Origin of the sequence: Methylobacterium nodulans ORS 2060 (assembly GCF_000022085.1) — a bacterium.
GTDB lineage: Bacteria > Pseudomonadota > Alphaproteobacteria > Rhizobiales > Beijerinckiaceae > Methylobacterium > Methylobacterium nodulans.
In genome coordinates this window covers 5,810,744-6,010,000 of the sequence record NC_011894.1, presented here as the reverse complement: position 1 = coordinate 6,010,000, position 199,257 = coordinate 5,810,744, and the positions used below count along the sequence as shown (strand labels likewise).

195 protein-coding genes, 5 tRNA genes, 2 rRNA genes and 4 pseudogenes (2 of these 206 only partly in view) are annotated in these 199,257 nt (G+C 69.1%); 113 read left to right on the top strand and 93 right to left on the bottom strand.

Features of this window, described 5'->3' with window-relative positions; translation table 11 throughout:
- The 15 genes from MNOD_RS27860 to MNOD_RS27790 all read right to left on the bottom strand — a co-directional run.
- Positions 1 to 724, bottom strand: a 23S ribosomal RNA gene (locus tag MNOD_RS27860); it reaches 2,086 nt to the left of the window's first position.
- A 256-nt stretch (positions 725 to 980) separates the two neighbouring features.
- Positions 981 to 1,056: transfer RNA gene (locus MNOD_RS27855), tRNA-Ala, on the bottom strand.
- Between the two features lie 26 nt (positions 1,057 to 1,082).
- A tRNA-Ile gene (locus tag MNOD_RS27850) sits at positions 1,083 to 1,159 on the bottom strand.
- A gap of 144 nt (positions 1,160 to 1,303) precedes the next feature.
- Positions 1,304 to 2,787: ribosomal RNA gene (locus MNOD_RS27845) — 16S ribosomal RNA — on the bottom strand.
- The 16S and 23S rRNA genes sit together here with 2 tRNA genes alongside, the layout of an rRNA operon.
- A gap of 384 nt (positions 2,788 to 3,171) precedes the next feature.
- Positions 3,172 to 3,396, bottom strand: a complete 225-nt coding sequence (locus tag MNOD_RS27840) for a hypothetical protein (protein WP_015932319.1) — start codon at positions 3,394 to 3,396, stop codon at positions 3,172 to 3,174.
- A gap of 97 nt (positions 3,397 to 3,493) precedes the next feature.
- Complete coding sequence (locus MNOD_RS50105) at positions 3,494 to 4,270, bottom strand: CatB-related O-acetyltransferase (protein WP_015932318.1); 777 nt, start codon at positions 4,268 to 4,270, stop codon at positions 3,494 to 3,496.
- A gap of 12 nt (positions 4,271 to 4,282) precedes the next feature.
- Entirely contained in the window at positions 4,283 to 5,293 is a 1,011-nt protein-coding gene (locus MNOD_RS27830) for a glycosyltransferase family protein (protein ID WP_015932317.1), read from the bottom strand.
- Positions 5,290 to 6,174, bottom strand: coding sequence for a glycosyltransferase family 2 protein (locus MNOD_RS27825; protein WP_043749550.1), 885 nt, complete (start codon positions 6,172 to 6,174; stop codon positions 5,290 to 5,292). The genes MNOD_RS27830 and MNOD_RS27825 overlap by 4 nt, the downstream gene beginning before the upstream one ends.
- 32 nt (positions 6,175 to 6,206) lie before the next feature.
- On the bottom strand, positions 6,207 to 7,688 hold the full coding sequence (locus tag MNOD_RS27820) for a lipopolysaccharide biosynthesis protein (protein WP_015932315.1): 1,482 nt from the start codon (positions 7,686 to 7,688) through the stop codon (positions 6,207 to 6,209).
- Positions 7,688 to 8,857 (bottom strand): glycosyltransferase family 4 protein, encoded by a 1,170-nt coding sequence (locus MNOD_RS27815; RefSeq protein WP_015932314.1) that lies wholly within the window; start codon positions 8,855 to 8,857, stop codon positions 7,688 to 7,690. The genes MNOD_RS27820 and MNOD_RS27815 overlap by 1 nt, the downstream gene beginning before the upstream one ends.
- A 17-nt stretch (positions 8,858 to 8,874) precedes the next feature.
- The gene (locus MNOD_RS27810) at positions 8,875 to 10,095 is read right to left on the bottom strand and encodes an acyltransferase family protein (protein ID WP_015932313.1); all 1,221 of its coding nucleotides are present in this window, start codon (positions 10,093 to 10,095) and stop codon (positions 8,875 to 8,877) included.
- Positions 10,096 to 10,149: 54 nt separating this feature from the next.
- Positions 10,150 to 12,402: an AAA family ATPase gene (locus tag MNOD_RS27805; RefSeq protein ID WP_015932312.1), complete on the bottom strand. Its 2,253-nt coding sequence runs from the start codon at positions 12,400 to 12,402 to the stop codon at positions 10,150 to 10,152.
- A gap of 64 nt (positions 12,403 to 12,466) precedes the next feature.
- Entirely contained in the window at positions 12,467 to 14,722 is a 2,256-nt protein-coding gene (locus tag MNOD_RS27800) for a Wzz/FepE/Etk N-terminal domain-containing protein (protein WP_015932311.1), read from the bottom strand.
- Positions 14,715 to 16,133 carry a hypothetical protein gene (locus MNOD_RS27795; RefSeq protein ID WP_015932310.1) on the bottom strand — a complete coding sequence of 473 codons (1,419 nt, stop codon included), beginning with the start codon at positions 16,131 to 16,133 and terminating at the stop codon, positions 14,715 to 14,717. The genes MNOD_RS27800 and MNOD_RS27795 overlap by 8 nt, the downstream gene beginning before the upstream one ends.
- A 76-nt stretch (positions 16,134 to 16,209) precedes the next feature.
- Positions 16,210 to 17,658 (bottom strand): undecaprenyl-phosphate glucose phosphotransferase, encoded by a 1,449-nt coding sequence (locus MNOD_RS27790; protein ID WP_015932309.1) that lies wholly within the window; start codon positions 17,656 to 17,658, stop codon positions 16,210 to 16,212.
- 380 nt (positions 17,659 to 18,038) lie between these two features.
- Here MNOD_RS27790 and MNOD_RS27785 point away from each other — a divergent pair, with 380 nt between their 5' ends.
- Positions 18,039 to 19,352 (top strand): nucleotide sugar dehydrogenase, encoded by a 1,314-nt coding sequence (locus MNOD_RS27785; protein ID WP_015932308.1) that lies wholly within the window; start codon positions 18,039 to 18,041, stop codon positions 19,350 to 19,352.
- A complete protein-coding gene (locus MNOD_RS27780) occupies positions 19,333 to 20,592 on the top strand; it encodes a glycosyltransferase family 4 protein (RefSeq protein ID WP_015932307.1) in 1,260 nt (419 codons plus the stop codon). The genes MNOD_RS27785 and MNOD_RS27780 overlap by 20 nt, the downstream gene beginning before the upstream one ends.
- A 42-nt stretch (positions 20,593 to 20,634) precedes the next feature.
- Here the strand turns inward: MNOD_RS27780 and MNOD_RS27775 are convergent, their stop codons facing one another.
- From MNOD_RS27775 to MNOD_RS27765, 3 genes are all read right to left on the bottom strand, one after another.
- Positions 20,635 to 21,438 carry a metallophosphoesterase family protein gene (locus MNOD_RS27775; protein WP_015932306.1) on the bottom strand — a complete coding sequence of 268 codons (804 nt, stop codon included), beginning with the start codon at positions 21,436 to 21,438 and terminating at the stop codon, positions 20,635 to 20,637.
- A gap of 108 nt (positions 21,439 to 21,546) precedes the next feature.
- Entirely contained in the window at positions 21,547 to 21,810 is a 264-nt protein-coding gene (locus tag MNOD_RS27770; protein ID WP_157091573.1) for a hypothetical protein, read from the bottom strand.
- Positions 21,811 to 21,901: 91 nt separating this feature from the next.
- Positions 21,902 to 23,032: a polysaccharide lyase gene (locus MNOD_RS27765; protein WP_015932304.1), complete on the bottom strand. Its 1,131-nt coding sequence runs from the start codon at positions 23,030 to 23,032 to the stop codon at positions 21,902 to 21,904.
- Positions 23,033 to 23,249: 217 nt separating this feature from the next.
- Here MNOD_RS27765 and MNOD_RS27760 point away from each other — a divergent pair, with 217 nt between their 5' ends.
- The 9 genes from MNOD_RS27760 to MNOD_RS27720 all read left to right on the top strand — a co-directional run bounded on the left by MNOD_RS27760 (position 23,250) and on the right by MNOD_RS27720 (position 34,946).
- Positions 23,250 to 24,527, top strand: coding sequence for a polysaccharide biosynthesis/export family protein (locus MNOD_RS27760; protein WP_015932303.1), 1,278 nt, complete (start codon positions 23,250 to 23,252; stop codon positions 24,525 to 24,527).
- Between the two features lie 288 nt (positions 24,528 to 24,815).
- Positions 24,816 to 25,802, top strand: coding sequence for a glycosyltransferase family 8 protein (locus MNOD_RS41780; protein ID WP_015932302.1), 987 nt, complete (start codon positions 24,816 to 24,818; stop codon positions 25,800 to 25,802).
- Between the two features lie 122 nt (positions 25,803 to 25,924).
- On the top strand, positions 25,925 to 26,527 hold the full coding sequence (locus MNOD_RS50100) for a CatB-related O-acetyltransferase (protein ID WP_015932301.1): 603 nt from the start codon (positions 25,925 to 25,927) through the stop codon (positions 26,525 to 26,527).
- A gap of 445 nt (positions 26,528 to 26,972) precedes the next feature.
- Positions 26,973 to 28,838 carry a M10 family metallopeptidase C-terminal domain-containing protein gene (locus tag MNOD_RS27745; protein ID WP_015932300.1) on the top strand — a complete coding sequence of 622 codons (1,866 nt, stop codon included), beginning with the start codon at positions 26,973 to 26,975 and terminating at the stop codon, positions 28,836 to 28,838.
- A 447-nt stretch (positions 28,839 to 29,285) separates the two neighbouring features.
- Positions 29,286 to 30,503: a plasmid partitioning protein RepA gene (repA, locus tag MNOD_RS27740; RefSeq protein ID WP_015932299.1), complete on the top strand. Its 1,218-nt coding sequence runs from the start codon at positions 29,286 to 29,288 to the stop codon at positions 30,501 to 30,503.
- Entirely contained in the window at positions 30,500 to 31,555 is a 1,056-nt protein-coding gene (gene repB, locus MNOD_RS27735; protein WP_015932298.1) for a plasmid partitioning protein RepB, read from the top strand. The genes repA and repB overlap by 4 nt, the downstream gene beginning before the upstream one ends.
- A 279-nt stretch (positions 31,556 to 31,834) precedes the next feature.
- A complete protein-coding gene (locus tag MNOD_RS27730) occupies positions 31,835 to 32,863 on the top strand; it encodes an extracellular solute-binding protein (RefSeq protein WP_015932297.1) in 1,029 nt (342 codons plus the stop codon).
- 134 nt (positions 32,864 to 32,997) lie between these two features.
- Complete coding sequence (locus tag MNOD_RS27725; protein ID WP_015932296.1) at positions 32,998 to 33,366, top strand: hypothetical protein; 369 nt, start codon at positions 32,998 to 33,000, stop codon at positions 33,364 to 33,366.
- Between the two features lie 314 nt (positions 33,367 to 33,680).
- Positions 33,681 to 34,946: a serine hydroxymethyltransferase gene (locus MNOD_RS27720; RefSeq protein WP_015932295.1), complete on the top strand. Its 1,266-nt coding sequence runs from the start codon at positions 33,681 to 33,683 to the stop codon at positions 34,944 to 34,946.
- A 100-nt stretch (positions 34,947 to 35,046) separates the two neighbouring features.
- On the opposite strand, the gene MNOD_RS27715 is transcribed toward MNOD_RS27720, so the two are convergent.
- Together MNOD_RS27715 and MNOD_RS27710 are read right to left on the bottom strand one after the other, a co-directional pair.
- Positions 35,047 to 35,283: a hypothetical protein gene (locus tag MNOD_RS27715; protein WP_015932294.1), complete on the bottom strand. Its 237-nt coding sequence runs from the start codon at positions 35,281 to 35,283 to the stop codon at positions 35,047 to 35,049.
- Between the two features lie 119 nt (positions 35,284 to 35,402).
- Complete coding sequence (locus tag MNOD_RS27710; protein ID WP_043749542.1) at positions 35,403 to 36,611, bottom strand: GNAT family N-acetyltransferase; 1,209 nt, start codon at positions 36,609 to 36,611, stop codon at positions 35,403 to 35,405.
- Positions 36,612 to 36,748: 137 nt separating this feature from the next.
- On the opposite strand from MNOD_RS27710, the gene MNOD_RS27705 reads away from it, so the two are divergent.
- Positions 36,749 to 37,801, top strand: coding sequence for a polysaccharide deacetylase family protein (locus MNOD_RS27705; RefSeq protein ID WP_015932292.1), 1,053 nt, complete (start codon positions 36,749 to 36,751; stop codon positions 37,799 to 37,801).
- A gap of 3 nt (positions 37,802 to 37,804) precedes the next feature.
- Here MNOD_RS27705 and MNOD_RS27700 read toward each other — a convergent pair whose 3' ends face one another.
- Positions 37,805 to 38,143, bottom strand: a complete 339-nt coding sequence (locus MNOD_RS27700) for a hypothetical protein (protein WP_015932291.1) — start codon at positions 38,141 to 38,143, stop codon at positions 37,805 to 37,807.
- A 112-nt stretch (positions 38,144 to 38,255) separates the two neighbouring features.
- On the bottom strand, positions 38,256 to 38,471 hold the full coding sequence (locus MNOD_RS27695; RefSeq protein WP_015932290.1) for a DUF2842 domain-containing protein: 216 nt from the start codon (positions 38,469 to 38,471) through the stop codon (positions 38,256 to 38,258).
- 146 nt (positions 38,472 to 38,617) lie between these two features.
- Between MNOD_RS27695 and MNOD_RS27690 the strand changes: the two genes are divergently transcribed.
- Complete coding sequence (locus MNOD_RS27690; RefSeq protein WP_015932289.1) at positions 38,618 to 39,700, top strand: COX15/CtaA family protein; 1,083 nt, start codon at positions 38,618 to 38,620, stop codon at positions 39,698 to 39,700.
- Between the two features lie 85 nt (positions 39,701 to 39,785).
- Positions 39,786 to 40,490, top strand: a complete 705-nt coding sequence (gene trhA / locus MNOD_RS27685; protein WP_015932288.1) for a PAQR family membrane homeostasis protein TrhA — start codon at positions 39,786 to 39,788, stop codon at positions 40,488 to 40,490.
- A 46-nt stretch (positions 40,491 to 40,536) separates the two neighbouring features.
- On the opposite strand, the gene MNOD_RS27680 is transcribed toward trhA, so the two are convergent.
- Positions 40,537 to 40,782, bottom strand: coding sequence for a hypothetical protein (locus MNOD_RS27680; RefSeq protein ID WP_015932287.1), 246 nt, complete (start codon positions 40,780 to 40,782; stop codon positions 40,537 to 40,539).
- A gap of 186 nt (positions 40,783 to 40,968) precedes the next feature.
- Here MNOD_RS27680 and MNOD_RS27675 point away from each other — a divergent pair, with 186 nt between their 5' ends.
- Complete coding sequence (locus MNOD_RS27675) at positions 40,969 to 41,181, top strand: hypothetical protein (RefSeq protein ID WP_015932286.1); 213 nt, start codon at positions 40,969 to 40,971, stop codon at positions 41,179 to 41,181.
- 43 nt (positions 41,182 to 41,224) lie between these two features.
- Here MNOD_RS27675 and MNOD_RS27670 read toward each other — a convergent pair whose 3' ends face one another.
- Together MNOD_RS27670 and MNOD_RS27665 are read right to left on the bottom strand one after the other, a co-directional pair.
- Positions 41,225 to 42,253, bottom strand: a complete 1,029-nt coding sequence (locus MNOD_RS27670) for a hypothetical protein (protein WP_015932285.1) — start codon at positions 42,251 to 42,253, stop codon at positions 41,225 to 41,227.
- Between the two features lie 46 nt (positions 42,254 to 42,299).
- The gene (locus tag MNOD_RS27665; RefSeq protein WP_015932284.1) at positions 42,300 to 45,275 is read right to left on the bottom strand and encodes a penicillin-binding protein 1A; all 2,976 of its coding nucleotides are present in this window, start codon (positions 45,273 to 45,275) and stop codon (positions 42,300 to 42,302) included.
- A gap of 319 nt (positions 45,276 to 45,594) precedes the next feature.
- Between MNOD_RS27665 and MNOD_RS27660 the strand changes: the two genes are divergently transcribed.
- The 4 genes from MNOD_RS27660 (at position 45,595) to gyrB (ending at position 51,099) form a co-directional block, all read left to right on the top strand.
- Positions 45,595 to 46,449 (top strand): protein-L-isoaspartate O-methyltransferase family protein, encoded by an 855-nt coding sequence (locus tag MNOD_RS27660; protein ID WP_043752256.1) that lies wholly within the window; start codon positions 45,595 to 45,597, stop codon positions 46,447 to 46,449.
- 433 nt (positions 46,450 to 46,882) lie between these two features.
- Positions 46,883 to 47,524, top strand: a complete 642-nt coding sequence (locus MNOD_RS27655; protein WP_015932282.1) for an MBL fold metallo-hydrolase — start codon at positions 46,883 to 46,885, stop codon at positions 47,522 to 47,524.
- Positions 47,525 to 47,535: 11 nt separating this feature from the next.
- Positions 47,536 to 48,498, top strand: a complete 963-nt coding sequence (locus MNOD_RS27650) for an aldo/keto reductase (protein ID WP_015932281.1) — start codon at positions 47,536 to 47,538, stop codon at positions 48,496 to 48,498.
- Between the two features lie 174 nt (positions 48,499 to 48,672).
- Entirely contained in the window at positions 48,673 to 51,099 is a 2,427-nt protein-coding gene (gyrB, locus tag MNOD_RS27645) for a DNA topoisomerase (ATP-hydrolyzing) subunit B (RefSeq protein ID WP_015932280.1), read from the top strand.
- A 190-nt stretch (positions 51,100 to 51,289) separates the two neighbouring features.
- Here gyrB and MNOD_RS27640 read toward each other — a convergent pair whose 3' ends face one another.
- Positions 51,290 to 52,240, bottom strand: coding sequence for a polyphosphate kinase 2 family protein (locus tag MNOD_RS27640; protein WP_015932279.1), 951 nt, complete (start codon positions 52,238 to 52,240; stop codon positions 51,290 to 51,292).
- 106 nt (positions 52,241 to 52,346) lie between these two features.
- Between MNOD_RS27640 and MNOD_RS27635 the strand changes: the two genes are divergently transcribed.
- Together MNOD_RS27635 and MNOD_RS27630 are read left to right on the top strand one after the other, a co-directional pair.
- Positions 52,347 to 52,940, top strand: coding sequence for a histidine phosphatase family protein (locus MNOD_RS27635; RefSeq protein WP_015932278.1), 594 nt, complete (start codon positions 52,347 to 52,349; stop codon positions 52,938 to 52,940).
- 252 nt (positions 52,941 to 53,192) lie between these two features.
- A complete protein-coding gene (locus MNOD_RS27630; protein ID WP_015932277.1) occupies positions 53,193 to 57,224 on the top strand; it encodes a Pls/PosA family non-ribosomal peptide synthetase in 4,032 nt (1,343 codons plus the stop codon).
- 256 nt (positions 57,225 to 57,480) lie between these two features.
- Here the strand turns inward: MNOD_RS27630 and MNOD_RS27625 are convergent, their stop codons facing one another.
- A complete protein-coding gene (locus tag MNOD_RS27625) occupies positions 57,481 to 58,140 on the bottom strand; it encodes an alpha/beta hydrolase (RefSeq protein WP_015932276.1) in 660 nt (219 codons plus the stop codon).
- A gap of 242 nt (positions 58,141 to 58,382) precedes the next feature.
- Between MNOD_RS27625 and MNOD_RS27620 the strand changes: the two genes are divergently transcribed.
- From MNOD_RS27620 to MNOD_RS27575, 10 genes are all read left to right on the top strand, one after another.
- The gene (locus tag MNOD_RS27620; RefSeq protein WP_015932275.1) at positions 58,383 to 59,558 is read left to right on the top strand and encodes a cysteine desulfurase family protein; all 1,176 of its coding nucleotides are present in this window, start codon (positions 58,383 to 58,385) and stop codon (positions 59,556 to 59,558) included.
- A gap of 68 nt (positions 59,559 to 59,626) precedes the next feature.
- Entirely contained in the window at positions 59,627 to 61,096 is a 1,470-nt protein-coding gene (gene sufB, locus MNOD_RS27615) for a Fe-S cluster assembly protein SufB (RefSeq protein WP_015932274.1), read from the top strand.
- Positions 61,097 to 61,106: 10 nt separating this feature from the next.
- Positions 61,107 to 61,358, top strand: a complete 252-nt coding sequence (locus tag MNOD_RS49395) for a cytoplasmic protein (RefSeq protein WP_244424577.1) — start codon at positions 61,107 to 61,109, stop codon at positions 61,356 to 61,358.
- A 16-nt stretch (positions 61,359 to 61,374) separates the two neighbouring features.
- A complete protein-coding gene (sufC, locus tag MNOD_RS27605; protein ID WP_015932273.1) occupies positions 61,375 to 62,127 on the top strand; it encodes a Fe-S cluster assembly ATPase SufC in 753 nt (250 codons plus the stop codon).
- 2 nt (positions 62,128 to 62,129) lie between these two features.
- Positions 62,130 to 63,449 (top strand): Fe-S cluster assembly protein SufD, encoded by a 1,320-nt coding sequence (gene sufD, locus MNOD_RS27600; RefSeq protein ID WP_015932272.1) that lies wholly within the window; start codon positions 62,130 to 62,132, stop codon positions 63,447 to 63,449.
- Between the two features lie 54 nt (positions 63,450 to 63,503).
- Positions 63,504 to 64,745 (top strand): cysteine desulfurase, encoded by a 1,242-nt coding sequence (locus tag MNOD_RS27595; RefSeq protein ID WP_015932271.1) that lies wholly within the window; start codon positions 63,504 to 63,506, stop codon positions 64,743 to 64,745.
- A 112-nt stretch (positions 64,746 to 64,857) separates the two neighbouring features.
- Positions 64,858 to 65,229, top strand: coding sequence for an SUF system Fe-S cluster assembly protein (locus MNOD_RS27590; RefSeq protein WP_015932270.1), 372 nt, complete (start codon positions 64,858 to 64,860; stop codon positions 65,227 to 65,229).
- Positions 65,230 to 65,406: 177 nt separating this feature from the next.
- The gene (locus MNOD_RS27585; RefSeq protein WP_015932269.1) at positions 65,407 to 66,558 is read left to right on the top strand and encodes an ATP-binding protein; all 1,152 of its coding nucleotides are present in this window, start codon (positions 65,407 to 65,409) and stop codon (positions 66,556 to 66,558) included.
- A gap of 182 nt (positions 66,559 to 66,740) precedes the next feature.
- Positions 66,741 to 67,697, top strand: coding sequence for a Tim44 domain-containing protein (locus MNOD_RS27580; RefSeq protein ID WP_015932268.1), 957 nt, complete (start codon positions 66,741 to 66,743; stop codon positions 67,695 to 67,697).
- A gap of 140 nt (positions 67,698 to 67,837) precedes the next feature.
- Positions 67,838 to 68,638 (top strand): bestrophin-like domain, encoded by an 801-nt coding sequence (locus MNOD_RS27575; protein WP_015932267.1) that lies wholly within the window; start codon positions 67,838 to 67,840, stop codon positions 68,636 to 68,638.
- A 45-nt stretch (positions 68,639 to 68,683) separates the two neighbouring features.
- On the opposite strand, the gene rsmA is transcribed toward MNOD_RS27575, so the two are convergent.
- From rsmA to lptF, 5 genes are read right to left on the bottom strand one after another with little or no spacing between them, the layout of a single operon-like run.
- Positions 68,684 to 69,535: a 16S rRNA (adenine(1518)-N(6)/adenine(1519)-N(6))-dimethyltransferase RsmA gene (gene rsmA, locus MNOD_RS27570; RefSeq protein ID WP_015932266.1), complete on the bottom strand. Its 852-nt coding sequence runs from the start codon at positions 69,533 to 69,535 to the stop codon at positions 68,684 to 68,686.
- Positions 69,532 to 70,539, bottom strand: coding sequence for a 4-hydroxythreonine-4-phosphate dehydrogenase PdxA (gene pdxA / locus MNOD_RS27565; protein WP_015932265.1), 1,008 nt, complete (start codon positions 70,537 to 70,539; stop codon positions 69,532 to 69,534). The genes rsmA and pdxA overlap by 4 nt, the downstream gene beginning before the upstream one ends.
- A 22-nt stretch (positions 70,540 to 70,561) precedes the next feature.
- Positions 70,562 to 73,222 carry an LPS-assembly protein LptD gene (locus tag MNOD_RS27560; RefSeq protein WP_015932264.1) on the bottom strand — a complete coding sequence of 887 codons (2,661 nt, stop codon included), beginning with the start codon at positions 73,220 to 73,222 and terminating at the stop codon, positions 70,562 to 70,564.
- Entirely contained in the window at positions 73,222 to 74,310 is a 1,089-nt protein-coding gene (lptG, locus tag MNOD_RS27555; protein WP_015932263.1) for an LPS export ABC transporter permease LptG, read from the bottom strand. The genes MNOD_RS27560 and lptG overlap by 1 nt, the downstream gene beginning before the upstream one ends.
- Before the next feature lie 11 nt (positions 74,311 to 74,321).
- A complete protein-coding gene (gene lptF, locus MNOD_RS27550; RefSeq protein WP_015932262.1) occupies positions 74,322 to 75,488 on the bottom strand; it encodes an LPS export ABC transporter permease LptF in 1,167 nt (388 codons plus the stop codon).
- A gap of 313 nt (positions 75,489 to 75,801) precedes the next feature.
- Between lptF and MNOD_RS27545 the strand changes: the two genes are divergently transcribed.
- From MNOD_RS27545 to MNOD_RS27535, 3 genes are all read left to right on the top strand, one after another.
- Positions 75,802 to 77,304, top strand: coding sequence for a leucyl aminopeptidase (locus MNOD_RS27545; RefSeq protein WP_015932261.1), 1,503 nt, complete (start codon positions 75,802 to 75,804; stop codon positions 77,302 to 77,304).
- 97 nt (positions 77,305 to 77,401) lie between these two features.
- Positions 77,402 to 78,118 carry a hypothetical protein gene (locus MNOD_RS27540; RefSeq protein ID WP_015932260.1) on the top strand — a complete coding sequence of 239 codons (717 nt, stop codon included), beginning with the start codon at positions 77,402 to 77,404 and terminating at the stop codon, positions 78,116 to 78,118.
- Between the two features lie 65 nt (positions 78,119 to 78,183).
- Entirely contained in the window at positions 78,184 to 79,893 is a 1,710-nt protein-coding gene (locus MNOD_RS27535) for a long-chain-fatty-acid--CoA ligase (protein WP_015932259.1), read from the top strand.
- 352 nt (positions 79,894 to 80,245) lie between these two features.
- Here MNOD_RS27535 and MNOD_RS27530 read toward each other — a convergent pair whose 3' ends face one another.
- Positions 80,246 to 81,193 carry an IS110-like element ISMno7 family transposase gene (locus tag MNOD_RS27530; RefSeq protein ID WP_012631098.1) on the bottom strand — a complete coding sequence of 316 codons (948 nt, stop codon included), beginning with the start codon at positions 81,191 to 81,193 and terminating at the stop codon, positions 80,246 to 80,248.
- Between the two features lie 450 nt (positions 81,194 to 81,643).
- Entirely contained in the window at positions 81,644 to 81,880 is a 237-nt protein-coding gene (locus MNOD_RS27525) for a hypothetical protein (protein WP_015932258.1), read from the bottom strand.
- A 166-nt stretch (positions 81,881 to 82,046) separates the two neighbouring features.
- On the opposite strand from MNOD_RS27525, the gene MNOD_RS27520 reads away from it, so the two are divergent.
- Positions 82,047 to 82,367, top strand: coding sequence for a hypothetical protein (locus MNOD_RS27520; protein WP_015932257.1), 321 nt, complete (start codon positions 82,047 to 82,049; stop codon positions 82,365 to 82,367).
- Positions 82,368 to 82,431: 64 nt separating this feature from the next.
- Positions 82,432 to 83,406, top strand: a complete 975-nt coding sequence (gene msrP / locus MNOD_RS27515) for a protein-methionine-sulfoxide reductase catalytic subunit MsrP (RefSeq protein WP_015932256.1) — start codon at positions 82,432 to 82,434, stop codon at positions 83,404 to 83,406.
- Between the two features lie 210 nt (positions 83,407 to 83,616).
- Here the strand turns inward: msrP and MNOD_RS27510 are convergent, their stop codons facing one another.
- The 3 genes from MNOD_RS27510 to MNOD_RS27500 all read right to left on the bottom strand — a co-directional run bounded on the left by MNOD_RS27510 (position 83,617) and on the right by MNOD_RS27500 (position 86,624).
- Positions 83,617 to 84,507 (bottom strand): LysR family transcriptional regulator, encoded by an 891-nt coding sequence (locus tag MNOD_RS27510; protein ID WP_015932255.1) that lies wholly within the window; start codon positions 84,505 to 84,507, stop codon positions 83,617 to 83,619.
- A gap of 131 nt (positions 84,508 to 84,638) precedes the next feature.
- Positions 84,639 to 85,616 carry a thioredoxin-disulfide reductase gene (gene trxB, locus MNOD_RS27505; protein WP_015932254.1) on the bottom strand — a complete coding sequence of 326 codons (978 nt, stop codon included), beginning with the start codon at positions 85,614 to 85,616 and terminating at the stop codon, positions 84,639 to 84,641.
- Positions 85,617 to 85,649: 33 nt separating this feature from the next.
- On the bottom strand, positions 85,650 to 86,624 hold the full coding sequence (locus MNOD_RS27500) for a mitochondrial fission ELM1 family protein (protein WP_050783413.1): 975 nt from the start codon (positions 86,622 to 86,624) through the stop codon (positions 85,650 to 85,652).
- A 447-nt stretch (positions 86,625 to 87,071) separates the two neighbouring features.
- Here MNOD_RS27500 and MNOD_RS27495 point away from each other — a divergent pair, with 447 nt between their 5' ends.
- Positions 87,072 to 87,542, top strand: coding sequence for an Lrp/AsnC family transcriptional regulator (locus tag MNOD_RS27495; RefSeq protein WP_015932252.1), 471 nt, complete (start codon positions 87,072 to 87,074; stop codon positions 87,540 to 87,542).
- Between the two features lie 31 nt (positions 87,543 to 87,573).
- Here the strand turns inward: MNOD_RS27495 and MNOD_RS27490 are convergent, their stop codons facing one another.
- Complete coding sequence (locus MNOD_RS27490) at positions 87,574 to 89,619, bottom strand: M23 family metallopeptidase (protein WP_015932251.1); 2,046 nt, start codon at positions 89,617 to 89,619, stop codon at positions 87,574 to 87,576.
- A gap of 285 nt (positions 89,620 to 89,904) precedes the next feature.
- Between MNOD_RS27490 and MNOD_RS27485 the strand changes: the two genes are divergently transcribed.
- On the top strand, positions 89,905 to 90,483 hold the full coding sequence (locus tag MNOD_RS27485) for a HupE/UreJ family protein (RefSeq protein ID WP_015932250.1): 579 nt from the start codon (positions 89,905 to 89,907) through the stop codon (positions 90,481 to 90,483).
- Positions 90,484 to 90,755: 272 nt separating this feature from the next.
- Here the strand turns inward: MNOD_RS27485 and MNOD_RS27480 are convergent, their stop codons facing one another.
- The 6 genes from MNOD_RS27480 to hisC form a co-directional block, all read right to left on the bottom strand.
- A complete protein-coding gene (locus tag MNOD_RS27480) occupies positions 90,756 to 91,604 on the bottom strand; it encodes a 23S rRNA (adenine(2030)-N(6))-methyltransferase RlmJ (RefSeq protein ID WP_015932249.1) in 849 nt (282 codons plus the stop codon).
- Positions 91,605 to 91,614: 10 nt separating this feature from the next.
- Positions 91,615 to 92,856, bottom strand: coding sequence for a 2-oxo acid dehydrogenase subunit E2 (locus MNOD_RS27475; RefSeq protein WP_015932248.1), 1,242 nt, complete (start codon positions 92,854 to 92,856; stop codon positions 91,615 to 91,617).
- Between the two features lie 246 nt (positions 92,857 to 93,102).
- Positions 93,103 to 95,799: an alpha-ketoglutarate dehydrogenase gene (gene mdeB / locus MNOD_RS27470; protein WP_015932247.1), complete on the bottom strand. Its 2,697-nt coding sequence runs from the start codon at positions 95,797 to 95,799 to the stop codon at positions 93,103 to 93,105.
- Positions 95,800 to 95,964: 165 nt separating this feature from the next.
- Positions 95,965 to 97,152: a patatin-like phospholipase family protein gene (locus MNOD_RS27465; protein ID WP_015932246.1), complete on the bottom strand. Its 1,188-nt coding sequence runs from the start codon at positions 97,150 to 97,152 to the stop codon at positions 95,965 to 95,967.
- A gap of 135 nt (positions 97,153 to 97,287) precedes the next feature.
- Positions 97,288 to 98,217, bottom strand: a complete 930-nt coding sequence (locus tag MNOD_RS27460) for a prephenate/arogenate dehydrogenase family protein (protein ID WP_015932245.1) — start codon at positions 98,215 to 98,217, stop codon at positions 97,288 to 97,290.
- A complete protein-coding gene (gene hisC, locus MNOD_RS27455; protein ID WP_015932244.1) occupies positions 98,210 to 99,322 on the bottom strand; it encodes a histidinol-phosphate transaminase in 1,113 nt (370 codons plus the stop codon). The genes MNOD_RS27460 and hisC overlap by 8 nt, the downstream gene beginning before the upstream one ends.
- A gap of 165 nt (positions 99,323 to 99,487) precedes the next feature.
- Here hisC and MNOD_RS27450 point away from each other — a divergent pair, with 165 nt between their 5' ends.
- On the top strand, positions 99,488 to 99,790 hold the full coding sequence (locus tag MNOD_RS27450) for a ribbon-helix-helix domain-containing protein (protein ID WP_015932243.1): 303 nt from the start codon (positions 99,488 to 99,490) through the stop codon (positions 99,788 to 99,790).
- A 45-nt stretch (positions 99,791 to 99,835) separates the two neighbouring features.
- Here the strand turns inward: MNOD_RS27450 and MNOD_RS27445 are convergent, their stop codons facing one another.
- The 3 genes from MNOD_RS27445 to pucL form a co-directional block, all read right to left on the bottom strand.
- The gene (locus MNOD_RS27445; protein ID WP_015932242.1) at positions 99,836 to 100,231 is read right to left on the bottom strand and encodes a VOC family protein; all 396 of its coding nucleotides are present in this window, start codon (positions 100,229 to 100,231) and stop codon (positions 99,836 to 99,838) included.
- A 157-nt stretch (positions 100,232 to 100,388) separates the two neighbouring features.
- Entirely contained in the window at positions 100,389 to 101,228 is an 840-nt protein-coding gene (uraD, locus tag MNOD_RS27440; RefSeq protein WP_015932241.1) for a 2-oxo-4-hydroxy-4-carboxy-5-ureidoimidazoline decarboxylase, read from the bottom strand.
- On the bottom strand, positions 101,225 to 102,064 hold the full coding sequence (gene pucL / locus MNOD_RS27435; RefSeq protein WP_015932240.1) for a factor-independent urate hydroxylase: 840 nt from the start codon (positions 102,062 to 102,064) through the stop codon (positions 101,225 to 101,227). The genes uraD and pucL overlap by 4 nt, the downstream gene beginning before the upstream one ends.
- 267 nt (positions 102,065 to 102,331) lie before the next feature.
- Here pucL and rnhA point away from each other — a divergent pair, with 267 nt between their 5' ends.
- On the top strand, positions 102,332 to 103,003 hold the full coding sequence (gene rnhA / locus MNOD_RS27430; protein WP_015932239.1) for a ribonuclease HI: 672 nt from the start codon (positions 102,332 to 102,334) through the stop codon (positions 103,001 to 103,003).
- Positions 103,004 to 103,133: 130 nt separating this feature from the next.
- On the opposite strand, the gene MNOD_RS27425 is transcribed toward rnhA, so the two are convergent.
- Positions 103,134 to 104,213 (bottom strand): tartrate dehydrogenase, encoded by a 1,080-nt coding sequence (locus MNOD_RS27425; RefSeq protein WP_015932238.1) that lies wholly within the window; start codon positions 104,211 to 104,213, stop codon positions 103,134 to 103,136.
- Positions 104,214 to 104,289: 76 nt separating this feature from the next.
- Positions 104,290 to 106,110 (bottom strand): chloride channel protein, encoded by a 1,821-nt coding sequence (locus MNOD_RS27420; RefSeq protein WP_015932237.1) that lies wholly within the window; start codon positions 106,108 to 106,110, stop codon positions 104,290 to 104,292.
- Between the two features lie 198 nt (positions 106,111 to 106,308).
- On the opposite strand from MNOD_RS27420, the gene MNOD_RS27415 reads away from it, so the two are divergent.
- The 3 genes from MNOD_RS27415 to MNOD_RS27405 all read left to right on the top strand — a co-directional run bounded on the left by MNOD_RS27415 (position 106,309) and on the right by MNOD_RS27405 (position 108,807).
- Positions 106,309 to 106,385: transfer RNA gene (locus tag MNOD_RS27415), tRNA-His, on the top strand.
- Positions 106,386 to 106,849: 464 nt separating this feature from the next.
- Positions 106,850 to 108,169 carry an Nramp family divalent metal transporter gene (locus tag MNOD_RS27410; protein ID WP_015932236.1) on the top strand — a complete coding sequence of 440 codons (1,320 nt, stop codon included), beginning with the start codon at positions 106,850 to 106,852 and terminating at the stop codon, positions 108,167 to 108,169.
- Between the two features lie 89 nt (positions 108,170 to 108,258).
- On the top strand, positions 108,259 to 108,807 hold the full coding sequence (locus tag MNOD_RS27405; protein ID WP_015932235.1) for an inorganic diphosphatase: 549 nt from the start codon (positions 108,259 to 108,261) through the stop codon (positions 108,805 to 108,807).
- A gap of 207 nt (positions 108,808 to 109,014) precedes the next feature.
- Here MNOD_RS27405 and MNOD_RS27400 read toward each other — a convergent pair whose 3' ends face one another.
- A complete protein-coding gene (locus tag MNOD_RS27400; RefSeq protein ID WP_015932234.1) occupies positions 109,015 to 109,842 on the bottom strand; it encodes a class I SAM-dependent methyltransferase in 828 nt (275 codons plus the stop codon).
- A 301-nt stretch (positions 109,843 to 110,143) separates the two neighbouring features.
- Here MNOD_RS27400 and MNOD_RS27395 point away from each other — a divergent pair, with 301 nt between their 5' ends.
- Entirely contained in the window at positions 110,144 to 110,401 is a 258-nt protein-coding gene (locus tag MNOD_RS27395) for a hypothetical protein (RefSeq protein ID WP_015932233.1), read from the top strand.
- Between the two features lie 174 nt (positions 110,402 to 110,575).
- Positions 110,576 to 110,652 (top strand) — tRNA-Pro (locus MNOD_RS27390).
- Positions 110,653 to 110,737: 85 nt separating this feature from the next.
- Here MNOD_RS27390 and MNOD_RS27385 read toward each other — a convergent pair.
- The 6 genes from MNOD_RS27385 to MNOD_RS48310 form a co-directional block, all read right to left on the bottom strand.
- A complete protein-coding gene (locus MNOD_RS27385; protein ID WP_198157544.1) occupies positions 110,738 to 111,787 on the bottom strand; it encodes a tyrosine-type recombinase/integrase in 1,050 nt (349 codons plus the stop codon).
- Positions 111,784 to 112,146 (bottom strand): hypothetical protein, encoded by a 363-nt coding sequence (locus MNOD_RS48315; RefSeq protein ID WP_210161788.1) that lies wholly within the window; start codon positions 112,144 to 112,146, stop codon positions 111,784 to 111,786. The genes MNOD_RS27385 and MNOD_RS48315 overlap by 4 nt, the downstream gene beginning before the upstream one ends.
- Before the next feature lie 68 nt (positions 112,147 to 112,214).
- The gene (locus MNOD_RS27375; protein WP_015932230.1) at positions 112,215 to 112,613 is read right to left on the bottom strand and encodes a hypothetical protein; all 399 of its coding nucleotides are present in this window, start codon (positions 112,611 to 112,613) and stop codon (positions 112,215 to 112,217) included.
- Positions 112,610 to 112,972: a hypothetical protein gene (locus MNOD_RS27370; RefSeq protein WP_015932229.1), complete on the bottom strand. Its 363-nt coding sequence runs from the start codon at positions 112,970 to 112,972 to the stop codon at positions 112,610 to 112,612. Before MNOD_RS27370 ends, MNOD_RS27375 begins: the two co-directional genes overlap by 4 nt.
- On the bottom strand, positions 112,965 to 113,474 hold the full coding sequence (locus MNOD_RS27365) for a hypothetical protein (protein ID WP_015932228.1): 510 nt from the start codon (positions 113,472 to 113,474) through the stop codon (positions 112,965 to 112,967). The genes MNOD_RS27370 and MNOD_RS27365 overlap by 8 nt, the downstream gene beginning before the upstream one ends.
- A 2-nt stretch (positions 113,475 to 113,476) precedes the next feature.
- Complete coding sequence (locus MNOD_RS48310; RefSeq protein ID WP_015932227.1) at positions 113,477 to 113,635, bottom strand: hypothetical protein; 159 nt, start codon at positions 113,633 to 113,635, stop codon at positions 113,477 to 113,479.
- Between the two features lie 229 nt (positions 113,636 to 113,864).
- On the opposite strand from MNOD_RS48310, the gene MNOD_RS27360 reads away from it, so the two are divergent.
- Positions 113,865 to 114,116 (top strand): hypothetical protein, encoded by a 252-nt coding sequence (locus tag MNOD_RS27360; protein WP_043749531.1) that lies wholly within the window; start codon positions 113,865 to 113,867, stop codon positions 114,114 to 114,116.
- 310 nt (positions 114,117 to 114,426) lie between these two features.
- On the opposite strand, the gene MNOD_RS41775 is transcribed toward MNOD_RS27360, so the two are convergent.
- The 5 genes from MNOD_RS41775 to MNOD_RS27345 form a co-directional block, all read right to left on the bottom strand.
- Positions 114,427 to 114,945, bottom strand: a complete 519-nt coding sequence (locus tag MNOD_RS41775) for a GcrA family cell cycle regulator (protein ID WP_015932224.1) — start codon at positions 114,943 to 114,945, stop codon at positions 114,427 to 114,429.
- Between the two features lie 45 nt (positions 114,946 to 114,990).
- On the bottom strand, positions 114,991 to 115,134 hold the full coding sequence (locus MNOD_RS47190; RefSeq protein WP_015932223.1) for a hypothetical protein: 144 nt from the start codon (positions 115,132 to 115,134) through the stop codon (positions 114,991 to 114,993).
- A gap of 1 nt (position 115,135) precedes the next feature.
- Entirely contained in the window at positions 115,136 to 115,354 is a 219-nt protein-coding gene (locus MNOD_RS27350) for a hypothetical protein (RefSeq protein ID WP_015932222.1), read from the bottom strand.
- On the bottom strand, positions 115,354 to 115,530 hold the full coding sequence (locus tag MNOD_RS47185) for a hypothetical protein (protein ID WP_015932221.1): 177 nt from the start codon (positions 115,528 to 115,530) through the stop codon (positions 115,354 to 115,356). Before MNOD_RS47185 ends, MNOD_RS27350 begins: the two co-directional genes overlap by 1 nt.
- 87 nt (positions 115,531 to 115,617) lie before the next feature.
- Complete coding sequence (locus tag MNOD_RS27345) at positions 115,618 to 116,343, bottom strand: LexA family transcriptional regulator (RefSeq protein ID WP_043749530.1); 726 nt, start codon at positions 116,341 to 116,343, stop codon at positions 115,618 to 115,620.
- Between the two features lie 378 nt (positions 116,344 to 116,721).
- Here MNOD_RS27345 and MNOD_RS48305 point away from each other — a divergent pair, with 378 nt between their 5' ends.
- Together MNOD_RS48305 and MNOD_RS47180 are read left to right on the top strand one after the other, a co-directional pair.
- Entirely contained in the window at positions 116,722 to 116,883 is a 162-nt protein-coding gene (locus MNOD_RS48305) for a hypothetical protein (protein WP_015932219.1), read from the top strand.
- Positions 116,880 to 117,098 carry a hypothetical protein gene (locus MNOD_RS47180; protein ID WP_015932218.1) on the top strand — a complete coding sequence of 73 codons (219 nt, stop codon included), beginning with the start codon at positions 116,880 to 116,882 and terminating at the stop codon, positions 117,096 to 117,098. Before MNOD_RS48305 ends, MNOD_RS47180 begins: the two co-directional genes overlap by 4 nt.
- Before the next feature lie 609 nt (positions 117,099 to 117,707).
- On the opposite strand, the gene MNOD_RS47175 is transcribed toward MNOD_RS47180, so the two are convergent.
- Positions 117,708 to 117,956 carry a hypothetical protein gene (locus MNOD_RS47175; protein WP_157091571.1) on the bottom strand — a complete coding sequence of 83 codons (249 nt, stop codon included), beginning with the start codon at positions 117,954 to 117,956 and terminating at the stop codon, positions 117,708 to 117,710.
- Between the two features lie 191 nt (positions 117,957 to 118,147).
- On the opposite strand from MNOD_RS47175, the gene MNOD_RS27330 reads away from it, so the two are divergent.
- From MNOD_RS27330 to MNOD_RS27290, 9 genes are all read left to right on the top strand, one after another.
- Positions 118,148 to 118,531: a hypothetical protein gene (locus MNOD_RS27330; RefSeq protein WP_015932216.1), complete on the top strand. Its 384-nt coding sequence runs from the start codon at positions 118,148 to 118,150 to the stop codon at positions 118,529 to 118,531.
- A gap of 82 nt (positions 118,532 to 118,613) precedes the next feature.
- On the top strand, positions 118,614 to 119,051 hold the full coding sequence (locus MNOD_RS27325; RefSeq protein ID WP_015932215.1) for a VRR-NUC domain-containing protein: 438 nt from the start codon (positions 118,614 to 118,616) through the stop codon (positions 119,049 to 119,051).
- 1 nt (position 119,052) lies between these two features.
- On the top strand, positions 119,053 to 119,364 hold the full coding sequence (locus tag MNOD_RS27320) for a hypothetical protein (RefSeq protein WP_015932214.1): 312 nt from the start codon (positions 119,053 to 119,055) through the stop codon (positions 119,362 to 119,364).
- A complete protein-coding gene (locus tag MNOD_RS27315) occupies positions 119,357 to 119,824 on the top strand; it encodes a hypothetical protein (protein WP_015932213.1) in 468 nt (155 codons plus the stop codon). The genes MNOD_RS27320 and MNOD_RS27315 overlap by 8 nt, the downstream gene beginning before the upstream one ends.
- Positions 119,821 to 120,879: a hypothetical protein gene (locus MNOD_RS27310; protein WP_015932212.1), complete on the top strand. Its 1,059-nt coding sequence runs from the start codon at positions 119,821 to 119,823 to the stop codon at positions 120,877 to 120,879. Before MNOD_RS27315 ends, MNOD_RS27310 begins: the two co-directional genes overlap by 4 nt.
- Positions 120,880 to 120,960: 81 nt before the next feature.
- Positions 120,961 to 121,734, top strand: a complete 774-nt coding sequence (locus MNOD_RS27305; RefSeq protein ID WP_157091570.1) for a hypothetical protein — start codon at positions 120,961 to 120,963, stop codon at positions 121,732 to 121,734.
- A gap of 74 nt (positions 121,735 to 121,808) precedes the next feature.
- Positions 121,809 to 124,745, top strand: coding sequence for a DNA primase family protein (locus MNOD_RS27300; protein ID WP_015932210.1), 2,937 nt, complete (start codon positions 121,809 to 121,811; stop codon positions 124,743 to 124,745).
- Positions 124,746 to 124,899: 154 nt separating this feature from the next.
- Complete coding sequence (locus tag MNOD_RS48300; protein WP_015932209.1) at positions 124,900 to 125,481, top strand: hypothetical protein; 582 nt, start codon at positions 124,900 to 124,902, stop codon at positions 125,479 to 125,481.
- The gene (locus MNOD_RS27290) at positions 125,471 to 126,085 is read left to right on the top strand and encodes a transcription termination/antitermination NusG family protein (RefSeq protein WP_015932208.1); all 615 of its coding nucleotides are present in this window, start codon (positions 125,471 to 125,473) and stop codon (positions 126,083 to 126,085) included. Before MNOD_RS48300 ends, MNOD_RS27290 begins: the two co-directional genes overlap by 11 nt.
- 221 nt (positions 126,086 to 126,306) lie before the next feature.
- Here the strand turns inward: MNOD_RS27290 and MNOD_RS44065 are convergent, their stop codons facing one another.
- Entirely contained in the window at positions 126,307 to 126,594 is a 288-nt protein-coding gene (locus tag MNOD_RS44065; protein WP_015932207.1) for a hypothetical protein, read from the bottom strand.
- Between the two features lie 219 nt (positions 126,595 to 126,813).
- Between MNOD_RS44065 and MNOD_RS27285 the strand changes: the two genes are divergently transcribed.
- The 12 genes from MNOD_RS27285 to MNOD_RS27230 all read left to right on the top strand — a co-directional run bounded on the left by MNOD_RS27285 (position 126,814) and on the right by MNOD_RS27230 (position 136,019).
- A complete protein-coding gene (locus MNOD_RS27285) occupies positions 126,814 to 126,999 on the top strand; it encodes a hypothetical protein (protein WP_015932206.1) in 186 nt (61 codons plus the stop codon).
- 27 nt (positions 127,000 to 127,026) lie between these two features.
- Positions 127,027 to 127,308: a hypothetical protein gene (locus MNOD_RS27280; protein ID WP_015932205.1), complete on the top strand. Its 282-nt coding sequence runs from the start codon at positions 127,027 to 127,029 to the stop codon at positions 127,306 to 127,308.
- 108 nt (positions 127,309 to 127,416) lie between these two features.
- The gene (locus MNOD_RS27275) at positions 127,417 to 128,010 is read left to right on the top strand and encodes a hypothetical protein (protein ID WP_015932204.1); all 594 of its coding nucleotides are present in this window, start codon (positions 127,417 to 127,419) and stop codon (positions 128,008 to 128,010) included.
- Complete coding sequence (locus MNOD_RS27270; protein ID WP_015932203.1) at positions 127,961 to 130,030, top strand: phage terminase large subunit family protein; 2,070 nt, start codon at positions 127,961 to 127,963, stop codon at positions 130,028 to 130,030. Before MNOD_RS27275 ends, MNOD_RS27270 begins: the two co-directional genes overlap by 50 nt.
- 161 nt (positions 130,031 to 130,191) lie before the next feature.
- The gene (locus MNOD_RS27265) at positions 130,192 to 130,446 is read left to right on the top strand and encodes a phage head-tail joining protein (protein ID WP_015932202.1); all 255 of its coding nucleotides are present in this window, start codon (positions 130,192 to 130,194) and stop codon (positions 130,444 to 130,446) included.
- Positions 130,447 to 130,448: 2 nt separating this feature from the next.
- Positions 130,449 to 132,041 (top strand): phage portal protein, encoded by a 1,593-nt coding sequence (locus MNOD_RS27260; protein WP_015932201.1) that lies wholly within the window; start codon positions 130,449 to 130,451, stop codon positions 132,039 to 132,041.
- Positions 132,042 to 132,078: 37 nt separating this feature from the next.
- Positions 132,079 to 133,281: a head maturation protease, ClpP-related gene (locus MNOD_RS27255; RefSeq protein WP_015932200.1), complete on the top strand. Its 1,203-nt coding sequence runs from the start codon at positions 132,079 to 132,081 to the stop codon at positions 133,279 to 133,281.
- A 2-nt stretch (positions 133,282 to 133,283) separates the two neighbouring features.
- Positions 133,284 to 133,667: a head decoration protein gene (locus tag MNOD_RS27250; protein ID WP_015932199.1), complete on the top strand. Its 384-nt coding sequence runs from the start codon at positions 133,284 to 133,286 to the stop codon at positions 133,665 to 133,667.
- A 3-nt stretch (positions 133,668 to 133,670) separates the two neighbouring features.
- A complete protein-coding gene (locus tag MNOD_RS27245) occupies positions 133,671 to 134,726 on the top strand; it encodes a major capsid protein (protein WP_015932198.1) in 1,056 nt (351 codons plus the stop codon).
- 11 nt (positions 134,727 to 134,737) lie between these two features.
- Positions 134,738 to 135,007: a hypothetical protein gene (locus tag MNOD_RS27240; protein ID WP_015932197.1), complete on the top strand. Its 270-nt coding sequence runs from the start codon at positions 134,738 to 134,740 to the stop codon at positions 135,005 to 135,007.
- Entirely contained in the window at positions 135,004 to 135,357 is a 354-nt protein-coding gene (locus MNOD_RS27235) for a head-tail joining protein (RefSeq protein WP_015932196.1), read from the top strand. The genes MNOD_RS27240 and MNOD_RS27235 overlap by 4 nt, the downstream gene beginning before the upstream one ends.
- A complete protein-coding gene (locus MNOD_RS27230) occupies positions 135,354 to 136,019 on the top strand; it encodes a DUF6441 family protein (protein WP_015932195.1) in 666 nt (221 codons plus the stop codon). The genes MNOD_RS27235 and MNOD_RS27230 overlap by 4 nt, the downstream gene beginning before the upstream one ends.
- A gap of 45 nt (positions 136,020 to 136,064) precedes the next feature.
- Here MNOD_RS27230 and MNOD_RS27225 read toward each other — a convergent pair whose 3' ends face one another.
- Positions 136,065 to 136,277 (bottom strand): hypothetical protein, encoded by a 213-nt coding sequence (locus MNOD_RS27225; protein WP_015932194.1) that lies wholly within the window; start codon positions 136,275 to 136,277, stop codon positions 136,065 to 136,067.
- A gap of 79 nt (positions 136,278 to 136,356) precedes the next feature.
- On the opposite strand from MNOD_RS27225, the gene MNOD_RS27220 reads away from it, so the two are divergent.
- Positions 136,357 to 136,536 (top strand): hypothetical protein, encoded by a 180-nt coding sequence (locus MNOD_RS27220; protein WP_015932193.1) that lies wholly within the window; start codon positions 136,357 to 136,359, stop codon positions 136,534 to 136,536.
- Positions 136,537 to 136,952: 416 nt separating this feature from the next.
- Positions 136,953 to 137,612 (top strand): carbonate dehydratase, encoded by a 660-nt coding sequence (gene can / locus MNOD_RS27215; protein WP_015932192.1) that lies wholly within the window; start codon positions 136,953 to 136,955, stop codon positions 137,610 to 137,612.
- 126 nt (positions 137,613 to 137,738) lie between these two features.
- Here the strand turns inward: can and MNOD_RS27210 are convergent, their stop codons facing one another.
- Positions 137,739 to 137,951, bottom strand: a complete 213-nt coding sequence (locus MNOD_RS27210) for a hypothetical protein (protein ID WP_015932191.1) — start codon at positions 137,949 to 137,951, stop codon at positions 137,739 to 137,741.
- Positions 137,952 to 138,542: 591 nt separating this feature from the next.
- Between MNOD_RS27210 and MNOD_RS27205 the strand changes: the two genes are divergently transcribed.
- The 19 genes from MNOD_RS27205 (at position 138,543) to MNOD_RS27115 (ending at position 160,524) form a co-directional block, all read left to right on the top strand.
- Positions 138,543 to 138,977, top strand: coding sequence for a hypothetical protein (locus tag MNOD_RS27205; protein ID WP_015932190.1), 435 nt, complete (start codon positions 138,543 to 138,545; stop codon positions 138,975 to 138,977).
- Positions 138,978 to 138,997: 20 nt separating this feature from the next.
- Positions 138,998 to 139,939 carry a phage tail tube protein gene (locus MNOD_RS27200; RefSeq protein ID WP_015932189.1) on the top strand — a complete coding sequence of 314 codons (942 nt, stop codon included), beginning with the start codon at positions 138,998 to 139,000 and terminating at the stop codon, positions 139,937 to 139,939.
- Positions 139,940 to 140,007: 68 nt separating this feature from the next.
- Positions 140,008 to 140,370 carry a hypothetical protein gene (locus MNOD_RS27195; RefSeq protein ID WP_244424575.1) on the top strand — a complete coding sequence of 121 codons (363 nt, stop codon included), beginning with the start codon at positions 140,008 to 140,010 and terminating at the stop codon, positions 140,368 to 140,370.
- Between the two features lie 53 nt (positions 140,371 to 140,423).
- The gene (locus MNOD_RS27190) at positions 140,424 to 140,621 is read left to right on the top strand and encodes a DUF7697 family protein (protein ID WP_015932187.1); all 198 of its coding nucleotides are present in this window, start codon (positions 140,424 to 140,426) and stop codon (positions 140,619 to 140,621) included.
- Positions 140,611 to 144,189 (top strand): phage tail length tape measure family protein, encoded by a 3,579-nt coding sequence (locus MNOD_RS27185; RefSeq protein WP_015932186.1) that lies wholly within the window; start codon positions 140,611 to 140,613, stop codon positions 144,187 to 144,189. The genes MNOD_RS27190 and MNOD_RS27185 overlap by 11 nt, the downstream gene beginning before the upstream one ends.
- 29 nt (positions 144,190 to 144,218) lie before the next feature.
- A complete protein-coding gene (locus tag MNOD_RS27180) occupies positions 144,219 to 144,530 on the top strand; it encodes a hypothetical protein (RefSeq protein WP_015932185.1) in 312 nt (103 codons plus the stop codon).
- Positions 144,531 to 144,585: 55 nt separating this feature from the next.
- A complete protein-coding gene (locus tag MNOD_RS27175; RefSeq protein ID WP_015932184.1) occupies positions 144,586 to 144,933 on the top strand; it encodes a hypothetical protein in 348 nt (115 codons plus the stop codon).
- 26 nt (positions 144,934 to 144,959) lie between these two features.
- A complete protein-coding gene (locus tag MNOD_RS27170; protein WP_015932183.1) occupies positions 144,960 to 145,349 on the top strand; it encodes a hypothetical protein in 390 nt (129 codons plus the stop codon).
- Positions 145,350 to 145,352: 3 nt separating this feature from the next.
- The gene (locus tag MNOD_RS27165; protein WP_015932182.1) at positions 145,353 to 145,718 is read left to right on the top strand and encodes a phage tail protein; all 366 of its coding nucleotides are present in this window, start codon (positions 145,353 to 145,355) and stop codon (positions 145,716 to 145,718) included.
- Positions 145,715 to 146,446: a phage minor tail protein L gene (locus MNOD_RS27160; RefSeq protein ID WP_015932181.1), complete on the top strand. Its 732-nt coding sequence runs from the start codon at positions 145,715 to 145,717 to the stop codon at positions 146,444 to 146,446. Before MNOD_RS27165 ends, MNOD_RS27160 begins: the two co-directional genes overlap by 4 nt.
- The gene (locus tag MNOD_RS27155; RefSeq protein ID WP_015932180.1) at positions 146,424 to 147,242 is read left to right on the top strand and encodes an NlpC/P60 family protein; all 819 of its coding nucleotides are present in this window, start codon (positions 146,424 to 146,426) and stop codon (positions 147,240 to 147,242) included. Before MNOD_RS27160 ends, MNOD_RS27155 begins: the two co-directional genes overlap by 23 nt.
- Complete coding sequence (locus tag MNOD_RS27150; protein ID WP_015932179.1) at positions 147,239 to 147,802, top strand: tail assembly protein; 564 nt, start codon at positions 147,239 to 147,241, stop codon at positions 147,800 to 147,802. Before MNOD_RS27155 ends, MNOD_RS27150 begins: the two co-directional genes overlap by 4 nt.
- Positions 147,803 to 147,809: 7 nt before the next feature.
- Positions 147,810 to 157,670 (top strand): TipJ family phage tail tip protein, encoded by a 9,861-nt coding sequence (gene gpJ, locus MNOD_RS27145; RefSeq protein WP_015932178.1) that lies wholly within the window; start codon positions 147,810 to 147,812, stop codon positions 157,668 to 157,670.
- A gap of 2 nt (positions 157,671 to 157,672) precedes the next feature.
- Positions 157,673 to 158,092 (top strand): hypothetical protein, encoded by a 420-nt coding sequence (locus MNOD_RS27140; protein ID WP_015932177.1) that lies wholly within the window; start codon positions 157,673 to 157,675, stop codon positions 158,090 to 158,092.
- 3 nt (positions 158,093 to 158,095) lie between these two features.
- Entirely contained in the window at positions 158,096 to 158,533 is a 438-nt protein-coding gene (locus MNOD_RS27135; RefSeq protein ID WP_015932176.1) for a hypothetical protein, read from the top strand.
- 5 nt (positions 158,534 to 158,538) lie between these two features.
- Positions 158,539 to 158,988, top strand: coding sequence for a hypothetical protein (locus tag MNOD_RS27130; RefSeq protein WP_015932175.1), 450 nt, complete (start codon positions 158,539 to 158,541; stop codon positions 158,986 to 158,988).
- Position 158,989: 1 nt separating this feature from the next.
- Positions 158,990 to 159,406: a hypothetical protein gene (locus tag MNOD_RS27125; RefSeq protein ID WP_015932174.1), complete on the top strand. Its 417-nt coding sequence runs from the start codon at positions 158,990 to 158,992 to the stop codon at positions 159,404 to 159,406.
- Positions 159,403 to 159,765, top strand: coding sequence for a hypothetical protein (locus tag MNOD_RS27120; protein ID WP_015932173.1), 363 nt, complete (start codon positions 159,403 to 159,405; stop codon positions 159,763 to 159,765). The genes MNOD_RS27125 and MNOD_RS27120 overlap by 4 nt, the downstream gene beginning before the upstream one ends.
- Before the next feature lie 114 nt (positions 159,766 to 159,879).
- Complete coding sequence (locus tag MNOD_RS27115; RefSeq protein WP_015932172.1) at positions 159,880 to 160,524, top strand: glycoside hydrolase family 108 protein; 645 nt, start codon at positions 159,880 to 159,882, stop codon at positions 160,522 to 160,524.
- 23 nt (positions 160,525 to 160,547) lie between these two features.
- Here the strand turns inward: MNOD_RS27115 and MNOD_RS27110 are convergent, their stop codons facing one another.
- Positions 160,548 to 160,757 (bottom strand): hypothetical protein, encoded by a 210-nt coding sequence (locus MNOD_RS27110; protein WP_015932171.1) that lies wholly within the window; start codon positions 160,755 to 160,757, stop codon positions 160,548 to 160,550.
- A gap of 119 nt (positions 160,758 to 160,876) precedes the next feature.
- Here MNOD_RS27110 and MNOD_RS27105 point away from each other — a divergent pair, with 119 nt between their 5' ends.
- From MNOD_RS27105 to MNOD_RS27095, 3 genes are all read left to right on the top strand, one after another.
- A complete protein-coding gene (locus tag MNOD_RS27105) occupies positions 160,877 to 161,146 on the top strand; it encodes a Pam3-gp28 family putative phage holin (RefSeq protein ID WP_015932170.1) in 270 nt (89 codons plus the stop codon).
- Between the two features lie 74 nt (positions 161,147 to 161,220).
- Positions 161,221 to 161,781 (top strand): hypothetical protein, encoded by a 561-nt coding sequence (locus MNOD_RS48295; protein WP_198157542.1) that lies wholly within the window; start codon positions 161,221 to 161,223, stop codon positions 161,779 to 161,781.
- Entirely contained in the window at positions 161,756 to 162,166 is a 411-nt protein-coding gene (locus tag MNOD_RS27095) for a hypothetical protein (protein ID WP_015932168.1), read from the top strand. Before MNOD_RS48295 ends, MNOD_RS27095 begins: the two co-directional genes overlap by 26 nt.
- Before the next feature lie 311 nt (positions 162,167 to 162,477).
- On the opposite strand, the gene mepA is transcribed toward MNOD_RS27095, so the two are convergent.
- Together mepA and MNOD_RS27085 are read right to left on the bottom strand one after the other, a co-directional pair.
- Positions 162,478 to 163,416 (bottom strand): penicillin-insensitive murein endopeptidase, encoded by a 939-nt coding sequence (mepA, locus tag MNOD_RS27090; protein WP_043749524.1) that lies wholly within the window; start codon positions 163,414 to 163,416, stop codon positions 162,478 to 162,480.
- A gap of 11 nt (positions 163,417 to 163,427) precedes the next feature.
- A complete protein-coding gene (locus tag MNOD_RS27085; protein WP_050783563.1) occupies positions 163,428 to 163,904 on the bottom strand; it encodes a Fur family transcriptional regulator in 477 nt (158 codons plus the stop codon).
- Positions 163,905 to 164,131: 227 nt separating this feature from the next.
- On the opposite strand from MNOD_RS27085, the gene MNOD_RS27080 reads away from it, so the two are divergent.
- Positions 164,132 to 165,040, top strand: coding sequence for a metal ABC transporter substrate-binding protein (locus MNOD_RS27080; protein ID WP_015932165.1), 909 nt, complete (start codon positions 164,132 to 164,134; stop codon positions 165,038 to 165,040).
- Between the two features lie 41 nt (positions 165,041 to 165,081).
- Here the strand turns inward: MNOD_RS27080 and MNOD_RS27075 are convergent, their stop codons facing one another.
- Positions 165,082 to 165,726 carry a DUF1007 family protein gene (locus MNOD_RS27075; protein WP_198157541.1) on the bottom strand — a complete coding sequence of 215 codons (645 nt, stop codon included), beginning with the start codon at positions 165,724 to 165,726 and terminating at the stop codon, positions 165,082 to 165,084.
- A gap of 157 nt (positions 165,727 to 165,883) precedes the next feature.
- On the opposite strand from MNOD_RS27075, the gene MNOD_RS27070 reads away from it, so the two are divergent.
- Complete coding sequence (locus MNOD_RS27070; RefSeq protein WP_050783411.1) at positions 165,884 to 167,995, top strand: TonB-dependent receptor; 2,112 nt, start codon at positions 165,884 to 165,886, stop codon at positions 167,993 to 167,995.
- A 32-nt stretch (positions 167,996 to 168,027) separates the two neighbouring features.
- On the opposite strand, the gene MNOD_RS27065 is transcribed toward MNOD_RS27070, so the two are convergent.
- A complete protein-coding gene (locus MNOD_RS27065) occupies positions 168,028 to 168,663 on the bottom strand; it encodes a hypothetical protein (RefSeq protein ID WP_015932162.1) in 636 nt (211 codons plus the stop codon).
- Between the two features lie 80 nt (positions 168,664 to 168,743).
- Here MNOD_RS27065 and MNOD_RS44060 point away from each other — a divergent pair.
- Both MNOD_RS44060 and MNOD_RS49390 read left to right on the top strand, forming a co-directional pair.
- Positions 168,744 to 168,905: pseudogene (locus MNOD_RS44060) on the top strand (GTP-binding protein); the annotation flags it as partial.
- Between the two features lie 119 nt (positions 168,906 to 169,024).
- A pseudogene (locus tag MNOD_RS49390) lies at positions 169,025 to 169,111 on the top strand (IS6 family transposase); the annotation flags it as partial.
- Positions 169,112 to 169,675: 564 nt separating this feature from the next.
- On the opposite strand, the gene MNOD_RS27060 reads toward MNOD_RS49390, so the two are convergent.
- Entirely contained in the window at positions 169,676 to 172,774 is a 3,099-nt protein-coding gene (locus MNOD_RS27060; protein WP_015932159.1) for a cation-translocating P-type ATPase, read from the bottom strand.
- Positions 172,775 to 172,854: 80 nt separating this feature from the next.
- A complete protein-coding gene (locus MNOD_RS27055) occupies positions 172,855 to 173,166 on the bottom strand; it encodes a DUF5132 domain-containing protein (RefSeq protein ID WP_015932158.1) in 312 nt (103 codons plus the stop codon).
- A gap of 397 nt (positions 173,167 to 173,563) precedes the next feature.
- On the opposite strand from MNOD_RS27055, the gene MNOD_RS48290 reads away from it, so the two are divergent.
- Together MNOD_RS48290 and MNOD_RS27045 are read left to right on the top strand one after the other, a co-directional pair.
- A complete protein-coding gene (locus MNOD_RS48290; RefSeq protein WP_015932157.1) occupies positions 173,564 to 174,025 on the top strand; it encodes an HMA2 domain-containing protein in 462 nt (153 codons plus the stop codon).
- Between the two features lie 142 nt (positions 174,026 to 174,167).
- Positions 174,168 to 174,638: a CBS domain-containing protein gene (locus MNOD_RS27045; RefSeq protein WP_015932156.1), complete on the top strand. Its 471-nt coding sequence runs from the start codon at positions 174,168 to 174,170 to the stop codon at positions 174,636 to 174,638.
- Here the strand turns inward: MNOD_RS27045 and MNOD_RS27040 are convergent.
- From MNOD_RS27040 to MNOD_RS27015, 7 genes are all read right to left on the bottom strand, one after another.
- Complete coding sequence (locus MNOD_RS27040; protein ID WP_015932155.1) at positions 174,546 to 175,094, bottom strand: CYTH domain-containing protein; 549 nt, start codon at positions 175,092 to 175,094, stop codon at positions 174,546 to 174,548. The two genes, MNOD_RS27045 and MNOD_RS27040, sit on opposite strands and share 93 nt — an antisense overlap.
- A gap of 285 nt (positions 175,095 to 175,379) precedes the next feature.
- Complete coding sequence (locus MNOD_RS49385) at positions 175,380 to 175,619, bottom strand: hypothetical protein (RefSeq protein WP_244424574.1); 240 nt, start codon at positions 175,617 to 175,619, stop codon at positions 175,380 to 175,382.
- 112 nt (positions 175,620 to 175,731) lie between these two features.
- Complete coding sequence (locus MNOD_RS27035; RefSeq protein ID WP_015932124.1) at positions 175,732 to 176,346, bottom strand: class I SAM-dependent methyltransferase; 615 nt, start codon at positions 176,344 to 176,346, stop codon at positions 175,732 to 175,734.
- Positions 176,347 to 176,508: 162 nt separating this feature from the next.
- On the bottom strand, positions 176,509 to 177,210 hold the full coding sequence (locus MNOD_RS27030; protein ID WP_015932154.1) for an aquaporin: 702 nt from the start codon (positions 177,208 to 177,210) through the stop codon (positions 176,509 to 176,511).
- Complete coding sequence (gene arsC / locus MNOD_RS27025) at positions 177,207 to 177,632, bottom strand: arsenate reductase (glutaredoxin) (RefSeq protein WP_015932153.1); 426 nt, start codon at positions 177,630 to 177,632, stop codon at positions 177,207 to 177,209. Before arsC ends, MNOD_RS27030 begins: the two co-directional genes overlap by 4 nt.
- Complete coding sequence (locus MNOD_RS27020; RefSeq protein WP_015932121.1) at positions 177,632 to 178,159, bottom strand: arsenate reductase ArsC; 528 nt, start codon at positions 178,157 to 178,159, stop codon at positions 177,632 to 177,634. Before MNOD_RS27020 ends, arsC begins: the two co-directional genes overlap by 1 nt.
- Positions 178,152 to 178,511: an ArsR/SmtB family transcription factor gene (locus MNOD_RS27015; RefSeq protein WP_015932152.1), complete on the bottom strand. Its 360-nt coding sequence runs from the start codon at positions 178,509 to 178,511 to the stop codon at positions 178,152 to 178,154. The genes MNOD_RS27020 and MNOD_RS27015 overlap by 8 nt, the downstream gene beginning before the upstream one ends.
- Positions 178,512 to 178,561: 50 nt before the next feature.
- On the opposite strand from MNOD_RS27015, the gene arsH reads away from it, so the two are divergent.
- Positions 178,562 to 179,308, top strand: a complete 747-nt coding sequence (arsH, locus tag MNOD_RS27010) for an arsenical resistance protein ArsH (protein ID WP_015932151.1) — start codon at positions 178,562 to 178,564, stop codon at positions 179,306 to 179,308.
- Between the two features lie 357 nt (positions 179,309 to 179,665).
- Here arsH and MNOD_RS27005 read toward each other — a convergent pair whose 3' ends face one another.
- The 3 genes from MNOD_RS27005 to MNOD_RS26995 all read right to left on the bottom strand — a co-directional run bounded on the left by MNOD_RS27005 (position 179,666) and on the right by MNOD_RS26995 (position 182,049).
- Entirely contained in the window at positions 179,666 to 180,034 is a 369-nt protein-coding gene (locus MNOD_RS27005) for a hypothetical protein (protein ID WP_015932150.1), read from the bottom strand.
- Between the two features lie 149 nt (positions 180,035 to 180,183).
- Positions 180,184 to 181,200: a methyltransferase gene (locus MNOD_RS27000; RefSeq protein WP_015932149.1), complete on the bottom strand. Its 1,017-nt coding sequence runs from the start codon at positions 181,198 to 181,200 to the stop codon at positions 180,184 to 180,186.
- A gap of 426 nt (positions 181,201 to 181,626) precedes the next feature.
- Positions 181,627 to 182,049, bottom strand: coding sequence for a hypothetical protein (locus MNOD_RS26995; protein ID WP_015932148.1), 423 nt, complete (start codon positions 182,047 to 182,049; stop codon positions 181,627 to 181,629).
- Between the two features lie 988 nt (positions 182,050 to 183,037).
- On the opposite strand from MNOD_RS26995, the gene MNOD_RS26990 reads away from it, so the two are divergent.
- Positions 183,038 to 184,420 carry a CHRD domain-containing protein gene (locus tag MNOD_RS26990; protein ID WP_015932147.1) on the top strand — a complete coding sequence of 461 codons (1,383 nt, stop codon included), beginning with the start codon at positions 183,038 to 183,040 and terminating at the stop codon, positions 184,418 to 184,420.
- 118 nt (positions 184,421 to 184,538) lie between these two features.
- Here MNOD_RS26990 and MNOD_RS26985 read toward each other — a convergent pair whose 3' ends face one another.
- The 3 genes from MNOD_RS26985 to MNOD_RS26975 all read right to left on the bottom strand — a co-directional run bounded on the left by MNOD_RS26985 (position 184,539) and on the right by MNOD_RS26975 (position 185,929).
- Positions 184,539 to 184,733: a hypothetical protein gene (locus MNOD_RS26985; RefSeq protein ID WP_015932146.1), complete on the bottom strand. Its 195-nt coding sequence runs from the start codon at positions 184,731 to 184,733 to the stop codon at positions 184,539 to 184,541.
- Between the two features lie 124 nt (positions 184,734 to 184,857).
- A complete protein-coding gene (locus MNOD_RS26980) occupies positions 184,858 to 185,127 on the bottom strand; it encodes a hypothetical protein (RefSeq protein ID WP_157091568.1) in 270 nt (89 codons plus the stop codon).
- 352 nt (positions 185,128 to 185,479) lie between these two features.
- Positions 185,480 to 185,929 (bottom strand): hypothetical protein, encoded by a 450-nt coding sequence (locus MNOD_RS26975; protein ID WP_015932144.1) that lies wholly within the window; start codon positions 185,927 to 185,929, stop codon positions 185,480 to 185,482.
- A 670-nt stretch (positions 185,930 to 186,599) separates the two neighbouring features.
- Between MNOD_RS26975 and MNOD_RS44050 the strand changes: the two genes are divergently transcribed.
- The 3 genes from MNOD_RS44050 to MNOD_RS26970 all read left to right on the top strand — a co-directional run bounded on the left by MNOD_RS44050 (position 186,600) and on the right by MNOD_RS26970 (position 187,631).
- Positions 186,600 to 186,812, top strand: a complete 213-nt coding sequence (locus tag MNOD_RS44050; protein WP_015932143.1) for a hypothetical protein — start codon at positions 186,600 to 186,602, stop codon at positions 186,810 to 186,812.
- Between the two features lie 147 nt (positions 186,813 to 186,959).
- Positions 186,960 to 187,088 (top strand) — tRNA-Pro (locus MNOD_RS47165).
- Positions 187,089 to 187,217: 129 nt separating this feature from the next.
- Positions 187,218 to 187,631, top strand: a complete 414-nt coding sequence (locus MNOD_RS26970) for a DUF2493 domain-containing protein (protein WP_015932142.1) — start codon at positions 187,218 to 187,220, stop codon at positions 187,629 to 187,631.
- 325 nt (positions 187,632 to 187,956) lie between these two features.
- On the opposite strand, the gene MNOD_RS26965 is transcribed toward MNOD_RS26970, so the two are convergent.
- From MNOD_RS26965 to MNOD_RS50740, 3 genes are all read right to left on the bottom strand, one after another.
- Positions 187,957 to 188,577, bottom strand: coding sequence for a Shedu immune nuclease family protein (locus MNOD_RS26965; RefSeq protein WP_015932140.1), 621 nt, complete (start codon positions 188,575 to 188,577; stop codon positions 187,957 to 187,959).
- Complete coding sequence (locus MNOD_RS47160) at positions 188,574 to 188,789, bottom strand: hypothetical protein (RefSeq protein ID WP_157091567.1); 216 nt, start codon at positions 188,787 to 188,789, stop codon at positions 188,574 to 188,576. The genes MNOD_RS26965 and MNOD_RS47160 overlap by 4 nt, the downstream gene beginning before the upstream one ends.
- Positions 188,790 to 189,004: 215 nt before the next feature.
- Positions 189,005 to 189,217 carry a hypothetical protein gene (locus tag MNOD_RS50740; protein WP_050783409.1) on the bottom strand — a complete coding sequence of 71 codons (213 nt, stop codon included), beginning with the start codon at positions 189,215 to 189,217 and terminating at the stop codon, positions 189,005 to 189,007.
- 182 nt (positions 189,218 to 189,399) lie between these two features.
- On the opposite strand from MNOD_RS50740, the gene MNOD_RS26955 reads away from it, so the two are divergent.
- Positions 189,400 to 189,783: a response regulator gene (locus MNOD_RS26955; protein ID WP_015932139.1), complete on the top strand. Its 384-nt coding sequence runs from the start codon at positions 189,400 to 189,402 to the stop codon at positions 189,781 to 189,783.
- Here the strand turns inward: MNOD_RS26955 and MNOD_RS26950 are convergent.
- Positions 189,764 to 189,985 carry a hypothetical protein gene (locus MNOD_RS26950; protein WP_157091566.1) on the bottom strand — a complete coding sequence of 74 codons (222 nt, stop codon included), beginning with the start codon at positions 189,983 to 189,985 and terminating at the stop codon, positions 189,764 to 189,766. The genes MNOD_RS26955 and MNOD_RS26950 overlap by 20 nt on opposite strands.
- A 141-nt stretch (positions 189,986 to 190,126) precedes the next feature.
- On the opposite strand from MNOD_RS26950, the gene MNOD_RS44040 reads away from it, so the two are divergent.
- Together MNOD_RS44040 and MNOD_RS44035 are read left to right on the top strand one after the other, a co-directional pair.
- Positions 190,127 to 190,774, top strand: coding sequence for an AlbA family DNA-binding domain-containing protein (locus tag MNOD_RS44040; RefSeq protein ID WP_083786574.1), 648 nt, complete (start codon positions 190,127 to 190,129; stop codon positions 190,772 to 190,774).
- A complete protein-coding gene (locus MNOD_RS44035; RefSeq protein ID WP_157091565.1) occupies positions 190,741 to 192,021 on the top strand; it encodes an ATP-binding protein in 1,281 nt (426 codons plus the stop codon). The genes MNOD_RS44040 and MNOD_RS44035 overlap by 34 nt, the downstream gene beginning before the upstream one ends.
- A 31-nt stretch (positions 192,022 to 192,052) precedes the next feature.
- Here the strand turns inward: MNOD_RS44035 and MNOD_RS26945 are convergent.
- From MNOD_RS26945 to MNOD_RS26940, 3 genes and pseudogenes are all read right to left on the bottom strand, one after another.
- Positions 192,053 to 192,987, bottom strand: a pseudogene (locus MNOD_RS26945) (IS1595 family transposase).
- A complete protein-coding gene (locus tag MNOD_RS44030) occupies positions 192,929 to 193,255 on the bottom strand; it encodes an addiction module antidote protein (protein WP_083786696.1) in 327 nt (108 codons plus the stop codon). The pseudogene MNOD_RS26945 and the gene MNOD_RS44030 overlap by 59 nt, the downstream one beginning before the upstream one ends.
- 68 nt (positions 193,256 to 193,323) lie before the next feature.
- Positions 193,324 to 193,698 (bottom strand): helix-turn-helix domain-containing protein, encoded by a 375-nt coding sequence (locus MNOD_RS26940; protein WP_015932137.1) that lies wholly within the window; start codon positions 193,696 to 193,698, stop codon positions 193,324 to 193,326.
- Positions 193,699 to 193,841: 143 nt separating this feature from the next.
- Between MNOD_RS26940 and MNOD_RS26935 the strand changes: the two genes are divergently transcribed.
- From MNOD_RS26935 to MNOD_RS49380, 5 genes are all read left to right on the top strand, one after another.
- Positions 193,842 to 194,192: a hypothetical protein gene (locus tag MNOD_RS26935; protein WP_015932136.1), complete on the top strand. Its 351-nt coding sequence runs from the start codon at positions 193,842 to 193,844 to the stop codon at positions 194,190 to 194,192.
- An 84-nt stretch (positions 194,193 to 194,276) separates the two neighbouring features.
- On the top strand, positions 194,277 to 195,584 hold the full coding sequence (locus tag MNOD_RS26930; protein WP_043749511.1) for a phage tail tape measure protein: 1,308 nt from the start codon (positions 194,277 to 194,279) through the stop codon (positions 195,582 to 195,584).
- 122 nt (positions 195,585 to 195,706) lie between these two features.
- The gene (locus MNOD_RS26925) at positions 195,707 to 196,162 is read left to right on the top strand and encodes a hypothetical protein (RefSeq protein ID WP_157091564.1); all 456 of its coding nucleotides are present in this window, start codon (positions 195,707 to 195,709) and stop codon (positions 196,160 to 196,162) included.
- 229 nt (positions 196,163 to 196,391) lie between these two features.
- Positions 196,392 to 196,802 (top strand): DUF6950 family protein, encoded by a 411-nt coding sequence (locus MNOD_RS26920; RefSeq protein ID WP_015932133.1) that lies wholly within the window; start codon positions 196,392 to 196,394, stop codon positions 196,800 to 196,802.
- Positions 196,802 to 197,614: a hypothetical protein gene (locus MNOD_RS49380; protein WP_043749504.1), complete on the top strand. Its 813-nt coding sequence runs from the start codon at positions 196,802 to 196,804 to the stop codon at positions 197,612 to 197,614. Before MNOD_RS26920 ends, MNOD_RS49380 begins: the two co-directional genes overlap by 1 nt.
- Positions 197,615 to 197,641: 27 nt before the next feature.
- Here MNOD_RS49380 and MNOD_RS49375 read toward each other — a convergent pair.
- Positions 197,642 to 197,788 (bottom strand): annotated as a pseudogene (locus MNOD_RS49375) (phage integrase N-terminal SAM-like domain-containing protein); the annotation flags it as partial.
- Between the two features lie 527 nt (positions 197,789 to 198,315).
- On the opposite strand from MNOD_RS49375, the gene MNOD_RS26910 reads away from it, so the two are divergent.
- Positions 198,316 to 199,257, top strand: the 5' portion of a protein-coding gene (locus tag MNOD_RS26910) for a TAXI family TRAP transporter solute-binding subunit (protein WP_244424573.1). It continues 438 nt past the right edge of the window; only the first 942 of its 1,380 coding nucleotides appear in the window; the start codon lies at positions 198,316 to 198,318; its stop codon lies beyond the right edge, outside the window.

The following is a 199,257-nucleotide window of genomic DNA, read 5'->3' as shown; positions in this document are numbered from 1 at the left end:
TCGGGTCTAAAGCAACGAACTGAACCGCCCTGTTCAGACTCGCTTTCGCTGCGCCTCCGCCTACCGGCTTAAGCTTGCTCGTTACTTTAAGTCGCTGACCCATTATACAAAAGGTACGCGGTCACCCAGAACGCATCTTGGGCTCCCACTGTTTGTAAGCATCCGGTTTCAGGAACTGTTTCACTCCCCTCGTCGGGGTGCTTTTCACCTTTCCCTCACGGTACTGGTTCGCTATCGGTCGCTGAGGAGTACTTAGGCTTGGAGGGTGGTCCCCCCGTCTTCAGACAGGATTGCTCGTGTCCCGCCTTACTCATGGCTTCTTCTCGCCCTGACCCGTACGGGGCTGTCACCCGCTGCGGCCCGCCGTTCCAGGCGGTTCCGGTGAAGCTCGAAGAAGCACTGGCCTGATCCGCGTTCGCTCGCCACTACTGACGGAGTCTCGTTGATGTCCTTTCCTCCGGGTACTGAGATGTTTCAGTTCCCCGGGTTCGCTTCAAACCCCTATGGATTCAGGGCCTGATCCCCTCGTCGCGCCGCTTCGTCGTGCGGAGCCAAGCCAGCCGGCCTGGCCCCACACAACGAAGGGCTGAGGGTGGGTTTCCCCATTCGGAAATCCCTGGATCACAGCTCGTTCGCAGCTCCCCAAGGCTTATCGCAGCGTACCACGTCCTTCATCGCCTCTCAGCGCCAAGGCATCCACCGAATGCTCTTAAGGCACTTGATCGCTCTCATGATCGGTGTCCGGGCGAGCAAGGCTCGCTTCCGGCCACGGTCACGTCAAGACCAGCGGCAGGGCCCTTTCGGCACCCTGCCGTGTATGCTTGCCGAACACCTCCAGAGCCCCGGCTCTCGCCGGACCCCTGGACGCATTCCCTCTTCACGATGTCAAACATCCGCGCCGGCCGCATCGCGGCGGCGCGAAACCCGTTGCCCTTCCGGCGCCCGGATCCGCCGCTCGACACCGCACCCCGAGAGGAGAGTGGTGGAGCTGGACGGGATCGAACCGACGACCTCATGCTTGCAAAGCACGCGCTCTCCCAACTGAGCTACAGCCCCGCGCGGCGATCGCAGCCCCGGCGATCTGGTGGGCCTGGGACGACTCGAACGTCCGACCTCACCCTTATCAGGGGTGCGCTCTAACCACCTGAGCTACAGGCCCCAGGGATTGGCATCAGCCAATCCCCCGGAAAGGCGGAGAAAGAGAAACGAGGACGGCGCGTCCCGCCAATCGAGGCCTGACCGGCCTCGTATGATCCAACGACGCCGGGAGAGTGAGCGCACCCACGTCCACCAGCATCCTTAGAAAGGAGGTGATCCAGCCGCAGGTTCCCCTACGGCTACCTTGTTACGACTTCACCCCAGTCGCTGACCCTACCGTGGTCGCCTGCCCCCTCGCGGTTGGCGCAGCGCCGTCGGGTAAGACCAACTCCCATGGTGTGACGGGCGGTGTGTACAAGGCCCGGGAACGTATTCACCGTGGCGTGCTGATCCACGATTACTAGCGATTCCGCCTTCATGCACTCGAGTTGCAGAGTGCAATCTGAACTGAGACGGCTTTTGGGGATTTGCTCCAGGTCGCCCCTTCGCTTCCCATTGTCACCGCCATTGTAGCACGTGTGTAGCCCATCCCGTAAGGGCCATGAGGACTTGACGTCATCCCCACCTTCCTCGCGGCTTATCACCGGCAGTCCCCCTAGAGTGCCCAACTCAATGATGGCAACTAAGGGCGAGGGTTGCGCTCGTTGCGGGACTTAACCCAACATCTCACGACACGAGCTGACGACAGCCATGCAGCACCTGTGTGCAGGTCCCCGAAGGGAACCGTGAATCTCTCCACGTAGCCTGCCATGTCAAGGGATGGTAAGGTTCTGCGCGTTGCTTCGAATTAAACCACATGCTCCACCGCTTGTGCGGGCCCCCGTCAATTCCTTTGAGTTTTAATCTTGCGACCGTACTCCCCAGGCGGAATGCTTAAAGCGTTAGCGGCGCCACTGAGGTGCATGCACCCCAACGGCTAGCATTCATCGTTTACAGCGTGGACTACCAGGGTATCTAATCCTGTTTGCTCCCCACGCTTTCGCGCCTCAGCGTCAGAACCGGACCAGACAGCCGCCTTCGCCACTGGTGTTCTTGCGAATATCTACGAATTTCACCTCTACACTCGCAGTTCCGCTGTCCTCTTCCGGTCTCAAGCCCGCCAGTATCGAAGGCCATTCCGTGGTTGAGCCACGGGCTTTCACCCCCGACTTGGCGAGCCGCCTACGCGCCCTTTACGCCCAGTGATTCCGAGCAACGCTAGCCCCCTTCGTATTACCGCGGCTGCTGGCACGAAGTTAGCCGGGGCTTATTCCTCCGGTACCGTCATTATCGTCCCGAAGAAAAGAGCTTTACAACCCTAAGGCCGTCATCACTCACGCGGCATGGCTGGATCAGGCTTGCGCCCATTGTCCAATATTCCCCACTGCTGCCTCCCGTAGGAGTCTGGGCCGTGTCTCAGTCCCAGTGTGGCTGATCATCCTCTCAGACCAGCTACTGATCGTCGCCTTGGTGAGCCGTTACCCCACCAACCAGCTAATCAGACGCGGGCCGATCCTTCGGCAGTCAAGCCTTTCTCCTTGCGGACGTATCCGGTATTAGCCCTAGTTTCCCAGGGTTGTTCCGAACCGAAGGGCACGTTCCCACGCGTTACTCACCCGTCTGCCGCTGACCCCGCAGGGCCCGCTCGACTTGCATGTGTTAAGCCTGCCGCCAGCGTTCGCTCTGAGCCAGGATCAAACTCTCACCTTGAAGAGCTGACCTCAAAACGCTCGATCACAACATTGACAGGGCACACTCGATCCCGGGTTGCCCCGGATCGGTGAGCTTCCAGAAACGTCGGACCGGCGCCTCATCCTGCTCCGGCCAGGGCCCAAGCCCCAGCCCGCAAGGACAACGCCGTCCACGCTTCTCTTCCTCCGATGCACTTGTCAAAGAGCCCGCCTCAACGACAGTCCGGCCGCCCCGGGCAACCCACCCGGACCCGACCTCACAGGCTGTCGGAAAGAAGCAGAAGCAGCCGGGCCGCTGATCTCTCGCGGCCGGCGCCGATGGGGGGTCGTATACGGCCCCCCATCCCGGCCGTCAACTCCCAATCTGAACCTGTTGCGACAGGGCGGAGTCGCGGTCGCTGCCTCAGCGGTTCGGTCGGGCGCCGCGCGGCGAATCCTGGTCGCGCAGGGGAGCGGGTTTCGCTCGCGGCCGGATCTGGCGATGGACGACCAGGATCCCGCCGACGAGGAGCGCCGTCACGCTGCCGCCGAGCGGGAATCCCGCCCAGGCCCAGCTCTGGCCGCCGAGCCAGAGCAGGATCGATGTCACTGCGCCTCCCAGGATCGCAGCCAAGGCCAGCAGAACCATCGTGCCATTCCCCGAGGGGGCGCTTGCGGGCGCCGCCGCCTGTTGAACGGGAGCCCGGGGTCTCGTGTCAATCAGGGCGGCCGGGTGCCGTCCGGGATCAGGCCGCCGTGCGGATGCGGGCCGCGATCGCCTCGAGGGCGCGCAGCGCCTCGGCGTCGGAGGCGGGCTTCGTCATGGCGTCGCGCCAGGGGCGCAACTCCTCGGGCGAGAGCTCCCACCAGCGCGACTGCAGCAGGCGCTCGCGCACGGGTTCGGAGAAGCGGTAGCGGATCACCCGCGCGGGAGCCCCCACGGCGATGGCGAAATCCGGCACGTCGCGGGTGACGACGGCGCCCGCCCCGATCACCGCGCCGATGCCGATGCGGCGGCAACCCGGCGTGATCACGACATAGTCGCCCACCCAGGCGTCGTGCCCGACATCGAGCCGCGGCGGCGGCGCCGGCAGGTTGCCGACATGCCCGTAGGTGCCGCCCTCGTAGAAGGCGGGACTGGTGCTGATGCGATCGGTCGGATGGTTGAAGGACCAGAAGGCGGTCTGGGCGAGGGAGACGTAGCGCCCGATCCGCAGGCCCGTGCGGGGATGATCGACGGGAAACAGCAGCGAGCCGTAGGAATGGGCGCCGACGCTGACGCCGGTGCGCTCCCATAGCACCTTGCGCAGCGTGTAGCTCGTCGCGTCCCCGCCCTCCCAGCGGCGGGCGAGGCGCCAGACCCAGCGGCCCGAGAGCCTGCGCCCGAGGAGCCCGAGGAGGAGCGTGAGGCGCTTCGAGCGCCGCAGGGCCGGATCCGCGAGGTCGGGCGCGCCCGGAAGGTCGCGCGGTGCGACCTCGGCGCGGGATTCGCCGGGCAGGGCGAGGGTCGAGATGTCCGTCATCAGGTTTTCCGATCAGCCGGATTTGGCAGCGAGCTGGGCCGGCATGCCGGTTCTCCCGCACAGGCCCGCCCACCAGCCCGCAAGCGCCACGCCGAAGTTCCGCACCGCGCCGGCCCGCACGTATTGCAGGGTCAGGAGCAGGGTCGCGGCGGCGGCCACTGGGAAAGCTCCGGGAAAGAAGCGGCGGGTGAGGAGCAGGCGGCTGCGCTCGTCGAGGAAGACCGAGATCGCCGAGCGCGAGCGGCGATCGAGGTTCGAGCCGATCGTGGCGCCGTGGTCGTGCACCACGACCGCGTCATGCGCGTAGCCGAGCCGGAAGCTGCCCCGGCGGAGACACCAATCCACCTCCTCGGCATAGAGGAAGTAATCCTCGTTCATCGGCCCGACAGCCCGCACGAAGTCCCGGCTCACATACATGGCGGCGCCCGAGACGTAGTGCTGGGTTCGCTCCACCTCGGCTGGGTCGATCGCCGCCTCCGCGGGCGCCCCCAAGCCGATATTGTAGCCGCGCCCCAGCCAGCGCCGCCAGCGCCCGCCATAGAGCTGGACCCGGCCCGAATGCTTCACGATCAGCCGGCTGCCGACGATCCCGTAGGGGCCGCGCGCGGCATGCGCGGTGAGCGCCCGCAGGGCGTCGGGCGCAGGCTCGGTATCCGGGTTGAGGATCCAGAGGGCCGACCAGTCCGGCGAGGGGGCGAGGGCATCGAGCAGGGCGTTGATTGCCCCCGCATAGCCGAGGTTGCGCACGGCCCGGTGCAGGACGATCTCGCCGATCGCCCCCGGTCGGGAGACGGCAAGCCGCACAATGCGGTCGATGCGATCGCCGCTCCCCGGCTGCGGATCGGGCGTGGCACTGAGGCGCTCGGCGAGCCTCGCCACGAGGGCGTCGAAGGCGGCCTCGCCGCCATTCTCGCAGATCCGCACGGTGCGGACCGGATAGGTCGAGCGGTCGAGATGATCGAGGCAGGACGCGATCGCCTCCGCGCAGCGGAAGCCCACGATCGCCACGGCGACCTCAGTCATCGGGCGGCCTCTGCGTGACGCCCGAAGGCGAGCCGATGGGCCTCCGCGAAGCGGAAGCTCCGGATGCGCAGCAGGATCCCGGCGGCGCGCAGACGCGCCCGCAGGCCGCCGACCGGCGCGCGCAGCACCTTGACCGCATGGGGAAGCGCCGAGAGGAGGACGAGCCAGGCCCGGGCGAGCCAGGGCAGCCGGCCGAGCGGGCCGGGCGCGGCGAGGAGATAGGCCTCGCGGGTGGTGCGCCGCCATTTGCGCACCAGCTCCTCCCAGGTCCGGCGGGCCGGATGGGCGACGCGCGCCGCGGGCGCATAGGCGAGACGATAGCCCCGCGCCCGGGCCCGATGGCACCACTCGACATCCTCCGAGAGCCCGTTGGCGAAGGGGCCCACCGCCTCGAAGACGGTGCGGCGCACCAGCATGTTGGCCGTCACGGTGAAGCCCTTGCGCTGCACGTAGAGGTCGTTGCGGAAGGCGAAGACGAGCTCGAACGCCTCCACGGGCGTCGGGGCAGCGCGATTCTCCGCCTCCACCCGGACGGCGCCGCCGACGATGTCGGCCGCATCGAGCGCCTTGAGGCCCTGTTCCAGCCAGTCGGGGGCGGGCCGGCAATCGCTGTCGATGAAGGCGAGGATATTTCCGCGCGCGGCGGCGACGCCCGCATTGCGAGCCGGCCCGGCGCCACGGATCGGGGCCGGGACCACCCGGGCGCGGCCGGCGGCCAGGGCCTCGACGGCGGCAAGGCCCGCCGCCGAGCCGTTATCGGCCACAACGACCTCGACGGTGCCCGGCGGCAGCGTCTGCGCGGCGAGGAGATCGAGGCAGCGTTCGAGGTTGGCGAGGTCGTTCACGTGCGGGATCACGACCGACACGAGCGGGGCTGACATGAGCGGGGATTCTTGGGTCAATCGCACCTCCGTCAGGTCGCTTCGATCGGCGTGCCGGCCGGCGCCGGGCGGCCCCCGCCCATGCGGACGAGATCGCCAGGCGTGAGACCGCTCGAGCGCAGCACGAGCAGGTAGATGACGAGGACGACCGCGCCGTAGCCGGTGCAGAGCGCGACCCAATCAAGGACCGGCATGCTCTCGGCGATCGGCTCGACGCCCAAGAACTCGACGCCCAAGAAGGCGAGGAGCGCGGCGATCGGGAACAGGACCAGGAACCACGCGAGGCGCGGCGAGAAGGCGTGCGCGGCGAGCGTGCGCGAGACGATCCACAAGAGCGCCAGGACCTCGCCCGCGGCGAGCCCTCCGACGAAGCCGGCGAGCGAGCGGTGAAGCGGAATCGTCAGGGCGGCGAGCAGCACGGCCGCGGCGCTCGCGATCGAGCCCCGGAGCACGAAGCCGGTCTGGCCGGCGGCGAGGCAGGGCGGGACCGGGAAGGCGAGGAGCGTCTTGATGCAGACGTCGATGGCGATCGCGCTCATCAGCGCCAGCGACGGGGTGTAGCCCGGGCCGAACACGAGGCCGATCATCGGGCGGCCGAGGGCGAGGAGGCCGAGCCCATACGCGAAGGCCGCGAGCGAGAGCCAGACCGCCCATTGGTCGTGGAGCCGCGGGCGGCCGGCCTCGGCGGGCGTGCGGGTCACGAAGGCTGGCAGGTAGATGCTGGTCAGGAACTTGATGAGCTGGCCGCGCGGGATGAGCGCGATGCCCATGGCGTTGTTGTAGAGGGCGAGCACCGACACGCCGAGCAGGCTGCCGACGCACAGGCGGTCGCCCATGATGCTGAAGGCGTTCGCCATGCCGTTGGGGATGAGGGGCCGGCCGAACCGCTCCGCCTCGTGCGCCACCTCGCGGTTCCAGGCGAGGCGCCAGCGGCGGCGTGCCGCCGCCTGCGAGACGATCACGCTCGTGACCGCGCCGCCGAGGATGCCGGCGAGCATGCAGCGATAGTCGCGCAGCGCCAGCGCGAGCAGCACCGAGACGAGGGTCCAGGCGACCTGGGCGCCGATCAGCGTGGCGGCGTCCGGTCCGAATTCGTAAGAGCGGGTGAGTTCCTTGACGCCGAGATTCTGGAAGCCGCGGATGAGCGGCACCAGGGCGAGGAGGAGGAAGGCCCAGAGCGCGTGCCACGCATCGAGCGAGGCGACCACGACGGGCGCCGCCGCGAGCAGGATGAGCGCGATCACGCCCGAGCGCAGCAGCGCCACGGCGTGCAGCGTGCCGTAGACCTCCTCCGGATCCGTGTCGCCATAGCCGCGCACCGCCGAATATTGCAGGCCGATATCGGTCGCGAGCTCGGCGAAGGCCGCGACCACCGAGAGGGAGATGGCGAGCCCGTACTGGTCGGTCGGCAGGGTGTGCGAGAGGGCGACGTTGCGCAGGAACGGAAACACCATGTCGGCGAGATTCGCCGACAGGAGCGTCGCCCCCGACTTCAGGCGCGAGCGGCCCGCCATCAGCGTGCACCCTCGGTGGCGGGCGCGAGGCCCGGGAGGGCGGGGGCGGGTTTGCGCCTCGCCGCCTGGCGGATCAGCTCGGCGCTGCGCCGGCCCCACGCCTCCCAGGTCAGCGCGTCGCGGGCGCGCGCGAAGGTGCGCTCCCGCAGGGCCGCGTAGCGGGCGGGGTCGCCCCAATGCTCGCACACGGCCTCGATGAAGGGAGCGGGGCCGGCCTCCGGCGGGGCGAGGATGCCGTTGAGGCCGGGCTTCACGATGGTCGGGATGCCGCCGGTCTCGGTGGCGAGGCTCGGCAGGCCATAGGCGCCGGCCTCGCAGAAGACGAGGCCGTAAGCCTCCTGCCGGCTCGGCACGATCAGGAAGGCGGCGGCGGAGAAGAGCGCCTGGAGGCGCGCGAGCTGGGTCGGATCGCCCTTACTGAGGAAGCCGTGGGCGACGAGGCCGGGACCGGCCGCCTCGGGCGGCGGCGCGCAGCCGACGACGTGCAGCTCCGCCGCGACGCCGCGCGCCTGCAGGCCGCGCAGCACCGCGAGCGCGACCTCCCCGCCCTTGCGGGTCCAGTCGACCCCGACGAAGAGGAGCCGGCAGGTGCCGTCGCGCCGGAACGGATCGGCGGATGGCCGCGTGGCGAGGTTGGCACCGAAGGGCACCGCATGGACCCGCGCCGGCGCGGCGCCGTAATCCCGGACCGCCGAGGCCGCCGCCCAGTCGGAGGGAAATAGCGAGAGATCGGCGCCGAGGATGGCGCGGCGCTCCATTGCCTCGCCGTTGCGCCGCGAGCGGGGCGAGAGGCCGGCGAACCAATCCGGATAATAGTCGCACATCAGCCGGAAGGTCGCGTCCGAGCAATGGACCACCGGACAATCGGCGGCGAGGCCCGCGAGCTGGGTCGAGGCGGCAAGGCCGAAGACCACGTCCGGCCGGACCCGATCGAGCTGGCGGCGCAGCGCCAGCCCGTAGAGGCGGGCGATCAGGGGCTCGCGGGCCGGATCGGTCCGCAGCCGCGTTCCGGCCCGCCGCAGGCCGCGCAGCAGCGTCTGCATCGTCGGGCTCGTCACCGGCTCGACGCTCTCGAACTGCTCGCGCAGGGCCCGCAGGCAGAAATACGGGGTGCCGCTCCAGGCGGCGGGCGTGTCGGGGGAGCCGGGGGACAGGAAGGCGATCCGCATGCTTTGTCTCTCCGGGATCAGGACCGGCCGGATGCCGGCGCCAGGGGGCCGGCCGCGGCGGGAGACCAGGACGGCGCGTGCCGCGGGGCGAAGCGGTGGCGCAAGCCCGCCGCCGGCTGGGCGACGAGGCGGAAGGACAGCCAGGCGAGACCGAAGGCCGCGAGCGTGCAGAGCGGAGCCACGACGAGCTTCAGGCCGAGCGGCAGGGCGGCGGCATGCCGGACGCCGAGCATCTGGAGCACGATGTCGAGCGGCACGAAGTGCCAGAGATAGGTGCCGTAGGAGAGGCGCCCCATCCAGGCCATCGGGGCGGCGTCGAGGCACCTGCGCAGGCCGGCGCCGCTCGCGCTCGCATAGAGGCCCACGAAGGCGAGGCCGATCGCGAGGCCCTGCAGCGTGTAGCGCCCGCAATCGCGGAAGACAGGATCGCGGATCGCGAGCGACAGGAGCATGAGGGCGGCGGCGGCCGCGAACACGGCCGGGCCGCGGTGCTCGGCGAAGCTCAAGGAGCGCGGGAAGCGGGCGAACAGGACGGCGAGCGCGCAGCCATAGGCGAGGGAGTCGAGGCGCGCGTCGCTCGCCTTGTAGGTCCATTCCGGATCGAGGGAGAGCGCCTTCACGACCACGAGACGCCAGAGGGGGCTCGCCACCAGCACTACGGCCAGCACGAGGAGGAGCGCCCGGGGGCGCCGCCCGACGAGGAGCAGGGTCAGCGGGAAGACGAGGTAGAAATGCTCCTCGACGGCGAGCGACCACAGCATGTGCCAGCCGGCGCAGGTGTCGTAGCCGCACATCCCGACCGTCAGGTGATAGTAGTTGGTGAAGGAGAACAGCGCCGCCAGGAGCTCGACCGGCCGGACCGTGAGGCCCTGCCAAGCAGCGACGGCCGCGATGATGAGCACGAAGGCGAAGAGTTCGGGCGTGAGCCGGAGGACGCGGCGGATATAGAAGTTGCGCAGGTCGATGCCGTCGGTGCGGTCCTGCTCGCGCAGGAGCAGGGTGGTGATGAGGAAGCCGCTCAGGAAGAAGAAGATCGTGACGCCGAGCCCGCCCGGCACGACCATGCCGAAGCCGTAATGGCCGGCGAGCACGAGCAGGATCGAGACCGCCCGCACGCCGTCGAGGCCCGGGATATGGGCGCGCCGCAGCAGCGCGGCCCCCGCGGGGGCGGCGCCGGGCGTCTCCAGCCCAAATGTCCCCAGTCCACGTGTCTGACGCGTCTCGGCAGCATTGGTCATACGGCGGGCCCCTCCTCGGTCGCGCGTGTCCGTCTTTGGTCCGCGGAGCGCCCGTCAGGGCGTCAGATACCGCTCGTGGTAGTAGGTGCTGGTCGCCTCGCCGTAGCGCTTGAGCTGGCGCAGGCGGGCCTTGTTCAGGATGGTGCCGAGCAGCCGGTCCCAGACGACGGGGGCCGAGCGGAGCGCGTCGAGGACGACCTCGCGGGAGGTGGAGCCCCATTCCACCACGAGAACATAGGCTTCGAGGGCGTCGGCGAGGGCCCGCACGTCGGTGACGGGCATCAGCGGCGGTAGGTCGACGACCAGATAGTCGTAGCGCTCGCGGGCCGCGGCGAGGAGCGCCCGCATCCCGGGCGAGCCCAGGATCTCGTAGGCGTCGCGGCGCATGGCCTGCGCGGTCGCGGGCAGGACGTCGAGGGGCAGGTCGGGCTCGCGGCGCACCACGGCAGCGAGGTCGAGGCCGGCGTCGATCGCCTCCGCGAGACCCGCCTGCGCATCGGCCGCGAGGCCCCGCGTCAGGGTCGGGTTGCGCAGGTCGCCGTCGATCAGCAGGACCTTGCGCCCGTTGCGCGCGATCATGCGGGCGAGGTTGGCGGCGACCGCGGTCTTGCCCTCGCCGGGCAGGCAGGAGACGACGCCGATGCAGCGCACCCCCTGCCCATCCCGGGCGTGGTCCGCCGCGACCTTGACGGAGCGCAGCGTCTCGGCGCCGATCGAGAAGGGCATGCGCAGCACGTGGTCCCAGGCGAGGCCGCCCTTCGGGGATGCGCTCTGGCCCCCGGCCGGCGGATCGCCCGCCCCCGCCCGGGCCGTGTCCTCACGGACGGCCGGGATGAAGCCGAGGCAGCCGCAGCCGATGACCTCCGCGGCCTCGCGGCGGGTGCGCAGGGAGCGGTCGGCCAGGTCGACGGCGAAGCCGAAGAGCAGGCCGAGCACCCCGCCGCCGCCGAAGCCGAGCGCCATCAGCAGCGTGCGCTTGGGCGAGAATTTTTTGGTGGGCGGCGTCGCCTCGGTGATCAGGCGCGCCTCGCTGACCGGGAAGCTCTCCCGCTGCACGGCCTGGATGTAGCGCTGCGAATAATCCTCGTAGGCCTGGCGGGCGGTGCGGGCCGTGCTCTCCAGCTCCTGCAGGCGCACCTGATGGCTGCCGATGTCGCTCGTCTTGCGGAACTGCTCCGCGAGGCTCTGGCGCAGGGCCGCCTCGCGCTGGCGGGCGATCTCGAGGTCGCTGCGGTAGACCTCCTCGATGCGGCGCAGCTCGCTGCGGATCGACTCGAGGGTGTTGGCCGCCTCGCCCCGCAGCCGCTTCACCACCGGATGATCCTCGCCGAAGCGGGAGGCGAGGTCGGTCGCCCGCTGGTTCGTCTCCAGATATTGCTGGCGCAGCTTGATGACGACCTCGTTCGTGAGCGCATCCGCCACCGCGAGGTCGGGCGTGCCCTGGCGGTTGACCGCGACCACGCGGTCGAGCTTGGCCTGCGCGGTGGCGGTCGCCCCGGCCGCGTCGGTGAGCATGGTGCTGATCGAGGCCAGCGCCTGATCGTCGATCGACTTGCCGTCCGCGGTGGCGATGTTGTTCTGGCGCTTGAAGGCGGCCACGGCGGCATCCGCGCGGCTCGCGGCCCCCGCGAGTTCCGACAGGCGCTGCTTGAGCCAGCCCGCCGCCTGCTGCGTGGTGTCGCTGTTCGCCTGCACCTGATCGCGCAGGAAGGCGGCGGCAAAGCCGTTGGCGATCCGCGCAGCCTTCTCGGGCGTCTCCGAGAGGAAGCGGATCTCCATCACGAAGGTGTTCTCGATCCGCGCCACCGAAAGCGCGCCTGCGACCGCCTCGACGGCGGCCTGCTCGCGGTCGGCCTGGGTGGCCGGCTCGGCCTCGTCCGAGGCGAGGAGGTTCCTGAGCTGCGCGAGGAGGCCGGCGCGGGTGCCGTTGAACTCGGGATCCTCGTCGAGATGCAGGTCGGCCACCACCGCCCGGGCGATGCGCTCGGAGCGCACCGTTTCCAGGAGGCTGTCGACGCGGGCGGGATCGAAGACGGGTTCCTGCTTGCGGCGCTCGTCCTTGGTCTCCAGTACGCTGAGCCGGCGCGGATCGACCGAGACCTCGGCGCTCGCCCGGTAGAGGGGCGTCGCCGTGTAGGCGAAGACCGCGAACACCGAAAGGCCCAGAAGGGCGCCTCCCAGGATCAGCGGCAGCCGGCGGCGCAGCAGCGCCAGCACGGCCCGGATCTCGTTCTGCAGCGTGGGCCCGCTCCCCTGCGAGCGTCCCGGATAGGGCGCCAGCGCGAGGTCCTGATCGATGTAGGTCATGCGAGGACGGCTCCGGGGGCGAGAGGGGACGTCGATCGGAGGACGGGCGGCCGGCGGCGCAAGGTCACGCGGCCTCCTGGCGGCCGGCCGTCTCGTCGAGGTAGGCGAGGCTGCGAATCAGCACGAGGTCGTCGGCGCGCTGCAGCATCACCGGATCGGCGCGGTTGAGGACGACGCCCGCAAGCTTGCCGGCGACCTGCGGGTTGAACGCCACGGCGTTCTGCAGGTCCTCGAGCGTGGTGTGGTTCCAGCGCGTGACGAGGACGAAGCCGTCGATAAGAGGCGCGAGCGCGCGGGCATCGGCGACCGGGAGCATGGGCGGCAGGTCGAGGACGACGTAGCGGTAGCCCTTGCGGCCGGCTTCGAGCAGGGTGTGCAGGGCAGGCGAGGCGATCCGCTCGGCCGGGTGGAGGCGGTCGCGCGCCGCGCTGCCGGGCAGGACATGCAGCCCGCTCAGGTCCCGCCGGTCGATGACGGCGCGCAGGGCCGCCGTGCCGTCGAGGACGTCCTGCAGGCCGCCGTCCACCCCCCTCCCCTCCCGGCGCAGGATCTCGCTCAGGCGGCGGCGGCGCAGATCCATGTCGATCAGCAGGGTGGGATTGCCCGCAGCGGCGAGCACGGAGGCGAGGTTCGCCGCCACCGTCGTCGCGCCCTCGCCCGGCAGCGCCGAGCAGACGCCCAGCACGATGCCGTTCCGCCCTGGCTCCGGCGGCAGCGTCGTGTCGATCCCGAGCCGCACCGCGCGCAGCGCCTCCGCGAAGGCACCGAGCGGCTCGTCCAGGGCCGCCTCGATCGGCGACCGGGGCCGTGCCAGCGCCGGCACCTCGCCGATGACGGCGAGACAGGGCCTGCGCACCGCGGCTTCGAGCTGCTCGCGGTCCCGCACCCGGCGGGAGACCACCTCGCGGCCGAGGGCCAGCGCGCAGCCGAGGCCGAAACCCGCAGCAAAGCCGCCCACGAGCGCACGGAACGGATCCGGGAAGGCCGGCCGTGCGGGTGCCGCCGCGGCGCTGACGATGCGCGCCTCGGTGATCGGGTAGGACTGCTCCTGCGCGGCCTCCGTGAAGCGCGACATGAAGGCGTCGCGCATCGCCTTGGTGGTGTCGGCGACGCTCTGGAGCTGGGCGAGTTCGACGCGCACGGTCTGGGCGCGGGCCGAGCGGGCGGCGAGGTCTTCGAGGCCGCGGGTGATCGCCGCCTCGTTGAGCTTGGCCACCGCCGCGTCGCTGCGATAGCCGGCCGCGATGCGCCGGAACTCCTCGGCGATCGAGTTCTGGATCTCGCGCAATTCGCTGCGGGCCCGCTCGACGGTCTCGTGGGTCGGGCCGAAGCGGTCGGTGGCGTCGGCGATGCGCTGGCGAACCTGCGCCTGCTTCTGGCGCAAGGCCGTGATCACGTTGTTGCGGAACTCGTCGGCCACCGCCCCCTCGGCGCCGTTGCGCAGGATCGCCTCGATCTGGTCGAGCTTGGCCTCGGCCTGGACGCGGTCGCTGCGGGCGCCGACGAGGCGCGAGCTCAGCTCGGCGAGCTGCTGCTCGTCCACGAAGCGTCCGTCGGCCAGCATGATTTCGTGCTGGGCGCGGTAGTCCACGGCCGCCTTCTCGGCCTCGTTCGCCTGCGCCTGGAGGTCGGCGACGCGGGCACGGTACCAGTCGTTGGCGCTGCCCGCGGTCTCCTGCTTGGCGATGAGCTGGTCGCGCAGGTAGGCATTGGCGATGGCATTGGCGATCCGCGCGGCCTTGCGGGCCTCCTTCGAGAGGGCGCGCACCTCGATCACGTAGGAGACGCCGACACGCGTCGCCTTCACGCGCTTGAGGAGGGCCTCGACGGCATCGCGCTGCCGCTCCTCCTCCGTCGCGGGCGCCGGGTCTCCGAAGCCGAGCCGGACGAGCAGGCGCTCAAACGGGTTCGCGTCGTCGATGAATTCCGGATCCTGGTCGAGCTTCAGCTCGCGCAAAGCCGCGCCGAGAACGCCCTCCGAGGTCATGATCGTCGACTGGCTGTCGACGGCCGAATCGTTGACCTTGTTGTTGATGGCGAGCTGGTCCTGCCCGATATCGGCCAGGCGGCGGAAATCGACCAGGATGCGCGCGGTCGCGGCGTAATGGGGCGTGGCGAGCGCCAGATAGGCGCCACCCACCGCGATCCCGGCGAGCGTGAGCGCGGCGATGATCCGCCAGCGCCGCCGCGCCACCGCGATCAGGTAGGAGATGTCGCCCGGATCGCTGATCCGTTTGGCGACGGTGGGCCTCACGGCGGCGAGCCGGGGCCCGCCGGTCTTGGATGAGGCCCCGGCCTGGGGGCGGAACCGGTCAGGCATCGGCACGACGCGCCTCCATCGGGGTGAGCCGGCCTGCGGCGGGCCGGAGCCGGGTGTGAGCCGGAGCGGGGGGCGGCGGGTCGCCGCGCATCGGGGGCGGGAGGTAGCGGGCCTCCGCCAGGCCGGCGCGGATGCCGATCAGCAGGGCGAAGAAGGCCCAGCAGGTGCCCCAGTAATGCACCGTGAAGGCGATGAAGGTCATCTGCACGAGGGCGATGGTGACCCCCTTGCGGGCCCGATCGTGCCAGGGGCAGTCGTGCGGCTGTGTCGCGCGCGGGGTCCAGACGAAGAAGGCGCTGAAGATCGAGGCGACGAGGAGCGCGAGGCCGACATAGCCCGCATGCAGAGACTGTGCGAGCCAGAGGGCGTCGACGCTCGACACCATGGTGGAGAGCCGCACCCAGTCGCGGCCGCCGATACCGAAGAACGGCGACGATTGCAGGTTGTAGGCCACCCATTCCCAGATCAGGAAGCGGTAGACGCCGGTCTGCGGATCGAGCGTGAAGCAGTCGATCAGCACCCGTAAGGGATCGTCCACGAGGAGCAGCAGCAGGCCGAGCCCGTAGAGGGCGATGCCGACGAGCAGGGTCCAGCGCCAGGGCGAGCCGCAGAGCAGCCGGTCATAGGCCGCGAAGGCGCAGAAGATCATGAAGGCGAGCAGCGGCGCCGAGGAGAGCGCGGTCAGGGTGCCGACGAGGCAGAGCACCACCGCGCCGGCCCGGACCGTGGGGCTGCGCAAGAGGTGGTAGAGCAGCGTCGCGCAGGTCGCGAAGAAGGTGCCGAACAGGATCGCGTGCTCGAAGGAGGCGCGCGCCCGCGGCAGGCCGAAGCGGTACTGGGTGATGTAGAGGGCGTTCCGGTCGATGCCGAAGACCTGGCGGGCGACGCGGCCGAAGATGTTCTCGCCCGAGGCGAGGTCGACGAAGCCCATGAGCACGAGGAGGCCGACCACGACGAGCAGCACCCGCGCGAAGGGTTCGAGGCCCGCCCGGTTGCCGAACAGGCAGCGGCCCGCCAGATAGGCGCTCAGGAACTCGACCGGGCGCAGGCCGATCGCGCTCGCGATCGCGGCCGGGCCCTGGGTCGCTGCGAGCGCCGTCTCCATCCAGAGCACGAGGGCGAGGACGACGAGGTCGGACAGGACCGGCACGTAGCCGCCGCGCGTCAGCTTGCGGGCGAGCACCACGAGGCCCCAGGCCAGCATGATGAAGAGGGCGAGCCGCAGGCTGGTGAGCACGATGCCCAGCTTGACCGCCGCTTCGGCCGGCCCGAGCAGGCTGCCGAGCAGGATCACCGCGGCCCAGAAGGCGCCGCGCGCATTCGGCCGGAACGCGGCCGGCGCGAGCGAGCGGGCGCGCGCGGAGAGGCGGGGCCCGATCGGCAGGGACAGGGCCGCGGCCGTCGACGTCATCGTCACCTCGTCGGGTCGTGCGGACGGGGCCGGGAGGGCACCCGGCCGGCGGAAGATCGGATCGCGACGGCGATGCCTAATAGGCGTCGTGCTTGAAGATCTGGACGGCCGTCGTGGCGATGAGCTTGAGGTCGAGCCACAGGGTCCAGCGGTTGATGTAGGCGATGTCGAACTCGACCCGCCGCTCCATGCTGTCGACGGTCGGGGTTTCGCCGCGGCAGCCGCTCACCTGGGCGAGCCCGGTGATGCCCGGCTTGACGTGATGGCGGTAGGCGTAATTGGCGATCAGGCGGGTATACTGGTCGTCATGGGCCAGGGCGTGCGGGCGCGGCCCCACCAGGGACATCTCGCCCCGCAGGACATTGATGAGCTGGGGCAGCTCGTCGAGGCTCGACGCCCGCAGGAAGCGCCCGACCCGGGTGATGCGCGCATCGTCCCGAGTCGCCTGGCGGACGACCGGCCCGTCGTCGAGGCTCGTCATCGTGCGGAACTTGTAGATCCGGAAGCGCCGGCCGCTGAAGCCGATCCGGGTCTGGCGGAAGAAGATCGGGCCGCGGCTGTCGAGCCGCACCGCCAAGGCCACCCCGACGAGGAGAGGGAACAGCGCGACCAGCGCCGCGGAGGCGAAGGCGAGGTCGAGCAGGCGCTTGGCCGCCTGCTCGCCGAGGCTCAACGGGCTGCGCTGCACCTCGAGGGCCGGCACGGAGCCGATCTGGGTGAGGGGATTGGCCACGAGGTTGCGCAGACGATGGTCCGCCACGAGCAGCACCGGCAGCGGGAGCACCCGCAGGCGCTGGAGCAGTCCGTCGAGTTCGCCGAACCGCGCCCAGTTCAGGCAGACCAGGATCTGATCCACCCGCTCGGCCCGCGCCCGGCCGACGGCCGCCGCCGCGCAGGCCTCGATGTCGCCGCCCGAGAAGTCGCAGGCGATGACGTCGACGATGCGCGCCCCGGAATTGCGCAGGCGCCGCTGGAGGCCGAGGCTGAGCGCCTCGCCGCGCTCGCCGATGAGGAGCACGCGCCGCTCGACGAGGCGGTGCGTGCGCACCGCCCGGCGTGCCAGGGCCTGGAAGCCCGACCGCGCGCCGCACAGGGTTACGGGCCCCGACACCGCGAAGATCAGGAAGAAGCCGCGGGAGACGTCGCTGCCGAGTTTCAGCAGGAAGGCCAGTCCGGCGAGAATCGCCACGACCATGAGCCAGGTCGAGAGGATGTCGGTGACGCCCAGCATGCGGGCGGCGAGCCGGTCGAGGTCGTAATGCCCGCGGGCATGCCTGCGCAGGACGAACAGCGAGGCGAAGACGGCGCCCGTGGCGACGCATTGGTCCACCGGGCCCAATCGGCCGAAGCTCGTCCAATGGTAGGCGATGCCCGAGGCCCAGGAGGCGAGCACGATTACCAAGAACTCGCCCAGGCAGACGCCTGCGCTGAGAAGGTGAACCGGAACCGTGATCTCGCTGTGTCCTCCGAAGGTCTGGGCCGCCGCGTGGGCGTTCGTCCGGTAAGGCTCGAAGGAGGCCACCATTGCTGCGTCCTTGCTTCTGGCGCCGCGCGTTCCATCGGCAGGAACGCGCCATATCGCAGTGCACAACCGCTCTGGATGAGGTCGGACGTTACCGGCGGCTGGGACGCCAAGAAAGACTAAAAATTAATCAAAAAATGCCTAAAAAACAGGCAAAAAACGTCTATCAAGGCTAAAATTTACGGGTTGACGCCGAAAGGCCACTGCATTCACGATTACCGCAGTGCGATAGAGCCGAGATCGGCAATCGACGGGCCATCGGAGTCCGCGAAGCACATCATGCCAAGCGTGCCGGTCCAACCGGTCCGGCGCGACCATGCCGCTCGCATCCCGAACCCAAAGCCGGCATCCCGAATTCCCAAGCCGGAAGAAGGACTACCCGCATGAATGTCAGTGTCTTCGGCCTCGGCTACGTCGGTACCGTCTGCTCGGCCTGCCTGGCCCATATGGGCCATCATGTGGTGGGGGTCGATCTGAATCGGACCAAGGTCGACCTGCTCGCGCGGGGCCAACCGCCGATCGTGGAGAGGGACGTCGCCGAATACGTGGCGGACGCGGTTGCCGCCGGAAACCTGCGCGCGACCATGGATGTCGAGGAGGCAGCCCTCGACACCGACCTGTCGCTCATCTGCGTCGGCACGCCGAGCCGGGCCAACGGCTCCCTGGACACGAGCGCGGTCGAGACCGTGGCCCGCCAGATCGGCCATGCCATCGCGGGCAAGAACTCCTACCACTCGATCGTGGTGCGCTCGACGGTGCTGCCCGGCACGGTGCGCAGCCGCGTGCTGCCGATCCTCGAGCAGGAGATCGGCGGGCAGGTCGGCGAGGCGTTCGGGCTCGCCAGCAATCCGGAATTCATGCGCGAGGGCACGGCGGTGGCGGATTTCTACGATCCGCCCAAGACGGTGATCGGGGAGGTCGATGCCGAGACCGCCGACCGGCTCGTCAGCCTCTATGACGGCCTGCCGGGCCCGACCTTCCGCACCTCCCTCGAGATCGCCGAGATGGCGAAATACGCCGACAACGTCTGGCACGCCCTCAAGGTGACGTTCGGCAACGAGATCGGGGCGATCTGCAAGCGGGCGGGCATCGACAGCCACCAGCTCATGGAGATGTTCTGCGCCGACGAGAAGCTCAACATCTCGAAGGCCTATCTCAAGCCCGGCTTCGCCTTCGGCGGTTCGTGCCTGCCGAAGGATACGCGGGCGCTCGCCCACCATGCGGTGGCGCATGACCTCGACCTGCCGGTGATCGCCAGCATCGGGCGCAGCAACCGCCAGCAGATCGAGCGCGGCACCGAGTGGATCCTGGCGACCGGGGCGAAGCGCATCGCCTTCCTGGGCTTCAGCTTCAAGGCGGGCACGGACGACCTGCGCGAGAGTCCCTATCTGGAGATCATCGAGCGGCTGATCGGCAAGGGCTGCCAGGTGCGGATCTTCGACCGGAACGTCGAGCTCGCCAAGCTCACGGGGGCCAACCGCAGCTACCTGTACGGCGTCATCCCGCATGTGGCCGACCTGATGGTGACCTCGATCGAGGAGGCGGTGGCGGAGGCCGAAATCGTCGTGGTGACGGCGAAGTCGCCGGAATACCGGCCGATCGCCGAACTCGCGCGACCCGGCCAGCGGGTGCTCGACTTCGCGCGCCTGCCCGAGGCCGAGGCGCTGGAGAGCCAGTATGACGGCTTCCTGTGGTGAGCCGATGCGGCGCGTCCTCATCATCGTCGAGAACCTGCCGGTCCCGTTCGACCGGCGGGTGTGGTCGGAGGCCACCGCCCTGCAGCGGGCCGGCTACGCGGTCTCGGTCATCTGCCCGACCGGCCGGGACGCAGAGGCCCGCTACGAGGTCATCGAGGGGGTGCATGTCTACCGGCATCCCCTTCCGGTCGAGGGCCACGGCCTCCTCGGCTACGCCGCGGAATACGCCGCCGCGCTGTTCTGGGAGTTCCGCCTCGCCGTCCGGGTGCTGCGCGAGCGCGGCTTCGATGCGATCCACGCCTGCAACCCGCCCGACCTGATCTTCCTCGTCGGGGGCTTTTTCAAGCTCTTCGGCAAGAAGTTCGTGTTCGACCACCACGACATCAACCCGGAGCTCTACGAGGCGAAGTTCGGGCGGCGGGACTGGGGCTGGCGGCTGATGCTGCTGCTCGAACGCCTGACCTTCCGCATCGCCGACCTCTCGATCGCGACCAACGGCTCCTACCGGCAGATCGCGATCGAGCGGGGCGGCATGCCGCCCGACCGCGTCCATGTGGTGCGCTCGGGGCCGAGCCTGTCGCGGATCCGCGAGCTCCCGCCCGATCCCGCCTGGCGCAAGGGCCGCCGCTTCCTCGTCGGCTATGTCGGGGTGATCGGCCAGCAGGAGGGAATCGACCTGCTGCTCGAGGCGGTGCGCCACATCGTGGCGGAGCGCGGGCGTACCGACGTGCAGTTCGTGATCGTCGGCGGCGGACCGGCGCTGGCCGAGATGCAGGAGGCCAGCGCGGCGCTGAAGGTGTCGGACTACGTCACCTTCACGGGCCGCGTGCCGGACGAGACGCTGTTCAGCGCCCTCTCGACGGCCGATGTCTGCGTCAACCCGGACCGGCCCAACGCCATGAACGACAAGTCCACCATGAACAAGATCATGGAGTACATGGCGCTGGGCAAGCCGATCGTGCAGTTCGACCTGACAGAGGGGCGCGTCTCGGCGGGCGAGGCCTCGCTCTACGCGCGCAACACCGAGCCGTCGGATTTCGGGGAAAAAATCCTCGACCTGCTGGCCGATCCGGAGCGGCGGGCCGCGATGGGCGCCTTCGGGCGCCGCCGCGTGCACGAGGAACTGGCCTGGCCCTATGAGGAGCCGAAGCTGCTCGCGGCCTATGAGCAGCTCTTCGCGGGGGCGCCCGCCCGGGTGGAGGATTCCGCCCCGGCTCCCACCCGGGTGACGGGCTCCTGAGGCCCGCCGGGGACAGGCGCTCCTACGGGGGCGCCTGCGGCTTCACACGATCTCGATCGCCCGGTCCGAGATCAGAAGCGCCGTGAGGCGCCCCGTATAGACGGCGCCCGTGTCGATGTTGATGCGGTTGAAGCGGAAATCCGGTTCGGCGACGGGCGAGTGCCCGTGCACCACGAGGAGGCCATGATCCCGCTCGGAGGACAGGAACGGCTCGCGGATCCAGAGGAGGTCCTCCTCGTCCTGCTGGTCGATCAGCCGGCCGGGGCGGATGCCCGCATGCACGAAGAGCAGCGCGCCGATCGTGTAGCTCACCGGCATGCCGCGCAGGAAGGCGAGATGCGCCGGGGGCAGGGCCCGGCGGAGGATCTCACGGGCCGATGCCGCACCCCCCTGCCCTTCCGGCGGCGCGCCCCGATAGGCCCGCAGGGTCGCCTCGCCGCCTTGGGCCAGCCACAGCCGCAGTGCCTCGTCGTCGTCGAGGGCCCGCAGCAGCATGGCCTCATGGTTGCCCCGCAGGGCGATGACCTCGCGCTCCCGGGCGCGGGCGATCAGGCGCTCGACGACGTCCCGGCTGTCCGGGCCCCGGTCGATCAGATCGCCGAGATAGATCTCGAGCGGGCAAAGACCGCGGGCCGCGCTCAGCGCGTCGAGGCGCGCATGGGCCCGGGCCAGAAGATCATCGCGGCCGTGGATGTCGCCGAAGGCCACCACGCTGCGCCCGCCGAGGGCCGGCCAGTACTCGATCGGTCCGGGGGCCGGCGGCTGCCGGCGGCCGAACCGCGCGATCAGGCGCTGGCGCAACGCAGCCCCGCCCTGGCGAACACCTCTCCGCACCCTCGTTCCCACCGCGTCTCCGGTGGAGCGCGGCCGCCCGCCGGCCGCCTCCCCGCCGGGTGTCTACACGGGCGGGGCCGCTGCGGGAACGGCTCCGCCTGCGGCGCGGACCACCGCCCCTCAGGCGACGGACAGGACCATGCGCAGATAGGAGCGCCGGGCCCGCATCACCGCGAGGGCGTTCTCGGTCCGGCCGAGGGCCTGCACGGCGTCGCCGCGCCGGCCACCGAGGCGCGGGAGATGCGCGATGTGATCGAGCTGCTCCTGACGGCGCGCCTCCTGCTCGAGGATGGCCCGGCCGAGCGCCGCGATCATGTCCTCGGAGGGACCCGCCATGCGTGAGGCGTCCGGTCCGTCGGTGAGATCGTCTGCGGAAATCGTCAATCGTCCGTGCTCCCGGTTCGATCCTGCCGCGTGGGCGGCCAGGAACGCCGTGCTTCGAAAACGGTTCCGCTCGCACGGCGCCCCGGCGCCCTCACGGCGCGCTGCCCTCCGGGTTGAGGACGAGGCTGGCATTGCCGCCGAGATAGGCGTGCCAGGAGGGCCGCGCGGCTGCATCCGTGATGAGCGTCCGGAGGGTGTCGGCGAGCGCCGGGTGCCGGGCCGCCGCCCAGGGCAGGATCGGGTCGATCCAGGCCAGCGAGGCCCGGTTCATGGTCGGCAAGGGCCGGGCGCCCGAGCGCTCCTGCGCCCGGCCCGGGTCGCGCGTCTCAGCCGCCGTGAAGGCCAGCATGCGGACGAAGGCCGCCTCGCTCTGCGGGTCGAGCCCCTGCCCGTTCGCCTCGGCGTAGCGCACCAGCACCACGAGGGCGAGGCTCGCGAAGTGCTGGTAGACCATGGCCCGCGGGCCCCGCGCCATCTCGTGGCGCAGCGCCCCGGCCGCGTCGATGTCGGCGATGCCCCGGTGCAGGGCATCGAGCGCGAAGGCGCGCATCTCGGGCTCCTGCAGCACCGCCCCGGCGAGCCCGACGGCCAGCCCCGCCCAGTAGAGATGGTTGGCGCCGTGGCGCGACCATTGGTTGTCGGCGCGGTACTCGTCCATGACGGAGCGGGCGAGCTTCCCGATCCAGGCCCGCGACGCGGCTTCGTCCGGACCGGGGGGGCGCGGCGCGACCTTGAGCATCGTCGCCGCCACCCCGCTCAGCTGCCATGCCTGCGTCATCACCGCCTGATGGCGGCCGACCTCGTCGTTCGCGGCGGCGTTGGCGAACAGCGCGTCCTCGCGGGCCCAGGCCGCGATCCAGCGCAGGGCGCAGGCCGCATGGTCGGGGTTGCGCGGGCGGCTCAGCACGGCCTGGTCGGCGATGCGCGCGAGCCCTGTGACGAAGGCCATCAGGCGTCCGCCCCGCGCCGCCTCGTGCTGCTCCCGGGCCGGGCTCACCCGGGATTGCGTGGGATCCTTCGGATCGTAGCGCGACTGCAGGCCGGCCATGTCGACGACCGGCTCCACCACCGGCGGGCAGGCGAAGGCGCCCGATGGACGCCCGAGGAGCGCGCGGGCGCGCTCGACCTCGAATCCCGATGCCACCGGCGATCCCGCTGCGGTGGGCGCGGCCAGCGCGAGGCCGGCGAGGAGGGCGAGCGGGATCAGCGGCGGGCGCATCATGCCAAGGTCTCCTGTGCGGCAGCGGGGGCGGCCTCTCCGGACGGTCCGGAACCGCCCGGCCGGGGCTTGACCCGTTGCAGAATTCGTGAATATCACTTCGGCAGTTTTTGGGAAGAGTCAAGAATAAATCTGCAAAACTGCATGAAGTGATGCGTAATTCTACGTGAAATTGCGGAATTTCATTGGACATTGTCTGTCGAACAACGGAGCGGATCGGATGGCTGGTCTGGGAACAGGGATGCGGGCAGCGGCGCTCGTGGTCGGGGCGCTGGCCGCCGCGGGCGGGCCATGGGCGAGCCGCGGCGCGGCGGCGGCCGAATACCGGCTGCAGCCCGGCGACGTGCTCGAATTCTCGGTCGCGGGCGTCCCGGAGATGCGCCAGAAGCTCGCCGTGAACCTCGACGGCGAGGTCTCCTTCCCGCTGATCGGCGAGGTGAAGGCCGCCGGCCGGCCGGTGGCCGAGCTGCGCGAGACGGTGAAGTCCCTGCTCCCGAACCGCAGCCTGACCCTGCGCGGGCAGGACGGGAAGGAGACCCTCACCGTCATCTCAGGGGATGAGATCACGCTGGCGATCGCCGAATACCGGCCGGTCTATGTCAGCGGCGACGTGGCCAAGCCCGGCGAGCAGCCCTATCGGGCGGGGCTCAGCGTCCGGCAGGCGGTGTCGCTGGCCGGCGGCTACGATCTGCAGCGCTTCCGGATGGAGAGCCCGATCCTCCAGACCGCGGATCTGCGCGGCGAGTACCAGACGCTCTGGACCGATTTCGCCCGCGCCCAGGCCGAGGGCGCCCGCCTGCGGGCGGAGCTGGAGGGCCGTCGCGACTTCGACCGCAAGAGCGTGACGGAGGCCCCCCTCCCGGCTCCCGTCCTGAACGCGATCATCGACAACGAGCAGAAGATCCTTCTGGCGCGGAATGCCGACTTCACCCGGGAGCGCGACCACCTCACGCGCACGGTGGCGCTCTACGATTCCCGCATCACGGTGCTGACCGAGCAGCGCAAGAAGGAGGACGAGGGCGCCGAACTCGACGCCAGCGAGATCGAGCGCATCAACGACCTCACCCGGCGCGGCGTCGTCCCGATCACCCGCGCGCTGGAGACCCGGCGCCTCAGCCTGCTGTCCTCGACCCGCGCGCTGCAGATCGGCGTGCAGGCCGAGCAGGCGAAGAAGGACCGCCAGGACGCGGCCCGGGCCGTCGAGCGGCTGGAGGACCAGCACCGCTCCGACCTGCTGAAGGAGCTGCAGGACAACGACGTGAAGCTCGCCCAGACCCGGGCGAAGCTGCAGGCCGTGGGCGAGAAGCTTCTCTATACGGGCGTGGTCCGCTCGCAGCTCGTGCGGGGCACGGGCGGCACGCCGCAGATCGCCGTCTACCGGCGCACCGATCCGACCCATCGCGAGCGCATCGCCGCCGACGAGGAGACCGAGCTGCAGCCGGGCGACACCGTCGAGATCGCGCTGAGGGTCGAATACGAGTTCAAGCCGACCCAGTGATCCGGTTTCCGGTTGATTTCTTCCGAGACGAGGAGGCGCAGGAAGAACCCCTCTCCCGAGTGGGAGAGGGGCAGGGGTGAAGGTGCTACGCTTCAGAACAAAGCACTGAGCGTCGCGCTGACAGCGGCACGGCTCAGTCTTCTTGCTGAACCATCTGGGCCCTCACCCCTACCCCTCTCCCGCACGGGAGAGGGGATCCCGCGCTTCCCGCGCCCTCTCGTCTCGGAACGGATCAATCGGAAACCGTGTGATTCGCCGCCCGCCCCTTCCCCGCCTCCGCGAGGTCGCATGAACGCCCTTCACGAGACCGATGAAATAGACCGCATCGCCGTCGCCCTGTGCATCGACCGGGCCTTCTTCCGGCATGCCCTGGTGACGGTGGCCTCGCTGCTCGATGCGGGGCCGCGCCAGCCCCTCGACGTCCATATCTTCTACGCCGAGGCCGATCCGGCCTGCATGGCCCGGATCGCCGCTCTCTTCGCCGACCAGGACCGGCACGGCTGCCACTTCCAGAAGATCTCCCTCGACCGTTTCGAGGGATTCCCGGTGAGCGACGCCATCTCGGCCGGGACCTATGCGCGGCTCCTTCTGCCCTACCTGATGCCCCGTCGCGCGAAGGTGCTCTACCTCGACGCCGACCTGATCGTCCTCGACGATGTCGCGCCGCTCTGGCGAACGGAACTCGGCGCGGCGCCGGTTGCGGCGGTGCGCGATCCCTTCTGCGACAACCGGCCGGCGATCGGCTTCTCTCCGGACGAGCCCTACTTCAACGCGGGCGTCCTCCTGATGAATCTCGCGGTCTGGCGGCGCGAGGGCCTCGCCGAGAGGGTCGCCGCCCATATCGACGCGCACGGGGCTTCGCTCAAGTACTTCGACCAGGACGCGCTCAACGTCGTGCTGCGGGGCCGCGCGCGCTTCGTCGATCCGCGCTGGAACTTCCAGCCGCGCATGGCGGATGCGACGCCGGCCGACATCGCCTGCGCCAGGGCCGAGTTCCGGCGCACCCGCGCGCGACCCGCCATCATCCACTACACGACGCCGCACAAGCCCTGGAAGGATCCCTTCGCGATCCATTACGGCCGGCACTATCTCGATTGCCTGATGCGGCTCGAACCGGATCTGCGCGCCCGCTACTTCGCGGATGTGCCGCAGCAGCCGCGCCTGCGGGCGAGCCATCTCAAGGCGCGGATGCGCTGGCGCTTTCCCGAAGCCTATCGGGCCGCCCGCACGCTCTTCCGCGCGGTGCGCGGCGGCGCGCGTCCCCAGGCGTCCTGAGGGGCGGGGCGTGGTGGCGCGATTCCGGCTCCCCTCCCCGTCCCGGACCGCCGCGGCGGCCCGCCGCGATGGCCGCCGCCCATCTCTCCGCCAGCCCTTCTGATCCGACGGATGCTGCCGCGATGAAGCTCCCGGACCGCCTGTTCGACCGTGTCATCGTCCCGCTGCTGCGGCGCCGCGAATTCGAGAGCCGGTATCTGCGCCGGGAGTTCGCGGCCCGGTACGGAATCGAGGTCGGGCTCTATTCCTACGGCTGCTTCGACCGCTGGCGCATCCCGCCCGGCACCCGCATCGGCCGCTACTGTTCCTTCGCGAAGACGGTGCGGCTCCTCAACGCCAACCACCCCATCGACGCCCTCTCGACGCATCCCTTCCTGTACGATCCAGCCTTCGGGGTCGTGAGCGAGAGCCGGGTCTCGGCCTGCCGGATCGAAGTCGAGGACGACGTCTGGTTCGGCCACAACGCCACGGTGGCGCCGGGCGTGTCCCGCATCGGGCGCGGCGCGATCATCGGGACGGGGGCTGTCGTCACCCGCGACGTGCCGCCCTATGCCGTCGTGGTGGGCGTCCCCGGACGCGTCGCCCGCCTGCGCTTCGAGCCTGAGACCATCGCCCGGATCGAGGCGAGCGGCTGGTGGCGCCTCGACCGGGCGGCCCTGCGCGACCTCATTGCCCGCGAGCCCGATCTGCTCGGTCCCACCGGGCCGCGCGTGGCGGCGGCCTGACGGAGGGCTCCCGGCCCCGACGCGGCGATGCGAATCCGGACATGCGGGACGTCGCGTCTGATTCGGGCGGATGGTCGGTTACCTTGCGTTCAATCGTCCCGAAGCGCCGCGCCGGCCGCTGAAGAGAGGCATTTCAGCGGTTTCGCGGCGGCACCAGTCCTGGATCGACGCTCTATCAACAGCGAAAAGCAGTCACGTCCGGGCATTCGGTCGCTCAATCGGAGAGATTTGTTTAAGACCGTCGCAACGCACGACGCCTAGAGCCGTGCCCGACTACGTCGGGTCGAATCACGGCTCTCAAGCCTTGATGTCACGCGCTTCCTTGCGCCCGAGCCGGCATCCACTTCGGCGGGGAGCGCTCTCGCGATGGGGTGATCGCAAAAACCTCCGGCCGGTGCCGGCGCCGCGACCAGGAGGATCGATCATCGACCGATGAGGCTGAGCTATGGTTTCGCTGGATACGACCTACTATGCGGCGCTGCGGGCCGCCAATCCCGACGTCGCGCCCATCCCGGGCATCGACGCGCCGGTGGGCTATATCGCGCGCGACACGCCGCCGCGATCGGCCGCCACGCTCGGCGCCGCCGACGGCGTCTACTACAACAAGGCGCTCAACACCGTCGTGATCTACCAAGCCGGCGTCACCCTCGACAACATCGACTTCCGCGGCACCACGGTCTTCGTTCAGGCAAACGACGTCACCATCAGGAACTCCCTGTTCGACGCCGCGGTCGGGGCGGCGGCGGTGGTGGGCTACCCGGGCTACGCGAACCTCACCATCGACCACTCCACCTTCGACGGGCTCAAGCTCGACAAGTACTACAACGACTTCGTGGTGGCGCAGGGCCTCAACACCACCCTCACCAACAACGCCTTCCTCAATGCGCCGAGCGACGCGCTCTATCTCGAATCCGGGCGCGTGGCCGGCAACTACATCGCGGGCGGCGGCTACCAGACCGGGGCGCATGCCGACGGGATCTGGATCGGCAAGTCCACCGGCCCGATCACGATCGAGGGCAACCTGCTCGACTGGCGCTCGGCGGCGGACGCCAAGGTGCAGACCAACAATGCCCTGCGCATCACCGCCGAGAAGGGCGACGTCTCGAACGTGACGGTGCGCAACAACGTGCTGCTCGGCGGCAGCTACACGGTCTCGGTCACCGACACGGGGGCGGATGCCGGCAACGTCGCGGGCGTGAGTGTCACGGGCAACGTCGTGGACGAGGGGCAGTGGGGCAACCTGTTCTTCAGCGACCGGCCCGGCGACCTCGTCTATGCGGGCAACCACGACAGGTTCGGGATCCCGCCGCGGGCGGGCACCGCCTCGACCGGTCCGACGCTCGCGGCCCTGACCGACGGCACCACCCGGCAGGTGGGCAGTGCCCAGAACGACGCGCTCCTGGGCAGCGCCGGGCGCGACTTCATCCAGGGCGGCGACGGGCAGGACTGGATCTCGGCCGGCGGCGGCGGCGACGTCATCGAGGGCGGCGCCGGGCGCGACTACCTGTATGGCGATGCGGGAGCGGACAGCTTCCTGTACCGGGCCTGGACGGACGGCCGCGACCTGATCAGCGACTTCGTGCCTGGCGCGGACAAGATCCGGCTGGTCGACCTGCCGGGCGCGCCGCAGGAGGCGTCGTCCTGGACCTGGCTCGGCGAGCGGCGCTTCGACGGCAACCCCTGGGAACTGCGCGCCGTGGCGACCGCGACCGGCACCACGATGGTCGAGCTCGACCGCGACGGCGACATGACGGCGGATTTCGAGATCGAGTTCTCGGGCCAGCACAGTTTCACGGCGGCGGATTTCATCCTGGGGATCGGCACGGCGGCGGTGCCGGTGAACACGCTGACGGGCACCGACGGGGCGGATGTGCTGACGGGCAGCGCGCAGGCCGACCTGATCCAGGGCGGCGCGGGCGGCGACTCGATCAAGGCCGGGGATGGCGACGACACGATTCTCGGCGGCGCGGGCAAGGACATCATCGCGACGGGGGCCGGGCGCGACCGCCTGGTTTATGAGACGATCACCGACAGCCTGCCGCAGAGCCGGGACTACCTCACCGATTTCACGCAGGGGCAGGATCAGCTGGATCTGGCGGCGATCGATGCGGTCGACGGCACGCCGGCGAACGAGGCCTTCACCTGGCTCGGCACGGGCGCGTTCGATGGCCGGGCGGGGGAGTTGCGCTATGGCACCACCGCGGCCGGCTCGACCCTGATCCAGGCGGACATCACCGGGGACAAGGTCGCCGATTTCGCCGTGGAGCTCGCCGGCGCCATTCCGCTGAAACCCTCCGATTTCGTGCTCTGATCGGGCTGAGCGCGGCATCCATCACGCCGGGGAGGTCAGCCTCCCCGGCTTCTTTGTGCCCTCCCCTTCCCTCTGCTGCTGCGATCCCGACGGGTCTCGTGCATGACCGTCGGGTCCGGTCTCGCATGGTCGGCAGGCCTGTGGCCGGGCATCGCTCGGTCGAACTGGGTCCGCAACCCGATTCGGTGGTAAATCAGGCCGTCGTCTGCGAGGTGCTGCCGGTTGCCAGATGGCAACCGCCTTGAGGCGCGACGATTGGGATTCCGCCCGGTCGCGTCGGGAAGGCGACAAATGACTGAATTGTTTGTTATTTCCGCTGCGTAAGACCATCCGTTCGTTCAGGCGGGCCGGTCTTAAGTTCGCGTTAACCAAAAAGCCTTTGCATGATCCGGCCCAGGCAGGCATTCTGTTACGGCCACACCCCGCATTAGCGCCCGGAAGCCGTAAATGGCCGAAACACCGCAGGATTCGCTGCGCGCCGCAGGCGCGCCCCGTCCCTCGATCACGAGCCTCATCGCCGCCGATGGCGGCGCGCTCTCGGCGGAGCTGAACGCGCTGCGCCGCACGCTGTTTCCACCCGCCTCCACCAAGGTCCTGCGCTCCTTCACCTCGGGTGAGGCGGCCCGGCTGATCGGGGTGGCGGATGGCTACCTGCGCCAGATCTCCCTGGCCGGCAAAGGACCGGAGCCGGAGGTGGGCCCGGGCGGGCGGCGCTCCTATACCCTCGACCAGATCAACGCGCTGCGCCATCTCCTCGACGAAGGGCCGAAGAGCAAGCGCTACGTGCCGCATCGCAGCGGGTCCGAGCATTGCCAGGTGCTGGCGGTCGTCAACTTCAAGGGCGGCTCGGGCAAGACCACCACGGCGGCCCACCTCGCCCAGTATCTCGCGCTCAAGGGCTACCGGGTGCTCGCCGTCGACCTCGACCCCCAGGCCTCGCTGACCGCGCTCCACGGCTACCAGCCGGAATTCGACGTGGATGCCAACCAGACCCTCTACGCAGCCATCCGGTACGACGAGGCCCGGCGGCCCCTCGCGGAGGTCGTGCGCCGCACCTACTTCTCGGGCCTCGACCTCGTGCCGGCGAATCTCGAACTCATGGAGTTCGAGCACGACACGCCGAAGGCCCTGGCCGACCAGGAGGCCGAGCTGTTCTTCGGCCGCATCGCCACGGTTCTGGGCAGCGTGGCGGAGGCCTACGACGTCATGATCCTCGACTGCCCGCCCCAGCTCGGCTTCCTCACGCTCGGGGCGCTCTGCGCGGCGACGGCGATGCTGGTCACCGTGCATCCGCAGATGCTCGACGTCATGTCGATGTGCCAGTTCCTGCTGATGGCCTCGGACCTGCTCGGCGTGGTGCAGGAAGCCGGGGCTGAGCTCGACTACGATTTCCTGCGCTACGTGGTGACGCGCTATGAGCCCTCCGACGGCCCCCAGACCCAGATGGTCGCCTTCATGCGCTCCCTGTTCCGCGACCGCGTCCTGACCCACACGATGCTCAAATCCACCGCCGTCTCGGATGCCGGCCTGTCGAAGCAGACGCTCTACGAGATCGGCCGCGAAAGCTTCTCCCGTGCAACCTACGACCGCGCCATCGAGGCGCTCGACGGAGTCAACGGCGAGATCCTGGGCCTGATGCACCGTGCCTGGGGACGCGCCGCATGACGACCCGGAAGGATGCGCTGCGCGCCGCTCTCACCGCCCGGGCCCGCGAGTTGCCACTTGGCAACGAGCTTGGCAACGAGCCCGAGACGCCCGCCCCGGAGGCCGCCCCCGCGCCGGCCTCGAGCCCGCCGCGGACCGCCGTGCGCTCCGGGGCGGTCGGGGCGATGGGCCGGGCGCTCGGCCGCATCGCCTCCGCGGCCGAGGAGGCCCGGGCGATGGTCGCGGCGGGGGACCGGATCGTCGATCTCGATCCGGCCCTGATCGATCCGTCCTTCGTCACCGACCGGCTCGGCTCCTCGCCCGAGGAGGATGCGGTGCTGACCGAGCAGATCCGCGAGCGCGGCCAGCAGGTGCCGATCCTGGTGCGCCCGCATCCGGAGCAGGCGGGCCGCTACCAGGTCGCCTACGGCCATCGCCGCCTGCGCGCCGCCCTCGCCCTCGGCCGGCCGGTCCGCGCTGTCGTGAAGCCGCTCACGGACGAGGATCTGGTGGTCGCGCAGGGGCAGGAGAATTCCGCCCGCACCGATCTCAGCTATATCGAGCGGGCCACCTTCGCGGTGACCCTGGAGGATCGCGGCTTCGAGCGCAGCGTCATCATGGCGGCCCTGTCCATGGAGAAGACGCAGCTCTCGCGGCTCATCGCCATCGGCCGCGCCGTGCCGCTGCCGGTCGTCGCGGCAATCGGTCCTGCGCCGAAGACCGGGCGGCCGCGCTGGTCCGCCCTCGTCGACGCCCTCGGGCGGCCCGATGCCGGGGCGATCATCGAGCGGACGCTTGCCGCGGAGGAGTTCCGGGCCCTCGATTCCGATGCGCGCTTCGCGCGACTCCTCGCGGCGCTCACCGCGCCCGAGCGCAGCCTCCGGGACGGTTCCGTCACATCCTGGACCAACCCGGCCGGGCGCGCCGTGGTGCGCATCGACCGCACCCCGCGGCGCACGCAGCTGACCGTGGACGATCTGGCCGAGCCGGATTTCGGCGCCTTTCTGGTCGAGTCGCTTCCCGATCTCTACGCGGCCTTCCAGGCGAGGAGGGCGCGGACGCGGCCTGATTGAACCAGCGGGCATCGCCGATGCCCGCTGGTTCCGGCTCCGCATGATCGCCAAGCCGGAGGCTTGGCATCGACGATCCGAGACGGCTCGACGGCCCGGTGCGTGAGCATGCGCGCCGGCACCCGCTGCGTCAGCAGCCAGGGCCGTTGGCATGACAGGGCGGGAGCCGCCCGGGCGGGGAGATCCACGCTTGCGCCGCCGCGGATTGTCCATCCGCCATCCGCGCCGCTACAAGCGAGGGCGTGTGCCGCCCGATCCGGCGGCGAGGGCCCGTCGCTTGCGATGCTTCGCCTCCTGCTGGCTCTCACCCTGGCCCTGTCCATCGGACCTCCCGTGCGAGGCGCCGAACGGACGCGGCTGACCGTCTACACCGCCCTTGAGCCCGAGCAGCACGGGCCCATCAAGGCAGCCATCGAGGCGGCGGTGCCCGACGTCGAGATCGCCTGGGTGTGGGATCAGACCGGCATCATCACCGATCGGATCCTGGCGGAGCGGGAGGCCCCGAAAGCCGACATGGTGCTGGGGCTCGCCGCCACCAGCCTGCAGGTCTTCAAGAGGGCGGATCTCCTGCTCGCCTATCGGCCGGAGGGCGCCGAGCGGCTGCGGCCGGCCTTCCGGGATGCGGATGACGGCTATGCCTGGACCGGGATGGACGCCTATCTCGGGGTCATCTGCTTCAATACGGCCGCAGGCGAGAGCGCGCGGCTCTCGGCCCCGGTCTTCTGGCGTGACCTCCTCGCGCCGGCCCTGAAGGGGCGCATTCTCATGCCGAACCCGGTCCATACGGGAACCGGCTATCTCCTCGTGGCCGGATGGCTGCAGACCATGGGCGAGGCCGCCGGATGGGCGTTCATGGATGCGCTGCACGAGAATGTCGCCGCCTATCTGCCGGTGGCAGCCACGCCCTGCCGCGAAGCGGCGAGGGGCAGCCACGCGATCGGGCTCACCTACGACATGCGGGCGGCGGTCCTGCGCGCGGCCGGCGCTCCCATCCGCATCATCGTGCCGGCGGACGGCGTCGGCTGGGAGCTGGAGGCCTTCGGAATCCTGAAATCCTCGCCTCATGCGGCTCTCGCCCGGCGGGTGGCCGACTGGGCCGCGAGCCGCGAGGCGAACCTGCTCTACGCACGGACTTTCGCAGTCGTAGCCTTTCCGGGCCTTGCGACGCCGCCCCCCGACTATCCGCCCCATGCCGAGGCGCGGATGATCCGCAACAATCTCGCCTGGATGGCCGAGAACCGCCCGCGCATCCTCGCGGAATGGTCGCGCCGCTACGGCAGCAAGGCGGTTCCGTCCAGGGCGACGGAGTAAATTCCTCGGCAGGATCGCAACTGGTCTCGGTTTCCTTTCCGTTTCCCGCAATCATGTATTGTCACCTGCTCACGATTTGGGCATAGCATCCGGGCCCGGGAGGGCGCTGCCGCTGAGGTAAGGAATCGGACATCATGGAAGCCCAACCGCCGTCGGACGAGTTCGACGCTGGCGCGCGCTCCGCGGATGCCCAGGACGACACTCGTCCCGAGGCGGCCGCCAGCCCCACGAGCGTCCTGTCGGAACCCGATCTGCGCCGCGTCTCCTCCGCGATCGTGGCGGCCTCCGAGAAAGGCGTCGTGCTGGATCTGCAGCGCGATCACATCGATGCCATCGGCCGGATGCTGGAGAAGGACCTGGCCGGGCTGCGCTCCCGCGCCGTTCTCCTCCGGGAGGCCGTCGAGGAGGCGGATCCGCTGGCGGAGGATCAGTTCGCGGCCCTCGACGACCTCATCCGCGGCATCGATCGCCTGTTGGCGCTCGGCAGCCAAGCCCTCCCGTGACCGCCTAGGCGGTCGGATAGAGGCGAGGGCAGGGGAGCGCTCCGGCGCGTACGACAGCCCGTCGAGGGCCTCATCGGCTTCTTCTTCTTCGCCGCCGGCCTCTCTGCCGGCTGTCGCAGCATGATGGTCAACCTGAGCGCCGCCGCCAGGGCGGCCGCGCGCCGTCGTCGATGCCGTCCGGGCGCGGGGAGGGGAGGGGGCCGATCCTGCAAGGCTTGAGCGGTGCTGCCCGCCGCGATGGGATGCCGGCCGCGGTGACGGCGGGCGGCATGCCGGCCTATGCAGTGCAGGACGACCACCGGAGACGACGGCTGATGTCCTTTTGTCACGCGGGCTACTTCACGCAGGGTCTCGACGCCGATCCCGAACTCGCCGCGGCGATCCGGGGCGAACTCGCCCGGCAGCAGGACGGGATCGAACTGATCGCCTCCGAGAACATCGTCTCCCGGCTGGTGCTGGAGGCGCAGGGCTCGGTCCTGACCAACAAGACCGTGGAGGGGCTCGCCTTCGCGCGGTATTACGGCGGGGCCGAGTTCGCGGATGCCATCGAGGATCTCGCCATCCGGCGGGCGACGCGCCTGTTCGGCTGCCGCTTCGCCAATGTGCAGGCGCATTCCGGCTCGAATGCCAATGCGGGCGTGTTCCTGGGCCTGCTGAAGCTCGGCGACACCATTCTGGCGATGGACACCGCCGCCGGCGGCCACATCAGCCACGGCCATCCGGCCACCCTGACGGGCCGCGACTACGGAATCGTCCGCTACGGGGTGAACCGGGAAACCGAGCGCGTCGATCTCGACGAGGTGCGGGATCTCGCCCGGGCCCACCGGCCCAGGATGATCGTCGCGGGCGGCTCAGCCTATTCCCGGGCCCTCGACTTCGCGGGCCTGCGCGCGATCGCCGACGAGGTCGAGGCGCTCCTGATGGTCGACATGGCGCATGTCGCCGGGCTGGTGGCGACCGGCCTCTACCCACACCCGTTCCCGCACGCCCACGTCGTGACCTCGACGACCTACAAGTCGCTGCGCGGCGCCCGGGGAGGCCTCGTCCTGTGGAACGACGAGGGGCTGAGCGACCGCATCAACCACGGCATCTTCCCGGGCGTTCAGGGCTCGGTGATGCTGCACGCCGTGGCCGGGAAGGCGGCCTGCTTCGGCGAGGCGCTCCGGCCGGAATTCCGCGCCTACAATCAGGCCGTGCTCGACAATGCCCGGACGCTGGCCGACGCGCTCGCTGCGGCGGGTCTGCGGCTGGTGGCCGGGGGGACGGATTGCGGCCTGATGCTCGTCGATCTCGCCAGCCGGGCGATCACCGGGGATGTGGCGGCCAAGGCGCTCGAACGGGCCGGGCTCGCGGTCAACAAGAACCAGATTCCCTTCGATCCGCGCCCGCCGGAGGCGCCTTCGGGCCTGCGGCTCTCCTCGAATGCCGGGACGGCCCGCGGCTTCGGTGGCGCGGAGTTCCGGACCATCGCCGGCTGGATCGAGCAGGTCCTGGCGACGCCCTCCGACGAGGTCCTGACCGCCCGCATCCGTGCGGAGGTCAAGGCGCTCTGCGCCGCCTTCCCAATCTACGCCGCCTGATCCGCCGGAGCGATCACGCGGTCGGGTCACGCGCATCCGTCAGGTACCCATCGGAGCGCCTGACGGACGCGCGTGCGGTCATCGGACCGAAAACCGCCCGTCAGCGCATGGGGCGGTGGTGCCGCTGCGTGCGGCGGTGCTTCATCGTGCGGTGCTGGCGCGGCGTCGCGCTCACCGCGGGGCTGCCGCCCGGAGCGCCCACCGCGCGCTCCCGGCCGGCGAGCGGGCCGCCGGCCTGCGAGCCGGAGGCGTTGTAGGGCGAACCGCCCTGCGCGAAGGCGGGGATCGAGACCGCGGCGAACACGGCCGCCAGCGCGAGGGTCTTCAGCTTGGTCATGGGTCGTTCCGTGTTGCGCGGCCCGTCCGTCGCGGGCCGCTCCCACGAGGAGACGCGCATGGCCGAGTTTGGTTCAATGTCCGATGCCGTTCCGATGCGGAAATCGTTCCGGGACGATTCTATTCCGGCCGCCGGAGGACGCGGCGCAGGCGGTCGGCCAGCGCTCTCAGCCGCGGGCTGCGCTTGATGCGGCGCTTTACCGTCACGCCCAGGCGCGCGGCGACAGCGAAGAGGCGGCCGCGCGGGCTCACCGGCACCAGCCCGTCCACGAGCCGGATGGTCTCGTCGCAGATCCTCGCCTTGTAATGCGCCTCGCCGACGCCGAGATCGAGGGCGAGGCGGCCCCGCTCGATCTGGTCGCGGACGAGCCCGTGGAGCAGCAGATCGCCGGGGCTGAAGCGGGCGAGCGAAGGATCGGGATCGAAGGAGGTCAGCATGCCGCTGAAGCGGCGGGCATCCGTGACGCCGATGAAGGTCGCAAGGATGCGCCCGTCCGCCTGCGCCCGCAGCGCATGGAGCTCGAGCGCCGCCGCTCCGGCGGGCGACGGGCGGCTCGCTGCGGCGAGGAAGTCCCGCGCCGCCGGCTCGGCGAAGGGATCGGGCAGGCCGAGCTTCGCGAAGCGGGCCGCCTTCTGGGCCAGGTAGGCCGCCAGGATCGCATCCGCCTCCTCGCGGGTCGCCGCGACGCGGTGCGTGACCGGGCCGTGCGCGGCCGTGAGCCATTTCTCCTTCTGGCGCAGCTTGCGCCGCGCATCGCCGCTGAACAGGCGCCGGGTAGTCGTCTCCGCATCCGGATCGAGGAGCATCCCGTAGGCATCGCTCGCCGAGGGTGTGCCGCCGACGGCCAGGGGATTGGCAACGCCCTCCCAGATCTGCGGCTGATGCGTGAAGGCGAAGGCGTCGATGCCGGCGGCGCGGCCGAGACTGCGCAGGGCCGCGGCAATCGCCTCAGGTCTCAGCGCCGCCGCCTCGCGTGTCGCGAAGACCGGCATGTGGAAATTCGCGTGCCGGTCGCCGATGATCCGGGCGATCGTCAGGCCCCTCTCGCGGCGAACCGCCAGGGGCAGGAGGAGCCGGACCCGTCCGGCCGGATCCCGCAGCACCGTGACGAGCGGGCGGGCTCCCGCCTCGCGCCCGACCGTCGCCATGTAGGCGACGGCCCAGTCGAAGCGCTGGTAGGGCGTCATCACGACGTCACGCGCAGCTTCGAGGTCGCGCCAGAGCGCCTCGGCGGCTTCCAGGGTCGCGAAGGCTTCGGGAACGAGGGTGATCGGCGCGGCTGCGCGCACCCGCTCTGCCCCCGACAGATCGACCGCGAGCCCCGCCATGTCCCCTTGCGTCCCCCATGGCCCGCCCCGGGGCGGCTCCCGATGCGCCACCCTAGCCGACCGGCCGCCGCGCCCGCCCTCCATTTCGCGTGGCATCGGTAACGAATCCTTGGCGGGCCGCCGCTAGCCTCGGGCGCATGCTCTCCGCCGAGACCCGTCTCCGCCTGTTCCGCGCCGGGTTCGCGGCCATCGCCACGACCCGGGCCGATTACTGGCTCGCGCCCGCCGCGCGGGGGCTCGGGGTGATCCTGACCTTCCACCATGTGCGGCCCGAGCCGCCGGGCGCCTATGCGCCGAACCGCCTGCTCGCGATCACGCCGGACTTCCTCGACCGCGTGCTGACGATCCTGCGCCGCCGCGGCTTCGACCTGATCGGCCTCGATGCGGTGCCCGGGCGCCTGCGCCGGCCGGAGGCGCGGCCCTTCGCCGTCCTCACCTTCGACGATGGCTACCGCGACACCCGCGACCATGCCCGTCCGGTGCTGCTCCGGCACGGCGCGCCCTGGACGCTCTTCGTCACGACCGACTTCGCGGAGGGAGCCGGCCGGCTCTGGTGGCTGGAGCTCGAACGGGCGATCCTCCGCCTCGACCGGGTGCGGGTGCCGGAGGCCGGCCTCGACCTGCCGGCCGCCGATGCCGCGCAGAAGAGCGCGGCCTTCGTGCAGGTCTACCGGGCCCTGCGCGCCGGTGCCGAGGAGAGGCTGCGCGCAGCCATCGCGCGGCTCGCCCGCGAGGCGGGCCTGGACGCAGCCGCCATCGCCCGGGAGCTCTGCCTCGGCTGGGACGAACTGCGCGCGCTCGCGGAGGATCCCGACGTGACGATCGGGGCGCATACCCTGTCCCACCCGATGCTCGCCAAGCACGACGCCGCGACCGCGCGGCGGGAGATCGCGGAATCACGCGCGATCCTCGCAGCCCGACTCGGACGGGTGCCGCAGCATTTTTCCTATCCGGTGGGTGATCCGACCTCGGCCGGCCCGCGGGACTTCGCGCTCGCCGCCGCGGCGGGCTTCGCCACCGCGGTGACGACGCGGCCGGGCCACCTCTTCGCGGCCCATGCCGAGCATCTCCACGCCCTGCCGCGGGTTTCGGTCAATGGCTGTTTCCAGACCGACGCGGCGCTTGCGGCGCTTCTCTCGGGCGTGCCGTTCCTGGCCTGGAACCGCGGGCGGCGGCTCAATGTGGCCTGAGTCTCATCGGCGGCGGTGGCGCCCGCTGCTGACGACCGCGAAGCTCGCGCTCTGCCGGCCGCGATGGATGCGCCGCCCGTAGCGGCGCCGGCCCCGATAGGTGGGGGCGGGCTCGGCCTCCTCCGCCGCGGCAGTGGCGGGCGGCAGGCGGACCTCGGTGGCGGCGGGCGCCGCGATGGCGCCCTTCGTGGGGGCGGCCGGGCCGAACAGCGACAGGCACTGGTTGTAGGCGAGATCGCCCCGGATGCGTTCGCAATCGGCGACGGAGCGCGGGGCGCCCTGTGCGAGGGCGGTGCCGGCGAGCGGGCCGAGAAGGAAAAGCATCACGAAAGCGTGGCGCATGGGCCGGGAACTGCCTTGGTCGGGAACGAAAAGCCGGAGGGGGCGCCCGGGAATCGCCGGGACACCGTGGCGGCTTCTTGCCGAGGAGTGCGGCGAAAAACCGGCCGTCGGGTCAAGCGGCGTCGCCATCCGGCCGCACCATCCACCGGATCAGCGGCATCAGGGGAAAGATCCACAGGATGCCGAGCAGGGCGTACAGGATCGACTGGACCAGCGGGGGCGTCTCGGCGATGCGGCTGTCGGCGACGGTCATCGCCAGCGGCGCATAGATCATCACGAAGGCGATCATCAGGATCGTGCCGATGAGCGAGCGGGTGCGGCGGCGCATCGCAGGTCTCCGGGAGCAGAAGGCAAGAACTGCCCGCCCGCCTACGCGAGGGGACGGGCGCCCGCAATCGGCGGCGGGGACGCAGGGGCGGGTGCGGCACCGTCGAGCGTTGCGCCCGCCAGCCCCCCGCGCGTAGAGGCGCGCCCATGACCAGCGCCGCCCTCGCTCCCTCGTCCGCCGCGCCCGCCGGGGCCGGCGCCGCACCCCGCTCCCGCGCCGCCGTCCGCCGCTGGCTCTTCGCCATGGCCGCGCTCGTGATCGCCATGGTGGCGGTCGGGGGCGCCACGCGGCTCACCGGCTCGGGCCTCTCGATCACCGAATGGAAGCCGGTGACCGGGGCGATCCCGCCGCTCTCGGCCGAGGCCTGGACGGAGGAATTCGCCAAGTACCGGGCAACGCCGCAATACGACATCCTCAACCGCGGCATGTCGCTGGCCGAGTTCCAGGTCATCTACGCCTGGGAGTGGGGACACCGCTTCCTCGGCCGGCTGATCGGGTTCGCCTTCTTCCTGCCGCTCGGCTGGTTCTGGTGGACGGGCCGGCTCGACCGGCGGCTCGGCCTCGGCCTCCTCGGCCTCGGCGTTCTCGGCGGCCTCCAGGGGGCGGTCGGCTGGATCATGGTGGCGTCGGGCCTTCAGCCCGGCATGACCGCCGTGGCGCCGATCAAGCTTGCCGCGCACCTGACCCTCGCCAGCGCCATCTTCGCCGGCCTCGTCTGGCTCGCCGCCGGGCTCGACCGGGCGCCGGACGAGCCCCTGCCGCGCCGGCTGCGGCTGACGGCACTGGCCCTGCCGCTCCTCATGCTCGTCCAGATCGCGCTCGGCGGGCTCGTCGCGGGCTCGAAGGCCGGGCTCACCTACAACACCTGGCCACTGATGGACGGGGCCTTCATCCCGCCGCTCTCGGGCCTCTTCGCGGTCACGCCCTGGATCGAGAACTTCGTCGACAACGTCGCGCTGGTGCAGCTCAACCACCGGCTGGCGGCCTACGGGCTCCTCGCGGTCGCGGCCCTGCATTGGCTCGACCTCTTCCGCACGCGGCCCGGCAGCCGTGCGGCCAAGCGGGCCGGCGCCATCCTGGGCCTCGTGACCGCGCAGGCGGCTCTCGGCATCACGACGCTCCTCCTCGCGGTGCCGCTCTGGGCCGGGCTCGCCCATCAGGTCACGGCGATGCTCGTCCTCGGCATGGCCGCGGTGCATGCCCGCATCGCCACTCTGTCGCGTGCATGACCGCCTGACGCGGGGTGACCGCGCGGGCGATTGATGCTCTCCTGGGACGGTGGCGGCCAAGCCGCCGGCCGAGCCCGGAGCCCGCATGCGCACGACGACCGGACACGCCGACGCTCCCGCCGACGACGGCCGGCCGCCCTCCCTGCACTGGGCCTACACGCCCCGCGAGCTTCTGGCGGACGGGATCGTGCACGTCCTCGGGGTCGCCCTTGCGGTGATCGGGGCGCTCGCCCTCGTCGTCACCGCGCTCCTCATTCGGCTCGACGCCTCCGGGCGGGTGTCGGTGGGGATCTACGCGACGGGCCTCGTGGCGATGCTGAGCGTCTCGGCCGTCTACAACATGTGGCCGGTCGGCCGGCTCAAGTGGCTCCTGCGCCGCGCCGACCACGCCACGATCTTCCTGATGATCGCCGGCACCTACACGCCGCTCGTCACCCTGGTCGGCGCTGGCGGCCTCGCCTGGGGCCTGCTCGCAGGAATCTGGCTCTTCGCGGTGGCGGGGGTGGCGATCAAGCTCGCGCTGCCCGGCCGCTTCGACCGGCTCGCGGTCGGCCTCTACCTCGCGCTCGGCTGGAGCGGGGTGACGGCCTACGATTCGGTGATCGGGCTGCTCGCGCCTGAGGCGCTTGCGCTGCTCGCCGCTGGCGGCCTGCTCTACTCGGCGGGCGTGGTCTTCCATCTCTGGCAGCGGCTGCCGTTCCAGAACGCCATCTGGCACGGTTTCGTGCTGGCCGCCGCCGCCTGTCACTACGGCGCGGTGTTCCACAGCATGATCGAGGCGGCAGCGTGAATGCGCGGGGCCGGACAGGGCGTGATCGGCCCCGCGCGAACCGGCGTCAGAACGGCGAGTAGTCGCCGCCATCCGTGATGGCGTCGAGGGCGCGCTCCACCGAGGTCACGGCGTCGAGGAGCATCTGCACCGTGCGCTCCGTCTCGGGCCGCGGCCGGCCGAGGGTCGCCGTGCGCGCACCGATGTCGTGCAGCTGCTCGGCGATCGCCACGAGGTCGGAGACGACCGCGGCAGTCTCGCGGGCGGACGCATCGGGCGCGGGCCGGGCGCGCAGGGGAACGACGTTGCTCATCGAGTCGAACTGTCGCGCAAAGCGCTTGCCCGCACCAGCCAGGAGTCGCGGCTCTCCACACAATCCGCATCCCCGCGGCGCGGCGGACACGGCGGGCGGCAAACCGCACCCGCCCGCTTGGCCCGCCTTGACGGCGCCCCGATCCCCCGCGAGGAGGGCAGCTTCCGCCGCCCACAGGACCGACCGATGAAGCTCTCGTCCCTCGCCGCCGCCGGCACGCTGGTCGCGCTGCTCGCCGCCTGCACCAGCATGGAGGCCGACCGCTCCGCCTTCAGCGAGACCTTCAACACGCAGAATTACGTGCGCTCGAACGACACCAACGGCACCCAGCGCCGGCCCGACGTGAACCGCGCGTTCACGCAGCCTTCGGTGCCGAGCATCAGCAACCGCGGCTTCTGAGATCCGATCGGGCGCCGCCCGCAGCGCCCGACCGCTTTTACGCTCATTCCTTGGCGAGCGCGTCAGCGAAGGCCGCGATGCGGTTGCGCGCATAGGTGGGCAGGCCGGCGCTGATCGAGCTGCCGGTGTTGAACGAGGAATTGCCCATCAGCACCTGCGCCGGGAGCAGGTTGCGCAGCACCGGCACGCGCTCGTATTCCTTCTTGCGGTCGAGCACATCCGCCTTGATGCCGAGCGCCATATAGGCGGTGACGACCGTCTTGTTCGGGTCGTTCGCGGCCGGCTGCAGCACCGCCAGGAACTTGCCGAAGCGCAGGATCTGGTTGACCCAAAAAATGTTCTGCTCGAGCGCGCCCGCCACCGGCGCCTCGATTCTCGTCAGGCTGGCGAGCTTGGTCGCCTCCTCGGGCGGCAGCACCCGCAGTTCGCTCTGGAACGAGACGAACTCCGCGATCTTCTTGCCGCCTTCCTCCAGCTTGTTGGCGAGCTTCACGCCGAGCGGCAGCTTGCCTTCGAGGTCGTAGCGCGACTCTATGCAGAGCGTCTCGGGCGCCGCGCACCAGGGCCGGTCCGGCCGCTTGGCGAAGGAAGCCGCCGGGTCCTTGGTCGGCGTGACGTCGGCCGGGCTCAGGGTCTTGTGCTTGATCGCCGGGTCCATCCGGCTGAGGAAGGCGAGCGAGGCGAAGCGCCTCAGCTCGATCCGGTCGGGAGCCCGCGGCACCACGAAGCGCGCCTCGGCGACATAGACCTTGAGGGTCTCGTGGCGCGGCTTGGTCGTTCCGTTCACCGTCACCTTGTAGTCGGGCTCGACGTAATCCGGGTGGGGGGCGAGCACCGCCTTCTGCACCGGCTGGGTGCGGCTCCAGTCGAGGAAGGGCGTGAGCCCGCTCTCGGGGCTCGCCGGGTTGTCGCGGTGGTCCGTGAACGCGATGGTGTTCGGCGCGATCGCCCCGGCATCGAGGCCGGCGACATTCGGCACGTCCTTGGTGCGGTACTGGGCGAGCGCGGGCGTCGCCGCGAGAAAGGCGAGGAGCGGCGCGGCGAGGAATCGGGCCGTCAGGCTTTGGCGCACGAGCGGGAATCCTTAGGAATCGGGGGCCGGGGGGAGTGGCCCCGGGTCAATAGGTCGGGTCTTCGCCGAAGAGATAGTCGGGATCGCGGCGGCGGGGCCGGCGGAAGCCGTCGTCGTCGTCGCCGAAGGGCGAGCGGGCCGAGCGGCCGGGCCAGACCGGCTCGGGAGCCGGCACCGGCTGGGCACGGCGGATCGGCGGCGGGCCGCCGCCGAAGAGCTGGCGGCCGAGTTCGGCGAAGGGATCGTACTGATCGTCCTCGGGGCGCCGGATCTCCTCGGGCCGCCCGCCATCCACCACGTCGCCGTCCCGGTCCGTGTCCGGCCGCATGGCGTAGAGCGATTCCTGCGGTACGAGGCGGTACTGCGTGTCGGCGAGCCGCCCGTCCGGCTGAAGGCGGAAATGCTCCATGAGGGGGCCGCCCGCGAGCCGCGTGCCGGAATGGAGATCGATCGGTGCGTCCGCGATCAGGTGGCGCGCCTCGGGGCTCGGCGGCGCCAGCGGCGATTTCGGCACGCCGTTCGCCCAGGCGGCCTGGAGGATCTGCGCGAAGACCGGTACCGCGAGATGGCCGCCGGTCTGGCCGCGGCCCAGCGTGCGCCGCCGCCCGTCCGCGTTGTCGTAGCCGATCCAGACCACGATGGTGATCTCGTTGGTGAAGCCCGCGAACCAAGCGTCGTTCTCGTCCTCCGAGGTGCCGGTCTTGCCCGCAACATAGGGAGAGAAGCGCGCGAGCGCTGCCGCGGTGCCGCGCTGGGTCACGCCCTGGAGGAGGCTCTTGATCTGGTAGAAGGCGACGCGGTCGGCCGAACCGATCCGCGCCGGCGACCGCTCGGCGCGCCGGTAGACCACGGTGTCGCCCTGCGAAACGGATTCGAGGGCGTAGGGACTCGGCCGCTCGCCCTCGTTGGCGATCGCCGCGTAGAAGGCCGCGAGGTCGATCATCCGCACCGGCTGGGCGCCGAGCACGAACGGGTAGTAGCGCTCGCATTCCGCGTAGAGCTGGGCTTCGAGGGCGATGTCGCAGACCCGCTTCAGGCTTTGCTCCGGCCGCTCCGAAATGCCGCCGCGCAGGAGCTGGGCCGTGACGAGGTTCTTCGAGTGTTCGAGGCCGCGCCGCAGCGTCGTCGGCCCCGAGCCGCCGCCCTCGTAGTTCTTGGGCGACCAGGACTGCCCGACGCCGCCGATCGGCGGGAGGGTCACGGCCGCATCCATCACCAGGGTGTTGGGTTGCAGACCGGCATTCAGCGCGGCGAGGTAGGTGAGGGGCTTGAGGGTCGAGCCGGGCTGGCGGACGCTCTGCGTCACCCGGTTGAGCTGGCTCAACGGGTAGGAGAAGCCGCCCGCCATGGCGAGGATGCGCCCGGTGCGGTTCTCCAGCACCAGGGCCGCCCCCTGCACCTGGGGCCGGATCCGCAGATCCGCCCGCAGCGCGCCCTTGCTCTCGCGCAAGGCGACCCGCACGACGTCGTAGGGGGCGAGCTTCCCCCGCGCCCGACCCGGATTGAGGCTCGCCACGCGCCCGTCCGCGAGGCCGACCCGCACCGCGCCGCCCTTCGCGCCGGTGTCCAGCACCACGGCGAGGGGCCAATGCACGTCGTAGAGGGGGGCTCGGGCGGATTCGAGGGCGCGCTGCCAGGCGGGCTTCGGCCCGGCCGGCCTGGCTGCAGCCTTCGGCGCGCCCTTCCCGGATTTGGGCGCCGGCGGGGGCGGCGGCTCGGCGGGGGCCGGAGCGGCGGCCGCCTCGATGCGCTTGACCGCTTCCGCGAGGTTGAGCTCGGGACCCTCGAACCGCGCTCGGCCCGTCGCGGCCTCGTAGCGGGACAGGCTCTCCTGGAGGATCGATTCCGTCGCGGTCTGGAGCCCCGCATTCAGGGTCGAGCGCACCGTATAGGCGTTGGCGGTGAGCGAATCGAGGCCGGCGAGCGAACGGGCCTCGCGGCCGAGATGGTCGACGTAGTAGAAGCCGGCCTCCTGGCGCGTGCGCTCCAGCGGCACGAGGCCGAGGTCGCTCTTGAGCGCCGCGTTCATCGCCGCCTCGTCGATCACGCCCTCCTCCTTCATGCGGGTGAGGACGTAGGCGCGCCGCTCGCGCGCCCGATCGGGATAGCGGTCGGGGCTGTAGTAGTTCGGGCCCTTGGGCATGCCTGCGAGCAGGGCCGCCTCCGGCACGGTCAGGTCCTTGACCGACTTCCCGAAATAGAGGCGGGCCGCCATCTCGACGCCATAGGCGCCGCGGCCGAGATAGATGCCGTTGAGGTAGAGGCCGAGGATCTCGGGCTTCGTCATCACCTGCTCGGCGCGGGCCGCCACGATCATCTCGCGGATCTTGCGCTCGTAGGTGACGTCGTCGCCGACGGACAGGTTCTTCACCACCTGCTGGGTGATGGTCGAGCCGCCGGCCGGCCGGCCCGGCGCGGCGAGGTTGCCGATGAAGGCCCGGATCACGCCGCGCTCGTCGATGCCCCGGTGGGTCTCGAAGCGCTTGTCCTCGGCGGCGATGAACGCCTTCTGGACCATGGGCGGGATCTGGCCGATGGGCACGCCGATGCGCCGCCCGTTCGGCTCGGCGGCCTCCGAGAAGCGGTTGCCGCGTCCGTCCAGGATCGTGCTGACGCCCGGCAGCTTCAGGGTCTTGAGCGCGCTCGCATCCGGCAGCCCCTCCACCGCCTTGTTGTAGAACTCGATCACGGCCTTCGCCTCGAAGGGCGCATTCGGCGGGTTCTCGCCCTTGCAGAACTGCTTGTAGCTCGTGTTGAGCTCCCCGATGTCGAGGCCGTGCAGGATCTTGGACTCGCCCGCGATGGCCTTCGGGTCCTCCATGGCGGTGGCGATCAGCTCGTCGAGATTGATGTCCTCGATGTCGAAGGCCTTGCGCATATGGGCGCAGCCGTCGCGCAGGATCCGCACCACCTCCGGCCCGTCCTTGGCGGGATCGAACTGGGTGCGGATCGCCTCGGGCCGGGTCGTTGCCTGGCTCAGCGTCAGCGCGGTGGCGAAGAGCTTGATGAGGATCGCGTTCATGTGCCTTGAGCCCGGCCCGAGGGGCTGTCGCGCCAGGAAACGGCCGGGGACCTGAAGGGGACGTGTACAACGCGGCCCTTTTAAGGTCAGGCACGGCCCTCGGGGAGCCGCGGCCGCACGGCGCCGTTCGACTGGCGCCCATTCCGACGAAGTGGATCCCGGTTCGTCGCAGACAATGCGATACGGGCAAAGACCCGAGAGCGGCATCCGTTCACGATGGAACGAATGCCGCTCCGGCGGGGTTCGCGCCGCTGCGATGCGAGAGGTCCCTGCGATGGCCGATGTGAGCCGCCGCCGCGCTGCCTATGAGGTCCCTGCGATGGCCGATGTGAGCCGCCGCCGCGCTGCCTATGCCAGCCTCGTGGCAGCCCGGGCGAAGACGCGCGACCCCGCCCTCATCCGTGCGTTCGCGACCGTGCCGCGGGAGGCCTTCTGCGGGCCCGGCCCCTGGCAGGTGATGGGCGAGGCCGGCCCCGAGATCGTCCCGGCCGACGATCCCGGCGGGCTCTACCGGGACGTCCTCGTGGCGCTCCTGCCCGGGGAGGGGATCAACAACGGCGAGCCGAGCCTGCACGCGCTGGCCCTCGCCGCGGCGGCCCTGCGGCCGGGCGAGCGGGTGGTGCAGGTCGGCGTCGGTGGCGGCTACTACACGGCGATCCTCGCCGAACTCGTCGGCCCGGAGGGCCGGGTCGATGCCTTTGAGGTCGAGCCGACGCTGGCGGCGCAGGCGGCGGCGGCGCTGGCCGGCTACCCGCAGGTCGTCGTCCATTCCCGCTCGGGTGCGGAGGGCCCTCTGCCGGAGGCCGATTTCGTCTCTGTGAATGCGGGCGCGACCGCTCCGCTCGCCCTGTGGCTCGACGCCCTGTCGCCGACCGGCCGCCTGATCGTTCCGCTGACGCCGGACCGAGGCTGGGGCGGCCTGCTGCTGGCGCGCCGCCGCGGCCCCGGCCGCCCGGCCGACATCCTCGAGGCGCGCTTTCTCGCCCGGACGCTCTTCGTCCCCTGCCTCGGCGCGCGCAGTCGCGAGGGCGCGGCGCGGCTCGGCATGGCCTTCGCGGCAGACGGGATGGACAAGGTGCGCAGCCTGCGCCGCGGCTCGGCGCCGGACGGGAGCGCCTGGCTGGCAGGGGAGGGATGGTGGCTGTCGCGGCGGCGGGCCGACGCGACGGCCTGAGACGGTCCCCTGTCGCCCGACATCTCCGCCCCTTTCCCGGGCGCATGCAGCGTCAGCGGAATGCGACCCGGGGCCCAGCACAAGAAGTCGCGCAGCGACCGCTTGTCAGCCACGCTGGAGACAAGCGGAGCTGCTTCGCGGCAGGTCCTCGTGCTGGTTCCCGGATCTCCTTCCGCTGACGCTGCACTCGTCCGGGAAAGAAAGAGGGAGCGGAAAGGGGCGGAGACCCTGTGATCCGGTCTGCAAAGGATCCTTCGCAGACCGGATCATCGAGCCCGCGCGGCTCGGACCGTGGCGGCTTCCGCGCATCTCGGTTTCGATCGAGGCCTCGATCCGGCCCGGACGCGCAAGCCCTCCGGATGCGCGAGGAGCGAGGTGCCCCGCGCCGCCATCTCCGCTACAACGCCTTCGTCCAGCACCCCCGAAGGACCCCATGCCGAGCACGCCCCGCGCCGCCATCATCCCGGTCACGCCCTTCCAGCAGAACTGCACGCTGCTCTGGTGCGAGGCGACGAAGCGTGCGGCGGTGGTCGATCCCGGCGGCGACCTCGACCGGATCCTCGCGGCGGTCGAGAAGACCGGCGTCGCGGTCGAGAAGATCCTCCTCACCCATGGCCATATCGACCATGCGGGCGGCGCCGCCGAGCTGAAGGAGCGCCTCGGCGTGCCGATCGAGGGGCCGCACGCGGCCGACAAGCCCCTCCTCGACCGCCTGCCCGGGACGGGGGCGGCCTACGGCATCGAGGGCGCGCGGGCGGTGACGCCGGACCGCTGGCTCGGCGAAGGCGACACGGTGACGATCGGCGAACTCACCTTCGACGTGCTGCACTGCCCCGGCCACTCCCCCGGCAGCGTGGTGCTGGTGAGCCGGGAGGCCCGCTTCGCCCAGGTGGGCGACGTGCTGTTCCGCGGCTCGGTCGGGCGCACCGATCTGCCGGGCGGCGATCACGCGGCCCTCATCGCCTCGATCAAGACCAAGCTCCTGCCGCTGGGGGACGACCTCGCCTTCATTCCCGGGCACGGGCCGACGAGCACGATCGGTGAGGAGCGTCTCACCAACCCCTTCCTGCAGTGAGCCCGCGATCCATGCAGCTTCGCCCCCTCGGCCGCTCCGGCCTCTCCGTCCCGCCCCTCTGCTTCGGCGGCAACGTCTTCGGTTGGACCGCCGACGAGCCGACCTCCTTCGCGCTCCTCGACCGGCTGCTGGAGCAGGGCTTCACCTTCATCGACACGGCCGACGTCTATTCGCGCTGGGTGCCCGGCCACAGCGGCGGCGAATCCGAAACGATCCTCGGCCGCTGGTTCAGGGACCGCGGCAGCCGCGACCGCATCGTGCTCGCCACCAAGGTCGGCATGGAGATGGGCGAGGGCCGCAAGGGCCTGCGGGCGGCCTATATCGAGCGGGCGGTCGAGGAGTCCCTGCGCCGGCTCCAGACCGACCGCATCGATCTCTACCAGTCCCATGTGGACGATCCCGAGACGCCGATCGAGGAGACCCTCGCCGCCTATGACCGCCTGATCCGCGCCGGCAAGGTGCGGGCGATCGGCGCCTCGAACTTCTCCGCCGCCCGCCTGCAGGAGGCGCTCGACGTCGCCGCCCGCACGGGCCTGCCGCGCTACGAGAGCCTGCAGCCGGAATACAGCCTCGCCGCGCGGGAGGGCTACGAGGCGGAGCTGGAACCGCTCTGCCGCCGCGAGGGGATCGGGGTGATCTCCTACTTCTCCCTCGCCGCGGGCTTCCTCACAGGCAAGTACCGGGAGGCGGGCGCCGCGGCCGGCCGCGCCCGGGAGGTGCGGGTCGCGCCCTACCTGAACCCGAAGGGCTTCGCGCTGCTGCGCGAGCTCGATGCCGTGGCCGAGGCCCACGGCGCGACGCCCGCCCAGGTGGCGATCGCCTGGCTCGTCGCCCGGCCGGGCCTGACCGCGCCGATCGCGAGCGCGACCTCGCTCGCGCAGCTCGACGAGCTGATCGCGGGCGCGCGCCTGAGCCTCGATCCGGCCGCGATCGCCCGCCTCGATGCGGCAAGCCGCGATGGCATCCGGGAGTAGGTTTCCGCTCCCTTAACCCGGACCTGCCATGTGACGAACGGGCGCCTCTGCGGCGCCCGAAACCGATGCAATCTCAAGGCGGAATGCTTATCTAGAGCGTCCCACAGAGATGTTCCGGCGTGCGCTCCTCGACAGCGTGTCCGCGCACCGGCGCCCGCCCGCTCAGGAATCGATATGGCCGAACCCGCCCGCGACCTCACCACCGACACCTACAGCGCCGACTCGATCAAGGTCCTCAAGGGCCTCGATGCGGTGCGCAAGCGTCCGGGGATGTATATCGGCGACACCGACGACGGCTCGGGCCTGCACCACATGGTCTACGAGGTCGTCGACAACGCCATCGACGAGGCGCTGGCGGGCCACGCCACCCTCGTCACCGTGACCCTCAACCCGGACGGCTCCTGCACCGTCTCGGATAACGGCCGCGGCATCCCGACCGACATCCACGCGGAGGAGGGCGTCTCGGCCGCCGAGGTCATCATGACCCAGCTCCATGCCGGGGGTAAGTTCGACCAGAACTCCTACAAGGTGTCGGGCGGGCTCCACGGCGTCGGCGTCTCGGTGGTGAACGCGCTCTCGACCTGGCTGCGCCTGCGCATCTGGCGCGGCGGCCACGAGCACGCGATGGAGTTCCGCCACGGCGACGCGGTGGCGCCCCTCGCCGTCGTCGGACCGGCGGGCGAGAAGCGCGGCACGGAGGTCACCTTCCTGCCGAGCCCTGAGACCTTCTCGATGGTGGAGTTCGACTACGCCACCCTCGAGAAGCGCCTGCGCGAGCTCGCCTTCCTGAATTCGGGGGTGCGGATCGTCCTCACCGATGCCCGTCACGCCGAGCACAAGCGCGAGGAGCTGGTCTACGAGGGCGGCGTCGAGGCCTTCGTGCGCTATCTCGACCGCACCAAGACGCCGCTCGTCGCCAAGCCCGTGGTGGTGCGCGCCGAGCGCGACGGGATCGGCGTCGAAGTCGCCCTGTGGTGGAACGACAGCTATCACGAGACGGTGCTGCCCTTCACCAACAACATCCCGCAGCGGGACGGCGGCACGCATATGGCGGGCTTCCGGGCGGCGCTCACGCGCCAGATCACCGGCTATGCGGAATCCTCCGGCATCGCCAAGAAGGAGAAGGTCACGCTCTCGGGCGACGATTGCCGCGAGGGTCTGACCGCCATCATCTCGGTGAAGGTCCCGGACCCCAAATTCTCCTCGCAGACCAAGGACAAGCTGGTCTCGTCGGAGGTCCGGCCGGTGGTCGAGAACGTGCTCAACGAGGGCCTGTCGAACTGGCTCGAGGAGCATCCGAGCGAGGCCAAGACCATCGTGGGCAAGGTGGCGGAGGCGGCAGCCGCCCGCGAGGCCGCCCGCAAGGCCCGCGAGCTCACCCGACGGAAAGGAGCCCTCGACATCGCCTCGCTGCCCGGCAAGCTCGCCGACTGCCAGGAGCGCGACCCGTCGAAATGCGAGATCCTGCTGGTGGAGGGCGATTCGGCCGGCGGGTCGGCCAAGCAGGGCCGCGACCGCACCTTCCAGGCGGTGCTGCCGCTGCGCGGCAAGATCCTGAACGTGGAGCGCGCCCGGTTCGACAAGATGCTGTCGAGCCAGGAGATCGGCACGCTCATCACGGCGCTCGGCACCGGCATCGGCCGCGAGGAGTTCAACCCCGACAAGCTGCGCTATCACCGCATCATCATCATGACGGATGCGGACGTGGACGGCTCGCACATCCGCACGCTGCTGCTCACCTTCTTCTTCCGGCAGATGCCCGAGCTGATCGAGCGCGGTCACCTCTACATCGCGCAGCCGCCGCTCTACAAAGCTTCGAAGGGCCGCTCGGCCATCTACCTCAAGGACGAGCGGGCGCTGGAGGATTACCTGATCGATGGCGGGATCGAGGGGGCCTCCTTACGCCTCGCGACCGGCGTCGCGTTCGGGGGCGCGCAGCTCAAGGCGCTGGTCGACGAGGCCCGCAGCGTGCGCCACATCCTGCACGGGCTCCACACCCGCTACGACCGGACGGTGGTGGAGCAGGCAGCGATCGCCGGAGCGCTGCGCCCGGCCGTCGCCGAGGATCCGAGCCACGCCGAGGTGGTGGCCGACGAGATCGCGAAGCGCCTCAATGCCATCGCGGACGAGATCGAGCGCGGCTGGGAGGGCGAGGCGAAGGATGGCGGCTACGTCCTGTCGCGCACCTTGCGCGGCGTGCGTCAGGTGGCGGTGCTCGACGAGGCGCTGATCTCCTCGCAGGAGGCGCGCCGGCTCGACGAGCGCACGGATGCGCTGCGCCAGATCTACGACGCCCCGGCGACGCTCCAGCGCAAGGGCGAGGAAATCGTCCTGCACGGTCCCGTCGCGCTCTTCGAGACCATGATGGCGCTCGGGCGCAAGGGCCTGCAGCTCCAGCGCTACAAGGGGCTCGGCGAGATGACCGCCCAGCAGCTCTGGGAGACCACCCTCGACCGCGACGTGCGCTCGCTGCTGCAGGTCAAGGTCAAGGACACGACCGATGCCGACGACCTCTTCGTCAAGCTGATGGGCGACGTGGTGGAGCCACGGCGGGAGTTCATCCAGGAGAACGCGCTCAACGTGGCGAACCTGGACGTCTGAGGCGGTTCCCGGCTGAAGCCGTCTAAATAGAACCTGACCTGCGTGGAAACCGCCACGCTCCTCAGTTTCGATTTAGACTGTCGTGGCCGTCTCAGATTGCGGGACCTCGCTCAAGGCCGGTGCGTCATGGCCCGATCCCGCGTCGGGCCGAGGCGGCGGAGGCCGTCCGCCTGCCCCGGAAACCCTTGGCTCAATCCGGCACCATCACGCCGTCCAGGCCCTCCGGCGGGTCCGGGAAGCGCGGGTTCATGGCTTCCAGCGTATCCGCGATGGTTCGCGCGACGACGAGATTGCGGAACCACTTCTGATTCGCCGGGATCACGTACCAGGGCGCATGCTCGGTCGCGCAGCGCGTGAGGGCATCCTGGAAGGCGGCCTGGTAGTCGTCCCAGGCCTCGCGCTCGGCGAGGTCCGAAGGGTCGAACTTCCAGCGCTTGGACGGGTCCTGCAGCCGGCTCTCCAGGCGGCTTTTCTGCTCGTCGCGGGAGATGTGCAGGAAGAACTTGAGGATCGTGGTGCCGGAGAGCGTCAGCAGCCGCTCGAAATCGTTGATGAGATCGTAGCGCTGGCTCCAGACCGGCTCGGGAACCAGCCCCTTCACCCGCGCGATCAGCACGTCCTCGTAATGACTGCGGTTGAACACGCCAATCATGCCGCGGCCGGGGGTATGGTGATGGTAGCGCCAGAGGAAGTCGTGATCGAGTTCCTCCCGGCTCGGCGTCTTGAACGACCACACTTGGCAGCCCTGCGGGTTCACGCCCTCGAAGACGTGGCGGATCGTGCCGTCCTTGCCGCCGGTATCGATCGCCTGAAGCACCACGAGCAGGCTGCGGCGGTGCTCGGCATAGAGGCGCTCCTGGAAGGACTGGATCCGCGCCCGCTCCACGGCCAGGGCGGTCTGAGCCGCCGGCTTGTCGGCGTCTCTGGGGGCCTCCGGATCCACCGCCGCGAGGTCGAAGGGGCGACCGGGGAGGACGACCACGAGGCCGGGCCCGGCCACCGGCCGGGCCGCCCTATAGGCGGCGGTCGAGCCGGGGCTCTTCGCCTCGAAACCCGCCGCCGCCGCGGCCCAGGCGGAGGAGGAGGGATGCGGGCCGTGCGGCACGGCCTCGCCCTTGCTGTGTCGCGTCTTCTTCGACATGGGAGAGCGGGATTCTGGGAGCGCGGGACTTCAGGGAGAACAAGCGGGAATGTCGACGATAACGGAACCGTCCGGGCTCCGTTCCGCCGGGTGCGGGGGGCCGGCCGTGAGCCGCCCCGCCCTCTACTTCGTGCGCCACGGCGAGACGGATTGGAACGCGGAGGGGCGCCTGCAGGGCCAGCGCGACACGCCTCTCAATGCCAGGGGGCACGCGCAGGCGGCGGAGGTCGCGGACCGGCTGCGCGGTCTCCTCGGGGCGCGGGCGGACGACCTCGCCTATCTGGCGAGCCCCCTGACGCGGACGAGGGCGACCATGGAGCGCCTTCGCGCCGCGCTCGGGCTCGCACCCGACGCCTATGCGACGGATCCGCGCCTCATGGAGATCGGCTTCGGCGCCTGGGAGGGCCGGACCTGGCGCGAGATCCGGGCGGCCGATCCGCGGGCCTATGCGGCGCGCAACCGCGACCGCTGGGGCCATTGTCCGCCGGGGGAGGGGGCGGAGAGCTACGCCATGCTGCTCGACCGCGTGCGCCCCGTCCTCGATACCCTCTCGGAGCCGACCGTGATGGTGGCGCATGGCGGCATCGCCCGCGCCGTTCTGGTCGCGACCGGGCACGCCACGCCCGCCGAGGCGCCGCACCGCGACGTCTGGCAGGGCCGCGTGCTGGTGATCGATGCGGCGGGACATCGGTGGATCTGAATCCGTGCTTGCGGGTGGACGGGCCGGCCGGGGAAGGGTTAAGCCACGGCGGCCCTCGGGCGTTCACCGGAGAGACATCCGCGTGGGTGATCATGGGCCACCGCGTCGCGGCGGGCCGCCGCGCCGTCGCCGCGATCCGCAGTCATCCAAGCCCCGGTCGAAAGCGTTGCCTCGCTGCGTGAACCCTCACTTGAGCGCAGGAGGCCGCCCCGCCGGGACGGCCCGAACCGGCCCGGGGCCGTGGAGCAGAGCATGAGTCAGACCGCCGGGATCGCCCGCCCGACCTCCGACGAGACCACCCGACAGGCGGTGCTGCGCGGCCCGGTGCGGCCGGACCTCCTCCGCGACGAGGTGCTGGCGGAGATCTTCCGCGAGACGGCGCGGCGCCGCGCCGGCCACCCGGCCCTGATCGACGGGGCGCATGCAGAGCGGACGCGCCTCTCCTACGCGGAGGTGGATGCCCGCTCGGACGCGATCGCGAGCGGGCTCGCCGCCCGCGGCATCGGGCCCGGCGACGTGGTCGGTCTCTGGATGGCCCGCGGCCCCGACCTCCTCGTCGCCCAGATCGGCATCACCAAGTCGGGCGCCGCCTGGCTGCCCTTCGACGCCGAAGCGCCCGCCGACCGCGTCGCCGTCTGCCTTGAGGACGCCGCGGCCAAGGCCCTCGTCGTCTCGGATGCCCTGAAATCCCGCGCACCCGCGGTCACGCCCGCGCTGACGCCGGCCGAGGCCGCGGCTGCGGGTCCGGCGCCCGACCTGCGCGAAGCGGGCCTCACGCCGGATCACCCGGCCTACCTGATCTACACCTCGGGCTCGACGGGCGTGCCGAAGGGCATCGTCATCAGCCACCGCAACATCTGCCACTTCCTGCGCGCGGCCAACGACCTCTACGGCCTCACCGCGGACGACGTGGTGTTCCAGGGCGCCTCCGTCGCCTTCGATCTCTCGATGGAGGAGATCTGGGTCCCCTATCTCGTCGGGGCGACCCTGTTCGTGGCAAGCCCCGCCATGATGGGCGACGCCGAGGCCCTGCCGGGGATCCTCAACGAGGCCGGCATCACGGTCCTCGACACGGTGCCGACCCTGCTCGGGCTGATGACGCAGGACGTGCCCGGCTTGCGGCTGATCCTGCTCGGCGGCGAAGCTCTGCCTGAGCCCCTCGTCGCCCGCTGGGCGACCCCGCAGCGGCGCCTCTTCAACACCTACGGCCCGACCGAGGCCACCGTCGTCGCCACCGCCGCCGAGATGCGGCCGGGCGACCCGGTCACGATCGGCGGGCCGATCGCCAACTACACCGCCTATATCGTCGACGAGCGCCTCGCCCTCGTCGGGCCGGGCGTACAGGGCGAACTCCTGATCGGCGGCCCCGGCGTCGCCGCGGGCTACCTCGCCCGGCCGGACCTCACGGCGGAGAAATTCATCGCCAATCCGTTCGGCGGCGACGGTTCCGACCCGGTTCTCTACCGCTCGGGCGATGCCGTCTCCCTCGATCCGCAGGGGCGCATCCTCTTCCACGGGCGCATCGACGATCAGGTCAAGATCCGCGGCTTCCGGGTCGAGCTCGGCGAGATCGAGGCGCGGATCCAGGCACTAGCCGGCATCGCCCAGGCCGCTGTGGTGCTGCGCCAGGACGATGGGGTCGACCGCCTCGTCGCCTTCCTGGTGCCCGAGCGCGGCAGCGTGATCGAGACGCCGCGCCTGCGGGCGGCGCTGGCCGAGTCCATGCCCCCCTACATGGTGCCGGGGCATTTCGAGGTGGTGGCCTCGCTGCCGATTCTCGCGGCTTCCGGCAAGGTCGACCGCAAGGCGCTGCGAGCGGTGGAACTCGCCACGCCCGCCCCGACCGGCGAGCAGGAGGAGCCGTGCAACGAGACCGAGGCGGTGCTGCTCGCTGCGGCCAAGCGTGTCTTCGGCAATGTCGCGATCCCCTTCGAGGCGGATTTCTTCGCGGATCTCGGCGGCCACTCGCTCATCGCCGCGCGCTTCGTCTCGGGCGTGCGCGAGGCGCCGGCGCTCGCCTCCATCACCCTGCAGGACGTCTACGCGCACCGCACCCTGCGCTCGATGGCCGACAGCCTGATCGCCCGGACCGGCGGCGTCGGCACCGAGACGGCCCAGCGCGACCTCTCCTTCGCGGCGCCCCCGCTCCTGCGCCGCTTCCTCTGCGGCCTCGCCCAGGCCGCCGTGCTCCCCTTCATCATCGCGCTCGCCACGGCGCAGTGGCTCGGGATCTTCGTCACCTACCTGCTCATCACCGGGGGCGAGCTCGGCTTCTTCGCCGAGATGGCGGTGCTGCTGCTCGTCTATATCGGGCTCAACGCTGCGACGGCGCTGATCGCCATCGCGGCGAAGTGGCTGGTGCTCGGCCGGACCCGGCCGGGGCGCTACCCGCTCTGGGGCGCCTATTACTTCCGCTGGTGGCTGACCCAGCGCCTGACGCCGCTCGTCCACATCAAGTGGCTGCAGGGCTCGCCGATGATCCGCATCTATCTGCGGCTTCTCGGCGCCAAGATCGGGGACGATGCGGTCATCTCCGACATCGAGATCGGGGCGGCGGACCTCGTCAGCATCGGGCGGGGCGCGTCTCTGGGCGGCCGCCTCGTCATCGCCAACGCGGAGGTGGTGGGCGACGAACTCGTGATCGGCCGCGTCTCGATCGGCGACGGCGTTTCGGTCGGCACCTCCTGCGTCATCGGCCACGGCGCGCGGATCGAGGACCACGCCGAGATCGCCGACCTCACCACGGTGCCGGCCGGCACCGTGGTGGGCCGGGCCGAGCTCTGGGACGGCTCGCCCGGGCGCAAGGTCGGCGCGGTCGATCCGGCGGCGACGCCTGAGCCTCCGACTGCCTCGCGCGTGCGCCGGGCGGTCTTCTTCGTGATCTACGCAGGCCTGCTCGCCGCGATCCCGGCGGTCGGCCTGCTGCCGATCTTCCCGGCTTTCTACATCTTCGACCAGATCAGCGACTCGCTCGCCACCCTCACGGATGTCGACTACCACTTCTACCTGCCGCTCCTGACCTGGCCGACGGCCATGCTGATGACGGCGGGCACCGTGGTGCTGATCGCGGTGATCCGCTGGCTCGTCCTGCCGCGCCTGCGGGCCGGCCGCTACCCGATCCATAGCGGCGTCTACCTGCGCAAATGGGCGGTCGCGCTCGCCGCCGAGGTGACGCTGGAGACCCTCTCGTCGCTCTTCGCCACGGTCTACATGCGGGCATGGTACCGGCTGATGGGCGCCGGCATGGGCAAGGGCGCCGAGATCTCCACCAACCTCGCGGGGCGCTACGACCTCGCGGAGGTGGGCGCCCGCAACTTCATCGCCGACGAGGTGGTCTACGGCGAGGAGGAGGTGCGCCACGGCTACATGACGCTCGACCCGGTGCGGACCGGGGCGCGGGTCTTCGTCGGCAACGACGCGGTGGTGCCGCCGGGCGCCGACATCCCGGACGACGTCCTCATCGGCATCAAGTCGAAGCCGCCGGCGAACGACCGCATGGGCCCGGGCGAGACCTGGTTCGGCTCGCCGCCGATCAAGCTGCCGACCCGGCAGAAGGTCGACCTCGGCCAGCGCCAGACCTTCGAGCCCGGCATCTGGCCGCGGATCGGGCGGGGCGTGTTCGAGGCCTTCACCTCGTCCTTCTCGCCGATGCTGTTCATCACCTGCGCCATCATCGCCATCGATTATGTGTTCTATCCGGCGATCCTGGCGGGCGACTGGACGGGCCTGGCGGTCGGGTTCGTGGTGACGAGCGTGGTGATCGCGGTGGTGCAGACCCTCGTCGTCGTCGTGGTGAAATGGCTGCTGATGGGCGTCTACCGCCCCGGCATGCACCCGATGTGGTCGTGGTGGGCGATGCGCACCGAGGCGGTGGCGGTGATGTACTGGGGGCTCGCCGGACGGGTGCTGCTGGAGCACCTGATGGGCACGCCCTTCCTGCCCTGGGTGCTGCGCCTGTTCGGCACCCGCACGGGCCAGGGCATCTGCCTGCTCTCCACCGACATCACCGAGTTCGACTGCGTCACGATCGGCGACTTCTCGTCGGTCAACCGGATGTCCGCCCTGCAGACCCACCTCTACGAGGACCGGGTGATGAAGGTCGGGCGGGTGGTGCTCGGGCGCGGCGTGACGGTCGGCGCCTTCGCCACCGTGCTGTACGACACCGAGGTCGGCGACTATGCGCGGCTGCGTCCGCTCACGGTGATCATGAAGGGCGAATCGATTCCGGCCGATACCGAATGGGAGGGCTCGCCCGCCGTGCCGGTGGTGCACGCGCCGGGGTAAGGAACCGCGCGGCGACGATCGAGGCGCGGGTGGCACGGGGATCCCCTCTCCCGTGCGGGAGAGGGGATTCCGCGTGGACTCGTCTCGGAACGGATCAACTGGAAACCGTATCAGTTTCGACGGATTTCCAGACCCTTGATTGAGCGGATGTCCGGACGGAGAAAAAGTGCCGGGAAACCGGTGCCGGCGGACCGGTCACCGCTTCTCCTGGACGAGCTCTCAGCAGACTTGCAGTGGCTTGCCGACGCAAGTCTGCTTAGGCGGCCGCCTCGTCCTTCTTGCCGAGCCGCTTGTCGAGGTAGGTCTCGACCGTCTGGGTCAGCTCGTCGATCTTGCCGTCGAAGAAGTGGTTGGCGCCTTCGACGATCTGGTGCTCGATGACGACGCCCTTCTGCGTCTTCACCTTCTCGATCACCGGCATCACCTCGCGGGCGGGGGCCACCCGGTCCTCGGAGCCGTGCACGAACAGGCCCGAGGAGGGGCAGGGGGCGAGGAAGCTGAAATCGTAGCGGTTCGCCATCGCGGCGATCGAGATGAAGCCCTCGACCTCGGGCCGGCGCATCAGGAGCTGCATGCCGATCCACGAGCCGAAGGACACGCCGGCGATCCAGCAGGCGCGCGCCTCCGGGTTGACCGCCTGCACCCAGTCGAGGGCCGCAGCCGCATCCGAGAGCTCGCCCGCGCCATGGTCGAACGAGCCCTGGCTGCGCCCGACGCCGCGGAAGTTGAAGCGCAGGGCCGCGAAGCCGCGATTCGCGAACGTGTAGAACAGGTTGTAGACGATCTGGTTGTTCATCGTGCCGCCGAATTGCGGATGCGGGTGCAGCACGATGGCAATCGGGGCGCCCCTCTGCTTGGGAGCCTGATAGCGCCCCTCCAGGCGGCCGGCCGGACCGGCGAAGATGACCTCGGGCATTCACGGACCTCTCGGGCTCGACGCTCCGGGCGACGGGCGAGGCGGCGCGAATGCGTCCTTGACTCGGAGGGTGTCTCCCCTACAAGCACCCTTAGAACTGTTCTAGTGTGTTAGAATGGTTCTAAACTAGGTGTCTGGCACATTCGCAGGCCGCCCGCCCGATCCCCGATCAGCGTGCGGAACGCGTGTTTCGACGGCGCCTTAGCACGCAAACCCGGGGGCAAGGCAAAGGAAATCGGCAGGTGCAGGCAGGAGACCGCGTCTATCTCGACCACAACGCCACCGCGCCCGTGCGGCCGGAAGTGGCGGAGGCGGTCGCGCGCGCGCTCGTCGACCTGCCCGGCAATCCCTCTTCCATCCACCGGGAGGGCCGGGCGGCCCGCGCCGGCCTGGAGACCGCCCGGGCGCAGATGGCTGCCTTCCTCGGCACCGCGCCCGCCCGCGTGACCTTCACGAGCGGCGGCACCGAGGGCGCGAACGCGGTCCTGTCGGGCGCGCTGCGACGGCATGGCGCGCCGGCCCCGACGCGCCTCCTCGTCGGCGCGACCGAGCATCCCTGCATCCTCGCGGGCCACCGCTTCGCCGCCGAGGCGACCGAGATCCTTCCGGTCGATGTAAGCGGCGTGGTGGATCTGGCGCATCTCGAGGCGCGCCTGGCGGCGCGCGCGGGCGAGAGCCTGCTGATCTCGCTTCAGGCCGCCAACAACGAGACCGGCGTGCTCCAGCCCCTGGCCGAGGTCGTCGCCCTGGCGCGCCGGCACGGCATGGCGCTGGTGCACAGCGACGCCGTCCAGGCGGCCGGGCGCATTCCGCTCGATTTCGCCGCCTCCGGTCTCGACGCCCTAACCGTCTCGGCGCACAAGTTCGCCGGGCCGAAGGGAGTCGGCGCCCTGGCGCTCGCCGCGGACGTCACCCTCGACCCGGTCTTCGTCCGCGGCGGCGGGCAGGAGGCGCGGCTGCGCGGCGGCACCGAGAACCTCGCCGGCATCGTGGGCGCGGGCGTCGCGGCGGAGATCGCGGGGCGCAGCCTCGCCGCGGAGGCCGTGCGCCTGTCGGCCTTACGCGATGCGCTCGAAGCCGGGATCCGCGCCCGGGCGCCCGAGGCGGTGATCGTGGGCGAGGCGGCGGCGCGCCTGCCGAACACCACCTGCCTCGCCGTGCCGGGCCTGGAGGCGGCGACCGCGCTGATCGCCTTCGATCTTAGTGGGGTCGCGGTCTCGTCGGGCTCGGCCTGCGCCTCGGGCAAGGTCGGGCGCTCCACGGTTCTGGCCGCCATGGGCATGCCGCCCGCGCTGGCGGCCTGCGCGTTGCGTGCAAGTTTCGGGTGGACCAGTCGTGAATCGGATGGGGACCGGTTCCTGACGGTCTTCGATCGGCTGCTGGCCATCCTATATAAGCGTCGGGAGAGGGCGGCGTGATCGTGCGCCCCGTACCGGCCGTGTCATGAACCCGCGGCCCTTGAAGCCGTCAGCGGTAGGAGACGGGAATGCCTGCAGTGCAGGAGACGGTCGATCGCGTTCGCGCTATCGACGTCGATCAGTACAAGTACGGATTCGAGACCACGATCGAGATGGAGAAGTCCGAGAAGGGCCTCTCCGAGGACGTGATCCGCTTCATCTCGGCCAAGAAGGACGAGCCGGAATGGATGCTGGAATGGCGGCTCGATGCCTATCGCCGCTGGCTCACGATGCGGGAGCCGACATGGGCACGGGTCTCGTATGAGAAGATCGATTACAACGACATCTACTACTACGCCGCCCCGAAGCGGAAGTCGGCGCAGTCGCTCGACGAGATCGATCCCGAGATCCTGAAGACCTACGAGAAGCTCGGCATCCCGCTGCGCGAGGTCGAGGCGCTGGAAGGCATCGCTTCGGAGAACCGGGTGGCGGTGGACGCCGTGTTCGATTCGGTCTCGGTCGCGACCACCTTCAAGGCCGAGCTCGCCAAGGCCGGCGTCATCTTCATGCCGATCTCCGAGGCGTTGCGCGAGCATCCCGAGCTGGTGCGCAAGTACCTGGGCTCGGTGGTGCCGGTGACCGACAACTTCTTCGCGACGCTGAACTCGGCGGTGTTCTCGGACGGCTCGTTCGTCTACATCCCGCCGGGCGTGCGCTGCCCGATGGAGCTGTCGACCTACTTCCGCATCAACGAGCGCGACACGGGCCAGTTCGAGCGCACGCTGATCATCGCCGACAAGGGCTCCTACGTCTCGTATCTCGAGGGCTGCACCGCCCCGCGCCGCGACGACAACCAGCTCCACGCGGCCGTGGTCGAGCTCATCGCGCTCGACGACGCCGAGATCAAGTACTCGACGGTCCAGAACTGGTATCCGGGCGATGCGCAGGGCCGCGGCGGCATCTACAACTTCGTGACCAAGCGCGGCGACTGCCGCGGCGCCAACTCGAAGATCTCGTGGACGCAGGTCGAGACCGGCTCGGCGATCACCTGGAAGTACCCGTCCTGCATCCTGCGCGGCGACGGTTCCCGGGGCGAGTTCTACTCGATCGCGGTGTCGAACGGCAGGCAGCAGGTCGATTCCGGCACCAAGATGATCCATCTCGGCAAGAACACCACGAGCCGGATCATCTCCAAGGGCATCTCGGCCGGCCACTCGCAGAACACCTACCGGGGCCTGGTCTCGGCGCACCGGAAGGCGACGAACGCGCGCAACTTCACGAACTGCGACTCGCTGCTGATCGGCGACCAGTGTGGCGCGCACACCGTGCCCTACATCGAGTCGAAGAACGCCTCGGCGGTGTTCGAGCACGAGGCCACCACCTCCAAGATCTCCGAGGACCAGCTGTTCTACTGCCGGCAGCGCGGCCTCTCGGAGGAGGAGGCGCGGGCGCTCATCGTGAACGGCTTCGTGCGCGACGTGCTGCAGCAGCTCCCGATGGAGTTCGCGGTCGAGGCGCAGAAGCTGATCTCGATCAGCCTCGAAGGCTCGGTGGGCTAGCGGCGGCCGGATGATCATCGACGAGGCGAGTCTGGATGCTGCGCAGGCGCAGCCGGCTCGTCACGCCGACGATCGTCTGGGCCGGGACGGCCGGAGGCTGCTTTCGGTTTGTGTGGTGTTCGCGCCGTCCGCGTCATGGCTTCGGCCGGAGGGGACGGCGCTCTGCCCGCGATGCGGCATCGATGCGGTGATCGGCGATCGGTCCGGCTGTCCCGCCGGTCGCCCCGACTTCCTGCAGGCGATGCACGCCAGATGGTTTTGAAGGACTCTGGAAACCAATGCTCGAAATCAAGAACCTCGTCGCTGAGATCGACGGCAAGCGCATCCTCAACGGCCTCGACCTCACCGTCCAGGACGGCGAGGTGGCGGCCATCATGGGCCCGAACGGCTCGGGCAAGTCGACCCTCTCCTACGTGATCGCCGGCAAGGAGGATTACGAGGTGCTGGAGGGCGAGGTGCTCCTCGACGGGGAGAACATCCTGGAGATGGCGCCCGACGAGCGCGCCGCCGCCGGCCTCTTCCTGGCCTTCCAGTATCCGCTGGAGATCCCGGGCGTCGCCACCATGACCTTCCTCAAGTCGGCCCTCAACGCGCAGCGCAAGGCCCGCGGCGAGGAGGAGCTGTCGACCCCCGACTTCATGCGCCGCGTCTACGGCGCCGCCGACAAGCTCGAGATCGAGCGCGAGATGCTCAAGCGCGCCCTCAATGTCGGCTTCTCCGGCGGCGAGAAGAAGCGCATGGAGATCCTGCAGATGGCGCTCCTGGAGCCACGCTTCTGCGTCCTCGACGAGACCGATTCGGGCCTCGACATCGATGCCCTGCGCATCGTGGCGGAGGGCGTGAATGCGCTGCGCGACCCGAAGCGCAGCTTCCTCGTCATCACCCACTACCAGCGGCTCCTGAACCACATCGTGCCCGACACCGTGCACGTCATGTCCCAGGGCCGGATCGTGCGGTCGGGCGGCAAGGAACTCGCCCTCGAACTCGAAGCCAGCGGCTACGCCGAGTACCGCAGCGCAGAGGCCGCGTGACCATGGCCGACATCACCACCCTGCGCACGCCGGCCGAGACTGGCCTGTCGAAGCTGTTCGAGGTCCGGCGCCTCAAGCTGCCGGGCTCGGCCATCGCCCGCGAGGAGGCCTTCCGCTTCTTCGAGGCGACGGGCCTGCCCCATCGCCGGGTCGAGGCCTTCAAGTATTCCGACCTGCGCGCGGCACTCCGCGAGGCCGCGCCGCCCGCCGAGGCGCCGACCCCGGAGGCCGCCCGCAACGCCGTGATGAAGGCCGAGGGCTTCGCCACCATCGAGGCGGCGCGGCTCACCTTCGTCAACGGCCACCTCGTCCCGGCCCTGTCGGATCTCGGCGCCATGCCGGAGGGCGTCGAGGTGACGCCCCTCGTCGAGGCGCTGACGAACGGCCACCCGCTGACGGAGCAATTCACGCCCGTCGCCCAGGCGCGCGAGAACCCGATCTTCCAGCTCAACATCGCCTTCATGGCGGACGGCGCGCTGATCCGGGTCGCGGCCGGCGCCAAGGTCGAGCGGCCGCTGCATCTGCGCTTCGTCGGCACGGGCGCGGAGGCCTTCTCCACCGCCACCCGCATTCTCGTGGTGCTGGAGGAGGGGGCGGAGCTCACCCTGTTCGAGAGCCACGAGGGGCCGGACGGCGTCGCCTACCAGCCCAACGACGCCCTCGACGCGGTGATCGCGGACGGTGCTACCTTGCGCCACACGAGGCTCAACCGCGAGGGGCGCGAGGCGATCGCCCTCTCGACCCTCTCGGTAAAGCTCGGGGCGAAGGCCCATCTGGAGACCGTGAATGTCGTGGCCGGCGCGGCCTTCTCGCGCCACCAGCTCTACCTGCTCTTTGCGGGCGAGGACGCCACCGCGACCGTCAACGGCGCCACCATGCTGGGCAACGGACAGCTCGGCGACTCGACGCTGCTTGCCGACCACGCTGCCACCGGGGGCTTCAGCCGCGAGCAGTTCAAGACGGTGATCGACGGCGAGGCCACCGGCGTCTTCCAGGGCAAGATCATCGTCGAGCAGGCCGCGCAGAAGACCGACGGCAAGATGAAGTCCGACTGCCTCCTCCTCTCCGACGAGGGGCAGATGATGAACAAGCCGGAGCTGGAGATCTTCGCCGACGACGTGGCCTGCGGCCACGGCGCCACTTGCGGCGCGCTCGACGACGACCTTCTCTTCTACCTCATGGCTCGCGGCCTGCCGCGGGGCGAGGCGGAGGGCCTTCTCGTCCAGGCCTTCCTGGGCGAGGCCATCGAGGCGATCAGCCACGAGGGCGCCCGCGAGGCGATGATCGCCGTCGTGGAGAACTGGCTCGCCGCCCGCCGGTGACGGCGCCGGGGCCGATCCTCCGACCGGCCCCCGATCGAGAGAGCGAAAGACGCGATGAACGCACCCGTCCTCCCGCCCTACGACGTCGCGGCGATCCGGTCGCAATTCCCGATCCTGTCGCAGACGGTCTACGGCAAGCCGCTCGTCTATCTCGACAACGCCGCCTCGGCCCAGAAGCCGAAGGCGGTGATCGACGCCATGGCGGAAGCCATGGAGACGGCCTACGCCAACGTCCATCGCGGCCTGCACTTCATGGCGAATGCCGCCACGGAAGGCTTCGAGGGCGCCCGCGAGACCGCGCGGCAATTCCTCAACGCCCGCTCGACGGACGAGATCATCTTCACCCGCAACGCGACCGAGGGCTACAACCTCGTCGCCTCGTCGATGGGCTGGGCCGGCCTGATCGGGGAGGGGGACGAGATCATCCTCTCGATCATGGAGCACCATTCCAACATCGTGCCCTGGCACTTCCTGCGGGAGCGCCGCGGCGCGGTGATCAAGTGGGCGCCCGTCGACGACGAGGGCAACTTCCTCGTCGAGGAATACGAGAAGCTGTTCACGCCGCGCACCAGGATGGTGGCGATCACCCACATGTCGAACGTGCTCGGCACGGTGACGCCGGCCCGTGAGATCGTCCGCATCGCCCATGCGCACGGGGTGCCGGTGCTCCTCGACGGCGCCCAGAGCGCGGTGCACCAGACGATCGACGTGCAGGATCTCGACTGCGATTTCTTCGTCTTCACCGGCCACAAGGTCTATGGGCCGACCGGCATCGGCGTGCTCTATGGCAAGAAGGAATGGCTGGAGCGCCTGCCCCCCTATCAGGGCGGCGGCGAGATGATCCAGACCGTCACGCAGGACGCGATCACCTACAACGAACCCCCGCACCGCTTCGAGGCGGGCACCCCGGCGATCGTCGAGGCGGTGGGCCTGGGCGCCGCCCTCGAATTCATGATGAAGCTCGGCCGCGACCGGATCGCCGCGCACGAGGCCGCTCTCTCGGCCTATGCGCATGAGCGCCTGTCCGAGATGAACAGCCTGCGCATCATCGGCCGGGCGAAGGGGAAGGGCGCCGTGATCTCCTTCGAGATGAAGGGCGCGCATGCCCACGACATCGCCACGGTGATCGACCGCCAGGGCGTGGCCGTGCGGGCCGGCACGCATTGCGCGATGCCGCTGCTCAGCCGCTTCGGCACGACCGCGACCTGCCGCGCCTCGTTCGGGCTCTATAATACGCCGGATGAGGTCGATGCGCTGGTCGCGGCCCTCGCCAAGGCCGAGATGATGTTCGCCTAGACGCCGGGGGCCGCTTCCGGAAGCGGCCCCCGGCGTCTAAATCATGGACTATTCGCATGGCCGGACGGAGGGCCGGGATCCGCTTCTCCGGGACATGCTCTAGGGACCGCCGATGACCGACACCGCTTCCGAGACCACCTCCGCCCCGCCGCAGGGCTCTGCCCTGCCGCAGGAGGAACTCGACCGGCTCACCGACGGCATCGTGGCCGCGCTCAAGACCGTCTACGATCCCGAGATCCCGGCCGACATCTACGAACTCGGCCTGATCTACAAGGTCGACATCGCCGATGACCGGCAGGTGTCGATCGACATGACCCTCACCGCCCCGGGCTGCCCCGTCGCCGGCGAGATGCCGGGCTGGGTCGAGAACGCGGTCTCGGCCGTGCCGGGCGTGCAGGGCTGCACCGTCACCATGGTGTTCGACCCGCCCTGGGACCAGAGCCGGATGTCCGACGAGGCCCGCGTCGCCCTCGACATGTGGTAGCGCGTCCATCGGCGAAGCGGCATCTCCTTCGCCGGGCAAGGCCTTGGCGGGGGATGCCGGCATTCGGCGACTCGCCACGCCCGGCGCCTGGGCGTAAGATCCTGCCCGGACCAGACGGGTCCCAGAGACCGGAACGAGACGCGGCGGCTTCGCCACCGCCGTCAGCGGGGGGCTGCCGTGTCGGACGTGCTTGCGCGCGAGGCTGCACCGGAGGCGCCGGCCGCCTTCCTGCTCTCCGCCCTCGCCGCGTCGCCCATGCCGGCTCTCCTGCTCGCATCCGGCGACACGATCCGCTTCGCCAACGCCGCTGCGGCAGCCGCGCTCGGCGACGAGCCGGCGGCCCTGATCGGGCAGGCGCTCGCCGCCTTCGGCGGGCAGGCGGAGGCCATGGGCGCGCTCCGCATCCTGCTGCGAGAGGAGCGGGCCGCCACCGGCGAGGTGCTGCTGCGGCGCCGCGACGGCTGCACCTTCTGGGCCGCGCTCCATCTCTCGCCCGTTGGGGACGAATCCGGCCAGCGGCTCGTGCAATGGGCCGACGTCTCGCGGCGGCGCGACCTGGAATCGGCCCTGGCCCAGGCGCAGCGGCGCGAGGCGCTCGGGCAGCTCACCAACGGCGTCGCCCACGAGTTCAACAACCTGCTCCAGATCCTCGTCGGCTATGTCGACGGGCTGAAGCGCCGCCTCAGCGAGCACCCGGACGCCTTCGTGCAGCGCGCGCTCACCCGGGCGACGGATGCGGCCGAGCGCGCCTCCACGCTCACGCGGCACCTCCTGGCCTTCTCGCGCAAGCACCGGCCCGAGCCGCGCCCGGTCGACCTCAACGCGCTGCTCCTGGCCTATGGGACACGCGCCCGCGCGATCCTCGGGCCCGCCATCGCCCTCGACCTCGCGCTGGGCGGGGACCTCTGGCCCGCCTGCCTCGACCCGGTCCAGACGGAGCTGATCCTGCAGATCGTGCTCACCAATGCCCGCGAGGCCATGCCGGAGGGCGGCCGGGTCACGGTCACGACCGCCAATCACGGCGGCGAGGGCGTTGCGGCGGATGGCACCCTCGGCCGTCACGTGGTGATGACGATCGCCGATACCGGCAGCGGCATGCCCCCGGAGGTGCTGGGCCGTGCGCTCGAGCCCTTCTTCACCACCCGCGAGCCCGGCCGCGGCACGGGCCTTGCGATCCTCAACGCCCTGATGAAGCGCCAGAGCGGGACCGTCGCCCTACGCAGCGCGCCCGGGGAGGGCACGGTTCTGCGCCTGACCTTCCCAGCCGCCGACCTGCCGCGCCCCCCGCGCCCCCGGCCGGTCGGCGGACGAAGAACACCGCGGGATTAATCCCTTCCGCCAAAAAAATTTCGCCCTGGCGAAAGTTCACCGGCTCGGGGATTCTGGAGCCGCGGAGCGGTCGGACTTCCGCAACGGCGCAGGCCGCCGTCCCTTTTACTGCGAAGGGCGTCCCCCCATATCCCGATGGGGCGATGAGCGCCCAAGTAGACTGCGCGAGGCGATACGAACCGATGATGACCACCTTTACCCGCAAACGCCGGACGGCGGCGGCCCTCGGCCTCGCGGCCCTGATGGCCGTGGCGGCCACGGCCGGTGAAGCGCGTCCGGGCGGCTCGTCGAGCATGGGCTCGCGCGGCTCGCGCACCTACTCCGCGCCGGCCCCGACCACGACGGCGCCCGGCATGGCAGCCCCCATGCAGCGCTCGCAGGCGACGCCCGGTCCGTCGATGAACAATCCCGGCTACGCCCAGGCCGCGCCCCAGCGCCGCTTCGGCGGCGGCTTCTTCGCGGGGCTGCTCGGCGCCGGCCTCCTCGGCGCCCTCCTCGGCGGCGGCTTCTTCGGCGGCCTCGGCGGGATCGCCTCCTTCCTGGGCTTCCTGCTCCAGGTGGCGCTGCTCGTCGGCCTCGTGATGCTGGCGGTCCGCTTCTTCCGGCGCCGCCAGCCCGAGCCGGCCATGGCCGGCGGCTATGCCCGGTCGGGCCCTGGCTCCGGCCCCGGCATGGGGCCGCTGGGCGGGCTCGGCGGTGGGGGCGGCCCCCGTCCGCTCCCGAATCCGGCCCAGCGCGATCAGGTCGGCATCGGCCCGGCCGATTACGACGCCTTCGAGCGCACCCTGACCCAGGTCCAGCTCGCCTACGGCGCCGAGGACGTAGCGACGCTCCGGCGGCTCGCGACGCCCGAGATGGTCGGCTACTTCACCGAGGAACTGCAGGCCAACGCGGCCCGCGGCGTGATCAACCGGATCTCCGACGTGAAGCTCCAGCAGGGCGACCTGTCGGAGGCGTGGCGCGAGGGCCCGACCGACTACGCCACCGTCGCCATGCGCTACACCCTGCGCGACGTGACCGTGGAGCGCGGCAGCGGCCGGGTGGTCGGCACCGGCGATCCGGAGGCGGTCGAGGTCTGGACCTTCCGCCGCGACCGCGGCGGGCCGTGGCTGCTCTCGGCCATCCAGCAGACGCGGTAAGCGAAGCGGGGGCGAGAGCCCCCGCCCCCTGGCAGAGGGGTCCGGCTCCTCTGCCGCCTTCCCTGAAATTTCATTGGCGCCGGTCACGCTCCGCTTACCGCACCCGCATAGGGTGCGTCGATCATGCGCGGAGATAGGCTGTGATCCTCGGTTTCTGGCTCGATCAGCCGGTCTGGCTGATGTTCGGCATGCTCGCGGCTGCGTTTGCCGGAGCGATCGCCCTGATCCGGATCGTCGCCACCGCCCCCCCGACCCGCACCTTCTGCCTCAGCCTCGGCGGCGTCGTCGCCCCGTTCTTCGGCTCCGTCTCGGTGCTGCTGGCCCTGCTCACCGGTTTCGTGGCGAGCGACGCCTGGGAGCGGCAGCGGCAGGCTTTGCGCGCCGTCCAGGCCGAGCGCGACAGCGCCGTCGCGGCCTACGATCTCAGCATCGCCACCGTCTCGGACATGGCCCATATCCGCGCCGACCTCACGGCCTATCTCGACGCGGTGGTCACCGACGAATGGGAGCGCATGCAGGACGGCGAGGCCTCGCCGAAGGCCGGCGAGGCCCTGGGCCGGCTGCTCCAGGCCGTGGCGACTCCGCAGATCAGCATCGGGAGCGGACTTGCAGCCCACCGCGCGCTTCTCGACACGGTGCTGCGCCTGCGAGCCGCCCGCGGCGACCGGCTGAGCCTTGCCCAGCATGCCATCGACCAATCGAAATGGCTGACGCTGCTGATTCTCGCCGGCCTCACCCTAGTGGCGCTTGCCCTGGTCCATCTGGACCGGCCGCGCGCCCAGGTGACCGCCATGGCGGTGTTCGGGGCCGCCGTGGTCTCGACCCTCGGGCTGGTCGCCCTCCACGAGCGTCCCTTCGACGGGCCGATGCCGGTGAGCTCCGCCCCCTTGCGGGCCGCGCTGGCGCAGATGGCAGCCAGGCCCGTGACCGAAGCCCGCTGAGCGTCGGCATTCCGGTCGGCCTGGACCGCGCCCGGTGTCGCGGCGTCATCCGCGTTTGAGGGCGCCGAGGGCCTGTGCCATTGCCACGAAGCCTGCCACCGGCACCTCCTCGGCCCGCGCCGTCTCCGGGATCCCGGCGGCGGCAAGCAGCGGCGCGGGGTCGGGCGTCGCGGCCCGAAGACTCTGGCGCAGCATCTTGCGGCGCTGCCCGAAGGCGGCGCCGGTGATCGCTTCCAGCGCCCCGACCCGGCAGGGCAGGGGAGAGGGCCGCGGCACCAGCCGCACCACGCTCGACGTGACCTTGGGCGGCGGCACGAAGGCGGAGGGCGGCACGTCGAACAGGATGCGGGCCTGCGCGCGCCAGCCGCACAGGACGCCGAGACGTCCGTAATTCGCCCGGTCGTGCTCGTCGGCGACGATCCGCTCGGCCACCTCCCGCTGGAACATCAGCGTCAGCGAATCCCACCAGGGCGGCCAGTCCTCGCCGGCGAGCCAGCCGGTCAGGAGCGGCGTGCCGACATTGTAGGGCAGGTTCGCGACGATCCGGGCCGGCCCGCCGCCCACGAGCGGGCGCGGATCGAAGGCAAGGGCATCCGCCTCCACCACGGTCAGGCGGCCCGGATAATGCGCGGCGATCTCGGCGAGCGCCGGCAGGGCCCGCGGATCGCGCTCGATCGCGATGACCCGCGCCGCCCCCTCGGCGAGGAGCGCGCGGGTAAGGCCGCCGGGCCCCGGCCCGACCTCCACCACCGTCACGCCGTCGAGGGGCCCCGCCGCCCGGGCGATCCGGCCCGTCAGGTTGAGGTCGAACAGAAAATTCTGGCCGAGCGCCTTGCGGGGCATCAGGTCGTGCGCGCGCACGACCTCCCGCAGCGGCGGCAATCCGTCCGTGCTCATGCGGGCCGTGCGGCCGTGAGCCGCCCGGCGAGCCGGAGCGCCGCGATCAGGCTGTCGGGCTTGGCGATCCCCTGCCCGGCAATGTCGAAGGCGGTGCCGTGGTCGGGCGAGGTGCGCAGGAAGGGCAGGCCGAGCGTGACGTTCACGCCCTCGTCGAAGGCGAGCGTCTTGATCGGGATCAGCGCCTGGTCGTGGGTCGGGGCGAGCGCCACGTCGTAGGCCGCCCGCGCCCGTGCGTGGAAGAGCGTGTCCGCAGGAAGCGGGCCGCGGATGTCGATCCCCTCGTCCCGCAGCCGCGCCACCGCGGGGGCCAGCACGTCGCGGTCCTCCGTCCCGATGCTGCCCTCCTCGCCCGCATGCGGGTTGAGGCCCGCGAGCACGAGACGCGGGCTCAGGCGGCCGAAGCGCGCCCGCAGGTCCCGGTCGACGATGCGGGCGGTCTCGATGACGAGATCCGGGGTCAGAAGGTCGGGGACGCGCCGCAGCGGCACGTGAATGGTCAGCGGCACCACGGCGAGCAGCTCCGACCACAGCAGCATCACCGGGCGCGGCACCGCACCGTCGGGACCGGCCGCGAGCGCCGCCAGATATTCGGTGTGGCCCGGATGGCGGAAGCCCGCCGCATACAGCACGTGCTTGGCGATCGGATTCGTGACCAGGGAAGCGGCCCGGCCCTCGCGCACGAAGCGCACCGCCGTCTCGATCGAGGCGAGCGTCGCGGCGGCGGTTCCGGGATCCGGACGGCCGGGCTCGGCCCGCACCCGGTCCGGCAGGGGCACGACCGGAAGCGCACCGGGAAAGGCCGCCGCGGCCCCCTCCGGGTCGACGCGCGCTATCCGCACCGCGAGCCCGAGCCGCGCGGCGCGCTCCGCGACGAGATCGGGATCGCCGATCAGGAAGAAGGGCGCGAGGCCTGCCGCCTCCCGGGCCGCCCAGGCCTTGAGCGTGATCTCGAGGCCGATCCCGGCCGGGTCGCCCTGCGTCAGGGCGAGGCTGTGGCTCATCGCACCCTCCCGCCCGGTGGGCTCACCGCGCCGACGTCGTGGCGATGCCGTCCGTCGTCGTGGTCGAGCTCAGATTCTGGCGCAAATTCGCCTCGCCGAGCGTGCGCAGCTCGAGCCGGAGCAGCACGGTCTGGTTGCGCTCGCGCAGGCCCACCGCCGTCTCGATCGGCGACGAGTAGTAGTGCAGCGACACCGTCGTGCATTCGTCGCGGTAGCCGAAGCCGATATTCGTCGAGGAGATGTAGAACTTGTTGCCCCGCGGCGCCACCGGCGGGGTGCCGACCGGGTTGAGCAGATAGGCGTCGAGGGAGGTCGTGTAGAGCTCCCGCACCTCGAGGTAGTGCGACAGGTCGACGAGGAGCGAGCCGGTGATGAACCAGTTCGGCGTGATGCTGTAGGTGGCCGAGGCCTGGATGCCCTCGCGGCGGTGGTCGAAGCCGAGCTGGGGCTGCGCCGCGTAGCGGGCGTAGAGCAGCGAGGCGTCGAGCGGCAGGAACGGCGCGAATTTGGCGAACAGGCCCGTCTCCAGGCGCTTCAGCGCGAAGGTGTCGTTGTCGAAGCGGGCCCGGGTGATGAAGCTGATGTTCTGGTTCGGCGAGATCTGCAGGCGGGAGACGAAATCCGAGCCCTGCGTCTCCAGGCCCGAATCCAGCCCGACATTGGCGATGTCGCCGCGCCGGAACGAGTTCACGCCGGCGATGGCGATCGATTCGCCGAACATCGCGTTGACGTGGAAGCCGTTGCGGGTGGTGATGGCGTATTCGGCGCCGAGATTGGCGCGCACACCGCCCTCGACCCGGTCGTAGCCGGAGAACTTGTCCCACTGGAACAGCGAGGTGTCGTCGAAGACGAGGCTCTGGGCGTCCTCGTTCGGCAGGCGCCCGATATGCGTCTCGCTCGGCCGCGCGATCACCTGCGCGATCGGGCTCACCGTGTGGACGCCCCAATCCCCGAGGTCGGCCACGAACGGATAGCGGTATTCGAGCCCGACCGCCGGCATGACCCGGCCGGAGAAGTCGACATCGGGCGAGAACAGCCGGGTGACCTCGTTGTTCTGGAAGGAGCGCGTGTTCGGATCGACGTAGAAAGCGTCGGTGCGCAGATACGCGAAGGGCTGCCAGACCTGCCCGAACTCGTCCACGAAGTCGCGCCGCCAGGAAACCTGGGTCGACAGGCGGGTGTCGAGCCCGGCGAGCCCCCGCACGATGCACCGCCCGCGCTCGAACACCGAGCAGGTCGGGTAGAGCGCGAAGGAGTTGCCGTTCACCGTCGGCGTCAGCAGGTAGCTGCGGGTGCGCGGAATCTCCTGGTACTGCGTCGCCTCGCGGGTCAGGTTCTGGAAGTTCATCTGGAAGCGCACCTCGCCCCCGAGCGGATCGGGGCCGTTGATGCGCTTGTCGTAGTCGATCACCGGAGCGACGATCGGCTGCTGCTTCTGCCAGTCGAAGGTGGACAGGCCCTTGAAGTAATAGGCCCGCGCCTCGAACCAGGAACGGTCGCCCTGGCCGATCAGGAAGGCGGTGGAGACCGCCTCGCGGAAGTAGTCCGTCGTGATCGCCTGGTTGCGGATGCGGTAGTTGTCGAGGAACCACTTGTCCGTCACGCCGACCACGTCCCAGCCCGCGCGCCATTGCGGGCTGAGGAAGAACTGGCCGGTCGATTCGATCGAGCCGCGGAACTCGCGGTCGCCGGGGCCGAGGGGCGCAGGCAGGAAGACGCTCGGCGTCGCCTGGAAGATGCCGCTGAGCCGCAGGTTGTAGAAGCCGTTGGCGAGGCGCTGGCGCCATTCGAGCTGGCCGAGCACGCCCTGCTTCGTCGCGAAGGTCGGCGTGATCGTGAGGTCGTAATCGGGCGCGATGTTCCAGAAGAACGGCGTGCCGATGCCGTAGCCGAGCACGCTCGAATTCACGAAGTGGGGCGCGAGGAAGCCGGTCTCGCGCCGCACCGTCGGGTCGGCGGTGTAGAAATAGGGCAGGTAGGCGACCGGGACGCCGCCGATCTCGAGGGACGCATCCTCGTAGTAGATCCGCCGCTCCTCGTTGTTGTGGATGATCCGTGCGGCCTTCACCTGCCACAGGGGCGGGCGCTCGGGATGGGTCTTGCAGGGCTCGCAGGCCGTGTAGGTGCCGCGCTCGAAGGTGGTGGTCTCGCCCTCGACGCGCTCGGCCCGCGGGGCGGAGAAGCGCACGCGGGCGACGCGGCCGCGCGGCTCGATCGTCTGCTGGACCCTGAGGGAATCGATGAAGCCGTTCTTGAAGTCGTCCGTCAGCTCCATCCGGTCGCCGGTGACGACGGCGCCGGTCTCGTCGGTGAGCCGGACATTGCCCTCCGCGAAGACCCGGCCCGTGTTGCGGTCGTAGCGGACGCGGTCGGCGAGCAGCGTGCGCGCGCCGTAATGCAACTCGGCATTGCCGACCGCCGAGACCATGTTACGGTCGTTGTCGTAGACGAGCTCCTGCGCCTCGACGAGCAGGCGCTCCTGGCCCGAAGTCTTGGCTGCGCCCGCGTTGAGGCGGTCGTTGAGGGTGGGTTGCGCGCGCGCGGGATCGGACGGCCCCGCCGTCAGGAGCAGGGCCGGCAGCGCCGCCAGCACGACATCGACCGCCCGCGAGGCGACCGTACGCACGACTTGACCCATCCCTGCACCCGTTGCCGTCGCGGCGACCGACCGGAGAAGCGGCATCAGCCATCCTCCTGGTACAGAAGCGCGAGCGTACCGAGCAAACTCCCTACCACGGCCGGGAACCACGCCGCCACCGGGGCGGCAACGATCCCCGAGGCGCCAAGGCCCTCCATGACCTGCCGGGCGACATAGAGCGCGAAGCCCGCCGCCACCCCCGCGAGAGCCATCCGGCCGATCCCACCAAAGCGGAAGAACCTTAACGAAACGGAGGCAGCCACCAGGACCATCGCCACGAACAGCATCGGCCGGGCGAGGAGCACCGCCCGCTGCAGCCGGTAGCGCGTGGCGTCGAGTCCCGCCCGTTCGGAGCGCGCGATGGTGTCGCCCAGTTGCCAGAAAGGCACGGAATCCGGCGGGGTGAAGCGCTGTCGCACCTGCGAGGGCACCAGATTCGAGGCGACCAGATAGGTGTCGTAGCTCTCGGGCTGCGAATCCTTGGCGAGCACCCGCGCGTCCTGCAGTTCCCAGTAGCCGTCGTGCAGGGTCGCCTGCCGCGCCTCGATCTGCTGCGTGAAGGTGCCCTGGTCGTCGAAGGCGAAGACCGAGACGCCCGCGAGCGTCGTCGTGCCCTCGATGGCGGTCTCCGCCCGCACGATCGCCTGGCCGTCGACGCTGCGCTGGCGGATCCACAGGTCTTTGCCCGAGCCGCCACGGTTGGAGCGGGAGAAGATCCGGGCCTCGATCTCCGTCGAGTGCTGCTTGAGCGCCGCCGCCATCGGGTTGTAGGCGCCGACCATCAGGGCGCCGACCGCGAGCGCGACGAAGACCCCCGGCTGCAGGAACTGCCAGGCCGAGATGCCGGCGGCCCGCGCCACCACCAGTTCGAGCTTGCGGCTGAGCTGCAGGAGCGCGCCCATCGCGCCGAACAGAATCGCGAAGGGCATGATCTGCTCGGCGATCGAGGGGGTGCGCAGGAGCGAGAGCCGGGCCACCGTCAGGGCGCCGATCCCCTGCGTCTCGCCGGCCCGCCGCATCAGCTCGACGAAGTCGAGGGTGTAGACCAGGGCGAAGACCGTGAGGAACACGCCCGCGATCATGCGCAGGAGGCGGCCCGCGATGTAGCGGCCGAGGGTGGTGCCGATCAGCATCGCTTTAGCCCTCAGCCGTGGCTCGGCCGCAGCCGCGGCAGTCCGGCGCCGGCGATGCGCAGGCGGGCCGCGAGGGCGGCGTTGAAGGCGCGCAGGCGGCTGCCCTGGAGGGCGACGAGCACCGCGAGCGCGATCGCCGCGAGCGGTACCGCGTAGAGGGCGGCGGCCGCGGCGGGGCTGCGCACCGCCGCGCTCGCGGCCGCGAAGCCCGCGATGCGCAAGCCCACCACCGCCGCCACCGCGCCCGCGATGGCAAGCCCCCGGCCCTGGCGCGTCGTGCGCGGGTCGCCGAGCGCCGCGAAGGCGATCAAGGCCATCGCCAGCGGATAGAGCCAGGCGGTGAGGCGGTCGTGGAGCTCGGCCCGGAACCGCCCCTTCACGAGCTTGTAGTAGTGCTCGTTGGGGTCGGGAAACAGGAGCTGCGCCGTCGAGCGCTCCCGGGGCTTGTAGACCGTGTCCGTGTCCGGCGGCGTGAAGGCCGCGAGGTCGACGGCGTAGCGGGCGAAGGTGATGATCGAGGCGTCGCGGCTGTTCGGCTGCTGGCGGTGAATGCTGCCCTTCTCCAGAACGAGGTAGGTCTGCCCGTCGAGATCGACGGCCTGCCCGCGCTCGGCGAGATAGACGACGCTGCGCCCGGCCTCGCGGCGGTCCTGCATGAAGATCCCGAGCAGGGTGCCGCCGGGCCCGCGCTCGCGGAAATGGAAGGTGATGCCGCTGTCGAGGCTGGTGAACTGCCCCTCCTGGACCACGTTGGCGATGAAATCGCCCCGCACCCGCGTCAGCAGGTCGCGCAGCTCCTGGAAACTCGACGGCAGCACCTGGATCGTCAGGAACGCCACCGCGAGGCCGACGATGAGCGCGAGGGTCAGGAAGGGGCGCATCAGGTGGCGCGGCGACATCCCGGCGGCGCTCATCACGATGAGCTCCGAATCGCCGTTGAGCCGGTTGAGCGCGTGCAGCACTGCCATGAACAGGGCGACGGGCGCCACGATCGTCAGCAGGGCCGGGATCGACAGGCCGGTGATCAGGAAGAAGATCAGCAGCGTCTGGCCCTTGGCGGTGATGAGGTCGAGTTCGCGCAGCGCCTGCGTCACCCAGATCACGCCGGTGAGGCCCGCAAGGCAGGCCAGGAAGGCGCTGAGCGCGATCCGGAAGATGTATCGCTCGATCTGCTTCATCGGCTTGACGCGGTCGGGCCCCCTTCCGCAGCGCTCCGGTTAAGCCCCGGGAAGCACCCGCACAAGCGCCGCCTCCGTCGCAAGCACCCGGAACGCGGCCTTTTGCAGGCGAATTCGTTTCTCCTGCGCGTCCAGGGTCACAGGTTGCGCCTTGCAGGATCATGACGGGGCGCGCGGGCCGCGTTGCTTTCGGCGGCGGGCGCCCGCTACACATACACAAAGCCCAAAAGGCTTCGCGGCGCCGCCGGCGCCCGCGGGCTTCGCGGCGCTGGCGGCACCCCGGCGACACCCTCCACGGATTGAAAGCAGCGTCATGGCGGACGGTATCAGCATCGCGTTCGAGCCCTTCGGATCGGCGAAGGCGGAGGAGGGAAGCGACCTCGTCCTGTTCGTGGGCGAGGATCTCGCTCTCTCGGCCCGCGCGGCCGAGATCGCGGGGGAGGGCGCTGGCGACATCGTGGCGCGGGCGGCCGCCGTCGAGCGGTTCAAGGGCAAGGCGAACACCGCCATGACGGTGACGGCACCGGCGGGCCTGCGGGCCGACCGCCTCGTGGTGGTCGGGCTCGGACCCGAGGCGGAGCGGGACAAGCTCGACTGGGCCGTGCTCGGCGGCGTGACGGCCGGCAAGGTCGGCGGGCGCCGCGCCCTCGTCGTGCTCGACTGGGCCGGCGGGGCGCCGACGCCGGAGACGGCCGCTTCGTTCTCGCTGGGCCTGCGCCTGCGCGCCTACAAGTTCGACCGCTACAAGAGCAAGAAGGGCGAGAACGACGAGAACGGCGCGAGCCGCTTCACGGTGCTGACCGCCGAGGCCGGCAACCTCAAGAAGGTCCTGCGGGGCGCCGACGCCGTGGCGGAGGGCGTGGTCCTCGCCCGCGAACTGGTCAACGAGCCGCCGAACGTCCTCGATCCCGAGGAATTCGCCCGCCGGACCGAGGCGCTGGAGAAGCTCGGCGTGTCCGTCGAGATCCTCGACGAGAAGGCGATGCGCAAGCTCGGCATGCGCGCGCTGCTCGCGGTGGCGCAGGGCTCGGCCAAGGAGGCGCGCGTCGTCGTCATGCGCTGGAACGGCGCCGACGATCCGTCCGAGCCGCCCGTAGCGTTCATCGGCAAGGGCGTCTGCTTCGATTCCGGCGGCATCTCCATCAAGGGGAGCGGCGGCATGGAGGACATGAAGGGCGACATGGCGGGCGCGGCCTGCGTGGTCGGCCTGATGCACGCGCTGGCCGCCCGCAAGGCCAAGGTGAATGCGCTCGGCGCCATCGGCCTCGTCGAGAACATGCCCGACGGCAAGGCCCAGCGGCCCGGCGACATCGTCACCTCCCTGTCCGGCCAGACGATCGAGATCATCAACACCGACGCGGAGGGACGGCTCGTCCTCGCCGACGTGCTCTGGCACGTGCAGCAGGAGTACAAGCCGAAGTTCATGATCGACCTCGCCACCCTGACCGGCGCGATCCTGGTCGCCCTCGGCCAGGAATATGCCGGCATGTTCAGCACCAGCGACGAGCTCGCCGAGCGGCTCGCGGCGGCCGGCGAGGCAACCGGCGAGAAGGTCTGGCGCATGCCGCTCTCGCCCGGCTTCGACAAGCTGATCGACTCGAAGTTCGCCGACATGAAGAACACCGGCGGGCGGCATGGCGGCTCGGCCACGGCCGCGCATTTCATCAAGCGCTTCGTCAACGACGTGCCCTGGGTGCATCTCGACATCGCCGGCGTCGGGATGAATGCGCCGTCGAGCGAGATCAGCCGCTCCTGGGGCTCGGGCTGGGGCGTGCGCCTCCTCGACCGCCTCGTGCGGGACCACTACGAGGGCTGAGCGGGACGCCCCGCGGGGAGCGGGGCGGTTCACAAGGGAGGCGGGGCCGGTGTAGATCCGTCCCGGGGGTGGCTTCGCGCGACGGGGCGGCTTTGCCATGACTCTCTCCGGCCGGACGCTGAGCGTCGCGCTCCTGCCTCTCGGGGCGACTCTGGCGGCGGTCGGGGTCGCGGCGCTGAGCGGCCTGAATCAGGCGCGGCTGGAGGAGGCCGGGCTCGGGAGCCTGTTCTTCGGCTTCTTCCTCGATCAGTTCCCGCTCTACCCCTTCGCGGTGGTGTACGGGGTCGTCCGCATCCTGGCGGTCACCGGCGAGGCCCTCGACCGCTCAAGGGTCCTGCGCCTGCTCGGGGCCGCCCTCGGGCTCGCGCTCCTCTTCGCGCTGTCGTTCTACCCGACCTTCGGCGGCCTCATCCTGCGGCTCGCCTTCGTGGTGGGGGCGATGAGCTTCCTGCACGGGGTGCCGCTGCCGGCCGCGCGGGCGCTCGGGGCGCTCGCGGCGATGCTGCCCTTCGGCACGGCGCTCGGCCTCGCCGGCCTCGTGGGCGGCCGCCGCGGCAGGGGCGGGCGCGTGGTGCGGGCGCTGCTGCGCGCCGCCGCCCTCTGGTGGGCGCTGGGGATCCTCAGCCTCGGCGGCGCGCTCGGCACTGCCGGCTGGCCGCAGCGGGGCCTCGACGGGAAACAGGCGCTGATCGCCGCGGGCCTGGTGCTGGTCGCCTTCCTGCCGCACGCTCTGGTTGCTGCGCTCCGAGGGGCCAGTCCCGAGGCGTCGGTTGAAACACCCCCGGGAAGGCGCTACGCCGAAAGCCGGGGGTGAGGGCCGGATCGCCCTGACCCTCCGGCAGCAAGGCGCCGGGACTACGCGCCACGGGAGGAACGGAGATGGGTGACCCAGTGCGCGTCACGTCGGCCCACTATCCGGAGCGGCCCTGGCTGAAGGCTTACCCGAGCGACGTCCCCGCCGAGATCGATGTCGACGGCCTCGGCACCCTCGCCGACCTCTTCGCCACGGCGACCGCGCGCTACGCCGATCGCCCGGCGATCCGCTGCTTCGGGGCGACGCTGAGCTTCGCCCAGCTCAAGGCGGGGGCCGAGGCTTTCGCCGGCTGGTTGCAGGCGCAGGGCATCCGCAAGGGCGACCGGGTCGCCCTGATGCTGCCGAACGTGCCCACCTATCCGATCGCGCTGTTCGGGACGCTGATCGCGGGCGCGACCGCCGTCAACGTCAACCCGCTCTACACGGCCCGCGAACTCACCCATCAGGTCGGCGATGCCGGCGCGCGGATGCTCGTCGTGCTGGAGAATTTCGCGGGCGTCGTCGCCCAGGCGCTGCCCGCGCTTCCCGAACTGGAGATGGTGGTGGTGGCGGGCGCGGGCGACGGCCTGCGGCTTCGCGGCGTGCTGATCACGCTGGCCGCCCGCTACCTCAAGAAGGCGGTGCCGCCCTACAGCCTGCCGCCCGGGCGCGGCACGAGGTTCCTGGCGGTGCTCGCGGCGGGCCGCAAGGCGGGCTTCCGGCCGCTGCCGATCGCGCCCGGCGACCTCGCCTTCCTGCAATATACCGGCGGCACCACCGGCGTCTCGAAGGGCGCGATGCTCACCCATCGCAACGTGATGGCCAATATCGAGCAGACCCGCGTCTGGTTCGGCATGCGCGACGACGAGGGGCCGGGCCGGGTGATGGTCACGGCGCTGCCGCTCTACCACATCTACGGCCTCACCTGCTGTTTCTTCTTCATGGTGCGGCTGGGGGCCTGCTGCCTGTTCGTGCCCAATCCGCGCGACATCGCCGGATTCGTGAAGCTGCTGCGGACGAACCGGTTCACCGACCTGTCGGGCGTCAACACGCTGTTCAACGCGCTGCTCAACCACCCGGATATCGGCAAGGTCGACTGGTCCGCGCTCGAATACGTCAATGCCGGCGGCATGGCGGTTCAGGCGGTGGTGGCGCGGCGCTGGAAGGCGCTCACCGGCAAGCCGATCATCGAGGGCTACGGCCTGTCGGAGACGGCGCCCGTGGTGTCCATCAATCCGCGCACCCTCACCGAATGGTCGGGCACCATCGGCTACCCGGTTCCCTCGACCGAGATCTCGGTGCGCGACGCGGCCGGCGCGGAGGTGCCGATCGGGGAGGCGGGCGAGCTCTGCGTGCGCGGGCCGCAGGTGATGCCGGGCTACTGGCGCCGGCCCGAGGAGACCGCGAAGGCCATGACGCCCGACGGATTCTTCCGCACCGGCGACATCGCGGTGCTGCAGCCGGACGGGCAGCTGCGGCTCGTGGACCGGATGAAGGACATGATCCTGGTCTCCGGCTTCAACGTCTATCCGAACGAGGTCGAGGACGTGCTCGCCACGCATCCGGGCGTGCTGGAGGTCGCGGTGGTGGGCCGGCCGATGCCGGAGACCGGGGAGAGCGTGGTCGCCCACGTGGTGCGCCGCGACCCCGACCTCACCGCCGAGGCCCTGCGCGCTTTCGCCCGCAAGAACCTCACCTCCTACAAGGTCCCGCGCGAGATCGTCTTCCACGGCGCCCTGCCGAAGAGCAATGTCGGCAAGGTGCTGCGGCGGGAATTGCGGGACGGAGGCGCTTGATCCCAACGGCCCAGGCTGCCGATGCATCGGGCCATTGGGATCAGGTTCGAGAGGCTGCGTCAGCCCCCGCGACGCTGTCCGCCTGACACGCCCAGCGACGATCGGGGATCGGCGCCCGGCCTCCGTCGTCCGCCCCCCTGTCCCGGGCGCATGCAGCGGCAGCGGAATGCGACCCGGGACTTGAGCCGAGAAGTCGCGCAGCGACCGCTTGTCGGCCACGCTGGAGGCAACCGGCGCCGCTGCGCGGCAAATCCTCGTGCTGGGTCCCGGATCTCCTTCCGCTGACGCTGCAGTCGTGCAGGCCCGAACGGGCCCGGAAAGAGGGAGCGGGACAGAGCGGCTGTGTTGAAGGTCAAGCGGCGAGTGGCCGCCAGGGCGTGCGTTCGCGGACGATGGCGTTGAGCGTCACCAGGAGCTTTCGCATTACGGCCACGAGGGCGACCTTCCTCGGCCGACCGCGCTGAGTGAGCCGCTCATAAAAGGGCCGGAAGGGAGAGCCTCGCCGGATCGCGGTCAGAGCGGCCATGTACAGCACGCCCCGCACTGACGTTCGCCCGCCCGCGATGGACCGGCGGCCTCGCATCAGGCCCGAGTCGCGGTTGATCGGAGCGATGCCGACGAGTGCTGCAAGCTGGTGGCGGCCAATGGTGCCGAGCTCAGGCAACTGAGCCAGAAGCGTGCGCGCGGTGACGTCACCGATCCCGGGGACGGACTTGAGCAACGCCTCGGTCTCGCACCAGACCGGAGAGGCCTTGATGGCTCGGTCGATGTCGCGGTCGAGCTCCACGAGCTCCCGCTCCAAGAAGGCGATGTGCCGGTCGACTCGCCGGATCAGTTGCTTGTCCACGGCTTGATCGCGACGGTTCGTCTCCATACCGATCATCCCGATGATCTGCCGCCGCCGGCTCACAAGCTCGGCAAAATGGCTTCTCTCCGGCTCCGGCAGGGGCCTGGCCGGTGGTCTGATGCGTTCAGCGAAGAGGGCAATGACCTCAGCGTCGAGCGTGTCGGTCTTCGCCAGACGACCCATGGCTCTGGCGAAATCGCGGATCTGGCGTGGGTTGACGATGCAGAGCGGCAGCCCGACCGCTGCCAACGCTGCAGCCACGCTCGCCTCGAAGCCGCCTGTGGCTTCAAGGACGACGAGAGCGACAGGGAGGCGGCCAAGACGGCGAGCGAGGGTATCCAGCCCTTTCGCGTCCCGTGGGACATGCAACGCCTCGTCCGAGGGTCTCAGATGAACGTCGAGGCGGTCCTTGGATACGTCGATGCCGACGAAGATGGTGCGGTGTTCGTCCATGACCCTACCTTGCAAATGCGGGCTCGGGCCCGAGCGGCTGTCCGGGTTCGGGACTGTGAAGGTGAGGGCCGCACCATGCTCTGTCGCGGGCTTGCAAGCCCAAGGCGCACGCGGGCTGACCCTCACCTTGTAGCCTCGCTGGCATCGCTCCAGCGGGCAACTCAGAGATACAAGGCGGAGAATCCGGAAAGGGGCGGAGACCATCTCATCGCGCCCCCTTGAGCGAAGCCGACATCCGCATGGCGACGCCAGCAACCGAATGTCGGATGAGTTCACCACCGGCTCGAAGCACCCCTGACCACTCGTCCAGGCTCCGGGTGGCCGGGATCGCGGTCCAGGGTGCGTGCCGGCTGATGCCGGCCAGAGGCTCGCTCCGGTGCGATCTGCGATCGCCAGACCTTTAGCCTGAGGAGCGGGGCGGCTTCCACGCACCTCGGTTTCGATAGCCCCTCAGATCGGCCGCACTTCCCCGGGGCGCAGCTTCAAGCGGGTGGTGAGGCGATCGGAGAGGGTGCCGCTCAGCTCGATCGCGGCATCGGGCGTCGCGACGGCGCGCACGGCCTCGATGGCGCGGGACGCGTCCGGCGCCATCGCAACGTAGAGCTGGAGCGCGACAGCGCCGGCAGCTTCGTCCGGCGCGGATACGGCGACGGTAAAGGCCGTCTGCTTCGGCTTCTTCGAGGGCATGGCGGCTGCTCTATGGCACGCATGCCGCTCCCTGTCCCGGGCTTTCTGTGATCACGGTTTCGGTGCAGCGCCACGGATGCCGCGCCGCACGGCGACGCTCTTGTCTTGCCGCAACGTCAGCCGGTTATCGTCCGGAACGAGGCAAGACACCGAAAGTCGTCGAGACATGGGCGCCCTGAAATCGGTCGTGCTGCCCTCGGCGCAGCTCGTTGCGGTCGACGTGATCGATGGCGGCGACACGCTGGCCCTGCATTTCGCGGCGGCGGAGGGTGGGGATGCCTTCGTGCTCATGCCGGTCGAAACCGCGGCCGATGCGGCGGCCCGGCTCGCGGCGGCGGCGACCGAAGCCGTCCGGCAGCGGGGCGCGGCGCTTCAGGGCCGTCCGGTCTCGCGGCTCGGCCCCGACGACGGGCTCCCGGCTGGCGGAGGTTCGGCGCTCTTCGCGCGCCAGGGCGGTAACCACGGGGTTGGCCTCGCCGAACCGTGATTGGCGCGCATGCTCGCGCATCCCGATCTCCCGCGCGAGAGCGGCCGGCCGCCAGGAGAGAGACATGCACATCAGATCACGGCGCAGCTGGGAGATTCCGGAAAGCGCGGCGACGCCGGAATCGGCCTTCTTCGATCGCCGCACGCTCCTCGGCGGCGCGCTGGGGCTCGCGGCAACCACCCTCGCGGGCGCTTCCGCCAGGGCCGCGCTGCCGGGCGAGGGGACGGGCGCGACCAGGACCGCCGATCTCTACCCGGCCAAACGGAATGGGGCCTACACGCTCGACCGGCCCGTGACCGAGGAGCGGTACAGCGCGGACTACAACAACTTCTATGAGTACGGCACCAACAAGACGGTGACGCCGGGCTCGAACGCCCTCAAGGTCCAGCCCTGGACCGTCGCAATCGACGGGCTGGTCGAGAATCCGTTCGAGATCGGCTTCGAGGATCTCGTGCGCAAGATGCCGCTCGAGGAGCGGCTCTACCGCCACCGCTGCGTCGAGGCATGGTCGATGGCGGTGCCCTGGACCGGCTTCCCGCTCGCGGCGCTCGTCGCCCTCGTCAAACCGAGCGCGGACGCGAAATACGTCCGGCTGCAGACCTTCTTCGACAAGGGCATGGCGCCGGGCCAGCGGCAGTTCTTCTATCCCTGGCCCTACACCGAGGGGCTGACGCTCGCGGAGGCGACGAACGACCTCGCCTTCCTGGTGACGGGCGTCTACGGCAAGCCGCTCCTCAACCAGTTCGGCGCGCCCCTGCGCTTGGCGGTGCCGTGGAAATACGGATTCAAGTCGGTGAAGTCGATCAACCGGATCACCTTCACGGCCGAGCGTCCGAAGACCTTCTGGGAGGCGCTGCAGCCCTCCGAATACGGCTTCTGGGCGAACGTGAACCCGGCCGTGCCGCATCCGCGCTGGAGCCAGGCGACCGAGCGGGTGCTCGGCACCGACCAGCGGGTGCCAACGCTCCTCTACAACGGCTATGCCGAGCAGGTCGCCGGGCTCTACAAGGGGCTGGAGAAGGAGCGGCTCTTCGTCTGACGCGGAAAAGGCCGGGTCCCTGCGGAACCCGGTGAAGGCGAGATCGGTGCCGGCCGGAGGGACCGGACCCATCCAGAGGGGATCGGCCGGTCAACGTCCGAAACCGGCCGCCGCCATGATCGCCGCCGGGCCGCCGGCCGCAAGCGCCCCCGCGGCATGTCAGGCGCGGCACCGACGCATGGAACGAAACGAGGGGATGAGGCGCGGCGATCAATAGGTCCAGCGCTGCGCCTTGGCGACCAGGAAGTCGCGGAAGGCCTGGACGCGGGCGACCGAGCGCATCTCCTCGGCATAGACGAGGTAGCTCTCCAGGTTCGGCATCTCGATGTCGCGCAGCACCTGAACGAGCTGCGGGTTCCCGTTCGCCGCGTAATCCGGGAGGATGCCGATGCCGGCGCCCGTCTCCACCGCCACCTGCAGGGCCGAGATGTTGTTGACCGTGAAATGCACGGTGCGCGGCTCGCGCCCCTCGCGCCCCGCCGTCGACAGCCAGTGCGTCGCCATCAGGTAGGAGGGCTGGTCGCCGCCGAACGAGACGATCCGGTGCCTGTCGAGGTCGTCGATGGACTTGGGCTCGCCGAAGCGCTTGATGTACTCGGTCGAGGCGAAGACGTGGTAGTGCACGGTGAACAGCCGGCGCTGGATCAGGTCGGGCTGGGCCGGCCGGCGCAGCCGGATCGCCACGTCCGCCTCGCGCATGGCGAGGTCGAGTTCCTCGCTCGTGAGGATCAGCTCGATGCGCACCTCGGGATGCAGGTCGAGGAATTCCGACACGCGCTGCGACAGCCAAGCGGTGCCGAGGCCCACCGTGGTCGTCACCTTGAGGTCGCCGGAGGGGCGCTCGCTCGTCTCCACGAGGCGCGCGCGCGTCGTCTCCAGCCGCATCTTCATGTCGCGGGCGGCGCGGAACAGGAGGTCGCCCTGTTCGGTCAGGATCAGGCCGCGGGCGTGCCGGTGGAACAGCGGCGCCTTCAGCTCGCGTTCGAGCGCGCTGATCTGGCGGCTCACCGCCGACTGGCTGAGGCCGATATCGTCGCCCGCCTTCGTGAAGCTTCCCGCCTCGGCGACGTTCAGGAAGATCCGGATCTTGTCCCAATCCACGGCCGTTCACCCCTGCGCCAGAGTCCCGGCCGGCGGGCTTCGGCGGGCGGCTCTCGCGAACGCGTACTGTCTTGAGCCGCGACGGTGCGGGGAGGGACCCCGCAAAACCGCGACTTGTCCCGCCCTGTGGCTTATTCGGCGGCGGCCTGACGCGGCGTCTCGCCGATCGCCAGGTTCGCGAGGTACTTCTCCGCTTCGAGGGCGGCCATGCAGCCCATCCCGGCGGCGGTGACCGCCTGGCGGTAGACGTCGTCCGTCACGTCGCCCGCCGCGAACACGCCCGGGATCTCGGTCGATGTCGTGCCCGGCGTGACGGTGAGATAGCCGCCCGCGCGCAGCGGCAGCTGGCCTTCGAAGATCGCGGTCGCCGGCTGATGGCCGATGGCCACGAAGACGCCGTCGGCCTTGCGCTCGCTGATGAGGCCGGTCCGCACGTCCTTGAGGCGGACATGCGTCACCGAGGGCGCCGGGCTCTCGCGCCCGCAGATCTCCTCGACCGTGTGGTTCCACACCACCTCGATGTTCGGATGGCGGAAGAGCCGCTCCTGCAGGATGCGCTCGGCCCGGAACGCGTCGCGGCGGTGGACCAGCGTCACCTTCGAGGCGAGGTTGGCGAGGTAGAGCGCCTCCTCGACCGCGGTGTTGCCGCCGCCGACCACCACCACCTCCTTGCCGCGGAAGAAGAAGCCGTCGCAGGTGGCGCAGGCCGAGACGCCGAAGCCCTGGAACTTCGCCTCCGAGGGCAGCCCGAGCCACTTCGCCTGGGCGCCGGTCGCGATGATGAGCGCGTCGCAGGTGTAGACCGCGCCCGAATCCGCTTCCAGGCGAAAGGGCCGCTGCTTCAGGTCCACCTTGGCGATGTATTCCGAGACGATCCGGGTGCCGACATGCTCGGCCTGGAGGCGCATCTGCTCCATGAGCCAGGGGCCCTGAACGGCTTGCGCGAAGCCCGGGTAGTTCTCGACATCGGTGGTGATCATCAGCTGGCCGCCGGGCTGAAATCCGGAGATCAGCAGCGGCTCGACCATGGCGCGGGCGGCGTAGATGGCGGCCGTGTAGCCCGCCGGGCCAGAGCCGATGATGATGAGCTTCTCGTGGGTGATGGACATCAGGGTCTCCGGGCCTGCCGGCCCGGCCCGGCATCACGGGCCGGTCAGGCGGGCGAGCGCATCGCGGTGCCTGAGATAGGCAGCCGCGACGGCCTCTGCGATCGCGGGGGTGAAATCTAAGGGTTCGTAGCGAGAACCTTCAAGCCGGCCGTTGAACGGATGCACAGCTCCGTAGTGCCGGAGTGCGGCAAAGAACGGGCGATGCCGAAGATAGGTATCGGTCAGCTCGAAGAGAAGAACCGGGGCGCCGGTCGCCACCGCTTCGCCCACCATGTTGGCGCTGTCGGCGGTCGCGACGACCGCATCCGCCAGCGCCAGAAGGGCGAGATAGGGATTCTCGCCGCTGCCGTCCCAGAGAAAGGCGCCGCGCCGGAGGCTAAGCGCCCGCAGGCCCTCGCGCAGAGACGAGGGCGTGCGGCGCGAGGCGGTGATCATCAGGCTCGCCTCCGCGCCGAGCCGGTCGAGGGCGGACAGGAAGCGCTCGGCCGCCTCCGGCCGCACGCGTCCGTGCCGGCTGTCGCCGCCCACCAGCACGGCGGCGCGGGGCGCAGGGAGAGCGGCGAGCCGGGGATCGGGTGCCGCACGGGCGGCTGCGAGGCGCTCGGGCGAGACCGGATGGGGTCCCGCCAGGGTGGTGAGCACGGTCGGGCCGCGCAGCCGGTCGTGCTCGGGCACCCAGACGAGGTCGGCCACCTCCGCGCCGATGCGGGGATCGCGCAGGAACACCGTGAAGGTCCGCCCCCCCGACAGGCGCCGGAGGGCGCGCAAGGCAGGGACGGCCCGCCGCCCGGTGGCGAGGGCGAGGTCGGGCCAGGGCGGCGTCAGCACGCGGTCGCGCGGATCGGCCGGGCCGCGGGGCGCCCACCAGGAGAAGGGCGGGCGGAGTGCCACCTGCCGCTCCTGCGCGGTCAACCCGAGCGCGTGCGCGAGGCCGCGGCAGGGCGCGAGATCGCCGGCCTTGCCGTCGGTGAGGATCCAGGCGGTGGTGCCGGAGGGAAGCGCGGTCACGGCTCCCGCATCGGGCCGGCCGGGCCCGAGAGTCAAGCCGGGCCGGCGCTGCAAGTTGAATCCGCTCGCCGTGAGCCGTGCGGTGATCCGGCCAATCCCTGAAGACGGTCGTGGAGGGCACAACGGTCCTCATGCTGAGGTGCTGGGCGATCGAAGATCGCTCAGCCTCGAAGCACCCCTGATCGCTGATCCGAGACCACGGGATGGGAGAACCGTTCCGGGGTGCTTCGAGGCTGCGGCTGCGCCGCAGCACCTCAGCATGAGGGCCGGTGGGGCTGCCAGAGGAGGGGGCACCCTTGTGGCCGCCTCAGGGTTCATCCGCCAGAGTCGGCTCGGCCGGTGGCGACCTCGCGGGCGATTGCCCCGCAGCCAGCGTAGCGCCTTGTGTCCCGCCCGGCGGGCCTGTAGGGGGACCCGGACACCCTGAGCACGGGACCCGCCTGCACCTTGCCAGTCCGCCTCGACGCCATCGATTGGGCGATCCTCCGGGAGTTGCAGGCCGACGGCAACATCACGAACGTGGCGCTGGCCCGGCGGGTCGGGCTCTCGGCCCCGCCCTGCCTGCGCCGCGTGCGGGCGCTGGAGGAGGCCGGGATCATCCGCGGCTACCGGGCGCTCCTCGACCCGAAGCCGCTCGGCTATGAGGTCGTGTGCTTCGCCATGGTGCAACTCGCCGCGCAGGGGCAGGCGGAGATCGCCGCCTTCGCGGCCGAGATGCGCACCTGGCCCGCCGTGCGGGAATGCTGGACGCTCTCGGGCGAGACCGACTTCCTGCTCAAATGCGTCGCCCGCAACCTGTCGGACTTCCAGCGTCTCGTCGCCGACCTGACGGCGCTGCCGAAGGTGCGCAGCGTGCGCACCGCGCTCGCCCTCGACCAGATCAAGGACGAGCCGGTGGTGCCGCTGGCGGAGGAGTAGGGGGGCGCCGGCGCGATCGCGCCGGCGGGCCTCAGCGCATCGCCTCGCGATGCGCCAGGGTCGGGCCGCTGGTGGATTTCTGGATCAGCCCGTCGACCTGCTCGCGCTGACGGCGGAACTCGGCGAGGAGCCGCCCGTCGAGCTCGCGGCCGCGGGGCACCCGGATCTTCATCGGGTCCACGAAATGGCCGTTGATGATGACCTCGTAGTGCAGGTGCGCGCCGGTCGAAAGGCCGGTCGAGCCCACATAGCCGATCACCTGCCCCTGGCGCACCCGTGCGCCCGCGGCGATGCCGCGGCCGAACCGGGACATGTGGTTGTAGGTCGTGACGTAGCCGTTGGCGTGCTGCAGCTCGACGCGCCGGCCGTAGCCGGAATCCCACTCCGCCTTCAGCACGGTGCCGTTGCCCGCTGCCACGATCGGCGTGCCGATCGGGACCGACCAGTCGACGCCGGTGTGGAGCTTGGCATAGCCGAGCACCGGATGGCGCCGGTAGCCGAAGCCGGAGCTCATGTTGCCGTCCGCCACCGGCTTGCGGATCAGGAACTTCTTCAGCGAGCGGCCCATGTCGTCGAAGTATTCGACGGTGCCGTCGTCCGGCGACTGGAAGCGGTAGACCCGCCGCGCCTCGCCGCCGACCGTGAGGGCCGCGTAGAGCATGTCCGGCCGCTCCGCCGAGCCGCCCGATTCCTCGTCGTAGGTGTAGAGGAGTTCGAGATTGTCGCCGCTCGCCACCCGGCGCTGGAAATCGACGTCGTAGCCGAAGATCCGCACCAGATCCTCGACCATGCTGCGCGGCAGGTCGTGGCGGGCGGCGGTCTCGTAGAGGCTGGCATAGAGCCGGGCGCCCGAGCCGCCCTCGTCGTCACCGTCGTCCGATCCAGCGGACCGGGCGGCCTTGGGGGCGGCGCCCTCCTGGGCGGGCGGCGTCACGGACACGAACTGGCCGCGGTCGTTCATGGCGGCGATCGCCTCGATGCCGCTCTCGCCGTAGAGGATGACCCGGTTGAGCTGGCGCGGGTCGCCGGGCCGGGGGCCCGGCCCGATCAGCAGGCGCATCTGCTGGCCCTCGCCCACCGTGGTCGCCCGGGCGAAGCCGCCGAGCGCGGTCAGGATCGGCCGGATCTGCTCGTCGAGCCCGGCATTGGCCCGCAGCACGCTCTCCAGCGTCTCGCCGCGCTTGATGGTGACGTCGCGCTCCTCGACGAGGGGCACCTCGCGCGGCCGCGTCTCGATCTTGGCGAGGTCGGTGACGTTCTCGCGCAGCACGCGCACCTCGATCGACTTGAACGGACCGGAATCGCGGCCGAGATCGGCGTCGAGGGCCGGCAGGGCCGGGAAGCTGCGCAGAGCCCGCGAGAGCATCAGCTGCGGGGCGATGGGAAGGGCGGCGAGGCGCCCGGCCTCGGCGGCGAGCCGGCGCTCCTCCTCGATCTGCGCTGCCACGTCGTCGTCGGTGAGCGCGGGGGCGCCCGGGCCCACCGTCACCTCGGCGAGGTCGCGCTTGACCACCGAGACATCCGCGTCGGGCGTGTCCGTCGGCGCGACTTCCGGCGCGCGCTCGGCCCCCGGCTCGGTGAAGAAGCGCATCGGGTCGAAGGGCGGGATGTCGGTGGCGGCGAGGCCCGCCGTCGCCGAGAGGGCGGTCGCGATCCGCACGAAAGGGCGGACCCTGATGATCTCGCGCTCGCCCGACCGGATGGTGACCGGGGCGCGGAAGCTCTGCTTGGCGAGCGCCACCATCGGGTTGCGCACGAGCCGGTCGCCCTTGCGGGCGACGTTGGAGCCGCCGTCGCTCGGCTGCGGCCGCGCCGCGATCGCTACCGCCTGGGGCAATTGGGCGAAGCTCAGCTCGCCCTGGAGCGAGACCCAGATCGCGGAACCGATCAGCCCGGTTCCCGCCATGCCGGTCAGCACGCAGGCGGCGAGCCAGCGCAGATTCACGCCGCGCCGGTCGGCCTGCGGCGAGTCGGCGCCCGAGAGGTCGAGTGGCGGCTCGTGGCCGGGATCGGCCGCCCGTCCCGCGCGGGAGGTCGGTGTCGGATACCCGGCCGGATCGAGGCGCGCGCGCTTCACCGTGACTCCTGGAAGGATGTCGTGTCGCAGGCCCGGCCGACCGGCGGGCCCGCATAGCGGGAGTGGCGCGGCGTTCGGTTGCCGGCGCGACCATGCGCAGGCCGGGTGCCGAAATCAACCGAGGGAGGCGCACCGATCCTCAACCGTCTCGGCTGCCAGCATGTCAGGATTGAGGCGGCCCGCAAGAGGATCGTGGACACGCGATCCCCGGCCCCACGCGGTGGGGCGGATGACGCCGGCACTGAATCTTGCATAAGCTCGGCCACGATCCCCATGGAGCCCGTCATGACGCGTCTCGTTCCCGTCCTCGCCGCCTCGCTGCTGCTCCTGCCTCAGGCGGCCCTCGCCCATCCGGGCCATGCGGAGGTCGCCGGCTTCGCGCACGGCCTCGCGCATCCGCTCGGCGGCGCCGATCACGTGCTCGCCATGCTGGCGGCGGGGCTCATCGGGGCCGTGCGCGGCGGGCGCGCGATCTGGGCGGTGCCGGCGGCGTTTCTCGGCATGATGATCCTGGGGGGCGTCCTCGGCGCGGCGGGGATCGGCCTGCCCTTCGTCGAGACCGGGATCGGGCTCTCGATCGTGGCCTTCGGCCTCGCGGCGGGTTTCGGCGTCGGCCTGCCGGTCGCGGCGCTCGTCGCCCTGGTCGGCGCCTTCGCGGTCTTCCACGGCCATGCCCACGGGGCCGAGATGCCCGAGACCGCCTCCGGTCTCGCCTATGGGGCGGGCTTCGTCGCCGCGACGGCGCTCCTCCACGGCACAGGCCTCGGCCTCGGCCACATCGTCGGCCGGCTGCGGGCGGCGGCCCCGATCGCGGGCGCCGCGGTGGCGCTGTCGGGCGTCGCGATCCTGGCGCGGCTCGTCTAAGGAACTGCCATGCGTGGCAGCCGCCGCGCTCCTCATGCTGAGGTGGCCGGCGGCAGCCGGCCCTCGAAGCACCCCGGACCGGTGGTCCCATCCACCAGAGCCTCGGACCAGCGGTCAGGCGTGCTTCGAGGCTGCTACGCAGCACCTCAGCATGAGGGCCGGGGTTGGCTGCCACGAAAGGAAGTGCTCGTTCGGCCGGTTTCATCCGTCAGGGTCGGCAAAGGCCGGTGGTGAGCTGATGCGGTGCCCGAACTGATCGTCAGGGAGCCGTATCAATCCGCCCGGCCGATCGCCTCGCAGCGGAAGGCGCCGTAGCCGCCGCGGGCGAGGCGCTCCGCCAGGGCCGGAAGCACCACCTCCATCTCGCCCGCGAGGGTGTAGGGCGGGTTCACGGCGATGAGGCCGCTGCCGGAGAGCCGCGTCGGGTCGTCCGGCCGATCGATCAGGAGGTCGATCCGCAGGGCCGGCCGGTCGAGGGCCGCACTCAAAGCCGCGGCCATGCGGTCGACCGCGCCGATATCCTTGATCGGGTACCACGCGAGATAGAGGCCGGTCGGCCACTTGGCGACCGCCCGGGCGAGGTCGCGCCCCAGCCGCTCGATCTCACCCGGCACCTCGTAGGGCGGATCGATCAGCACGAGACCTCGGCGCTCCTTCGGCGGGATCAGGGCGAGCAGCGCCGTCCAGCCGTCGAGGGCCATCACCTTGGTGCGGGAATCGCGGCTGAAGCGCTCCCGCAGGAGGGCGCCGTCCGCCGGATGCAGCTCCACGAACACGCCCCGGTCGCCCGGACGCAGGAAGCTGCGGATCAGCGCGGGCGAACCCGGATAGGTCTCGGGCCCGTGCCGCTCCTGCAGGCGCGCCACCGCCGCCCGGTAGGGCGCGAGCAGGTCTTCGATCTCGGGGGAGAAGGGTTCGGCGAGGCGGCCCCAGCCGTCGTGCCACTCGCCCGTGCGCGCCGCCTCGTCCGCCGTCAGATCGTACCAGCCGATGCCCGCATGGGTGTCAATCGCCCGGAACGGCGTCTCCTTGCGCTGCAAATAGGCCAGCACGCGGGTGAGCACGAGATGCTTGAGAACGTCGGCATGGTTGCCGGCGTGAAAGGCGTGGCGGTAGTTCACGCAGGCAATCCTACAGGATGACCCGGCGGATGTCGGCGAGGGTTCCAGCGAGGTGCCGGAGGAAGCGGGCCGCCGCGACGCCGTCGACCACCCGGTGGTCCCAGGACAGGTTTAAGGGAAGGATCAGGCGGGGCTGGAACAGCGAGCCGTCCCAGACCGGCTCGATCCGGGCGGGCGCCGCGCCGAGGATCGCGACCTCGGGGGCGTTGATGATCGGCGTGAACCCGTCCCCGCCGATACCGCCGAGCGACGAGACCGAGAAGCAGCCGCCCTGCATGGCCTCGGCCTTGAGCGTGCCCGCGCGGGCTTGGGCCCCGAGCGCCGCCATCTCGGCCGCGATCTCCACGACGCCCTTGCGGTCGCAGTCGCGCACCACCGGCACGACGAGGCCGCGCGGCGTGTCCGCCGCGAAGCCCACATGGACGTAGTCCCTGAGGATCAGCTCGCCCCCGTCCAGGGCGGCGTTGAAGCGCGGAAATTCGCGTAAGGTTGCGGCGGCGGCCTTCAGCAGGAAGGCCGTCATCGTGACCTTGACGGCGGGCTCGCGCGGCTGCGCGTTCAGCTCGCGCCGGAAGGCCTCGGCCTCGGTGACGTCCGCATGGTCGAAATTGGTGACGTGCGGGATGGTGAGCCAGTTGCGGGCGAGGTTCGGCCCCGAGAGCTGCTGCAGGCGCGAGAGCGCCTCGCGCCGCACCGGGCCGAACTTCGCGAAATCCACCTGCGGCCAGGACGGCAGGCCCGCGCCGAGGCCGGAGGCGGCCGGAGCCGGCGGCGGGTTCGCCAGCGCGGCGCGCACGAAGGCCTGCACGTCCTCGCGCAGCACGCGGCCGGCGGGTCCGGTCGGGGGCACGGCCTCGAGCGGGACGCCGAGTTCCCGCGCATAGGTCCGCACCGCCGGCGTGGCATGGACGTCCGGCGCCGTCAGCGGCGCGGCGGGTGCGGGAGGCGGAGCCGGTTCGGGCGCGGTGGGTTCGGGTCGCGGGGCGGGGGGAACCGGGGAGGGGGCCTCGCCGGACGTGTCCACCATCAGGATCGGCGTTCCGGCCGAGACCCTGCTGCCCACCGCGACGAGAAGCTCGGCGACCACGCCCGCCACGGGCGAGGGCACCTCCATGGTGGCCTTGTCGGATTCGAGGCTGATGAGCCGGTCGTCCACGGCGATGCGGTCGCCGGGCTTCACCAGGATCTCCACGATGGGAACGTCGGTGAAGTCGCCGATATCGGGCAGGGTGACGGGCAGGCGGGTGGTCATGCGGGCGGGGGCTTCGAGCGGGAAGGCGGATGGAATCGGCTGAGAGGCCGGGGATATGGCGCGGGGATCGCGGGATCCCCTCTCCCGAGTGGGAGAGGGGTAGGGGTGAGGGTGCTACGGTTCAGCAAGAAGACTGAACCGTGCCGCTGGCAGCGCGACGCTCAGTGCCTTGTTCTGACGCGTAGCACCCTCACCCCTGCCCCTCTCCCACTCGGGAGAGGGGTTCTTCTTCTTCTTCTCTGCGCGTCACACCGTCCAGGGCGGCGGCGCCTCGGGGTCGAGCCCGTAGCGCGCGACCGCCTCGGCCACCCGCGCCCGCGCAATCGTGCCCGCATCCGCGAGCGCGGCGAGCGCCGCCACGACGACGTGCTGCCGGTCGACCTCGAAGAAGCGGCGCAGATGGCTGCGGGTGTCGCTGCGGCCGAACCCGTCCGTGCCGAGAGTCACGAAGCGGCCCTCCACGTAGGGCGCGATCAGCTGCGGGTAGGCCCGCACGTAGTCGGTGGCCGCGATCACCGGGGCGGGGCCCGCGAGCAGCTCGGCGACCCGGCTGCGGCGCGCCGGCGCCTGCGGCTTCAGCCGCGCCTCCCGCTCGAGGCCTTGCGCCTCGCGCGCGAGTTCGCTGAAGCTCGTGGCGCTGAACACCGCCGACCCGACCCCCCATTCCTGGCTGAGCATCCGCCCGGCCGCGATCACCTCCGGCAGGATGGCGCCCGAGCCGACGAGCCGCACCGCCTCGCCCTCGCCGAAGGCCGCGAACCGGTAGAGGCCGCGCAGGATCCCCTCCTCCGCCCCTGCCGGCATCGAAGGCTGGGCGTAGTTCTCGTTCATGGCGGTGACGTAGTAGAACTCGTCCTGTCCCTCCTCCATCATCCGGCGGGCGCCGTGGTCGAGGATCACCGCCATCTCGTAGGCGAAGGCGGGGTCGTAGGCGCGGCAGTTCGGCACCGTGGCGGCGACGACGAGGCTCGACCCGTCCTGGTGCTGCAGCCCCTCGCCGCCGAGCGTCGTGCGCCCGGCCGTGGCGCCGATTAGGAAGCCGCGGGCGCGCTGGTCGGCCGCCGCCCAGATCAGGTCGCCGACCCGCTGGAAGCCGAACATCGAGTAGTAGATGTAGAAGGGCAGCATCGCGAGGCCGTGCACGCTGTAGGACGTGGCCGCCGCCGCCCAGGACGAGATCGCGCCCGCCTCCGTGATGCCCTCCTCCAGGAGCTGGCCGTCCCGCGCCTCCTTGTAGAACAGCATCGAGCCCGCATCCTCGGGCTCGTAGAGCTGGCCGACCGGCGAGTAGATGCCGACCTGCCGAAACAGGTTCGCCATGCCGAAGGTGCGCGCCTCGTCGGCGACGATCGGCACGATGCGCGGCCCGAGCTCCTTGTGGCGCAGCAGGTTGCCGAGGATCCGCACCGCCGCCATGGTGGTCGACATCTCCTTGCCGTCCGCCTCCAGCGCGAAGGCGCCGTAGCTCGCGAGCGGCGGCACCGGCACGGGTGGGGCCGTGCGGCGGCGCTTCGGCAGATAGCCGCCGAGCGCCGCGCGGCGCTCGCGCAGGTAGCGCAGCTCGGCGCTCTCCTCGGGCGGACGGTAGAAGGCGAGGCGCTCCACCTCCGCGTCCGAGAGCGGCAGGGCGAAGCGATCGCGGAACGCCTTCAGGGCGTCGGTGTCGAGCTTCTTCGCCTGGTGGGCGGTCATGCGCGACTCGCCCGCCCCGCCCATGCCGTAGCCCTTCTTGGTCTTGGCCAGGATGACGGTCGGGCGGTCCCTGGTCGCCCTGGCATCCGCGAAGGCCGCAAAGAGCTTGCGGAAGTCGTGGCCGCCGCGTTTGAGCCGGTCCACGTCCGCGTTCGACATATGCGAGACCAGGGCCTTCACCTCCTCGTCCTCGCCGAAGAAATGGGCGAGGTTGTAGGCGCCGTCCTTGGCCCCGAGCGTCTGGTACTTGCCGTCGACGGTGGCGGCGAAGCGGCGCAGCAGGGCGTGGTTGGTGTCGCGGGCGAAGATCGCATCCCATTCCGAGCCCCACAGCACCTTGATCACGTGCCAGCCGGCCCCGCGGAAGACGCTCTCCAACTCCTGGATGATCTGCCCGTTGCCGCGCACCGGGCCGTCGAGGCGCTGCAGGTTGCAGTTGATCACGAAGGTCAGGTTGTCGAGCTTCTCGCGCGCCGCGAGGGTGAGCGCCCCGACCGATTCCGGCTCGTCCATCTCGCCGTCGCCGAACACGCCCCAGACGTGGCGGCCGGCGGTGTCGGCGAGGCCGCGGTCGCGCAGGTAGCGCATGAAGCGCGCCTGGTAGATCGCGCTGATCGGCCCGATGCCCATCGAGCCGGTGGGCACCTGCCAGAAGTCGGGCATCAGCCAGGGATGCGGGTAGGAGCACAGGCCGGCGCCGGCGATCTCCTGCCGGTAGTGCTTGAGGTGCTCCTCCGACAGGCGCCCCTCCAGGAAGGCGCGGGCATAGACCCCGGGCGCCGAGTGGGGCTGGAAGAAGACGAGGTCGGCCCCCGCCCCGGTCTCGTCGCCGGCCCGGAAGAAGTGGTTGAAGCCGAGTTCGAAGATCTCGGCCGCCGAGGCGTAGCTCGCCACGTGGCCGCCGAGCTCGCCATAGGCCATGTTCGCCCGCACCACCATGGCGAGCGCGTTCCAGCGCATGATCGAGGTCAGGCGCTCCTCGATGGCGAGGTCGCCCGGATAGGGCGGCTGCTTCTCCAGCGGGATGGTGTTGCGGTAGGGGGAGTAGGGCGGGGCCTCGTCGACGAGGCCGATGGCCTTGGCCTTCTCCTCCAGCCGGTCGAGGAGGAAGCGCGCCCGCGCGAGGCCGGCGTGGCGCACCACGGATTCGAGCGAGGCCAGCCAGTCGGCGGTCTCGCCGGGATCCGGATCGGCGATGCCGCGCGGACCCACGATCGGCGGCGTCGCACCCGGCTTGGCGCTGGCGCTCATCGGCTCTCCTCCCGGGTTCTTCGACGGTTGAATCGCCTAGGGCAGGATCCGTTCACGGTGGACCGGATCCTGCCCTAGGTTTTTGATTTTGCCGCATTTTCTGCGACGAACCGGTATCCACGTCGTCGGAAAATGCTCTAGGCCGGGGAGAACCGCAAGCGCGCCCTACTGAAGGCTGGCCTGCGTCGCCAGCACGGAGTCCCGCGGCAGCGTTGTCTCCCACAGGGCGCCGGAGCGGGCCTTCTCGTAGCCGTCGTTGAACAGCGCGCGCATATAGGCCGTGTCGAAGCCCTGCTGGGCTGCGACCTCGGGCTGGCGGCGGTCGATATAGGTGAGGTTGAAGCCGATGCCGTTGCGGCGCGCGAAGGCGGCAGTGCTCGCGAGGGAGGCGCGGGCCCGGGCGCGGCCCACCGTCGAGAGGGTGCGCGACGCGATGGCGAGCGTGCGGTTCTCGACGACGTCGAAGCTCGGTTCGATGCGGCCGTTGATGATGACGTAGATGTTGGGCCTGCCGCGGTGGCTGACCACGCGGGAATCCTGCGCCAGATAGGCTTCGGGCAGGGTGAAGACCGGGGTCGCCACCGCGCCGTCCACGTGCAGTTCCTGGAAGGCGCGGTTGCCGGCCTGCGCGTCGATCAGCATGGCCGGGAACACTGCCGGCACGCTGGCGGAGGCGGTGAGCACGTCGCGGAACAGCGCCACGGCGTTCGGCTGGCCGCTCGCGGCGATCGCGCCCATGTCCCAGATCACGGCGCGCTGCGAATCGAGGTTCGTGGTGACGACGAGAAGGCGGCGCCCCTTGCGGTGCTCCTCGGCGATCTCGGCGAGGAGTTCGGGGGTGACGTAGCGCCCGACGAGGTCGCGCAGGCGCTGATCGCCGAACAGCCCGTCGCCGATCAGGAGATTGATCGGGCTCGGCGACTGCACCAGCGTCGAGGCGATGCCGCTGGTGTAGATCTCGCGGAGCGTCGCGTCGTAGGCCGGACCCAGGAAGGCGAAGGGCGCGATGAGCGCGCCGGTCGAGACGCCCGAGACGAGGGTGAAGACCGGGCGCCGGCCGCTCTCGGTCCAGCCGTTGAGCACGCCCGCCCCGTAGGCCCCGTCGCCGCCGCCGCCCGACAGGGCCAGGTAGGTGAAGGGCTCCCGCTGGGACGTCGCCGCCCGGCTCACGCCCGCGAAGGCGGAGGCCGGCGCGTCGGCCCAGTAGCGGATGGTCGGCGCCTGACCCGGCACGGTCGCCACCGCGGCCTCCGCGGCCGTGTAGGGTACGCGCGGGATCGAGGAGCAGGCCGCGACCGGCGCGGCGATCAGCGCGGCGAGAAGCCCGCGCACACGGTGCGATCGAAGGAACACGGGAACTCCGCCGTCGGTCTCGCTGCGCCGCCTCGGCCGGACTTTCGGGCAAGCCCGACCGAATGGCAACGCTTATGGCAAAGCTTGAGGGCGGAAAGAGTTCCCTTCGGGGCGGGTGTGGCGGCGGCGCGGAGGTCAGCCCTTGGCGCCCCTTCGGCCGAAATCGGGCTCGGCGGTCTCCTGGCCCATCGCCACGATGCCGCGGCGGATGGCGCGGGTGCGGGTGAACAGGGCGTGGAGCGCGTCGCCGTCGTCCCAGCGGATCGCCCGCGCCAGCGCCGCCAGATCCTCGTTGAAGCGGCCCAGCACCTCCAGCACCGCCTCCTTGTTGTTGAGGAAGACGTCGCGCCACATGGTCGGGTCGGAGGCCGCGATGCGGGTGAAGTCCCGGAAGCCGCCGGCCGAGAACTTGATGACCTCGGACTGCGTCACGGTCTCGAGATCGGCCGCCGTGCCCACGATGTTGTAGGCGATGAGGTGCGGCACGTGGCTGGTGATGGCGAGCACGAGGTCGTGATGGGCCGCCGTCATGGTCTCGACGACGGAGCCGAGGCCCTCCCAGAAGCCGCGCACCCGGGCGACGGCCTCCGGCGGCGTGCCCTCGGGCGGCGTCAGGATGCACCAGCGGCCCTGGAACAGGGTGGCGAAGCCCGCATCCGGCCCCGATTGCTCGGTGCCGGCGACCGGGTGGGCGGGCACGAAGGCGGCGTGGTCCGGCACGTGCGGCGCCGCCGCGGCCATCACCGCCCCCTTCACAGAGCCCACATCCGACAGGATGGCGCCGGGCTTGAGCGCGCCCGCGAGCGCGGCGGTCACGGGCCCGACCGCCCCCACCGGGACGCAGAGGATGACGAGGTCCGCCTCCGCGACGCCGGCCGCGAGGTCGTCGGTGACGTGGTCGGCGAGCCCGAGCGTCCGGACGCGCTCCAGCACGGCCGGGTCGCGGTCGATGGCCACGATGGTGTCGACGAGGTCGTTCGCGCGGGCGCCGCGGGCGATCGAGGAGCCGATCAGCCCGAGGCCGACCAGGGCGAGGCGGCCGATGCGGGTGGGATGGTCAAGCATCGTCCTGCTCCCGCATGAAGTCGCCGAGCGCCGCGATCACCGCCTCGTTCGCCTCCGCCGAGCCGATCGTCATGCGCAGTGCGTTCGGCAGGCCGTAGGCCCCCACGCGGCGCAGGATGAGGCCGCGCGCGGTGAGGAAGGCGTCGGCATCGGCGGCGCTCCGGCCCGGCGCATCGGGGAAGTGGATCAGCACGAAGTTGCCGACGCTCGGTGTGACCTGCAGGCCGAGATCGGTGAGGGCGCGCGTCACCTTCGGCAGCCATGCGTCGTTGTGGGCCACCGCCGCCGCGATATGGGCGTCGTCCGCGATCGCCGCCGTTCCCGCCGCGATCGCCGCCGTGCTCAGGTTGAAGGGGCCGCGGATGCGGTTGACGGCATCCACGACGGCGGCCGGCGCCACCATCCAGCCGATGCGCAGGGCCGCGAGCCCGTAGACCTTCGAGAAGGTCCGGGTCATGACGACGTTCTCGGATTCCGCCACGAGCTCGAGTCCCGCCGCGTAGTCGTTGCGGCGCACGTATTCCGCATAGGCCGCATCGAGCACCAGGAGCACGTTGCCCGGCAGCCCCGCATGCAGGCGCCGCACCTCGTCGAAGGGCAGGTAGGTGCCGGTCGGGTTGTTGGGATTGGCCAGATAGACGATGCGGGTGCGCGGCGTGACCGCCTTCAGGATCGCATCCACGTCGGCGGTGTGGTCGCGTTCGGGCGCCACCACCGGCGTGCCGCCCGCCGCCAGGATGGCGATGCGGTAGACCAGGAAGCCGTATTGCGAGTAGACGCCCTCGTCGCCCGGGCCCAGATAGGCGTAGGTGAGGAGCGACAACAGCTCGTCCGAGCCCGCGCCGCAGACGATGCGCTCGGGATCGAGCCCGTACTTGCCGGCAATGGCCCGGCGCAGGTCCGTCGCGCTGCCGTCCGGGTAGAGTTCGAGATGGGCTCCCGTCTCGCGCATCGCCGCGATGGCCGCCAGGCTCGGGCCGAGCGGCGTCTCGTTCGAGGAGAGCTTGTGCAGCTTCACGCCGGCCGGCGCCGCGCTCTTGCCCGGCACGTAGGCCTCGATCTCGAGAACGCCGGGGCGCGGGACGGGACGGAGGGCGGCGGACATGACGGGTCTCGGGGGTATCGGTCGGGACGTCGCCCCTCTAGAGCATGTCGGCTCCGAGGGGAACAGCGCCGGGGCGCGCGGCTCCCCCGACGCAGCTTCACGCCGCATCCGCTTGCCGGCCGCTTGCCGCTCTGACTAGCTTTCGCGAAAGCACGGAGGGATGCCATGTGCCGCATCTTCGCGGAGCAGCCGCCGGAGAGCTACGCCTGCGAAACGCGTTCGCTGCGCATCGGCGGGCACAGCACGTCGCTGCGGCTCGAGACGGCGTTCTGGATGATCCTCGAGGACATCGCCCGGCAGGAGAACCTCAGCGTCGCCAAATTCGCGACGAAGCTCCATGACGAGGTGCTGGAGCGGCACGGCGAGGTGCGCAACTTCGCCTCGCTGCTGCGCTGCTCCTGCCTGATCTACCTCGCCAAGGGCGGGACCGGCCGGTTCGGCCAGCCGGCCCTGATGGCGGCGGAGTAGGGGCGCGGCACGAACGGATTCTTGACGTCGTGATCGCCCCGGCGGTCAGGCGAAGCGGCCGCCCTTCTGGATCACCTCGATCTTGTAGCCGTCCGGGTCGGTGGCGAAGAAGAACCGGGCGAGCGTGCGGCCCTGGTGCTGGAAGTCCTTCACGGGTGTCGCCGGGAGGCCCTCGCGCGTGAAGCGCGCGTGCTCGGCATCGACGTCCTCGACCACGACCGCGAGGTGGCCGTATCCGTTGCCGATCTCGTAGGGCTCCTGGCGGTCGAAGTTGACGGTCAGCTCCAGCTCGAAGGGCGAGGCGGGGTCGCGCAGGTAGACGAGCGCGAAGCTGTCGAATTCGAAACGGTCGGCGACCTCCAGCCCGAAGGCCTTGGCGTAGTAGGCGAGCGAGCGCGCCTCGTCGCGCACGCGGATCATCGAGTGAACGGGCTTGGCCATGGGGACGAAGTGCCTCTCTCCGGTGTGACCGCCGGCCTAAGGCCGGCGCAAGGGCGACATGTAGCGAGGCGGCGCAGCCGGAGGTGGTAGCGGGCTGTGGCGGGCGGCAAGCGCGCGATCCTTGTCCGGCCTGGCGCACCGAACGGCCGATGCCCCCTCAACTCCCCCGATACACCGTGTAGCTCCACGGCGTGGCGATCATCGCCACGTGGTAATGGCCCTCCGGCTCGTCGATGCCGAAGCGGACCGGGACGGTTTCGAGGAAGAGGTTGCGCACCGCCGGATCGACCTGCCCGCGGAAATACGGACCGATGTCGAACTCGATCTCGTAGCGGCCCGCCCGCAATGGGGTGCCCGCGAGGAGCGGCGTGTCGGTGCGGCCGTCCGCATTGGTGGTGCGGCTGTCGAGGAGCCGGCGCCCGCCGCGCCCGACCACGTAGAGCCGCAGCGCGACGCCCGCCGCGGGGCGCCCGCCATGCGTGTCGAGGATGTGGGTCGAGAGGCGGCCCGTCGTCGGAGGCGGGCCCGGCCCCTCGACCCGGTCGACGAGGCGCAGCCGCGTGATGTGCCCGATCTCGGCGAGCGCCGCGGCGAGTTCCGTCTCCGTGTCGCCGGAGAGGCGCGCCTCGAGGCTGTCGAGGATGGCCTCGCGGGTCCGGCGCCGGGTGCAGAGCACGAAGGGAAAGCCGAAGCGCGCCCGATAGGCGGCGCTGAACCGCGCAAGGGTCTCCGCCTCCGCGGCGGGCAGCCGGTCGAAGCCGTCCTCCGCAAGCTCGGCGGCAAGATCGGGAAAGCCGCGCACGAGGTCCCGCCGCTCCTCGGGCGAGGCGTCGCTCGCCGCTGCGAGGAGCGCCGCATGCAGCGCCGCCACCGTCGGGAAGGGGCGGGCGCGGGCCGCCCGCTCCCCGACCCAGGCTGCGCCCGCGAAGAGGTCGCCCGCGAAACCCGCGAAGGCCTCCGGGCTCGCCGCGTTGAGGGCATCGAGCGTCGTCCTCATCGCCCGACCGTGCACTCGATTTGGCCGTGCGGCTCGTCGGTGGCGACGAAGACCTGGTTGTCGTTGTCGAGGCCGAAGGGCGAGAGGTCGATCGGCAGGTAGTGCTTGTTCGGGCAGGCGAGGCTGACGGTCTCGATTTCCGGCACGGAAGCGAGCGCCGCCTGCGCCATCCGGTAGAGGCTGTCCTGGATGCTGTGGCTGTAGGTGGTGGCGAAGACCCTGAGCAGGCTGTCGAGGATGAGCGCGTTGGCGGCCGGGTAATCCGCCGGCGGGCGCGACCACAGCCAGGACGCCTCCATGCTGGTCGCGGCGAGGCGGTCATGCGTCTCGCGCAGCGTGGTGTAGGGGTCCTTCACGAAATTCGCCCAGCCGGATCCGGTGGTCTTGAGGATGGTGAAGCCCGAGAGGCCGGATTCGACCGTCAGCGCGCCGCCCCGGCCCATCCTCACCTTGGCGACGGACTTGCCGTTGCCGTCGAGGGTGAAGGCGTGCGGGTGCGGCGTCCCGTCGATCGAGAGCCGCGACCAGCGGGTCTCGTGGGCGGTCACGGTCGCGGTCTCGACCATGGCGTAGGAATCGAGCAGGCGCTGCGCCACCGCCTGGCAGAAGGCCTCGGCCGGCAGGGTCATGGTCTCGCGCGCCACGATGTTGACGACGTTCTTCACCGTGTCGGTGGAGACGGTGGTGGAATTATCGGCGTGGGTGAAGGCGGGGTCGAAGCCGCCGGTCAGCATCGCCTGGACGGTGAGTTCGCGCACCGCGTGGCGCCCGCCGTCGCGGTGGACGCACATGACGCGGACGCGGCCCTTGCCGTAGGTCTTGTGCAGGAGGGTCATGCTCAAAGGGCCCCTGGAGGCGGTCGGACAGGCTCGGCGGCCTCGCGGCGCGCCTTCCCGGCGACGCCGAGCCCGCTGGAGACGGCATCGAGCATCACTGCCACGGGGACCGTGGGCAAGAGGCCCAGGGCCTCGGGATTCCGTTCAGCTTCTCGTGACAGGATGAAGCCCGCGGTTGCGGCGCCGCCCGGATGGCGGCAGTCAGAACGGGCCCATCGGACGGGACGGCCCGCCCGCGTTGCGTCACACGAGAAGAGTTCAGTGCCCATGCGAACCATCGTCTACGCCGACGGCGGCTGCGACCCCAATCCCGGCCCGGGGGGCTGGGGCGTCGTGATCCTGGCGCCGGAGGGGCCGATCGAACTCAGCGGCGGCGACCCTCGCAGCACCAACAACCGCATGGAGCTGACGGCAGCGATCCGCGCCCTCGAGCATTTCCCCGAGGGCGCCGCGATCGAGATGCGCTGCGACAGCCAGTACGTGGTGAAGTCCGTCACCGAATGGATGCGCGGCTGGAAGGCCAAGGGCTGGCGCACGACGACGGGCGAGGTGAAGAACCGCGACCTGATGGAGCGCCTCGACGCGCTTGCGGCGCGGCGCGACGTGCGCTGGGTCTGGGTGCGCGGCCATGCGGGCGAGGAAGGCAACGAGCGCGCCGACCGGCTCGCCGCCGAGGGACGCCGCGCGGCGCTGGGGCTTCCCCCGCTATCCAGTCCCGCCCCGGCGCTCGCGGCGGTGCCGCAGCCCGAGGCGCCGCGCGGCACCTCGATCCCGATCGACGGCGCGCTCGGCCTGCAGCTGGCCCGTGCGGCCAAGCAGGCGGGCATGACGCCCCAGGCCTATATGGAGGAGGCGGTGCGCCTCGCCCTCGATCTCGGCCCGGAGGGCGTCGCCCGGGCGCGGGCGGAGGCCAGGGCCCGCAAGGCCCCGGCCGCCTGAGCCGTTATACCAACGGCCCAAGATGCTGACGCATCGGGCCGTTGACCCATCTCGAATTTCCGACACCAAGCCAAAGGCTTGGCGAAAATCCGAGAACCGAACCAACGGTCCTTTTCAAGGCCCGTTGGTATTATCCCAGCGCCTCCGCCACGGCCCGCCCGCAGGCCGTGGTGTCGGCGTTGCCGCCGAGGTCGCGGGTGCGCAGGGTGCGCTCGGCGAGCACGCGCTCGATGCCCGCCACGACCTCGGCGGCGGCGTCCCGCTCGCCCAGATGCTCCAGCATCATCGCGCCCGACCAGATCTGGCCGATCGGGTTGGCGATGCCCTGCCCGGCGATGTCCGGCGCCGAGCCGTGGACGGGCTCGAACAGGGAGGGATAGGCCCGGTCCGGGTTGATGTTGCCGGAAGGCGCGATGCCGATCGTGCCGGTGCAGGCGGGGCCCAGATCCGACAGGATGTCGCCGAACAGGTTCGAGGCCACCACCACGTCGAACCAGTCCGGGTGGAGCACGAAATGCGCCGTCAGGATGTCGATGTGGTACTTGTCCCAGGACACCTCGGGATAGTGGAGCGCCATCGCCTCCACGCGCTCGTCCCAGTAGGGCATCGTGATCGAGATGCCGTTCGACTTCGTGGCCGAGGTCAGATGCTTCTTCGGGCGCGAGCGGGCGAGTTCGAAGGCGAAGCGCAGCACGCGGTCGGTGCCGTGGCGGGTGAAGACCGATTCCTGCACGGCGAATTCGCGCTCCGTGTCGGCGAACATCCGCCCGCCCGCGTTCGAGTACTCCCCTTCCGTGTTCTCGCGCACGACCCAGAAGTCGATGTCGCCGGGCTTGCGGCCCGCGAGCGGGGAGGGGACGCCGGGCATCAGCCGCACCGGGCGCAGGTTGACGTACTGGTCGAACTCGCGCCGGAACAGGATCAGCGAGCCCCAGAGCGACACGTGGTCGGGGATCTTCTCCGGCCAGCCGACCGCGCCGAAGAAGATGGCGTCGTGCCCCTCGATCTGCGCCTTCCAGTCCTCCGGCATCATGCGGCCGTGCTTGGCGTAGTAATCGTAGGAGGCGAAGTCGAACCAGCTCTGTTCGAGGGTGAAGCCGTGGCGCTTGGCCGCCTGCTCCAGCACCCGCACGCCCTCCGGCACGGTCTCCTTGCCGATCCCGTCCCCGGGGATCACGGCGATGCGGTAATGACGCTTGCGTGCGGACATGGCGTGGCTCCCCGAAACGATTATCCGTCCGCCCTCGCGCATCCGGGCGCGCGGGTCAACCGACAGGGCCCGAACCTCACCCCGTCTCCCCGATGGTGGCGGCCCGCTGCCGGTCCAGTTCCTCGCTGTAGCGGCGCAGGGTGTGCTTCTCGGTGAGGAGCCCGATCACCCGCGCGGTCTGGCGGTTCTCGACCACGGCCAGCGCCTCGCTCTCGGTGCGGTCGAACAGGGCGGCCGCCTCCTTGGCGTTCATCTGCGGCAGCAGCACGTCGCCGTGGCAGCGCAGGATGTCGGCGACCCGCATCGAGCCGGCCTTGTCGTCGATGGGCGCCGCATGCGCCTCCGGCACCAGCACGATCCCCGCATAGAGCCCCACCTCGTCGACGGCCACGACCTGGCTCGCCGAGCCGAGCGGGAAGCTGCGCCGGAAGGCGGCGAGCGTCGTGTCGGCCCGCACCGTGCGCACGTCCCGGCGCATCATCTGGCCGACGGTCAGGTTGCGGATCCAGCCGATGTCGTGGGCGCTGCGGATGCTCTCCCCGCGCAGATGGAAGCGCCAGGTGGCGAAGGAATAGCCGAAGGTCTTGCGCACGGCGAGCGAGGAGGCGATCACCGCCACCAGCACGAGGGCCGCCACCGGGAAGTCGCCGGTGAGTTCGAGGGCGAGGAATGTCATGGTGAGCGGCCCGCCGATCACCGCCACCGCCAGCGCGCTCATGCCCACGATCGCATAGGTGGTGGGCGGCAGCGCCGTGGCGATCAGCGGCGGCATCAGGATCGCGTAGAGCTTGCCGGCCACCGCGCCGAGAAACAGGGACGCGAAGAACAGGCCGCCGCGGAACCCGGTGCCGATCGAGATCGCGGAGGCGAGCGCCTTGGCGAGGAAGAGCCCGAGGAGGGCGCCGGCGCCCAGGATGGGGCCGTCCTCGGTGAGGTTGAGGTGCAGCGCCCCGTGCCCGGCCGAGAGCACCTGGGGCGAGGCGACGAGCGCCAGGGCTCCGACCAGGAGGCCCCCGAGGGCGGGCCGCGCGAGGCTCGGCACCCCGCTGCGCCGGACGCTCGCCTCGACGAGCGTCACGCCCTTCATGATCAGGATGCCGAGGCCCGCGCAGAGGAGGCCGAGCCCGATCGTCGGCAGGTAGTCGGCCGGGCTGACGGGCGGCGTCGGGTCGAGGATGATCGTGGCCGGATGCGGGAGGATGGCCCGGGACACGAGGGCGCCGACGAGGGCGGCGGCCACGACCGGCGTGAGCGAGGCGATGGCGTAGGTGCCGATGATGAGCTCGAAGGCGTAGAAGGCGCCGGTGAGCGGCGCGCCGAAGGCCGCCGCGATGGCGGCGGCAGCCCCGCAGCCGACCAGCACCCGCATGTCCGAGCGCCGCAACTCGAAGCCGAGGCCGAGCCGCGAGGCGAGGCCGGCAGAGACCTGCGTGTAGCCCGCCTCCAGCCCGACCGAGGCGCCGCAGCCGTTCGAAATCAGGTTCTGCACGGCGACGAGGAGCGAGTCGCGCAGGCTCAGGCGGCCGCCATGCAGGGCGTTCGCCTCGATCGGATCGACCACCGGACGCCCCGGGACACGGCGCCAGCGGTTGCCGACGCGGATGACGAGGCCGAGCAGCGCGCCCCCCAGGGTCGGCACGAGGAGCACGATGAGGGGCGGCAGGGAGGGCACGGCGCTCAGGCGTCCGTCATCCGCGAGGCCGTAGAACAGGCGGTGCAGCCCCTGCGTGGTCCAGGCCATGCCGCTGACCGCGAGCCCCGACACGCAGCCGATCAGGAGTGCGAGCCCGACGAGGCCGATCTCGCTGCCGCGCACCAGGGCCCGCAGGCCGCCGGGCGCCTGCACGACGGGGCCGTCCGTGAGTGAGCGTCGGATCGTGTCGGGCTTCGCCGTCATCGGGCCGTCGGAGAGGTCGCGCCGGGCCAGGACGCGGTCCGGGCGGCACCGGGTGTTTAGGGGTGCTCCGGCCGGCGGTCGACGGGGATTTTCGCCTGCGCGCCGCCTGCGACCACCCGTTCCACGTTTTCCGCCCTCCGATCGCACTCACACCGCTTGTCAGCGCCGCCCGCGCGGATTACACAGCGCCCCACGTCGGCCGCCATAGCTCAGTTGGTTAGAGCGCTAGATTGTGGATCTAGAGGTCCCCCGTTCGAGCCGGGGTGGCGGTACCACCGACCCTCTCTCATTACCTCCTGCCCTGAAATCGGTCTCCGCCGACGGTTGCGGTAATCCTCCTGCACCTGCCAGCTTGCGAAGCTGTGTCGCAGGCCGTGGGACCGGATGCCGGTGATCGCCGCCCTCTCGCGGGCTCCCGCGAACGCCTTCTCCGGGTTGCCGCTGCAGGTGACCGGCTGGGCGGCGTCGGGCACCATGCTGCCGACTACCCTCGCTCTCGTTGCCACCTCGTTCAGTTGAAACCGCAGGAAGGGTCAGGGGACGGAAGGTCTCTGCGCGGTCGTCGTCGGCGAGGCAAGTGGAGCCGCAAGCCGTGACGATGTGGCTGGCGGCACAAGACATCGCTTGATTGCCCTGCCCGAGGCGAATTTTCGATCCCGCGGCAACTCTGACGCAGCTTCTGCGTTCTGGCAGAGCTTCGACGGCTGGCCCGGCCGGAGTGGCATGGCTGGAGTGCTCGATGGTTGCGCCAAGCGAACGGGTCGTCAGCACGGACGACGGGGTGCGGAGCCCGGCAGTCGGCCCCACCAAACCCCGCCTGCTGATGATCCTCGGCCCCGGCCTCATCACGGGCGCGTCCGACGACGACCCGAGCGGCATCGCCACCTACAGCCAAGCCGGCGCTCAGTTTGGCTACACCGTCCTGTGGACGATGCTGTTCAGCTACCCGCTCATGGCAGCCGTGCAGGAGATCAGTGCCCGGCTCGGCCGCACCACCGGGCGGGGCATCGCCGGCAACCTGAGAAAGCACTATTCGTCCGGTGTCGCTCTGGCGATCCTGCCGCTGCTCCTGTTCGCCAACATCGTCAACCTGGGAGCCGATCTGGGCGCCATGGCCGAGGCGCTCAGCCTGCTGAGCGGCGGTCCGCGCCTCGCCTTCGTCGTTCTGCTCGGCGGCGGCACCATCGCCATGCAGATGCTGCTCAAGCACACCCGCTACGTCTCGGTCCTGAAGTGGCTCTCCCTGTCGCTGCTGTCCTACTTCGGAACGGCCCTGATGGTGAACGTGCCCTGGGGCGAGGCGCTGCACGGGTTGCTGGTGCCCAGCTTCCATGCCGGCAAGGCGTTCTGGCTCATGGTGGTGGCGGTGCTCGGCACGACGATCAGCCCTTACCTGTTCTTCTGGCAGGCGGCTCAGGAGGTGGAAGACACAAGGGCCAAGCCGGCGCGCGATCCGCTCAAGCACGCGCCCGAGCAGGCGCCCGCCGCCCTGGCGCGCATCCGCCTGGATACGCTGATCGGAATGGGCTTTTCCAACCTCGTGGCACTCGCCATCATGGTCACCACGGCAGCGACCCTACACGCGAACGGCGCCTCCGACATTCAGACCTCGACCGATGCGGCGAAAGCACTGGAGCCCATCGTGGGCCGCTTCGCCTTTGCGGTGTTCACGCTCGGCATCGTGGGCACCGGGTTTCTCGCGCTACCGGTGCTCGGCGGCTCGGCGGCCTATGCGCTCGGCGAGTTCCGTCGCTGGCCCGTGGGCCTGGAACGCAAGCCGGTCGAGGCCAAGGCGTTCTATGCGGCCCTGGCCGCGGCGACCGTGCTCGGAGCCGCGGTGACGCTCTCGCCGATCAGCCCCATCAATGCGCTGTTCTGGAGCGCGGTGGTGAACGGAGTTCTGGCGGCACCCGTCATGGCGCTGCTGATGCTGATGGTCGCGAATCCGAAGATCATGGGCGGGTTCGTCATCACCGGACCGCTGCGGGTGATGGGGTGGATCGCGACGGGAGCGATGCTGCTGGCTGCGCTGACCCTTGGCGTCACATCGATCCTGTGAGGACGAGTTGATCGACCGCTCCGGACTCGTCGAATCTCGTCGACCGTCAAAAGTTCTCCCATACCCCTGCCGGCTGGAGGCCATCCCCCGTGTCCAAGAACCGACCCTCCCTGGAGCGCATCAGCACCTACGACACGAGGACGAACGACCTCACCGTCATCATCGAGACTCCGAAGGGCAGCCGCAGCAAGTACGCCTACGATCCGGAGATCGGCACCTTCGCGCTGAAATTCGTCCTGCCCGCCGGGATGACCTTCCCGGTGGATTTCGGCTTTGTTCCCTCGACGCTCGGCGCGGACGGCGACCCGCTCGATATCATCATCCTGCTCGACGAGACGCTCTCGGTCGGGACGAAGGTGAGCGCGCGCCTCATCGGTGCGATCGAGGCCGAGGAGCGGGAGAAGGATGGCGCATGGGAGCGCAACGACCGTCTCGTCGCGGTTGCGACCCACGCCCATGCCTACGACAAGGCGCATGACCTCCGCGACCTCGACCCTGCCCTGCTGCCCGGCATCGAGCGCTTCTTCGAGAGCTACAACAGGCTCCACGACAAGGATTTTCGCGTGAAGGAGCGGGTCGACGCCAAGGAGGCGGGCAAGCTGGTGAAGAAGGGCATGGCGGCCTACCAGGACGGTTGACCTTGCGCAGGTTCCGCATCTCTCGCGACCAGACTCGGGCGTCTTGATGCTGGGATCCAGAACAACACGTTTCTCCATGCGGGCCGGTTACAGAAGGTCGCTGCTCGCGGGCTGTCGGGTCCATGGTGCAGGTGAGATCGGGCGGGAGTGGCAAAGCCGCACCGGTTCGGGCGCGACCCGGCTCATCTCATGCCGGGACTTCTGGCACTAGCCCGGATTGATCGCCGTCACGAGCCAGCAGGCGGCGCCGAGGACCACCGGCGTCTCCTGCGGCAGGGCCGCGGTGACCGCCTCGAGCGCTCGGGCACGCTGCGCCTCGTCGAGTTCCCGCACCAGGGCAGCGACCGGTCCGACGCTCAGCGCGAAGCGGGCGGCCTGCGCAACGTCGCGGCCGAGCGAGATCCCACAGGTCACGGCCGCCTCGTTCACCGCGGTGAAGCCCGCCTGCGCGAGCAGTCCGGCCAGGAGCCCGGCTTCCCCGAAGCGGAACGGGCCCGGCGCGCCCGGGACCGGCGGCTCGGGTGGCGGCACGACGCGCAGGGCCGCCTCGCGCGGTACGACCACCCACGGATTGGCAGCCAGACTCTGCCAGCACAGGAAGGCGAGGCGGCCTCCGGTCTTCAGCGAGCGGCGGAGATTGGCGAAGGCGGCGCGCGAATCCTCGAAGAACATCACGCCGAAACGCGAGATCACGGCGTCGTGGACCGGGGCGAGGGCATGGGTCTGCGCATCCGCTGCGACCCAGGCGACCGGCGCGGCCCGCGGCGCGCGCGCCCGGGCGCGCGCCAGCATCGGGCGCGAGAGGTCGAGGCCCGTGACGAAGCCGCCCGGCGCGACCGCCTCCGCGGCGATCAGGGTCGTCTCCCCGCAGCCGCAGCCGACATCCAGCACGCGCTCGCCGGGGCGCAGCGCCGCGGCCCGGATCAGGGCCGTGGTGAGAGGCGTGAAGGCCGCGTCGAGGGCGTCCTGCAGCCGCGCCCAGCGTTCCCCGACCTCGCCGTTCCAGTATTCGGTCTGCGGCATCGGATCCGGCATGACACCTCCCGGTCGCATCGGTGCTCCCCGTGCGTTCTGGGCGACGGGGACGGACCGGCGCAAGTCGGTGGCCCCGACCCGCAGCCTTCCGCCCGCGTCGGCCGTCCGTGCTGCGGGCCGTGCCGGTCCATGCCGCCCTGCGGCACTGCGTCCCGGCGCTCGACTTGGGCGAACGCTGACGACCGGGCGGTGCGGCATGGTTGCATGGCGACGCGCAGCCGCCCTATGGGGCGAGCTCGGTTCCTCGGTCTGTCGGCAGGGCAGGAAGGGGCAACAACAGGAAGACCAGGGAGAACGCACGATGGACGACCTCGGCAGCTATCGGGCCCTCACCGCGGACGAGATCGTCCTCGGCCTGTCGGCGATCGGGCAGGCGGTGGTGCGCCACGCGACGCCGCAGAAGGGCATCCGGGCGACCCTGGCGCCGGACGGTGTCCGGATCGAGGGCTATCGCGGCATCCACAAGGCGCAGACCATGCTGATTCCGTTCCGGGACCTCAAGCGCAAGCCGGCTCATCTCCTGGCGCAAGAGATCGCAACGCTCGCCGCACGCCTGTAGGCGCGCCGGAGCCCCTCGGCAGCAAGATCCTCGGTGCGGACCAGGTCGGTGCGCCGCAGCCTCATCTCGCTCAGGGCGATTCATGCCGAAGAAACGCCACGCTCGGCCCCGGAACCGCTTGCAGCCTGCCGAGGCCGTCGCTATAAGCCCCCCACGTCGGCGACGCCGACGCTTCGGAGTGTAGCGCAGTCTGGTAGCGCACCACGTTCGGGACGTGGGGGTCGCAGGTTCAAATCCTGCCACTCCGACCATTAAATCAATGGCTTAGCGAATTCCCGATTTCGCTGGCCCAGGAAATGGCCCATGAAATTGCGGCCAGCCTGATTCTGCCCAAGCTCATCGACAGCCACCGAACGCGCCGGCCGCTCCCTCCTGGAAGTCCGGATGGTGATGCCCGTAGGTGGTCTGCAGCGTCTCGATCGTCATGCCGAGCATGCCGGCCGCTTCCCAGGGGTCGACGCCGGCTTGCATCAGCCACGTCGCGGCCGTGTGCCGAAGCACGTGCGGCACGATGCCCAGCTCAAGGCCTGCGTCGGCAAGGCAGCCCTCCCACCCTGTGCGAATCGGCGTCGAGAGCGGCGACCCGTCCGTCCGGTGGATCACGTAGATGGTCGGCGCCTCGCGAAGGCTCTTGCGCCGCTCGCTCGCCGGCTCCGGTTTCGCGTCGATCTCCGCCCAGCGGCGGAGGTGGGCCATCAGCCGGTGCGCGATTTTGGCCGGCGGCCGGCGCTTGCGGCTTTCCCGCTCGCCGATGCCGCGCCGGTAGATCCGCCCCCGCTCCAGGTCGATCCATCCGCCGGTCGTGTTCGGGTGCCACTGCAATCGCTCCACCGCCTCGTGGCGCGTGCCGGTGTAGAGCCCGATGAGGATGAAGCGGCGGATGTGCCGGCGTCGCGTGCGTGTCACGCGATCGCGCAGCACGATGCGCCCGGCCTCGTCCCGCTTCCATTGTCCGAGAAGGGGATCCCAGACGAGGCCGCAGGCCGCGCCGAGGAGCCGTGCCGCTTCGGACCGGGTCAGCCAGCGTTCGCGCGCGCCCGCCTTCGGCGGCAGCGTCACCTTCGGGACTGCGGTGAGGGTGTACTCCGCATGGTAGAGGTTCACGGCCGCACGCAACACCTCCAGGTCGCGACGCGCCGTGGCCGCGGTTACCCGCTTGCCGAGTGCCGCTCCCTTGCGGGCGCCCTTCAGGGGCTGCGCGGTGCGCCACGTGACGTACTCACGGCAGGTCGCCCCCTTGATCGCCTCTACCGGTTTGTCGCCCCAGAACTCCAGAAGCTTGGCGATGTAGGCCAGCAGCTCGTCGTAGCGGCCGATCGCGTCCTTGCCGGCATCGTCGCCAGGGCTCTTGGCCTTCGCGTAGAAAGTCAGGACATCGGTGATCACGAGGTCAGCGGGTGAATGGCTGCCGAGCGTCGATTGGTGCCGGCGCCCGATGTACGCCGCAAGGAAGCGCGCAGCTCCGCTATGGTCGTCTGGCCCGCATTCTGTGCTGATTTCAGCGCCTCGGTGGAGAACGACCCAGACGGGATCACGGCCGGCCCGCTCGCGGAGGTAGAGGCGTGGCGGCTTGGCTTTGCGGCCCGGCATGGCTTGGTCATCTCTCGGATGGCGCGCGGCGTGGTCAGCATCTTGCCGGCGACGTGGCGGACGGCAAGGTCACCGTTGCGGTAGGCCGTCCGAAGGGACGAGAGCGTCATCGGTCCATGGGGGAAGAACACGGCCACTGCCTCGGCGAGCGTCATCGGCTCGTCGTCGGTCCAAAGGTCCGGCGTCGGGCGCTGGGCGATTCGGACGGAGGCGCGCGGCATCGTCAGCCCCTCCGCCTCGCCGATAGCCGCACCGCCCGCAGGTACGGCCGGCTCGCCAGCACCACCTCCGGCGCCCGCCAGGACAGGCGCGCAGCCCGCTCGCGCCGGTCCTCCTCGCGGTAGAGGTGGGCGAGCCGGTTGAGGCAGGAGAGGAGCTTGAGGAGCTTGGCGATCGGCCGCTGGAAGCGGTGGGCCATGTAGAGGTCGTAGAGCTCCGCTCCGCGCTGCAGGCGGCGGTTGTTGAACGCCTGCCGGCAGGTGGGGGTGCAGAATTCGGAATGGCGCGCTGCAGCCCCGTAGGGCTGTCCGCACTCCAGGCAGGTCCGCTCGCCCCGGAGCGGGGCGGTATCGCCATCCTGGGCCGCCTCAGCGGATGCGTTTAAACGCAGCGGGGCGTTCATGGCGCCCCCGCAGCCGGCGGGCGGAGATCCGCCAGCGCATCCTCGGCGACCTGCAGGGCCGCCAGGGCGGCCTCGCTATCCTCGGCGACGGGTGCGAGGATCGCCCGGATGCTGTCGAGGGCGGAGACGAGGACCTCCGCCAGCTCGGCTGGCGCACGCGGCGCACTGCCGTTGGCTCGGCCGAGCAGAATGGCCGCCACCGCGTGTGCCGTTTCATCCGGCCACGTGCCTTCGGTATTGACCGTGAAGACCTCGTAGCCATCCGCGTCGCAGACGACCCCCACTTCGTCCGGGTCCTCGCTCAAGGCAAGAGGGAGGCGGATGCAGTGCCGGGCGAAGAGAGCGGCCGCGTCAGACACGGATTCGCTCCTCGCTGCCGGGAGAGTAGGGACCGATGATCTCGGCGATGTCGCTGCCGCTCGGCATCCGTGGCGCGAGGGCCTGCAGCACCTCGTCAAGCGAGATGCAGATGTCCGTAGCGAGCAGCGCCATCAGCTCGGGCTCCTCGCCATCCTGGGTCAGGATCAGGCACCGCTTGCCGGCGCCGCAGAACCATCCGGCCTCCAGGTGCGCAGAGCGCCCGCACGGCAGCACGAGGACGCAGGTGTCCGCCCACTGCATGCCGCGCAGGTCACTGACGAAGCCGCGGGCGGCGATCGGGTGCGTGGTCAGCAGGCGCCGGTACTCGGCGGCCGACCATGCCTCCCAATTCGGGTCGATCTCCGACCATGCGAATCCCGGCACGCCATTGAAGGGGTTGCGGAAGTCGTAGACCTCATGGCCCGCCTCGCGCAGCGCGGAGACGACCGCCGGCTGCTTCGGGTTGCGCCAGGACGAGGCGACGTAGATGCGACGGGACAAAGTCACGCTCCCATGAAGGAGAACGCCGGGCGCGGGCCGAAGAAGCCTGCGATGTCGGCCATCACAGCCGCCGGCATCCGCCAGACGGTGGCGACGAGCAGCTCGAAGACGGCCGCGCCGATGGCGAGCAACTCCAGGAAGGTGAGACGGTCCGCGCTCATGAGCGGTGTCCTTCTGCGGATGAGGGATCGGGGCGCTCTGGAAAGCGGCAAAAAACTGCCGGTGTTCGCACTTCGTCCGGAAAGGAATTTCCGCGAACGTCTCGTGATGTTCTGCTCGCCTCTGAGGGCGGGATGAGGCAGGCGGAGGTCATCGCGTCGCCGTTTCACGAATGTGAGCGACAGCTCGTGCCGCAGCGAACATACCCCCGTCACTGATGCGGGAGGCGAAATGATGCGTCAGCGCAGAACTCGGGCTGAGGTCAAAGAGATGATCCTGCGCCGGGTGCGCGAACTTCCAGGGGGTAAGTACATTCGAGACATCCAGATCGAGCCAATGACGGACGACAGCCCTGTGCCGCCGTTCTTCGTCGATGTGGAAGAGGACGCCGACGATGACTTGAACGTAGCTCTTCGCGCGACCGACATCGCAATACGGATCATGTACTGCATCTTCGACGTGGAAGATTTCGCGGAGCACTGAGCGCGCGGAGCTCATGCCGGCACCCCGATGCGCGGAGCGGTACCTATCTGCCGGTGAACTCGCTCCGTTGGCGCATTGCCGAGGCAAGCACTGGAGGCTCATATGCCTGACAAGCCCATGTCCAAAGACACACCATCCACCGGTACTGCCTGGACAAAGCCGCGGGGGAAGGCTGAGACGGGGCAGGACGGACCGCCTCCTCGCCCCCACATGACGGTGACGCAGAAGCCGGAGCCGAGCCCGCACGACGTGAAGAAGCAGCGCGACTGAACCGGCGAACAGGTCTGTGCGGCGGGCGGGGGTCATGCCGTCACTCCGCGGCCTGGAGGTCGCGCTGTTCCTGCTTCTCAGCGAGGCTCGCGTAACTGACGCCGAAGGCGCCGGGCGGCGAGTAGGCGATGCGGAAGTGGGCCAGGCAGTAGCAGCTGCCGTCCTTGACCGGCTCGCCGCAGAAGCGGTGCTGGCTGGGCGCTACGCTCCCTGTGATCGGGTAGCGGCAATCCCCGGGGCCGAGCTGGTGGAGCAGATAGCCGTCGGCCGGGCGCTCCGCCGGCTTGCCTTCGGGGCGAAAGACGTAGGGCTGGGGCGGCTCTGCGGGCGCGGCCGCAGGCTCCGGTGCCGCGGGCTCGGCCGGCGTATCTGCTTCTGGCTGCACGCCCTGCTGTCCGACCAGCCCGAGCCGGCGGATCTTGCCCATCACGGCCGAGCGGGAGAGGCTCAGCCCGTGCGCAGCATTGATCGCCTCGGCGATTGCGCTGCCGCTCTTGCCGGCGGACCAGAGCTCGCGGAGCATGTCGATGGCGGCCGAAGGCCATTCGGTACCGGACATGACGGGTCCTCAGAATTCGGGGCGGCGGCAGGCAAGTGGCGGTGGTCATGGAGCCGCCCCGAACCAGAGGCCGGCGTTGATGAGTGCAGCCGCAGCCGCGCAGACGATGCCTGCCGTGATCAGCCCGCCCATGAGAGCCATGGTGATCGCGTAGGAAGGGCGGGGCAGGGGATCGTGCTGGGAGGCCATCTCACGCCGCCATCCCGATCAGGGCCAGGGCGCCGATGCCGCTGAGCGAGAGCGCCCAGAGCAGATACAGGATGGTCGCGGCGCGGGAGCGGCCCTCACGTGGCTCGTCGGCGGACGAGGCAAGCGGCCTGCGGAGGCGGAAATCTGTCGGGACGATCAGATGGCCGTCATCCGACGTGCGGGCGGACAGGCAGGCGCGGGAGAGAGGGGCAGTGCGCATCAAGCTGCGCTCCCCCGGTAGGTGCCGCGGGCAAGATGGCCGTCTCGCATCGCCTGGATGCGGGCAAGGGAGGCGGCCGTCCGAGCTTCAGCGCGATCGGCGGCCGAGACGGGCCGACGGTCCTTCGCGATGCGGTGGATCGCGACCGACCAGTTGAGGAGGCAGTGGGAGGACATCAAGGCGGTGCTCCATCGGGAACACCGATTTTGTATCACTTGTATCGATACTCGTCAATCCGGTATCTAAATCAGCGATACATGGCTCTACCGAATGCCGGAACCGACGATCAAATGTACCGCTTCAACCGATCGCCGATCGAACGTGAGCGTCTTCGGCGGGTTGAGCTGCTCGACGATCACATGCTCGGATGTGGTACGAACGTACCGCTTAACGAGCCCAATGAGATCGCCCGACGCATCTCGGACGTTGAGGAAGACATACGAGCCAGCGTGATACGGCCGAGTTGGGTGAATAAATACAAGCTCTCCTGGCTCATATCTTGGCAGCATGCAGTCGCCAACAACCTCTGTGCTGTAGGCGTTATCAACATCAACGAGATTGCCAGGGCACTCAACGCGACCAGATATCGTCCCGTCGATCACGATTGCGCCTCCCTCGCCGACCCGCTTCCTGCCTACAACAGGGATAAGTCGCCCAGAGGGTACAACTGCCGTAATAGCGTTCGCAACGTTCCTTTGCGGCGTGGTTGCGTCATTTGCTCGCATGTCGCCCTTCCCGCTCCACAGCCACTCGAACGAGATTCCCATCGCGCTTGCGTAGAGCATGGCCGCGTTCTCGGTAATGTCGCGCGTGCCGTTCTCGTGTGATTTGTATGTGCTGACCTTAAGGCCTTTGTCTCTAAGAGCTTCTGCGGCCATGGAGGCGTTCTTGTAGCCAGCGTCGAAGCGCGCGCGTTTGAGCCGCTCGCGCCGCGCGTCGTTGTCTCTGTCCCGCATCCTTGCCTCAGCGCTGGTCTCCTCTTTCGGCATTGTTAGCGGGTTCCGTGTATCGATGGTGTTGACACAGTATCGATACATATGATACCGATACAACATGACCCGTTACCCTACCACAGTAGGCGAACTTATCGCACTCTGGCCGAGCGCAGAGCAGTTCGCCCGCGATCTCAAGCTTAAACACACCTCTCATGCTCGGCTCATGCGGATGCGCGGGAGCATCGCGCCGAGATGGTGGGACGACGTTGTGCTGGCGGCCAGCCGGCGCGGCATCGAAGGCGTCAACCACGGAACGCTTGAGCGCATCTATGCGAGTACCCGGCGGGCGCCTCGCGCATACGGCGGCCACGCCATTACCGCGGCTGCTACCTGCGCTCATGCCGCTCCTCCTGCAGAGCAGGGAGCCGCCGCATGACCGCGCCGCTCCCGCTCTCCCGCATCCTGGCTGCTCATCTCGCAGTCCTCGTCTTGATGGCCATCACCGTGGCCACTGCAGCGTCGTTCCGCCCGGCGGCCTCCCATCCCCACACCCTGACTGGCCCGACCCGCATCCTGACGGAGGCGCAGCCGTGAATAGTCGTGAGCGCATCGTTGAGGTCTCGGCGGCAGGGCACGAGATCGCCGAAGTCGCCGTCAACGACGTCACCCAGGTCGGCCGGACCGTTCTGACGGTCCGTGATGTTGGCGGCGTCTCTCAGATCAACCTGACGGCGGCCAACATCGACCGCCTTGTCCGCCAGCTTGTGACCGCCCGCGGCCTCCTCGCCGCTGAGCCCGCGGAGGCATAGGCCATGGCGCAGGATCCCAACACCGCTGGTCCGCTCCGCTTCCTCCCGCTCCGCCGCGAGGCGTGAGCCATGCGCCCCATCAGCCTTTTCCCGATCCGCCGGCCAACACCTGGCCCTGCCGGCGGCGCGCCCGGTCCGACCGACACCCGCCCCATCTCGTCTCGGACCGGGCGCAACCCTGATCGCATCGCCGACGGTGGCGATGCCCCGAGGTCCGCCTCCCCCGGCGGACACAGGGTCAGGACTTCCCCGGCTCGCCACGAGCGGGCCGGGGCTTTCCGGCCCTCTGCGCCCGGCTTGGCTTCCGACCTGTCGCCGGACGGGCGCGGCCTCCCTCTTCATGTCTCCGCCGCGCCAGCGTCGACCGACGCTCGCTCTCCCGTGGTGTCCGACCATGATGCATCCGCCCTTCCGGAAAGCGCGCTACCGCCTCACGGCGGATGGTCGCTGTCAGTTCCTGACGCAGGACGGCTGGGTGACCCTGTTCCGGGTGGCCTCGTGACGGAGCCGGATCTCGCGGATCTCGTCGCTCGCCTTCATCGCGCTGCCCAGCATGCCGGCTGTGTCGCGCGTGGGACTGAGATCCTGGCCGCCCTCATGCAGCGTGGCCTACCGCTTCAAGAGCCCTGCCAGGGCATGGCCCAGGCGGTTCAGCGCCACGAAGAGCAGGCGCAGGTGCTGGCGGACGCCTGCGCGTTCGTCGTTCGCTGCGCCGCCCAGCCGGACTTCCTGACCATGCTCACCGCGTTGGAGCGCGGTGAGGAGGTCATAGCTGCGGACACGCACGACGCGTCCGTGCTTCCGGTCGCCATCTCCTATCAGCCTGCCAGGGCTGTTGTCGTTGGCGACCTTCACCACGCGACCTCGCCTGCCAGGGTGTTCTGGTCGCGCGTGTTCGACTTCGTCCTTCCGGGACACCGCAAGTCCTCCGGCCCTGCTCATCATGTGGTCCCTCCCGACACCTCGGGAACAGACCATAGGAGCGACCCAAGGTGTCGGGATTCTCACCCAAGCTCTCGGGAGAACGTCCCGAGCGTCACGAGGGTAGCATGACAGCCCAGGCTGAAGCACGGCAGCTCGTGGAGCTGATCGCCGGCCCGGTGCGGCTCGGCGAGAACGTGAAGGTGGCGCTCGCGCGCGTCGCGCAGCTCACGGGGCTCGGCGATCGTCGGGTCCGCGGGATATGGAACGGAGAGGCGCGGCGTATCGAGGCCGCGGAGATGGACCGCCTGCGTCAGGTGGCCCTTGATGCCCGCACCCGAGAGGATGCCGAACGTGCGTACCGAACCCACCTCGCGCGGATCCAGGCCTACCGACAGGCCCTTCGCCTATGCGTTGAGGAACACGCTGGCGACGTGGATCTTGGACGGGTCGAGTTGGCTCGGAATCCGGCTGGCTCGGTGGATCGCTCCCTGGATCGGGGAGCACGCTGATGGCGCGGGAGATCTTCCTCGTCGGGATTGATCCCGGCCTTACCGGCGATATCGCTCCGCTCGGCTTCGCGGGAGGGGCTCGATGACCCGAGCCCGCGACGAGCAGCGCATCCAGACGGCGATCGTCACGGCGATGCATCGCGCCTTCGACTGCCGGTGTGTCCACGTCGCCAACGGCGGCGCCCGCGGCAAGCTCGAAGCGGTCGCGTTCAAGGCCATGGGCGTGTGGGCCGGCCACCCGGACCTCAACGTCTACGGCCGCAGCGGCGCCGCGCCGCTGTTCATGATCGAGGTCAAGGAACGCATCCAGGCTCGCGAGCGCGCAGTCCCGGCCGATCAGCGGTTCTGGTCCCTGTCGGATGAGCAGAAGCCCGTCGTGTCCGAACTGCGCGAGCGCGGCATCCGGGTGTTCGTCGTCGACAGCCCCGAGGACGCCGTCGCGGCCGGCGGGCGCATGGGCCTGCGCGCCCGCAGCGAGGCGCCGCGATCGGCGGCCTACGCCATCGCCACGGGGCTCTGACATGGCTTTGTTTGATCTCACCCCCGGCCTGCATCGCGGCGATCAACCCGTGGCCCAGCTCGCCGCCCGGACGCACAAGGGGCAGGCCCACTTCGCCGGCACCGGCCCGGCCGGCAAGCAGTGCCGGCAATGCGCGCGCTGGATGTTCGTCGGCCAATGGCGCCACGGGCCGGCCCCGAGCCCCTGCGGCAAGTACCGGGAGCTGATGCGCCAGAAGGGCAAGCCTGTCCCCTACGGCGCCGCCGCCTGCAAGTTCTTCGAACCCCGCGCGCAGGAGATCCCCCTCGCCAAGCCGGTGCGCTCCCATGCGTGAGCCGGCGAATTTCTTCGACGAGATCGCCGACGCGCAGATCGCCGCGCCGGTCAAGCGCAAGCTTACCAAAACCGAGGAGCGCCGCTTCAAGGCGCGCGAGGCCGAGAAGGAGCTTCAGGACGAGCAGAAGCTCGGCAAGCTCTATCGCCGTTGGCGCCGCGAGAAGCGCGACGCGCTCCTGAACGGTCCCCACGGGTCGGCGATCGCCGATCTCCTGTCCTTCATGGCGGGGATGACGCTCGATGCCGCGCCCGCGCTGATCGAGCGCGTCCGCTCGGCCGGCTGGATCCGCGACCTCTCGGCCGACCAGCGCTTCGACCTCCTGTTCCTGATCGGCAACGGCATCGCGTCCTGTCGCGTCCGCCACGGCCTGACGCCGTTCGAGGACGAGATCCCGTGGACGCAGGCGCCCAAGGCCTTCGCTCAGATCAAATCACTGATGGGGCTCGACGGCCAATGATCGAGGCTGCGCTTACCTCCTACGCGCTCGGCCGGGCAAAAGTCTGGGATTACGACCGTTCTCAGACGGTGGGTGCGTCCGAGGTCGGGCAATGCGCCCGCAAGATCTTCTACATGAAGAACGAGGAGGACGCGCAATACGGCACGGCGCGCGATCTCGACTACCACGACGGCTGGGGCGCGAAGGAGCGGGGCACCGTCTACGAGGCGGCGTTCTGGGTGCCGGCGATCCGCGCCCGCTTCGGCGCCAGCGCCCTGTTCACGGGCGACGCGCAGCGCACCTTCGCGGACGGCTTCCTGTCGGCCACGCCGGACGGCCTGTTGATCGACCAGCCGGCCGACGCGCTGGCGGCGCTCGGCGTCTCAGACATCGAAGGAGATTCGATCCTCCTCGACTGCAAGTCGATCGACCCGCGCGCCAAGCTCGACAGTGCAAAGCCCGAGCACCTGTTCCAGGTCCAGGCCGGCATGGGGCTCCTGCGCCGGCTCACGCGATACCGTCCAAGCTACGCGATCATCTCCTACACCGACGCCTCGTTCTGGGACGAGACGAAGGAGTTCGTCGTCCGGTTCGACGAAGGCGCCTTCCGGCAGGCCGAAGCCCGCGCCCGGGACATCATGCTCGCGCGCTCCGCCGACGAGCTGCGGCCCGAGGGGCGGATCGCGGGCGGCCAGGACTGCGAGCACTGCCCCTTCACCGGCCCGTGCGGGCAGCGGCGCGCCGAGCGGGTGCCGCGGGAGAAGCGGGAGGTGCCGGCGGACACCGCCGCCGATCTCCTGCGGCTCGGCCGCGCGGCGAGCGAGGCCATGAAGCGGGCCGAGGCCGCCGAAGCGGAAGCCGCCGCGCGGAAGGAGCAGATCCGCGAGATCCTGGCCCGGCACGGCACCAAGTCGTTCAAGGCGGATGGCCTGTCGATCTCCTGGGCCGCCCTCAAGGGCCGGCCGTCCTGGGACGACAAGGCCATCCGCGAGGCGGCCCAGGCCGCCGGCATCGATCTCACCCCCTTCAGCAAGGTCGGAGACCCGTCGGACCGCCTGACGATCTCCACCCGATGAGATCCCGGCCGATCCGGCCGGGGAAGCCCGCGGCCCGCGCCGCACCGGACAGAGAGAAGGAAGACACGAATGAACGCGGTCATGGAACGTCCATCCTCGGCCGTCGCCGTCGAGCGCAACGCGTTCGAGGCCTACGGCGACGCGGCGGTCGGAACGCGGATCGTCGGGGATCTGCTGCGGTTCAACAAGGGCGACTGGCTCGCCGGCCAGGACCAGGACGAGCTGGAGATCGGGACGCGGCTCGTCGCCAATTTGCCCGAGCTGATGGTCGGGTGGGTCAAGTGGGTCGACGGCAAGCCCGAGGACCAGCGCATGGGCCGGGTCGCGGACGGCTTCGTGCCGCCCTCGCGCGCTTCGCTCGGCGACCTCGACGAGGAGGAGTGGGAGACCGACGAGGAGGGCCGCCCGCGCGACCCCTGGCAGAAGACCAACTACCTGCTCCTGAAGGCGGAGGAGGGCGATCAGCTCTACACGCTCGCCGGCTCCTCCTCCGGCATGCTCACGGCGATCGGCACGCTCGCCCGCGAGTACGGCAAGCGCATCCGCATGCGGCCCGACGAGGTGCCGGTGATCGAGCTCGGCCGGGACAAGTACAAGCACAAGGTCTACTCGTGGGTGAAGGTGCCGGTTCTGAAGATCGTCGGCTGGGTGAAGGCCGACGTGTTCGCCGATGCCCTGGCCGCGGAGGCGGCCGCGCGGGATGACGGCGAGGCCGGGCCCGCCCACGATCCCGAGACGGGCGAGATTCCCTTCGACGCGCCGCCCGCGCCTGCGGCGCCCGCCAAGCCGGCTCAGGCCGCCAAGGCGACCCGCGCCGCAGGCAAGCGGGCGGAGGCCCCGGCCACGCAGTTCTGAGCCTTGCTCGGACCGACAGAGCGAACCGGGACATCCCGTCCCGGTCAGTCCACCCCTCGTCCCCGATCGGCGTCATGGCGGATCCCGCGGTCAACACCGCCAGCGCGTTCCTAGCGGCGGTCTTCGGCGCCTACAGCGAGGCGAACGTCTTCGTCTGCGCGCTGCCGAACGTGCGCGGCGACCACGGCGAGCGCGCGCTGATCACGCGGGATTTCGTGCTCGCGGACCGGTTCGTCAGGAAGTGGGACCGGCCCGGCACCGCGATCTACTATTGCGTGGGGACGATCCGGCCGGGCGCCCAGCCGCTCCGGCCCGGCGGATCGGTCCGTTCCCGTGAGAACGTCGCGGAGATCCTGACGCTCGCCAGCGACACCGACCTGAAGTCGGTCGAGATCGGCCGCGAAGACATTATCGCCAAATACCATGCTCTCGAATTTCCGCCTTCCGTGATCGTGTGGTCCGGCCGGGGCGCGCAGGGGCTGTGGCTCCTCAACGAGGCGCTGCCGGCGACACCCGAGACCATCGCGCGCGTGGAGGCCCTGAACGCGCAGCTCGCCGACGTGGTGGCGGGCGATCCGATCCAGGACGTTTCCCGGCTCCTGCGGCTGCCCGGCAGCCACAACACGAAGGAGGGCGGCTGGCGCGATGTCGCGGTGATCCGCGCGCAGTACGAGCCCCGCTACGCGCTCGAGGACCTGGAGGAGTGGCTGTCCCGGCAGTCGCCGGTGATGAAGAAGAAGCCGGCGGAGCCCGCCCCGGGCCGGCCGGCGGTGCCGGGTCTGGCGGACAACCCCTACCTCGCCGTCGCGGCCCTGTTCGGGATCAAGCCCCCGATGGACGTCGAGGAGCGTCTGTCCGCGATGGCCTACCAGGGCGCGGGCGAGACCTCGATCCACCAGACGCAGCTCGAAGTGTCGGCCGCGCTCCTCACCCGCGGCCGGACGATCGACGAGGCGGTCGCGATCCTGATGGCGGCGACGCGCGCGGCGGCCGGCGAGTACGGCGCCCGCTGGAACTGGGAGCGCGAGGAGCGGCTCCTGCGCCGCATGTGCGACGATTGGATCCGCAAGCATCCGGAGGTGCTGGAGCGCCAGCGCGAGGCCGCCGAGGCGGCTGAAGCTGACGAGGAAGCCGTCGACGGCGAGGGCGCCGAGGCCACGGCGGAGGCCGGCCGGGACGGCGCCGGGCCCGCGGACGCCGCCGCCGCGGCGCGGCATGCGGAGCGCGGCAGGGCCGAGGCGGCGGCCGGCAAGGGCCGGCAGGCCGGGGCGACGGTCCACAGCCTCGCGGCCGAGCGGCAGCGGCGCAGCAAGGACGGGCAGGGCAGGGCGAAGGAGCCCAAGCCCTCGACGCACCAGGCGCTGGGCGCGGGCGTCCTGGCGGCCCTGCAGGAGCGCGGCGAGGCCATCCTGTTCACCAAGAAGACCGCGTGGCGCTACCGGGACGGCATCTGGGCGATGGAGACGGACGGCCTCTCGTCCTGGCTGAACGTCCAGATCGAGATGGCCTGCGCGGCCCTCAACATCGTCTCGACGCTCAAGCTCATCAGCGAAGCGCGAGGCTGGATCCAGCGCCGGCCCGAGCTGTGGCGCGACGAGATCCCCTTCGACCGCCACGGCAAGGTGCCGTGCCGGTCCGGCCTCGTCGATCCCCGCACGGGCGAGATCGAGCCGATCAGGCCGGAGCACTACTGCACGTGGGTGGTGGATACCGAGTTCGACCCGGCGGCTCGATGCCCGCTGTGGCTCCAGATGCTCGACGACGTGTTCCCCGACCGGACGGCCACCGTCCGAAAGGAGATCGTCGCGACGCTGCAGGAGGTGCTCGGCTGCGCGATGGTCGACGTGAAATCCCGGCAGCTCACGAAGGCCCTGGTGCTCGTGGGCGGCTCGAACGTCGGCAAGTCGGGCCTGCTCGAAGTCCTGGGCGGGATGTTCGGAGACGACCCGATTTCGGTCGCTCTCGACAGCCTGGAAGGCACGCACGGCAAGATGCCGTTCGTGCGCCGCGCGCCGTGGGTGCTTCACGAGGCCTTCGATCAGCGCAAGTGGCACTTCGCGAGCGGCGTGAAGGCGATCATCACGGGCGATCCCGTCGAGATCAACGTGAAGAATGGCCCCATCATCAGTGGTCGCGTGCGCGCCCCGATCTTCTGGGGCACGAACTATCCGCCGCAGTTCAAGGAGAGCACGCGCGCGATCGTCAACCGGATGATCGTCATCCATTGCCGGAACGTGTTCGACGACCACCGGCTGGTCGGCGTGGCGCAGCTCGCGAGCGAGCGCGGCTACGACAAGCCTTCCTCGATCGTATTGGCGAAGGAGAGGGCAGGCGTCCTGAACTGGGCCCTTGAAGGCCTGAGGCGCGCCCTGGACCGCGGCTCGATCGCCGTGCCCGCGGAGGTGCGGGAGAACGCCGACGCGATCCACAAGGATGCCAACATCGTCGCGGGGTTCATCGACGAATGCATCGAGTGGGACCACGAGATGCGGGTTCCTGTGCCCGATTTCTGCGCGGCCTTCTCCGTGTGGTGGGCGGAGAACAAGGGCGAGGACCGCTCGATTCCCTCGAACGACAGCATTGGCCGCGCCGTGACGGCGCTCGGAAACGAGCGCATCGGTCTTCACGCGAGGGAAACCCGGGACATGCACCGCCGCTACCTGTGCGGGATCGCCCTGAACCCGGCCGGCATCGCCTTCTGGAAGCGGGCGCACGAGGCCCGTGCATTCGAGGGCAAGACAGCCAGCACGACACCCGTCGACGAGAATCCGAACACCGCCATTCCCGCCACATGGCGCACACGGGACACGGTGATCCGAATGATCGAGGCGCATCGCCGAACAGCCCATGACGCTTCGGCGAAGGGAAGTGTCATGGGCAGACCGGAAGTGTCATGCGCCCGAGAAGTGTCATGCGGGGGGAGTGTCATGTCCGAAGCGTCAGGCAAGGCGTCATGGGGGCAAGCGTCATCCGTCCAAGCCGTTGATGAATCGAGAGATCCTCAGTTCTGATGACACATCATGACACTTCTTTCTCTTATAAGCGGGAGGATCAAAATGAGAAAGGGAGATAGGAGAACAGACAAGGAACAAGGGAGAAGAGAAAGGGGTTTAGGCAATATAGGAAAATTCGGTCGGCTGCTGTCATCCGGGTGGAATGGTTGCGATGCCTGATCCGCGCCAGCCGACCCGCCCGTTCGAGCGGCGCCTCGCCCGTCTCGTGGCCGAGATCACGGCCGCGGCCTCGGCCTACGAGGCCCGCTGGACGCTCGCGGCCCTGCACCGGGTCGATGCCGAGCTGCACGCCCGCCTGCGCCGGCAGATCGACCTCTGGCTGGCCGCCTCCGGCTCGTTCGACGAGGACGAGATCGAGCGCCAGGGCGGCGCCCTCGTGCGGGGCTACCGCATCGCCTACGCGCGCATGGGCACTGAGGGCGTCGAGGATGACGCGTACCTGATCGGGAAGGATGAGGCGTCGGGTCTCAGGATCGCGATCGGTGACAGTCCCGCGTCGGCTGACCGGGTCGCGGAGCTTGATCCCGCCTGCGCGTTCTTCACGCCTGATGAGATTGCCGGGCTCCTGCATCAGCTCGGCGGCTTCCGGACCATTGCGGCGGTCAAGCGTGCCTTTCCTGGTGCCCTGGCGCAGCCGTGGAGGCCCGACCCAACGAGCGAGAGATCGACGGCCGAGATCGAGAGCGAGGCCCTTTCCGACCCCGAACAGGAACTCGCCACTGATGACGCGTAGAAGCACCGCCCTCGCCCATGCCGCAGGCGAGATGACGGATGCGCCGGTTCTGCCGGCCGAGCCCGCCCTTGCCCTCGGCGAACGCTGCCGCTGGTCCCGTGACATGCGGCGCTCGGCGGCGATGGCCCAGGCTGCCGGCGAGCCGAATCCGCTTCGGTGGCATGCGGCCGTCACCTTCCCGGGCTGCGAGGTGAAGGTCAGGGATGCGATGCAGCTTCGCCGGATCGACACCGTCTTGCCGATGGTCCGCTTCTGGCGCATCCGCTCCCGCAAGCGGTTCGTGGCGGAGCGCCCCTTGCTGGCCCGCACGGTGATCTTCGGCCTGGATCACGCCTGCCAGGACATCGCCGGCATCGAGGGCCTGGAGCGCGTTGTCCGGGGCGCCTCCGTGGGATGGGCCGACCTGCCCGAGCAGGACGTCTACGATCTCCGCCTCAGCATCCTGCGGGGCGAGTTCGACGCCACCTTGCGCCAGGATTACCCCGAGCGCCCGCTGCCCCGGCTGATCCTCTACTTGCTGCGCAACGGCGACCTCCCGGCCCAGGCGGTGCTCACCCACAAGCAGGCGAAGCGGGCCGGCTTGAAGTTCGCTGCCGCAGCGTGATATTTGCGAGGCCTCAGCACGGGCCGACTGTGACATTTATGCCACCGTCATCCCGTGCGGTAGCTTTGGCGAAGCGCCTCCGCGCGGTTGGCCCGCCGTGACCCTCTTCGGCGCGTGCTCCCTGTCGTGACCAGCTCGCAAACAAGTGGGGGGCGATGCTATTCACCTTCAATGCAGGCGAACCGCACAGCTATCGCTTGGAAGGGCGCTCCAGCTACGAACTACGAAGCGATGCAACTCGCAACGGGTTCATCCATCAGGACCTGCTCACGCACCCACTCAACTGCCTTGTCTTTTGAGGCGAAGATTGAGCCGTTATTCCAGTCTTTGCAGGGGCCAAAACCAGCCTCAAGAAACCACTTACCTTGAAATTCTTGCTCAGTATCTCGGGCTTCGTTGATTTGTGTCAGAACAGCAACAAGCTGGCCTTCAATAAAAACAAGTGTTCCGTGCTCGCCACCTGCTCCGGTGTTCACGACTACGGGCTGGAAATACTCTTCCGCGACCATCTGACCATCCGAATCAGTTGCAGGTATACAGAGGACCACTATTTTGTGCGGTGCAACACTGCAAGTAAAACGTTAGTCTAATACCAAAAAATGCCACCTCTCGTTGCGCAGTCGAGCTGGTGTCGTGTCCCACGTGCACCGATCCATCGCCCTTCGGCGCACATCCCGCTTCGAGCACGGCGCGGTCGTGATCCGTGAGACTGCAGGCGAGAGCGCCTGATGTCGGGCCACACCGGAGGCACGAGCCTGGGCCGAGATCTGCTGACGCTGGTCAGCAGTCTAGTCGCCGTGGTGGCACCCTCAGCGCTCACCGTCCTCGGCGGCACCGTCCTCGGCGGCCTCGTCGCTGCGATCGTCGGTGTGGGGGTGATCGTCTGGGGTGGATCTGCGTTGTTGGGGTTGTGAGTTGCTGATCCCCGCGGGAGAGGGCCCATGCGGATCTCGATCGACGCGCGTGACCCCGGCTTCCGGGCCTACGCTGAGGCGCGTGAGCAGGGCATCACCTTCAACGTAACGCTCGATGGCAAGCGGTTAGCACCTGTCCACACCGCCGACGATCTGACGGGCGAGGTGATCGTGCTGGCTCGGGATCGGAGCGGCCACATAATGCTCGACCCGCGCCGTCCCGGTGAGATCCTGCTGGAGACCCACCGGGGCCGGGTCCGCATCGTCCGCCGGCACCGGCACTGGACGGACGACAGTAACGTCATCTGATCCGCCCGTCGGGTATAGCGCCAGGGACCCTGGAGGGTCGAAATCGATACGGGTGGGCGGGGCCCCGCCTTTTCCTAGCGCTGACCCCGAAATCCGAGGTGCGCACCCATGAGCGAACCGGTCTCGCGGCGAAAGCTCGCGGACATCCTCGGCGTCAGAGAGAGTGCCGTGCGCTCGGCGATAAAGCACAAGCGCATCAGCGTCTTACCGAACGGGCTGATCGATCCGGATAGCGCTCGCGAGGAATGGGAAGCAAACACGGACCCGGCGCGCAGCAGGGTGCGCACCTCGGCCAAAGTGCGCAGGCAAGGTGCGCACCCCCGCGCTGAGGTGCGTACCCCGGCCGAGGCTCGCGAGGCGGTCAGCCTGATCGCCCGGGTGCTGGCTGAGGAGGGGGTGGAGGATGCGGACGGCGGCATCGACTTCGGCAAGGCGCGCACGGCCGAGCTGATCCTGAAGGCTCGCCAGCGCAGCCTCGATCAGGCCGAGCAGCAGGGCCGCCTCATCGAGCGGGCCACGGCCGAGAAGCTGTTCTTCGACACCGCCCGCGAGCTGCGGGACGCCTGGCTGGCCTGGCCGGCCCGGATCGCCATCGTGATGGCCGACGAGCTCAAGGTCGATCCGCGGGCGCTAACCACGATCCTGACCACGCATGTCCACCAGCACCTCGCCGAACTCGGCGAGCCCACCGCGACCTTCTGACATCACGAGCCTGCTGCAAGCGTGGCGCCGGGGGCTCACCCCGCCCCCGAACCTCAACGTGGTGGAGTGGGCCGAGCGCTACCGCAGACTGAGCAAGGAATCCTCGAACGGCGGCCGCTTCATCGTCGCGCGCGTCGAGGTCGCCCGCGGCCCGATGCTCGCCGCCACCGAGCCGGGCGTGCAGACCCTCACCCTGCTGGCCTGCACGCAGCTGCTCAAGACCACGGTGATCGAGAACATCCTCGGCCGCTTCGTCCACGTGGATCCCTGCCCGATGCTGGCCGTGCTGCCGAAGGACGATGCGGCCGAGACCTTCTCCAAGGACCGGCTGGCCCCGATGATCCGGGATACCCCGGTGCTGCGCGAGGTATTCGGCGAGGCCAAGGCCCGCGATGCCGGGGCGACGCTGACCCACAAGCAGTTCCCGGGCGGCCACATCACGCTGGTCGGGGCGAACAGCCCGACCAACTTGGCCATGCGGCCGATCCGGCTGCTGGTCTGCGACGAGATCGACAAGTACCCCCTCTCCGCTGGTGGGGAGGGGCCGCCCATCGACCTCGCCGAGGAGCGCCAGGCCGAGTTCAAGGCCACCAGCCTGTCGGTGCGGGCCTGCTCCCCGACCGTGGCGGGCCGCTCGGCGATCGAGGCGAGCTACGAGGAAAGCGACCAGCGCAAGGCCTTCGTCGCTTGTCCCCACTGTGGCGGCTGGCACCCGCTCGAATGGGAGCAGGTGCGCTTCGACAAGGACGAGGACGGCCGCATTCGGCCGGAGACGGCCCGCTACGAATGCGTGGCGTGCGAGCGGCCCTGGACGGAGGCGCAGCGCCTCATTGCCCTGCGGCGGGTCGAGTGGCGGCAGACCCGGGCCTTCACCTGCTGCGGCGAGCGGCAGCTGCCGGAGATCTGGGAGGAGGAGCGGCATGGGGTCCGGCGCGCGCTCTGCCGGCACTGCGGCGCGCGGGCGCTGCCGAACGAGCATGCCGGGTTCCAGGTCTCGAAGCTCTACGCCCCCAAGCAGACGGTGCGCGAGACGGTGGCGAAGTTCGCGCGGGCGCTGCGCCGCGGCCCGGAGGCGTTGCGCACCTTCTTCAACACCCAGCTTGCCCGCACCTGGAAGGAGGGGGCGGACGCGCCCGAGTGGCAGGACGTCTATGCCCGCCGGGACGACTACCTGTCGGGCACGGTCGCGCGGGCGGCGCTGATCCTGTTCGCGGGCGTGGACGTGCAGAAAGATCGCCTGGAGGTCGGGATCTGGGCGTTCGGGCGCAACCGGGAGCGCTGGCTGGTGGAGCACCGGGTGCTGCCCGGGGCGACGAACCGGCCGGAGGTGTGGGCCGATCTCGAAGCCATGGTCGAGGAGACCTGGCCGCACGCGAGCGGCGCCGAGATGACGGTGCGGGATTGGGGCATCGACTCCAGCGGCTTCACCGCCGAGGTCTACGCCTTCGTGCGCCGGCAGGCCGGGCGCCCGGTCCATGCGGTGGATGGCCAGGACAGCTATGCCGGCGCCTTCCTGGGCGTGGGCGCGAAGGATTCCACGGCGGCCGGCCGGAAGCTGCGGCGCGGGCTGAAGACGGTCCGGATCGGGGCGTCCTTCGCCAAGCAGGAGCTGATGGGCTGCCTTGCCCTGCACCGCCCGCCGGAGGGCAAGCCGTTCCCGGCCGGGTTCGTGCACCTGCCGCGGGACGTGAGCGAGGATCAGGTCAAGCAGCTCACCGCCGAGGAGCTGGTCACCCACGTCACGCGCGGCCGCACGCGGCGGGAGTGGGTGCCGATCGGGGGGCGGCGCAACGAGGTGCTGGACTGCGCCAACTACGCCCGCGGGCTTGCCGCGATGCGCGGCTGGGACCGCTGGCGCGAGCCGCACTGGCGCGAGCTCGAGGCGGCGCTCGGCATCGAGCGGCCCCGGCCGGACGAGGCGGCCGTAGCGCCCGAGGTCGCGGCGAAGACGCTCGCGGCCCGCAACCAGCAACGACGCGCCGTGCGGCGCAGCCGGGTCAACAACCGGCCGATGCGGTGAGGGCGATCGGGCGCAGTCCGCCCCGTACCAGTGGGGCCGATCGAGCCCGTCTCATCCCGCAGAAGTGGGGGCGATTGGCGTCGATCGCCCCCACTCCTGTCGACGTGTCCATGAATGATATCGGCGCGTGGCCGCGGTGAGCATCAGATGGTGGAGTAGGCATGGCCGACACGCCGGAACAACAGCTCGTCAAGCTCAGGGCCCAACTCGCCAAGCTCGATCGGGCCATGGCGAGCGGCGTGCTCACCGTCGAGCAGGCCGACAACGCCGGGCGCATCACCTACCGCAGCTATGCCGAGATGCGGCAGGCCCGGGCGGACCTCATGCGTCGGATCAGCGACCTGGAGGTGTCCGTCAGCGGTGCCGCGCCGCGCCGGACGCGGCAGGTCGTGATGACGGGCCGCAGCGGGTGGTGAGCATGCCTCAGGCACAGCCCGTCCGCTTCCGGATCAAGGGCACCCGCCAGTACGTCACGCCGATCGCCATGGACTTGTCTGGGGCGAAGGGCGGCGCGGCTGTCGAGGCCACGCCATACGATGTCGCGGGCGGCACGGGGCGACGTTCGCGGTCCTGGCGGATCGGGAGCTACGGGCCCAACACCGCGATCACCTACGCGCTCGACGAGCTGCGGCGGAAGTCGCGCGACCAAGCCCGCAAGAACCCCTATGCCCGGGCCGCGGTCGACCGGCTCGTCACCAACATCGTCGGAACCGGAATCAAACCGCAGAGCACGGCCGCGATCCCGACCGACGGGCTGTCGAAGGCGCAAGTCAAGGCCGCGAACACAGCGAGCGCCGCGTTCCGCAAGCAAGTCCAGCAGCTCTGGTGGGACTGGGTCGATCAGGCCGATGCTATTGGCGCCCACGATTTCTACGGCCTCCAGGCCATCGCGGTCCGGGGCATGGTCGAGGGCGGCGAGACCTTCGTCCGGCTGCGCAACCGGCGGCTCGGCGACGGGCTCGCCGTGCCGCTCCAGCTGCAGGTCCTGGAGGGCGACCATTGCGACGTGCTGAAGACCGATGGCGCGGCCAACATCCGGCAGGGCATCCAGTACAATGCCATCGGGGCGCGCACCGGTTACTGGCTCTACCGCGAGCACCCCGGCGACGGCATCATCGCGGCGGGCCGTGGGCAGCAGACCCTCGTGCCGGCCCAGGACGTCGCCCACCTCTTCCGGGCGATGCGGCCCGGGCAGGATCGCGGCGAGCCCTGGCTCACGCCGGCCTTGCGCACCCTCTACGATCTCGACGGCTACCTCGACGCCGAGCTCGTCCGCAAGAAGAACGCGGCCCGTCTCGTCGGCTTCATCAAGCGCGCCATGGAGGAGGGCGCGGACAGCCCGCTCGGCTCCGGCCCGCTCGGCACCGACGCGCCCGATGCCGACGGCGTGGCGCCGCTCGACTTCGAGCCCGGCACGCTCCAGGTGCTTGCCGACGGCGAGGACGTCACCTTTTCGAACCCGCCGGACGTCGGACCGAACTTCGAGATGTTCGTGCGCCAGGCGCTGCGCGGTGTCGCTACGGCGGCGGGTGTGCTCTACGAGATCCTGAGCGGCGACTACAGCCAGCTCAACGACAGGACGCTGCGCGCCGCGCTCAATGACTTCCGCCGGGCTGTGGAAGGCTGGCAGCATCACCTCGTGATCTACCAGCTGTGCCGGCCGGTCTGGATCCGCTGGATCGATCTTGCGCTGCTCGCCGGCGTGCTGACCCTGCCGCCAGGGATGCGGCGGCAGGACGCCTACGCGGTGAAGTGGACCCCGCAGGCCTGGCCCTACATCCACCCCGTGCAGGATGTCGAGAGCAAGGCGCTCGAGATCCAGGCCGGGTTCTCGACCCGGTCGCAGAAGGTTTCTGAGGGCGGCTACGACTCCGAGGCGATCGACGCCGAGAACCAGGCCGACAACGCCCGGGCCGATGCGCTCGGCCTGACCTACACCAGCGACGGCCGGCAGAAGGTCAGGGGCAGCTCCGCCGCCTCCGTCACGCCGGCCACGTCGTCGGACGAGTAGCCGTCCGCACCCCCGATCTCTCGACAAGGAGCTCCCGATGGCCGTGCTGGTCAACGGAACCGAGATCGTGCTGTCCGGCACGGTCGGCAATCTCTTCTGGGACGACAGCTTCGATGCCGCCGACGTCATCCTCGCCCTGGCCCAGGTCGGCCGCGGGCAGGACGTCACGATCCGCCTCAACAGCGGCGGTGGCATCGCGACGGAGGGCGCGGCGATCCATGCCGCTCTCTGCGCCCACCGCGGCCGCAAGACCATCATCGTCGAGGGCGTGGCCGCCTCGGCCGCGTCGGTGATCGCGATGGCGGGGGATGAGATCGTCATGGCGCGCGGCGCCGTCATGATGATCCACGACCCGTCGGGCTTCACGTTCGGCCCGGTCTCCGAGCACGAGGTGGCGATCCGCATGCTGACCTCGCTCGCCACCGCCATGGCGGGCATCTACGCGGAACGCTCCGGCAAGACGCCCGAGGCGGCTCGGGCCGACATGCAGGCCGAGCTCTGGATGGCGCCCGAGGAGGCCGTCGCGGCGGGGTACGCCGACCGGGTCCAAACCCGCGCCGGTCAGAGCGCCGCCGCGGGCGAGACCAGCGTCGATGCCGGCCGGCCTGATGACGAGACGGGGCCCGAGCCCACCGCCTTCGACTTCCGCCTCTACAAGCACGCGCCGGAGCGTCTCGTCGCCCTGGCCGATCGGCGCGCCTGGACGAACCATCCGCGCCTGACCGCGGCCCTGCCGGCCGCCCCCACCCGCCAGACGGAGAACCCCATGGCGACCGCATCGGCGGGCGGCGAGCCCGCACCGCACTCCGAACCCACGCCCAACCCGACCCCCGCCCTGCCGGCGGCGAGCCTCTCCCGCGCCGACGCCGCCGAGATCGCCACGCTCTGCCTCGACGGCGGCGTCCCGGCCCTGGCCGCGAGCCTCCTTGCGGAGGGCGCCACGGTCGAGCAAGCCCGGAGCCGCATCACCGCGGCCCAGCAGATCCGGGACAAGGTCGCGCTCGCGCGCCGCGGTCATCCGGCCATCCCGGACGGGCTTGCCGACGAGATGATCGCGCAGGGCAAGACCGTCGAGCAGGCGGTCGCAGTCCTTTTCGACAAGATGGCAGCGCGTGACGAGGAGACCCAGGTGCGGTCCCACCACGTGGCTGAACCTTCTCAGGCCGACGGACGAGAAGTGGCCGTCGCCAGCATGCGCAGCCGCCTCGAGCGCATGGGCATCACGCAGAAGGAAGCCTGATCATGGCCACAACGTTCGAAAGCCCCGTCTACCCGTCGGACTGGCTGAAGCACGAGGCGGACAGCTACTACAGCCGTGACACGGCGATCATCGCGTCCGGAAGCGGCCTTCTCGTCTCCGGCACCGTGCTCGCCCAGGTCAGCGCCACGGGCAAGTACGTGCCGGCCGCGGCGACCGGCTCGGACGGCTCGCAGATCGCGACCGCGATCCTGCTGACCCCGGTCGACGCGACGGCGAGCGACGCCCCGGCGGTGATCGTGGCCCGGCATGCCATCGTGAGCCACGCCGGCCTCACCTACGGATCCACCATCACCGATGCGACGAAGCGCGCGGCGGCCCACGGCCAGCTGAAGGCGGCCGGCATCCTCGTGCGCCAGGGAGCGTGATCGATGGCCAATGTTCTCAACCTTTTCGACAATGCTCCGTTCAGCGCTGTTGCCCTGACCGCGAGCGTGAACGTCGTCCCGAACGCCTACGGCCGTCTCAATGAGCTCGACTTGTTCAGCGATGAGTACGTTCCGACCACCGCCGTGATGCTGAACATCGACAGGGGCGTGCTGAACCTGTTGCCGATGGGCTCGCGCGGTGGGCCCGCGTCTCTCGGACGGCCCGGGACCCAGCGCCTGGAGGCCTTCGTGATCCCGCACATTCCGCACGATGATGCCGTTCTGGCCCTCGACGTCCAGAACCGCCTCGCTTGGGTGCCGCGCGGGGACACCGCCGGAGAGCTCGCCGCCGGCCAGGATCTCATCGAGAGCAAACTGATCACGATGCGCCGCAAGCACGCGATCACGCTCGAATACCTGCGGGTCGGGGCGATCAAGGGCGCGATCCTCGACTACGACGGCACGGTCTACATGGACCTGTTCGCCCGCTTCGGGGTCACCCCGAAGAGCGTCGACTTCACGTTCGGCACGGCGAGTGCGGACCTTGGCAGCAAGTGCCGGGAGATCTCGGGCTACATCGAGGACAACCTGATGGGCGACACCATGTCGGGCGTCATGGCGCTGTGCTCGCCCGCGTTCTTCGACAGGCTTGTCACCCATGCCAGCGTGAAGGAGGCCTACAAGTACTTCGTGGCGACCCAGAACCCGCTGCGCAACGACCTGCGCAAGGGCTTCATCTTCCAAAACATCACGTTCGAGGAGTATCGCGGGTCGGCCACGAAGCTCAATGAAGACAAATCGACCTCTGTGCAGCGCTTCATTCCGGACGGTGACGCGCGGTTCTTTCCTCTCGGAACGACAGACACGTTCACCAACTACTGGGCGCCGCCGGACTTTTGGGCGCAGACCAACACGGCTCCGAACCCGGCCGATCGGGTCTTCGTCGCCCCGCTGGAGCCGATGGAATTCGGCAAGGGGATGAAGATCCACACGGAGTCCAACCCGCTGCCGCTCTGCAAGCGCCCGAGCGTGCTGGTTCGCGGCTTCTCGAGCAACTGAGGAAGGGCGCGATGCGACTGCGCGAGAAGGGCAAGCCGGACGGCGCAATCGTGACACTCGCCTGGGACGCGGCCCAGGCCGCGCTCCTGGCCGGCACGCACGTCTCGGCTGAGCACGAGGGCAGCGAGGGTGAGCACGGACCGGACCAGCCGGCGGAGAGCGGCGATCTCGATGCCAAGACCCAGCCCGAGCTCGAAGCCGTCGCGGCCGAGCGCGGCGTTGACATCTCCGGCGCCAAGACCAAGGCCGATGTCAACGCGGCCCTGCGGGCTCGGCCGTGACCGCCTTCGCGCTTGGCGTGGATGCCATGTTCGATGACCCGAACATGGGCGAGGATGCGCTCTGGCGGGCGGGCGGCGCCGCACCCGGGCTGCCCGTGCGCCTCCTGCGGTTGTCGCCCGAGGCCATCGTCGGCTTGGGCGACAGCCGCTTCGACCTGAATGCCATGCTGATCTCCGTGCGCCTGTCCGAGGTCCCGGAGCCCGCGCAGGGCGATCAGCTCGACCTCCTCGACGAGGAGGGCGCGATCATGCAGACGGTGATCGTCTCGGGCCTCGCGAAGATCGACCCGCGCCGGCTCGTGCGCACCTGCGAGGTCTCGCCGCTCGCGCCGGATGAGGATGCGCTATGAGGTTCTCCGCCCAGGTCCCGGACCTCCGCCAGGCGCTCGCCGGCAGCGAGGTGCAGATCGCCCGCTCGGTCACGGCCGGCATGCGTCAGGTGACGGACGGGCTGAAGGAGGACCTGCGCGAGGACGTGCGCCGGGCCGGGCTCGGCCAGCGCCTCGCCAACACGTGGCGGGGCCGGACCTTCCCGAGCTCGGGCGAGAGCGTCGAGGCGGCGGCCTACGTCAGCAGCAACGCCCCCAAGCTGATCGACGCCTTCGACCGGGGCGTCACCATCCTGGCGAAGGGCCGGAAGTACCTCGCCATCCCGACCCCGGATGCGGGCGTGCGGCAGGTCTCGGCCCGGCGTGCCAAGGGTTCCACCGGCAACGGCCTCACCCCGGCCGCCTGGGAGCGGGAGACGGGCGTCAAGCTGCGCTTCGTGCCGACCCGCACCGGTGGCGTGCTCGTGGCGGATGCCTTCTACCGGCGCCAGGCCGCGCGCTTCCAGCGCCGGAAGTCGTTCCAGCCGATCCGCGAGGCCGGTCCGGCTGCGGGGCGCTTGTTCGTCGTGATCTTCGTGCTGGTGCGGCAGGCCAAGCTGCGCAAGCGGCTGGACATCGACACCGTCGCCCAGGCCTGGGCCGAGCGCGTGCCGGGCGCCATCGCGGCGAACTGGTCTGTCTGATCCCGCCCCAGAGCCCGTGCTCGCCCGCCTCAACTGCTCGTCTTATTAGTGGATCATGGGACGATCGGCGATCATCCAGCCGACCTTCTCGGCGCGGAGGAAGTCCATGATCTCCAGTGACGCGGCGATCTGCGCGGCAGTCTCAAGCGGCAGCCCTGTCTGCGGGTGTCCGTCCAGCACAACGGGTTTGCCCGTCTGTGAAACGTAGACATCCCAGCCCTCACGCCCCTTGCGAATGTTGTATACCAACTTCTGCATGGCGCCCCTCCGATTGCAGTTCCTTACCGGCTTGATGACGACAACGTCGGCAACAAATGTCAGAGTTGAGCGCTCCCGAATGAATGGCACTGCCAATTCGCGGACATTGGTTCAGGTCTGGTCGTTCGGGCTGCTCAATAAGGGGCCTGGGAGCCTTGAAGGCGGCGATTTGAGCTGCCCAGGGGCTCAGATGGCGGAGATCGCGGCGCAGCTCGGCATCGACATCGGCAGCGTGCACCGGATGCTGAAGGCGGCGTGACGCCCGAGACAGACGCGGCGCAGGTTCAGCGCGTGCTCGCCCGCCTAGCATTACAGTTGCGACCGGCGTCTCAGGTGAACTCCACACCAACAAGGTGCTGCACGGTTGTGTCGGACACCAGACGCTGGGGCCGGACGCAGGCCGCTGAGGCTTGTCGCCATCGAGACGCGTGACGCTGATGCTTTCCGCCTGCTTGCCGGAGATGTTGGACGTCGGGGTGGTCAGGACGATGATGGGCGGATGGGATCGCCGCCTTTCGGCTAGGCGGCTGCGCAGCTGATTTCCGCTCCTCCTGGTGCGTGCAGGAGCATGATAGCGGCTGCAGGAATATTACTCGGTGCCGTTGGGCGGTCGCAGTGCGTTCGCCGCACGCCCGCCGGACACAACCTGGGCTACGGGTCGAGAGGAGGACAGTCATGTGCGGCCTTGACGAGCTCTTCGCTAACAATCGCGCATGGGCGGCGCGGCGTGTCGCAGATGACCCCGCGTTCTTCACCCGCCTCGCCGGGCAGCAATCCCCGCGTTACATGTGGATCGGTTGTTCAGATAGTCGCGTACCGGCTAACGAGATCATTGGCTTGCAGCCGGGAGAGGTGTTCGTGCATCGCAACATCGCCAACCTAGTGGTGCACTCGGACCTGAATTGTCTTTCGGTACTGCAGTACGCCGTCGAGGTTCTCAAGGTCGAGAACATCATGGTCGTCGGTCATTACGGCTGTGGCGGCGTCCAGGCCGTGGCGGAGCGGCGCTCGGCGGGGCTGGCGGATAACTGGCTGCGCCACATCGAGGATATCGCGCACAAGCATGCGGCCTGGCTCGACGCCGCGAGTAGTGACGAAGACCGCGGCGCTCGGCTCGCGGAGCTGAACGTGATCGAGCAGGTGGCCAACGTGTGCCGCACCACGATCCTGCGGCGTGCGTGGTACCGAGGGTCCCGCATCGAAGTGCATGGCCTGATCTACGGCCTGCGCGACGGCCTTCTCCGCCAGCTGGGCCCAAGCGTCAACGACGGTCAATCGTGGCGTCAGCGCTACGACGCTGCGCTCCAGGCTTTACAGCACCGCCGCTCCGGCTGAGCTGGGACTACCTTTACAGCTGCAGACGGCTTTTTCGCCCGGTCAGTGTGACGTTAGCCCCGTGAGGCCACCGCCCTCAACGCCCACCGAAAACACCGCCTGCAACTGCAGTGCTAGAGCCCCGTCCTAATGGAATGTGTCGGGATTGGAGACCGGCCAATCGCCGAACTCGGCTTTAAGAAAAGCGAGCACTCTCAGCGACACGACAAGTTCGATGGCACTCTCGTGCGACAGCCCTGTCTGCTCCCGCCCGTTCACGCGAACCGGCGTGCCCGTGTCTGCGCGATAGACGCCCCAGCCGTCAGGCTTCTTACGCACGGTGTACCCGAGGTTCGGCATAGCATTCCTCCGGCTGTATTCGGTTTTAGTTCTATGCGAGCCAAATTCGGGGACAAGGATTAGATCCAACCGCACGAGGAAGAACAGCGCTGCCATTTGTTGGACATTGGTTCTAAGCAGCCAGCCAAAATGCCCCAACAATCGCCTCAGGCACCCCGCTGGCAGCCGCTTTAGCTTTGCAGATGATGGGAGTACTCGAAGCCTGAGGGGGAGATCCTCAGCCGGGCTGAGAGGTGGCAGCCGAGCCCGTTGTCCGGACAGACCCGGCCGCCTGCCGCACCACTCCGACCGGGAGGTCGAGCGGCACAACGGCAGCAGTGTGGGCAAGCCCGCCCGAAGCGCATCACTCAAATAGGTGATGAGGTGGCGGCCGGGCCCACGGGTCTCGCTTCACAGGCCCGGCCGCTCTTCGCGCTCATCCTGCCTCGGACCATCAGGACGCGCGACAAAGAGCAGTGAGGGCCGAGTCTGGCGGGATGAAGCCGAGAACGTTTCGCTGTGTTGCCGATCCGTGCCGCGGGTTTTGCGCGTTCGTTCGGACGCCGCAGTTCCTATTCCATTCTGCTTGTGCACATCTGGGCGACTGAAACGATGCCGAGCAAGCGCGAGCGGGTCATCCAGGCCGTGGTCGACCTGCTGAGGGCCGCCCTTCCGCAGGCCGCCCACTCCCGCAACGAGGTCAAGCCGCAGATCATCCCGGCCGGCGGCTTCGTCAATGTGGACGACGGCGACCCGGGCGAGCCGGAGGTCACGCTCAACCCGACCATCTACATCTTCAACCACGAGATCCCGATCGACGTGGCCGCGAACGGCACCCGCAGCCTGAGCGCCGAAGCGCGGCTCGACGCCATGCTGCAGGCGATCGGAACGGCGGTGGCCGCTGACCGGACGCTCGGCGGGCTGTGCGACTACCTCCTGGTGTCGGCTGCCACCACCGAGCCGCTGACCGCGGACGGTGCTCCCGTCTCCCGCGCCGCCCTGATCGGCATCACCGCCGTCTACGGCACCCCCGACCCCCTGAACTGATCATCTGACAGGAGAGACCCATGGCACGCGCGCGTGGCGCCAACGCCATCATGGCGGCGGCCTTCGAGACCACCTACGGCACGCCGCCCGCCAGCGGCTATCGCAAGCTGCCCTTCGTCTCCTCGAACCTCGGCGAAGAGCAGGGGCTGATTGCCAGCGATCTGCTCGGCTACGGCCGCGAGCCGCTGCCGCCTTCGAAGGACGTGATCAACAATGACGGCGATGTCGTCGTTCCGATCGACCTGAAGAACTTCGGCAACTGGCTGAAGCTGTTCATGGGGCAGCCGACGTCGGCCACCGACAGTGGCACCACCACGCATGTGTTCACGTCGGGCGCGATCAACCTGCCCTCCATGACCATCGAGGTCGGCCTGCCCGAGGTGCCGAGCTACGGCCAGAACTTCGGGGTGCGCGGCAACACGCTGCGGGTGCAGATGCAGCGCTCGGGCCTGCTCACCGCGACGCTGGGCCTGATCGCCCAGGGCGAGACCAAGCTCACCGCCTCGGCCGCCGGCACCCTCGCCGAGGCGAGCATCGAGCGGTTCAGCCCGTTCCAGGGCACCGTCACCCGTGGCGGCGTGGCGCTCGGCTCCGTGGTCTCGGCCGAGTTCACCTACTCGAACCAGCTGGAGAAGGTGGAGGTCATCCGCGGGGACGGGCGGATCGAGGACGCCGACCCGGGCATGGTGGCGATGACGGGCAGCCTCGCCGTGCGCTTTGCCAACACCACCCTGCTGGATCAGGCCACCGCCGGCACGCCGGTCGAGTTCACGTTCGGGTGGGTGACGGACGCCGCGCGCTCGCTCGTGTTCAAGGTGCATTCGGTCTTCCTGCCGAAGGCCAAGACGCCCGTGACGGGCCCGAACGGGGTGCAGGCGACCTTCAACTGGCAGGCGGCCAAGGATCCCGCTCTCGGCCGCACGGTCACCGCCACCCTGATCAACAACGTGCCCAGCTACTGAGGACGGCAGATCCCATGCTTCGACTGGCTCATTCTTCTGAACCCTATTGGCTCGACCTCCTGCCCGGCGTGCGCGTCCGGGTGCGGCCGGTCACGGTCGCGATGATGCTGGCAGCGCGCGAGGCGGTCAGCAAGGTCATCCGCAGCGATGATCGCGAGGACCTCGATCTGCGGACCAACATCGCTCTCGTCGGCGAACTGGCCCGGCGCGCGATCATCGAGTGGGAGGGGGTTGGCGATGCCGATGGCGTGCCGGTTCCGGCAACGCCCGAGACCATCGACCTGCTGATGTCCAACTGGGCTGCCTTCGACGAATTCGACAGCCGCTATGTCATTCCGGCGCTGAAGCGGGACGCGGAAAAAAACGCATCCTCGAGCTCGCCTCCTGGCACTTCGGCGGGGGAGACGAATACTGCGCCGCCTGTGGTGTAACCTGTGCCGCGTGTCCTTACACTGTGCACGCGCCGGAAACCGATGAGGGCGTGGTGGCCTGGTCGGTGATCCAGCGCTGCGGCGGGCAGGTACGGGCCGGCTTCGGCGGCGTCTACGCCCTGGACTTCGGGGCGATCCTGCTGATGGCCGATGCCATGGGCGGAGCCTTGCCACTGCTTGCCGACCTGCTGCCTCGGGTCGAGCCGCTGATCGTGAAGGCCTACCGGAAGGAGGGCGATGATGGCGAATAGCGTCGCGATCCGCCTCGCCGTCGAGGGCGGCGCCGAGGTTCGGCGCGCCTTCGACGAGGCCGGCCGGGCCGGGCAGCAGGCCTTCCAGGGCGTGTCCACTGCGGCGGATGCTGCCGGCGCGGCTGCAGACCGGCAGATGGCCCGGTATCAGCGCCTTGCCGAGGCCGCCCGGCAAGCGGAGGCGCAGGCCCGCGCCCAGGCGAGCGTGAATGCGCTGCTCGGCGTCAGCACGCCTCAGGCCGGCGCTGCGCGCGCGTCGGCGGCTGTGTTCGAGGAGCAGGCCCGCGCCGCGGAGGCGGCGAACGCCCGCGCTCGGGCTGCGACCGATGGCTGGCGCGATCTCGGCGCGACCGGCCGCGCCACCCTGACCCAAATCGAGGCCGACCGCGCCCGCGCCGAGGCGAACGTTCAGGCATCTCGTCGGCTGGGCTCGCTCGGGATCGCACCGCAAGCAGCCAATGAGAACGCCCCGCGCCGCCTCCGCGCAGACGAGGTCCGCAATCTGCTCTTCCAGGGCGGCGACATCCTTTCGTCGCTCGGCAGCGGCTCCAGCCTTGTCACAGTCGCGGCACAGCAGGGTCCGCAGATCGCTCAGACCTTTGCGGGCCCGGGTGGGGCGAGCGTCAAGGGCGCCCTGACGCAGGCCAGTGAGGCGGCGGCTGGACTGGCCGCGCGGATCGGCGTGCTCGGAGGCGCCGTGGGTGTCGCCTCCGTGGCAATCATCGCGGGCGCCGCCGCTCTGCTCTCCTACCAGAACCGGATGCGCGAGGTGGACCGCCTGCTGGCCGGCACCGGCCGGGCGGCGGGCGCGAGTGCGCAGCAGGTGAACGCCGCGGCCGTCGCCATCGCCGCCTCGGGTGAGGGGTCCGTGCGCGAGGCGCGCAGCATCGCGGCGACCCTCGCCGCCACGGGGCGGATCGGGGTCGAGATGTTCGTGGCCCTCGGGCGGTCTGCGAAGGACTTCGCGGCCACCACCGGCCAGGAGGTTGCGGACGCCACGCAGGAGCTGGCGCAGGCCTTTGCCGATCCGGCCAAAGGGGCTCAGACCCTCAACGAGAAGCTCGGCTTCCTGAACGCCCGCACCGAGGAGACGATCCGCAACCTTGCAGAGCAGGGTGACCGCCTCGGCGCGCAGCGCGTGCTGTTCGAGGCCTACAGCGCCAGCCTGTCGCGCGCGGCGGATCTCACCTCGCAGCTGGGCGACGCCACCAGCGCCTTCGGGCGCGTCGCGTCGAACGTCTGGGACTCCCTGGGCCAGAAGGTGTCGGATGCCTTCGGCGGCGCGACCCTCGACCGGCAGCTCGAGCTGCTAGAGGCGCGGCTGAAGAGCGTGGAGAGCGCTCGCGGCGGCGCGTACACCTTCGGAGGTTTGCTCGACTACAAGGTGGACGCCGAGGCTGGGGAGCTGCGCCAGCAGATCGCACGCCTGCAGGCCGAGCGGGCCCGCCAGCAGCAGCAGCGGACCCAAGCTCAGGCGGCGCAGAACAACCGCGACGTGATGAGCCTCGTGGGCCAGCTCAATCCGGCCGCGCGCGAGACGGACCAGTTGCGCAATCGTGTGGAGCTCTTGCGCAAGGCCATCTCGGATCCGGTCAGGTTCGGGCTCGACGCCCAGCAGCTCGGGCAGGTTCAGGCGGCCTTGGAGCGGCTGCAGAACCTCGCGCGGTCGGCTCGGGAGGACCTCGAGCGCTACGGCAGCGCCAGCGCGGCTTCGGCTCTTCGGGCGGCGCAGGATGCGAACCGGAACGTCGGGCTCAACCCGGTCGACCGGGCCCTCGCCGAGCGTGGCCAGCAGCTTCAGAGAGATCTCAGGGAGCGGGGTCTAGACCAGCTGCCGACCCGCGAGGACGTGCTTCGGCAGTTCTCCGCCCGCGCCGCGAACGACAATCTCGATGCCCGCGAGCTGCAGAGCCTGGAGCGCGAGCGCGACGCGCGCCTGCGCAGCATCGATGAACGCGAGACCCTGATCGAGACCGCCCGCGTCGAGACGGACCGGATCAGGAAGGAGGCCGAAGAGGTAGCTAAGCGGACTGCGGTCAGCCAGGACTTCATCGCGGCGATGGTCAACGCGGAGAGCCGCGGCGACCGCTTCGCCAAGAACCCGCGCTCGAGCGCCACCGGGCTTGGCCAGTTCATCGACGAGACCTGGGAGCGGCTGTTCCGCAAGACCTTCCCCGAGCGCGCGGCGGGCATGGATCGGGAGCAGATCCTGGCTCGCCGCACGGATCGCGAGGACAGCCTCGCGCTGATCCGGGTCTATGCCGAGGAGAACCGGCGCGCCCTGGAGCGCGCCAACCTCCCGACCACGAACAGAAACCAGTATCTCGCGTGGTTCGCCGGCGCCGACCGCGCCATCCGGCTGTTGAACGCCGATCCGACCGAGCCTGCCGCGGCCTACTTCGGCCGCAAGGCCCTCGCCGCCAACCCGACCGTCATCCCCGGCCGGTCGGTGGGCCAGCTGCTCGATTGGGCCGACCGCACCATCAACCAGAACGCTCCGAACATCCGCGCCACCCAGCGCGCGGCCGATGTGCTGCGCTCGCAGGTCACGCTGCAGGAGCAGACCGCGGAGGCGGAAGCCCGCCGGCAGAAGGTGCAGGAACTCCTGAACGACGCGATCGAGCGCGGCACCGAGATCGGCCGGCAGTTCAACACCGCCCAGCAACTGCTCCAGGCCGACAGCGCGAAGCTGAGCGACACGGCTCGCAACGAGCGGCAGGCGATCCTCGACGTCGCCGATGCTTACGCGAAGCAGACGGCCGCGCTGGAGACCAGCAAGCTCGGACGCGACATCCTCTTCGAGCGCGCTCAGATCGGTCGCACCGATGGCGAGCAGCGCATCGCCTCGCGTCTACGCGGCACGGGGCTCGGCCTGGATTCGGCTGAGGCAGAGGCGATGCGCCTCAATGATCGACTCAGCGAGACGAAAAACCTCGCGAAGGATGCCTTCTCGGGCTTCGCCTCTGACCTCCGCCGCGGCGTCACTGCGGCGGAGGCGCTCCAGAACGTCATCAATCGCATCGTCGACAAGCTGATGAACAAAGGCATCGATATGTTCATCAACTCGATCTTCGATGCGGGTGGCAAGTCCATCGGCGGTGGTGACGGCATCGGCAGCATGATCGCCGCGGCCAGCAAGTTTTTCGGCTTCGCTGGCGGCGGCTACACCGGCCCGGGCGACCGATTGGAAGCCGCCGGCCTCGTCCACCGGGGCGAGATCGTCTGGAGCCAGGACGACATCCGCCGCTGGGGCGGCGTGTCCATTGTCGAGGCGATGCGCACCAGCCGGGGGTATGCGGAAGGCGGCATCGTCGGGCGTGAGATGTTCCCGCGGCCGCAGTTTGCATCTGCGGCGAATGCCAACGCCAACGCGCCCGCGGCTGGCCCGACCTTCATCGCCAACATCACGAGCCAGGCGACCGGTGACCCCGCGGCCGACCAGCGCGCGGCCGAAGTCAACGCCAAGGCCATGCGGGCTGAATATGAGCGCATGTGGATGGCGATGGCCCAGCGCGAGATGCGGCCGGGCGGGACCCTGCACGCCGCGGGCGCACGGCGCGCCTCCTGATAATCCCAGCATCCTCCCGGGAGCACACCATGAACCGCCGCTCGCTGCTGGCGATGCTCGGGCTCGCACCCGTGGCCGCCCCCGCCGCCCTGGCTGCCGTAAAGGAGGCCTCGCTCGCCGGTAGCCAGATCGCGAACGTTTCGGCCGCCAGGATCTCCGGCAGAGTCACGCATGCCCAGCTCGGCGCGGTGTCGGCCGCCAGGATTGAGGGCGGCAATATCACCGCCCGCTCGATCCTCATCGAAAAAATCCCGGCGAGCCGCCTGCGCGTCGAGACGCCTATCGACCCCTTCTGCACCGATCAGGACCGCCTGATCGGCGCCCTCAGCTTCGGCGCCTGACGGCCCCGTCCCGTCGCGGCCCCGGGAACGGGCCGCCAGTACCCCGGAGCATCCCGTGAAGCATCCCGTGACCAACCCGGCCCAGAAGCCCCCGATCGACCGTGCGAACGCCTCGGACGTCCCGCCGCCCGCGCCCGCGCAGGCCCCCCAGGCCACCGCGCAGGCCTCCGACGACGTGCCGATGCCCACGGTCGAGAACAACCCGCCCTGCGTCTTCAAGCCGGGCGCCGGCATCACCACGGGCGACGTGATCGAGATCGCCCTGATGTTCTGGATCCAGCTCACCAACAGCCCGGTCCAGGTCGAGAAGGGCGCCCTGCGCAGCGTCACCCTTTCGCCCGAGCGCGTCGAGCAGCTGAGCGACAGCGCCCGCCGCTTCATGACCCCGCTGGGGCAGCACTGACCGTCTGACTAGCAAGGAGCAGATCGATGGCAGATCAGATCCTACAGCTCGACCTCAACGCGACCGCGGTCCAGCGCGGCACGCCGGTGGCGGTCTTCCGCCGCGGCTTCGATGCCTTCGCGATGCGCGGCCCGGTCACGATCCAGGGCAAGGACGGCACCTCCGTCCAGGGCGTAGTCGTCTCCACCGAGGTCGGCCGCCTCTTCAACCTGTGCCAGCGCTTCATCGGGCAGAACGTGTTCGCCGCCCCCGCGGCCGCGGCGATGCCGGGCTATTTCGCCCCGGATGCGGCGCTGTTTGATGCGCTGGAGAAGGAGTACGGCCGCGAGGCGCTCTACCCGCTGGAGCCCTACACCGTGCTAATGGTGACGGTCCCGATGCAGTCGCCCACCCCCATGCCGCTCGGGACGGCGTAGGCCTTGGCCTACCCCTCGTTCCCGACGCTCGGGATCCAACCCTACGGGCCGGTCACCACCGGCTCGTCCAAGCCGGCGAAGGTCGCAGTGCTCACGGCGACCTTCGGGGACCGATACTCGCAGCGGACCGGCGACGGCATCAATCCGCTGACGCGGGACTTCAATTATCGATCGGCCCCGCTCCGGTCCGACAAGATCAGGCAGCTTGAAGACTTCCTGATCAGTCGGAAGGGTTACCTGCCCTTTATGTTCCTCGTCCCCTACGAGGACGCCCCGCGGCAGTTCATCTGCGACACTTGGACCACGGACTACGCGAATCCGCTGCACAGCACGCTGACGGCGACGTTCAAGGAGAACTTCGACCCGTGACCTCTCCGAATACCGCTCTCATCCGCGCGGGCCAGAGCCTCACGCCGGGCGATCTCGTCGCGCTGTTCATCATCGACCTGTCGCCGATCCGCGTGAACCAGCAATTCGCGTTCACCTCCGAGGCGGACCGGGCGCGCGGCCCGCTGACGTTCCGGGGCGTGACCTACACCCCGCTCGACGTGAAGGCCGAAGGCTTCGAGATGACCGGCCATGGGCAGATGCCCCAGCCCAAGATCAGCGTCTCGAACGCCACCCGGCTGATGAGCTCGGCGACCCTGCTCTACCAGGACCTGATCGGCGCCCGGCTCATCCGGACGCGCACCTACGCGCAGTTCCTGGACGGCGGTGAGACACCCGATCCCGAGGCGGCCTACGCGCAGGACATCTACCGCTTCGAGCAGAAGGTCGAGCACTCGAAGCACCAGATCGTCTGGACCCTCGCGGCCGACATGGATCAGGAGGGCCGCGAGCTGCCCGCCCGGCTGATCGTCCGCGACATCTGCCTGTGGCGGTACCGGCGCTGGGACGCTGAAAAGGGGGACTGGGACTATTCCCACGTGCAGTGCCCCTACACGGGCGCCCAGGCCTACGACCGGTTCGGCAATCCCACCACGCCCGACAAGGACGAGCCCAGCCGGCACGTCACCACCTGCTGCAAGGTCCGCTTCGGCGCCGACGCGCCACTGCCCTTCGGAGGCTTTCCCGGTGTCGCTCGCGTTCGCGTTTGACGACGGTCTCACCACCCGCTGGAGCGCCGCGGTGGACGCGCACAAGCGCCACGCGCACGCGGAATGGCCGCGCGAGGCCGGCGGCCTGATCCTGGAGGACGGCTCCTACGCCCCGCTGCGCAACATCGCCGGCGAGCCGCTGACGGAGTTCGAGACCGACCCGGCCGAGGTGGAGGCGGTGAGCGGGCACCGCTATCTCGCCGTCCTGCACTCGCATTGCTCCGTCGAGGATCCGGCCACCGGCAAGGTCACCCCGCCCCCGGACTGCCCGTCGGGAGCGGATATGGAGGCGCAGATAGCGACGGCGGTGCCGTGGGGCATCTCGCTGTGCCTCTCGACCGGCTGCGCCGACCCGTTCTGGTTCGGCGATCAGGTGCCGCGCCCGCCGCTGCTCGGCCGCCAGTTTCGCCACGGGGTCAACGATTGCTACAGCCTGGGGCGCGACTGGCACCGGGAGGTCGCCGGGATCCTCATCCCCGACTTCGTGCGCGACCCGGACTGGTGGCAGCCCCGGGAAGGGCAGCCCCAACTCGATCTCTACCGCGACGGCTTCGAGCGGGCGGGCTTCCGGCGCGTCGAGCGCGGCCCCGAGGGTCCGCTGCCGGGCGACTGCTTCCTGTGCCGGGTCCGGAGCCCTGTCCTCAATCACGGCGGGATCTACATCGGCGGCGGCCTCATCCTGCACCACCTCGCGCACCAGCTGTCCGGCCGGGACCCCGCCGCGGTCTGGCGGAGCAAGCTCGATTTCCTGGTGCGCCACACGGATCTGCCCGACGACTGGAGGCCTCCGGCATGATGCGGACCGTCCGCCTCTACGGCTCGCTGGCCCAGAAGTTCGGCTCCTCGTTCCGCCTCGACGTGCGCTCGCTGGCGGAGGCCTGCCGCGCCCTCGGTGCGCAGCTCCCGGGATTCCGGCAGGCGATCGAGGACGGCCGGTTCCGGGTCACCGTCGGCCGGAGCCGGCGCACCGGCTGGCAGCTGGACAAGGATCTGATCAGCTTCGGGCTGCCGGAGGGCGACCTGCACATCGTGCCGGTGATCCGCGCCCGCAAGTCCGGCCTGTCGGTCGGCAAGATCATCGTCGGCACGCTGATCGCCGTCGCCACCTGGTGGATGGGCGGCCCGGCGTGGCTGATCAGCATGGGCGCCATGGTTGCCCTCCAGGGCGTGTCCTCCCTCCTCAGCCCCAAGAAGAAGACCGAGAAGCAGAAGAAGTCCTACATGTTCCAGGGTGCTGACAACGTCTCGGAACAGGGCATCCCGGTGCCGCTCGTCTACGGGCGCGCCATGGTGAACCCGATCACGATCTCTGCTGGCGTGACCACGGCCAACAGCACCGGCCTGCCGACCGCGTAAGGACGCCATGGACAGCTTCAAACTCGATCCGTCCGCCGCTGCGGACGACGACGCGCGCCAGGACGCCGCTCCGATTCGGGGGAGGAAGTCCTCTTCCGGCCGCGGCAAGACCGGCGGCTCGGGCTCGAACGCGCCCGACACCCTGTTCTCGAATGCCACGGTCCGCCTGGTGGACCTGCTCGGCGAGGGCGAGATCACGGGCGTCGTCGGCGGCCTGAAGGGCGTCTACTTCAACGACGTCCCGGTCCAGAACGCGGACGGCACCTTCAACTTCAAGGGCCTGAGCGCCGACTTCCGCACCGGCACGCCCGACCAGTCCTACATGCCCGGCTATCCCGACGTGGAGACGCCGCAGGACGTCGGGGTCACGGTCAAGCAGGCGGTCCCGCACACCGCCTCGATCAGCGACGGCGAGGCCGACCGGGCCCGCGTCATCATCGAGCTGCCGGCGCTGTTCCTGGCCAAGAACGACGGCTCGGTCCGCCAGAACAGCGTCAGCTTCCGGATCGAGGCGCGCTACTCGGGCGGGCCGTGGGTGAACCAGCTCGGTGACCTCACCATCACCGGCAAGAACACCTCGCCCTACTTCGTGTCCTACGAGGTCGCCCTGCCGCGCAATCCGGCCGGGTCGAGCCCGCCCTGGCAGGTGCGGGTCACGCGCCTGACCGACGACACGGACGGCTTCAACACCAGCCAGGACAAGTGGACCAGCCAGAGCGACCTGATCTTCTACTCGCTCACGGCAATCCAGGATGCCAAGTTCAGCTATCCGCATTCGGCCCTGGTCGGCCTGACCGCCGACGCGAGCAACTTCGGCTCCTCGGTGCCGGCCCGGACCTATCTGGTCGACGGCCTGATCGTCCGCGTACCGTCGAACTACGATCCGGTCGCGCGGACCTATTCCGGGATCTGGGACGGCACCTTCAAGGAGGAGTGGTCGGACAACCCGGCCTGGGTCTTCTTCGACGTGCTGTGGAACGACCGCTACGGGCTCGGCGAGTTCATCAGCGTCGAGAGCATCGACCAGTGGACCCTGTACGAGATCGGCCGCTACTGCGACGTGCTGGTCTCGGACGGCCGCGGCGGGCAGGAGCCGCGCTTCCGCTTCAACGCCCAGATCAGCACCCAGCAGGATGCCTTCGATCTGCTGCAGCAGATCTCCGCGATCTGGCGCGGCATGGCCTACTGGTCCTCGGGCGCGGTCACGGCCACCCAGGACCGGCCCGACGACGTCCGCCAGCTGGTCACGCCGGCCAACGTCATCGAGGGGCTGATCACCTACAGCTCCTCGGGGCGCAAGGCCCGCCACACCGTGGCGCTGGTCAGCTGGAACGACCCGGACAACCTGTTCAAGCCGCAGATCGAGGTCGTTGAGCACGGCGAGGGCATTGCCCGCTACGGCTACAACCCGACCAAGATCGACCTGCTCGGCTGCAGCAGCCGGGGCCAAGCCCACCGCGAGGGCCTGTGGCGCCTTCTGGTCGAGAACTATGCGACGCAGACCGCCACCTACCGGGCCGGCCTCGACCATGCCGTGCGCCGCCCCGGCGACATCATCGCCATCGCCGACCCGCAGATCAGCAACATCGATGCCGGCGGCCGCCTGAAGGCCGGCTCGACCACCACCACCCTGAAGCTCGACCGGCCGGTCACCCTCAAGAGCGGGGTGCCCTACGAGATCTCCGTCACCCTGCCGGACGGCACCGTGGCGGAGCGGCAGATCACGACGCTGGCCGGCGTCGACCTCACCCAGATCGATGTCTCGCCCGCCCTGCCGGCCGTGCCGGACGCCGCGGCGGTGTGGCAGATCGCCGGCGAAGTGGTGCCGCAGCTGTTCCGGATCGTCGGCATCAAGGAGGTCGAGCCGCACATCTACGAGATCCAGGCGCTCCAGCACGAGCCCTCGATCTATGCGGCGGTCGATGACGGCGCGGCCTTCGAGCCGCTCAACATCTCCGAGTTCCCGAACATCGTCCTCCCTCCGGACAACCTCACAGTCCGGGAGAGCACCTACTTCGAGAACAACCTGCCGCGGCAGAGCCTGCTCCTCAGCTGGACGGCCGGCCAGCCCTTCAACTCGGTCGCCTACTACGTCACTGCGGTGAAGCCGAACGGCTCGCTGGTAACACTGGCGAAGCGGACCTCCACCTCGGTGGAGTTCCTCGACGCGGCGACCGGCGAGTGGACCTTCATCGTCCAGGCCGAGGGGTTGAACGGGCGCCTGTCGGACGCCGCCCAGATCACCTACACGGTCCAGGGCTGGGAAGGGCTCGCCGGGCCCACCGTCACCGGCCTGCAGGTCAAGGGCGGCGGCAATGTCTTCACGGGGCGGAGCTGCACCCTGGAGTGGGGCCTGACCTGGCCGCCGGACGTGAGGCCCTACGAGGTCGGCTACGCCTTCCGGGTCTTCGACGCGGACACCACCGCGCTCCTCCACACCGAGATCATCACCGCCGCGCAGGCGACCTACGACTACGAGGAGAACCTCAACGAGGGCGGGCCGCGCCGCCGGTTCCGGGTCTCGGTGGCCGCGCGCGACGCGATCGGCCGCGAGAGCCAGCCGGCGGTGCTCGTCGTCTCGAACCCGCCGCCCGGCGTGGTCGTCCCCACCGCCACCTGGACGACGGAGAGCATCGCGGTCCAGTACACCCCGCCGAGCGACCCGGATCTCCGAGGCGCCCTCATCTGGGTCAGCAGGACATCCGGCTTCAACCCACTGACGACGGCGCCGGTCTACGACGGGCCGAACACGCTCCAGTTCTTCACGGCGGATCCGGACACATGGTACTACGTCCGGGTCGCGCTCTATGATGACTTCGGCAAGAACCCGGCCGAGCTGAACATCTCGGGCGAGGTGGCGGTCCGCACGAACGACCTCATCATCGACGTCCAGGCGCCCGACATCCCGACCGGGCTCACCCTGGCGACGGCGCTTGAGGTCTCGGCCACGGGCGTGGCGACGGCCGCGATCACCGCGACCTGGAACCCGGTCGGCAGCAGCAATCTCGGGATCTACGAATTCGAGCTGACCGAGGGCGACGGCATTGCGAACCCCTCGTGGATCCGTGACCGGGCCGACAAGGGCCAGCCGAAGTTCACTTGGCGCAACCTGAAGCCCGGCGTGCTCTACACTGCCCGCGTCCGCTCGGTGAACGACAGCGGGGTGGCGGCCTCGGGCTGGTCGGCCATGGTCTCGATCACCGCGGCCAAGAACACGGCCAAGCCCGGCACGATCACCAACTTCACCGTGGACGCCGCCTACCGGACGGCGAGCCTGTCCTGGATCAATCCGAGCGACCCGGACCTTGCTGCGATCGAGGTGTGGGTCGGGACGCGCGACGACGGGGCGGACGCCACCCTCTTCGCGACGGTCCCGGCGCCGCTCAACTTCTTCAGCGACACCACCCTGGAGATCGTGCAGACCCGCAACTACTGGGTCCGGCCGGTCAATTCGAGCGGCACGGCCGGCGACTTCACCGGCCCGAAGACGGCGACCACGGCGGCGCTCCCGGCGGCGGCGCTTCAGAACGGTGTCATCGACCAGACCAAGCTCGCCGCCTCGATCGTGGCGCCGGCCGCGGTCTCCAGTCTGCCGGATCCCGCGACCTGGACCGGCTCGAAGCTCGCCTACAACGCCGCGGACGGCAAGCTGTATCGCCTCATCAACGGCCAGTGGACAGCCGCGGTGCAGGCGGGCGACATCACGGGCGCCCTCACCAGCGCCCAGATCCAGTCCATTGAGGCAGCGAAGGTCGCCGGCCAGCTCACCGCCTCGCAGATCGCCAGCATCAATGCCGCCCAGGTCGTCGGCCAGCTCGTCGCCGCGCAGATCGAAAGCATCACGGCAGCCCAGATCAGCGGGCAGCTCACCTCCGACCAGATCGTCAGCCTGGCGGCCACGAAGGTGGCCGGCCAGCTCACGGCGGATCAGATCGCGAGCATCAATGCGGTCGCGATCCAGGGCCAGCTCACGGCCGCGCAGCTCGCCGACAACACCATCACCCAGGCCAAGCTCGCCACGGGCCTCTCGGCGGTCGGGATCGTCTCCAGCCTGCCGGACCCGGCCGGCTACACGGGCCCGTCCGTGGTGCTCAACGGCGCGGACGGCAAGGTCTACCGGCTGGTCTCCGGGGCCTGGACCGCCGGCATCGCCGCGGGCGACATCACCGGGCAGCTGGGCGAAGCCCAGATCGCGGCCGGCGCCATCACGGACGCCAAGATCGCGGCGCTGGCCGCCTCGAAGATCACCGGCACCCTCACGGACGCCCAAATCGCCCAGGTGTCGGCCGCGAAGCTCGTCGGACAGGTAGTCGCTTCGCAGATCGCGAGCATCGGCGCCGGCCAGATCTCCGGCCAGATCACGGATGCACAGATCGCGCAGCTCTCGGCGGCCAAGATCGCCGGCACGCTGTCGGATGGCCAGCTCGCGGGCATCAGCGCGGCGAAGTTGATCGGACAGGTCGTGGCCGCGCAGGTGGCCTCGGTCAATGCCTCCGTACTCCAGGGGCAGGTCACGGACGCGCAGATCGCCGGCATTAGCACGGCGAAGCTCGCAGGCCAGATCACCCAGACCCAGATCACGGACGGCGCCATCAGCACGCCGAAGCTGGCGACCGGCGCCGTCAACGCAGACAAGATCGAAGCTTGCTCGATCCTGGCCTCGAAGCTGGCGGTGGCGAGCCTGAACCTCGCCGCGAACGGCGGCCTCCAGCAGGGCACCTCCGGCTGGTGGGGCGCGGCCGGCGGCACGGGCATCACGCCGCTCGTGGAGGGCATCCGCACCGATTGGGCTCCGCAGGGCATGCGGGTCTTCTCGGTCCGCTACGACGATGCCCACAAGCCGACGAGCGGCATCTCCGAGATCATCTACGCCAACCCGGATGCGACGGGGGCCCAGCAGCGGATCCCGGTCACGCCGAACGCGCGCTATGAGTTCAGCGCCTACATCTCGGCGCACCGCTGCACCGCCTATGTGTCGATCATCTGGTGGGACGCCACCGGCACCTACATCACCGAGCACGGCGGCAACACCATCGTCGCCACGCAGCTCGGCTCCGGCTCATCACTGGCGGACTGGAACCGGCTCGCCCGCTCCTGGGTGATCGCCACCGCACCGGCCAACGCTGCCAGTGCCGATATCCGGGTCCGCTGGTACAACTTCGGCAGCAACCCCTACTGCATGGCGGGCGGGTTGTTCTTCGCCCAGGCCGTCGAGGGCCAGACCGAGCCGAGCCCGTACTCCGACGCGGGCGTGACCATGATCGAGGGCGGCAACGTCCGCACCAGCTCGATCTACGGGGACCGGCTCGTCGCCCGCACCATCACGGCTGGGCAGATCGCGGTCGGGGCCATCACGGCGACCGAGATCGCCGGGTCCACCATCACGGGTGACCGCATCGCCGGGTCGACCATCACGGGTGCGAACATCAGCGCCGGGACGCTGACCGCGCGCGAACTGGCGGCCGGATCGGTCACCGCCTCGAAGCTGGTCCTCACCGATCCCAGCAACATGCTGAAGAACGGGGACTTCACGAACCCGATCGACGGCTCGGCGAACTCCGAGGGCTGGTCTCTCGGCGGCGGCGACACGCTCATCGATACGTCGGTCGCGACCGACCCCGGCGGTATGCACCGCCTGCGCTCGAATGCACGCGACTGCGCCTATTCCGACCCGATCGCGGTGCGGCCGGGCGACGTCATCAACCTGTCGGCGCGCGTCTTCAACGCAAACGGCGAGCGGGCCAGCCTCATGGCCGTTCTCACCGATGCCGCCGGGGGGAACGGCCAGTGGCCGACCGCGGCCTATACCGACCTCAAGAACCAGTGGGTCGATCTCTCGGGGCAGATCACCATCCCCGAAGGCATCCAGCGGATGCAGGTGCTCCTGCTGTGCGACAAACCCTATCCGTATGGCAGCTACTGCTGGTGGGGTAAGGTGCAGGCGCGGAAAGCAGCCAACGCTCAGATGATCGTGGATGGCGCGATCACGGCTGCCAAGATCGCCGCGAAGTCCATCACCGCAGGTCAGATCGCAACTGGAACGATCACCGCGACCGAGATTGCGGGCGGCACGATCACAGGGGATCGGATCGCCGGCAGCACCATCACTGGGACCAACATCGCGGGCGGCACCATCACCGGCAGCCTCATCGCGGGCGGCACCATTCAGGCGGGTAACCTCGCAGCCGGCTCCGTTACCGCCTCGAAGCTCGCGGTCGCCAGCCTGAACCTCGCCATCAACGGCGACATGGGCAACCTGAACGTCGCCGGTAATCCGGCCGCCTGGAGCAGCGACAGCTCCGGCATTGCCGGCGCCTCCATGCTCCAGAACGGCGTCGACTACATCTACTGCCCCGCCGGCATGCGGGCCATGAAGATCGGCGCCAATGCCGTCCCGACCAACCAGGGTTCGTTCGGGCAGGTCTGGCTGAACCGGGTCGAGACGGACGGCACTCTCTATCCGTTCTCGTGCCGCGCCGGCACGACCTACGAGGTCTCGGCCTATCTCTCGACGCACCGCTGCACGGGCTATGTCGGGTTGGTTTGGTATGACAACAATCAGAGTTACATCGGCGAGACCTGGGGCAGTCAGATCGTCAACTGGGGCGGCAGCATCTACAACTCCCAGGCGGATTGGGAGCAGTTTGGCCGCTCGAAGCTGATCGTCATCGCCCCGGCCGGTGCGGTCTACTGCCGGCCTTACGTCCGCTATGGGATCACATGGTATCCGTCAGACCCTGCACCGCCCTATTGTTTCATCTCCGGTGTGATGCTGGCGGTCGCAGTGGCGGGGCAGACCGAAGTCTCGCCCTTCTCGCCGGCCGGGCTCACCACCATCAACGGCGCCTCGATCCGCACCAACTCCATTGCCGCCGACAAGATCATCGCGGGCTCGATCACCGCGGGTCAGATCGCGGGCGGCACCATCACCGGAGACAAGATCGCCGGGCGCACGATCTCGGCCGGCAATCTGGTCTCGGGCACGATCACCGCCAACGAGATTGCCGGGCGGACCATCACGGCGGACCGGATCGCAGGCGGGGCCATCACGGCCTACGAGATCGCCAGCCGGACCATCACGGCCTCGCAGATCGCGACCGGCACCCTGACCGCCAATGAGCTGGCGGCGGGCTCGATCACGACCAGCAAGCTCGCCGTCTCCAGCGCCAACTTCGCCTTCAACGCCGATATGGCCCAGGGCCTCGCCGGCTGGACGGCTGGCGGCCAGACCTGGGGCGGGACGCCCGGCATCTTCGTGGAGACGGGCTGGGTGCCGTCGGGCTTCAAGGGCTTCGCCGGCCACGGCACGAGCTGGAACGGGGCCGGTGGGCAGTGGTTCGACACCTGGCACCAGCGCATCGACACGAGCACCACCCCCCAAGCATTTCCCTGCTATCCGAACACGCCCTACGAGTTCTCGGCCTACGTCACCTGCCATCGCTGCGATGCGCAGATGCATGTCCTGTGGCTGGACAGCGCCGGCACCGGCATCCGCTACGACGGATCGAACGTCATCGGTCAGTTCGCGAAGGCCGGCGGGGCCCTGACCGACTACCCGCGGATGACGATCCTCGCGACGGCGCCGAGCAATGCCTACGGGTTCAAGGTGCTCTACCGCGGTCAAAACATCACTGCGGCGGACCCCCTCATCTTCCTGGTCGGGGCCATGTATGCCGCGGCGCGGGCGGGCCAGACCGAGTGCTCGCCCTATGTGGATCCCGGGGTCACCACGATCACCGGCACCACCATCACCACTGGCTCGATCTACGGGGATCGGCTGGTGGCCCGCACCATCACGGCTGGGCAGATCGCGGTCGGCGCCATCACCGCGACCGAGATTGCCGGCAACACCATCACGGCGAACCAGATTGCGGGCTCCACCATCATCGGCTGGAATATCCAGGCGCGCACGCTCGGCGCCGGCCATATCGCGGCCGGGGCCATCACCGCCTACGAGATCGCGGCCAACACCATCACCGCGAACCAGATCGCCGGCCAGACCATCATCGGCTGGAACATCGCCGGCAACACCATCTCGGCGGACAAGCTCGTCGCGAATTCGATCACCGCCGGGCAGATCGCGGCCGGCGCTATCGGCGTGGACCAGCTCGCGGCGGGCGCCATCACGGCCGACAAGATCGGGGTCGGGCTCAACTCGACCAACCTGCTTTACAACTCGGATTTCAAGTCCGGGGTCGCGGGCCAGAATATCGCGGCGGGTCAGACCGTGCCGGGCGTCTCCGGCTGGTGGAGCAACACCAACCCGAGCAGCCTCTACATCGGCCTCAACGGCTCCGGCCCCGGCTGGCAGCCGAACGGGATGGGATCGCTGCAGGTGTCGTGCTCGGGCACGCCGGCGGCTGGCTACGTCTTGGACACCTATGCGTCGACCCCGAAGCAGGACGGCACCTGGAGCCAGCGGTTCCCGGTGGTCGCCGGCAAGCGATACGAGGTGTCCGGCTACGTGTCGGCTCACCGCTGCAAGGCGAACCTCGTCATCGTCTGGATGGACGCCAACGACGCCTATTGCGGGGAGGCCTGGACCACCACCGTCGAGAACGCGATGAGCAGCGGCAACCTGAGCGCCTGGGCGCGCATGGGTTGCTTCGCCACGGCTCCGTCCAACGCCGCTACGGCCGCAATCTACCTGCGGACGACGTTCAATGGTGGTGACGGCCCCTACACCTTCTGGTCCGGTCTGTACTTCGGACAGGCCAAGCCGAACCAGACCCAGTATTCCGACTGGGCGCCCGGCTCCTCGACCGTGATCTGGGGCGACACCATCGCCACCGGCACCATCCATGCCAACAAGATCACCGCCGGCACCATCACGGCGGACCGGATCGCCGCGAATGCCATTACCGGCGGCCAGATCGCCGCCAACACCCTCACCGGCTGGCACGTCGCGGCGAACTCGATCTATGCCGACAAGATCGCGATCGGCGGTGGGCAGGCGCTCACGAGCTGGATGGGCTCGGACACCACCAAGATCAACGGCGGCGCGATCGAGGCCAACTCGATCTCGGTCAATAGCCTGAAGGTCGGCCTGCGCGGCGTCCGCACGGTGAGCCTCGACTTCAGCGTGGACAAGAACACCCGCGTCCTGTCGTGGACCGCAGGCTACGTCCTGTGGATCGATGACACGGGCGCCAACCGGGCCGACCAGGTCGCGGCCGGCAGCTTCAACACGGGCGGCGGCTACACCTATGTCTGGTGGAACAAGAACACGCCCGGTACGCTGTATGCCGCCAGGGACAACTGGCCCGACATCTTCAGCGACAAGAACGCAGTGCTGCTGGCGTCGTATGATGGGTACGCTGGGATCAACACCTTCGGCGGCGGCACGATCATCGACGGATCGCGGATCAACACCGGCACGATCACCGCCAACCAGATCGCCGCCGACGCGATCCAGGCCAGCCACATCGCGGCCGGACAGATCACCGCGGAGAAGATCGGCGCCGGGCAGGTCACCGCGGACAAGATCTCGGGCGGCACCGTGCAGGCCGGCACGATCTACCTCGCGGACTCGCGCCTGCGGCTTGAGTGCTACGGCGGCGTGCCGCGCATGGTCTGCACGGATGGCGGCAACCTGCGGCTGCTGATCGGCAACACCACGGGCTTCTCGCCCTACGGGGGCGACTGGGGCCTGGTCGTCTGGGACAATGCCAACAATGTCATCCTGGCGCCCTCGGGCCTCAACGGTGGCGGCCTCTGGGCCAGCTCGGTCAGCGCCAACAAGCTGGCGGTGACGCAGCTCTCCGCCATCACCGCCAATGTCGGTACCATGACCGCCGGCCTGCTCCAGAGCGCGGATGGGCAGATGCAGGTCGACCTCAACAACAAGCGCATCATCATCTGGGGCTGATCGTGACGTGGCGCGTCCTCATCGGGCAGCACCCCTCGGGGCACCAGGGGCTGTTCGTCTCGAAACCCGGCTATGACCTGTTCGGCTGCGACCCGACCAACAACTCGCAGTGGATGTTCTCATCCGCGGCGGGCCGGATGGCGAACATCCTCCAGGCGGGGACGAGCAATCTCGATCAGGTCGTCACCATCCCCGACATCGGCTACTATCCCTGGTACTACTTCGACCGCTACGACCCCTCCGCCGGGCAGCTCTCCCAAGAGGAGGCCCTGTATGGAGGTAACTACGGCTTCCCGCGCTTCCAGTTCCAGTACCTGAACCGAGCCCAATTCAAGATCGCGAAGCTGCGGCCGGACTTTGATCCCAACGCTGTGCCGGGTTATTTCCGGTATGTGATCCTCACCTTGCCGATCAAGGGATAGATCATGCCCTGGCGAACCCTGATCGGCGGCGGTGGGTTTCGGGTGATGCGCCCCGGCTTCGACGTCTTCAACCCGTCCTGGGACGGGATCTTGATGGACCTGTTCGTCCGGTCGGGTCAGATCCTGGAGCACGGCATCGTCACCCTCGGGGCTCATCCGACCTCAGCCGGCGCAAAGCAGGCCACGGTCGGCATCGGGCCCTACAGCGTCACCCCGGATGTGGTCCCGATCGCGGTGCGCCCGAACGGCACGGTCCAATGGCCGCCGATGGCCCTCCAGCCGAGCGGAAGTGCCTTCAACTCAGTGGTCCCGCGTCACACCATGCAGCTCCGGATCGCGACCAACCAGTTCGTGATCTCGTGCTTCGGCGGTGGCGGCACCTACACCGAACTCCCGGACAAGATCATGTACCTCGTCTACCGTCGCCAGACCTTCTCGTGAGACCCATGGCCTTCAACGCTCAGTTCAATGTCAACGGCGATCCGCTGAAGATCTGGAACCACGCCGGCGGCGCGCCGGGCGATCCGCTGGATCCATCTCTGATCTTCTCGGCCCAGTACCCGCCGGCCGTGGCCGAGGAGTTCATCTTAGGCTCGCCTGCAGATATGACGCAGCAGTGGCGTCCCAGGGTCGAGACCGCCCGCAAATACTACACGTTTCCGTGGATCTGTGGGACCTACATCAACAACGACGGGACCATCATCCCGATGGGGGCGCTCGTCATCACCAACACGCAAGGCGTCGCCCAGTCCTTGTGGATCTGCCAGTACACCCTGACCCCGCTCGGCGACGGGCGCTTTGCCATCGACTGGTATGTCCAGGGCGGTGGCACCTCCGGCACAGGTATGATCACGGCCGGCACCCTCAAGTTCTGGGTGCTGGGCAGAGGAGACTGACGTGTTCTTCATCTACAACGACGCGGGCCGCATCACCCAGATGGTGGGCCAGAGCCAACCCGGCTACGCCGACCTGCTGCGCGCGGCCGGGCAGAACTTCGTGGAGGTCGGCCAGGACATGACCGACACCTTCGTGGACCTGAGCAGCGGTACACCGGCCCTGAAGCGGCGCCCCGAGCTGCCGGGCGAGTTCGACACGACCACCCTCAAGCCGTTCGAGCAGGCGACGCTGCCCGGCGTGCCGGCCTGCAGCATCGTGGTCGAGGAGGGTCCGCTCGGGCCCGGCCAGACCCCGCACCCGGGTGGCGACCTCGTGATCGGCTTCGTGGTGCCGGGCACCTACCGCGTCGCGATCGAGCCGTTCCCGTACCGGCGGCGCGCCTTCACCCTCACCGTCACGGAGCCCTCTGCGCAATGAGCCTGATCCTCGGCCCGAGCCTGGAACAGTTCCAGGACCTGGCCTACGCCGCCCTGATGCGCTTCTACGCCGAGATCGGCCAGACGGAGCGCTCGGCGGTGCAGCGGGCCATGGACACCAACAAGGCCGCCCAGGCCCGCGCCTTCCTCTCCGCGGGCGTGCGCTCGACCATGCTGGAGCAGGAGGCCCGGATCCGCGGCCTCACGGTTGCGCAGCTGGCCCAGCAGGTCGATGCCGCGGCCAGCGCGGCCGAGCGGCTCGAGCTGGCGCGTGTCGCGTGCTCGCAGGAGGTCTACGCCGCCACCGACCACCAGGGCGTGCTCGCGGCCCTGAAGAAGCGCGGCATTCCGCTGACCTGAGCCCGGCGCCGCCGGTTCCCTGATCCGGGGCTCCCGATCACGGCGAGAGCGCCGCGCGCCGCCTGATCCGTCCGCTCCCAGCCCTTCCGCTCCCCTGACAATCGGAGATCCCCCATGACCGCGTCGTCCTTCGACCGGGCGCTGAAGCTCGTCCTTGCGCACGAGGGCGGCTACGTCGATCACCCCGACGATCCCGGCGGGCCCACCAATCTCGGCGTGACCCTCGGCACGCTCTCCGCCGTGCTCGGGCGGCCCGCCACCCGCGCCGACGTGAAGGCGCTGACGCCCGCCAAGGTCGCTCCGATCTACCGCGCCCGCTACTGGGACGCGGTGCGCGGCGACGACCTCCCGGCGGGCGTCGACTACGCCGTGTTCGACTTCGCGGTGAACAGCGGGCCAACCCGGGCGGCCATCGCCCTCCAGCGCCTCGTTGGCGTGGCGGATGACGGCGTGATCGGAGCGGTGACCCTGGCGGCGGTCGCGCGGACGGATCAGCGCTGGCTCATCAACGGGCTTTGCGACAGCCGGGTGGTCTTCATGAAGTCGCTGACGAAGAGCTGGCCGGTCTTCGGGAAGGGCTGGACGAAGCGGGTGGCCGGCGTCCGGACGGAAGCGCTCGCCATGGTCAAGGCACCGGTCGTCGCGACCGCAACCACCATGGCGCGGCCCGAAGGCGGTGCGCCGCCGAAGGCGGGCCTGGTGCAGACCGGCGGCCTGCTGCGGGCGCTCAAGCGCCTGTTCGGCGGCAGGCCGGCCTGAGTCGCAGCCGACAGGCCGCGAAATCAGGACAGGTAGCCCGCCGCTTGCAGGTCCTCGTGGATCGCCTCGTAAAGCCGTTGCTTCTCGTCATTGTCAGGATGAGGCGGCTTCAGCGGTGTCATCTCTGGAAATGGGTCGGCGTCCGGCATTTGGCGGATTGGGTCAGGTTTGCTCTGCGCCGGGCGCCACCCGGAGATGAATTTCGACACACGGACCGTGAGCTGGCTGGGCATGGGCGTCTCCTGCCGCCCACTCAAGCATGATTTGCACCAGATCTGCCAGTTCGCGCGCTGATTGGCGCGTGACCCCTCCCGCGCCGGCCGGGCCTGCCGCGCAACTTCAGGAGCCTCCCATGAACAGCGAGCAGCTCAGCTCACTCCTGCGCACCCTCCTCCAGGTCGCCGGCGGCATCGCCGTGGGCCGCGGCTGGATCGACGCCGATACTGCCACCGCGCTCACCGGCGCTCTCGTCACCATCCTCGTGACCCTGTGGGGGCTGTACGCGCGCCGCAACGCTGCCCTGGTCGCCGCAGCCGCCAAGGTGCCCGAGGTCAGGACGATCCTCGCCGATCCGGCCACCGCGAACGCCATCCCGAGCACCAAGGTCCAGCCGGCACCGTGAGGAGCCAGGAGGCCACCATGCTTCTCTCGGTCGTCCGGCACTCGGCCTCGCATAGAGCCAGCCCGGAGGCGGCCATGCGGATCTCCAAAGGACGCTGCTGGCTGGTTTACCTCGCGCCTTGGCACCGCCAAGCCATGATCCAGTACGACCCCGACCCGGCCATCAACGAGCGCATCCGCAGAGCCGTCCGCTACGGCCAGACCCGCTGGGCCGAGGTCTGGCTCTCCCTCATCATGGTCACGCTCGGGGGGGTGCTGCTCCTGCCCGAGCCCACCTTCGTCGGCCCGGAATGGCGCGTGATCGCGTCCTGCGTGACCGAGCACACGGCCGGGACGATTTCCGTCTCGGTGGGCGGGGCCCGCCTCCTCGCCCTCTGGATCAATGGCCGCCGCGGCCGGGAGACGTCGCTGATCCGCACCCTCGGGTGCATGTCCGGCTTTGCGTTCTGGCTCGCGCTCGCGCTTGGCTTTGCTGCCGCCTACCCGCCGCTCTCCACCGGCATCGCGGTCTACGGTGTCCTCGCCTTGGCCGAGCTTCATTCGTCGGGGCGGGCCGCCTCGGATATGGCGGCCGAGGACACCTTCGGCCTGCGCAAGAGGAGGCGGGCTGGTGGCCGACTCGGGCGTCTCCTTTGACAGCTGGCCGGCGATCGTCGTCGGCATCACGGCCGCGCTGGCGGGCGCCCTCGTCCCGCTGAACGGCTTCATCAAGACGCTGCTCGATTACCGGCTGGAGGCGAAGAAGGCCGAAGCGCTCCAGGCCGAAACCGCGCGGGACGTCGCATCCGCGTCTGGCCCCACGGTCCTTGACTCGATCGCGATTGCCGACCTGACGGACGCGGTGAAGGAGCTGGCCCTGGCCATCCGCGAGGACACCGCGTCGGACACGGCCCGGCACAATGACCAGCTGATCAGCGTCTTGGAGCGTCTCACCGACCGCCTCGAAGATTTGGAGGAAAGCGGCCGCGGGCCTCAGCACGGCCAGCCTCGCGGCTCCCGCCGCGAGCAGCATCATTGCTGACCGACGAAGCCCGCCCGGCCCCCGCCGCGGCGGGCTTCACTTTTGGGCGGTGTCGCGCGGTCCGACTTCAACCCTCTGCGGACGCTGAGCCGACGGCTGCATTGCGCCACGAATCGACCTTCGATGAGTGCCATCGGAATGGCGGCTCGTCGCCCTACCGCGGACCTCTCGAAAGTCCTCGGCTCGTATCTGCCGACCCTCATCCCGTTTGCATAAGAGCGGCTTACGGAACCGCCGTTTTTGGACGGCAGCGGTCCAGGGTGTAGCGCGAGAGGAAGGTCAACGGTAGCGTCTACACACCAAGCCGCATCTTAAGGTGATGCCAGCACACGTCGGCACTCGACCGGCAGCTGGGCCATCGTGAGGGGCGGACGCGGTTTGCCACCCGGTCTCGGGTGCAGCATCGCCGGCCTGAACCAGCGCGCGAGATCCTCGCCGCAGCCGTCACCGGCAGGCGGCGGATCCTGATCCGCGCAGCCCTCCTCGCCGGCTGGGCAGCTGATGCGGATGTGGAAGTGATAGTTGTGCCCGAACATCGGCCGCACCTTGGTGAGCCAATCGCGGTCCCCGGTTGCCTCCCGGCAGAGCGCTTTCTTGATGGCCGGGTTGACGAAGATGCGGGCCACCTCCGGCTGCTCGGCTGCGGCCTGGATGAGTAGTCGATGCTGGCGCGTCCAGGTCGTCGGATCGATGTCCAGCCCGTCGGCACGCACGACGTTGGTAGCCGAAATCTCCTCCCGCTCAGCGCGCGACAGGCGATGGTCAGGCATCGGCGTCAGCCAGATGTCGGCATCGAGACCGATCTGGTGCGAGGCGTGACCAGTCAGCATCGGGCCGCCCCGCGGCTGGGCGATGTCGCCCACCATCAGACCCGGCCAGCCATTGATGGCCGGCACCGCTTTGGAGAACCGCTCAAGGAACGCGATCAGGTGCGGGTGGCCCCACATGCGGTTGCGCGACACCCGCATCACCTGCCACGTCGCGCCGTCGATCGGCAGCGCAACGGCGCCGGCGAGGCAGCCGCGGGCGTAGGAGCCGATCGAGCGGGCCGCCATCGACACGGGCGCGCTCCTGCGTCCGAACAGCTCCTTGGCGGGCGTCGCTGGGTCGGCAGGGTGCGCGAGGGCCGGCAGGGACTTGGGATCGAGCGTGCCGCGGTCCTGCGCCGGAGCAGCGCTCGCCGACAACGCCAGCATGAACGCCATGGCCAGGGTACGCGGGACGGCCGCGGGCGTGCTGGCGAGGTCCATGCGACGAGGTTTCAGTGACGCTGACAGGCGGCGCATTCGCCCTCGACCTCCACGACGGGGTGGAGCGGCTTGAACCCGCTCACCGCTGCTGCCCCCTTCAGGACGCGCTGAATGGCGCGTGACGTCGCTTCCTCGACCGCTCCGCAGCCCGAGCAGACGAGGAATACGGTCGTCTCCCCCGGTCCGTGCTCGTGATAGCAGGCGATGTAGGCGCTCTTCGTCGCGAGCCGGTGAACGACGCCGGCGCCCTGCAGGAACTCCAGCACGCGGTAGACCTGGACGGGCGAGACGCGCTTCTCCTGCCTCACCCGCTCGGCGAGATCGTACGCGCTCAGCGGCGTCACGCTGGCCGCGAGCACCTCCAGGACGCGCCGACGCATGGGCGTGAAGGCAACGCCATGCTCCGCACAGTAGCGCTCGACGCGCGCCACAATCGCCGTGACGTCGTGCGGTGCGCCGGAGACTCGCGCATGGGTGTGTTCGGCCATGAGGGGCATCTTAGCGGCATCTGCTTGACAGAGAAGCAGCCCTGCTGTGTAACCAGCAGCAACGTTATACCGTAACAGCTCTGAACGCGACGGTCACCGCCTCACGCCACGACGACACGTCGCAACCCTATCCGCCGGCCAATCCGGGCCGCCGTTTGTTCTCCGGGAGCCCGTCCGTCGCTCCTCCCGCTCGCTACCCTTGGTCTGACCACAGAGGGGTTTCTGCCATGAACAGACGCCTGGCCTGCCTGATGGTGGCCCTTCTCCCGTTCGGTGTTGCCGCCGCTCCCGCCCGGGCTGCCGAGAGGGTCAAGGTGACGGCCTCGTTCTCGATCCTCGGCGACATGGTGCACCAGGTCGGCGGCGACCGCGTTGAGGTCACCGCCCTGGTCGGTCCGAACGGGGACGCGCACGTCTATGAGCCGACGCCGACGGACGCGAAGGGGTTGGCGGCCTCCAAGCTGCTGGTGCTCAACGGCTTGGGTCTCGAAGGCTGGATCACCCGCCTGGAGAAGGCATCCGGGTTCAAGGGCCAGACCGTGATCGCCTCGAAGGGCATCAAGCCGCAGCAGATGGAGGATGACGAGCACGGACATAAGATGGTGACCGACCCACACGCTTGGCAGAACCTCGCGAATGGCCGGATCTACGCGCAGAACATCCGGGATGGCCTGATCAAGGCGGATCCGGACGGCAAGGCCACTTACGAGGCAAACGCGGCCAAGTTCATCGCTGCGATCGATGCCCTCGAGCCGGAGGTCAGGCGGGAGATCGGCAGGATCCCGGAAGGGCACCGCAAGATGATCACCACACACGACGCATTCGGGTATTTCGGCACGGCGTACGGGATGGCCTTCGTCGCTCCAGAGGGCATTTCGACCGACAGCGAGGCAACCGCGCAGGAGGTCGCCAAGATCATCCGGCAGATCAGGGCCGAGAAGATCCCGGCCGTGTTCGTCGAGAACATTACCGACAAGCGACTGCTCGAACAGATCAGCCGTGAGACCGGCGCCAAGATCGGCGGCACCCTCTACTCCGACGCGCTGTCCCCGCCGGACGGACCGGCCGGCACCTACCTCGACATGTTCCGTTCCAACGTGAAGACGATTGTTGCGGCCCTGGCCCCGGCATCCTGAATGCGGTGGGCGCACCGGCTGAGCACAGTCCGGGTGAGCGGCTACGGGCAGGTGACGCGCACGTGAGCCGTGAACGCCTCACCGACTGGTGTGGCGCTCCCCTTGCCTGCCAGGGCGCTGGCGATGTCGTCGGCGAGGAGCTGGATGCCCTCGTCGGCCGACTTGTCGGGCCGCTTCACGGACAGGGTACACGCGCCCGGCTCGCCCCCGAGCGTCACCGCATCGGCTGCCTCGGAGAGGTTGATGGCCACGAAGAAGCTCGGGTCGGCCATCTGCAGGGCGACTTCCTTCGCACGCGCCGGGGTCTTGAGCGGCAGGGTGAAGCGCAGGGTGAGTTCACCATCCGCGAAGCTCTGCGAGTACTCGCTCGGTGGGGCGAACTCGACCGGTTGCCCGTCGATCTTCGCCTGTGTGAACCAGTTGAGGTTAGCCAGCGACTCGACGTTGGTCCTGGCGAGCTCGGCCAGCTTGTCGGGATCGGGGACGCCATCGTGGTTCGTGTCCAGCCCGACGACGGAGAAGGCCGAGTAGGTCCGGTCGAAGGTCCAGGTGTGGCGAATGCCCGTGAGGGCGTGGGCCTGATCGAACACGACCTCGGCCCGCGCGGTGATCCAGACGTGTGGGTGCGCGACGGCGGGCAGGCTCGTCGCCGCCAAGAGCCAGAGCGCCAGGAGTCCGCGGCTCAACGACATGCGCGCATGTAGCATGCCGGACGGGTCCGCGTGCACGCGGCGCGGTCGCACGGGCATGTTGTAATAACGTTACAGAGCTTGGCTATTTTCCTGACGCACAGACACCGGCCTTGCACCGGAGCCGCCGGGTCGCAGCCTTGCGGCCAGTACGATCCTGTCAGCCTCGTGGTGCGCCTTCTGCCCGCCCGCCCTGGCGCAGTCGCAAGGCACCATCGCGCTGGATGAGATCGAGGTGACCTCCCCCAGCCCGATCCAGCCCGCGCGCGGTCAGCCGGCGGGCTCAGGGGCCAGCAGCATGGGCACGCTGGGCATTCTGCCTGTGGTCACCGACACGTTCTCCCCCGTCACCGTCGTGACCCGCGACCAGATCGCCCGCGAGCAGCCGAGGACGCTCGGTGACGCGCTGTTCGACAAGCCGGGCATTTCCTCCTCGACCTACGCGCCAGGGGCGGCCTCACGGCCGATCATCCGCGGCCTCGACCAGGCCCGCGTGCGCATCCAGGAGAACGGCGTCATCAACAACGGTGTGTCGGACCTTGGCGAGGACCACGCCGTCCCGGTCAACCCGCTGATCAACGATCGCATCGAGGTCATCCGCGGCCCGGCCACGCTCCGCTACGGCTCCGGGGCGATCGGAGGCGTGGTCTCGGCCGAGAACAACCGGGTGCCGACCTTCATCCCGCTCAACGGCTACACGGGCCAGGTCACGACCGGGTTCTCCAGCGTCGACAACGGCCGGCTCGGGGCCGCCACCATCGATGCGGGCAAGGATGGCATCGCGGTCCACGCCGACGGCTTCAAGACCGCCACGGACAGCTACGCCATTCCCGGCGGCATCCAGCGCAACTCCTACACCGCGTCGCAGGGCGGCGCGGTCGGCATCTCGGCCATCGGCGACCGCGGCTTCGTCGGCATCGCGTTCAGCCACTACGACAGCCTCTACGGCATCCCCGGTGGCGTCGCCGAGCAGGACCGGACCCGCCTCGATCCGCGCCAGGATCGCGTGCTGTCGCGCGGCGAGTACCGGCCCCTCGACGGACTGTTCGAGGCAATCCGCTACTGGGCCGGCTACTCGGTCTACCGCCACGACGAGATCGGCATCGGCGAGGACGGCATCGAAGGCATGCAGGCGATCTTCAAGAACCGCGAGGCGGAGGGCCGGGTCGAGCTGCAGCACGTTCCGGTCTTCACCGCGATCGGCAAGCTCACCGGCGCGCTCGGCTTCCAGTCCGACCGGCGCGTGATCAACTCGCAGCTCGAAGCCTTCCTGTCGAAGACCGAGTCCCGCGCCAATGCCGTCTACCTCTTCGAGGAGCTGGAGGTTCGCCCCGGGACCCGCCTGCAGGCGGCCGGCCGCTACGAGGTCGACCGGCTGAGCAGCACCGCGGCGCAGTTCCCGGCGGGCTACGTGCCAGCCGACGGGCAGGATCCGTTCCAGTACGCCCTGACGCGCCGCTTCGCCCCGAAGAGCGCCAGCATCGGCGCGCTGCAGGATCTGCCCTACGGGTTCGTCGCGAGCCTCAACGGCTCCTACGTCGAACGGGCGCCGACATCCTACGAATTGTTCTCGCAAGGGCCGCACGACGCCACCGCCACCTTCGAGATCGGCAATCCCACCCTGAAGAGGGAGCGGGCACGCACCGTGGAGGCGAGCATCCGCAAGGCCGATGGGCCGCTGCGCCTCGACGCGACCGGCTATTACACGCGCTACACCGGCTTCATCTACCGCAACTACACGGGCCTGTTCTGTGACGATGACTTCGCGTCCTGCGGCTCGGGTACGGAAAACCGGCAGATCGTCTACCAGCAGCAGAACGCGACGTTCTACGGCGCCGAGATCGCGGCACAGTACGATGCTATTCCCGTGGGCAATGGCTGGTTCGGGGTTGAGGGCCAGTTCGATTTCGTGCGCGCCCAATTTGACGACGGCACCAACGTGCCGCGCATTCCGCCGTACCGGGTCGGTGGTGGAGTGTTCCTGCGGGCGGAAGGCTGGTTCGCGCGGGTGAACCTGCTGCACGCCTTCGCCCACACCGAGATCGCGCCGTTCGAAACACCGACGCCGGGCTGGAACGACCTACGCGCCGAGATCAGCTACACGAAGTCGCTGGATCCGGCAGTCTACGGCGCGAGCGAGGTCACGCTGGGGCTGGAGGGCCGGAACCTGCTGGACGACGACATCCGCAACTCGGCCTCGTTCAAGAAGGACGAGATCCTGCTGCCGGGGCGCAACGTCCGCTTCTTCCTGACCGCGCGGTTCTGAGTGCCAGTTTGAGACTTGCCAGGACTGAGAGCTCACCCTCGGCTCTGCGTGTTCGTCCCGCAAACGTCGGCTACCCTCGACGTGGTCTCCTCGACCAAGCGTCGGCGCAGAAAGCTCGTAAACCGCTGCATCTCGGCTTGGCGTAGCGCGAGCCGCTCACGCAGGCGCTCCACCTCCGTGGGTGTGCAACGTCCCTCGGCAAGAGCAAGCCGGGCGGTCTCAAGTACCGCGAAGCCGCCGCCGTTGCCGAGTCGCTCGCCCTCCAGCATGAGGCGGAGATCCGCTTCGGGCGGGGCGACGTCGGCGTAGAAGGCTTTGAGAAGCGTCGCCGCGCGCACGAGCACTGGGCCTTCGACAGCAAGATCAATCCAGGGTGCGGCAAGGCCATGGCCTGCCGCGTTGACGTGCCCTTCGCAGGATTGCAGCGTCGGCAGCCCAAGGAGGTTCAGCGCCACTACGGTATCACGGATGCCGGCATCAACCGGTCGTCCAAGCCTGTCTCGGACGGCATCGACGGCGCCAAGCATGTTGCGCCACCGCTGCACGTGGGGACACGCATCGTCGGCGCCTGCATGCGGCTCGGCTCGCCCCATCAAAGCGCGCGCCTGCACCTGGGGACACGTCGGGCAAGCGGGATCGTCAGCGTGGATGTGCACGTGGCTGCGCATCGGTCCTCCGGGGTTGATACCGTTACAGAGTTACACTCTAACTCGAGCCTGTCTGTAACATTATAACAGTGCGGGATCCGATGCCAGTGTCCCCTCCGACCGCTGCCCGCCTGCCCGTCACCGTGCTCTCCGGCTTCCTGGGCACTGGCAAGACGACGCTCCTGAACCACGTGCTCAACAACCGGCAGGGGCGGCGCGTCGCCGTCATCGTCAACGACATGAGTGAGGTGAACATCGACGCCTAGCGCCGCAGCCGGCGCGCTGACAATTGTCACGGCCATGCACCCACGCATGGAGCGCCTCTGGATCCGCAGAATGCGCTGACGCGCGCCGTCAGGCGGGATCTCAATCCGGCAGGTCGATCATCCGCTACGCCGTCTGGCGATACCTCCGGTTCCGCCTCAGCAACCGCCAGGTCGCGGAACTCCTGGCCGAGCGCGGCATCAGCCCACTGTGCATCCCTGAAAGTTCAAACGGGCTTCCACCGATTGTCATACAGCTGTCGTGACATCGACCTACGTCGCCGCTCGCAACAGGTCATGCGTACAAAACCGGCCCGACAGTGGTGCCGCAGAGTAGGTAAACATGTCTGGACCGTCTCGCGCCTACGTGCTTCATCGCACGCCCCATCGCCTGCGCGTCAGAATCCCCAACCGCCGACGTGATCAGGTGTTCTTTCGGGCGCTGCAGCGGACCTTATCGGAGCACCCTGATGTGTTTCGGGTCGATGTCAACCCGCGCACAGCCAGCGTCATCATCCGCTGCCATCGCAGCTTCGATCCCGCTTGTATCAACAACCCGTTCCTGGGCGTGATCCTGGCTGCAGAGGTGCCGCAATCGACGGCGATGTCACCGCGGCCCGCCAGCGGGAGCGCCCGAGCTGGGGCTTCGGAGCCAGACCTCAGCGCGATCATGGTCAATCTCGCCCTCGCGGCGATCAAAGGGCAGCTCAAGGCGCAGCTGCTGGAGTGGGCTCTGGAGTGGGCTGTCAAGGTTTTCGTTCGAGCCCTCGTCACAGAGTTCCGCCCCGCTCCAAGCTTGAGGCCGAGCCCTCAGCCCGCTCTGCTGGCGGCCTAGCCCCAGTCGGGGCTGGCGAGCGCCGGAAATGCAGGTCTGGGGAGCCGCTGCTGCTCAACGCCTTCGCAGCCAAGAACGGACCCACGCCGCCGGCCAGCATCACCAGGCCGTCCAGGGCCCCGATCGGGCCAACCCCGAGCAGGCCGCGAAGACCGGGCACCAGCAGCGCTGCCCCCTGCGCCAGGAACGAACCGGCGAGAATCCGCCCGAGCACAGGATTCCGCGACAACGGCGTCCTGTGGCCGGCCCCGGAGCGGCAGGTCAGAGCGTGCAGGAGCTGGGCGCAGGTCAAGCTGCCAAAGGTCATGGTGCGGGTCTGGGCCGCGTCTCGGCCGTAGCGGGCTGCCCCGAAGAGCGCGGCCGCCAACGCGCCGGAGGTGAGCAGGGCTGCCTCCTTGGCAAGTTGGCCGGTTTCCGCCGGATCGACCAAAGCCGTGCCGGTCGGCATGGGCTTGCTGTCCAGGATCCCCGGCTCCGGTGGTTCGAGCGCCAGCCCGATCCCCGGCAGCACGTCGGAGATCAGGTTGATCCAGAGCAGCTGGATTGGAGACAACGCCTGACCGAAGCCCGCAGCCGTTGTCATCAGCATGAGCAGGATCTCGCTGGCATTGGTGCTCAGCAGATAGTGAATGGCCTTGCGGATGTTCGTCGCGGTCGCGCGGCCGCGCTCGAGCGCGAGCAGAAGGGCCCGCGGATCGTCCGACTCCAGGAAGATGTCGGCCACCTCCCGCGCCGCGGCCGGCCCATCCCGACCCAGGGCGATGCCGACATCGGCAGCCCGGAGCGCCGGACTATCGTTCACCCCGTCTCCGACCATCACCACCGTCGCGCCGGAGCGCTGCAGGTCCCGCACGACGGCGAGCTTCTGGGCCGGACTGATCCGGGCAAAAGCATGGGTACGGCGCAGCGCCGGTCCACGCTCCGCCTCTGCGAGCCTGTCGAGATCAACCGAATCGAGCACCTGCAGGCTGGTGCTGTCGTGGCCGTTGAGGCCGATGTGCTCGCCGACGGCCCGAGCCGTCGCGCTCTGATCGCCCGTCAGCATGATGGTCTGCAGCCCCGCCCGATGCAGCTGCTGCATCAGGGCATCAAGGCCAGGCCGCACCGGATCGGACAGGCCGACGAGGCCGACCCAGATCAGGTCCTCGATCCGCTCCGCGCCCACCGCGTCGTCGCGGCTCTCCCGGTAGGCAAAGCCAAGAACGCGCAGCGCGTCGCGTGCCAAGCGGTCATTGCTGGCCCGGATGATCGCGCGGCGGTCCGCCGTCAACTCACGACTGCCGCCTTCAGGCATCGCGTCCCACCGGCAGCGGGCCAGAACTTCGTCGGGGCTGCCCTTGACGGCGGTGAAGCGGCGCGGCCCGGCGGCATGGACGGTGGCCATGAAGCGATAGGCTTCCGTGCGATGCTGAACCGAGCGCACGGCCCAGTCCTGCCGCAGGCCGAGCACATCGATGCCGGCGTCCAAAGCCGCCTGGATCAGGGCGTTCTCCGTCGCCGAGCCGGTGAGCACGGGCTGGCCATGCGGGTGCTCGATCCCGGCCTCGCTGCACAGGCTGCCGATCCGCAGAAGCTGTATGAGTCGGGGATCGGCCGGATCGGGCGCCGCTCCGGCCTGATCCACGAGCCCCTTCGCGCCGGCCCGGTACAGCCTCTCGCCGATCGCCAATGCAGCGACGGACATCGTGCCGAAGGTCAGGGTTCCAGTCTTGTCAAAGCAGATCACGTCGGCCGCCGCGAGGGTCTCGATCGCCTCCAGCCGCCGGACCAGCACCGCGCGGCGGCGCATCGCCTCGACCCCAAGCGCCAGCGTCGAGGTCGCAACCATCGGCAGGCCTTCCGGGACCGCGGCCACGGCCACCGAGAGGGCGGAGCGCAGCACCAGCAGAGCCGCGAGCCCCCGCAGCAGCCCGACCCCGAAGATGGCCGCGCTCGCGAGCAAGGTGACCCAGACGAGTTGTCGTCCGAGTTCGTCGAGCTGGCGCTGGATCGGGGTTGCGGGGTCTCGGATGTCCGCGACCAGGCGCTGGATCCGGCCGACTTCGGTGTGCGCCCCCGTGGCGACGACAACGGCGGTGCCGCTGCCGCCGGTCACGATGGTGCCGCGGTAGACCATGTTGGTCCGCTCGGCGAGCGGCAGTATCACCGTCCCAAGCGTGTCGGCCGCTTTGGCCACCGGCAGGCTCTCGCCGGTCAGCGCCGCCTCGCTGACGGAGAGGGACTGAACGGCCAGCAGCCGCGCATCGGCCGGGACGACCATGCCGCGCTGCAGGGTGATGAGGTCGCCCGGAACCAGAGCCTCGGCCGGAAGATCCACGGCGGATCCGTCCCGAACGACCGGCGTGGTCATCGGACCGGGAAGGCCCAGGCTCTGGATGGTCCGCTCGGTTCGGCTTTCCGTCGTGTATCCGATCCCCGCATTGAGGACGACCACGGCGGCGATCGCGCCAGCCTCCAGGAGAGCCCCTGTGGCCAGAGAGATCGCAGCGGCACCGGCCAGCAGAAGCACGGGCAAGCTGGCGAACTGCTCGGCGAGGATGCCGAGGGCCGAGCGCTGCTGCAGGGGCGGCAGCGTGTTGGCGCCGGCTGCGAGCCGCGCCTGTGCCTCCGCGCTCGTCAGTCCAGACCTGAGATCGGTGCGAAGCTCGGCCGCGATCTGTTCGGGTGCCGTGCGGTGCCAAGCGTCCTGTGCCGCGTCCGGAGGTGAGAGAGGCTCGCCGCGCACCAGCGCCTGGATGCGCGCGATGAGGGCATGGACCGCCAGCGCAGGATCGTGATGAACGACAACGTTGCCGGTCAGCGTGCTGGCGCTGGCTGAACGGATTTCAGGCAGGGCCGACAGGCCGCGCTCGAGCCGCTCGGCGAGATCGGGTGTGCCGGTCAGCCCGTCGACGCGCAGGCGGCTGCGTCCGGAGCGGGAGAGATGGAGGGGCACGACGGTGCCGGACACCGCCTCACACGCCGGCTGCAGGTCGGGCGCCTGCAGCGGCCCGGTGGACTGCGGCCACGCTGGTGCAGAGGCGGTCTGTGCCATGGCGGACAGGCTTCCAGCAATCCGCGCGAACGAGTCCGTGCGAACGCGGCAAAGCGGAGCGGTGATAAAACCTCAGACGGTCAGGTCGCCGAGGGCACGGCTTGCACCTCCGCGGCCCTGCGCCGCGGGCGCTCGGTGTGCTCCCTGTTCCTGGCCTCGGCGGCTTCGGCAATCTCCGCCCGAGCCTCGCCGAGAATGTCACCGGTGCGCTCGTTGAGATCGGCCAGGGCGGTGCGGCCCTGATCGTAGGCGATCAGTCCGGCCTTGATCACGGTCTTGGCGAGAGGGCGGAGGACGGGGAGGACCACCGGCGCGAGGACGACGCCGACGACGGCAATGCCGAGACCAGCGCCGAGGTTCTCGCCTTTCAAGACATCTTCCAGCAAGGCCATCGCGCGCTCCTGTCGTGCTTCGTGTTGAATGCCCCCGCTTGGCTCCATTGACACCCCGGAGCCCGTAGCTAGCCGACTTTCATGTGCACGCGGTCAACGTCCACGCAGCCCCTGCGTTCACGCGTCAGCTGCAAAGACTTGAGTAGGGACGCGGGCTTGGCCCTGCAGACGTGCGAAACAGCTGCGGGCCGCGGTGACGGACCATAGAAGCCTGTCGCCGCCTGAGGTGCCTGCATGATCCCCGGGCGTGAGCCAGCTGGTTCGGAACTTCGGTTTCGCCTCAGCCGGAGAGGCATGGGCGATGGTGAACTTACGGTCCTCTACCGGCATTGACGCCGGTATAGCAAGAGCTATATTACAATGTAACTGCTATTATTCTGCTGTATGAGGTCATTGCATGACCGCTCAGCCACACCTCCGAGCGCTCGACGGTTCATCGTCCCGTCAAGGTCAGATCGCCTGTGATGATCGTGTCGGGGCGCTCATCACTGCAACCTATATCCATCATGTTCCGGGGCGGCTGCGTGTTAAGCTGCAGCACCTCAAGAACGATGCCGCCGCAACAGAGACCGTGTGCTTGCGCCTGAGCAAGATTGCGGGTGTCAGAAGTGTGAAGGGCAACACGGCTCTGGGCAGCCTCACGATTTTGTACGACGAGCCGGCTGAGCCGGATGCGCTGCTTGGCGCAATTGGCGTGGCTTGGCCGAAGCAGACCAGCGCTGTCTCTCAGCGTCATAGCCATAATCCCCGCCGGCATGGCACCTCCTGGAAGGATCTCGCCCTGGCCGGGATGACAGTGCACCTCGTGTTCGATCTGGTGGTCTGGGCAACGGCAGCAGGAGCGCTCATGACACGGTGAATGGCTGCAACTTGCTTGCGCGCGCGAGACGCCGAGGGGAAGACGCTCGATGTGCTGGCTCTCACCAGCGGCTGAAGGCTGACCTGGAGAAGACCCGGATACCGGTCCTTGTCAGCCGGATCGTTGTTGCCGGAGCAGGCCGATGATCATCCGCAGCGTTGGCGAGCTTGCAATGCGTCACTCCCTTCACAGCACGACCTGCGAAGCAACGATCACGGAGGTGTGCCGCCGCCTGCAAGACCATCACGTCGGCGCGCTCGCAGTGCTCGAGGATGGCAAGCTCGTCGGCATCATCAGCGAGCGCGACGTGATTTCCCGCGTCATTGCGGTTGGGCGTGAGCCCACAGCCACTACAGTCCGCGCGGTGATGACGCCTGACCCGCAAACCATCGACTGTGAGAACTATTTGATCGACGCGCTCCAGAAGATGCTGGACGGGCAGTTCCGGCATCTACCCGTGATGCGCGGGGATGAGGTGATCAGGATGATCTCGATGCGGGACATCCCAACCGAGGACCGCCTAATGTACCAGCGGTTCACAGAAGCTCACGAAGCGAGCGTCGCTGCTCGGATGGCAGGACGTGCGCTGTCTCAGGCTGCGGATCGGCAATGAGGTGGACGCCTGTGCAGCCAACCGCGAGTTGCGGTAGCGCTCGTCGTCCGTCACCTCCTGGCCGACCCAGGCTGGCAGAACCACCAGCTGATCCTCATTCGTGAGTTCGAGTTCCGCCACGATCAACCCTGACAGGGCCCCTGTGAACACGTCCACGTCCCAGACCGCACCGGCGTGCTCGACGCGGTACCGCATTTTCTGAATGCACTGCTCAGGGCGGAGCGCTGCAAACAGAGAAGCACCGCTCTCTGCTGAGAGCTCGCACTCGAACTCCTCCCGCGTGCAGCCTCGCCGTTTGCCCTTCCAGGTGAAGTAGAAACGGCTGCCTGCCCGCCGGACCCGGACGGTGTTGTCTTCGTCCGTGTAGAGGTAGCCCTGAACGATGCTGATGCCGCACCGGCAATGCTCCAGCACGGCCGGACTGGCGAGGAACTTACGCTCGATCTCAAGCGCCACGAGGCGGTCCTCTGGCCGTTGCGGTGGCGATCTCCTCGCGCAGAGCCGAACGGGCCGCAAGAGCACTTTCGGCTGCCTCCCCAGCTTGAGGTACATAGCTCAGCCGTTTTCACGCGCAGCCATGCCCTGCGTCAACAGCTTGCCTCAGGCGCTCTGACCAGCCCGCGAGGAAAGCCGACAGAGCGAACGTCGACTCGCACATCAACAGCAAACCGTCTGACTGAGCAATCGGCTGCTCAGGGTCGGGAGCGCCAGTGCATCGAGCGTTGGTCTTTGTTCATTCCATCAAGGGTGGCCGACCCAGCTCCACCCTCGTTCGAGTGCATTCGCGAGGTGCGCCACCGCGCGATGCTGGGCTACCTGTTCGTGAAGGCGGATCACAGCATGGACGGGCGCGCGGCGCTCTGGCCACGGCGCGTCCCGTCCGATCACCTGGTAGTGCGCTGGCAGCGGACCAGCCGCCCCCATATCCCAGCCTTGGCGGGCGTTGATCCGCGCGTAGACCCCCAGCGTGTCGCGGATCACCTGGATGTCCCGCGAGCCGCAGGCGGAGCAGCGCAAGCGCAGCACGATGTCGGGGAAGGGTAGGTGTTGGGCAATGTGCCGCGGTCGTGCCTGTCCTCCGCGAGGCGGGCCGTCATGCAGGACAGGCCCGCCCCTCATACATGAATGTGAAGGGGCGTGGGCCGGGCGCGAAGCCGGTCCGGAGATCCGTGGTCCGGAAGCCTGTCCTGCGGATGAGATCCCCTATGGGGCGGTTGAGATGACATCCGCCGGCGAGCGGCTTCCAGGCGGGCGTGAGCCAGTCCTGCCAACGAGCCACCCACGGATCCGGCGCCTTGCCGTGTTCCACGAACAGAAGCTCTCCACCGGGTTTGAGCACGCGGCGCATCTCCGCGAGCGCCGCCCCGACATCCGGGATCGAGCATAGGGTCCATGTGGTCACGACGGAGTTCACGCTGCCGGCGTCCAGCGGGATGACCTCGGCCGATCCCTGGAGGAAGCACACGGTCCGTTGGGTCGCGCGGGCCCGCTGCCTCGCCTTGTCGATGAGCGCCTGTGAGGGCTCGATGCCGAGGATCTCCGTCACACTGGGGCCGTAGAACGGCAGGTTGTGCCCCGACCCGATGCCGATCTCCAGCACGCGCCCTTGGGCCGCCCTGACGACGCGGCGCCGGTATTCGAGGAGGTCCTCGTTCGCCATGGCCCGGTCGACGAGCCAGGGAACCACGTGATCACCGTAGAAGCCCATGCGTCATGCTCCCGGCAAAGACGCGACGCGATCGCGCCGTCCATAGGACAGGCGTGCGGCCGTCGTGCGGCAGAGGTCCTAGTGGCAGAAATCTGACGCTTGGTACCCACAACCAGAGACAGCCTCAAGCCATGACGGGCGGCAGCCAACCACCTCGACCGGCTATTTGGCGAGTGCCGCTGCGGAAGGAGCAGCCGCTCGCCCGGTCAGGAGCCAGCGCATGACAACCATCCCCGCGAGCGCGCCGGCGAGCTGTGCCAGGATGAAGGGGAGGATGTGGTTCGGTGCGATCCCCGCGAAGGTGTCCGTGAGGGCGCGGGCGATCGTCACCGCCGGATTCGCGAAGGACGTCGAGGCCGTAAACCAGTAGGCGGCGGTGATGTAGAGGCCGACCGCGACGGGGACGGCCTCGATCCGGAAGCGCACCACGGACAGGATCGTCACCAGCAGACCGAACGTGGCGACGAACTCCGCGAACCACTGCGCCGGCCCCGTGCGCAGCTTTGCCGCGAGCTGGAAGAGCGGCAGATCGAACATGGCATGCGCCGCGAGCGTGCCGAGACAGCCCCCGACGACCTGCGCCGGCACGTAGATTCCGACATCGCGCCCTGGAAGGGCGCGCGTCAGGCCCATCACGAGCGAGACCGCCGGGTTGAAATGCGCGCCCGAGATCGGGCCGAGCGCCAGGACCAGCACGATCAGGATGGCCCCGGTCGGGATCGTGTTGCCGAGGAGCGCGATCGCAACGTTCCCGCCGGCCAGGCGCTCGGCCATGATGCCGGAGCCCACGACCGTAGCGACGAGAAACCCGGTGCCGAGGGCTTCGGCGGCGACCCGCTGAGCGACCGAGTAGGATGTCGTCATGCAGTGACAACCCGCCGGCCGTGCTCGTCGACAACGCGCTCGCCGTCCTCCTTGTTGAACTCGCCCTGCTGCGGCGGCAGCAGATCCAGCACGGCTTCGGATGGCCGGCACAGGCGCACGCCCTTCGGGCTCACGACCAGCGGTCGGTTCAGCAGGATCGGGTGCGCCTCGATCGCGTCGAGCAGCTGCTCGTCTGTCAGCGTCGGATCGCCCAGGCCGAGCTCGGCATAGGGCGTGCCCTTCTCGCGCAGCACGTCGCGCACGCAGAGGCCCGCGCGAGCCAGCAGCTGCTGGAGCAACGCCCGCGTCGGCGGGGTCTTCAGGTACTCGATGACATGCGGCTCGATGGCGGCGTTGCGGATCATCGCGAGGGTGTTCCGCGAGGTGCCGCAGGCCGGGTTGTGGTAGATGATCACGTCCATCACGCGACCTCCGGCCGGAGCGCGGTGGCGCCCTCCTGCTGGCCGATCTCGCGCAGGCGGCTCGCGATCGCCAACCGGTCCAGGCTCTCGATCGGCATGGCGAGCAGGAGCCTGATGCGGTTGCGCAGGTAATGCAGCGCCGTGACGAAGGCCCGCTCGCGCTCGATCTCGCTGCCCTCGACCCGCGACGGATCCTCGATGCCCCGGTGCGCAGTGATCGGCCGGCCCGGCCAGACCGGGCAGGCTTCGCCAGCGGCCTCGTCGCAGACGGTGATGATCATGTCCATCACGGGCGCGCCGGGCTGGGCGAACACGTCCCAGGGTTTCGAGGCGAGGCCGGCGGTGGGAATGCCCTCGGCCTCAAGCACCTTGAGGGTCATCGGGTTGGGGCCGGGACCGCCCTCGCTGCCGGCTGAGAATGCCCGGAAGCAGCCGCCGCCGAGGTGGTTCAGCAGCGCCTCGGCCAGGATCGAGCGAGCCGAGTTGTGCGTGCAGAGGAACAGCACGTTGTAGACGCGATCAGGCATGGGCGGTGTCTCCTTCAGAGGGGCAGCAGGCCGCGAGCGCCGTGACGGCCGGGGTGCAGACCTCCGGGTGGCCGCCGCAGCAATCCTTCATCAGGAACTGGATCAGGCCGGACAGCGCCGGGTAATCGGCGCTGTAGATGACCGAGCGGCCTTCGCGCCGCGATCCGACCAAGCCAGCGTGGGCCAGCTCCTTGAGGTGGAACGACACGTTGGAGAACGGCACGCCGACCTCCGCGGCCAAACTCCCTGCTGCAACCCCTTCAGGTCCCGCGGTCACGAGATGGCGCACGAGGCGCAGGCGGTGCTCCTGCGAGAGCGCCGCGAAGGCGGCGAGGGCTTGCCGTTCGTCCATTTTCGATCCAACATTTCGACTATCTTTGAAGCGTAGATGAACGAGGATCCGTGGACAAGCCCCATCAGCCCTTTGCCGACGGCACTCCGAACCTGAGCGAGCCCCACTTCGAGGTGCCAACGCCGGCGCACCTGGAATCGCGCGAGCACCTCACGCACGCGCCCCGCTTCCTGATCCTCTACGGCTCTCTGCGTGAGCGCTCGTTCAGCCGTTTTCTGGCCTATGAGGCGGCCCGGCTCCTGGAGCGCATGAGCGGCGAGGTCCGGATCTATCACGCGCACGGGCTGCCCCTGCCGGACGACGCGACTGCCGACCACCCGAAGGTTCAGGAGCTGCGGAACCTGTCACTCTGGTCGGAGGGCCAAATCTGGGTCAGCCCCGAGCGCCATGGCAACCTGACCGGCGTGATGAAGAGCCAGATCGACTGGCTGCCGCTCAGCGAGGCCAGCTTGCGCCCGACCCAGGGGCGCACGCTCGCCGTCATGCAGGTCTCGGGCGGGTCGCAGTCCTTCAATGCTGTGAACTCGCTGCGCGTGCTCGGGCGCTGGATGCGGATGATCACCATCCCGAACCAGTCGTCGGTGCCGATAGCCTACAAGGAGTTTGATGAAGCCGGCCGGATGAAGCCGGGGCCGCTCTACGACCGCGTGGTGGACGTGTGCGAGGAGTTGATGAAGTTCACGCTGCTGACGCGCGAGCGGGCCGACTACCTGGTGGACCGCTACAGCGAGCGGAAAGAGCGCGAGCCCGAACGGCTGAAAGCGGTGGCGGCCGATATCGGCTTTGTGAAGCGCTGAGCGTGCCGCCAGACCGTCATGGCGGAAATCACCAGAATGGCCGCGAGGACGGGCAGCAACCGCCGAGGGCACGCCCCGAGCAAGCATGCGATCGAGGTGACCTACGATCCGGCGAACCGGGGCTAGGCCTGGATGGCCGTGCTGATGGACCGAACCGGGTTGCCAACAGCCTCACCCTCGGCGAGGTGCGGGCGCTAAGCGGGCGCTTCCAGCTGCAGGACTGTCGGGGCCAGCGCTACCTGTGCCGGCCGCTCTGCAGAGCCCACCGTAGCCGCCCGACCGTCCCGACCGAGATCTCGGGTTCGTCCGCAATGTCCGCCTGCGGTCGGTCCGCACTGCGGGGATTGCGGCGGGGCATCAGGCGGTCAGCGCCCGCAGGGCGAGGCGCAGAATGGTCGGGAGCTGCGCCGGTGACCCTGCTCCCCAGGCGCCGAGCGCCCGAGCCTCATCGACCACGGCGAGCGCGGCGGCGACATCGCGCAGCTCGAACGACGTCCAGCGCGACCAGTCGTAGTCCGGGGCATGCACGTAGAGGCCAGGCGCGCCCGCGGTCGCCGCCTGCATCCGGGGCCAGAGCCTCGGCTTGGGGTCGGTGGTGAGCACCCCGGTCATCGGCGTCCCGGGCGCTGTGCGGCCGATCTGCCCGAGCAGCCCGCGCCAGCGCGGACGGTCCTCCATCGGGTCGGTGATCGTCGGCCACCAGAGCCGGTCGCCGAGCGCCAGCATCCCGCGGTGGGTCCGCTTGGGGTCACCGTAGAGCCAGGCGCAGGCCCGGCAGGCATGGGTGCCCCAGCGAGCGTATTCTGCATGCCCGACTTGATGCGTTCATCGCGATCATGGGCATCGTTATTGCCCCGGCCTCCTCGCGTGAGGCTTCACTTTCGCCCGACCGCCATCGAGTATGGGCCCTGCAGGTGCTCTACTCGCACATCCCGGAAGCCAGCCTCCGTCATCCAGCCCCGGCAGTCCGCACCCGTGTAGTCGAACCCGGCTGGCGTTTCGATCAGCATGTTCAAGCTCATCAGCAGCCCAAACGCATTCTGGCGCCGCTCGTCATCAATCATCGCGTCGTAGACGATCAGCGCACCTCCGCTCGGAAGTGCGTCGTAGGCTTTCCGGAGAAGCATCTTCTTCTGCTCAAGGCTCCAGTCGTGCAGGATGTGGCCCATGACAAGCACGTCCACCGACGGGAGCGGGTCCTGGAAGAAATTGCCTGGTTGGAACGTGAGGCGCTGATCCAGCCCGTGCTGCGCGACGTAACGCTCGAACACGGGGCTGACGATCGGAAGATCGAAGCCGTACCCAGTCAGGTGAGAGTGAGCCCGCGCGATCTCGACCGTCAGCCCGCCCTGAGCACAGCCGATATCCGCAAAGGTCTGGTACTCCCGCCAGGGAAAGGCCGTCGCCATGGCCCGTGCGGTCGGGAGGCTGATGCCCGTCATGGCGCCCAGGAACAGCTCGAGCCGGGCCGGGTCTGCGTACACGGCCGCGAACAGGTCAGGCTCGCCGTGCTGGGCCTCGTTCTGCGGCAAGCCGGTCTTGAGCGCGTCCGTGAGGTTGCCCCAGAAGCGGTAGAGCCGCCCGTTCATCATCTCAAGGATGCCACCCACGTAGGACGGCTTGGTGCGATCGAGATAGAGCTCGGTTTCGGGGGTGTTGGCGTAGCGCCCGTCCGGGAGCCGCTGCAACATGCCGAGCGCCACAAGCGCGTCCAGGAAGTCGCGGGCGCTGCGCTCGTGGAGGCTCAAGCCCTCGCGCATCTCCGCCAGACTTGAGGGTCCTCGCTGCGCCAGGTGGGTGAAGAGGCCGAGCTCAATGGCGCTGAGGAGGGTCTTGGAGCCCCAGAAGGCGCTGCCGAGCTGCAGGATCTTGTCGGGTGCGATGCTGGACATCTGGTGTACCGCCCGCGGATTTTGAGACACCGATCTGAAGCCTACGCGGCCAAGTCCGCGGGTGGAAGCTGTGCGGCGCGAATGGCTGCCGGTGGGCGGAAGCCGTGCCGCTCGACCAGCCAGGCCGCATTGTAGACGTCGCGGAACGCCAGAAGGGCGCGGCGGACGGCTGACGGTGAACGACTGGGAGGGGCTGACCGCCATAGCGGAGTTCGATCCGCTTTATCTGCACCTGGAACAGCCCAAAGCCTTCTGATGGGGACCCGGAGCGGAGGCCGGTTGGTGGACATGGTGAAAGACCCTCTCGGGGTTGCGGCGCGCCGCGGGGCGCGGCGGCCGTGGCGTGGTGTTGGTGTTGGTGTGCCGTCTTGGTGGGCCTGTGGCCGGAGGTCGGTCCCAGGCCCGGGCGATCATGCTGCCCTGGTCCTAGTGTCTGCTGCGGGATCGGTGGCGATCGACACCTCGACGCCGAGGGCCCGGGCGGCGTGCTCGATGGCTCGGATAGGCCCGGAGCACGTCGGCGTGGATCTCGGCGTCCGGCGGGTTCAGGGCGGCGACTTGGTCACGGTCGTTCAGGAACACGATGTTCGCGAAGCCCATCTCGTTGGCCGCGCGGTTCAGGAGCATGGTCGCATAGTAGACCGGGTGGTGGGCCAGGTGCCTCTCGGCGGACGACAGGCCGAGGTCGTGGCCGGCGCGCTCCGCGGCGCCGGCAGCGCAGAAGCACTCGGCCTTCGGATGGTGCGGCTGGGTCGGGTAGGTGACGCCGTTCGGGGTGAAGGCGATCGCCATGTGGCCGCGGACCCAGCGGGTGCGGTCGGCGACGATGGCGCGCCCGGCGACGAGCACGTCGAGGGCGTTGGGGGGCTGACCTATGTGCAGCCCTTGTGCCCGGACTGACGGGAGGCCAGCCAGGCGCGTAGATCGCCGCGGCGAACGCCGATCCGCCGCTCGCTCAACCGGATGATCCTCGGACCGTCGCCGGCATCTACCGAACAGGGGTGGGTGCGGTTTCTGCGGGAGACAGGACAGAAGGATAGGGAGCCCTGGTGGGCTCCCATGGTGAGGTAAGGCTCAAGAAGTAGCAGGCCGGGCTTGGCTTGGGGGCATAGGATCGTCGCCCGGCCCGCCGGTGGCGCCCCTATGCGCAAGGGGGCCCTTATTCGGGGGTAAGGGCTGCGCCACCTGCTTCGTATCCCGCGGAGCAGGCCTTGCTTCACTCAAGTTTGTTGAGCGTAGCCGAAGGCGGCTCCCTCAACTCAGGAACTGGCCAGAAGGACCGGGAGCCCTGGTGGGCTCCCATGGTCAAGTAAGGTCTTGCTGAGGTAGGGGCAGCGAGCCGGGACTTGGAGAAAGCGATGATGTTGCCCGGTCCGCCGGTGGCACGGGGTGTGCGTGCAGTCGTCAGGGAGCTGGCCCGTACCACATGCTCCGTATCGCACGGAACGGGCCTCCCCCTCACTCACGTAGGTTGAACGTAGCAGGCTGCTGAAAACCCCCGCTGAAGTGAAAGGCAGGCTCTACATATTGGGCCGTCTGCAGTCTCTGACCGCTACAAGCAGTAGGTCGTGCGAGCTTCACCGTGCCTCACGCGAGTTTTTCAGCCCCCTGCTAGCCGATGGTGACCGTGGTGGCCTCCGACCGTGGCTCGGTTGACGTGCCCCTCGTACGGCTCGAAGCAGGGAACCTCTACGCTCCCGTGTGCAGGGCAACCTTGAAAATATGGTTGGCTCGTTGATGATGGGTGCGGAACCATACAGTTCCATGTGTGCCCCTGCGGGTGCAGTACCCTGGTGCTACTCGCCCGGCAGGTGCTGAACACGGACAGGAGGAACTCATGTCCACAGCATTCCGCGCAATTGTCGAAGGCAGCCAGGAAGTACCTCCGACTGGCTCCTCCGCAAGGGGCATCGGGACGGTCATCTTTGACACTACGGCGCAAGCCGCGAACTATTCGTTTCGCATCACAGGCATTGATTATGGCCCAGCTACGGGTCGTCCTGCTCAGACCGAAACGCCCCTTGATGATGCCATCAGCACGCATTTCCACAACCAAGTGCGAGGCCAAAACGGGCCCGTTGTCTTCGGGCAGATCAACCCGGCCCAGGACAATGACGATCTTGTGATCGTGCCGAATGCGGATGGCTCCTGGACCGTGAGCGGTCGCTGGGAAACGACGGACCCGGCAAATGTCTCGATTGCCAACTTCTCCACCACGCTTGGTTCGGCCACGGTGGGATCAGAGGTTCCGCTTTATTTCAACGTCCATACAAATCAGTTCCCCGCAGGCGAGATCCGAGGACAGCTGGTCGCGATTGCTGATGACAGCAACAACACTGTTGTTGGCACGGCAGATGATGAATTGCTTCCTGGGCTTGGCGGCGATGACATCGTCCTTGGCCTCGCGGGGAACGATACGATCCAGGGGGGTGATGGCAACGACTTCGTCTCAGGCGGCTTCGGCGCCGACAGCGTCTTCGGCGGGGCCGGCAACGACCTCGTCTTCGGTGACGACGACGACGATCTCGCGGATGGCGGAGCGGGCAACGACTTGGTCTATGGCGGCACCGGCTCCGACCGCGTCTTCGGCGCGGCCGGTGACGACCAGGTCTACGGCGAGTGGGGCAACGACTTCGTCAGCGGCGGCGAGGGCAACGACTTCGTCTCGGGCGGCTTCGGCAACGACGTGGTGAATGGGGATGCCGGCAACGACCTGATCTTCGGCGATGATGGCGACGATGCGGTCTATGGCGGGGCGGGCAACGACCGCGTCTATGGCGGCACCGGCAACGACCTGGTGAGCGGGGATGGGGGCCAGGATCAGCTGTTTGGCGAGCAGGGCGAGGACGTGCTGCTGGGCGGGGCGGGCCCGGACTACCTGTCGGGCGGGGCGGGTAACGACCAGCTGTTCGGGGGTGAGGGCGCGGACCTGCTGTTCGGCAATGCGGGCAACGACGTGCTGACGGGGGGCCTTGGAGCGGACGTGTTCGCGTTCGGGCGCGGGGACGGTCAGGACGTGATCCGGGACTTCGTGACCGGGGGCGCGGAGCGGGACGTGATCGCGTTCAACAACGGTGCGTTCGGGTCGTTTGCGGCGGTGCAGGCGGCGACGCAGCAGGTGGGCTCGGATGCGGTGATCGCCTATGGCACGGGCGACACCATCACGCTGCAGAACGTGCAGGCGACCAGCCTCACCGCCCAGAACTTCACCTTCAGTTGAGGTCTGAAGGCCGGTCCTGCTGGACGCTGGAAGGGATGTGACGGCGAATGCCCGTTTAAGCTGACACCCGCCTAAAAGCTGCCCGAGCCCGCCGGCCACCCGGCGGGCTTAGGTCGCATCACTCCTTGGCCAGGTCGGCCCTTGCGTCCTCAACGCAGCCGTCCTCGCACTCGTCCGTGCATTGGTGGCAGAGCGAGATCGGACCGCCGGCCTCGTTCAGGGCCTTCTCGACCGCCTCCTCCGCGGTCGCGGCCTCGAAGCAGCCGAGGTACTTCGAGCCGACGACCTTCCCAACGACGTGAAACTTCGGCATGCGCTGCTCCATGTGGTGCGGCTGGAGCCCACAGCGTGCGTCGTGGGCTCGGGTCGGATCACGGGCTGTATCGTGGCGGACACCATCGAATTCGAACTGTCAGCGGTCGGCCTGGAAGTAACCGTCAGGATGTACCGTCCGCACGAGCACACGGCTCCATGGCGTTGTTCTGCATAGATGGATCCACCGTAATCGGTCCCACCCCTGCAACCGTATCCCCTTCCCAAAGGAAGTTACTGCCAACCACGCGCCCATCCCGTTCCGCGATGATGGCGTGGATGTCGGATCGGGACAGCAGATGGCCGATGAGGTCGGTTGCCTCGGATGCAGATGGGAGGTCCGGAGGGAAGCCGTGCTGCTCGGCGATCGTCTTGAATGCCTCGTAGCAGATCACACCCGCCCGTCCGGCATCGTCCGTGGTGCTGGGCCGCAAGCCGATCTCTGCACAATGAGTGTCAGCTGCTGGAAAGGCCCGTTGGTCAGCCATGTCGGTCCCCACACCGGCACGCTCCAACACCGCTCCGGCCTTCTCTTTCAGACGATCCAGACGGTGAGTTTCATCCGAGAAGGCGCACCTCGTGATGCGCCAGGTAGAGGCCGGCCCGGCGACAGGCTGGCGAGCCCGCGGCTCCATGCGAGGACGGTGGGGGAGAGAGCGTTGAGCGTGGCCGAGTCGGACATGGCGGAACGCTACCCGCGGGCGAGGCCGCGCACGAGAGCCGCCAAGCCTCACTCTCCGCCGATCCTCACAGGGATCCTGGGCGGCCTTTCGCGAGCACGAACCGGCCTCGCTCGCTGAGCACGGCGCGCCGCTCGGGGTCGAACGCCCCGCCATCCCAATCGACCAGACCACGGGCGGCCAGATTGCGCACCGTAGCGAGGCGAGCGACACGACGGAGCGCGTGCGGCTTTCCGTGCGCCTCATAGACCGTTCTGCTACTGCCCTCCCGGACGAGGCGCCGGCCGTCACCGAGCGCCTCCAGCACGCGCCGCTGCGCTGGCGAGATGCTGTGCCAAGCGCTTCGGGCTTGGCTGACGCCTGTCTCCACGTCCCGCAGATTGCGTTCGAGCTCAGCGAGGAGGTCGGGCCGGCCTTTCTCACGCAGCATCTGCTTCACCCGCTCGGTCATGGCGCGGATCTCGCGTTCGAGCTGATGCAGCAGGCGCTCCTCGGCAGCGAAATCAGGCACGCCCATCACTCTCCAGTCCTCCGTATCTGGATCTGACCTGACCGATATTTTGGACCGAGCGGCGACCGATGGCGGCGAAGTTCCCGCTCACATCATCATTGCGGATTTCCGCACTTAGTCCCGCAGCTTAGTGCGGGAATCCAGAATCAGGTCGGGCCGTGTCTTCTCCGGCATCGGAAAATTCCTCCCTTTCACAACATCTTAACAATTTCTTTGTGGGCCCAATGCCCTGGCACGCGGGTTGCCATCACCCCAGCCAACCGTGGCCTTTTCCATTGGCAGAGGCTGCACACCGGAAGGTCAAGAGCAAGAGCCGGAACCGGTCGGGCCCTGTTCCTGGCGCGTCGATCGGCCCCGTCCGCAAACAGCCGGGAGAACGCCCCATGGCCGTGATCGTCCCATCGCCCCAGACTGCCCCGCGCACGCCACCAGCGCCCAAGCCTTTCGATTAGACCCTCCGCTTCCAGGTTCTCGTCGCAGGTGCGAGGCGGGCTCAATCTCGGAGTGGGTGTGGCCCGCGCAGAGGTCGGCGGAGGCGAGACGGTGCGCGGCTTCGGCCTCGACGTGTCCGGCGACCTCGACCTATCGGGGGCAGCCAGAGTTCTTCCCCGACGGCGACCTGCTTCAGATGTGGGCGTGCACCAAACCAATAAGAAGGCAAAATGGGGGGATTGCCATGTGTAATCGCCGCTTCATCGTGCGCAAGGCCCGTAAAGGCTGGGGCGTCTATTGCGCACACACGGGCGAGCCGGCCCGCGTCAACGGGCGGGAGCAAACAGGGCTGTCGCGCGAGGCCGCCACTGAGCTAGCCTCGTCGCTGAAGATACTCGCCTACATTCAGGCCGAGCTCGATGGGCGGCGAGCCGGCAATCCTCACACGCTTCACTGACGCGACAGGCGAACGAGCAGCAGGAGCACCGGCCCGCGGCTCCATTCGAGAGCAGTGGGGGAGGGGGCGTCGAGGGTGCTCATACACCAGGGTATCGCGAGCGCTGGCAGGCGGGCAAGGGGTCGAAGCGCGCCCAGGAAATGCCCAGGAAATGGGTGGTTTCGGTGAGAACAAAGCGTGGGCAAGCCGCAAGGCGGTCCTAAATTATTCAATCACTTAGATTGTCCACACCACGTTCGGGACGTGGGGGTCGCAGGTTCAAATCCTGCCACTCCGACCAACACTTAGGTCGATCCCGAGAGACCTCCCCGACAGGAAAACCGACAAGAGCGCCCCGGCGTTCGCTGATCGTTCTCACTCGCCACGCGTGGACCGTTCGCGCTCGCAGGGCAGGGGAGGGCGGTCGTGACGCGCGTCCTCGTCACAGGCGGCCGCGGTTATGGCGAGCTGAACGCCGACGCGCCGCTCGCTCGACGCGGAGAGATGCGTATCCGGGTCTACCGGGAGGTCGGGGCTCTGCGCGCCACGCTCGATGCCCTGCATGCCGAGGCGCCGATCGCCTGCATCATCCAGGGCAGCGCTCCGGGCGCCGACCGGCACGCGCGCGACTGGTCAGCCATGCGCGGGGTCGAGCTTCTCGACTACCCCGCCGACTGGCACCGGCACGGCCGCGCCGCCGGACCGCTCCGCAACGCCCGCATGATCGCCGAGGGCCAGCCCGACCTGGTGCTCGCATTCCCGGGCGGGCGCGGGACGGCGGATTGCGTGCGCAAGGCTGAAGCGGCCGGGATCAGGGTCGTGAGGATCGGAGGGGAGTGAGGCTTGGCGGCTCTCGCGCGCGGCCTCGCCCGCGGGTAGCGTCCCGCCATGTCCGACTCGGCCACGCTCAACGCCCTCTCCCCCACCGTCCTCGAATGGAGCCGCGGGCTCGCCAGCCTGTCGCCCGGCCAGCCACCTTGCCCCGGGTTCAGGCCGGACGAATGGGTCGAGACGCTCGCGAACTGCCGGCGCTTCGTGGATGGCTTCGGAGCTGGAGTCGCTCAGCTTGGGTGGGACATCATCGCCCCGTTGTGGTGCATCAGAAATCCGAACGTGATCCGGGCTAACTGTTTCGCTGGTTGAGTTTGAAATTTGAAGGCCAGACCTATACCCCAAAATATTTCGTGAGCCAAAAATCCACGTCGGCCACCAAGTCGTCCAAAGATACGACCGAGACAGCTTTTGAGTCGACTCTAAGTTTGTCCACGCGCCAACGCAGTCTTGATTTCTCTTGGTCGCTTAAATTCATACCCTTCCCCGCTATAATCAGTGCTTGAAACGAGGCGTCACGCGTACCGAAGACGCGCTGAAAATCGCCAGTACTCCTCATATCATCGAGCTTCCATAACCAATCAATTACTTGCGAAAACGCACCCTCAAACCTCTTCGCCCAATCCGGCGCTGTTTTTGGCGTCTTATTGAAAATGCTGTTGGGCAAACCATCTTCGAACTCAACAAGCAAGTAGCGCGCCAGCGCTGAATCACCAATTATCATATCGGCCTTGAAATCTCCGTATATAACGAACTCATGAGCAATCGAATCTACCGTCCTAATGTCTGGAAAGTAGTAAGAGCACATGGCCGCAAGATCATACCGATTGTAGAAAAACGGTTGAATATCAGCCGTCTCGCCCAAACTTGCCCTGGAAGCGAGATTGGTTTGATATCCATTCAAGTTGTGACGCGCGGTTGCGGGGTTGATAGTGTGAGCGGTAAGCCGCCTCATTGTGGCCGCTCCATCAAGCGGCCCATTTTTACATTATCGGAAATATCGGCTACCGATATCAAATCTCCATCTTTTGTAAAGATTATTCTGAGGCGATCGGTTGCTCTGAAGGAGAATAATGGTGATCCGCCAAGCGTGACGCCGCTTAATCGACGAACATTAGCACTTGGCTTGTCACCCAAGACAGCAAGTTTATCAAAAGCTCGCAGCACGCGCTGCTTATCGCTCTCTCCGAGTGATCGGAGTGCTATTTCTGCTCGTCTCTGCAGCTCGACTGGCATTGGTAGTAAGAACCACTCTTCGCGCGAGGTCCGTCAGGCCCTCGGTTTTCAGGCTTCACGTCCGCAGCTTCCACCAGTGTGACGATATCCGCAATCTCCCAGAGCCGGTCCGTCGCGCCCGCCGCCATCGCAAGGCTCATCCGCAACTATCTGTGGATGCGGACGGAGTTGTAGTACATGAAGTGGAGCGCGACGGCGTAGTCGTGGTTCTCAACCTTCTTGCTGAAGGCGTTGGTGGGCCGGGTGAACCGGCGCATGTGCATCTGCATCGTGAGGTTCTGGCGCGCCACATAGGATGTAGGGACCTGCTCAGGATCGGGCTGGCCCTCGACCTGCTCATTTCCGACGCTGATGCACATGGGCGGGCTGTAGCGCCCGTTGTCGGCTTCAAGAGCGGTGTCGTAAATCTTTGGCGATTGTGTAGTTTGCAAACCCGCACCGGGAGAGCTAACCACTGGTTGAACTCCCAGTGCGATAACATGGGTTGCTGCCCTAGGGCGGTCCTCAGGCTAAGGTTTCCTCGCATAAGAGGGAGGTTCCCATGCCAAGCGGCCAGCCGCTCGCGGGATGCCGCGTCCTCGTCGTGGAGGACGAGTATTTAATCGGAGACGACCTAGATAAACTTCTGACTGCCGCAGGCGCGATCGTCATCGGACCCGTTGCCAGATTGGATCAGGCAATGGATCGGGTCATCCGAGACGGATTTGAGGTGGTGGTTTTAGACATCAATCTGCGCGATGAAATGGCGTTCCCGATCGCAGATGAACTGAAACGGCAAAACGTACCGTTTATTTTCGCAACCGGCTACGATCAGGGCGCTATTCCTGAGCTCTTCGCTGATGTTAAACGGTGGGAAAAGCCGTTTCACATGAGAGACCTTGTTGCGGATATTGCGGGTCTGTGCCCTAAGATCCGTCCCGCTTAGCCGTCTTCCCGCCCCTGCCCTCGTCAGCGCTCGACTTGGCCTTCGCGATCCGGCGGACGACCTGCTTGAAGTGCTCTGGGTCGTCGTCGGTCCCGAGTTCGCGGGCGGCTTGCTTAAACCGCTCGACCTGATCGTGAGACGCCATCGCGCCACCTCTCTGAGACGCCGCCTTGCGCCTAGTATCGTTAACAGGCTTTGCCATGCTCTCGCTTCCTTGTAGCGGGAGCACTATAGCATCCAATTGACGCATCATGAGGTGTATGCACTTCGATGGGGTTCCGAGGGCTAGATCCCTTCAAGCCCAACAGTGGGTACTCCGGTGCGATTAGAATGCGGGCGGCCTATGATCCGACAAGAATCTCTTGAGACACTTCTTAGATATCTTAATACGACCGACGAAACTGAGGATCTTGAGGCAAAACATATTTCAGGAAGCGAAGTCGGGCGGTCGGTCTATGAAACCATCTGCGCTCTTAGCAATGAGCCGGATTTAGAGGGCGGCACCATTCTTCTAGGAGTAGCCAAGGAAGAAGCCCTTTTCCCGTTCTATAATGTAACTGGGGTAAAGAACCCGGAGAAGCTTGCTTCAGATATCGCAAGCACATGTGCGGCGATATTCAATCAGCCAATACGTGTAAGTATAAAGACACTTACTTATCGTAGAGCGTCGGTGTTGCGGATCGATGTTCCCGAGCTGCCAAAATCTCATAAGCCTGTGTATTTTAAAGCGACAGGACTGCCAAAAGGAGCTTACAGACGAATTGGGCCAACGGACGTGCGCTGCACGGATGACGATTTGGCCATGTTCTACCAGGGTGGCTCCGGTGACCCTTATGATTCTCGCATAATCAGAGACGCGAATCTATCAGATTTGGATCCCGCAGCTATTTCGGCCTATCGCAAAGCGCGGGCGAAGCAAATCCGCTTGCTGAGGAACTCAGTTGGTCTGATGATGATTTGCTTTACGCCCTTGGCGCTATACGTCGCCTAGACGACATTGTTAGAGTTACCAATGCCGGCATTCTCATTTTTGGCAAGGCGGCCAGCATCCGCAGATTGTTTCCAGCACATCGAGTTGATTACATCCGAGTTCCAGGGAAAACTTGGGTTCAGGACCCGGAGGCTAAAATTGAGTCTGTTGATATGCGAGGATCAATCGTCAGTTTAATTGGACGTGTCATTGCCGCTATAACGGATGATTTGCCGCGCACCTTAGACATTGACGAAAAAAGTTCCGGGCAGAGAACAGAAATTCCTATTCTTCCTTTTAGAGTCATCAGAGAGGCGGTTGTAAATGCTTTGATGCACCGCAACTATCAATTTAATCAGCCCGTCCAAGTCATAAGATATGCCAACCGTATAGTAATTAAGAATCCCGGTTATTCACTAAAGTCACCAGAAAGGCTCGGCGAGCCGGGTTCGTCAATCAGAAATCCTAACATTTCAGCGATCCTCCATGACACACGTTTCGCGGAGACTAAGGGCAGCGGCATCCGAGTCATGCAGGCCAAAATGAAGCAACGTGGTTTGGCCGCTCCGACTTTCGAGTCAAATCGCGATACCGACGAATTTTCCGCTACATTTTTGTTTCATCATTTCCTTGACTCACGAGATATCGACTGGCTTTCAAGATTTAAAGATTTTGATCTAACAGAAGATCAAATGAAGGCTTTGATTTTTGTCCGCGAGGTTGGGGCTATCGACAACGCAACATATAGAAGCCTTACGTCAATGGATACGTTGCAGGCAAGTAAAAGCTTGCGATCGCTTCGAAAGCTTGACCTGTTGCTTGATCGCGGAAGCGGGGCGCGCACGTACTACATTGCTGGGACAGAAATGCTAAGCCGTGATATGCCTGAGAAGCGGCAGAAGCCTACTGGCGAAGCCATCCATGATAGGGACGATATCATGGATGGCGCCATCCATGATAAGGATAACTTGTTGAAAAATATGCCGGTTTCGTTGCGGGTTGCCGTCCGCAACGCGGAGGCCAAGAAGCGCCTCAATCCTCAAGAGGCAAAAGATCTCATAGAGGCAATGTGTCGGTCGCAGGCACTATCGCTTCAGCAAATTGCCGTCCTAATCAACAAAACCTCGGAATATATAAGCCAGAGATATATAGCCTCTATGATAGCTGAAGGTCGGCTCACATACCTCCATCCAGAGATGATCCAGCATCCACAACAGAAATATCGCGCAGCTAAACCCAGCCAACCTAGCAAGCAACCGCGGCGCTAGGCAGTGCGCCTAGCGCCGCGGTTGCTTGCGCTTAGTAAGGGCAAGCTAATCGATATGTGAGGCGCTTCCCACTTATGCCCTTCAGTGCTTGGCCAGTCCGCTCTGTGTCATTGACGCCAAGAGCCACACGGTTGTTATACCGGAAGTCGAACTCGACAAGGTAGCGGTGGAGGTGGTGCTTTGCGCAGTGCTGATAGATGCCCTTCATGCCGCGCTTGAAGACGGAGAAGTAGCCCTCAACAGTGTTGGTGTGGACGATGCCGCGGACGTACTCGCCCTGCCCGTGGGCGGTGGTCTGATGGTCAATGAAGGATGGCGCGGCCTTGAGGTACACGCCGGCCTCATCGGTGTGCAGCGTCGCTTCCTTGGCGATGTTCTCCTCAAGGATAGGGACGATGTCATGGGCTTGAGATCGTCCACGACCATGGAGCGCACCTGACCTGCCTCGCGATCCACAAGGCTCAGTACCTTCATCTTGTGATGATAAGCGCGCTTCACGGGCGCGCCCGGCTCGCGCCCGATGAAGGTCTCATCGGCTTCCACGATGCCGGATGTGCCGTTGCCGTCGCTGCCCATGGGCGCAAGTTCGCCTTCCCTCATGGCTTCGCGGATTCGGTGCGCAAGGAACCACGCTGTCTTGTACTGAACCTCTAGAATGCAATGAAGCTGGTGCGCGCTGATGCCCTTCTTGGAAGAGCACATCAGGTGTACAGCCTGGAGCATCTTGTGGAGCGGGATACGGGCGTGCTCAAAGACCGTGCCGACCTTCACCGTGAACTGCTGTTTGCAGTCGCCGCACTTGTGAAGTCCGAGACGGACGCGCTTCTCAGGGTTCGCCTTGATCTTGCTGATGCGGCCCATGCCGCCGCAGTGGGGGCAAACCGGACCGACCGGCCACAGGGTGTCCTCAAGCCACTTGAAGGCGGCTTCCTCGTCGTGGAACTGGGGCTGGCTGAGGACGGACATGGCTTGCTCCTGCTAGGGTTGTACTCCTCTTAGGGCAGGTTTGCAAGCTACATAATCGCCTATCCGATAGGGTCCGGTAGAGGGTTTCCCGTGAAAGACCGGTCTGCTGGGCAATCTGAGCCATACCGCGGGCTCGCGCCACATCCCCGATCGCAGCGGCGACGGGGGCAGGATCGCCATCCTCAAGCACGGCCTCAAGGTAGAGGGCGATCCGTTCAGGGGTAACGAGGCTGTCGGTGATGTCCCAGGGGAGGGTTTCGAGAGGCATGGTCATCACTCCTGGCTCGCGAGGGCTTTGGCGGTGCGGATGTCTTGCTCCTGCGTGCGCTGATGCGATCAGCCGACCAGATCGTCCAAGGTGAGGTTGAGCGCCTGGGCCAGCTTGCGCAACGTGTCGATCGTGCCCTCCCGGCGGCCGGTCTCGATCTGCGACAGGAAAGGCTGCGCAATCCCCGCCTTCTCGGCAAGCGCCTTGGCGGTCAGCCCGCGGTGCTCGCGCCAGACCCGGATTCGGTTCTCGCCGCCGAGCAGGCGCTCAACGATCTCGGCGGGGATGAGATCTTCCTCGCCCGCCGCGAGCTTGCGACGGAACTCGGCCACGGCGGCGCGGTCCGCGTTGTCCTCGGCCGCCTCGACGAGGGCCTGATACTCGGCCTCGGGGAGGAGCACGAGGCGCTCCCCGGCCGGGGTGGTGATGGTCTGTGCGTTCATGGTCGATGCCCTCCTTGGCGGTGACCGCGCGGCTCAGTCGTAGGCCCCGCCGCGTGGGGCGATGCGGATGATGGCGATGACCTCGCCATGGCGGCGCCGCTGCCGCGGCCCGTGCGGCCCGGTTCGAGGCCGCGACGGCGGGCATGACGAGCTATGAAAAGGCCGTCGCCAACGTCAACCGGCAATACGATGAGCTGCGCCGCAACCTGATCGCCACGACAGACGCCGGCAACCTGCCGGGGGCGCTCGCCACCAACGAAACGGCCCGCGCCAAGGCGCTGCAAGCGTTCTCCGAGACGAACCGCAAGGCGGTCCGTGATGCCATCGCTATCCCTGATGACTACTATGCCGCCATCCGTGGCGCCGAGAGCAGCGGAGATGATAGCGCGGTCAGCAAGTCGGGGGCGGTCGGGCGCTATCAGTTCATCTCAAGCGCCTGGCTCGAGTATTTCCCCAAAGCGATGGCCGACATGGCCGGATCACTGCGGGAATAATACACAGGCGACGGCAAGTTGGATCAGTGCGGTTACAACAACGCGGTTCTAAATCTCCGTCTTGATCCTGACATTCAAGAGAGGGTGGTCCGGGCCTTTACTCAGGAGCAGGCCCAGCAGCTGATCGACCGCGGCTTTGCGGCAACAGGGCGCAACCTGTACCTGGCGCACAACATCGGCGTTGGCGGCGCCTCGGCGCTCCTTCGGGCCGAGCACGAGGGCCGCACGGGAGAGGACGCGGCGGCCATTCTCAACCGGGTCAATCCCACCCTGGTCCCAAACAACGCCGCGTATAACGGGGACGGCAAGACGGTCGCGCAGGCGCTTGCCGCCGTGAACGCGGCTTATCTGCGCCGCGGGCCAACCGCGCAGCAGGCAACAGAGGCGCGGATCCGCCAGCAGGATGCGGAGACGCGCTCGCTCGCGGCTTCGACGGCCGAGCGCAAAAAGGCGGTTGCGGCCGAGGATCTTTACAACGAGGCGAAGCAGAAGGGCACGGAACTCTCGCGCGTCTATTCCTCAGGTGAGCAGGTTCTCAGCGCAGACGCTTCCAAGCTCACGGGCGAGGTCAAGGCGCAGGTCGAGGAGTTCCAGCGCTTGGCCGCGGCCCGGGCCCGGGCCGCAGCGGCGCAGCGCGGCGCCTCCGCCGGCCTGCGCCTCGACCTGACGGAAGGCTACGGGGCCCTCGGCCGGACGCCCGGCGAGCAGGCCGACTATCAGATGGCCAAGCGCGTCGGGGCACCTGGCTCGCAGGAGTTTCAGCAAGCCTACGACAGCCTGACGCAACTTCGCTCCGTCGCAGAGGCGAAGCTGACCGGAAGCAGCTTCGTCGAAGACCTTGTGAGCGATCTGCGCAACGGCAAATCATTCGGGGATGCCCTGACGGGATCTCTTAGCAATCTGCTGAGCAAGCTCGGTGACAAGGCCATCGACAAGCTGTTCAACTCGCTGTTCAGCATGGCCGACCCGAAGGGCGGGGACATCTTCTCCGGCATCGGCAAGTTGTTCGGGTTCGCGTCCGGCGGCTACACCGGCAACGGCGGCACGGGCGCCGTCGCTGGCGTGGTCCACGGGCGCGAGTATGTCTTCGATGCCGCCTCGACGGCCCGCATCGGCGTCGGGACGCTGGAGGCCATTCGCCGGGGAGTGCGCGGCTACCAGGGCGGAGGCTATGTGGCCCCTGCCATGCCGGCGATCGCGATGGCCCGGCCCGCTGGCATCGGTGGCGGCGCCGGCCCGATCAACATCGGTGGTGACACAATCAATCTGACGGGCGCCCCCGGTTATACCCCGGAGCAGTTCGCTGCGCTGCTCAACCAGCGCGACGCGCGACTGGCCCGCAACATCAATAGCATCGTCGCCACCGGGCGGCTTCGCTTCCGGCAGCCCTGACCCATGCCGATCTTCTCAAGCACGGTGGCGGCCGTCCTGGCCGGCCGCACGGTGCGCCGTGAGCGCTTGGTGCGGCTCGACTTCGCCTCCGAGACGGTCGCCTTGCCGAGGGCGTGCATGGCGTGCTCCGGACGGCCGATGGCCAGCTCTGGCACGGGGCCGGCGTTCTCGGCCAGATCGGCGACATCGAGAGCCCGCTCGGCGGGGAGGCGCCCCAGACGCAGCTCACCCTCTCGGGCGTGGATCCGAGCCTCGTTGCCAAGGCGGTGACCGGGCCGTCCGAATACAAGGGCCGGCCCGTCGAGATATTCATCCAGTTCTATGACGAGAACTGGCTGCCGCTGGATGCGCCGTACAGCGTGTATTTCGGCCTGATGGACCTGCTCAAGTCCAGCGGAACAGGCGCAGACAAGCGCGTCCTGACCCTGATCTGTGAGGGTGATTTCACGATGAGGGGCTTTCCGCCCTTCGCTCACCTCTCGGATCGCGACCAGAAGCGCCTGCATCCCGGGGATCGCGGGCTCGAATACGTCGCCTCCACGCAGAGTAAAAGTATAAAATGGCCGAAATATTGCTAGAGGAGATATAGAAATGACTAAACCGAAGGGCTTCAAAGGTCCGACTTTCATTGTGTGGGATCGCTTAAGTATGCGGTTGTTGGTGCTTGGCACGATGAGAATGATGCAAAGGATTGTGCGCGCCGTTGTGCTGCCGAGCATCCCGGCACTCCCTTCGATGTCATGCCCGTAGGCGAGCCTGTCGCTCGCGCGTGCGCCGAACAGCTTCTGCCGCCGATCGTCTCGTTGGATGCGCTCGCCGCCGCCTGACACCGCCGTGCTGCTGGTGGACCACCTGCGCGCCGGCTCGCGGACCCCCTTCGCTTGGGGCACATGCGATTGCGCGCTCTGGGCCGCGGATTGGGTCAAGGCCCGCTGCGGCATCGATCCGGCAGGCGGGCTGCGTGGCCGCTACAGGACGGCGATCGGCGCCGGCCGGCACATCCGGCGGCTCGGCGGCTTCGTGGCCCAGGTGCGCGGCCTCATGGCGTCCGCCGGCTTCGCCGAGACGCGCGAGCCGGCGATCGGCGATGTCGCCGTGGTGGACACCCCGGTCGGGCCCGCCCTCGCCATCCGCACGCGCACCGGCTGGGCCGCCAAGGCCGAGCGCGGCGTGATCTGCGCCCCCTTCCCGGTCCTCGCCGCCTGGAGCCTCGCCTGATGCCCGCCGTCATCGCTCCCGTCATCGCCTCGGCGCTCGCCAGTACAGCGCTCTCCTCGACTGCCGTTTTCGCGGTCAGCCAAATCGTTTCGTATGCTCTGGTGGCCGGCGCGTCGCTCGCCTTGCAAATGGCGCTGCAACCGGGCCAGCAAAAGCAGAAGGTCTCAAGCCAGCAGTACCAGCTGAAGCAGGCGCTGCCGCCCCTCATCGCCGGCTACGGGCTCGACAAGCTTGGCGGCGCCAAGTTCGCGTTCGAGGCGCCGGGCGGCTGGTACCTCGACGGCATCGTCCACGGCGTCGGCCCCTGGGACGGCATCGAGACGTGGCTGCTCAACGATATCCCCACCGGGATCCCGAAAGACCAAGCGTATAACGGCGCGCTCGGCGGGCTTAATCAGCCGGCGCCCATGATGGGCAACGCCGCGGTCGAGACGCACCTCGGTACGCTGCCGACGCAGGCGCGCTCACAGACGCTCGCGACGCTGCTCGGCTGGGATGAGACGCGGCGCCTCGATGGGCTCGCCTACACCGTCCTGACGCTCAAGCCCGTCGCCGAGAAGAACTTCAACAAGGTCTACAGCCAGGGCGCGCCGCAGGTCTATGCCGTCGCACGCCTCCTGCGGACCTGGGATCCACGAGACGCGGGCCAGACCGGCGGCGCGGTACTTCAGCCCCGGTGTGCAGCCGAGCAGGCGGGCGACTTCATCGGGACTGAGCACCACCGGCAGACGCTCGGGCGAGCGGACGGTGGCGAGCCGGTTGCCGAAGCCGACCCAGCCGAGGGTGACGCCAAAGAAGAAGCGCAGGGCTGAGACGGCGGCGTTCATCGTGGCCGGGGATGCGCCCTGGGCGGCCATGTGCAGCTGGAAGCGACGCAGGTCATCTGGCTCGGCCTGATCGGGTGACTGACCGAGAAAGGCCGCGAAGGTTCTCACGGCGCGGATGTAGTCGGCCTGCGTCTTGGCACTGAAGTGCCGGATGGTCATGTCCTCGATCATGCGGCGGCGCAGCAGGCTGACGGCTTGGTTGCTCATGAGGGGCTCCTGTCCGAGACCAGGGGACCCCGCGATCTTCGAACAGGCCGTGATCGGCTGATCACGCCATCTGCCGTACTACGCGCCCCTACCGCGGAAGCGGTTTAGTTCTGTGACCCTCTGCGGACGCTGAGCCGACGACCGCCTTGCGCCGCGAGCCGACATTCCGCAGTCCTACTCTGGAGTGCCAGTATCAGCCATAAAGCGGACCTTCCCACCTGCGGTCGTCTTCCCGCTTCACCAATGCCTGTCGCCGATAATCAAGCCGACGAAGGGCAGCCTGCGTAAGGTGCGAGGCACCAGCACCAGCGCGGCACTGAGGTAAAGGTTCAGGAACAAGACAGCGGCTGCCGCGACGGCTGAAAGGCGCAGCGGCGCACCTGCACGCCGACGTAAGCAGAGATCGACGACTGGGGACTGCGACGATGGCGCCAGACGCAAGGTCCACTTCTCCGGCTCCCGAGACGGCTGTCACTGTCGTGCCGCAGCCCAGGAGATGGGGACGCCTCGCCCTCGTCGTAGTCCTCCTGCTCGGTGTCGCTGCCGTGTTCGCGGTCGCTCATTTCTGGTCGCCGCACGCCAACCTGCGCATCACCACGGGCCCGCCCGGCAGCACCGCCCACCGCTTCATCACGGCCTTCGTGTCCGTCTCCAAGGTCCAGCACCCCCGCGTCAACCTTGAGCTCGTGCAGGTAAGCGACCTCGCCGGGAGCGCCAAGGCGCTGGAGGAGGGCCGGACCGACCTCGCCATCGTGCGCAGCGACGCGGCACCGCCCGCCAACGCCCAGACCATCGTGATCCTGCGCAGGGACGTCGTTGCCTTCGTCCTGCCGCCCCACAGCCATGTCAGCTCCATCGCGAACCTGGCGGGCAAGACCATCGGCATTCCGTCCGGGCCGCTGCAGGCCTCCAATGCCCAGGTCCTCGACACGGTTCTGTCCTACTTCGACGTGCCCGCGAAGGACGTCAGCAGGACCTTCCTGTCGGTCGACGAACTTGCCAAGGCCGTCCAGCAGAAGAAGCTGGCGGCGGTCCTCACGGTCGGTCCCATGGCGCCGGGCGAGGTCGTCGACGTGGTCGCCGCGATCGCGCGCGCGACGAAGGGGACCCCGGGTATCCTCGGGCTCGACGAGGCGGAGACCATCGGCAAGCGCTTCCCCGGCTTCGAGTCGATCGACGTGCCCGCCGGGGCGTTCCGGGCGAGGCCCGCCACACCGAGCGACACCGTCACGACGCTGGCCGTCACCTATCGGTTCGCCGCGTCGGAATTGATGCCCAATGTCGTGGCCGCGGCCATCGCCCGCTCGATCCTGACCACGAAGGCCAAGCTCGTGGCCATCACGCCGCTTGCCAACCAGATCGAGGCGCCCGATCCCGACGACAAGAGCCCAATCCTGCCCGTCCACCCGGGCGTCGCAGCC

What these genes read in the sequence shown, in the direction of transcription:
- MNOD_RS27840 (WP_015932319.1), bottom strand. Translation starts at nt 3,396, where the DNA reads ATGGTTCTGCTGGCCTTGGCTGCGATCCTGGGAGGCGCAGTGACATCG.
- MNOD_RS50105 (WP_015932318.1), bottom strand. Translation starts at nt 4,270, where the DNA reads ATGACGGACATCTCGACCCTCGCCCTGCCCGGCGAATCCCGCGCCGAG.
- MNOD_RS27830 (WP_015932317.1), bottom strand. Translation starts at nt 5,293, where the DNA reads ATGACTGAGGTCGCCGTGGCGATCGTGGGCTTCCGCTGCGCGGAGGCG.
- MNOD_RS27825 (WP_043749550.1), bottom strand. Translation starts at nt 6,174, where the DNA reads ATGTCAGCCCCGCTCGTGTCGGTCGTGATCCCGCACGTGAACGACCTC.
- MNOD_RS27820 (WP_015932315.1), bottom strand. Translation starts at nt 7,688, where the DNA reads ATGGCGGGCCGCTCGCGCCTGAAGTCGGGGGCGACGCTCCTGTCGGCG.
- MNOD_RS27815 (WP_015932314.1), bottom strand. Translation starts at nt 8,857, where the DNA reads ATGCGGATCGCCTTCCTGTCCCCCGGCTCCCCCGACACGCCCGCCGCC.
- MNOD_RS27810 (WP_015932313.1), bottom strand. Translation starts at nt 10,095, where the DNA reads ATGACCAATGCTGCCGAGACGCGTCAGACACGTGGACTGGGGACATTT.
- MNOD_RS27805 (WP_015932312.1), bottom strand. Translation starts at nt 12,402, where the DNA reads ATGACCTACATCGATCAGGACCTCGCGCTGGCGCCCTATCCGGGACGC.
- MNOD_RS27800 (WP_015932311.1), bottom strand. Translation starts at nt 14,722, where the DNA reads ATGCCTGACCGGTTCCGCCCCCAGGCCGGGGCCTCATCCAAGACCGGC.
- MNOD_RS27795 (WP_015932310.1), bottom strand. Translation starts at nt 16,133, where the DNA reads ATGACGTCGACGGCCGCGGCCCTGTCCCTGCCGATCGGGCCCCGCCTC.
- MNOD_RS27790 (WP_015932309.1), bottom strand. Translation starts at nt 17,658, where the DNA reads ATGGTGGCCTCCTTCGAGCCTTACCGGACGAACGCCCACGCGGCGGCC.
- MNOD_RS27785 (WP_015932308.1), top strand. Translation starts at nt 18,039, where the DNA reads ATGAATGTCAGTGTCTTCGGCCTCGGCTACGTCGGTACCGTCTGCTCG.
- MNOD_RS27780 (WP_015932307.1), top strand. Translation starts at nt 19,333, where the DNA reads ATGACGGCTTCCTGTGGTGAGCCGATGCGGCGCGTCCTCATCATCGTC.
- MNOD_RS27765 (WP_015932304.1), bottom strand. Translation starts at nt 23,032, where the DNA reads ATGATGCGCCCGCCGCTGATCCCGCTCGCCCTCCTCGCCGGCCTCGCG.
- MNOD_RS27760 (WP_015932303.1), top strand. Translation starts at nt 23,250, where the DNA reads ATGGCTGGTCTGGGAACAGGGATGCGGGCAGCGGCGCTCGTGGTCGGG.
- MNOD_RS41780 (WP_015932302.1), top strand. Translation starts at nt 24,816, where the DNA reads ATGAACGCCCTTCACGAGACCGATGAAATAGACCGCATCGCCGTCGCC.
- MNOD_RS50100 (WP_015932301.1), top strand. Translation starts at nt 25,925, where the DNA reads ATGAAGCTCCCGGACCGCCTGTTCGACCGTGTCATCGTCCCGCTGCTG.
- MNOD_RS27745 (WP_015932300.1), top strand. Translation starts at nt 26,973, where the DNA reads ATGGTTTCGCTGGATACGACCTACTATGCGGCGCTGCGGGCCGCCAAT.
- repA (WP_015932299.1), top strand. Translation starts at nt 29,286, where the DNA reads ATGGCCGAAACACCGCAGGATTCGCTGCGCGCCGCAGGCGCGCCCCGT.
- repB (WP_015932298.1), top strand. Translation starts at nt 30,500, where the DNA reads ATGACGACCCGGAAGGATGCGCTGCGCGCCGCTCTCACCGCCCGGGCC.
- MNOD_RS27730 (WP_015932297.1), top strand. Translation starts at nt 31,835, where the DNA reads ATGCTTCGCCTCCTGCTGGCTCTCACCCTGGCCCTGTCCATCGGACCT.
- MNOD_RS27725 (WP_015932296.1), top strand. Translation starts at nt 32,998, where the DNA reads ATGGAAGCCCAACCGCCGTCGGACGAGTTCGACGCTGGCGCGCGCTCC.
- MNOD_RS27720 (WP_015932295.1), top strand. Translation starts at nt 33,681, where the DNA reads ATGTCCTTTTGTCACGCGGGCTACTTCACGCAGGGTCTCGACGCCGAT.
- MNOD_RS27715 (WP_015932294.1), bottom strand. Translation starts at nt 35,283, where the DNA reads ATGACCAAGCTGAAGACCCTCGCGCTGGCGGCCGTGTTCGCCGCGGTC.
- MNOD_RS27710 (WP_043749542.1), bottom strand. Translation starts at nt 36,611, where the DNA reads ATGGCGGGGCTCGCGGTCGATCTGTCGGGGGCAGAGCGGGTGCGCGCA.
- MNOD_RS27705 (WP_015932292.1), top strand. Translation starts at nt 36,749, where the DNA reads ATGCTCTCCGCCGAGACCCGTCTCCGCCTGTTCCGCGCCGGGTTCGCG.
- MNOD_RS27700 (WP_015932291.1), bottom strand. Translation starts at nt 38,143, where the DNA reads ATGCGCCACGCTTTCGTGATGCTTTTCCTTCTCGGCCCGCTCGCCGGC.
- MNOD_RS27695 (WP_015932290.1), bottom strand. Translation starts at nt 38,471, where the DNA reads ATGCGCCGCCGCACCCGCTCGCTCATCGGCACGATCCTGATGATCGCC.
- MNOD_RS27690 (WP_015932289.1), top strand. Translation starts at nt 38,618, where the DNA reads ATGACCAGCGCCGCCCTCGCTCCCTCGTCCGCCGCGCCCGCCGGGGCC.
- trhA (WP_015932288.1), top strand. Translation starts at nt 39,786, where the DNA reads ATGCGCACGACGACCGGACACGCCGACGCTCCCGCCGACGACGGCCGG.
- MNOD_RS27680 (WP_015932287.1), bottom strand. Translation starts at nt 40,782, where the DNA reads ATGAGCAACGTCGTTCCCCTGCGCGCCCGGCCCGCGCCCGATGCGTCC.
- MNOD_RS27675 (WP_015932286.1), top strand. Translation starts at nt 40,969, where the DNA reads ATGAAGCTCTCGTCCCTCGCCGCCGCCGGCACGCTGGTCGCGCTGCTC.
- MNOD_RS27665 (WP_015932284.1), bottom strand. Translation starts at nt 45,275, where the DNA reads ATGAACGCGATCCTCATCAAGCTCTTCGCCACCGCGCTGACGCTGAGC.
- MNOD_RS27660 (WP_043752256.1), top strand. Translation starts at nt 45,595, where the DNA reads ATGGCCGATGTGAGCCGCCGCCGCGCTGCCTATGCCAGCCTCGTGGCA.
- MNOD_RS27655 (WP_015932282.1), top strand. Translation starts at nt 46,883, where the DNA reads ATGCCGAGCACGCCCCGCGCCGCCATCATCCCGGTCACGCCCTTCCAG.
- MNOD_RS27650 (WP_015932281.1), top strand. Translation starts at nt 47,536, where the DNA reads ATGCAGCTTCGCCCCCTCGGCCGCTCCGGCCTCTCCGTCCCGCCCCTC.
- gyrB (WP_015932280.1), top strand. Translation starts at nt 48,673, where the DNA reads ATGGCCGAACCCGCCCGCGACCTCACCACCGACACCTACAGCGCCGAC.
- MNOD_RS27640 (WP_015932279.1), bottom strand. Translation starts at nt 52,240, where the DNA reads ATGTCGAAGAAGACGCGACACAGCAAGGGCGAGGCCGTGCCGCACGGC.
- MNOD_RS27630 (WP_015932277.1), top strand. Translation starts at nt 53,193, where the DNA reads ATGAGTCAGACCGCCGGGATCGCCCGCCCGACCTCCGACGAGACCACC.
- MNOD_RS27625 (WP_015932276.1), bottom strand. Translation starts at nt 58,140, where the DNA reads ATGCCCGAGGTCATCTTCGCCGGTCCGGCCGGCCGCCTGGAGGGGCGC.
- sufB (WP_015932274.1), top strand. Translation starts at nt 59,627, where the DNA reads ATGCCTGCAGTGCAGGAGACGGTCGATCGCGTTCGCGCTATCGACGTC.
- MNOD_RS49395 (WP_244424577.1), top strand. Translation starts at nt 61,107, where the DNA reads ATGATCATCGACGAGGCGAGTCTGGATGCTGCGCAGGCGCAGCCGGCT.
- sufC (WP_015932273.1), top strand. Translation starts at nt 61,375, where the DNA reads ATGCTCGAAATCAAGAACCTCGTCGCTGAGATCGACGGCAAGCGCATC.
- sufD (WP_015932272.1), top strand. Translation starts at nt 62,130, where the DNA reads ATGGCCGACATCACCACCCTGCGCACGCCGGCCGAGACTGGCCTGTCG.
- MNOD_RS27595 (WP_015932271.1), top strand. Translation starts at nt 63,504, where the DNA reads ATGAACGCACCCGTCCTCCCGCCCTACGACGTCGCGGCGATCCGGTCG.
- MNOD_RS27590 (WP_015932270.1), top strand. Translation starts at nt 64,858, where the DNA reads ATGACCGACACCGCTTCCGAGACCACCTCCGCCCCGCCGCAGGGCTCT.
- MNOD_RS27580 (WP_015932268.1), top strand. Translation starts at nt 66,741, where the DNA reads ATGATGACCACCTTTACCCGCAAACGCCGGACGGCGGCGGCCCTCGGC.
- rsmA (WP_015932266.1), bottom strand. Translation starts at nt 69,535, where the DNA reads ATGAGCACGGACGGATTGCCGCCGCTGCGGGAGGTCGTGCGCGCGCAC.
- pdxA (WP_015932265.1), bottom strand. Translation starts at nt 70,539, where the DNA reads ATGAGCCACAGCCTCGCCCTGACGCAGGGCGACCCGGCCGGGATCGGC.
- MNOD_RS27560 (WP_015932264.1), bottom strand. Translation starts at nt 73,222, where the DNA reads ATGCCGCTTCTCCGGTCGGTCGCCGCGACGGCAACGGGTGCAGGGATG.
- lptG (WP_015932263.1), bottom strand. Translation starts at nt 74,310, where the DNA reads ATGCTGATCGGCACCACCCTCGGCCGCTACATCGCGGGCCGCCTCCTG.
- lptF (WP_015932262.1), bottom strand. Translation starts at nt 75,488, where the DNA reads ATGAAGCAGATCGAGCGATACATCTTCCGGATCGCGCTCAGCGCCTTC.
- MNOD_RS27545 (WP_015932261.1), top strand. Translation starts at nt 75,802, where the DNA reads ATGGCGGACGGTATCAGCATCGCGTTCGAGCCCTTCGGATCGGCGAAG.
- MNOD_RS27540 (WP_015932260.1), top strand. Translation starts at nt 77,402, where the DNA reads ATGACTCTCTCCGGCCGGACGCTGAGCGTCGCGCTCCTGCCTCTCGGG.
- MNOD_RS27535 (WP_015932259.1), top strand. Translation starts at nt 78,184, where the DNA reads ATGGGTGACCCAGTGCGCGTCACGTCGGCCCACTATCCGGAGCGGCCC.
- MNOD_RS27530 (WP_012631098.1), bottom strand. Translation starts at nt 81,193, where the DNA reads ATGGACGAACACCGCACCATCTTCGTCGGCATCGACGTATCCAAGGAC.
- MNOD_RS27525 (WP_015932258.1), bottom strand. Translation starts at nt 81,880, where the DNA reads ATGCCCTCGAAGAAGCCGAAGCAGACGGCCTTTACCGTCGCCGTATCC.
- MNOD_RS27520 (WP_015932257.1), top strand. Translation starts at nt 82,047, where the DNA reads ATGGGCGCCCTGAAATCGGTCGTGCTGCCCTCGGCGCAGCTCGTTGCG.
- msrP (WP_015932256.1), top strand. Translation starts at nt 82,432, where the DNA reads ATGCACATCAGATCACGGCGCAGCTGGGAGATTCCGGAAAGCGCGGCG.
- trxB (WP_015932254.1), bottom strand. Translation starts at nt 85,616, where the DNA reads ATGTCCATCACCCACGAGAAGCTCATCATCATCGGCTCTGGCCCGGCG.
- MNOD_RS27485 (WP_015932250.1), top strand. Translation starts at nt 89,905, where the DNA reads ATGACGCGTCTCGTTCCCGTCCTCGCCGCCTCGCTGCTGCTCCTGCCT.
- MNOD_RS27475 (WP_015932248.1), bottom strand. Translation starts at nt 92,856, where the DNA reads ATGACCACCCGCCTGCCCGTCACCCTGCCCGATATCGGCGACTTCACC.
- mdeB (WP_015932247.1), bottom strand. Translation starts at nt 95,799, where the DNA reads ATGAGCGCCAGCGCCAAGCCGGGTGCGACGCCGCCGATCGTGGGTCCG.
- MNOD_RS27460 (WP_015932245.1), bottom strand. Translation starts at nt 98,217, where the DNA reads ATGCTTGACCATCCCACCCGCATCGGCCGCCTCGCCCTGGTCGGCCTC.
- hisC (WP_015932244.1), bottom strand. Translation starts at nt 99,322, where the DNA reads ATGTCCGCCGCCCTCCGTCCCGTCCCGCGCCCCGGCGTTCTCGAGATC.
- MNOD_RS27450 (WP_015932243.1), top strand. Translation starts at nt 99,488, where the DNA reads ATGTGCCGCATCTTCGCGGAGCAGCCGCCGGAGAGCTACGCCTGCGAA.
- MNOD_RS27445 (WP_015932242.1), bottom strand. Translation starts at nt 100,231, where the DNA reads ATGGCCAAGCCCGTTCACTCGATGATCCGCGTGCGCGACGAGGCGCGC.
- uraD (WP_015932241.1), bottom strand. Translation starts at nt 101,228, where the DNA reads ATGAGGACGACGCTCGATGCCCTCAACGCGGCGAGCCCGGAGGCCTTC.
- pucL (WP_015932240.1), bottom strand. Translation starts at nt 102,064, where the DNA reads ATGACCCTCCTGCACAAGACCTACGGCAAGGGCCGCGTCCGCGTCATG.
- rnhA (WP_015932239.1), top strand. Translation starts at nt 102,332, where the DNA reads ATGCGAACCATCGTCTACGCCGACGGCGGCTGCGACCCCAATCCCGGC.
- MNOD_RS27425 (WP_015932238.1), bottom strand. Translation starts at nt 104,213, where the DNA reads ATGTCCGCACGCAAGCGTCATTACCGCATCGCCGTGATCCCCGGGGAC.
- MNOD_RS27420 (WP_015932237.1), bottom strand. Translation starts at nt 106,110, where the DNA reads ATGACGGCGAAGCCCGACACGATCCGACGCTCACTCACGGACGGCCCC.
- MNOD_RS27410 (WP_015932236.1), top strand. Translation starts at nt 106,850, where the DNA reads ATGGTTGCGCCAAGCGAACGGGTCGTCAGCACGGACGACGGGGTGCGG.
- MNOD_RS27400 (WP_015932234.1), bottom strand. Translation starts at nt 109,842, where the DNA reads ATGCCGGATCCGATGCCGCAGACCGAATACTGGAACGGCGAGGTCGGG.
- MNOD_RS27395 (WP_015932233.1), top strand. Translation starts at nt 110,144, where the DNA reads ATGGACGACCTCGGCAGCTATCGGGCCCTCACCGCGGACGAGATCGTC.
- MNOD_RS48315 (WP_210161788.1), bottom strand. Translation starts at nt 112,146, where the DNA reads ATGACGCTCGCCGAGGCAGTGGCCGTGTTCTTCCCCCATGGACCGATG.
- MNOD_RS27375 (WP_015932230.1), bottom strand. Translation starts at nt 112,613, where the DNA reads ATGAACGCCCCGCTGCGTTTAAACGCATCCGCTGAGGCGGCCCAGGAT.
- MNOD_RS48310 (WP_015932227.1), bottom strand. Translation starts at nt 113,635, where the DNA reads ATGAGCGCGGACCGTCTCACCTTCCTGGAGTTGCTCGCCATCGGCGCG.
- MNOD_RS27360 (WP_043749531.1), top strand. Translation starts at nt 113,865, where the DNA reads ATGATGCGTCAGCGCAGAACTCGGGCTGAGGTCAAAGAGATGATCCTG.
- MNOD_RS41775 (WP_015932224.1), bottom strand. Translation starts at nt 114,945, where the DNA reads ATGTCCGGTACCGAATGGCCTTCGGCCGCCATCGACATGCTCCGCGAG.
- MNOD_RS47190 (WP_015932223.1), bottom strand. Translation starts at nt 115,134, where the DNA reads ATGGCCTCCCAGCACGATCCCCTGCCCCGCCCTTCCTACGCGATCACC.
- MNOD_RS27350 (WP_015932222.1), bottom strand. Translation starts at nt 115,354, where the DNA reads ATGCGCACTGCCCCTCTCTCCCGCGCCTGCCTGTCCGCCCGCACGTCG.
- MNOD_RS47185 (WP_015932221.1), bottom strand. Translation starts at nt 115,530, where the DNA reads ATGTCCTCCCACTGCCTCCTCAACTGGTCGGTCGCGATCCACCGCATC.
- MNOD_RS27345 (WP_043749530.1), bottom strand. Translation starts at nt 116,343, where the DNA reads ATGCCGAAAGAGGAGACCAGCGCTGAGGCAAGGATGCGGGACAGAGAC.
- MNOD_RS48305 (WP_015932219.1), top strand. Translation starts at nt 116,722, where the DNA reads ATGACCGCGCCGCTCCCGCTCTCCCGCATCCTGGCTGCTCATCTCGCA.
- MNOD_RS27330 (WP_015932216.1), top strand. Translation starts at nt 118,148, where the DNA reads ATGACAGCCCAGGCTGAAGCACGGCAGCTCGTGGAGCTGATCGCCGGC.
- MNOD_RS27325 (WP_015932215.1), top strand. Translation starts at nt 118,614, where the DNA reads ATGACCCGAGCCCGCGACGAGCAGCGCATCCAGACGGCGATCGTCACG.
- MNOD_RS27320 (WP_015932214.1), top strand. Translation starts at nt 119,053, where the DNA reads ATGGCTTTGTTTGATCTCACCCCCGGCCTGCATCGCGGCGATCAACCC.
- MNOD_RS27315 (WP_015932213.1), top strand. Translation starts at nt 119,357, where the DNA reads ATGCGTGAGCCGGCGAATTTCTTCGACGAGATCGCCGACGCGCAGATC.
- MNOD_RS27310 (WP_015932212.1), top strand. Translation starts at nt 119,821, where the DNA reads ATGATCGAGGCTGCGCTTACCTCCTACGCGCTCGGCCGGGCAAAAGTC.
- MNOD_RS27305 (WP_157091570.1), top strand. Translation starts at nt 120,961, where the DNA reads ATGGAACGTCCATCCTCGGCCGTCGCCGTCGAGCGCAACGCGTTCGAG.
- MNOD_RS27300 (WP_015932210.1), top strand. Translation starts at nt 121,809, where the DNA reads ATGGCGGATCCCGCGGTCAACACCGCCAGCGCGTTCCTAGCGGCGGTC.
- MNOD_RS48300 (WP_015932209.1), top strand. Translation starts at nt 124,900, where the DNA reads ATGCCTGATCCGCGCCAGCCGACCCGCCCGTTCGAGCGGCGCCTCGCC.
- MNOD_RS27290 (WP_015932208.1), top strand. Translation starts at nt 125,471, where the DNA reads ATGACGCGTAGAAGCACCGCCCTCGCCCATGCCGCAGGCGAGATGACG.
- MNOD_RS44065 (WP_015932207.1), bottom strand. Translation starts at nt 126,594, where the DNA reads ATGGTCGCGGAAGAGTATTTCCAGCCCGTAGTCGTGAACACCGGAGCA.
- MNOD_RS27285 (WP_015932206.1), top strand. Translation starts at nt 126,814, where the DNA reads ATGTCGGGCCACACCGGAGGCACGAGCCTGGGCCGAGATCTGCTGACG.
- MNOD_RS27280 (WP_015932205.1), top strand. Translation starts at nt 127,027, where the DNA reads ATGCGGATCTCGATCGACGCGCGTGACCCCGGCTTCCGGGCCTACGCT.
- MNOD_RS27275 (WP_015932204.1), top strand. Translation starts at nt 127,417, where the DNA reads ATGAGCGAACCGGTCTCGCGGCGAAAGCTCGCGGACATCCTCGGCGTC.
- MNOD_RS27270 (WP_015932203.1), top strand. Translation starts at nt 127,961, where the DNA reads ATGTCCACCAGCACCTCGCCGAACTCGGCGAGCCCACCGCGACCTTCT.
- MNOD_RS27265 (WP_015932202.1), top strand. Translation starts at nt 130,192, where the DNA reads ATGGCCGACACGCCGGAACAACAGCTCGTCAAGCTCAGGGCCCAACTC.
- MNOD_RS27260 (WP_015932201.1), top strand. Translation starts at nt 130,449, where the DNA reads ATGCCTCAGGCACAGCCCGTCCGCTTCCGGATCAAGGGCACCCGCCAG.
- MNOD_RS27255 (WP_015932200.1), top strand. Translation starts at nt 132,079, where the DNA reads ATGGCCGTGCTGGTCAACGGAACCGAGATCGTGCTGTCCGGCACGGTC.
- MNOD_RS27250 (WP_015932199.1), top strand. Translation starts at nt 133,284, where the DNA reads ATGGCCACAACGTTCGAAAGCCCCGTCTACCCGTCGGACTGGCTGAAG.
- MNOD_RS27245 (WP_015932198.1), top strand. Translation starts at nt 133,671, where the DNA reads ATGGCCAATGTTCTCAACCTTTTCGACAATGCTCCGTTCAGCGCTGTT.
- MNOD_RS27240 (WP_015932197.1), top strand. Translation starts at nt 134,738, where the DNA reads ATGCGACTGCGCGAGAAGGGCAAGCCGGACGGCGCAATCGTGACACTC.
- MNOD_RS27230 (WP_015932195.1), top strand. Translation starts at nt 135,354, where the DNA reads ATGAGGTTCTCCGCCCAGGTCCCGGACCTCCGCCAGGCGCTCGCCGGC.
- MNOD_RS27225 (WP_015932194.1), bottom strand. Translation starts at nt 136,277, where the DNA reads ATGCAGAAGTTGGTATACAACATTCGCAAGGGGCGTGAGGGCTGGGAT.
- MNOD_RS27220 (WP_015932193.1), top strand. Translation starts at nt 136,357, where the DNA reads ATGAATGGCACTGCCAATTCGCGGACATTGGTTCAGGTCTGGTCGTTC.
- can (WP_015932192.1), top strand. Translation starts at nt 136,953, where the DNA reads ATGTGCGGCCTTGACGAGCTCTTCGCTAACAATCGCGCATGGGCGGCG.
- MNOD_RS27210 (WP_015932191.1), bottom strand. Translation starts at nt 137,951, where the DNA reads ATGCCGAACCTCGGGTACACCGTGCGTAAGAAGCCTGACGGCTGGGGC.
- MNOD_RS27205 (WP_015932190.1), top strand. Translation starts at nt 138,543, where the DNA reads ATGCCGAGCAAGCGCGAGCGGGTCATCCAGGCCGTGGTCGACCTGCTG.
- MNOD_RS27200 (WP_015932189.1), top strand. Translation starts at nt 138,998, where the DNA reads ATGGCACGCGCGCGTGGCGCCAACGCCATCATGGCGGCGGCCTTCGAG.
- MNOD_RS27185 (WP_015932186.1), top strand. Translation starts at nt 140,611, where the DNA reads ATGGCGAATAGCGTCGCGATCCGCCTCGCCGTCGAGGGCGGCGCCGAG.
- MNOD_RS27180 (WP_015932185.1), top strand. Translation starts at nt 144,219, where the DNA reads ATGAACCGCCGCTCGCTGCTGGCGATGCTCGGGCTCGCACCCGTGGCC.
- MNOD_RS27170 (WP_015932183.1), top strand. Translation starts at nt 144,960, where the DNA reads ATGGCAGATCAGATCCTACAGCTCGACCTCAACGCGACCGCGGTCCAG.
- MNOD_RS27150 (WP_015932179.1), top strand. Translation starts at nt 147,239, where the DNA reads ATGATGCGGACCGTCCGCCTCTACGGCTCGCTGGCCCAGAAGTTCGGC.
- gpJ (WP_015932178.1), top strand. Translation starts at nt 147,810, where the DNA reads ATGGACAGCTTCAAACTCGATCCGTCCGCCGCTGCGGACGACGACGCG.
- MNOD_RS27135 (WP_015932176.1), top strand. Translation starts at nt 158,096, where the DNA reads ATGCCCTGGCGAACCCTGATCGGCGGCGGTGGGTTTCGGGTGATGCGC.
- MNOD_RS27130 (WP_015932175.1), top strand. Translation starts at nt 158,539, where the DNA reads ATGGCCTTCAACGCTCAGTTCAATGTCAACGGCGATCCGCTGAAGATC.
- MNOD_RS27120 (WP_015932173.1), top strand. Translation starts at nt 159,403, where the DNA reads ATGAGCCTGATCCTCGGCCCGAGCCTGGAACAGTTCCAGGACCTGGCC.
- MNOD_RS27115 (WP_015932172.1), top strand. Translation starts at nt 159,880, where the DNA reads ATGACCGCGTCGTCCTTCGACCGGGCGCTGAAGCTCGTCCTTGCGCAC.
- MNOD_RS27110 (WP_015932171.1), bottom strand. Translation starts at nt 160,757, where the DNA reads ATGCCCAGCCAGCTCACGGTCCGTGTGTCGAAATTCATCTCCGGGTGG.
- MNOD_RS27105 (WP_015932170.1), top strand. Translation starts at nt 160,877, where the DNA reads ATGAACAGCGAGCAGCTCAGCTCACTCCTGCGCACCCTCCTCCAGGTC.
- MNOD_RS48295 (WP_198157542.1), top strand. Translation starts at nt 161,221, where the DNA reads ATGCGGATCTCCAAAGGACGCTGCTGGCTGGTTTACCTCGCGCCTTGG.
- mepA (WP_043749524.1), bottom strand. Translation starts at nt 163,416, where the DNA reads ATGGACCTCGCCAGCACGCCCGCGGCCGTCCCGCGTACCCTGGCCATG.
- MNOD_RS27085 (WP_050783563.1), bottom strand. Translation starts at nt 163,904, where the DNA reads ATGGCCGAACACACCCATGCGCGAGTCTCCGGCGCACCGCACGACGTC.
- MNOD_RS27080 (WP_015932165.1), top strand. Translation starts at nt 164,132, where the DNA reads ATGAACAGACGCCTGGCCTGCCTGATGGTGGCCCTTCTCCCGTTCGGT.
- MNOD_RS27065 (WP_015932162.1), bottom strand. Translation starts at nt 168,663, where the DNA reads ATGCGCAGCCACGTGCACATCCACGCTGACGATCCCGCTTGCCCGACG.
- MNOD_RS27060 (WP_015932159.1), bottom strand. Translation starts at nt 172,774, where the DNA reads ATGGCACAGACCGCCTCTGCACCAGCGTGGCCGCAGTCCACCGGGCCG.
- MNOD_RS27055 (WP_015932158.1), bottom strand. Translation starts at nt 173,166, where the DNA reads ATGGCCTTGCTGGAAGATGTCTTGAAAGGCGAGAACCTCGGCGCTGGT.
- MNOD_RS48290 (WP_015932157.1), top strand. Translation starts at nt 173,564, where the DNA reads ATGACCGCTCAGCCACACCTCCGAGCGCTCGACGGTTCATCGTCCCGT.
- MNOD_RS27045 (WP_015932156.1), top strand. Translation starts at nt 174,168, where the DNA reads ATGATCATCCGCAGCGTTGGCGAGCTTGCAATGCGTCACTCCCTTCAC.
- MNOD_RS27035 (WP_015932124.1), bottom strand. Translation starts at nt 176,346, where the DNA reads ATGGGCTTCTACGGTGATCACGTGGTTCCCTGGCTCGTCGACCGGGCC.
- MNOD_RS27030 (WP_015932154.1), bottom strand. Translation starts at nt 177,210, where the DNA reads ATGACGACATCCTACTCGGTCGCTCAGCGGGTCGCCGCCGAAGCCCTC.
- arsC (WP_015932153.1), bottom strand. Translation starts at nt 177,632, where the DNA reads ATGGACGTGATCATCTACCACAACCCGGCCTGCGGCACCTCGCGGAAC.
- MNOD_RS27020 (WP_015932121.1), bottom strand. Translation starts at nt 178,159, where the DNA reads ATGCCTGATCGCGTCTACAACGTGCTGTTCCTCTGCACGCACAACTCG.
- MNOD_RS27015 (WP_015932152.1), bottom strand. Translation starts at nt 178,511, where the DNA reads ATGGACGAACGGCAAGCCCTCGCCGCCTTCGCGGCGCTCTCGCAGGAG.
- MNOD_RS27005 (WP_015932150.1), bottom strand. Translation starts at nt 180,034, where the DNA reads ATGCTGGCGCTCGGCGACCGGCTCTGGTGGCCGACGATCACCGACCCG.
- MNOD_RS27000 (WP_015932149.1), bottom strand. Translation starts at nt 181,200, where the DNA reads ATGTCCAGCATCGCACCCGACAAGATCCTGCAGCTCGGCAGCGCCTTC.
- MNOD_RS26990 (WP_015932147.1), top strand. Translation starts at nt 183,038, where the DNA reads ATGTCCACAGCATTCCGCGCAATTGTCGAAGGCAGCCAGGAAGTACCT.
- MNOD_RS26985 (WP_015932146.1), bottom strand. Translation starts at nt 184,733, where the DNA reads ATGCCGAAGTTTCACGTCGTTGGGAAGGTCGTCGGCTCGAAGTACCTC.
- MNOD_RS26975 (WP_015932144.1), bottom strand. Translation starts at nt 185,929, where the DNA reads ATGGGCGTGCCTGATTTCGCTGCCGAGGAGCGCCTGCTGCATCAGCTC.
- MNOD_RS44050 (WP_015932143.1), top strand. Translation starts at nt 186,600, where the DNA reads ATGTGTAATCGCCGCTTCATCGTGCGCAAGGCCCGTAAAGGCTGGGGC.
- MNOD_RS26965 (WP_015932140.1), bottom strand. Translation starts at nt 188,577, where the DNA reads ATGAGGCGGCTTACCGCTCACACTATCAACCCCGCAACCGCGCGTCAC.
- MNOD_RS50740 (WP_050783409.1), bottom strand. Translation starts at nt 189,217, where the DNA reads ATGTGCATCAGCGTCGGAAATGAGCAGGTCGAGGGCCAGCCCGATCCT.
- MNOD_RS26955 (WP_015932139.1), top strand. Translation starts at nt 189,400, where the DNA reads ATGCCAAGCGGCCAGCCGCTCGCGGGATGCCGCGTCCTCGTCGTGGAG.
- MNOD_RS26950 (WP_157091566.1), bottom strand. Translation starts at nt 189,985, where the DNA reads ATGGCAAAGCCTGTTAACGATACTAGGCGCAAGGCGGCGTCTCAGAGA.
- MNOD_RS44040 (WP_083786574.1), top strand. Translation starts at nt 190,127, where the DNA reads ATGATCCGACAAGAATCTCTTGAGACACTTCTTAGATATCTTAATACG.
- MNOD_RS44030 (WP_083786696.1), bottom strand. Translation starts at nt 193,255, where the DNA reads ATGCCTCTCGAAACCCTCCCCTGGGACATCACCGACAGCCTCGTTACC.
- MNOD_RS26940 (WP_015932137.1), bottom strand. Translation starts at nt 193,698, where the DNA reads ATGAACGCACAGACCATCACCACCCCGGCCGGGGAGCGCCTCGTGCTC.
- MNOD_RS26935 (WP_015932136.1), top strand. Translation starts at nt 193,842, where the DNA reads ATGACGAGCTATGAAAAGGCCGTCGCCAACGTCAACCGGCAATACGAT.
- MNOD_RS26920 (WP_015932133.1), top strand. Translation starts at nt 196,392, where the DNA reads ATGCGCTCGCCGCCGCCTGACACCGCCGTGCTGCTGGTGGACCACCTG.
- MNOD_RS49380 (WP_043749504.1), top strand. Translation starts at nt 196,802, where the DNA reads ATGCCCGCCGTCATCGCTCCCGTCATCGCCTCGGCGCTCGCCAGTACA.